We start from the raw sequence: 193121 nt of genomic DNA on the forward strand, positions 1-193121 counted from the left end.
CAACAGCTCCTTCATGAGATGATAGAGACCTATCAAGGCTTAAAGATGATGTCACGCATCATGAAATTGATTGCCTTCATTGTCTTTGTGTTTATTATCGATTTTGCCCGCTTTATGGATACTCTAGAAAGTATCTTCTCACACCTCAAAAAGTGGCTAACAAAAAGTTGAAAAACTTTTTCTTTAAGAAAAGAAATTAATATTAATGATAAGTAACACTATGTTTAACTAAGTTAAATGTTTTAACTAAGCTAAATAATGTTAATCATTAAAATTCTTAAAGAGGAAATATTATGAGTGAAAAAAGTGACTTATAGCAGCTAAAGTAGATATGAATCTAAAAAGCGCATTTATGGCTATAGCTGAAATAAAACACCGTCCAGCATCTCAAATTTTACGTGATCTTATTTGTGTGTACGTTGAAAATAATAAGATACTCAATAAAGAAACGCTTGAAATTTTTCATAAAAGCGATAGCAATGAAGATGTTTTTTTATGCTGAAAATATTGCTGATTTGATTAAGCAACTGGATATCTGATTATGCGTTCAGTGAGTTATTCAGGAAAGTTTAAAAAGGATGTAAAATGAGCAAAAAAGCGTGGAAAAGATATGCGAAAGTTCACAGGAGTGATGCAACTTCTAATTCATAAGAAGCAATTGCTATCTATTTTAAATGATCATACATTACAAGGAAACTAGAAGCCTCGTCGAGATCTTCATATAGAACCCGATTGGTTATTAATTTATATAGTTGATGAAAAGCGTATCCATTTTGATAGGACAGGTACGCATTCAGATTTATTTAATTAAGAAGTTGATTATGCCCTTTAAAAAAACTGATTCGCAATAATTGAGAAGCATGTCACAAAATCCTATTCCCTAACCTTTATTTACGAATCCATCATGTTTTAAAAATATAATAAAACAAGATACTAAATAAGGAAAAATAAAAAGTGGTGCCCAGACGCGGATTCGAACCACGGACACGCGGATTTTCAGTCCGCTGCTCTACCAACTGAGCTATCTGGGCATGCTTCATAAAAAATATAAAGCGCTTGCGGTTATAACATTAAAATTTTCTCTGTCCAGTCATCAAAAGAAAAATAATTGATTTTTTAATAAGTTTATCTCCCTATTCTAGAGACTTATCAATGAATCTTTATCATAAAATAAATTTGATAGGCATATTGGACGTGTTAGTGTATTGTTAGTAGAATAATGTCTTATCGTGGTGATGATACAAAAAATTAAAAGAATCAATCGAGAAGCATGATTAAGAAAGTTTTTTTAATAAAGTTTCAGTGAATTTTAAGCATACGAAATAATAGAAAATATTTTTGACTTTTTTCTAAAAAGATTATTGATTAGTCTTTATAATAATTTGTTTTTCTTTATAAAGAAAAAAACATCTAAAAGGGGAGAAATAATGATAATGTTACAAAAACCAAGCAGTCGTCCCAATAATACTAATTTTTCTTCAGGTCCTTGTAGCAAACGGCCTGGTTGGACTCTTGATGTTCTTAAAAATGCATTAGTTGGGCGTTCACATAGATCTAGAGAAGCAGAATTAAAACTTGCTGAAGTTATTAATTTAACCCGTGAGATTCTTGAGGTTCCTTCTGATCATCGTATAGGAATTATGCCAGGTTCAGATACCGGTGCTGTTGAGGCTGCTCTATGGTCTCTATTAGGTGAGCGTGGCATTGATATGGCGGCGTGGGAAAGTTTTGGATTTGGGTGGAATAAAGATGTTGTCGAGCAATTAAAGCTTTCTGATGTGCGTCGTTTTGAAGCTCCTTATGGTGAAATACCAGATTTAACACAACTTGACTTTGATCGTGATGTTGTTTTTACATGGAATGGGACCACTTCTGGTGTGCGTATTCCTAATGCAGATTTCATTCCCCATAAGCGGGCTGGATTGACCATTTGTGATGCAACATCTGCAGCTTTTGCGCAATATCTTGATTTTTCAAAATTAGATGTTGTTACTTTTTCATGGCAGAAAGTTTTGGGAGGTGAGGCTGCGCATGGTATGGTGATTTTAAGTCCTCGTGCTGTTGAGAGGCTTGAGAATTATGTTCCAGCTTGGCCTATGCCTCAACTTTTCTATATGACAAAGAATGGAAAATTGAACGAAGATATTTTTAAAGGAAAGATAATCAATACACCTTCTATGCTTTGTGTTGAGGATTTTCTTGATGGGTTGAAGTGGGCAAAATCTCTAGGAGGTGCAGCGGCATTAAGAGCACGGGTGGAGAAAAACTTTTCTGTACTTGATGCTTTTGTTCGCAAAACACCATGGCTAGAATATTTGGCAAAAGATCCTGAAGTGCGTTCTAACACCGCTATTTGTTTAGATATTGTGGATCCAGTGATTACTGCTTTGGATACGGAAAAGCGAGTATCTTTCATAAAAGCGGTTGTGAAACGTCTTGATGAGGAAGGAGTTGCTTATGATATTGGTTCGTATCGCGATGCTCCTCCGGGGCTTCGAATTTGGGCGGGTATAACAATTGAGGCTTCCGATCTTGAAATTTTAACACAATGGCTTGAGTGGGCGTTCCAATTTGAAAAAGCACAGCTTTAAATAATTACTGGTGATTTTCACAGGGTGTTTTTAAACAGAAAAAGGATACGAGAGATTATGATGATCTTTCGTATTCTTGTATCAGACAAACAGCCTCTAAATATTACATGAATTGTAAAAGATTAAGAGGAGGAATAAATGCTCTGTCAGGTGTTGGATACGCACAAATTAAAATCTCTATTTTTTTACTTTTTGTAGCAAAAATGACAGATTTAAAATATTTTGATATTTGCTTATCGTTAAAATTTGAAAATTTAATAACTTGAAGATTGAGAAAAATCTGAAATGAGGAGTCGCACTTGCTCTAAGGTTTCGTTATAAAGAAGTGTTTGTTTTTGAATGCTGGTTTTTTTGACTAAACACGACGGAGAAAGTTATGGCCAATGTAGTTGTTGTCGGTACACAATGGGGTGATGAAGGCAAAGGTAAAATTGTAGATTGGTTGTCTGAGCGAGCAGATATCGTGGTGAGATATCAGGGGGGGCATAATGCTGGCCACACATTGGTTATTGATGGAGTTAGTTATAAATTATCACTTTTACCATCGGGTCTAGTTCGTGGGAAGTTATCAATTATTGGGAATGGTGTTGTAGTTGATCCCCATCATTTTGTAGCAGAGTTAAAAAAGCTACGTGATCAGGGCGTGAAAATCACACCGGAAATTTTACGTATTGCTGAAAATGCTCCTTTGATTCTTTCTTTGCATCGTGATCTTGATGCAATTCGAGAAAGCGGTTTATCTGGTTTAAAGATTGGTACAACAAAGCGTGGTATTGGACCGGCTTATGAAGATAAGGTGGGACGTCGTGCTATCCGAGTGATGGATTTAGCAGAAAAAGATACACTTATGGCTAAGATTGAGCGGCTTTTGAGGCATCATAATGCTTTGCGTCGTGGGATGGGTGTTGTAGAGATTGATTCTCAAGCGCTTTATGATGAATTGATGCAAGTTGCGGATAAAGTTTTGCCCTTTATGGATTGTACGTGGCGTCTTTTAGATGAAGGTTATCGAGGAGGGAAACACATTCTTTTTGAAGGTGCGCAAGGTGCTTTACTCGATAATGATTTTGGGACTTATCCGTACGTAACATCATCGAATACGGTTGCTGGGCAGGCATGTACAGGTTCAGGGATGGGACCTAGTGCAATTCATTATGTTTTGGGTATTACAAAAGCGTATACCACACGTGTTGGAGAAGGACCTTTTCCTACAGAGCAGATAAATGATATTGGTGAATTTCTGGGAGTGCGTGGGCATGAATTTGGTGTTGTAACGGGTCGAAAGCGTCGATGTGGTTGGTTTGATGCTGTCTTAGTCCGTCAGATGGTAGTAGTTTGCGGTGTTCAAGGTATAGCATTGACAAAACTTGATGTTTTGGATGGTTTGGATGAAATAAAAGTTTGTATTGGTTACGAGCTTGATGGTAGAAGGATTGATTATTTACCTTCTTCCATGGGAGCCCAAGCCCGTGTGAAGCCTATTTATGAAACATTAGAAGGTTGGAAGGAAAAAACAGCCCATGCATTGAGGTGGGAAGATTTACCAATGCAGGCTGTTAAATATATACGCTATATTGAAGAACTGATTAACACAAAAGTGGCTTTATTATCTACGAGTCCAGAACGTGAAGATACTATTCTTATTACAGATCCTTTTGCAAATTGATTATTATTTTTAGGCTTCCATATAGATCTTTTGTTCACTTCTATATCTTTTAACAAAAAGAGTTTTTAAGAGTGCGTGAAAGAAAGGTGTAAAATGACATTGTTTATTTTTCATATTCATTTTACACTATGACAATAGTTGTACCAATATAAATGACAATAAACTTATGAGCCTAAAATAAAGCTGTTTTAGCCTGAGTGCTAGGGTTTCTTTGCTTAGTTTAAGAGAGATTATAGAGGAAATGGTAGATTTCGTTGGAATCTTAAAAAAGGCAATTAATGCACAAAATAATGTTATACCACAAGTGCGTAAGCGGATTTATAAACGGGCTATCGAAACACTAGAATATCAATTTGTAACAGCAAAAATACCACAAGCAATAGCAGATGAACAAAGAAAGATTCTTCAGAGTGCTATTGCAACTGTTGAAGAAGAATATTTAGCAGTTGAAAAGAAGTTGCTTTCTTCAGTTATTGGGTGGGATTCCACAAATGTAAATGAAGATAAGAAATATACAAAAAAAACTATATTACAAAAGAATAATGAATTTTCAGTGGTAGACATAAAAAGAAAGCAGGATTTTGTTACACATCCAAAGGATAGCAAGTTATTTGATGAGCCTTGGGTATCAGATATACCAGATGCAGAGCCTGTTAATATGGAGGCTGATGTACCTTCTCAGCATGTTAATAGCTGTGAGTTAAAGATTTCTTCGTCGCAAGAAGATAATCCTCATATTGTTTCGCATATTTTTTCTCAGGCTTTACGTCGTGCTAATAAATCATTGGTGCAAAGGCGTATTGTGATAAGTGCTGTTTCTATTGTTAGTTTTGCTGTTTTTACTATTGGTATTTTTTTTATTGGTGGGCGTGTATTTGTATCAAATGATCATCAAGTGTTAGGAGAAAATCTTCAAGTTTCTCACGAAGTACCAAAGGCACTTTCGGTTAAGAGAAAGTTAACACAACGTTTATTAGAGGATGGGAGTGAAATTGATGTCGGTTTAAAACAAGCGACAGATTCTTCGGATGAAGAAGGAATCTCAACCGTTGTTTCCAGCAATTTGCAATCGCTTGATAAATTAGGTGAAGCTGTTTTTTATCAAGCACGTACAAATTATGATGCAGAAAAGATAGCAACCGGAAGTGTTCGCTGGACGCTTATAAAGGAGTCTTATGTGAAGGGGGCTCCAGAAGAAACAGCCATACAAGGTGATATAACAATTCCTGATGAAGGGCTATCATTACGGTTAATTTTACGTCGCAATACCGATCGGTCATTTCCTGCTGCATATATTATGGATCTTATTTTTATTCTTTCTGATAAATTCTCAGGTAAAGCTATAAGCAGTGTTCAAGCATTAACCTTTAAAGCAAGTGAACAATCTATTGGGCAGCCTTTAGTAAGAACTATTTCTACAAAAATTAACGATGATTTTTTTCTTGTTGCATTGAGTGGTAATCATCCATTTCTTGATCGAAATTTGCAATTGATGCGAGAATTAGATTGGGTGCGTTTAGTGTTAACGGATAAAAACGGACGTATAAATGAATTAACTTTTGCAAAAGGGCCAACAGGTGAGTCTATTTTCAATAAAGTTATTGGACAATGGCTTGCACAACAAGATAAGTTAACAGTTCTTGATCAGAAAAATAAAACATAGATGCAAATAAAATAAAAGGTTATTTCTCGATATTGATTTTTATTAGTTATATCAAACACGCTCAATAAAATTGTATACTATAACTCAAAGGATTCTACAGACTAATTTACAAGTACAAAGCCAACATACGCTTTTCTCATTTCTACTTTAAAAATGCGCAAACAATTGGCTTCATACCTAATTCTAGAGTCTTATATTTGACTTTGAGATAAAGCGGAATCTCTGATAGAATTTTGCACTTTTTCAAATGCACGCATTTCAATTTGCCTTACTCGTTCTCGACTAATGTTAAATTCACCAGAGAGTTCTTCTAGAGTTAATGGTATATCGTTTAAACGACGTGCTTTGAATATACGTTTTTCACGTTCATTGAGATTGTCCATGGCATTTATAAGCATGGAACGACGATTCTCCAATTCACTTTTTTCAATTAAAACTTGTTCTTGATCGTTAGATTCATCCACCAACCAATCTTGCAACTCGCTGTTTTCCCCTTCTTTTGTACGAAGGGGTGCGTTGAGTGAAGTGTCACCACCAAGTCGGCGGTTCATTGATATAACTTCATCTTCTGAGACATTCAACTGAGTTGCAATTTCTTTTACTTGTTCTGCATTGAGATCACCGTTATCAAGTGCTTGAAGTTTACTTTTTAATTTACGAAGGTTAAAAAACAAGCGCTTTTGATTAGCTGTTGTCCCCATCTTCACCAAACTCCAAGACCGCAATACATATTCTTGGATTGATGCTTTAATCCACCATATTGCATAGGTTGCAAGACGAAAACCACGTTCTGGCTCAAAACGCTTAACAGCTTGCATGAGTCCAACATTGCCTTCTGAAATGACTTCCCCAATGGGGAGTCCATAGCCGCGATATCCCATCGCGATTTTAGCTACAAGACGCAAATGACTGGTTACTAGCCTATGCGCTGCTTTTAAATCATTATGCTCACGGTAACGTTGAGCTAACATATATTCTTCTTTTGGATCAAGCATTGGAAAACGACGTACTTCTTCCAAATAACGGTTTAATCCGCCATCGCTTGTGGTTACTGATAACAAATTCATATGGGCCATAATAGCACCCTCCTTTTGTCTGAATTCCCTGATAAGGCAAATTCTATGTTTCAGATAGTAATACCTGTGCACATTCACTTTAGCATATTTTTCAATTTTGTTCAAAAAAAGATATTTTATTGTGAAATCTTGAGAAGGAGAAAAGTTTCAATTCATTTTTTTAAAATGCTTAATAAGTTTAGCCATATCTTGAGGTAGTGGTGCGGAAAACGACATAACTTTACCGGTAGAAGGGTGTTCAAAAGTGAGACTTGCGGCATGAAGTGCCTGTCTGTTGAATTGATCGATTGCATTTCTAATAGTGGGGTTGAATGCGTTTGATTTTGTTTTAAAAGCGTTTCCATAAACTGTATCGCCTATGAGTGGATGCCCAATATGAGCCATATGAACACGGATTTGATGGGTGCGTCCAGTTTCCAAGCGACATTCCAGAAGGCTAGCAAAAGATGTTGAGTCTGCATGAGAGCCATATTTTTCTAGCAAAGAAAAATGTGTAACAGCATGACGAGCATAAGGGTTTTGCTTATGGATAACAGCTTGCTTTGTTCGGTTGTGGGGCGAACGGCCAAGTGATGCATCAATTGTCCAAACATTGCGGTGAGGTGTCCCCCAAATCAAGGCATGATAGCGTCGGTCTAATGCACAGGTACGTCCATGATCAGAAAATTGAGCACTGAGACTTTTATGAGCCAGATCATTTTTTGCAACAACCATAACACCACTTGTATTTTTATCGAGACGATGGACAATGCCGGGGCGTTTAACACCACCTATACCAGATAAACTATTACCGCAGTGATAGATAAGGGCATTAACCAACGTACCGGTCCAATTTCCATTGCCAGGATGAACAACAAGACCTGCTGGTTTGTTAATAACAATGATATGATCATCTTCAAAAAGGATGTCCAATGCAATAGCTTCAGCACTAGGTTCTGCATCACGAAGGTCAGGCATTGCCAATTCAATTATTTGCTTAGGTCTTAATTTTGTTTTTGGTTCTTTTATGAATTGACCATCAATTTTAAGATAGCCTTCACGGATGAGGGTTTGCAAACGTGAACGTGAGAACACATTATGATATTGTTTTGCTAGCCACTGATCAAGACGTTGCCCAAGAGCACCTTCATCCGTTATTTTTTGTATTACCATACGATTCCTATTAAGTTTTTAATAAGATTTTACCAGTACGAAATTGCTTTACTATCGAGGAATTCTTTAATTCCCCAATGTCCCCCTTCACGGGCGCGTCCAGAAAATTTTACACCTCCAAAATAGCTTCCACTGGGTAATCCATGTCCGTTAACTTCTACCATACCAGAGCGTACTTGTGCCGCAATACGACGACATTTGTTGCGATCTTGTGATTGAATATAGTTTGTAAGACCATACTCAGTGTCATTCGTTAAAGCGACAGCTTCTTCTTCTGTATTAAAAGCAAGAATCGAGAGAACTGGACCAAAGATTTCTTCTTTGAAAATACGCATATGAGGTTTTACATCAGCAAAGACTGTTGGACGGACATAATAACCGCGTTCAATTCCTCTTGGTAAACCAGTTCCGCCTGCAACAAGAGTTGCACCATCATCAATTCCCGATTGGATAAGATCTTGAATTTTATCATATTGTTTTTTTGAAACGACGGGACCAATATGATTTCCTTCTTGGCAATTTGGTCCTACTTTTGTTGTTTCTGCAATATCTTTAGCTATTTTTATGGCTTTGTCATAGATGCTTTGTTCCACAAGCATACGAGTCGGTGCATTACAGCTTTGTCCACTATTATAAAAGCAATGTCGCACACCACGTTGAATAGCATCTGAGTCGGCATCAGAAAAGATAATATTCGCTCCTTTTCCCCCAAGTTCTAGACAGACTCTTTTTAAAGTAGCGCTAGCATTTTTAGAAATATCTTTTCCTGCTCTAGTTGAACCAGTAAAGCTAATCATTTCTAGATCTGGATGTGCTGAGAGGTAAGAGCCGACAGTTTCACCATCACCATTGATTAAATTAAAAACACCGGCAGGGAGCGCGGCTTCATCTAAAAATTCAGCAAAAAGCATAGCAGAAAGAGGCGCAATTTCAGAGGGCTTTAATACCATGGTACAGCCAGCCAAGAGAGCAGGGATAACTTTAAGAGTTACTTGATTCATGGGCCAATTCCATGGCGTAATTAATCCTACGACGCCGATAGGGTCGTAGTGAAGAATTGCTTGCTCATTTCCCTTTATTAAAGTTTCTTGGAACGAGAACTCTTTATAAGCTTCGATAAAATTGCGAATGTGGGAACTGCCAGTTGCGGTTTGCGCATTAAGTGCCATATCAATCGGTGCTCCCATTTCCATTGAAATGGTTTTTGCCATGTCTTTAGAACGTTTTTCATAGATATTTAGAATTTTTTCAACGAACCCAAGACGCTCACTTGGTGACGTTGTTTTCCATTTTTGAAACGCTTCTTTAGCCGCGTTAATTGCTTTATCGGCATCTTCTGTACTTCCAAGGCTAATGACAGCACAAGCCTCTTCTGTTGATGGATTAATGACGTCAAAATCGTGAGGAGTGCTTGGGTCATCCCATAGACCATTGATATAAAATTTCCGTTTATTAAACATAATTCACTCCCTTTTTTCTATTTGTGTTTATTTAATTATGATTATCTTAGTCTAAGCCGTTTTAAACGAGGATAACAAGGGTAATCTTATAAAACGCGAGAAATTAGATTGTATCATGATAATTGAGCATGGAGAATTCAACAGAGCAATGCTTATATACCCATTTGTATTATTGGGACTAATTGCTTTTATGAAATGGGAGAGAAAGAGAGCTATAGACAATTTTCTTGAAGCTTTTTTATCATGAAGTTTTCTTTAAAACAAATGAAATACGAGCTCTATGACACCATAAACTAGGCAATTTATATCGTAAATATGCAGAAGGGAGATTATGAATATGCATTATGGCATTATTTTTTTCATTAAAAAGTAACCATCAGCAAAAGGTTATTAACCTTCGTATGATAGTTTCTACGAATTCTTTTTGAAAAGGTTATTTTTCTCATTGCTATAAATTTGTTGGGTGCCATGCATAATTCGAAAACAAAATCTATTTCTACGTCTTCTTTTTCTGATGATGGTACGAAAGGTGCATCAAGAGAAGATTTATCTGTTAAGATTACTGAGATATTTCCTTATCCGGAAGTATGGAAAAAGGCATTTACCCTCGGAAAAAATGTCCGTTTCACGCGAACCCCAGAAGTTGAGATTTTGCGTCGTCGTATAGAAACAGATCCAGTTTTTGCAAAGCAGTTTAAAATTTTTACGAAGCAAGATCAAAAAAAAATTACAGATACAAATATTGTACGTTGTAACAAGAAAACAACAAGCGTTTCATCGACAAAAAAAGTCATTAATCCTCAATCAATAGAAAATAAAACGTCGGTTTGTCATTCAACAGTTTTGAAGCAGTTGTCACGACAAGTTACTCGTATACCATCAGAAAATATCCCTCTTGAGGAGGGTAAACAAGAGCATAAATTACAAGTAGAAAATGTGCTACAAAAAATGAATCCTGCTTGGCATCTTTCCGATGATGCATTTTTTGAATGCGTATCTTTGATATTTGAACATATGGATACTCAAACTTCAAAAGAGGATCAAACATCGATTGACACGACAAATAAAATTACATCCGATATTCCTTCTGTCTTTGATGAGTCAATAACTGCTCTTTACCGTGTTCTCGAATACCGCTTTCCGCAACTGTATGATTCCATTACATCGGAATCTCCAGCGGAAAGGATGCGAGGCGTTGAGCAAATTTCTGATTTAATGCATACAAATAATGATATTACTAAAGAATGTCATTCTAAGCTTTCTGTTGAAGATTCCGCTCATACGTTAAGTAATGCAAGGGCGTTAAACGATATTGAGGCACTAAGCGACGCTGAATCTAGTATAGAGACGAAAAAAACCAATAATATTGTCGATTGCATAACAAAGAATGTCACACCAAATTTAAAAGATTTGTCTGTGATGCAAGCAAACGGTAAAACGAAAATATTGCAATCTGCCCGCGTGCCATTAAGCAATTATGATTCTGCTTTTATGCAAAATATTCAATCTATTTATAGTGATGCTTATGAGTTTCCTCCGATCAATTTATTACAGGAACCTGTTTTTCATGAAGGTACGATGATTCCTCAGGAAACATTGGAACGCGGTGCTGGGTTTTTGGAAAGTGTTTTGGAAGATTTTGGCATTAAGGGTGAAGTTATCCATGTACATCCAGGGCCAGTGGTTACAATGTATGAATTTGAGCCTGCTGCGGGTGTAAAGTCATCGCGCGTTATTAATCTTTCTGATGATATTGCGCGTTCTATGTCTGCTATTTCTACACGCGTTGCTGTTATTCCTGGACGGAATGTTATAGGGATTGAGTTACCCAATGCGGTTCGTGAAACCGTTTATCTACGGGAATTAATTCAAACACGTTCTTTTCGTGAAAGTGAATTTAAACTTGCTCTTGCTTTGGGGAAAGGGATTAGTGGTGAGCCGGTCATTGTAGAATTAGCAAAAATGCCTCATTTATTGGTTGCAGGAACAACAGGATCAGGCAAGTCTGTAGCAATTAATACAATGATTTTGTCGATTCTTTATCGTATGACACCAAAACAGTGTCGTTTGATCATGGTTGATCCTAAAATGCTAGAGCTCTCTGTTTATGATGGCATTCCACATCTTTTAACACCTGTTGTAACAGATCCTAAAAAAGCGGTAACAGCTTTAAAATGGGCGGTTCGTGAAATGGAAGAGCGTTATCGCAAAATGGCTAAGTTAGGTGTACGTAATATCGATGGTTTTAATGCACGCGTTGCACTTGCGGCTCAAAAAGGTGAAACGATCATGTGTACTGTACAGTCGGGTTTTGATAAGGAAACAGGGGAAATGCTTTATCATGAAGAAGCCATGGATCTTACGCAGCTTCCTTATATTGTTGTGATTGTTGATGAGATGGCTGATCTCATGATGGTGGCAGGGAAAGAAATAGAGAATGCCATTCAGCGCTTAGCACAAATGGCGCGTGCGGCTGGTATTCATCTTATTATGGCAACGCAGCGCCCTTCTGTTGATGTTATCACAGGGACAATTAAAGCGAACTTTCCTACCCGCATTTCTTTTCAAGTGACATCAAAAATTGACAGTCGTACGATCCTAGGTGAACAAGGTGCTGAAACGCTTTTAGGTCAAGGAGATATGCTTCATATGGCAGGTGGGGGGCGTATTGTACGCGTTCATGGACCTTTTGTCTCTGATGAAGAAGTTGAATCTATTGTTGCACATCTTAAACTGCAAGGAAAACCTGATTATTTAGCAACCGTCACAGATAACGAAGACGATAACAAAGAGGATGCTTCTGCCGATTCAACGGTTGAAGTTTCTGAGGAAGAAAATTTTGATGAAGAGGGAGAGGAGCTTTATAATCAAGCTGTAAAGATTGTTATGCGTGATAAAAAATGTTCAACATCTTATATTCAGCGCCGACTTTCAATCGGCTATAATAAAGCAGCTTCTCTTGTTGAGCGGATGGAAGAAAAAGGCATTGTTGGAGCCGCTAATCATGTGGGAAAACGTGAAATTTTACTCAATGCAGGGAAATAAAAAAGCACATTAAAATGTGCGATTTAAAATATGCGATTTTTAAAATGTTTGACAGTTATTATTTAAATAGCGAATGCTTGTTTTATTTTTTCAAAGCAGATGTGACCATGTATTTATTTTTATAATAATATTAAAAAATTGAGTGGAGAGTAATAAAGCAAAAGCGATCTTTTGACTGATGATACCAAAAGGGGAGATATTTTTAACATTTCTAGATGATCTGGAATGTAAAGAAATTAAACAAATCTTTATATGAGAACAGATAATTTTTGTTTTCTCTTCTATAGCGGTTCTGATGAAAGAAAGGTCTTTTGGGAATTATGGAGAGCATCATAAGAAGAGTATCCAATATGCAAGTTTTATTGCATTGGGTGCTTTAAAGCACTATACTAAATTTGTCATCATTTGATATTATTGGCACAAGAAAGGTGTTCTTACGAGAAACTTTATGTGAAAAAGAAATTTTTATTTCTATTTTTATAATGCAATTTATTGATTTATAATGATAATTTATCATTGTAAATATTGAATAAAAATTTCAAATATCGTAATTTTTTTTCATTTCAAATCTGTTTCTGTTGAAACAAATAAAACGATTTTCTTGCGTATCATAATAATGTAGGGGTAAAAAAGTAAAAAAAAAGAAATAAAAATGCTGCTTATGAACGCCTTCAAATGCCAAGAACTATTGGTAACAACATTAGGGGTTAAAATTAGTATAATGATGGTTTTAACCAGCTATTTTATAAGCATAAAAATGTAATGTACAATGCCTTGCTATCTGTTATGGGAGACTTTACATTATACCATTTACGGATGCCGTCGTAAAATAAGCTTGGGGAGCTTGGGAGATATCTTTTTAAAACAGGCACATGAATGCGTAAAACATGAATGCGTAAAATAAGTGTATTCTTTTTGAGTACTATTTATGCGAGGGAGATGTTACCATTATTGTAACAAGATTTGTTACAATAATGGGTGAATAAGCAACAGGAGTTGGAGGATTCTTTTTATTCTTGTTTTGTTGATGAAACAGTCAAAATTTTGCTACAGACAATTGATATGAGATATCAAGTTATTTTAACCAGAACAGGTAATTGTAAACAAATTAGCATTATTCATTTGAGAGTAAATCCAACACTTTTTAGTTTTAGTTATGCCATTAAAAGCAGATGAATTGAAGTTAAATACAAATGAATTAAAATGTCAGCAAGAAGCTTTTCGTTTTACACCAGAGCTTTTGCCTCGGCCTTTTACGTGGGAAATCGATCATAATGGTTTATTTTGTGAAGTCTCAAAAGAGCTAGCTGAAGTTGTTGGTCCTCTCTCTTCCTCTATTTTAGGATGTAGCTTTCGTGAGCTTGCTCATCAATTTAATGATGATCGATATCTGGTTCTCAGTCGTTTTATTGAAGCGGCTATGCCTTGGAGTAAAGAGATTGTTCAATGGCCTGTTGATGGTTGCTTACAATGGCTTGATGTTGAATTGTCGGCTTTACCAATTTTTGATGTTAAAAAGAATCTTAAGGGGTTTCGTGGCTTTGGTGTTTTAAAAATACGAAAAAAAGTCCAAGAAAAAAGAGATGAAAAGCCGGAAACAGAAATGCCATGTCTTACGGAGATAGAACGCTCAGCTTTTCATGAAATTGCAGAGCAATTGCGTGATGAATTGAATTCATCGGTAAAAGAAGAAAATTTAGTTGAAGAAACAGCTATTCAGTTACCGTATGCACAAACATTGCCGGTAAATTCTATAGAACAAGCTCTCGTAAAAGAGCCCGCTGCAGTTTTATCATTGTTGGATACAGCAACAGATGGTGTTTTATGGTTGGATGAAGAGGGCTTTATTCAATCAGCAAGTAGGGCAGCCTTAGCATTAATGGGTTATGACATAAATGAACTACGAGGACAGTCACTCTCTTCATTATTTACTTTGCAAAGCCGACGTTTCGTTGAAAAATATTTTAAATCAATCCGTATGGAGGGGAAAAAACAGGTTTTAAATCGCAGAGAAACAGCTGATTTAATGACGAAAAATCATAAAAATATAACCGTTTTGATAACGATTGTATTTTTGGCACAGCAAGGCAATTATGCTGTTATGTTGTGTGATAGGACACAAACAGTTCCATCAGGAGGAAAAAAAGCAGAAGAGGATAAAATCGTCGGGGTTGTTCATGAAATACGAACACCTTTGAATGCTCTTATTGGTTTTGCAGAAATTATGAGAGAAGGCCGTTTTGGTTCGATAGAAAATGAGCGCTATCATGGATATTTACGCGATATTATTTCCTCTGGAAAACATATATTATTGCTGATTAATCAATTACTAGAATGCTCGAAGATAAATTATTCTGGTTCCAATAACCAGATTGATTCTTCCCTTATTTCTGAAACATTTGATGTGATATCTTGTTTACGTGCGACGATAGCTTTTCTTGAAACTCAAGCCAATCAGAATGGCATTATCATGCGCATTGTTGCTCCACCTCATGTTCCATTTATTCCTGTATCACAACAAGTGTTTCGCCAGATTATATGGAATCTTCTTTCCAATGCTATTCGTTTTACACCTTTGGGTGGACAGATTATTGTTCACGTTTCTTATAGAAAAGAACGTGTAAAAATTTCAGTGAGTGATAATGGTATAGGGATGAACGAAGAAGAGATTATACAGGCGCTGCAACCTTATGGTCAAGTAGAGCGCAAAGATGGACGATCTGGAGATAGCGCTTTTATAGGAACAGGTTTAGGACTCCCAATGTGTAAAGCAATGGTGGAAGAAAGAGGGGGACAATTTTTATTGTTCTCAAAACCCAATCATGGAACAACTGTGGAAATGTTTTTTCCTCGTGTTCCATGATGTAAATCTTGCATAAAATTATTTTTTCTTAGCCAAAAGATCTCTAATTTCTGTTAAAAGTTGTTCTTCTGAAGACGTTTTTTTTGGGCTTTCTTCTTCTTTTCTACGGATTTTATTCATAGCTTTAACGAATAAAAAAAGAACCCAAGCAATAATGAGAAAATTGATAAGTAAAGTAATAAAGTGTCCATAGCTAATGGTTGCTCCAGCTGCTTTTGCGGCACTCAATGTTGCTTGTTTTTCGCCAGCAAGTTGAATAAACATATTAGAAAAATCAATTCCACCTGTAATCAGTCCAATGATTGGCATAAAAATATCATTGACAATTGAGTTGACCAAGCTACCAAAAGCGCCCCCTATAATCACACCGATAGCAAGATCAATCATATTACCTTTTAGGGCAAATTCTTTGAATTCTTTCAGCATTGCGTTTTCCCCTTTATGTAAGCGATATACGGTAATTTACTTACCGCTTTTGATGAAAAAGGAAAGGGCAGATTTTATTTTTAGGATTATATTACAATATTAATATTATTTTCAAAGAACTTTATAAGGCTTAATAAAGAGCATTAGGGCTCTATTTGAATGTACATAGAACATTTCTGAGAGAAAAGCTTTTTTGATAAAAACTATATCTGCTTTTTTCAACAGAAAGTAGAAAACCGTAGCTTAATTTATATAATTGCCTCAAGATTTTTATGATAACATTAAAAAGAAAGATTTTTACAGAATACCACAAAATGAGCAGCGTTGAAAGTTGAGCTATCAGGACGCTTCTCAGATGAAGTGCATATATTGGTATAACGTATTGTTATAAAAAGAGAATTTGGAAATAAAAAATATATTTCAGCACTGATGGAAGAAATAGATAGATGAGGCAGGAGAAAACTTATAATTTAATTCCTCTTAATTCAGTAAGCGATAATAGCAATTAGGAGGAGGGCATTATGGCTTATCTAAAAGCTATTTTTACTGGGGTGCACGAGCTAAAATGGCGATAATTCCAATGGAAGAAACACATTTCATCTACTGGAAGATTGTATTAGTTTATAAATAGCAGAGCTCTAGGGTTTGCAAGATCATTTTGGTTTGGAAATCGTTGGTATGATAGGTGGGAGTTCAATGATCAACTGTCATTACTTAAACTATATTTTAGACAGAGCACTTATAGATGCAAAATTGTATTTAGCGCATCAGAAATGGCAAAGCAAACAATGCAGTTTCTTCAAAAATTTATCAATAGAGTACAAATGATTGAATATCCTGTTGCTAATAAATAGCGCAACAATAGTATGAATTTAGATAATTTTATGAACCATGTATTCTATAAATGCTAGGAAAAAATAGCTTTATAGAGCAAGCTCTGTTTCTATTGGAAACAATATTACACAAAGGAACTTTGGGAATAGGGATAATTTGCGTGCATTTTTAAGAGAATTATGAGCTTGTCTGCATGAGATGTCACAAAACCATGGCTATAGTGAAGAGCCATTGATGTTTCAATTCATGCTGCATTTTATAAGATTAGGATTCACGTTTTAATCTTTGAAAAATGTCGAAAAAGAAAAACGTTTTTTAAGAATAAAATTTTTTTACACAGTATACATCAATATAAACATGTATGGCTATTATGTGATAAATTTTCTTCTAGAAGGGGAATATTATTTGGATAATATGCTCTCTTTGATTGGTGATCTTTTGTGTTAAAAGATATAGGTGAGGTGCGATGGATTATTTTTATGTTGTGGAGAAGGATTGATGAGTTTGTTTCGTTGTATTGGCCGTTCTGCCTTATTTATGTTGGATCCAGAGCAAGCACACTGTTTAGCGATTCTCGGGCTGAAAAGTGGATTAAATGGCTGTCAAAAGGTTATCGATAAACATTTGTGTGTAACTGTTGCTGGGCTTGAGTTTGAAAATTTTATTGGTCTCGCAGCGGGGTTTGATAAAAATGCAGAGGTTGTGGATGGTATTTTTCGTTTAGGATTTGGTTTTACTGAAATTGGGACAGTGACACCAAAGCCTCAGATTGGAAATCCTAAACCACGGCTTTTTCGTTTAAAAGAAGATGAAGCGATTATTAATAGAATGGGCTTTAATAATGACGGACATCAAGTTGTTTACAACAGATTGCGCGCGTGTAAAAAAACTGGTGTTGTAGGAGTTAACATTGGAGCTAATAAGGATACGGTCGATAAGATTGATGATTATACTGTTGGTATTGCTCATTTTTATGATGTTGCTGATTATTTTACGGTTAATATTTCTTCTCCTAATACACCAGGTTTACGTGATTTACAGTCCCGTGACAGTTTGCATCTTTTGTTGAGTGCAGTTTCGCAAGCGCGAAAGGAGCAAGAGAAAAAGCATGGATTTTCCATTCCCATTTTTTTAAAAATTGCTCCAGATTTATCAGAGAAAGAATTGGATGATATTGCAGAAGAAATAAAACTTTCTGATTTTGATGGACTGATTGTTTCCAATACAACTCTTTCACGCCAAGATCTTAGCAATAGTCACCTCAGTAATGAAGAGGGGGGGCTTTCTGGACGTCCACTTTTTGAGCGTTCTACTATTGTGCTTGCAAAAATGCGTCAAAAATTAGGGAAGGAGATTGCAATTATTGGTGTTGGCGGTGTAAAGGACGCACAAACCGCTTTGGAAAAAGTAAAAGCTGGTGCAGATTTAATTCAATTATATAGTGGGATGGTTTATGAAGGTCCAAATCTTGCTATAACTATTCTGCAAGAGATTTTGCAGATGATGCAACAAGACGGTGTTGATAACATAAAAGGCTATCGTGATCACAGTCTTGAGCGTTGGGCAAAATTTCCTTTGTAAAAACGCTTTTTTCTTCACAAAAAATTGCGAGATTTTTTTAAAGGGGCTTGCAAACTTTGTTGATTTTCCTTATGTCACATAAGCATAAGAATAAATGTTTACGAAATCGTGAACAGTTATGATACATTTTCTTTTATGCGGTTGTAGCTCAGTTGGTTAGAGCGCTGGTTTGTGGCACCAGAGGTCGTAGGTTCAAATCCCACCAACCGTACCATTTATCTTGTTACAACTTTTCTAATTCTTATTTTGGGCGTTTTGTGAGGCGGTTAAAAGCCGTGCTTGGCGGGATTTTTTGCGTGTGAGCCGTCACGGAGCAGAGACCTTGCGCGGATGATTTTCCTCAAATTTTGCCCAAAACGGAATGATACGATCAATAATCGCTTGAAATATAAACGGGTTAACTAAATCTATAATTCTGATTGCAATTGCAACAATAAATATCTCTATCAGTATATTTATATACTTTTAGTATATTTTGTAAACTAAGAGAATCTTATTCGACTTTCATTATTATTGCTCATAATATAAACCATTAAGTTTAAACACATAAAATAAGTAAGTAAGCATAAATTTACTAAAATATGACATATTTTTGACACAATTACCTTGATTTTGTCAACTATATATTATAAATGCGGACTTGCATGAAAGTGCATTCATATCTCCAGGGGTGTTTCGGTGGTTGATTATGGGTAGGCCATTCTGGCGCGGGGACATAAGTAACCTTGGGGGGGGGTATCTATACACTAAATTAGAAAATAAATGAGATTTTCAAGTAGTTCGTACGATTATTGCAGTGCCGATAATTTTAGTAGCAAATATAACTCTGGTAGTGCGTTTGGTAGCAAGTATGGTAGTAAGGTTGGCTTCCTGGGTGGTCTTTTCTTAGGAGCAGTGGCATCGCGTAATCCTGTTACTACCATGGCCTCAGCAAGCTTTGGGCAAATTGTAGGCAATGAATTCGGAGACACCATAGGCGGTTATGGTGGTTATGGTGTGGCTGCTGTCCAGTGTGGCACACAGTTTTTGGGTCAATCTATTGCTAATTCAGGTGGTGGGATGTTGATGCACTTTTGATGTAGTTCTTTGGGTTATCCTAAAGCCTAGAATGGTGGTACTGTAAAAGGTGCCACCTTTATGTTTGGAATATTACACAGGAGGAGCTATGGGCGCGTTTGGTTTAGTGCTCGCTTATTTTTGTCTGTGGTTTGGCATGTGTCTATTCTTCAAAACTATTGCTATTAATGGAAAAAGCATGTTATACAAGGGGAGCATGGTTGCATTCATAGTGGCGGCATTGGTTGTTCCTCCCATCATATATATCTTTGAGTATATAGACGATGTGTCGATAACATCTTCTCATGTTGCTATAATTATGTTCTTTCTTTCTTTTTGCATTGAATTTATACCCAATATAGTAAACAATATAAAATGCTTTAGTTTGGCCATTATCGCAAGTTGCCCCATTTTTTTCATCGCAGCTGGTTTTATTGTTGTGAGTGATGACCTTCTGTTAGATTTTTTTGATCTGCAGCTTTCGAGCTATATTTATCTGCTTTTCATTATTCCGTTGATGATAGGGGGGGCTCGCTATGTCCTAATTGCTAAAGCTTTGAAGGAAAAATCTATGTCAGTGCTAGATTTAAGCATTTGCATTGGCTGTGGGTTTGCCATAGGCGTCTTTTTTGTGTCATCACTGCTTTTATCAGACCTTCGAGAAATCTATCAACAGATAGGTTTTGCAAACAGGGAGGCAGTGAAAAAAATGTTTGATTATGCGGTGTTTGGTTTTGCTATTCTAACGGGCCAAGTTTTTTTGACATTTTTGATGGTTCTCTTTGTTACTACAAAGAAATATTATTGGTTGGTCCTTGATGTTCTTGCAGAGCTGTTTTTTAGCCTCTTTGTTTCTTATTATGTAGCGTTTGTTCATACAGATGATGACTATAGAATGGTTAGAAATTGGATTTGTTTGATGTTTGTTGTTTATGTGTACGCGCGTTACATTAAATCAAAGAATGTGAAGCTTAGCGTGATTAACCCGTTTAAAAAGAAAACTGAGTGAGAAGACAGGAGGCTATAGTTCTTTGGGTTATCCTAAAGCTTAGAGCAGCCAACCCAGGAGGGGCAGTTTCTGGAGCAATAGTAGGCGGGGTCCCGTGGCGCAGCCGCGGGTATTGCTAAAGCTGGTTGGGATTGTGCTCGCTCTAAGTGGTGAAATTGTTGTTTGACCTGGCTTTTTTAACAAGGTAAAGGCCTTGCTAAGGGGTACACTATCAGCCTCTTAGCAGGGAGTTTTTCTCCCGCAATAATATCTTGGTATGCTTGGGAGGGCAAGGCGCTTTAAGGAAATTATATGTCTGACTTAATTTTTGGAATGCTGCTTAGTTTTGGGATAAGTTCCAGCCCTCGTCTCCTTAAAAACAATGGCTTGTTGGGCGAGCGCGTCATTTTGGGGGGGCTAGCTGGCCTTTCCTGCGCTATCATCTTCGCTTATCCACATAGTGAAAGTGGGCTTACAGACTTATCTTTGCTTTTGGTATGTTATCTTGGCATGCTTTTAATTCTGTACGAGCACTACTTATATAAATATTTAGTTCTTGGATTCTGTGGTGCAGTTGCTGCCTTGTGTATTGGGGCAGGTTTTGTATATTTGAGCTCTTTGTTGCCATTGTCTGCTTTGTCTGCTGCTAATAATAGCCAGCAGCAGGTGGTGCATTACACGAGTTTGGTTGCTGCAAACTATCCCTTTTTTATCCTTTTGATATCAGTTTTAACTGCGGAGCTTTTGCGTTTGTGGTTGCTTCGCGTATATAAGTCAGAATTAGCTGCGCGTGAGGTCCTTTATTTTGGGCTGGGCTGGGGTGTTCTAGACTTATGCTATAAGACCCTCCCAGCTCTTTTTCTTTACTTGAATTACCGTGTTGATAGGGCGCCACAAATGGTGGGCTATGTCGCATTTGAATCTTGTCCACAAGCGATCAGCTATCTTATTGCCGCGGGCATGATTGTATTGATGCATGTTGTAAATACGCGTTTTATGTATCTTGGTTTCCAAGATAAGCGCAAGGTCTATTCCTATCTGCCTTTTGTAATTCATTTTGCGGTTGGTCTTTTGTTTATGTTTGACATTTCTTCAGGCTATGCAATATTAATAAATTCTATTTTTGAGGCTTGCAATAATGCTTGACAAATTGACATTATCTGTTATTGGCGCCGTTTTTTGTCTGGTGCTGATTATTTTCCCTTTGATGAAGAAAAAAACATTGGTTGAACATTTGGTTTTCTTGCTCGTTGTTTTGTGTCTTGTTTTTCTTTATGTTTATGGCGCTACGAGTTATTTTCCTTATTATGTTTTGGCGCTTTCGCTTATATTGGGGTACCGCTGGTTACTCTCTTTGGTTAAAACGTTTAAAGGCACGAAGGCGATTATTGGGGCAAGCGCTGGTTGTTATGTGCTTTTGATTTTTTTTCTATACGGCTTTATGCGTATGATAGGCAGTTTGATTTTTGATTTTTCTGCTTATAGTACGCCTAATATTGTTTTTGCTGTTGGTCTATTCCCTATAGGCATGGCGATTATGCAGTTTTTTTTGCTCTCTCATTGGGTGGCAGAAGATAATGGCAATGGTGTAGAGGCAGCACTGGGCGTGGGAATGGGGATTTGGGGGGCTGCTATAGGGCTTGCACTGCTTACATCTCTACCAGAAGCTGTGAAAATCCTAAAAGGGGCTTTTAGTCTTGATAGGGACGCCTTACTTTCTTTACTTGAGACGGTAATATGTTATACGTTTATTATAGGTCTGAATCTTTTATCAACTTTTTTAATGCTTGTGGTTTGCCTTGACAAGAAATGGCGTTTTTTTGTTCTTATCCTGCTTTTACAATGCTTGGCGGCTTGGGCGCGCTTTTCATGGCGGGCCGCTGAGCCAGAACTTCTTGCAATTGGGCATTATACAATCGCTACTATTCTTATGTTTGCTCTTATGCGGCAAATTTATGATTTTGTGCAAGACAGATTATCCATGAAGAAAAATAGCAGTTACGCTGTAGTAAATGAGGGGGCATAATAATGTTGGTTTTATTTATTACTTCGCTTCTCGCAGGACTTATTTATGGCGCTGTCATTTATAATTTTTTTCGCTCTACATTTAGTTGGATAAATGTGCTGTTGAGCGGCATAGTTTTTGGGGTGATTGTTCTGTTAGTATGGCGTTACTCGGAAACAGAACATAAACTTGATGCCTTACGTTTACTGCAAGTGCTTGGCGTTGTTTTTCTTCTATGTGTGTTTCATCATTTTCTGAAGTTCAAATTGGTTGTCGCTGGTGCTGTGGGATGGTTTGTTGCTAGCTGCATTGCTGGCGGGTTTATTGCTTTTTGGAAGCAATCTGTAATAAAAACGCTTTATATGATGAGTATTGTTGAAACCAAGAGTCGTGCAGAGCAAGGGCTGGCGCTTGTTTTTTTATTTTTAACATTTACGGTTTTTTTTGTTGTAGCAGAAGAAGCTATGCGTCGTTGGTTAGTTACTAAGTTTTATCGGTGCTCGCCTAGTTTTTTGTGGCGTTTGCCGCTGAATATTGGCATAGGCTGGGGTTTATGCGAATTAGTTTATAAGGCGCTAGGGCCTTTCCTTGTTTATAATGGTTGGCCTATTCGATCTAGCTTATTAGCCAATGAGTATGTAATTTTTTATTCTTGGACGCAAGCGAGTATTTTTTTGTGTGCTTTAATGAGCGTCATACTCATGCATATTTTCAATACATGCTTGGCGTATCGTGGTGTTGTTACGCGCTCTAAATTTTATGCGTGTGCGCCTTTTTTTGTCCACGCTATTGTTAACTGTTTCGGTGCAACAGTGCTGGTTACAGAGAAGGTTTGGTTTAATGTTGGGGGCAGCTTGTTTATTCTACTTTGTGTGATGTTGTTCGTATATTTTGAAAGCAAAAATCCTTTAATACAAAACATAAAATTGCGCGCTTAAAGTGTTGTAGAGTGATGAATAACTTTGCGTACTCTAAGTATGGCTAGAGAGCCTGATACGCGCTTTCTGTTCTGCAAAAAAATAGAGAAGGTTAGCACCGACGTAACGCGTCCAGTACCAAGAGCGACGTCATTTCTGCACTAATTGGGGGGAGGGTGTGCCACTGGCCACGCGCATATGGGAGTTTGCAAATATGCTATCATGTAACTTTCTAGTGTCCTCCTTTCTATTATCCTCCATGAGATTGAAGATGGGAATCTTGAGGCGGCGATATGAGACTTAAATTTAAACAACAAGAATTTCAAAATGATGCGGTTAAAAGCGTCATTGATTTGTTTAAAGGCCAACCACAACGGGATTCTTCTTTTTCTTTGCATTCAGAACAAGGACAATTAGCGTTAAATGAATTTGGTTATGGTAATCGATTATTGATCAGTGATGAAAGCATATTAGCAAATTTACGAGAGGTGCAACAGAACAATAAACTCTTGGCGAGTGAGACGCTAGAGCAAAAGCAGTTTTCTATTGAAATGGAAACGGGAACAGGCAAAACTTATGTCTATAGCAAGACGATTTTTGAGTTAAATCAACGCTATGGCTTTATCAAATTTATTATTGTCGTACCAAGTGTTGCTATTCGCGAAGGGGTATATAAATCACTTCAGGTAACAAGGGAGTATTTTCAAGCAGAGTTTGATAATCTGCCCTATCGTTATTTTATTTATAATTCAAAAGATCTTTCGCAAATTCGCCAATTTGCAAGCTCTACCAATATTGAAATTATGATTATCAATATTGATGCATTTAAAAAAGCAGAAAATATTATCAACCTTCCGCAAGATAGACTGAATGGCGAAAGTGCTATGCGCTATATCCAAGACACAAATCCGATTGTGATCATAGATGAACCGCAATCGGTGGATAATACAGCAAAAGCGAAGGAGGCTATTGCGATCCTTAATCCGCTTTGTGTTTTCCGCTATAGTGCCACGCATAAAGATGAGATTAATCTTTTATATCGTTTAACACCTGTTGATGCTTATCAAAAAGGACTGGTAAAGCAAATTTGTGTCTCTTCTAATCAGATAGAGCAAGATTTTAACCGTCCCTATATTGCCTTGAAATCCGTATCACACAAACATGGCTTTAAGGCGCGCTTAGAGTTGGATATTGCGGGAAAGAATGGCACTGTGAGCCGCAAAACAGTTACAGTGAGACAAGGCGATGATCTGTATCGTGTTACGGGCGGGCGTGAGCTTTATAGGGTTATATTGTTTCGGGTATCAATTGCATGGCGGGGGATGAAGCCGTTGAGTTTTCTGATACTGAAATTGTTAAATTTGGCCACGCGCTTGGTGATGTGAATACAATAGAGCTTAAACGCGCGCAAATTTATCGCACTATAGAAACACATTTAGATAAAGAATTGCGGCTTGTGCCTTTAGGGATTAAAGTTTTATCACTTTTTTTTATTGATGAGGTGGCTAAATATCGTAGCAATGATGAAGAGCCAGCACTTTATGAGCGTATGTTTGAAGAATGTTATGAAGAGCTGTTGGCGAAAAAGAAATATACCTCCTTGCGAACTGAGTTTGCGCAAAATGTTCGAAACGTACACGGCGGTTATTTCTCGCAAGACAAGAAAGGCGTGTATAAGGATACAAAGGGCGACAGCCAAGCTGATGATGACACTTATAACACGATTATGCGCGATAAGGAGTGGTTATTATCTTTTGCATGCCCCTTGCGTTTTATCTTTTCGCATTCGGCATTAAGAGAAGGCTGGGATAATCCGAATGTGTTTCAAGTGTGTATGTTGATTGAGCAAAAATCGAATTTTACCGCGCGGCAAAAGATTGGTCGCGGTTTGCGTTTGTGTGTAAACCAACAAGGTGAGCGGGTGGAAGATAAAGATATAAATGTGCTGCATGTCATGGTGAATGAAAGCTTTGCTGAGTTTGTGAGTACATTGCAAAAAGAATTAGAGGCGGATATTGGTTATAAATTTGGTACATTGCAGATGGAGGAGTTGGTTGGCCGTATTTATGAAGATGTAAAATATGCAGCCGCTAAAGTGGAAGTGCCACAAGCACAAAAAATTATTAAAACGCTTGTTGCAAAAGATTTGATTGACGAGGCGGGTGTCGTTAAAGTAGATCAGGATTTAGTGGCGAGCGAATTTGAAGCTATAGGGGCGGAGGAAATGCCACGCGAATTGCGTCAAGAAATTATGAAAAAAATTGATTCAGGCGCACTTATTAATGTTGAGACGCTGCAAGATCTGATTTATATGACAGCTGTGACGGAAACAAAAATTCTGTCTTCGCAAGAGGCTGCTGATATATTGGTTGAGTTGCGTGAAAAAGCCTTGCTTACATCAGCAGGAAAAATCACAGATACATTAAAAGCGCAATGGGCGACTGGGGCGTTGGATTTAAGTGAACGTTTTAGTAAAGGGCAAAAGCAGGCTGTGCTGCAGGCGCTAGAAGCGAGCCAAGCCATGCCGATTATTCGTAATGCTGCGCGCGAGGTGCGGGTTAAGCTTAAAAAGCAAACAGTGGCTTCGCCCGAGTTTTTGTCCTTGTGGGAGAAGATCAATAAAAAAACCACTTATCGTGCAAAGCTTGATCGTACAGAGTTTGTTGCCAAAGCAGTGGATGCAGTGAAAAAAATGGCGCCAGTTGCGCCCGCGCATTTGGTTTATCAGACAGCAGAGATAGAACTGGATAGTGCTGGTGTGACCTACGAAGAGCAGTTATTAAAGCAGAGTACGCTTGATTATAGTTTGTGTGCACTGCCGAACATTGTACATTATCTGACCTTAAAGTTGAAATTAACCGCAAAGACAATTATTGGTATTTTTACAAAGAGTGGTCGTGAGCATGAGTTTGTGAAAAATCCACAAGCTTTTTTAGAGCGCATAGAAGAAATACTCAATAAAACCCATGTTAATCTTACAATTGATGGCATTAAATATTTAAAGCTGGTCGGGAAAGAATATAGTGTGCAAGAGCTTTTTACCAGTGAAGAACTTGTGGCAAATTTAGAGCGTACAGCTGTTGTGAGTGAGAAGAGTGTGTATGATCATGTGGTTTATGAAAGCAGTGTGGAGAAAGAGTTTGCACAAAGTCTTGAAAATGATCCTGAAGTCAGATTGTTTTTAAACTGCCAAGAAGTTTTAAAATAGCCACTCCCATTGGTTCTTATACGCCTGATTGGGCGGTCTTTTTAGAGCGGGATGGCGAACAAAAGCTTTACTTTGTGCTGGAAACAAAAGGGGCAAACAGCGAGTTTGATTTGCGCCTTAAAGAAATGCTGAAAATTAAATGCGGCAAAGCGCATTTTGCTGCACTGCAAACGAGCATTGCATTTAACGACCAGCCGGTGACAAATTGGCGTGAATATAAGCGTACTTTGCCCGAAGCGGCGCATGAGTTTCCAAGTGCTGCGGTGGTTGTTGCAGAATGATTGGTGCATGAAATACTTAACGTGAGCGCGGGGAGGACAGCCAAACTTTTTATATCAAGATAATAAATTGACAAAAGGTGGCTACAAAGTAGCTATAATCCACACTTCTAATATAGGAGGTAAAGTTATGAAAACTAAAAATATGTATAAACAACTGAAAAAATCAAATTAAGCGGGGTGATGTTACTGTGCTCAAAGCCCGAGCAAGTGAGCAGAAAATGGCTGCTCGAAGCTCCCTTCTGAATTGAGGTTTTAGAATATATAAAGCTGGCAGCTTTATAGCCTTTGGATATATTAATGACGATAGATTATGAAGTTAAAAAGTTGCTCTATGGCTGTGCGGCAATGAGTGGGGTTCGGCTGATTACAGGTTCCTTCCATGCTTTTTTTTTCTTGTCTATGGGCGTTAGCATAACACAGTTAGCTTTATTGCAAATTGTGTTTAGCGTAGCTATTTGTATTTTTGAAGTGCCTTGTGGGATTTTAGGAGATAAAATCGGCGTTAAACAAAATGTTATCTTATCATGTTTCTTTTTTTCGCTCTTCTTCTTTTTATGTATCTACGCGCCTAATCTTTCTGTCTTAATTCCGGCAGAAATTATTTATGCTTTAGGCTTTGCTTTATGTTCTGGCGCTGATAGCACATGGATTAAAGGCTTAATCGACGGCGGTGGTTACAAGGATAGTTTGATCTACCACCAAGTAAACGCCTATAAGCGGGAACTAACGGCATTCATGAATACGGTTGCTGGTGCGCTAGGTGTTCTTATTGTTTTGTGTATGGATAATTATCAGTCGGCATATTATTTTTGTTCTTTCGGATTTCTCGTACTTGTATTCTTGTTTAGTCGGGTGACGGGGATAGGTATTGCATCCGTTTCGGATAGTCAGCCAATAGACTCAGGTTCTTTGTTGCATGCAACAGAAGCTTTTGCTTATTTAGTTACCTCAAAAATCGGGTTATATTATATATTGATATGTGGTTTTATTGTTGCCGCATTGCAGCCAATATTTCATTTTTGGCAACCTTTTATTTTGGGACAAACAGGAGTATTAGACAATGCAACAGGAAAGACTAAAATTCTTATTCTTGGCCTGTGCTTTGTGTCTTATACTCTCGTAAAATACTTATTTAATCGCTTTGTAATTAAATATCTTATGCAAAAATACGCTCCTATGGCGATAACTTTGTACTCACTAGTCCTGAGTGCTGTTGTTATGCTTGCTCTGCTTCTCGTTGCAAACAGTTGGGCCCCCATTATTTTATTCACCGTATTTCACAGTTTTTTTTCTGTCCCCGTAACGCAGTTTGAAGCAGAATTTTTTAAACATATTCAACAAAAGAATGCAAATACGGTTTTATCCATTGTTAGTTTTCTTGCACGTATTTTTGGTATTTTAGCGCTTGTGCTGATTGGTTGGTTGGCGAACAATGTTTGTATAGAAGCAGCTTTTTGTTTCACCTTGCTTTGTATATGTTTAATTATCCCGCTTAATTTGGCCTGGCTTTATACTGATAAAAAGTTAATAAAAGACGAGAAGGTTTGAAAGTGAAGATACTGTTAAATAGGAACTTGCCTATGACTTACATAAAGACACAGGAAAAAATAGTGTGTGGGTCATCTTATATGGATTGAGTCGAAATTAATAGCTGTCCATCGTTTTTAGTAGAGATGCTTACCGATTTGAATGCGCCAAATGATTGTGCGGCTATTAGCCAGAAATATCGCGAACGAGCATATCAAGAAGCTTGTGATATTGATGTTTTGCTAAATAGTGGGCGCGTATTAGATTTTGCAAAAAACGCAAGCTTTTTTAGAGTGCGCGGAGGAAATCCTCGATAAAGCGTATGTCAATTTTACTATTGCTGGTATTAAATATTTAAAACTAGCTGGCCAAGACTATAGTGTGCAAGAATGTTTTGCAAGTAGCTAACTTTTGGCGAATTTAGAGCGTACAGCTCTGGTGAGTGAGAAGAGTGTATATGATCATGTGGTTTATAATTGAGAAAGAATTTGCGCAAAATTAATGATAATGCCTCCGAAGTAAAATTATTTTTTTAATTGCCAAGGAGCTTTAAAATCATGACGCTCATAGGCTCTTACACGCCGGATTTTGGGGTGTTTAAGAGTGAGAAGGCGCGCAAAAGCTTTATTTTGTACTGGAAACAAAAGGAACGAATAGCGAGTTTGATTTGTGCCTTAAAGAAATGCTGAAGATTAAATGCGGCAAGGCGCATTTTATCGCCCTTGAGACTGGTGTGGTGTTTGACGAGGCTCTGGTAATGAGTTGGCGCGATTCTAAGCGGGGGATGGTGGTAGAGAAAGTGGGGGGCTGTGGTAGGAGCGGGCGGCACGAATGACGCTGTCTTTAGTTGCGTACCGCCAAGCTAATTTTGTGCTTTGCGAAATTCGCCAAGGCTTTTGGACGTACCCCGTTTACCGCGTAATAAAATCTTATGAATATCATGCAGAAGGCGCGCAGAAATGGGTGATTGCGTGTCTAGCTTCCCAATGCCGTAATTAAGTACAGCCACATAATGAGATAGCTCTTCAATATCATCAGTCACACTGATACTTTTTCTTTATTTTCAAACAATAATAGGTCAGATGGTAACGATTATGTCCTTTCTATCTGAGAAAAGAGTAGCACCGCTTGCGTATATGCACGAGTAAAAGTCAATCAACATTGGTCTGAGGTAAAACCGCCAATTATTTCTAATACACCTAAGGATTTCATAGCTTGCTCTAACGGTTTATATAAAGCCGCCCTTTTAAAAGGTGAATTGGGTGGTAAATTTATTGGGATATAGGCTTTATGAATCTCTTGAACTAAGCTTTCTACTATGCAGGTCCTAAGGCGTGATTGCATATATGGTCGCATCTGTTGCTGCGTTTTGTAGACAGAGATCTTAAATTAGGAAAGGAGGGCTGCTCTTTTAATTACAAAGGAAGAATACGGCGCGTAAGTGCAGCAAAATGTATTTTGAGGAGCAGTAAAGGGGTGAGGCATTTGATGTCCAGCGGGTGACAGATTAATTGGAGTATAAGTGGGTATTGCTAGGGCGGAGTTTTTAGTTAAGAATTGTGCTCCGTACGCTATAAGCTCTCTGCATCCTTCATATAGGCGTTGAGATCATCGCCCAATGCAACGTAAAAGGGGCTATTTTGCCTTTAACGCTTGTTTAGCTGCTTCCATTATTGCCTCTGGCTCTATTAGCCATTACGGTTATAATTTCCTCGTCCAAAGAACAGGTCAATCGATTGCGTAATAGGGTATGTGTGCCTTTTTTGACCGTGTCTTTTTTAAAAGGCAGCTGTTACCTCGTGGCAGGGTTGGGTGTGTCTATATGATCAGCCTGCCAAAGAAATGGAAGCGTTATCGCGATAGCCACCAATAGTAGTCCAGCGATAAAGGCGGCAGCAAACTGCAATGATATAAAAGAACCAAGGACGCCGACCAAAAAGCTTCCGACCGGCATTCCAGCATAGCCGATCACCCGAAAAGCAGAATTAGCTCGCCCGAGAAGTTGTTTTGGTGTGAGGCGCTGCCTGAAGGCGGTAACACCAATAAACCATAAGCTTGCTCCAACGCCAGCGATAAAGGTGACGCCCCATACGACGACAGCACTTTTTGAAAAGGCTGGAACCAGCAGCAAGATAACCGTCCCTAAACCGTCAGTGAGAACAGCTAGGCGCACCGGTGCATAGCGTATATGTGGTGCAAATAGGGCACCTGCCATTGTACCAAGCGCGTAGGCTGCAAACATCACGCCATATTGGCTGCTATGTAGGCCCAGATACCGACTGTCGGTAACGAAGAAGATGAATGAGGTTAGGAATGCTCCAAATACCACCGATAGAAAGAATGTGAGTAATGTAAGGGAGGTAAGATGCCGATTTGAAAAAATGAAACGAAAGCCGGCAATGATATAACGGAAAGTGATGTTTTCTTTATCAGGTGTTGGCGATGTCGGAACAGCACGGCGAGCGGTAAAAATCAATGTGATAAAAAGCACGATTAAAAGGCCAAGAAATAGCAGTGTGCTATGCGCTAAAATGCTGCTTGTTATGACAGGGGCAAGAAAATAGGAGACCCCGAAATCTAAAAACAAGACAATAGAGTAGAAGGTCATCAATCGCTCTCCCTCCATGATAAGTGGTGGAATCGTCATTATATAAGCTTCGGCAGAAACGACGATGAATCCAGCAATGGTTGCATAGAAGAAAATTTGTTCGGCTGGAGCAATCTGTATCATGAGCAGTACGAACAGGACAATATGCAGTAGCATGAAGATGAAGAGAGCCGAGGTGGCAAGTTTTATTTTGTCGCAGCGATCAAGTAAAATGCCTGCAAGGATGCCGAAAATTGGCCACGCTAATGAAAAGAGACCTTGCGCCCAACTTACTCCGACTACGCCATATCCAGATTGTCTTGCTAATAGCGGGATGGCAGTGCGCAAAGCACCGCTGAGTAAGGCGAGCAGACTAACGGTTAGGCAAAAATAGCGTATGTTCTTGTTGGCAAAAAGCGTGAACATTCTGTTCTCCTTAACGTGAACATTCTTTTCTCCTTAAGATGCCACACAGGTTTCCGCTGTTCCATCAAGTACGGCGGTTGTATTCAGCATGTTTGCGACATAGCCGTCCAAGATATCCCTATCTGCCTGAGGTAGAAGAAAATACATAAGGTTGGAATACCATTGCCAACCACGCTGAGTCAGCTGGAGATCGTTATCACTTTCTGCGATGAGACCTGCACCTATGAGCTGTTGTAGGTTATTGTAAACGAAAGAGGGGAGTGCGGTCCAGTCAATTCTTTCTTTTTTGGCATAACCGTTATAAGGTAGCCTCATACACAAAGCCTTGGAGGCTTGTTGCTCCGCTGATACCCAATTGTAGTATACTTTGGATTTGCCTTTAAGTTGTATGTCGGTAATGTATCCGCTTCGACTGGGATTGGCTCGTGTGACGAGTGAGCCGAGAACCGACAGTGCTGACGCTCCGAATTCAACCACATAATCGTCATGATAACCATGCAAATATTTGTGATAGCGGAAATAATTAGCTGAACTCGTTTTAGCGAGCGTTAGAGGAGTGTCATTGGCAATTTTGATATAGGAATGCCCATTACACGGCGCATAGCCGCAGCTGCGCATAACGATGTCGCTAAATAAGCGAAGCATCTGTCGATGCTGTAGGCTGGATGGCTTTAGCCCTTTTTGTGCGTAAGACTTATGCAGTTGCGACGTGATAGCCAGATTGTTGATTGCATAGAGGTTGATGGTTTCAGGATGAAGCTCGCTGGCTTGCTTCAAATCGTATAATAGTTCTTCGGCTTGCTGGCTGTGCATGCCAATAGTAGGTCGAAACCGACATGTCCAATTATCTCTTGTGACCAAGCCACGGTATTGTTGATTTGTTCACGTGTTGAGGTGAGGTTAAACAATGATCGGAAACGCTCAATGAAACTCTGTATACCGAAGCTGATCCGGTTAACGCCGATCTCACGGGCAGCATAAAGTTTATCACGTGTGACGCTCTTCGGTTCGCTTTCCGGTGTAAACTCGGTTAAGGAAGAGAGCTCAAATTCGGCATGCAATACTTTTCCGATGTGTCGGATATTATCTGCGGACAAAAGCGACGGTGTGCCGCCCCCTATATAGATGCTGCGGATGAACCCTCTAAGCAAGCGAATGAAATTTCCTTTGTTTCTGATCTATGTGGTAAATGCTGACATATAAGATTCGATTTGCTTAACGTGCTTGTAGGCCCCTTTCTGAAAGGGACAGAAGGAACAGATGGTTTCGCAAAAGGGAATATGCAAATAAAGAGAAATGGTACGCGCTTGTGGAATCTGCTTACTTTGCGCTAGTTTATTAAAGTCTATGTAATCGTAAAATTCATTTAAAATAGTGCGAAATAACGGATATGTGAAGTCGTAAATCGGCTTGAGTTGATCGAACTTCACAAAAGGATGATCCACGAGTTGCATAGCTTACCTCCCCCAATTTCTTAACTTGCACTATATTATTGACGGGCGACTGGTGATCCAATCACCCGAGTGTATTACCAAAGATTTTCACGGAACATAATGAATCCTCCTTTTGTAGAAGTTATATGTATTATACATATAACTTACTATATGAACAGGCTAGCTTGTTTAAGAGGCAATCTAAAGATAAAAATATAAAAGAACTTTCTCTTGCAGCCTTATGGTCTGATATTGTAATTGGTATCCTGTTTTACGTGGTCGGGCTATGAATGCCTAGGGCGAGAAAAAGCAGGGTATTTTAATGGACGTGCGGGGCATCATTGTTATGTTGCTGCGACTTGGAATTTGCGTCTGATTATGAAATATCATTAGCGCAAAAAGATGGTTTTAAAGGTGGAGATATATTTTTTAATATCCCTGTAAAACTTCGAGAAGAGATAGAATTATCTATTAGAAAACATATAAATGTCCAGTGTGATAATATTATCGAATTACATGACATCATCGCTCTTGCCCGCCATTTTGACATATTGCCTAAAATCTCATTGAGATTGTGCTATGTACTGGCAAACGGGGATAGATCGCGTTTTGGTATGACTGCGGCGGAGTTACTTGCCGCATTATCTTTGCTAGAATCCAATAGGATTAGGCTTAATGGGGTGCCTTTGCATGTGGGCTCTCATTTGAATTCGACTGAGTTAATAGTATCCACCTTAACTAAGGCTGGAAAGGATATTTACGCATTGAAGGATCAAAAAAGTTTTATCAGTCTAGGGGGGGATATCCGACTTCCACAGCGTTCTGCGATGCCGTGACGGTCAATGACGAATACCCTCGTAAAATTTATGAGGCATTATCACAATTGGGTTGTGATTTATATAAGCTTACGGTAATTATTGAACCTAGGCGTATTATATCTGAAGATTATGGTTATTTATTTTCAAATATTAGCTCTATAAAAGAGCAGAATGGTACGAACTTAATTACAATCTGGGCTCTGGGGATGTGTACTCAATCTACACAGTATCACTAGATCATAAGTCAAAGTATGTGAAAGCAACTGATACAAAAAAGATTTTACGATGGTGGAAGATCGACGATGAAAGACGTTAGTTCAAAGGAACTTGATATTATTGTGTTCTCATATCCTGATTTTTTGGCTTTTTAGATATAAATAACAAACCTCCTAGTGGGCTGGAGACTATCAAATGTTGGATCCCGCATGGCGCAATTAGCAAAAAATCCTATCTATTGGATTTGGTATGCTCTACTGTATTTTCAGCCCTAAATATTGTGTGCGAAGTGCAATGTCAAGCGGTGGGAATTGATATAAGTGCAGAGTTTATAAGTATTCGCTCAGAACAAGGTTGATAGCTCTATTATGCAGGGGATGGTTAAGTTTCATGTCGGAAATGCTAAGCGTATGTCTTGTCCTGAAAATACATTTACGCATATTACGGCGGGGTGAGTGTTTGTAAGCACTAGCTGTAAAGGCTACTCACTATCCTAGGGTGTTTACTTCTATGTGGATAACAATAGAGTTACAAAACTTGCTTCATATTAAAAGAAAAGTTTCTTTTCTTTTAATTAAGCATTACTACAACCAAAAGGAAATTAAATATCTCACCTTTATTATTCTCGCCAATGTTTGCTTATATATGATTATTTGAATCGGAATTAGGTTACGTACAATATGGTATTTCTCGCTGTTTTATATAAGAAGAAGGTTCGCACCGATGTATCGCGTGCAATATCAACTTTTTCACTATGGTGATAGGATAGCTTGTTGAGCGTAAAGTTCTTTTACCTTGATAGATCTTATAGTATTCTTCAAAAATATCAGTTGATAATTTTTTTTCGTGTCGTTTATGCAGGGGCTGATACTATAAGAATAGAACTTGATTGTTTGTAAAGTTGGTATGTTATGGCTGTAAAAAATGGTAAACAAACGAAAAGTAAAAATTTTAAACCTGTCTCTCGTTTTCTCAAAAGTTTACGTGGTGTGCGCAATTGGGAACAAGTTTCACAATGGCTTGCTTTCCGTAAGGTAGAGGATATTGAATGTATTACGCCTGATCAAGCAGGGGTACCACGGGGCAAGATGATGCTTTCTAAAAAATTTACATCGGAAACATCATTGGCATTGCCTTCAGCAGTTTTTATGGCAACAATTTCAGGGGATTATCCTGAAGATGGTCATGGTTTTGAATATCCTAAAGCAGATGGTGATTTACGCCTTGAGCCTGATCTTTCTACGTTAAGCATTGTTCCATGGGAAGATGCTCCCACAGCACAGGTGATTTGTGATCTTGTGTATCAAAATGGTCAGGTTGTGGATTACACACCACGCAATGTTTTACGAACGGTAGTTCATTTTTACACAAAAATGGGTTTAAGCCCTGTTGTTTCACCAGAAATTGAATTTTATTTGGTACAAAAAAATCCCGATCCTGATTATCCGTTAGTTCCACCGGTTGGTCGTTCTGGGCGTTCAATTGGTGGTGGACAGGGGTATTCCATTGCCGGTGTGAATGAATTTGATGATTTGATTGATGATATTTATCATTTTTCAGAGGCACAAGGATTGGAAATTGATACCCTCATTCATGAAGAAGGAGCAGGTCAGTTTGAAATCAATTTACGTCATGGTGATCCTATTGAATTAGCGGATCAAGTTTTTATGTTTAAACGAACAATTCGTGAAGCTGCACTAAAACATAATATGTATGCAACTTTTATGGCAAAACCCATTCAAGGGCAGCCGGGTTCTGCTATGCATATTCACCAATCGGTTGTTGATAAGAAAACCGGTATGAATATTTTTACACAGGAAAATGGTGAAGAAAGTATCTGTTTTCGCCATTTTATTGGTGGATTGCAAAAACATATGCCAGGGGTACTTGTGATGCTTGCGCCTTATGTGAATTCTTATCGACGTCTTGTCCCTGATAATTCGGCTCCTGTTAATTTGAGATGGGGATATGATAATCGTACTACAGCTTTTCGAGTTCCCCGTTCTGCTCCTCAAGCGCGGCGTGTTGAGAATAGACTTCCTTCATCAGATGCGAATCCCTATTTAGCCCTTGCAGCTTCTCTAGCGTGTGGTCTTATTGGTTTGCAACAAAAAATTGAGCCGGATGAGCCAGCAACAAATAATGTAAACGCTGATAATATTGAGTTACCGCGTGGACTCATTGAGGCAGTCAATTTGTTTGAACAAGATACAGCGATACGTGCTATTTTAGGGGATGTGTTTGTCAGTACTTATGCTGCAATCAAACGACAAGAGTTTGAAACTTTCATGGAAGTAATTAGTCCGTGGGAGCGTGAATATCTTCTGCTGAATGTTTAAATTTTATGAAGATGATTGATTATAATTCAATTTCTCCAGGAATTTCTTGGTATGAAGATACTTTAAAAGAACGTCCCTCTTATCCTTCTTTTTGTGAAAACAGACAGTGTGATGTGGTCATTATTGGAGGCGGATTTACGGGTCTGTCGGCTGCTTATCATTTAGTCAAGGCTGGAGTAGATGTTGTTTTATTTGAAGCATCACGTTTTGGTGATGGTGCTTCAGGGCGCAATGGTGGACAGCTGGGAACAGGGCAACGGCAATGGGTAGAAACATTAGAAAAAAAGTATGGTTTTGAGCGAAGTAAGGCTCTGTTTGATTTAGCAGAAGAAGCTAAAAGAGATATTTTATCTTTATGCGCGATGCCTAATTGTTCGTGTGATTTGATAGGAGGACAGCTTTCTGTGACACATAAAAGGCGTGAGCTTCTCTCTTATCAACGGCATATTGAGGTGATGCAGCGTTATGGCTATCATGCGCTTACTTTTATGGATAGGGCAGAAACATCTAGGCGACTTGGATCGTCTTTTTATTGTGGTGGTATTTATGATGCGGATACCGGCCATATAAATCCCTTAAAATTGATTATTGGATTGGCAAAAAAAGCTAAAGATGTTGGTGCTAAGCTTTATGAGAAGTCACAAGTAACGACCGTAAGGCGCACGGGAGCCCATTGGAAAGTGATAACAGAAAAAGGCAGTGTAACAGCAGAGCATGTGCTACTTGCAACAAATGGGTATAAACTTGGTCTGGAGCGTTTTATTGAAAAAAATATTGTTTCTATTCGTTCTTATATTGGAGCAACGGACCCATTACCAAAGCACAGTTCAATTCTCGCAGGCGGGGAATCGGTTGATGATTCCCGTTTTATGGTTCGCTATTTTCGCAAAAGCGTTGATAATCGTCTCTTATTTGGTGGCGTAGAAAGTTATGATAATAAACATCCTTTAAATTTAGATGAACGTATAAAACGGCAAATTGCTGAAGTTTATCCTCAATTACACTCTATCAATTTAAGCCATTGTTGGGGAGCAACGGTTGCCATTACAGTTGAGCGCATGCCCTATGTTCGACAACTTTTTTCAAGGATGACTTATTGTGGTGGTTATTCAGGGCATGGCGTTATGCTGGCTCCTTTCATAGGAAAATTATACGCAGAATGGTTGACTGGAAAATATGAACGTTTTTCCTATTTCCAAGACTTGAAGATTTCATCTTTTCCGGGGGGAAGAGTTTTGCGTTATCCGCTTATATTTTTAGCAATGCGTTGGTTTTCTTTAATGGATCGTTTTTGATGGAAACATTGCTTGAAATGAAGCAAATTAATGGCTTCTTTAGTATCTGTTTGCTTTAATGAGCGAAGCTTTTATAAGTGATATGGGATTTCATAATCGAATAGAAAAATAAATAAGTTCATGGTGCATAAAATTATTCCAGTTTCTTCTTTTGATTGTATTGTTTTTGGTGGCAATGGTGATTTGGCGTCGCGCAAGCTTTTGCCGGCTTTGTATCATTGTCAGTGTGTTGGTCAATTCAGTGAGCCAACACGTATTATTGGGGCTTCCCGCACTCCCTTAAGTCATGAAGAATATCAAAATTTTGTCCGCACTTCTTTAGAAAAACATATCCATCCAAAAGATCTCAATTCAACAGAACTCAATCGTTTTCTTGCACGTTTAAGCTATGTTTCTGTTGATGCTTCCTCAAATCGAGGGTGGGAGGATTTAGCTCTCCTTCTGTCACGAGATTCAGCGAATATTCGAGCTTTTTATTTGGCTGTTAGTTCGTCACTTTTTGCTGATATTGCGATGAAGTTGGGAAAAAATGATTTGGTGACACCACAAACACGGATTATCATTGAAAAACCAATTGGTTGCGATGTAAAAACAGCTGTTTCACTTAATGATGCATTTGCAAGCGTCTTTAATGAAGAGCAGATCTTTCGTATTGATCATTATCTTGGGAAGGAAACTGTTCAAAATTTAATGGCATTGCGGTTTGTTAATACACTTTATGAACCGCTATGGAACTCCAACTATATTGATCATGTTCAAATAACCGTTGCTGAATCTTTAGGGTTAGAGGGGCGTACAGAATATTATGAAAGCACTGGTGCTCTACGGGATATGGTCCAAAACCATATGCTGCAATTACTTTGTTTGGTTGCGATGGAAATACCATTTACCAACAGTGCTAATGCTGTGCGCGATGAAAAACTTAAAATTTTACATTCTTTAACACCGCTTGATGTACATAATGTAGGACAGCATACTGTACGTGGGCAGTATCTTTCTGGTCTATCAAATGGTATATCTGTAGAGTCTTATTTCGATGATCTGGGAAGAGTGAGTAAGAGTGAAACATTTGTAGCGCTTAAGGTTAAGATTGATAACTGGCGTTGGGCTAATACGCCTTTTTATTTACGAACAGGTAAGCGCATGTTTACGCGAATGTCTGAAATTGTTGTGGTTTTTAAACCTATTCCTCATAATATTTTTAATGTGGATTTAGATGAAATTTTTTCTAATCGGCTTGTGATTCGTCTCCAACCTGATGAGGGTGTGAAACAATGGTTGATGATTAAGGATCCAAGTTACGGCGGTATGCGGTTTCGTCATATTCCATTAGATATGAGTTTTGCTTCCGCATTTTCTGAACGTAATCCTGATGCTTATGAACGTTTATTAATGGATGTTATTCGTGGAGATCAAACGCTGTTTATGCGTCGTGATGAAGTTGAGGCTGCTTGGCGTTGGATTGATCCAATCATTAAGGGATGGGAAGCAATAAAACAGCCTTTTCACAGTTATAGCGCTGGTTCGTGGGGGCCATCTGCTTCGACGATTCTCATGGAACGTGATGGGCGTATATGGAACAATTTAGTTTAGAGCAATAAGTATGTATAGAATGAATATTGACCGTTTAGATTTTGAAACCCCTCAGACTTTAGCCTTGGCATTAGCAGATCGAGTAGCCGCAGAACTTAGTGTATCTGTTCTTGAGCGTAAGAGAGCAGTTTTAGCGGTGTCTGGTGGAAAAACACCAGAATTGTTTTTTCATTATTTGTCAAAAGCGGATATTGATTGGCAAAATATCATTATCACTTTGGTCGATGAACGTTTCGTTCCTACACACGATGAACGTTCAAATGAGCATATGGTACGGTGTCATTTGTTACAAAATTTTGCCGAAAAAGCGCGTTTTGTAGGGCTTTATCATAAAGCGATTACTGCTGAACTTGCTGCTTTTTCAGCGGCGAGTCGTATTAATACTTTGCCTAAACCCTTTGATGTTGTTGTTTTAGGAATGGGGGGTGATGGACATACGGCTTCTTTTTTTCCTGATGCTGATCGTTTAAAGCAAGCGCTTGATCTGCGAACACAAGCACTTGTTTTGCCCCTTCATGCTAAGAGTGCTGTTGAGCCAAGACTCTCACTAACTTTGCCAGTTATTATGCAGTCTCGTTGTATTATTCTCCATATCGAAGGTTTTCAGAAACGCGATTGTTTTGAAAAAGCTTGTCAAGATGGATCTGAAATAGAAATGCCTATTCGGGCAGTTTTGCGTAATTCCCCTCATCTTGTGCAGGTTTATTGGTCGCCTGCAGATAATGAAATAAGTGAATTAGAATATGAGAGACAAGGTGAATAAAAACGTAATCTCTCTCAATGAATGAGGGGAAGCAACAATGAAAGAGGGAGGGGAATATGGCACTTTCCAAGACAATTGCCACAGTTACACGAAGGATTTATGAACGTTCTCGATCAACACGAGAAATTTACTTAGATCGTATTACGAAAGCACAAGTTCATCGCCCCAAACGAAGTTTTTTAGGATGTGCCAATCAGGCTCATGGTTTTGCTGCTTGTGGTGCAATAGATAAAGAGCGTTTGAAGGGAAATATCGTTGGGAATATTGGCATTATCACGGCATATAACGATTTACTTTCAGCTCATCAACCTTTTGAAAAATTTCCTCACTTAATTAAAGAGTCGGCCCGTATGGTTGGTGGTGTTGCACAGGTTGCAGGTGGTGTTCCCGCGATGTGCGATGGTGTTACGCAGGGAAATGCGGGGATGGAGCTTTCCCTTTTTTCGCGTGAAGTAATTGCAATGGCGACAGCTATAAGCTTATCACACGATGTCTTTGATGCAGCATTGTATCTTGGGGTGTGTGATAAAATTGTACCAGGTTTATTGATTGGTGCACTAACATTTGGTCATTTACCAGGAATTTTTATACCAGCTGGTCCTATGACAAGTGGTCAAGGTAATGATGAAAAAGCGAAGATACGTCAACTTTACGCGGAAAATAAAATAGATCGCCAAACACTTCTAGCATCAGAAGCACGTTCTTATCATGGACCAGGAACATGTACATTTTATGGAACCGCTAACTCTAATCAGGTGATACTGGAGATGATGGGGCTTCATATGCCGGGAGCTTCTTTTGTTAATGCGAATACACCGTTGCGTGATGCTTTAACAAAAGAAGCCACGAAACGTGTACTTGAAATGACAGATCTTGGTGATCATTATAGGCCACTTGGTATGATCATTGATGAGCGTTCTTTTGTAAATGCCATTGTAGGATTAAATGCAACAGGAGGTTCTACCAATCATACGATTCATTTGATTGCTATAGCTGCTGTTTGCGGTATTAAATTGACATGGCATGATATTGCAGAAATTTCATCCGCTGTGCCTCTTTTAGCGCGCATTTATCCTAATGGTTTAGCGGATATCAATCATTTTTATGCTGCTGGGGGGATGGGATTTATTATTCGCGAGCTTATCGAGGCAGGTTTAGTACATGAAGATGTTTCTACGGTTTTTGGTAAAGATCTCACTGCTTATGCAATTGAAGCAAAGCTTTCTGCTGATGGTCATGTGGTGCGTGAAGCGGCTCTCAAGGAAAGTGGTGATCATAAGGTGTTAGCAGGGTGGAGAAAGCCATTTCAGCCTGACGGTGGTCTTCGTGTTTTATCGGGAGATTTGGGAACAGCTATTATAAAAGTTTCCTCTGTTAAACCAGAGTATTGGCAGATTAAAGCACCAGTCTTTGTTTTTAATGATCAAGAGGAACTACAAAAATCTTTTAAATCTGGAGTGTTGTATGATAAAGATTTTATCGCTGTCATTCGCTATCAAGGACCAAAAGCCAATGGTATGCCAGAGCTTCATAAATTAACGACCATTTTAGGCGTTTTACAAGATCGCGGTCAAAAGGTAGCATTGATAACCGATGGGCGTATGTCAGGGGCGTCAGGAAAAATTCCTGCTGCCATTCATGTGACACCGGAAGCAATGGATAATGGCCCCATTGCACGTTTGCAGGATGGTGATATTGTTTTTCTTGATGCTCATGAGGGTAAACTAACTCTTTTGGAGGATTTAGCAAAATTTAACGCGCGAAAAATCATACCTCCTGATCTTTCAAAAAACGAACATGGTGTTGGACGCGAACTTTTTCATGTTTTTCGTCAATCCGTTAATCGTGCAGATCAAGGGGCATCTGTTTTTATGACATGAAAAATGCAAAAATAAACAAGCTTAATCATGTACAATAAAACCATATACAAGGAATTGTTACAATTCTTAGAATTTTGGTATAGGCAGATTGTGTGATCGCGCGGCGGCTTTGAGTGTATTAACCATAAGCATGGCAATTGTCATTGGTCCAACGCCTCCTGGAACAGGGGTAATCGCAGCAGCTTTTTCTTTTACGTTTTCAAAATCGACATCACCAACAAGACGTGTTTTCCCTACACCTTTTTCTGGTGCAGCAACGCGGTTAATACCAACATCAATAACAATTGCACCATTTTTTATCCAGTCTTTTTTAATCATTTGTGGGCGGCCTACAGCTGCGACTAAAATATCAGCGCTTCGACACACATCATCAAGGTCACGGGTACGACTATGGGCAATTGTCACAGTGGCATTGGCTGCTGTTAAAAGGGCAGCCATAGGTTTTCCAACAATATTAGAGCGTCCAACAACGACAGCATCAAGTCCAGATAAATCTTGCCCACAGTGTCGTTCAATCATCATCATGGCACCAGCTGGTGTGCAGGGAATAATCGCATCTTCAAGTGCATTTGCCGCGAGTTTTCCTACATTAATATAATGAAAACCATCAACATCTTTTTGGAAAGCAACGGCTTGTGTTATGCGATTTGTATTCATATGAGCAGGGAGAGGCAACTGTACCAAAATACCATGAATTTTTGGATCAGAATTTAATGTTGCAATAAGTTGAAGGAGTTCTTTTTCTTGCGTTTCTTTGGAAACGACATGTTTGATTGAAAGAAATCCACATTCTTCGGCTTTTTTATTTTTTGAGGTGACATATACTTGACTTGCGGGATCATCTCCAACGATAATAACAGCGATACTAGGTTGTATATTATAGTGGTGGCGGAGCTTTGTTGTTTCGGCCTTAACTTTCACAATAATCTCTTCAGCAAGTTTTTTTCCGTCGATAATATTATTCATTCAGAGATCCTTTCGGTAAGGCTGTTTGTTTTTTTGTAAAGCATTTTCTAATAATACGATAGACTTTTATAGCAATATTCATATGAGAACAGTAAGAATGGTTTTATAATGTTGTGGATTTATAGTTTTGAAGACTTTTAAATAATTGCTTTATAAAGAAGCAGCAACATTGCTGTTTGAATAAATTTTGGATAAAGAACAAAAATAATGAAGATACAAAGTGGATATAGTGAATTATAGGGTTATAAAAACTTTTTATGATCATTTAAGTTTGTTTTTAATCTGTTATAGGGGGATAAATATAGAGGGATATTGTGCGCATCAGAATAATAAAATTTTTGAGCGGAATTTTTATTACAATTATCTTTTTATTTGGAGTGGGGATTCTCGTTTTACCTTATCTTATCTCTACAGATGCGATTCGTATTCGTTTAGCGCAGGATTTGAGTGCATGGACCGGTTACAATGTGCAATTGCGTGATCCACCGCGGTTACATCTTTTTCCTTATCCTAAAGCATTTCTTTCTGGCGTTACTTTAACATCAAAAATGGATGATGTTGCGCCATTAATGGAAGCTGAATCAATAGAAGTTGATCTTTCTGTCGTCGATCTTCTTTGGGGACATGTTTCTTTTTCAGAGACGCGGATTATGCGTCCTCAATTTGTTATGGAAAAGCCTGTTAAAACAATAGCAGATTTTTTTGATCGGTTTTCTCGCTCACAAGGTGCATTAGGGTTGGCAATACGCAATACGCGTGAAATATTAAAACATAATCCTGAACATCCAGAGATAGAGCACCTTTTAAAACAACCTTTTGGGCGGATTGTCATTAAAAATGGTGTTCTTGTGTATCACGATAGTTTTTCGGGGATGGCAGAAAAAATAACAGGATTAAATGCGACTTTAGATTGTCCGGAATCGACTCAGGAAGTACGGTTACGTGCAGATGCGCGTTGGCGCGGAGAATTTACAAAGTTATCAATTGATGCTTCTCAAGCATTGCTGCTTCTTGCAGGAGGAAAAAGTCATATTAGGGCAAGTCTCAATTCTGTACGTGGGGGAATAACTTTTACAGGAAAGGCTCGGTTATCTGAATATTATATTTTTGACGGAAAAGTATCGATGCGTTCTCCGGGATGGAATCAGACATTGTCTTGGGTTGGTGGAAATCAGTTTTGGGGACATAAATTTAAAATACCCATTGTATGGGAATCTCATTTTTTAGCGCAGCCAATGCATATTCAAATGAACAATGTTACATTTACGATGGGGAAAGCCAATGCGCGAGGAGCTTTAAAACTCGATTTTCAAGATTATGTACCAAATGTTATGGGCTCGTTAGCCTTTGATAACCTAGATCTTAGCCTCTTGGGTTCAATGTTTTTTTCAGGTAAAAAGAAAAATTCCTTCTTTGATATGACAATTTTTGATCGTATTGGCGTGGATATACGACTTTCTGCGCCACAAGCTAAAATAGGAAATATTTCCCTCACAAATTTAGCTGCTGCAATACAAATAAGAAATGGGCATGGTATTTTTGATCTTGGACATGCGAATATTTTTGGTGGATCCGTGCAAAGTAATATTGAAGTTACGCCAGCTGGACAGAAAGTGCGTATAGGAGGAAATATTTCAGGTGCTTCTATTGATATGCAGGAGACTTTAGAAACCTTGGGATTGATTCCATTTATACAAAGCAAAACGAATTTTACTGCAACGATACGAACACTTGCTGATTCTTGGCGAGAAATTTTTACGCAAATGCAGGGTGAATTAACACTGAAGATGTCTTCTGGTCGGCTCTTAGGATATGATTTGAATGAATTACAAACAAGACTTTTAAATAAACAACAATTTCTTTTAATGACTAATGATACTTTTTCAACAACATTTGATCACTGGGATATTCAGACAAGCTTTTCAGAAGGTATGATGAAGGTGACAGAGTCATTAATGCGTACAGCAGACTTGAGCTTATCCATTCAAGGAACCGTTGCAACTGATATCGCGCAAGGGAAGCAGAATGAATTGATATTACAGGCACAACTACGCAAAAACTATAGATCAGAAACTTTATGTAAAGATGTCCAATGTCTCGCTAATAGCCTTGCATGGCCTTTTACATTTTCTCTACGCTCTAAAGGGCAAAACCATGGTAATTTTTGGGTTACAAAAGACATTGACGCAGATTGAGAATTGTTTTTTATCTATATAGCACTCCATCTTATAATAGTAATTCGTCTTTTTGCAACTTAAAATTGTCTTTTAATTTAAATCAGAGGTCCCACTCTATCGGAAGATTTTCTCATTTTAAATCCGTTCGTGGTGAAGCAGTAAAAATCGTTCTCTCCGTCATAAGTGTGGTTGATATAGATAAATGATTGAAGAGAGGAATAAAAATCCTTCTTATGGAATCTTTCAAATACAAGAAATTCATAATATTGATGCAAATCTTATAAAAGTTTCTAAAAAACATTAAATTTTTAAGGGGGATGTCGGCCAGTGCTTACTGAATCCCAGAAGAAATACCATAACCATCTTTGGTAATTGTATGCTTCCCATCTGCTCCAACAGAACCAATTCCCACTGTAATCAAAATAAAGGCTAAGAGGGTTGTAATCGTAATAATTGTAGCTTTTTTAGCAGACATATTTTTCCTCCACGGATGCATCAATGACTGAATGCAAAGATGAATGGTGCATTATTTAAACTTTTATGAAAGTAGAATCACTTAAGGATCTATAAGTTCCTATTATTATCTCATAAAGCTAAAAAAACTCTATATTTCTTTAATATATTATAGTTCTATAGATATAATTTTTTCTTTTTGCTATATATTTTTCTTTGTTTTTTCGATGACGATAGTGAGCATTGGCAAAATTTTTATGCGCATAAATTATAAACTTAAAAGATTATTTATACGACAGACATTGGCTTTGAATGAAGAAATAAAGATAGAGGGGGCACAAGCTTCTTATCTTGTGCACGTTCTGCGTATGAAAGAAGGAGCAGAAATTTTACTTTTTAATGGACAGGATGGTGAGTGGCTTGCTAAACTTATCATTGTTAAGAAAAAATTTGTTGTGGTTCAACTTATCCATCAAGAAAGATTACAAACGACGCATTCCAATCTTATTTATTGCTTTGCTCCACTCAAAAACGCTCGGTTGGATTATATGGTGCAGAAAGCTGTTGAAATGGGGGTATCGACTTTGCAGCCTGTTATAACGCATCATACGCAGGTTACGCGTATCAATATGGCGCGTATGGAAGCCAATGTTATTGAAGCTTCTGAACAGTGTGGCATTTTATCTCTCCCTGAATGCGTATCTGCTCTATCATTAGCAGAACTTTTAGTACGGTGGGATGAGACACAGCCTTTATTTTTTTGTGATGAAGAGCATAAATCGCATAATCCATTACCTTCTTTTAAAAAGCGTGACGTTACAACACCTGGTATTCTTATTGGACCAGAAGGTGGCTTTAGTGAAGAAGAGCGGAGCTTTTTAAAAAAACATCCTTTTGTAGTTCCAATATCATTAGGTCCGCGTATTTTACGCGCTGACACTGCCGCTGTTGCTGCTTTGGCTCTTCTTAATGCTACCGTGGGGGATTGGGCAATGGATTGAGAAATCTGTAAAATCATTCTAAACAGTTCATTTAAGATGATGATACCAATGATAGGATACGATAAGTTATGGCGCTTGATATAACTGATGAAAGTGAAATTTATAACTTAGATTCCTTGGTTAGCTATTTCCAAGGGGGGTATAAAGCAGAAGATGATTGGCGTATCGGTACAGAACATGAAAAGTTTCCGTTTTATAAAGATGGTTTTCACCCTGTTCCTTATGAAGGAGAGAGGGGAATCCAAGCGCTTTTAGAGAGGATGCAAAGCGCCTTAGGATGGAAACCTATTTTAGATGAAGAGAATATTATTGGGCTTGTAGGATCAGTTGATCAGGGAGCCATTTCTTTGGAACCTGGAGGACAATTTGAATTATCTGGTGCACCATTAAAATCAGTAGGCCATACATATCACGAGTTGATGGAGCATTTAACTCTTCTCAAAAAAATTGCAGAACCATTGGGTATAGGTTTTCTAGGTCTTGGAGCTAGTCCAAAGTGGACTTTAGCTGAAACGCCGCGAATGCCTAAATCACGTTATCAGATTATGACTGATTATATGCCTAAAGTGGGGCATAATGGTCTTAATATGATGTATCGCACATCAACAGTTCAGGTTAATCTTGATTTTTCATCTGAAAGTGATATGCGGCGAAAAATGCAAGTATCTATGAAGTTACAGTCCATTGCAACAGCATTATTTGCAAGTTCACCTTTTACAGAAGGACGCCCAAATGGCTTTTTGTCGTGGCGTTCTGAAATTTGGCGTAATACGGATAATCAGAGGACAGGCGTTCTTCCCTTTATATTTTCTGAGCGTTTTGGTTTTGCTGATTATGTTGAATGGGCTCTTGATGTTCCAATGTATTTTGTTGTGCGTGATGGTCGTTATTATGATTGTACACATATAACATTTCGTCAGTTTATGAATGGAGCATTAAAAGGACAAGTTGCAAATTCAATTCCAAACATGGGAGATTGGATTAATCACTTATCAACGTTATTTCCTGAAGTCCGCTTAAAAAGATTTTTAGAAATGAGAGGAGCTGATTGCGGTTCTTGGAAGCGCATTTGTGCGTTGTCGGCTTTTTGGGTCGGGCTTCTTTATGATAGGGAAGCACTTAATGAGGCAGAAGCTTTGACAAAAGATTGGTGTTTTGAAGAAGTTTTAGATGTGCGCCAACGCGTTCCTAAAGAAGGGTTAAAAACTCCTTTTCGTCAAACTATTCTTTTAGAGTTAGCACGACAAGCTCTTGCTATTGCCCGCAAAGGCTTAAAAAATCGCAAACAGTATGATACGAATGGTTTTGATGAAACAAATTTTCTTAATCCTTTAGAAGAGGTTGTTGCAATGGGACAAACAGATGCTGAAAAATTTTTGTCTTATTACTATTCTATTTGGAATGAATCTGTAGAACCTTTATTTTTAGAATGTGCCTATTAAATTTGAAGAAAAGAGACTTCCTACTTTTTAAAAAATGCATATCACCGTGGTGGCTCATTCACTCATTTGCTCTAGAGAGCATATCCTGCCTTTCTTTTAACATTTCTCATAAAGGGTACAATACAAAAATCTCTTGGGCAGTGTGATTTTTATACCCAATAATATCACGATATTTCCGTAATCTTAATGTTGTACCTTTGTGCTAAAGATAGCTCATAAAAGATATACTTAAGCTTATTATCAAACATTTTTTATTCACATAGCTCATCCCACTTATGAATAGGTCTGAAAATAATATTTTTCACTTTTAAAAGGGATAAAAAATATAATTTGCGTTTAATAGTCCGTTATTATAATTCAATGTACGATGCTTATATGAAAGAGCATTTTATTATACAAAAATTACGATATCAATCGTTCAGTAAGCTAAAAAGACAGTAGAAAAAATGCCGATAGATCTGTGTATGTATAACTCAAATTTATTTTTATATAAAAAAGAAATATATTATGTAAAGAGATAGAAATAGAGATTATAATATATAGAATTAAGGTGTTAATTACATCATTAAATATTAATAAATTGAATTTTTATGCATGAGAAAAACAGCATTTGAGATATTTTTCTTTACAGTTATTATTCTCACTCCATGTATTTGATTATATTATATCAATATGTGTTATTCTGTTGTTACAAGAGTAAAGTATGGAATAAAAATAAAAAATTTCAGTTTTTGCAGAGACGGGCAACAAAAACTTTTTTGTTAGCTAAACATATCTAGTGCGCTTTTAAATTTTTCTTCTTCCATTTTTTAGTAGCTAGATCTCAAGGGGATTCTTATACCTTTTTGTACCATTATACGATATAGTTATACAGTCAGCATGAAGGCAATAGATGTATTTCTAAAACGGGTAGGAAAATTACAGGGTATCATTTTCTCTATACAGATAATTTATTCTTTTGCTATTTCCTTTTTGTAGCGATATTCTGAATTTCTATAGTTGTTATTTTAGGTATGACTGATAAAGTTCGTTGTACGGATTCAGATCATTCACTTTAGTATATCCAAGTGATATTAATACAGCAAACAAAATGATCAATAGAGAAGATAAAACAATAAATGTTACGGTACGTTTCATGAGTGATTTAACTCCTTATCTTCGATAAATAGGCCGGTATTGAATAGGGGCTATTACGACGGTTGATATCATTTAATTTGGTTATATCAATGGTATATGTGATATTTTTGTTGGTATTGTGTTTCAAATTATATTGAATGATATGTAGATTACGAGTGGCGTTGCATTTCCCATAAAAGGGTATTGTATGGCATAGCTACACCCGACAAAGTACTCATATACTAACAAAAGCATAAAAGACAATCAGTATTTTAAAGGTATGGAAAAGGCTTTTTCGTAACATATAAACTAATATATCTAGAATTTATGTAACACGATACGTATTTATTGTAAATAAATATTTTATAATTTTATATTTTTTAAATATATTATGTGTAAATATTGTTTATATGCTTATTACTTGATTATTTTTTATTATGTATTTTAAAGATATATTGTGGAATTTATTAAACAATTGCGTTATTTATTATCTATAACATTAATAATATTTATAAACGCTCTCATCATGCGTATTTTTAGCTTTATAACGTATCAGTTTTTTACTAAATGATTTTTGTAGATTTTGTTTATAAGGGGCTCTAATTTGAACAACTTTAATAGGCACCGCGCTCTTTATAACCAACGCGTTCATTTGCATTGTGATTATGAAAACTTGCTTTTTTCACGCATGCTCTATAGCTATTATATTTTTATAGTCATGGCACCATTTTTCATTTTCATAAGATAAATGATAAAGATGATAATGCGCTTTATTGCCTTTTATAAAAACATCTAAAGAGAGACTGATAATTATAGAGGTCAGCAAACTCCCTTTTAATAGACTTTTGTCATTTTTGTCAGTTTTCTGTCAGTAAATTGAACCGACAAAATAGATCATTTTAGTGAGTGATTAAATCTTATGAAAAGCATGTGATTCTTTAAAGCCATTTCAAAAGATAGGTTCTAGTCATAAAAAATGCTATTAAGACCATTATGGTTATTAGTTTTGAGATTTTTGAAGATTTTTAGGATTTTAGACACCTTCAAAATCTATAAGTAAAATGAATACATAAAGCTCTTTTTCAACAGAGTTTTTCAAAACAATAAAGCTATCATTTTAGATTACGATATAATCTTTTAAAAGCAATCCAAATAACAGTGTTTAGAAGTGCAAAGCTTCTTTTTTAGAATAACGCATGATAAGCTATCCTTTTAAGATTGTAGGTAATAAACTTAATAAGATGATTAAAGTTATAGACTGCCGTTTTAAAGCAATACACAAGAGACCTTTATGAGGTGTGTTAACCTCATAAGTCTATTCGGTTTCTCACACTTCTAATTTTGGTAGTTTCTTAATAATTTTCATTGTTTCTAAATTTATAGTATGATCCTTTGAAACAACTCTAATGGATAAGCAGGGTTACTAATGGTTCCAAGAGCATAGCGATTGGCATCATTAACAATGCCACTCTTTTTATCTGTCTTTACACATTGACGCTCCATAACCCATTCAAGAGTGGGGTTGCCATTAACGATATACTCATAAGCTTCAAGAAGGATGTCTGTCATGATGATATTGCTGTTGTAAATAAAGTAGATTTATCCTTTTCCTTACTATTTTTAATTTTTGCGAATTTCATTTCTGTCACGTAATAAAACTTTTCGGGATTAGAGATGTCAGTCAGTTTTGGATTACCCTTTTTTAAAGGTCACAAGATAAGGCTCCACACTTTCATAATTCATGTGCAAGTGATCAAATTCACACTCTGTTGTCACAATATCCAGAAATCTTCAGCGCTTTTTACACAAGGGATACGAGGCAATTCTTTGCATAAATTTTTCATAAATTATGAGCATAGCGAGTACGGTAATCTTTTGAATGCAATAATCCGTAAGCATAATAGAATAGATCATCTTTAGTTATGGTCTCACTAGGATAAGCAGCTTAAAATGCGCTAATCCTTTATCAGTGATGGCATCACGCCTCTGTAAACCAGATGTTTTTCTTTCCTTTATTGAATTTGTAAACAAATGGGATTGTTTCTCATCATGATCAGTTATAGAAGATTCAACATTTTTATAAAGATACCGTGGAAAGCATTGGCCTGTATCTATTGCATCTAGATTAGGTAAATTCTTAGCTATCAACACAGAAAAACCGCTTCGTGCTCCTATGCTTGTAATTTCTATGACTCTATTTTCTACTGCTTGCCCCATAGGGAATACATGTGGTATCTGATAAACTCCGTCATTGAAGATACGATTATAATAAAGCCATAGTCGTGTAAAAGAACGATACGAACTTTGCATGAGGCATGTCTTTTCAAATTCAAAAACCCTTCCTCTTATTAGTTCTTGCTTAACATTATAACTACAACTTTATATCTAAAGTGATAAAATTATCTACGGCACGTACACGTGTTGTTCGATCAGCATATAGATATGTATCGTTAAAACGTTTTACTGCGCTATTATAAAAAGCAATCATATTATTTATATTTTCTGCCCAAGCTCCGTCCTCCAATGTTGCGACAGCTCTTGCATTAAGACGTTTCATAAGAGGTATTTCTACACCTTTCTTATACATTTTTTATCCACACGCCAGCTCTGCTTGTGACGTGCAAGAAAATGATTTTGATTGATTCAAGATAAACAGGTTTGAAATGAGAGAATCTTACGTTATTCGGGACTCTCATTTAATATGCAAAATAGTAAATTATTTATTATAAATCAATGTATTGTCGTTCAATAGGCATTGTGGCTTTTAAAGTCTTTTTTATGACTATAAAAAAAATTCGAAAAATAAAAAAGCGTTCATTGAAAGCAAAGAAAGAATCTATGAAAGGTATTTTCTAGAAAAATCATGAATGTTCGATTGTTAATTCATCCTTTCTTGAAAAGCTCGCTTCAGTTCAAATAGCAAAAGAGAGAGGTAAGGATATTGATAGGATAAGATATGCTGGAATTGTTCGGTATTAAGATGCAATGAATGTTGTTTATATTTCTCTTTTTTAACTATTTTATGAGAGCATAAATTTAAAGAATAGGAACATAATTTTATTTATTTTCTTTAAACAGTTATTAGTAGATAAAAAATTCTCTTTTAATCTATAAATTAAAAAAATAATGATTTTGTAAAAGCCTGGTAAGCTTTATGTTAATTTTAAATATCATGCATTGATTTTGAATTATGCAGATTATTGACGTCAATCATAACAATAGTAAGTGAGCATAGACAATGACATTTAATTTTTTCGTCAATTTATTTCTATTTGTTATTTTTTTATTGTTTGTTTCTCAAAGTAAGAGAATGCAATGGAGTCTTTCACTACGTGTTATGCTAGGGCTTATCCTTGGCTTGATTTTTGGAAGTGTTTTGCAGTTTATTTATGGAGAGGGTGAAAGCACTTTATTGAAATCCGTTGAATGGTTTAACATTGTTGGTGAGGGCTATATCTTATTGTTGCAAATGATTGTTATGCCACTGGTTTTTATCTCTATTGTTTCAGCAGTTGCTCATTTACATTCTGTTTATGCTGTTGGAAAGATGAGTATAATAACAATTTCAATATTGCTTTTTACAACGGCTCTTTCAGCATTGGTTGGTGTTCTTGTGATTAATTTTTTTGGATTAACAGCCGATGGTTTAGTGCATGAAGGGCAAAATGTTTCTGCTATTCTTGAAGGTCATATTTCTAAACTTGGAGATATGAATATACCAAAGATGATTTTGTCTATGATTCCTAAAAATCCATTTGCTGAGTTGAGTGGAGCTAAACGTACGTCAATTATCAGTGTTGTTATTTTTGCGTCATTTTTAGGTGCAGCGGTTCTTCTTTTAAAGAAAGATGAGCCAGAAAAAGGAGAAAAAGCGCTTTTATTTATTCAAGTGGGACAAGCTTGGATTATGCGGTTAGTCCGTATTGTGATTGCTTTGACGCCTTATGGTATTTTTGCACTTATGACGAAAGTAGGAGCAATATCGCGTATTGCAGATATTTTAAATTTACTGGTTTTTGTCATTGCCTCTTATGTCGGTATTATTTTAATTTTTGGAATTCATGGTGTATTGCTTGGTATTTCTGGGGTTAATCCCTTTCGTTTTTTCAAAAAGGTTTTACCTGTTTTAACATTTGCTTTTAGCAGTCGTTCAAGTGCTGCAAGTATTCCTTTGAATATTGAAGCGCAAACACAGTGGATAGGTGTACCACAACCCATTGCGAGTTTTGCAGCTTCTTTTGGGGCAACAATTGGACAAAATGGTTGTGCTGGTCTTTATCCAGCGATGCTTGCGACCATGATTGCACCATCTATGGGTATTAACCCTCTTGATCCTACTTGGATTGCTACGCTTATTGGGGTTGTGACATTGAGTTCTATTGGTGTTGCTGGTGTGGGGGGAGGCGCTATTTTCGCTGCATTGATTGTGTTACCAATTATGGGGCTTCCTGTTACTTTGGTTGCTGTACTTATCTCTATCGAACCGCTAATTGATATGGGACGGACCGCTCTAAACGTGAGCGATTCAATGATAGCTGGAACGATCACCAGTCAAATGTTACAGACAACAGATAAAAGTATTTTTAAAAAATGATTTTAGGTTATGTTTTTTGGGGTTGTAAAACATCTGTAAGAGATATTTGCGCTGAACCAGGTTGTAAGGGTTTTTGTTGATTGGGATGAGGAGCCCAACCAGAGAGCCAAATGAAAGAAAAATGTGCACGAATACGTCCATCAGGATCACTAAATCGTTGTGCATAGATTTCAGCTGCGCGGAGAAAAAAACGTTTGGATACAGGGCGTCGTGAACGATTGATGAGTGCATTTTGCATTCCCATAGCTTTAAGATCGTGCATAAGGTCAAACATTGTATTATAACGTATTGTGATATCTTCAACGTCTGCTACAGACAGGGCAAAGCCAACACGCTGTAAAAGAGCGCCTGCATCACGAATGTCGGCAAAAGGATAGATCCTAGGGCTTGCTCCACCATAAATTTCACTTTCAGCTTGCAGAAGGCTTTCGCGCAATTCTCTTAATGTACCAGCTCCTGCCATAACAGCAAGAAATAAGCCATCTGGTTTAAGGGTGTTTTTTATCTGGCTTAGAACACCAGGGGTATCATTGGTCAATTGTAATGAAAGAAGTGAAACAATAAGGTCACAGTAACTTTGAGGTAAATCAAGAAATTCCCGATGACGTAAATGAAATTTTTTATCATGGCTTTGATAAAGCGTATTGGTCTCAATACGTTCTATGGAACAAACTTTTCCAGATTTCATTAAAGCTTGCGCAGCAAGGTCTGTATGGCTGTGTAAATCGAGAGCTAATGTAAAGAGGCGATCAACAGTGCTAAGACGTTTATAGAGATCTTCTGCCATGTGAGAGAGTAAAAAGTCGTATCCTTTTTTTGCTTTTTGAAAGGCACGTTTTCGGAATTGTTCAATGCGGTTATGATCAAAAATTAAAGGATGCGACATATTGTGGAACACTTTCGATCTATGAAAGAATATATTTTGAAAAGGTTCATTATTTGTGCAAGCTCTGTCAAGTTTATAATATAAAAGAAAAATAAATTTATAGAAGGTAAGAATTTTTAAAGGAATTAAAATTATAAATTGAGGAAATACAAAGGAACTTTTGTTCTGAGGGAAACTTGTAAAAGCCTAAATTTATAATGTTGTATTTTCGAGAAGCGGCGTTAAGTAGTGGGGATATACTAAGTAAGTTCATTGAACGCTTGAAAACGGTGCTTTATCCACCAATTTGTCCTGGATGTAAGCAAAATGTTTCTACTTATGGCACGATTTGCTCCGAATGTTGGAAAGACCTTCAATTTATCACTAAACCTTATTGTCCTGTTATGGGGACTCCCTTTGTTTGTGATATGGGGGATGGTTTTCTCAGTGGTGAAGCGCTTCGTAATTCTCATCCTTTTTCACGTGTCCGTTCTGCTATTGTTCATAAAGGGCTTGCACGAGCTTTAGTAACGCGCTTAAAATATGGTGATCATATAGAATTGGCATCATTTATGGCCAACTGGATGATGTTTGCTGGACGCGAGGTTATTGATGATTGTGATGTTATTATTCCCATTCCATTGCATTTTCGTCGTTTTTGGGAGAGACGTTATAATCAATCTGCTGAGCTTGCGCGTTATATTGCAGCATCACAAAAAAAGCTTTTAAAACCGAGTTGGCTTGTTCGTTGTCGGCATACCCGTCCGCAGGTTAGTCTTTCTTCGAGAGAGAGAAAACTTAACGTAAAAAATGCTTTTAAGGTTTCGCATAAGGTTAAAAAATATCTCAAAGGATGTTCTGTTTTGCTGATTGATGATGTATTTACAACAGGTGCAACAGTTACAGCAGCAGCTGCTGCATTAAAATATGCAGGTGCGCGACAGGTCGATGTGCTAACATTTTCGCGTGTTCTCAAAGAAGATTCTATTTTTCCCTCCTCGTAAGAGGAATTTAAAGTGAATATTATTAAAAAATATTGGAGGATAATACTATGAAAGAGATAATAATTTATACACGCCCTAACTGCCCTTATTGCACAAAAGCACGTGATTTGCTTAATAAAAAAGGCGTAAAGTATACAGATATTGATGCTTCCACATCCCTTCGCCAAGAAATGGTACAGCGTGCAAATGGACGTAATACATTTCCACAAATTTTTATAGGTGATTATCACGTTGGCGGTTGTGATGATCTTTATGCTTTAGAGGCTGAGGGAAAGCTCAATTCTTTATTACAAGGCGTATAATATTTGTAAATTACATATCCTTAAGACCGTTTTGCGAGAAGGAGATAGTTAACGCTCATGTCTTTTGAGCGATTCCAGCTGTCGTTTAATGGGTTATAAGTAATCCCTATCTCATCAATGATAGTTAGGGCGTTTTTTGATAAGAAATTTTTAAGTTCTAGAGGTTTTAGGAATTTTTTATAATCATGTGTTCCTTTAGGAAGCCAACGTAGAATATATTCAGCGCCTACAATAGCAAGCCCCCATGATTTCCACGTGCGGTTGAGTGTTGAGATAAACATTAACCCTTGTGGTTTCAACATTTTTGCTGTAGCTGCTATGAAGAGATTAACATCAGCGACATGTTCAACAACTTCCATATTAAGGATGATATCAAATTTTTCTCCTTCATTGGCAAGAGCTTCTGCTGTCATCGTGCGGTAATCAATGGAAAGATCATTTTGAGCTGCATGGGTTTTTGCGACTTCAATATTTGTTTGTGCAGCATCAACGCCTACGACCATAGCGCCAAGACGTGCCATTGGTTCACATAACAAGCCTCCTCCACAGCCAATATCAAGAATTTTCAAATTATCAAAGGGCGTAAATGAACAAGGGTCACGATTAAACTCTAAACAGATTTTTTCTCTGATGTAAGCAAGGCGTGTTGGATTAAATTGGTGAAGAGGTCGAAATTTTCCTTGTGGATTCCACCATTCTGTAGCAATACGTGAAAAATGATCAATTTCACTTTGATCAATAGTTGTTTGTGTTTCATCTATCATGTTGCCTGCCTTTTATTTTTAATGATCAAGTCCAGTAGATTTTATACAAAGTCAAGAGAAATTAATATAATCATAATGAAACTTGCACAAATGATAGATATTCGCTATGTCGAGAAAATGGTTAGTTGATACAGCATCTAATTCTCATTACCGTTTGAGATAAAAGATGTAAAGGTAAGAGTGTTATTAATGGCGCGCATTGTCATGAAATTCGGTGGAACATCTGTAGCAAATATTGAATGTATTCATAATGTTGCACGGCATGTCAAAAGAGAGATTGATGCAGGCAATGAGGTTGCCGTTGTCGTATCTGCGATGGCTGGTAAAACCAATGAGCTTGTTCAGTGGACGTGTGATGCTTCCTCCAAGCATAGAGATGCTCGTGAATATGATGTTGTGGTTGCTTCTGGTGAACAGGTTACTTCAGGTTTGTTGGCTTTGACACTTCAAGAAATGGGTGTGAATGCACGTTCATGGCTTGGTTGGCAAATTCCTATTCATACAGACAATGCGCATGGACGTGCACGTATTACTGATATTGATGGATCTTTTTTAATCGAGTGTTTTCAGGAAGGTCAGGTTGCCGTTATTGCTGGTTTTCAAGGGTTAGCTCCAGATAACCGGATTTCTACCTTAGGGCGTGGGGGATCAGATACAAGTGCTGTTGCTATAGCCGCGGCTGTACAAGCTGATCGCTGTGATATTTATACGGATGTAGATGGTGTTTATACAACGGATCCACGTATAGAACCGAAAGCGCGTCGTTTACCAAAAGTAGCTTTTGAAGAAATGCTGGAAATGGCTTCTCTTGGTGCAAAGGTTTTACAGGTTCGTTCTGTTGAATTGGCAATGGTTCATAAGGTTCGTACCTTTGTGCGTTCAAGTTTTGAGGATCCTGATGCGTTAGGCATGGAGGATCCAATGAGTTCTTCTGGAACACTTATTTGCGATGAGGATGAAATCGTGGAACAACAAAATGTTACTGGTATTGCTTTTGCTAAGGATGAAGCGCAAATTTCCCTTCGTCGGCTTGCCGATCGTCCAGGGATTTCGGCAGCAATTTTTGGTCCCTTGGCTGAAGAGCGCATTAATGTTGATATGATTGTGCAAAATATTTCTGAAGATGGCTCAAAAACTGATATGACTTTTACTGTACCATCATCAGATGTAGAAAAAGCCGTTGCACTACTTGAGAAGAATCGCAAAGAAATTGGATTTGATGTTCTCCAATTTGAAAGTGATCTTGCCAAGGTATCTGTGATTGGTATTGGAATGCGTAGCCATGCAGGTGTTGCCGCTACAGCATTTAAGGCTTTGGCTGAAAAGGGTATTAACATTCAAGCAATTACGACCTCAGAAATTAAAATTTCTATTTTGATTGATAGTGCTTACACTGAACTTGCGGTTAGAACATTACATGCTGTTTATGCACTTGATAAGGGATGAGCATTTTTTAGTTTTAACAAAGTTTCAATAACATAAAGCTTTAATATATATTAATAATTTTTGTTAAGGACAATTTATATTTTTAACTTAAATAGAATATTTAATACAGCAAAACTCTCTCATTTTAAACTTGTTCATGATGAATTTAAAAATGGTTGCTTATACATGGCAAGAGAAAGATGTTTAGGTAAAAAATGTTTAAGAAGGGATATAAAATATGCCGTCTATAAACGTTTTAAAGCCTATAGAGAGGGATAGTGAAGTCTTCACAATAAGCTTTAATAGAATAAGGAACAATGGCACTGCGTTTATTCAAAGGATGCATGTGACATGAGGGACAGCCTTGTGAATACAGATTTAATATTATAAATCTTAGAGAAATTTGAGCTCATTGGATTAGTGACGGAATTATCAAAAATAGAATCGAAGATGTATTTCCTAGAGATATTTAGCTTGTCTCAAATGGTTGTTTATAGCTTTATGTGTATCTTGTAAATTTATTTTTTTCCGTATTATGAGGCAATAAAAATATATCTCTATAGACAATATTTATGTTGCGCTATAAGTTGTAGAATTACTATATCTTATGCGTTTACGGCTTATAGCTCTTCAGAAGCACTTTTCATAAAATCATGTAACGATAGATCAAAATTAAATGATAATGTTATAGTGTGCTGCTTTCATGATTTCATTACTTAAATTTTTTCTCATGTCTATTTATCTTTTTTTGAATTATGACTAAGATTTTCAGAGTTTTCGATACCTCTATATGTTCTTTAGGTTAACTTTCTTCCCTTAACTACTCTATTACAAGTATTTTCTTTGTCATACTGCCACTCACGCATGAAATACATTCTTTCGTTTGTGCCGTATATCGTGCTAGTTTCTTATCATATTTACATATTTTTCAAATGGTTGTTTTTGTAAGTAAAACTCTTCTTGTAAGAAATATAGCCATTTTTATTATTCTAATTTTGTTAAATATTTTTTCTCACAATTTGTTTTTATTCAGTATATGAATGTGAAACGTATTCTCTTGTTTTGTAATTACTTTTTAATAGCATAATGCATTCGAATGGGGATATCCATTTGAAGTGAATATAAGATATGTTATCAAAGTGCAGTAATTAATACACTTATTCCCAATAAAGATATTTTTATAAATATTATTTTACTCTTATTGTATTTAATGTGGCGTTGTATAATTCGAAAGTCTCGGAAATATTGTTTTTTAAATTATCTGTAAAGATTATTTTATGGTATCAAGAAATATAGAGCTAACTCTGTAAACAAAAAGAAAATAAATATCAACTAAGAGCGGGAAAAGGGGAGTGCAACGATATATATGCTTTATTTTTCCACTGATCGTATGTTTTAGAATAGTCTAAATGACTAGGGTTTTCTTTTTTCCCGAGAGTTAATTACGTAAACTAGAGCGCTCCCTATGGAAGAATGCTTCAAGTTTAATTCTTTCATGGAGGGAGACAAGTGATGTGTCTATGATAAAAAACGAGGATATTTTTTCTCTCCATTGTCAATCGAGTAGTGATTTTATGACGTTGTTATTCCCGATAAATCTTTTGTTTTTTGTTACCTGTATCAATATCTAATGTCAGCGCAGATGCACGTTTGATGATATATATATTGAGACGGATAAGGGGACTACGAGCAACTCCTGTTTTTGTATGCCAGATAGGAACAAGGGTGTTGCGTATACTTGTTGGGGGAACCTCTGAAATGGAGATAAAACCTAATTGGGGGAGAATATGAAGCCATAAAAGTGAAAACCAGTTTCCATTTTACAACTTCCTTTTAATTCTGCTTTACAACTTTCAAAGATATTGACAGAAATATCTTTGAAATAATGGATATTATATATTGATTCACGTTTTGTTTATTGCGTTATTTAAATCGTATATGCCTTTCACGTAAAACAAAACGCTATTATATTGCCAATTTACGCGCTTGTTTTAAATAAATATTTCTCCCCAAGCCCATTACGGCGCTTGTGGATGGCGTAACGTAAAATTTATTGGGGACCATCTCCTTTACTTAGATCAAAGGTGTCAGTTGGTCGTCATCATTTTATTTTTAGTTTTCGTGTTGAACAGCTCTTGTGTTGATATGAAGCATTCTTATTTCTTTCTTCAAATAATGTGACTCCATATTCCTCCTTGGCTGGTGACGTGTAAGGGAATAGTCTTGATTGATTGATCATGTACAGATTTGAAATGAGCAAATCTTACGATATTTGGAGTCCATTCAAGATTTATAATGATAAAGTATCATTATAAATCGAATATTTTTACCAAAAAATAATGTGCCTTTTAAGAAGATAAAAATTAAAGTTTTTTAGAATACCGGCAATAAAATCAGTAACGAGGAGGGTGGTTTATTGGGAAAAAATAAGCCATGGAATTACTTAACTGGTTACGGAATTTTGCTTATTCTTATCTGTTTTGTATAATTAAAGATAAGATATTGATTTATAATAATTAAATTCTTCTTTATAGTGAATAACTTCCCGACGAAAGGCAGCTTCTCTGAAACCACGAAGCCTTTTATATTGAAACAATTAAAATCATTCTTGTGTATATCACGATTGGAGTTAGTGTATGAATAAAAGATTATTGAAGAAAGGAATAAAAATATTTCTTATGAATCTTCTTAAGTGTCAAAGGTGTTGCGACATTAGAGACTAGTAAATAGTATGATGATATTAGTTTTCTCCTTCATAAGTGTAAAGATGAGGTGAGACAACGGATTTCACATTAAATATTGTCCGAATCCAACAAATGAGCAAAATCACTTTTTAAGAGTTTTGCATAAAAATGTATTTTCAGTTAGTTTGTTAGGAACTATGAGAAATTCCTTTATTGCGCTTAATATAAATAAATCCATATCCCAGACCGATAAGAGCAGATAAACCAGAGCCACAAAGGACCCCAATTTTTGCAGCATCAAGCAGAATAATATCTTTAAAAGCGAGCATTGAAACAAAGATAGACATTGTAAAGCCAATTCCTGCTAAAAAACCAATGAGTAAAACACCTGTCCATGTCATATGAGGGGGTAGGCGGCATAGCCCTGATTTTACGGCTATATAACTGGCTGTGATAATACCAAGAGGCTTACCAACGAAAAGACCAATGACAACACCCAAAACAATCAAGAATGATTTGTCAGAAGAAAGATCAAAGTTTGCAAAACTTACTCCTGCATTTGCGAAGGCAAAGACCGGCATGATACCGTATGCAACCCATGGATGCAACGCTTTTTGAACGCGTGTTACTGGAGCAATCATGGCCCGTTGTCCTTTGCGCATTTTTTTCAATGCGGTTGAAATATGATGCAGATCTGTTTTTGTATTTTTTTCTTGAAGAATTTGCATAGCGTTACTGAGCATGGTGAGTGGCGCCACAAGAGTACGGGTAGGAAGAACGGGAGTCATCATTCCTAAGATTACACCAGCAAGTGATGGGTGAACACCTGTTACCATTAAACCCCACCAGATGATTGCACCAGGTAAAATGTAAAGCCATGCTGATGCAAGTCCGATCCACTGAAAAAATAGCACCAAAGCAATACCTGCTCCTGCAATCATTAAACCGCTAGGATCAATGTTTGTTGAGTAGAAAAAAGCAATAATAAGAACAGCGATAATATCATCAATAATCGCTAATGATAGAAGAATAATATGAAGATTAGAAGGAATTTTTTTTCCAAGAAGAGCAAGAATACCTAGAGCAAAGGCAATATCTGTTGCTGTTGGCACAGCCCAACCGCGTATATGCCCCTCGTTAAAGTTGAAGATAAAGTAAATAATTGCGGGAACACAAACGCCTCCTATTGCGGCAACAATTGGTAAGATTGCTTGTCTAAAATCGGCAAGAGCACCTTCATGAATTTCGCGTCGAATTTCCATTCCTGCGACGAGAAAGAAAATAGTCATAAGAGCATCATTAACCCAGAAATGTAAATCCCATGAAAGAGTGAAATGACCCAAATTAAAGCCAAGAGGTGTATGCCAAAAAGATTCATAGAAAGCAGCATATTTAGAATTGGCAAAAATAAGTGCAGCAGCAGCAGCTAATAAAAGAACAATACCACTAAGAGCTTCAATATGGAGAAAACGCTCGATCGCAGAAAGCGCTTGATTGGTGACACGAGAAGCGCGATTAGGTAGGCGATTTGAAGATAAATCAGACATGAACAACTCCAAGCATCGACAATTTTAGATTCTATATTCTCTGTGTAAATGACTTTGTATGATACCTTCTGTATCATATAAAAGCAAAAAGAGGAATAAAGTTCTTAATTTATAGACAAAATCATCATATTTAAAGCACAAAATGTTTAAGGTGATGCTTCATTTTTAATAGTGAGATGTACTTTGTTTAAAGCCTTGGATAGATCATTTTGTAGAGCAGATTCGAGATCAACCATTGTGAGCGCTTTATTATCTTTTGCTTTAATTTTAACAATCAATGTTTGTGGATTTTTAGCAAATTCCCCTAAGGATTTTGAAATTTTTTCTGCTTCGTCATGATTTTTTAGAAGCATTTTTGGGGTCTGCGTCATCATTAGATAGAAATCGTCATAGAGCTCCTTTTTAAGATCATGTTGGTTGTCATTAAGATTTTGCGCAAGATAAGAAAAAAGCTTCTCAATGAAACCTGCATCCCTATATTGCACATCAATTTCATTGATGCCAAAGTCTTGAGAAGCAGCAATCATTACATTTTGCTGACCAGAAAAAAGCTTTTCATCAACATCAATAACCTTAGCTGATATGTTCCCAGATCCAACGTCTCTCATATTGAAAGACATTGCATCAAGAAGGAGCATACGTTTTTTTTCATCGTAAGAAATATCAATTTTTCCTGAAATGTCAAAGCGCTCAAAGTTCAGATTTTTGAAGAACTCTAAGTCTTTTTCATTCATTTTTTTAGGTAAAACAGAAAGGTTATTGAGAGAAAGAAAAAGCTTTTTGGGGATAGGTTGTTTCCACAAGGTTGGTTTAAATTGGAGTGATTCGAGTGTTGCTTTCAACTGCGGTATATCAACGGTGATATTATCAATTTTGGCATCCGCTGAGGTAATGGCGAGCAGTATGTTTAGAAGAAGACCATTTTGTGCTATTTTTTCAGCGATTTTATTATTCTCTTTTCTTGCATTAAGATAAGCTTTGATCAATTTTTCAGGAGTTTGTTCAAGCGGCTTCATTTTTAAACCAGATGTTTTAAACTGTCCGAGGAAGAAAGAACTGCTTTTTTCCGCTTCTTCTAAAACATCGACACTTACATTATTCAGAGAAATGGGGCCAGTGACGGTTTTACCTTGGTTGAGAGCATTGTTTTTTCCAAAAATGATAGAATAGGCATAGTTGATGTCGATATCATGGGCTTTTATTGTATCACTTTTAGCCATAAGCTGCATCTGTTTGGCACCATTTACTGCAACTGTTTTAAGATCCATATTTTTAATACTAACTGAACGGATATGGCCATTTTTAAAATCAGAAAGCTGGAAATTCTTGACTTCAACCGTTTCTATTCGGTTGTTTTTATTTTCTATAGAAAGTTGTATATTGGGAGCAATAATTGAGGAAAGCTCAATACGCATCATTGATTGTAAAAGCCGTGATGTTATCGTTCTATCTTTTTCTTTTAAGGATACACTCCGAAGAGAAATTTGGGGAATTTGCACATGAATATTATTATGCTTTAAATCAACATTATAAAATGTAAAAGTTCCGGGAATAAAGGAAAGGGGAGGACGGGCAGAAATGGCACCAATTCTAAGTGATGTACCAGCTGGAACAGGTAATGTCACATTCTTCAAATTGACTCTACCTAGAATGCTTACTTCAGATGTTCGGGCTTTTATGCCACGACGGGCTATTTCTTGTTTTACAAAACTGTCAAGATAGGGTTTTGCGATATAAAATCCACCAACAATTATAATTGCCAAAATAGCAACAAATCCAATAATGCAAGTGAGCCAATATCTGAGGTTACTTTGATACCCACTATTAAGATTGAGCATTCTTTCTTCTTTCATTTTTATCACTCTTTGAATTGAGAGTGAAGATAAATTCTTTTAAGCAACGACAAAGGTTTAAATATAGCGTGTATCAGTTTCAACAATTATCTACTCTCTATATTAGAGTTATTCTCATCTTTTTTGCAATAGAGCTTTATCAACTTTTATCAATTTTCTTTGAGTTTAGCTCTTTATAGAAAAGAACGCATAATAACGCATAATAAGGAGAGGTAAGTTTATGCGCATCATAATTTTTTATCATTTTAAAATTATCCTAAAATATTCCGATGTCTGTTTTTATCTTGCTGCTGTTTATAGGAATATTTAAAACATAAAAAATATGTTTTTGTGCATTATAATTTAATGGGGAGAGGTGAGTGTTATGACAGAAAATCAAATAATGGCTTTTTCGATCATTGGTCTCATGATGGTTGTTTTTATTTGGGATCGATTTCGTTATGATCTTGTTGCTATTTGTACGTTATTAATAGCTTGTGCTCTTGGTCTTGTCAGTCCGAAGGAAGCTTTTAGCGGTTTTAGTAATGATATTGTTATTATCGTGGGGAGTGTGTTTGTTGTCAGTACGGCCGTATCGCGTTCTGGTATAATGGAATTTATTATTCAACGGATATGGACAGACGTGAAATCTGTGCGTCTTCAATTAGCCTTTTTAGTTCTTTCTGTTGTTGTATTATCAATGTTTGTTAAAAATATTGGTGCTTTGGCTATTATGCTTCCGATAGCTTTTCAGTTTGCACGTCGTTCTCAGGTTTCTCCTTCTGTCTTTTTGATGCCCATGGCCTTTGGTTCTTTGTTGGGGGGGCTTATGACACAGATAGGAACATCTCCCAATGTTGTTATTTCAGCGATGCAAGAACGTTTAGCAGGAACACCTTTTACTATGTTTGATTTTACACCAGTTGGTGCGGTTATTGCGGCGGCTGGTGTTGTATATTTAGTCTTTTTTTATTGGCTTTTGCCTGTACGTGTGCGTTCAGGTGTATCATTTGATGATGCCATTGATATTCGTAATTATGTTGCAGAAGTGCGTATTCCAATAAATTCACCGATTATAGGGAAAAATATTGTTGATTTGGTTAAGCCATCAAGTGGTGACGTTATGGTGATTCAAATCATCAGAAACAAAGTATCTATTTCACCGTTACCAGATTTTGTTTTGTCTGAAAATGATATTATTTTGCTGGAAGGGTCGCATACAGGGTTAGATAGCGTGATGAACTCTGCTCGTTTAGAGTTTTCTAAGGGGCGAACTATTGCTGCAGGTGATAAGGACAGTGACATCGATATTATTGAAGCAGTCATCACCCATAATTCACCTCTTATTGGTATTAGTGCGAAAGAGTTTTCCCTATTTGATCACTATAATGTAAATTTGCTTGCATTAAGTCGTCAACATGAAAGGGTGCGGGGAAGACTTGATGATATTATTTTCCATCTTGGCGATGTGATTGTTTTGCAAGGACAGGATGCAGTTATTCCAAATTTATTAAGAGAATTGAAATGCCTGCCCCTAGCAAAACGAAATATTGTGTTTGGAAATTTACGACATGGTTTCATCTCTTTAGCTGTTTTATTTATAGCAATTATTTTTACAGCTTTTCATATTGTTCCCGTTGCGTTTTCTTTTTTTTCTGCTGCTGCTGCAATGGTTATCTTTCGCGTTTTGCCCGCGCGTGATCTGTATCAGGCATTAGATGGCCAAATATTAGTACTATTAGCGGCTCTTATTCCAGTAAGTGAAGCGTTAGAGAAAACAGGATGTACGGATCTCATTGGTCAATGGCTGAGCCAATTGGCAATATTTTTCCCGCCATCTGGTGCCTTAGCACTTATGTTGGTGACAGCTATGTTGGTCACGCCATTTTTGAATAATGCAGCAACAGTGATGATGGTAGCACCAATTGCGTCAAGTTTTGCTCATTCCCTACATTATAAGCCTGAAGCTTTTTTGATGGCTGTTGCAATTGGTGCGGGCTGTGAGTTTCTTACACCTATTGGACATCAAAGTAATATGCTCGTGATGGCACCAGGAGGATATCGTTTTAGTGATTATCCACGTTTGGGTGCTCCATTGGCGGTGTTGATCGTTATTATTGCTGTTCCAATGCTTATGTGGGTTTGGCCCTTACAATAGGATATTTTTAGAAAATTTAAGGATCAATTACAAAAGGTTGTTAATCGTATGAAGATAAGTTGAAGGGATACATTTTGTATAAAGAGCTTTAACTGCAGATTTGAAATTATACCACACTTTATCATGGCGCTTCGGTATTTTTTATACAGGTAAAATTTATCTATTTGGTTTTAGTAGGTATTCGTGAAAATTTACTTTTTGTTCAAGTTTTTAAAGAATTGGTTTTTCTATTGTAATTCTACAATCCAATATTATCAACGATTGTGTTGAAGACTTTAAAAGATTATCTCTCTATATAATGGGGAGCAAGTCCGCTTGAGATGATAGGCAATCATGATAGATATTAAAGCAGTGAATTTTTTATAAGACTCAAGACAATATATAAAAGCTATATAAAAGCTGTAATGTGAACAACAGGGCGGTTGCATCATTTTCGATTAAGAGTGTTGCAAAAATCTGATTGATTTGGCTACATGTTGATTTAAAATAAATAAACGAGCAATTTAAAGATTTTTAGTTAATTAGGACTACCATCTTTGTCCATTTATGCGTAAAAGCACAGGGAAAGTAACTTTTTTCAAGGTATGATATATGTCGTATGATAGTTTTATTGCTGAAGTGAATGCAGAATTTCGTCAGGAAAAGGCGCTTGCTTTTTGGAGGCGGTATGGTTTTTCAATTATTGGAGCAGCTATTCTTTTTATACTCATGATAGTTGCTTATCAAATTTACCATCATCAGCAAATAAAGAAAGCCGGTTATATTGGTGATGCATTTGTAAAAAGTCTTGATTTTGCGGATACACGTCATTTTGATAAAGCGATAAAGCAATTAGAAACTGTTAAAACCTCTCATTTTGGGGGGTATCCTTTTCTTGCTCGTTTACGTGAGGCTTCTTTACTCATGGAGAAGGGTGACATTATTAAGTCAGTGGAGATTTTTGATTCTGTTGCAGCGGATGAGAAAGCACCAGAGATTTTGCAGAAAGTTGCAAAAATTCGGGCGGCTTATATCCTAGTTGATACAGGGACATTAGCTGATGTTGAAAAGCGTATCAAAGATATGACAAGTGATACCGATCCTATGCATATGTCTGCAAGAGAGGCTTTAGGTTTAGCTGCTTATAAGGCGGATAAAATGGATGAGGCGGTTTATTATTTTAAGAAAATTTCTGAAAAAGGTGCTTTGGGTTCAAAAATAACAGATCGGGCTCGAATAATGCTTGAGCTGATACAAGCTGAGGGCAAGGCAAATAAGGAATAAATCGATGAGCCTTACCATTGCTATCGTTGGTCGTCCCAATGTTGGGAAGTCAACACTATTTAATCGTTTGGTTGGGCAAAAATTGGCTTTGGTTGATGATAAGCCTGGTGTAACACGTGATCGACGTATTCATGCGGCAAAACTTCAAGATCTACGTTTTGATGTGATTGATACGGCTGGGCTGGAAGAAGCAGGTGATCATACACTTGAGGGGCGTATGCGTTCTCATACAAAAGCTGCGATTGATGAAGCGGATCTTATTTTATTTGTATTTGATGCAAAGAGCGGGATAACACCAAGTGATTTAAATTTTGCTTCATTGGTTCGCAAATCAGGAAAGCCAATTGTGCTTGTTGCTAATAAGTCTGAGTCAAGAGCGGCAACAGGAGGAGAGTATGAGGCGTGGTCATTAGGTTTGGGGGAGCCGTGCCTAATATCGGCTGAACATGGTTTGGGACTTAGTGATCTGCGTGATGCAATTATAGATGCTGTGGGGTCAGAGCATGCTTTTGGCAACAACAAAGAAGAAGATATTACGATACAGCTTGCATCTGTTGGTGATGATGTAAACGATTTGGAAGAAGAAGAGCTTATTTACGATGAAAGTAAGCCCATTAGGATTGCAATTGCAGGGCGTCCCAATACAGGAAAATCCACTCTTATCAATAGTATGTTGAAACAAGAGCGCTTGTTAACAGGACCAGAAGCAGGACTTACGCGTGATTCTATTTCTGTAGATTGGGAATGGCGTGGTCGTCATATTAAACTTTTTGATACTGCAGGTTTACGTCGAAAATCGAAAATTCAAGAAAAATTAGAAAAACTATCTGTTGCAGATACTTTACGTGCTATTCGTTTTGCAGAAGTGGTGGTCATTGTTTTTGATGCAACGATACCTTTTGAAAAGCAAGATTTACAAATTGCTGATCTTGTGATTCGTGAAGGGCGTGTTCCAGTTATTGCTTTCAATAAGTGGGACCTTATTGAAAATAGTCAGACCACATTGATTGATTTGCATGAAAAATGTGCGCGATTTCTTCCTCAAGTTCGTGGTTTGAGAGCTGTTCCTTTATCAGGACAATATGGTCAAGGGATTGATAAACTGATGGAAAATGTCATGATGATGCACCGTGTATGGAATCGTCGCATTTCGACGGCTAAATTGAACCAATGGCTTGGAACTGTTGTTGCACATCATCCACCTCCTGCGGTTTCTGGACGTCGACTTAAGGTTAAATACATCACACAGGTTAAGACACGTCCTCCTGGATTTATGATTTCTTGCTCGCGCCCCAAAAGTATGCCACAGTCGTATTTGCGCTATCTTGTCAATGGGTTACGTGAAACATTTGATATGTCTGGTATACCCGTTCGCATATCATTACGAGCCTCTGATAATCCTTTTGCGACACGTTCCAAAAAGAAATGATAACTCTTTAATTTTTTTAAGTGATGAAATCTATACTTAAGAATCTTAAAAATAAGTTTTTTCAATGATCGTTCTTTTCATAAAAGAAAAAATTTTTATTTGCTAAAGTTTTAATTTTATTGATAATCATTTACCATGAGCGCTATTGAATAGAGTTCTCTCATCTTGATAAAGATCATTTATTTGCATGTTATGAGAAGAGTTTAATAGGGAGTATTTAAGAAAGAGTACATCATCCTCTTAATGGGTTATTTAAATGCAAGAATAGATGCAAATATGAGGGTAGGGAAATACAATTATGATGCTCGTTTGAAAAGAAGCATTAAATTATCGTTTTATAAAAATAAAGATTATGAATAAGCGCTTTTGCTTACGATAGTTTGTCTAAATAAAAAGCAAAAATATTTGCTGAATCTACCGATATTCAATTGTAAAGGGCGAAATTCAAAAAAGTGGATTAAAATTGTATAAAGTAGTATGGTGATTTTATTTAAATTTTATTGTGTTCTATTGGCTTGACCTATTTGAAATTTTAGATTTATCGTATTTAAAGGAACCTCTCTTAATACCCTCAAGCTCATTGAGTGATGGGTTCTGTGATGGCATATGTAAAATACTTTGCGAATAGGATCATATAAAAACCATTGATCATTTTCATAAAATAAAAAGTGCAAGTTTATTTGAATAAAAGGAACAAAACAACGCTCTCATACTGTTTTTAGCTTTCTATGTTCTCTTTCAAAACTAGAATTGATATAACATTGGGAGCTGGAAAATAAGATGGTATCAGTTTACACCTTTTGTTAAGCGTAAAAGTGGCTGTTCTATGAGTTTTATATCATTCACGGGAACTTTTCGTTATACATTCACGGGTGCTGTCGTGAAATCGGTTTAGGTGCTCAGAATATCTTTTTAAGAAAGATGTAAATTAAAAAATACGTTATTTATACAATAAAATTTATACGATAATTTGTGATAGATTTCTTTTAGTATCTTGACGAATAAATTCGGGAACAATATGATGCACACGGTTTTATGAAATGCATTCTTACTTTGCTTTTTAATTAAGGAGCCAATGATGGCGATGGGCGAGAAACCCGTTATAAGCCGTAAGGAGGCTGAAGAGGAAAAGCAAGGAGAGTGTCTTCATTCAGAGGATTTGGAATGTCGTAGTAGGAACTTAAGCGTAGCTTTAGTGCGCAAGCGGGCATTAAAGAAGCGGGAGCATAAGAATAAGCGAGAAAAATCACAAGGAGGGATGGCAAATGCAATTAAGCTTTCCAGTGAGTTTCTGGCGAGTGTTATAGTTGGTGTTATTTTAGGGTTAGGGTTTGATAAGTTAGCAGGTTCGTATCCTTGGGGATTGGTATTTTTTCTCTTCTTTGGATTTGCTGCTGGTGTAGTGAGCATTCTTCGGTCTGTGGGGTATGTTTCCTCCAGTCAATTAGGAAAAAAAGGCGTATTGCGCCAAGATAAACAAGATAAAGGGGCCAATGAGAGGTCCGATAAATGAGGTTGAAGTGACAACGCACGCTCCAGATCCTATTCATCAGTTTGAGGTTTCAAGGCTGATTAAGATTTCCATAGGAAATATGGATTTATCGTTTACAAATGTATCATTGTTTACAGTTCTCACGGTTGTTATAACTTCTATTTTTCTCTTCATTTCATCATCAAGTCGTGGATTGGTTCCAACGCGGATGCAGTCTCTTTCGGAAATGGCATATGAGTTTGTAGCATCGACTCTGCGGGAATCATCTGGTGTACAGGGAATGCAGTTTTTTCCTTTAGTTTTTTCTCTGTTTACTTTTATTTTGGTTGCTAACTTTATTGGTCTTTTTCCTTATTTTTATACGGTTACATCGCAGATCATGATCACGTTTTCGTTAGCAATGGTGGTAATTTTGACGGTGATTGGTTATGGCTTTTATAAGCATGGGGTCAGTTTTTTGAAACTGTTCGTTCCCAGTGGAGTTCCTGTTGTGGTTTTGCCTCTGGTGACAATGATTGAGGTTATTTCTTTTCTCTCCCGTCCAATTAGTCTTTCTCTTCGTCTTTTTGCGAATATGCTTGCTGGTCATATTACGCTCAAAGTGTTTTCTGGGTTTGTTGTTTCAATGATTGGGGTAGGACTCGTAGGTGTGGGTGGTTCGGTTTTACCGCTTATTATGACTGTAGCGATTACTGCTCTTGAGTTTTTGGTCGCATTTCTTCAGGCTTACGTCTTTACGGTTTTAACTTGTATGTATCTTAATGATGCAATTCATCCAGGACATTAATAGAACTGGCGGTTTTCCGTCGAATAATGCAATTTCGCTTTAAAGGAGAATAACATGGAAATGGTGCTTGCAGCAAAATATATTGGCGCTGGTCTTGCTTGCTTTGGTATGGCTGGAACAGCTTTAGGACTTGGTAATATTTTTGGTAGCTATCTTTCTGGTGCATTACGAAATCCATCAGCAGCGGATAGTCAGTTTGGACGTCTTGTCTTTGGTTTTGCTGTAACAGAAGCTTTGGGAATTTTTTCACTGCTCATTGCTTTACTACTTCTTTTTGGGGTTTAATCATCATCAAAAGGGTATATCTGTTCTTGCATGAGGAAAGATTTACCCTTTTAGCTCTTAACCAGAGAGATGTCAGTCAGTTATCATCGGTTATAGAGGGCTTTAATAAGCTATTTAAAGGATGAAAGAAGATGTTTGTTTCAAGCGCTTATGCACAGAACACTGAAACGTCGATAGAACATATTAAAAAGGTGGCAGAACATGCAAATCGCGTGTTTCCGCCTTTTGATTTTGTACATTTTGGTTCGCATTTTTTCTGGTTGGCGATTTCTTTCGGACTTTTTTATCTTTTTATCTCTCGTGTAATTGTACCACGTATTGGTGGTGTTATTGAAACGCGGCGAGATCGAATCGCATCTGATTTAGATCAGGCAATGCGCATGAAGCAGGAAGCAGACATTGTTGTTGAAACTTATGAGCGGAAATTAGCAGAAGCGCGTTTGAAAGCGCATGCTATAGCGCAGGTAGCTAGTGAAGAATTAAAAGAAAAAGCAGAGCTTGAACGGAAAGAAATTGAAGAGAGTTTAGAAAAAAAACTCGCAGATGCTGAAAAACAGATAGCAAAAATTCGGGATAAGGCGATGCAAAATATTGGTTCTATCGCTGAAGAAGTGGCTCTTGAAATTGTGAAAAAATTGATTGACGTTGATATCAGCAAAGAGGCTGTTCGTTCAGTTGTTAAAACTGCGGATTATTGAGGAAGACAAAAATGACTGATACTTTTTGGGCATTTGTTGGGTTAGTTCTTTTTTTAGCTCTTTTAGTCTATTTCCAAATTCCACAGAGGGTTATACACCATCTTGATGCGCGCGCGAAGCGTATCAAAGATGAGCTGGATGAGGCTCTGCGTCTTCGTGAAGAGGCACAGGAAATATTGGCTGAATATCAACGCAAACATGCAGAAGCAGAAAAAGATGCGCAAGAAATTATTGCAGCAGCAAAACATGAAGTTGAATCTGTTATTGCTGAGGCTCGTACAAAAGCAGAAGAATATGTAAAAAACCGCAATAAATTGGCAGAGCAAAAAATTGCTCAAGCAGAAGCGGATGCGATACGCATGGTTTCTTCATCGGCTATTGATTTGGCAATTTCTACAGCACGTATCCTTATTGCAAAGGAATTAGATTCTGACAAGGCAGACGAACTTATTAAAGAGTCTCTTGAGAAAGAATCATTTATCAAAATGAAAACATATCTTAATTAATGATATTTGAGAGATAAAAAATGTCCTCTTTGGTTGCATAATTTTCTCAAGATTCATTAATAAAAGTCATAAAAAAATTTATCTTCATTATTTTTATCAATTAATAGGACATTTTGATTCTAAATGACAAGTTTTGAAAAGTCCGCAACCGATTGTGTAATAATGTGAATACGTTTGAGAAGAGCAAAACGGTTAGCACGAACATCAGGTTTTTTATCATTCACCAATACCTTTTCGAAAAATATATCAATCAATTTTCCAAGTGGCGCTAGCACACTGAGTACAAATGATAAATTTGTCGCATTGATGGGAGCAAGAACCTGTTTTTCTACTTCACAAATTGCATGATAGAGCTGCTTTTCTTCTTTCTCGACAAAGAGCTCAGGATTAATTTCATTCACTATTGTTGTGCTTTTTTGAAATTCATTTTCAAGAATATTGGCAGTACGTTTTACAGAGGCTACAAAGTTCATTCCATCATGGGTATTGATAAAAGCGATAAGCGATTCGACACGACGTGCAACCAATAAAAAATCATCAGAATCTTTATTTAAAACGGCTTCAAGGGCATCGTAACGAGCACCTTCCTCTTTTAGATAGATTTTCAAACGGTCATGAAAAAAGAATAACAGGTCTGATAAAATATATTCTGTTTTTTCTGGAAGCAGATTCAGCAATTGTGAATTTTCTCTTTGAGAGATTTCATATTTATTTTTTTGTTGTAAGAAAAGATTCATTGCTAACTGAAACAGTGGCATAAGATTGATTTTCCAATCTCGCGAAAGTACAAGCCTAATAACTCCCAGTGCTGCTCGTCTTAACGCATAGGGATCTTTTGAGCCCGTTGGTTTTTCATTAATGAGCCAAAAGCCAACGAGCATGTCAATTTTGTCGGCGAGCATAACGGTTATAGCAAGCGGTTCTTGTGGAAGACGATCTGTTGGTCCTTGAGGTTTATAATGGTCCTCAATTGCTACAGCTACGCGAGGATCTTCCCCTTGAAGAAGGGCATATTTTTGCCCCATAACCCCTTGTAGTTCAGGAAACTCTCCGACAATTTCTGTTTGCAAATCAGCTTTTGCAAGGATTGCTGCACGTTTTGCTAAAAGAGGATCTGTCTGTATCAAAGGTGAAATTTCTTGTGCGAGTGTAGCAATGCGTTCTACTCTTGCACCTTGCGTACCTAATTTAGCATGAAAAGTTACATTCAAATGATCAAGTCGCGCCATTCTTTGATCGAGAGGTTTTTTTATATCAAGATCAAATTTTTTTATAGAAGATTCTAATTGTTGAATATCAGGCAAATCACGCTGATCGGTTTGCCAAAAATAAAGTGCATCAGAAAGACGGGCACGGACAACCTTACTATTTCCTTTTGAAATTTCTTTGCCTTCATCATTTGAAAGAATATTAGAAACGAGAATAAAATGATGAGAAAGTTTTACTTTTTCTCCTTGTTTACGGGTAACAAAACATTTTTGATTAGCTCGAATGGTCAAGCGAATAATTTCTGGAGGAATATCAAGGAATGATTGGTCAAAATCACCCATCAGGATAACAGGCCATTCAACAAGACCAGCAACTTCTTCTAGGAGGGGATTGTCTTGAACTAGTTCTAAACCGTTGGCAAAGCAGAGATTTTGGGCATCAGCTAAAATAATATTCTTTCGTCTTTCGGCATCCAGAATGACTTTATGGGTTTCAAGTTGAGTAACATAATCATCAAAGCGGCGCACTTGAAATGGCTTTCCATCACTTAAGAAACGATGACCATAAGTTAAATTATTGCTTTTAAGAGAACCAATTGTAAACGGAATAACATGTGTTTCACCAATTTCTGGTCCGAAGACGCAAAGAATGTTTTGTAAGGGTCGAATCCACTTCAGAGCACCACTTTGTGCTGAATCTTTTCCCCAACGCATAGATTTCGGCCACGGAAAGTTGCGGATAATATTCGGTAAAATATCGGCAATAATTTCTTCTGCAGCTCGACCTTTTTTAACAATTTTAGCAATATAAAAATGACCTTTTTTATCATCATGTCCAATATGTGCTTCAGAAATATCGTTTAATCCTGTTGCACGTAGAAAACCATCAATTACATGCTGTGGTGATTTTATACTAGGACCTCTTCGTTCTTCATGGATATCTTTTGAGCGTATGGAAAGTCCGCGTATGTCCAATGTTAGCCGACGAGGTGTCCAATATTCACGAGCAGCTTCATAGATCAATCCAGCATTCACAAGTTGATCTGTAACAGATTTTTTGAGATCAGCAGCAGCTTTTCGTTGCATACGTGCGGGGATTTCTTCACTGAAAAGTTCAAGAAGAAGATCAGACATTAGGCTTCTCCAGTATATATTTGTCCAGCTTCTGTGAGTAAGAAGGCTTCCCCACAACGGCGCGCGAGATCACGAACGCGAAGAATGTAATTTTGTCGTTCGGTTACAGAAATAACGCCACGTGCTTGCAAAAGATTAAAGATATGGCTCGCTTTAATACATTGATCATAGGCAGGAAAAACACAGCGATGTAATATATTTTCTTTATTTGGTTTTCCAGCATCAAGAAGTGCCCTGCATTCGCGTTCTGCATCGATAAAATGCTGATGTAGCAATTTTGTATCAGCAAATTCGAAGTTGTAATATGAGTATTCCTGTTCTGCCTGTAAAAAAATATCTCTATAACTTATTTTGTTTTCTCCCTCCAAACCATTAAAATTAAGGTCATAGACGTTATCAACCCCTTGGATATACATCGCTAGACGCTCAAGACCGTATGTAAGCTCCCCTGAAACTGGAGCACATTCAATGCCGCAAACTTGTTGAAAATAAGTAAATTGAGAGACTTCCATCCCATCGCACCAGCATTCCCATCCAAGCCCCCAAGCACCAAGGGTGGGACTTTCCCAATCATCTTCAACAAAGCGAATATCATGCATTTTTGTATCAAGCCCGATAGCTTGTAGCGACTTTATATAAAGTTCTTGTAGATTGAGCGGAGAGGGTTTGAGAAGCACTTGGAATTGATAATAGTGTTGTAAACGATTTGGATTCTTACCATATCGGCCATCTGTTGGACGTCTGGAGGGTTGGACATAAGCAACTTTCCAAGGGCGTGGACCTAGGGAGCGTAATGTTGTTGCTGGATGAAAAGTCCCAGCTCCGACTTCCATATCGTAAGGTTGCAAAATTGCACATCCATAGTGTGCCCAATAATTTTGCAAAGTTAAGATTAGTCCCTGAAAAGAACGTTTAGGGTTAAGATGTTCAGGCAGTTTCACGCTTTATACTCTTTATATTGGACTAAACAAAAAACCAAAGTAATTTTAGTTTCTCTGTTTATTATTTCATGTGGTTTATGGTTAAGCATCGTTTATTGCAAACCAAATTTCAACTTTTCTTGAATTTGTTCAGAATTTTCTGGTTTTCCGTCAATTGCGTGGTTCCATTGAAAGATTGCTTCACGTTTACGTCCAACTTTCCAATAGGCATCACCTAAATGATCATTCAGTGTTGGGTCCTCAGGTTGTAATCTGACAGCATTTTCTAATATTTGCACTGCTTTATTATATTCTTTTAGTTTATAATAAGCCCACCCTAAAGAATCGAGAATATGACTGTTGTGAGCTTGCAAAGCAGAAGCTTTTTGCAGCATACGGAGCGATTCTTCAAGCTTCTCACCACGTTCTACAAGGGAATAGGCTAAATAATTAAGAACCTGCGGTTGGTTTGGAAAAAATTCAAGCGATTTTCTCAAGTCAATTTCTGCTTTTGGCCATTGCTTTAAACGTTCGAAAGCAATACCACGCTGATAAAAGAGTTTCCAATCGTCCTGCTGAAAGTTTTTTATCTGGGCAATAGCGGTGTCTAGAGTTTTAATGGCCTCAAGGAATTTATTGTCCTGCATATAAAAAGCAACGAGCGTTATCAAAATATTACGATCATTGGGAAACTTTTCATTTAACAATGTGAGTAATTTTATTGCTTCTTTGTAATTGTTGTTATTGGCAAGAAGGAATGCAAGATGAAGTTGTCCATCTTTATAATAAGGAGATTTAGGGGATAAAGCGCGATAAAGTTTAATTGCTTTATGAGGATCACTCAATTTAGCAGAAATGTGTGCGAGCTGAAACAGTGTTGCGTCATTTTGAGGGTATAAGGCGAAAGATAATTGCTTAAAAATACGTGCAATTCGCCCTGAGTTTTTGTGGTTGAGGGCTGTTCCAAAATTATATAATACCTCAGCTGCTCCTTGTTGAGGTGTTTTAATAACTCTCTCTAAGAAAGAATTTTTTTCAATTTTTTCTCGAAAGTTTTTAAGGACTTCTCGACCTGACAACATTTGTTCGCCATGTTGGATTGTTTGAAGAGCTTGGTTACGCATATTATGGCGCAATTGGAATGAGGCATAGGCTATGATAATACGTTCATAGGTATTAGGAGCGATAAGAGTCCCCTGTTTGTTACTAAGTGCTTTAATGAAATATTTTTTTGCATCCTTTGGCTGTTCTGCAAGGTCGCTCATAAGTGCTAGATGATAAGATATAAAAAGGTCATACCAGACAGGACCTTTGAGTTTCTTAAGATCAGCGATTGCTTGAGATTTTTGTCCAGATCCAAATTTAATCCAAGCACCGATGAGTTCAGGTATTGGATTATTGGATTTCGGAGGTTCTTTTGATTGTAGAAGAAAATTGGCATTCTTATAGTCTTTTTTGATGAGACTTTCTACTGACAAAGTTAAGGAAACAAAGGGAGTTATAACATCTTGCTCTTTGAGTTTTTGGGCTTGTTGGACAGCTTCTTTAAAGTTTCCGACCGAGAGCATAGCTTCAAGGAGCTCTTTTTGTGTTTCAATGTTATCAGGTTGATAAACGAGTGCTTGTTTAAAGTAATTGATAGCAAGTTCTGTTTTATTTTCATGATTTGCAACCCTTCCAGCTAAATAAGCACCTGTAAATGAGCTTGTATGAATTGCGGTGCTTATTTTACTGTAGGTGGGGAATGGCATCAGCATGATACCCACGATAAAGAGGGTAAAAATTCGGGATACCGTTGCAGAGCACATGGAGCTAATCCTTTTCAAGATAATCAATCGATGGTGTTGTTTATAGATCATATCTCATTACTTTATTGAGAAATACTGCGATTCTTGCAAAGAATTCAGTTTACGCGCGCAATACAAAATTCAACAGTCTCAACGAGAGCATTGTAAGCAAGATTTTCGTTCATGGGAATAAGAGCATCAATTGCATGTTTTCCGTAGATGCGTGCTTGTTCTATTGTATCTGTGATACTATCATACTTTTCTATTAAGTGTTGCGCGTATGCGAAGGCTTCATTATTGTTATTGCCATCTTCAAGTGCTTGTTTCCAGAAATTTTTTTCTACTATATTTCCACGTTCATATGCGATAATAACAGGCATTGTTATTTTTCCTTCTCTAAAATCATCCCCTATATTTTTTCCTAAGTTTTGAGCACTACCGCTATAGTCAAGTGCATCATCAATCAATTGGAAAGCTAAACCTAAAGATGTTCCATATTCACGTAATGAAGAACGCTCTTTATGTCCATAGCCAGCAACAATCGGTCCTACTTCAGCGGCTGCTGAAAAAAGTGCGGCTGTTTTGGCATTGATGATTTTGAGATAGTCTGAAGGGCTGGTTTTGATATTTTTTGCAGCAGAAAGTTGCATAACTTCTCCTTCAGCAATAATTGCAGCAGCGTTCGCTAAGACAGAGAGCGCTTCTATGGAACCGACATCGACCATCATTTTAAAAGCCTGACCCAACAGAAAATCACCAACAAGTACGCTTGCTTGATTCCCCCAAATCATCCGTGCCGTGGATTTTCCACGTCGCAAATTACTTTCATCAATCACATCATCGTGTAGTAATGTTGCTGTATGCATAAATTCAACAGCTGTTGCGAGTTTTATATGCCCGTCACTTTGATAACCGAACATATGAGCAGAAGCGAGCGTAATCATTGGGCGTAATCGCTTTCCACCTGATGAAATAAGATGGTTGGAAATTTCAGGGATCATCTCAACCTCTGATTCTGCCATAGAGAGAATAAATTGATTTACGCGCTCCATATCTTTTTGAGTAAGATTGACAAGAGATTGAAGAGAAATTTGATTATTTCTTATTTGTTCTGGTTTGATAGCTGCGCTCAATGTGTTTACTCCTAGAGTATTGCAATGGACATATATAAAATTTACTTTATTTACTAGCATAAAGGGGGTTTGTGTTTGACTCAAGCTTTTGATGGCGCTTTGAAGTGTAAGCTTGGAATGTTATTGGCAATAAATGTTCTTTAGCGAGTGTAATCTTGTTGTTATGAAATAATAAAAAAATTTAAAATAGCAGCTGAATGGCAAAAATGCAGTTTATAAAGGTGAACATTAGGCTTTTAAATGGATAAAACAACGAATCAGAGTGGTGAAACAATTGATAGTTTTCACCGCGGGAAATTTTATTTGGTTCAACCCCATAAATATGGTCATCGTTCTGGAATGGATGCGATGTTATTAGCTAGTTTGGTTCCAAGTAATTTAAAGGGCAAGGTTGTTGATTTAGGTGCAGGTGCTGGAGCTGCAGGGTTGGCTGTTGCTTCGCGTTGTTTGAAAGTTCATGTTACCTTAGTTGAACGTTCAGCTTTTATGGTATCTTACGCTCAAAAAACGCTTATGCTAAAACAAAATGAACAATTTGCTAGCCGAGTTTGTTTGCTAGAAGCAGATGTTACCTTCAAAGGGAATGCCCGTATAAAAGCAGGTTTGATAGATAATAGCTTTGATTTTGCGATTATGAATCCACCTTTTAATAATCCTACTGATCGCAAGACACCTGATAAACAAAAATCTGAAGCACATGTTATGTCTGAAGCGATGTTTGATAACTGGTTGCGGAGTGCAGCGGCCATTGTTAAGCCAGGTGGATACTTAGGGCTCATTGCACGTCCACAATCGCTGACAGATATCTTGCGTGCTTTAGAAGGGCGTTTTGGTGATATTTGTATAATTCCTGTGCATGCACGTGCGAAAACAGCTGCAATTCGTCTTTTATTTTACGCAAAACGAGGAAGCAGAGCAGCTTTATCTATTTTACCGGCATTGGTTATACATGAAGGTAATGACCATACTTTTTCACCCCAAGTTGATGCAATTAATAATGGATATATAAGCTTGTGGGAACTTTTCTAATAGTATCTTGTGTTTTTTAGTTTATTATTTAAAGTCGAAACTTTGTTGTTAGGGAGGTTTGACTTTGGGTGAAATTATATTTCTGCTTGTAATGTGGGGATTGATTGGCGCTTTTGGATATTATCGCGTTCTTCCTCTTTGTTGTCCTTTCCTATTTAATTGTTCTTAATTTATAAGGAGATTTTGTTTTGATGGATTTTATTAAAAGTTTTATTCCACGTCGTTTTTCTTCCGATAAACTTGAAATTCCTGTGGTGCGCCTTCAAGGAGCAATTATGGATTCATCAGCGTCTATATCTCGTACCCTTTCCCTCAGTAGGTGTGCAAATCTTTTAGAGAAGGCTTTCGCACACAAAAAGTCACCGGCTGTTGCACTTATTATTAATTCTCCTGGTGGTTCACCTGTACAATCGCGTTTTATCTTCAAGCGTATTCGTGACTTGGCAGAAGAAAAAAATAAAAAGGTTCTTGTGTTTATTGAAGATATTGCAGCATCCGGTGGTTATATGATTGCTTGTGCGGGGGATGAAATTTTTGCAGATCCTTCTTCAATTGTTGGTTCCATTGGAGTGGTTTCAGCTTCCTTTGGTTTTCCGGAACTTTTGAAGAAAATTGGTATCGAACGGCGTGTATACACAGCAGGAAAGAACAAAGTTACATTAGATCCATTTCAGCCAGAAAAAAAGGCGGATATCGAGCATTTGAAATCTCTCCAACTTGAAGTGCATCAAACTTTTATCGATTTGGTTAAAGAACGCCGTGCTGAAAAATTATCAAATGATTCGAATCTCTTTACAGGAATGTTTTGGAGTGGAAAACAAAGCGTTGAGCTTGGTCTGGTTGATGGATTGAATGATGTACGTTCTGTTATTAAGGAGCGCTTTGGTAATGATGCAAAACTTCGACTTATTATGCCTCCAAAAAGTTTCTTAGGACCTAAAACGCCTTCAGGAGTGACGGCACATACGGTTTATACAGTCGTTGACAGTGCATTGATGGCAGCAGAAGAGCGAGCACTTTGGCAGCGTTATGGTTTGTAATGGAAAGGATTATTCAAGCCAGAGGGATTGTTATCTAAAAACAGATTCTAGAAGAAAAAAGGCTTGAAATGATACGAATGAGAACATGTCGTTTATTTTGTATGAGTGCTCTTTATATTTATTGTTTGTTTAGAAAACGATTAAGAATATTCCAAGCTGTTTATAGGGTTTGTGCTAATAAAAGTATGGATAAAAGGGGGAATTTGTAAAAGAACCCTATGTAGGTGAATATTACGTCATATGATATCAAATGTACAAGCTTCGTTCCAAGGACATTCCTATTTATTTACACCTATTAAATTGAATTTAGCTCTACATGTTGTGGGGCAACGTTCTGATGGGTATCATTTAATAGAAAGTTTGGTTTATTTTAGTCTTAGCGGTGATTGTCTACACTATGCACCTTGCGAAAATAATCAATTTGTTTTGACGGGACCGTTTGCAAAAGGCCTTGTGTCTCATTTAGATAATTTGGTTATTCGCGCACGGGATTTTATGCATAAGACTTTTCCTGAATGTGCTCAACCTGCTTTTTTTCGGCTTGTAAAAACATTACCTGTTGCTTCAGGCATTGGTGGTGGCTCAGGTGATGCAGCTGGGGTTATAAGCATGTTGCGTCAACAGTGGAATCTTGATTGCTCTTACCAAGAATTAGCAAAAATGAGCTTAGTTCTTGGTGCTGATGTTCCCATGTGCCTTTATGCATTAGAATATCAGCAGCCACTTTTGGTCAAAGGAATTGGTCAAGAGATGATACAACTAAAAGGAGCCTGTTCTCTTGCAATAGTATTGGTTAATCATGGACAAGAGATTTCAACACAAACTGTTTTTAAAGCGTTAGAGAAGCGTCATAATCCTTCTTTAAAAATTAATACAGATTCTTTAAAGAGTGTTGATTCATTGGTTGAAGCTTTACAAGAAACGCGTAATGATCTTTTTTCTTCTGCATTAAAAATAGCACCTCAGTTAGCTGAAGTGTTATCTGTATTAGATGAATGTGGGGCTCTTTTTTCCCGTATATCTGGAACGGGAGCAACTTGCTTTGGCATTTTTAAAAATAAACAAACAGCGCAACAAGCAGCTCTTTTTATCAAATCAATGCACCCAAATTGGTTTGTAAAACCTATCATGACTTTAGGAAATATTTGATAAATAAATATAAAAGCTTTTATTTCGTCCTGATTTTATTATACACAGTGAAAGAGGGTAACCAAAGAAATGTATTTTTTTATCTTTTGTGCAAGAATTCGCATAATGTTTGGAGAGCCATTTAAAACTGTAATGCTTGCAAAAAATGATCAGGCTACAGAAATAGATGTATGTTTGTTGTATTGTGATTTATCAAAGATGTTTAATGTTCCGCTTCAACCAAATTTTTCGTGCGAATTGGATTTGCAAAAACAGGGTTTTTTTCATATAGCAGGTGTTGATGAAGTAGGACGGGGGCCTCTCGCTGGACCTGTGGTAACGGCAGCAGTTATCTTGGATAAAGACCATATTCCTAATGGGTTAAATGATTCAAAAAAACTTTCTTTTCTCCAACGAAATAGACTTTATCATGAAATTTTGCAAAGTGCATTAGCGGTTTCAGTCGCTAGTCTTTGTGCTCGTACAATTGATCAATCTAATATTAGAAAAGCAACTTTAGAAGCAATGCGTCGCTGTATTATAGGGTTAGCCATTCCAGCCCACTATGTCCTTGTTGATGGACGTGATATTCCTTCTGAGTTGTCCTGTCCTGCAATGGCGTTGATTAAGGGCGATCAGCGTTCGGTTTCAATTGCAGCCGCATCTATTATTGCGAAAGTAACGCGTGACAGGATGATGGAGTGTGCAGGACAAGTTTATAAAGGGTATGGTTTAGAGAAGCATGTAGGTTATGCAACACTAGCGCATCGTACAGCTCTTGATAAATATGGACCAATTATAGGATTACATCGTTATAGTTTTGCACCACTAAAAGAGTGTTATAGAAATGGTGTGTCATGACGATTCTACCACTCAATAGTGCTTCGATAAGAGAGGCAATAGCGCTTCTTAAACAAGGGAAGTTAGTAGCATTACCAACGGAAACTGTTTATGGATTAGCGGGCGATGCAACCAATGGGAGGGCAATTTCTTCTATTTTTTCTACAAAGAGTCGTCCGCAAATTAATCCTCTTATTGTGCATGTCAGCGGCATCGAAATGGCGGAACGTTATGTGAAAATTGACTTTCTTTCACGCCAATTAATGGAGGAATTTTGGCCAGGGCCTTTGACATTGGTTTTGCCTTTAAAGGAACAGCATAATATTCATCCTTTAACAACCTCTGGTTTGAATACCTTGGCTGTTCGTTTTCCAGACAGTCGTTTTGCGGAAGTAGTACAACATTTTGGCCGACCACTTGCTGCTCCTAGTGCGAATCAGTCGGGGCGTCTTAGCCCTACTTCAGCTGAGGCTGTTTTTGCATCTTTGGGGGAATCTGTTCCTTTGATATTGGACGGAGGACCTGCTAAAATAGGGCTTGAATCAACGATTATTAAGATTTGTGATGAAAATATTTATCTTTTGCGTCCAGGGGGGCTTGCGGCTGATAAAATTGAAGAAATTGTGGGGAAGTCTTTAAAACGGATAGATCAAAGGGCGGCGATTGAAGCTCCAGGGATGTTAAAGTCGCATTATGCTCCCAATGCTACGATTCGTTTGAATGTAGAAAAGGTGGAAAATGGTGAAGCGCTTTTAGCATTTGGTTCAAAGCGCGTTATGGGGGCTGAAAATGCCGTTTCTATTTTAAATCTTAGCGAAGATGGAAAGTTGGAAGAGGCAGCCTTTCATTTATTTCAATATATGAAGGAATTAGATTCATTTAAAGTGAGATGTATCGCAGTAGAAGCTATTCCATCATACGGATTAGGGGAGGCGATCAATGATCGTCTTATACGGGCTGCGGCTCCAAAGGAGAAACAAACATGGAGCAGAAATTAATTGAGGGGTTTAGAGAAATTGTTGGTGCTAAGCATGCTATAACAGATCAAGCGTTGATTGCACCGTATTTGCTTGAAGAGCGTGGGCTTTTTCATGGAAAAACACCTTTACTTTTACGTCCATCTTCTTGCGCAGAGGTCTCATCGATTATGCAGCTAGCGAGCAAAACACGCACACCGATTGTGCCACAGGGTGGAAATACAGGGCTTGTGGGGGGACAACAACCAGATGAAAGAGGAGGGAGCGTTCTTTTATCCATGGAACGATTAAATAAGATTAGAACTATAAATCTTGAGGGAAATTTTGTTGTTGTAGAGGCAGGTGTTATTTTACAGGATTTACAGAAAAAAGTGGATGAATCAGGTCGTTTTTTCCCTCTTTCTTTGGCTTCTGAAGGTTCTTGTCAAGTAGGGGGAAATCTTTCGTCGAATGCTGGAGGGACAGCTGTTTTAGCCTATGGCAATATGCGTGATCTTTGTCTTGGTTTGGAAGTTGTTTTACCGGATGGCCGTATTTTAGATGATTTGCGTTTTGTTAAAAAAGATAATAGCGGTTACGATTTGAAAAATCTTTTTATTGGTGCAGAAGGCACATTAGGTGTTATAACCGCAGCCGTTTTGAAGATGTTTCCAAAAATAAAAGGAAAAGCTGTTGCTTTGGTGGGATTATATAGTCCGGCGAAGGCTTTAGAGTTTTTATCTCTGGCTCAAAAATATGGAGGAGGGATGTTGACAGGTTTTGAGCTCATGGGAAATCTCAGTTTGCAAATGGCTTTAGATTATAAGATGTGTGAGAAGCCTCCTCTTCAGCGGAAGCATGAATGGTATGTATTAATGAACATTTCATCATTGCAAGGCGATGATGAGGCGTTATCAGTACTGAGTATTATTTTAGAAGAAGCTTTAAAGAATGCGGTGATAGAAGATGCAATTGTTGCACAATCTTTAAAACAGCAAGATTTTTTTTGGCAGTTGCGTGAAAGTATATCCTATGCACAAAAGTTAGCAGGAGGGTCCATTAAGCATGATATTGCGGTCCCACTTGCTTCTATTCCTGATTTTATTGCTGAGGCAGCGCTTATTGTTGAAGATATTGCTCCAGGAGCACGGGTGATTTGTTTTGGACACATGGGCGATGGAAATTTACATTATAACATTACACAACCTGTAGGAGCTGATACGATGGTGTTCTTGCAGTTATGGTCAAAAATGAATCATCGCATTCATAGTTTAGTGATGGACTATAGAGGTGCATTTTCTGCTGAGCATGGAATTGGTCAGCTTAAGCGCGAAGAACTTCGTTCTTTTAAATCGCCTGTCGCATTGGATATTATGCAAGGGATTAAAAAAACGCTCGATCCTTTAGGGATAATGAATCCCGGAAAAGTATTATAATTCAAGAATAGTGATCATGTATTTTTGTTTAGATTTTAATAACCAAAAAAGAAACCAGTTGTTTTTTATTCAAACTTTTAATAATCCAATGAGAAAAAGCTGCTAAAGGGTGTATGTTATTTAAGATAAATTGGGATAATGTATATGGCTAATCAATGCTTTAATCAGGCAAAAGCGGTGCTTGAATTTCGGTTAGATCCGTGCCATTTGCCACAAACGACGACATATTTTTCATCCAAAACGGGTAATCAGGTTATTTGTTCGTTAAATGAGCGTGGTGTTTCTTTTAAAACGGATATGCCTTCAAGCTTATCGCATTTAATACCCCCTTATCATTTCCAAGGAATTGCAGCACGTACCGTGAAAACGCGTTCAGGAGAAAGAGCTGTTGCATTAGAATTACTTCATGCCGATGAGGAAGCTTGTATACCGCTTTTGGTTTCCAGAGATTTGAATAATGTTCTTCTGGATTGGCGATTATGGGCGGATACTTATGGACTCCCCATGCTTATGATCAATGAAGATAATCGCATTCTGGTTGTAAAAGATCGTTCTGATTTACATCGTTTTTTTGGTACAACAGCACATTCTAAACAAAAGCGTTTCTTACTTCGTTATAGCAATCCGTTAGGCTTGCGTTTGGTGATTGCGAATCGAATTGCACTCCAGTAATATTAATATGCATTCATTTTTGTACTACCGTAAGCATTTATCTTGTTGTGCCGTAAAACATCGTTGTTTGGGGCGGTAATATAAGGCGTGTAAACTTCACACATGAAGTATTTTTAGAGGACATGGCGAATATTCTTAAGTTTGCTTGTCGGTCTTTGTGTAAGTGAAGCATATGAGTAGGAACCAAGAGGAACCCGCTCAATGAGAATCCGGACGTTTACAGATGGGATTTGGTGTGACTTTTGGTTCTTTAAGGCAAAGAGGAAGTCAATGATTGTAAATGAGAGTTTTTTGACACCATACATTGGCAGCAGGAATCGGTTATGTTAAACGCTTTTCTCGGAGAGGTAAAAACGGCTTTCATAACAATAGAAACCGTTTTTTTGGCGGTGTAATTTTTGGTTTTTGCCACATCATTAAAACACGAGCAGATTGCTGGAAGTGTTTTTTACTTTTTTATAAATCATTTCTCCATGTTGAATGAGAGCTTTGAATATTGCAAAATATTCTTACTTCATCTCTCTCCTATAATCAAAATCATTTTTTTGCACGTTATAAGAAGGGGTAGAGTGTGGATAAAAATCATTAAAAAAGAGTAAACACTCTCTGATAAAGCGTTTAGATAGAAAGGGTTATCGTAATATTGGGAGTTGGAAAATACAATGATAGTATCGGTTTTTATCTTTATTTCAGAAAGATGGCAGAATGGATTTATACTATTTGCAGGTAGTGTCGTAAAATGGGAGTGACGAGCATGAGAGATATTGTTTAAGAATTTGTACGTGAATAACATCAGTATCTTTTTTTTGGCATTTTATTTTTCGTAAAAGCGGAATTTCATTAAAAAACGCAATAAATAAGAGAAATGATAGTATATATGTTTTTCTTCAGGGTTTTATAAGAAAGAAAGTATTTATAAAGATGATGAGAAAATACGTTTAAATTAAATACAACAGTAAAATGATCAGTTTATATCACAGTGTTATATTCAGAGAAATTTCCTATTTTATCATGAGTAGATATCCTATTTACAATATTTGATTGTTCAAAGGAAAGCACACTCATTTTTTCAAAATTATGGTCAACGTAAAACAGTAAGAAAATTTGTGTATCATGCTCTTATATAAAATAATCAAATCGGAAAAAAGAATATTCAAAGGATTTAGTTTTCTCGCGCAATGGCTCTCCATCCGATATCACGACGAACAAAACCTTCTGGCCAATCAATACAATCAACAGCTTCATAAGCACGTTTTTGTGCGTGCGTAATCGTTTTTCCTGTTGCTGTTATGTTGAGGACACGTCCACCATTTGCAATGAGTTCTCCATCACGCAATACTGTACCAGCTTGAAAAACTTTCACATCGGGAAGATTGTTTACTTTATCAACGTTACGGATAACAGTACCTTTTTGGGGAGAGTCTGGATAACCATTGGCAGCCATAACAACGGTGAGAGCAGTTTTTTCAGACCACCGAAGAGGCTTATTTTCAAGTTTTCCTTGAGCTGCAGCAAGAAAAATTGGCAAAATGTCATCTTTGAGGCGCATCATTAAAACTTGACATTCAGGATCACCGAATCGTACGTTAAATTCAATTAATTCGGGTCCTTTTTGCGTTATCATTAATCCGACGAAGAGAATACCTTTAAAGGGGGCGCCCATTTCTTTCATGCTTTTTAAAGCTGGTTCAACAATTTCTTTGAGGGTACGATTCACTATTTCTTGGGTCATGATGGGCGCTGGTGAATAAGCACCCATACCACCGGTGTTTGCTCCAATATCGCCATCACCTACACGTTTATGGTCTTGAGCAGAACCAAAAGGAAGAGCAACTTTACCATCACAAAGGCAGAAGAAGCTTGCTTCTTCACCTTCAAGAAAAGATTCTACAACAATTTTGTTTCCTGCATCTCCAAATGCACTTTTGAAGCAGGCATCGACTGCGTTAAATGCTTCTTCCATAGTTGTTGCAACCACGACACCTTTGCCAGCTGCTAAGCCATCAGCTTTAATAACAATGGGAACACCTTGTTGATGAATGTAAGCTTTAGCTTTAGAGGCATCATTAAAGCATTGGTAACTTCCTGTAGGAATGTTATTCTTACGACATAAATCTTTTGTAAAAGCTTTAGAACCTTCTAGTTGAGCAGCTTTTTGAGTAGGACCAAATACACAGATGTTAGCGCTATTAAGAGAGTCTGTTATACCCGCAACCAATGGTGCTTCTGGTCCTACAATCACAAGATCAATAGAATGTTTTTTACAAAAATCAATAACAAGGGGATGGTCATCAATGTTTAAATTAATATTTTCACCAAATTCTGTTGTTGCAGGGTTTCCAGGAGCACAATATAACTTTGTTAGCAGTGGTGATGCAGCTATTTTCCATGCTAAAGCATGTTCTCGTCCACCTGAGCCAATAAGAAGAATATTCATTGCTTGCTCCTCTCATAAAAGATGATTAATCTCATCTCCTTCTCATAAGAATGAAATGTCTCTATCGCAAGACCAAAGGTAAATCATTTGATGAAAAAAAATAAAAATATCGCGCATGTTCAATCCTGTGAGAGTCAGGGACGGGTTATGGATGCATCTTCCAAACAATGGGTCTACAATTTCCTTCCCTGTTCTTTATGGTTTTATGCGCAATTGGCGCGTTGGGATCGGCCTATCGGATGGCAATTGTTGATGTGGCCTTGTTTTTGGTCAACAACAATGGCTTTTTTCTCTTATAACATGCATTACGATACTCTTTTATCAATGTTTCTTCACTGGGTTTGGTATCTTTTTCTTTTTTTTCTGGGATCTATTGCTATGCGAGGGGCAGGATGTACTTGGAATGATCTTATTGACCATAAAATTGATGCTCAGGTAGAAAGGACACGTTCTCGCCCATTGCCGACAGGTCATGTGAGTCGGTTTCAAGCAAGAGTTTTTATACTTATGCAATGTTTGGTTGGTTTAGTCGTTTTATCACAATTTAATAGGTTTAGTTTTTTTCTAGGTATTTCGTCATTGATAGCTGTTGCATTTTATCCTTTTATGAAACGCGTAACATATTGGCCGCAGTTTTTTTTAGGCGTTGCGTTTAATTGGGGGGCATTAATGGGGTGGGCTGTTGTCTTTGGAAGTTTAAGCTGGGCACCAATCTTGCTTTATGTGGGATCAATCTTGTGGACCATAGGATACGATACAATCTACGCACATCAAGATAAAGAAGATGATGCTACTGTTGGTGTCCGTTCTACGGCCCTTCTCTTTGGTAAAGGAACCAAGCGTGCTTTAGTATTTTTGTATGGTGGTTTTGTGGTGTTCGTTAGTTTAGCATTTTATTTAGCTGGAGTCCCTGTTCTTAGTTTTTTGGGGATTTTTGTGGCAAGCATCCATATGTTTATTCAAATTAAAGTCATTGATATAGATGACAGTTCACAATGCCTCAGGCTTTTCAAATCTAATTCGCTTATTGGTTTTGTGATTTTTGCTGGTTTGGTATGTGGGGGTATATGGACGATATTTTATCCTGCGGTCTAAAAATAAGTTAGCTAAAATCATAGTTTCTGCTGAATACAGTATTTTCTTTTAAATAAGCTTGTTGCTAATCTGTTTTAAGCAATACAGTAGAAAATATTACCAATCAACTTTTACAGTGAAAATGAATTTCTTCTATTTAAATAAAATAAATCATCTTCTTTTAGAATTTTTCAAATAAAAAATACTTGTTTAACTGTTGGGAAGAAAAAATCTTTATAACGATGAAGTTTGAAGGATTAGGGATAAAGTTTTTGTCTTTTCCAATCGCTGTGTTCAACACAATCGCGTGTAAAAAGCAGACGATCATGTAAACGAAATGGGCGATCGCACCAGAACTCTATAGAAAGGGGGTTAACACGAAACCCAGACCAATAAGGTGGTCGTGGAATATTGCCTAGAGCATAACGCGCAGTATATTGAGCAATTGCTTTTTCGAGCACAAAACGATTGTCTAAAGGTTGAGATTGTTTAGATGCCCATGCACCAATTCGACTACCACGTGGTCGCGATTGGAAATAGGCATCGGCTTCCTGTTGACTTACTTTTTCAACAATTCCTCTAATTCTGACCTGACGACGGAGCGATTTCCAATGAAAACCTAAAGATGCTTTCATTGATTTTAAAATTTCTTGTCCTTTACAGCTTTCATAATTGGTATAGAAGACGAAGCCTTGGGGACTGTAGTCTTTGAGGAGAACCATACGAACATTAGGGAGTCCTGTTTCGTCAACTGTTGCTAATGCCATAGCATTTGGATCATTTATTTCACTTATCGTTGCCTCTTCAAGCCACTTTGCGAAAAGTTCAAAAGGTTTTTGCATTTTCATAAAATGATCATCTGTTGGTATTTTGTTGCTCATAGTTTCTCCAAATATCAGTGAGTATGGGCGAGGCATTTTCTCATTTACTTTATCATCAAAAAGCCAATGCTATTGTGTATTTCTATGGTAGTTTAATTATTTTTACTTTAGCATAGGCTACAATGAGCTATATTAAATAAATGTCTCATTTTATCTGGTATTTTAGTTTATTGATAGACATATAAAAAGGAAAGAAGAAATTATTCTCTAGAATAGACTGATGAAGATATAAGGGATATTGAGCAACGGATCAGTTGATATTTTGAAAACGAAAAAATTGAAAAGAGGGCAATATGCGTGATCCCTACACGATTCTGGGTGTGGCACGTACCGCAAAATCGCAAGAGATTAAATCGGCATTTAGAAGATTAGCAAAGAAGTATCATCCAGACCATAATAAAGATGATACAAAGGCTAAAGAAAAATTTGCTGAAATTAATCAAGCTTATGAAATTATAGGTGATAAGGATAAAAAGGCACAATTTGATCGCGGTGAAATTGATATGGAAGGAAAACCGCTTTATCAAGCTTATGGTACTGGTGAAAATTTTAGCAATAAACAAAATCCCTTTTCAGGAAGAGCAAAGGGATTTGATTTTTCCTCTTCAGGTGGTGCAGGTTTTGATGCGAGTGATATTTTTCGGGATCTGTTTGGAGGAGGTAGTAGCTTTTCGAATTCCACACACTATAACCGTCCCCAACAAGGAGCACATGTTCGTGCTAATCTTGCCATAACATTAGAGCAGATGGTTGGCGCAGAAAAGGTGGAAGCTGTTTTTCCAAATGGAAAAAAGTTAAAAATTAAACTTCCAGATTATATTGAAGACGGACAGACTATTCGTTTAAAAGGTCAGGGAGAAGAGGTACCTCTCGGGCAAGCAGGAGATGCGTTGATAACCATTCAGATTCAAAAACATCCTCGTTTTCGGGTTGAAGGAAGAGCACTTCATCTTGATTTACCAGTTTCTCTTAAACATGCTGTTTTGGGAGCAAAAGAAGAAGTTGAGACGTTGGAGGGACGTGTGGTTTTAACGATTCCTGCTTGGTCAAGTTCTGATCGCGTTTTACGGTTGAAAGGAAAAGGGCTTCGTTTAAAAAATGGTACAAGAGATGATCTTTATGTGCATGTTCGCATTATGTTGCCGGAAGGTGAAAATGCCGCGCTAGAACAGTTTTTGCAAATGCAACAAGATTAATTTTAAAATTTTTTATATACAAAAGCGTAGTTTTTGTTTGATTTTAAACCAATTGCTTGAAGAAAAAGTTGACCTGTGTCATAGGCAGATGAATAATATTAATTTTAAGTAACAATGGGGCAGTGCTGATGGCTAAGGGTAATGGTTTGTTGTACGGTAAGCGTGGTTTAATTTTGGGGTTGGCCAATAATCGCTCCATCGCTTGGGGAATCGCTAAAGCGGCAAGTAGCGCAGGGGCAGAGCTTGCTTTTACCTATCAGGGTGAAGCAATGAAAAAGCGTGTTGAGCCTTTGGCTGAAGAATTAAAGGGGTTTGTTTGTGGACATTGTGATGTTTCTGACAGTGTCTCTATTGATACGGTCTTTAGAGAAATAGAGAAGAAATGGGGAAAACTCGATTTTTTAGTTCATGCTATTGGTTTTTCTGATAAAGACGAATTAAGTGGTCGTTATATTGATATCAGCGAATCAAATTTTATGATGACCATGAATATTTCCGTTTATTCCCTAACAGCTCTAACGAAGCGTGCAGAGAAATTGATGCCAGATGGTGGGTCAATCTTGACACTGACCTATTATGGTGCAGAAAAGGTTGTTCCCAATTATAATGTAATGGGGGTTGCCAAAGCAGCTCTTGAAGCGAGCGTGAAATATTTAGCGGTAGATTTAGGTCCTCAAAATATTCGTGTTAATGCTATATCTGCTGGACCAATTAAAACGTTAGCGGCTTCTGGTATTGGTGATTTTCGTTATATTTTAAAATGGAATGAATATAATGCTCCATTACGTCGTACGGTAACAATTGAAGAGGTTGGTGATTCTGCGCTTTATTTTCTTTCAGATTTGTCTCGTTCTGTTACCGGTGAAGTCCATCATGTCGATTCGGGTTATAATATCATAGGTATGAAAGCAGTTGATGCACCAGACATTTCTGTCGTTAAAGAATAAAGTTTGGTTTATGGGATTTTATTGGACAGCAGTAATTTGACCAAATTTAAAGTGGCTAAGGGTATTTGGGAGCAACGAGCTACCTTGTGTATAGCACACAACATACGTTGTCGTTGTATATATTTGACAGAGAAACGGATCTTTTTTCATGTCGCATAATACATTTGGTCATTTGTTTCGTGTAACAACATGGGGTGAAAGTCATGGTGCTGCTCTTGGTTGTGTCATTGATGGTTGTCCACCTGGAATTATTTTTACTCTTGCAGAAGTTCAAGCTTATCTTGATAAACGCAAACCAGGACAATCAAAATATACAACGCAGCGCCGAGAACCAGATGAAGTAGAGGTCCTTTCAGGAGTTGTTGTTCAAGACGATGGGACAACATTGGTGACGACAGGTACACCAATTTCTCTGTTGATTCGAAACACAGATCAGCGTTCGAAGGATTATAGCTCGATTGCTCATCAGTATCGTCCAGGACATGCGGATTATACTTATGATATTAAATATGGCATTCGTGATTTTCGAGGTGGGGGACGTGCTTCAGCACGGGAGACGGTAGCACGTGTTGCAGCTGGTGCATTTGCTCGTAAAATCGTTCCTGGTTTGATTGTACGAGGAGCAGTGATAGCAATTGGTCCTCATAATATTAATCGTGATCGGTGGGATTGGTCAGAGGTTGATAATAATCCTTTTTTTACAGCTGATGCAGAGATGGTTCCCATTTTTAGTGATTATATCAGTAAACTCCGTAAAGAGGGAACATCTGTTGGTGCGGTTGTTGAGATCGTTGCAGAAAATGTTCCGGCAGGTTTAGGAGCCCCTATTTATGCAAAGCTTGATCAAGATATTGCATCGTTACTTATGTCGATTAATGCGGTAAAAGGTGTGGAAATTGGTGATGGTTTTGCGGCAGCCCGCCTGAGGGGAGAAGAAAATGCCGATGAAATGCGAATGGGAAATGATGGAAAACCGCTTTTTTTATCCAATCATGCTGGTGGTATTTTAGGGGGAATATCGAGTGGACAGCCAATAGTTGCACGTTTTGCTGTAAAGCCTACTTCATCAATTTTAACGCCTCGTCGCTCCATTGATGTTGATGGTCATGATATAGATGTTATAACGAAGGGACGTCATGATCCATGTGTTGGGATTCGTGCCGTTCCTGTTGGTGAAGCGATGGTTGCTTGTGCTATTGCTGACCATTATCTAAGACATCGCGGTCAAATTGGGTGATTGAAAAGGTGAACAATGGCGTATGATGAAAAAAAAATTGTTTCTGCACTTAAAGCTTTTGAACGCGGTGAAATTGTTGTGGTGACAGATGATGATGACCGTGAAAATGAGGGTGATTTAACTGTTGCTGCAGCGTATTGTACAGAAGAAAAGATGGCGTTTATTCTTCGTCACACAACAGGTATTGTGTGTACACCTATGCCAAAAAAAGAAGCACAACGGTTTAATCTTGCTCCTATGGTACCAGATAATAACTCTGCACATGGGACGCAATTTACTGTTACTGTGGATTTTAAACATGGGATAACAACGGGTATTTCTGCACATGACCGCACATTGGCAGTTCGTAATCTTGCTAATCCAAATGCTGGTGCTCACGATTTTGTCCGTCCAGGACATATTTTTCCTTTGATTGCGCATGAAGGGGGGGTGCTCATGCGTTCAGGTCACACGGAGGCCGCTGTTGATTTATGTAAATTAGCTGGTTTGCCACCAGTTGGTGTTATTGGTGAGTTGGTCAATGATGATGGCAGCGTTAAACATGGCGATCAGATCATGAAATTTGCACAAGAACATCGGTTACATATGATAACGGTTGCAGATTTAATTGCTTACCGCCAACGTAAGGAAATATTGATCAAGCATGTTGGAGAAATGCCTATTGAAACATCTGTAGGTCCCGCGATTGTTCAAAGTTATCAATTCCCTTGGGAAGCCGTTCAGCATATTGCAATTGTTTTTGGTGATGTCCGTGAGGGTGAGGATATTCCTGTGTATTTACATCATGAAAACATTATAAATGACGTTTTTTGTCAATCTTCAGATATTATGGTGGTGATGCGGCGTATGATGGAAAAAGAAAAACGTGGCGTATTTATTTATTTGCGTAAAGGATCTGTTATGCAATCAACTATTGATATTCAAAATATGGCAAGAGACAGTTCAGAAAACCATGTGCAGGCGATTGAACGCGAAGAAGAATGGCGCAAAATTGGTTTAGGATCACAAATTTTAAAATATCTAGGAATAGGCTCTGTTATTGTTTATGCTGCTAAAGAGCATCATCATGTAGGTTTAGAAGGTTTTGGAATTCGTATATCTAGAACAGATATTTTTTGAGGTTCATATGAAAAAAGAGATGCAAGAGGGGGATATTACGACCTTAAGCTTTGAGCAAGCGCTTAAGCAACTTGAAGTTATTGTCGAAAATTTGGAACGTGGCGATGTGCCTTTGGAACAATCCATTGATATTTATGAACGCGGTGAAGCGCTTAAAAAGCATTGTGAAAAACTCTTAAGAGTTGCTGAAGCTAAAGTTGAAAAAATACAGCTTTCAGAAGACGGTTCTCCAGAAGGAGTAGAACCACTTGATGCTAAATAATATTAAATATTTTGGATATTTATTGTGAAACGAGGAGATATAATAACCTTTTTTATAGAAAATTAAATCGATTGATTTCTTTTTTATAAAATAAGTAAAAAATGAGGAAAGTATAGCTCATCTCAAATAGAAAAGAGCATTTTTCAGTAAAAAAGATGCAAAACTGTAAATAAGAGTAGAGAAGATATATTTTTATCGTTTCGTTTTCTTGAGTTAAGATAATAGAAAGGTTTTTTTTGTCTCAGGTCTTAACACCATTGCTTGACCGTATTTGTTTTCCGCAAGATTTGCGGGCATTGCCTGAGTCTGATTTGGTACAGTTGGCTGATGAGTTGCGGACTGCAACAATTGATGCGGTTTCTGTAACAGGTGGTCATCTTGGGGCGGGACTTGGTGTTGTTGAGCTCACTGTTGCATTACATTATATTTTTAATACACCAGAGGATAGGATTATTTGGGATGTTGGTCATCAAACCTATCCACACAAGATTTTAACGGGGCGTAGAGAAAAAATTCGCACATTACGTCAAGAGGGCGGATTATCAGGTTTTACAAAACGTTCAGAAAGTGTGTATGATCCATTTGGAGCGGGTCATTCGTCTACTTCTATTTCAGCGGGGCTTGGCATGGCGGTGGCAAGTGCTTTGAAAGCAGAGACAAGACGCAATATCATAGCTGTCATCGGTGATGGTGCAATGTCTGCGGGCATGGCTTATGAAGCAATGAACAATGCTGGTGCTTTGGATGCACGCTTGATTGTTGTTCTTAATGATAACGATATGTCTATCGCACCACCTACAGGTGCTATGAGTGCACATCTTGCACGATTAGTATCTCGTCCTTCTTATCGTCATTTGCGTGAACGCGTAAAGATGTTGAGCGAAAAATTGCCAAAGTTTTTTTTGGATAAGGCGCGTCGTTCAGAGGAATTTGCGCGTGGACTTTTGGTTGGGGGAACTTTATTTGATGAGCTTGGCTTTTATTACCTTGGCCCCATAGATGGGCACAATTTGGGGCATTTATTGCCTGTTTTAAAAAATGTTCGTGAATATCCTAGTGGTCCTGTTTTGGTGCATGTTGTCACACATAAGGGAAAGGGATATCCACCTGCAGAAGCCTCACCTGATAAATATCATGGTGTTAATCGTTTTGATGTCACGACAGGAAAACAGGTTAAAGCATCAAGTAATATTCTACCCTATACCAAGGTATTTTCTAAAGCTTTAATAGAAGAAGCTCGCCATGATGATAAGATTGTTGGCATAACAGCAGCGATGCCAACAGGGACAGGTCTTGATTCTTTTGCGAAAAAATTTCCTGAAAAAATGTTTGATGTTGGTATCGCTGAGCAACATGCCGTAACTTTTGCGGCAGGACTTGCTTGTGAAGGGTACAAGCCTTTTGTTGCAATTTATTCTACTTTTTTACAGCGTGCTTATGATCAAATTATTCATGATGTATCAATTCAAAAATTACCGGTACGTTTTGCTATTGACCGTGCAGGTTTTGTGGGGGCAGATGGTGCAACACATGCTGGAAGTTTTGATATTGTTTTTTTGTCCACTCTTCCTAGGTTTGTTGTTATGGCACCTTCTGATGAGCTTGAACTGATGCATATGGTGCGTACAGCTGCAGCTTATGATCAGGGACCAATTTCTTTTCGTTATCCACGTGGTGAGGGTATTGGTATAGATTTACCGCAACGTGGTGAGTTATTAGAAATTGGAAAGGGGCGTGTTCTGCGTGAAGGAAATAGGATCGCTTTGGTTTGTTTTGGAACGCGGATGTCAGAAGTGTTACAAGCTGCTGATGCATTGGAGGCTGAAAGATTATCTACGACGGTTGCAGATGCACGGTTTGCGAAACCTTTAGATAAGGATTTGATGTGTCGTTTGGCACGTGAGCATGAAGTATTGGTGACAATTGAAGAAGGGGCAATCGGTGGTTTTGGAGCGCACATATTACAATTTTTAGCGCAAGAAGGGCTCTTAGAGCATGGTTTAAAAGCTCGTACACTAAAACTTCCTGATGAGTATTTGAATCATGGTGCACCAGAAAAAGTTCTTTCACGTATCGGACTTGATGCTATGGGTATTGTCAACACGGTTTTTGCTGCTTTAGGCCGCGAGATTCGAACAGGATAAAAAATTCGAGTATGATATGGCTGCCAGAAAAAGGCTCGATATTCTCTTAGTTGAAAAAAACTTTTTTACGACACGTTCACGCGCACGTGATGCTGTTATGCGTCAAACTGTTAAAGTTAACGGCGAAATCGTTTTTAAAGCTGGGCAAATCGTTTTTGATGATGCAGAGATTGCTGTTTGTGATCCAGCGCAGAATTATGTTTCTCGGGCAGCGTTAAAATTGATTGCTGCACTTGATGCATTTCCGATTATAACAGATAAAGTGACGGCCATTGATGTTGGTGCATCAACAGGTGGTTTTACACAAGTTCTCTTAGAGCGTGGATCGGCTCATGTAATTGCCGTTGATGTTGGGCATCATCAATTTGATAAACGTTTATTGGGCAACAGTGCTATAACGTTATTAGAAGGCTTGAATGTTAGAGATTTTCAACATAAACATTTAGGTGGGCGAGAAATTGATCTTATCGTTTCAGATGTTAGCTTTATTTCTCTCAAACTTGCATTGCCTCCCGTTTTGTCTTTAGCCAAGAAGGGTGCCCAAGCTGTTTTACTGGTAAAGCCTCAGTTTGAGGTTGGTCGTAAACACTTTAGCAAGAGGGGAATATTAAATCCATCAATAGCTAAAGAAACTGCTGAGGCGCTTTTTGTTTGGTTAAATACACAAACAGGGTGGAGTGCAAAAGGTTTAATTTCTTCCCCTATTACAGGTGGTGATGGCAACGTGGAATATTTACTATTCGGAGAAAAACAAGAGTGAGTGACAATGTCATAATCGACCATATCGGAGCAAATGGGTATGGTACTTCTAGGACGTCTCACGGCTTCGTTTATGTTCCTTTTACTTTACCAGGAGAGTGTGCTGAAATTACTGTTCATGGAAAATATGCAACATGTATAGCATTAAAAGAAAAATCATTAGAACGCATTGATACTCTTTGTCAGCATTTTGGAGAATGTGGAGGGTGTACTCTTCAGCATTGGCATATGGATGCTTATCGCGTATGGAAACAACAATTGGTTGTTGATGCGCTTAAAAAGTATGGACTTAATAATGTTGTTGCGCCTTTAATAGAATGTAAACCTTATAGCCGACGGCGGATTACTCTAACAGCATCTATGACCCCACAGGGGCAAAAAGTTGGTTTTAACCGTTATCTCTCTCATGAGATTGTAGCTCTTGAGGAATGTCCAGTAAGCCGTCCAGAGCTTATTTCTCAGTTGCATAATATTAGAGAGCTCTGTGCTTTTCTAAGCAGCTCTGCCAAACGGTTTCATGTTACAATAACACGTGTTGAAAATGGTTTAGATGTTGCTTTAAGCGGTTGCATTGTACACCATGAATCACTTCGTCAGAAAATGATCAGTGCTGCTCTTTCATATGGGATTATACGTTTATCTGTTGACGGTGAAGTTTTGGTTGAACGAGAAAAACCAGAGATTTACTTTGGAGATGTCCGTGTTGAATTTCCTTCTGGTGGTTTTCTTCAAGCAACTTGCGAAGCTGAAAATATAATGGGCAATATTATTTTGACTCATTTACAAAAAGCAAAGAATGCTGTTGATTTGTTTTCAGGGATAGGAACATTTACCTTGCGTATGGCAAAAAAGATGAATGTTCATGCAGTAGAAGATAATGAAGATGCATTAAGAAATCTAAATACAGCAGCACGTTTTGCAACTGGTTTAAAAACGGTCACTTGTGAAAAACGTGATCTTTTCCGACATCCCCTTTCTGTAAAGGAACTTGAGTGTTTTGAGAGTGTTGTTTTTGATCCTCCCCGTGTTGGTGCAGAGCAACAAGTACGTGAATTAGCGAAGACAACAGTATCACGTGTTGTGGCAATTTCCTGTAATCCTACTACATTTGCTCGTGATTTATCTCTTCTTGTTGCAGGGGGGTATACAGTAGAAAAAATCATACCGATTGATCAATTTTTATGGTCACCACATGTCGAAATTGTTGCTGTTTTGAGCAAAAAGAAAAAAAAGAAAGCTTGGAAGCTTTAGCCTAAAATTTTTTAATGCCATGAAGACTTTTTTAAAAGTTTACTTGAGTATTATTATAAAAATCTCTCCAAAATTTCTCTATAATAATAACCTTTTGCTCGTTGAATTAAGAGCACTGAATGTAGAAAGTGTTTTTTATTTTAAACTTTTTTATTATGAAATATAAAAGGTAAATTATCCCACACAAAAGACTAATGTATTACGAAGAAGATGTATCTGAACAAGCCGGTGCTAGTGTTATATTTGCCATCTCTCAATGTTTCTACAACTCTTGGTACTTGAGAGGGGACATAAGAGGAATCTTTGGTCCTGTCTTTTACAGTTTTTATTCATATAACTCCCCCCACCTGTAACGTACAAACGAAAGATTTTGATTGATTCAACATGGAACAGATTTGAAATGAGAGAATCTTATGGAATTCAAGGTTCTAATTCAATATGAAAAACGATAGATTATCTTTATAAATCAACGCATTGTACCCCCCCCTCACAAAGTGGTCGTGATAGACGAGAAGGAGGCAATATTGGGAAGGAATGAGAACGCTTATTCCTTTATAAGCGCAGTTCCACCGATTGTCATATTATTGATTCGAAGATGAGGTTGACCAACACCAACAGGGACATTTTGGCCAGCTTTTCCACAGAGACCGATACCATTATCAAGTTTACTATCATTACCAATCATTGTAATACGTTTCATAGCATCCGGTCCATTTCCAATAAGAGTTGCGCCTTTGATTGGTGCTACAATTTTACCATTTTCTACTCGGTATGCTTCAGTACATTCAAAGACGAATTTTCCAGAAGTAATATCAACTTGTCCTCCACCAAATGAAACAGCATAGATACCATGTTTGAGTGAAGAAAGGATTTCTTCAGGTGTTTTATCTCCTCCTAGCATGATTGTATTGGTCATTCGTGGCATTGGTGCATGAGCATAAGATTCACGCCGTCCATTCCCAGTTGATTTACTTCCCATAAGCCGTGCATTAAGCCTGTCTTGCATAAAACCAACGAGCTTTCCATTTTCAATGAGAACGTTATATCCTGAAGGGGTCCCCTCATCGTCGACAGTGAGAGAACCACGGCATTGTGGAATTGTTCCATCATCAACAACTGTAACACCTTTTGCCGCAACTTGTTGTCCTAAAAGTCCAGCAAAAGCGGATGTTTTTTTACGGTTAAAGTCACCTTCTAAACCATGACCTACGGCTTCATGGAGCATAACGCCAGGCCATCCATTGGCTAAGACAACATCAAAAGATCCTGCAGGTGCTGCTTCTGCTTCTAAATTTGTTAAAGCCATACGTAAGGCTTCATCCGCAGCTTTTTTCCAATTGTCTTCATGAATAAATTGGTCAAATGCTTGTCGCCCTCCACATCCATAAAAACCATTTTCACGTCGATTGCCTTCAGCTGCGACTACAGATATAGAAAGCCGCACAAGGGGACGAATATCACGAACCAAATAACCATCTGCACGTAAAATTTCAACATGTTGTAGCGAGCCGGAAAGAGAAGCAGTCACTTGATGCAATTTATCATTTTTAGCACGTAAATAGGCATCAATTTTTTGCAAAAGAGCACTTTTTTCTTCAAATGATGGAGCATCAAGGGGATTATGCGGTTGATAAAGTCTCTTGTTTGTTTGTTGAGGTGCTATGCTATAAGTCCCTGCATGATTATTATAGGTAATAGCTTTAGCTGCTTCACTGGCACGTTTGAGTGCAGCAGCTGATAATTCACTAGAATATGCATATCCGGTAGCTTCTCCAGCAACGACACGCAGACCAAATCCCATATCTTGATGGAAAGAGCCGTTTTTAAGCTGTCCATTATCAAATAAAAGAGCTTCGCTTTCTGTATACTCAAGGTAAAGCTCACCGTCATCAGCATGATGAAGCGTTTCTTGTACAAGTGATTGCACTTTAGAGGAAGTAATATCAAAATGATCAATCAGCGATTTCATAAGAATTATCCTATTTTTATGGGGACTTAGAAGATTTTTATTAATCTAATTTAAGAAGCTTTCAAAATATACGATGAGATTTTAATCGTATAAAGTGTATCGATTTCATTCATGTAGGTAAGGTTGCATAGGCGTCGCCAAGACCATGAAGGTCAACGAAACCTCCAATCCCTTGTTCAGGAGTTGTAAAAATAAAATAAGTTGCCATTTTTCCTTTTAAAAAGAGCTGCAATATGTCTTCTTTAAGAAAGGCTTCAGCAACACAATTATCACCAAGACAACGACGATATTCCATTCTGCCCATATTTTTATCGTCAATTTTAATTCCAACACCAGGACGTAATTCAACGCGAATCGGAACAAAAACACGCATCAAAGCACCTTGCTTTTTAGGAAGTTTATAAAATGTAACGCGCAAGGTAATATCATGACGACCTTGTGTATGAACGTTTTGTACAACTTCACACTGCATGTTAGGTGTACCTGGCGGTAGAGTACAAACTTTTGTCCATGCACCATAGGTTTGTGGAGCAGGGACATTTTGCGCATAGGGTGTTTGTGCAAATGCATGATTGATAAAACTACTATAAAGTGTGTAAAGAACAGCACCAATAAAAAAACTTTTTTTGAGTAATTTATGAAGTATCACAGAAAATCCTATCCGACTCAACACACACACAACCATGCATAGATTTACATAAAAAAATGAATTCCCCACATAAAAACTATAACACAAAATCAGTATTTACCCAAATATATTAATCCATAGGATATATTTTTATGATACATTTGTAATGTAGGAGAGAATGTTGATTGAAAAAATGTATTTTTGTTGCCAATATTTCCATCTATTTTTAGGGGATACGTGCGAACGAGGTATTTCATATTTTCTCAAAAATACGATTGGTCTTAATTGATCATTTCCATACGCTAGATAATATTTGTCAGATAATATTGGTTTGTGAATGACAGAAATGGAAAAGGGCTTTGAGCGGAATGTCAGTTTCAGGAGAGTTATCGGTTGTGAATGGTAAATCAACGCCACCAAAATCCGGTATTGGTGATTATATCACGTTATTAAAGCCACGTGTTATGTCTCTTGTGGTCTTTACGGCTCTGGTTGGTTTGCTTGTATCGCCTGTTCCTATCAATCCGTTGTATGGTTTTTTAGCGATTTTATGTATTGCTATCGGTGGTGGCGGTGCGGGAGCACTGAATATGTGGTATGATGCTGACATTGATGCCGTGATGGAACGGACCAAAAAGCGTCCTATTCCTATGGGTAAAATCAGTTCCCGAAAAGCATTTATTTTTGGCATGGTTCTTTCTATGCTTTCGGTATTGGTTATGGGGAGCTTCATTAATTGGTTTGCGGCATTTTTTCTTGCGTTTACGATTTTCTTTTATGTTGTTATCTATACAATTTGGTTAAAGCGTATCACACCACAAAATATTGTTATTGGTGGTGCTTCTGGGGCTTTTCCACCAATGATTGGATGGGCCGTGACAACAGGGACAGTGAGTATTGATAGCTTTTTATTATTTTTAATCATTTTTATGTGGACCCCCCCTCATTTTTGGTCTCTTTCTTTATTTTCATCTCTTGATTATGAGGCAGCAGGTATCCCTATGATGCCTAATGTACGAGGTGAACATTCAACAAAAAAACAGATTTTATTTTATACTATTTTGATGGCATTATGCGCAGCTGCTCCTTGCTTTACTGGTCTTGGTGGAATTTTTTATGGTATTTTTTCAACAATTTTAAGCATTATCTTTGTTTATTTTGCCTATCGTTTGTGGAAAGCTGATACACATAATGAAACTATTTTGATGGCAAAAAAACTGTTTTTCTTTTCATTACTTTATTTGGCAGCTATCTTTGGAGTTCTTTTGATTGAATCTCTTGTTTGGTATTTTATCGCTCTTTAGTCGCGTAAAATGAAAGAACAAATTTTAAAAGAGCTTTGTTGCAAGAACATATTGTAAGAAAACACGATAGAGTGTGTTCTTATGCAAAAGATGGTATTGCCAGTTTTTTTACATTGCTTATTCGTGTATAACGATAGGTTGTTTGAATATATAGCTAAAACTGTAGAGATTAAGGATGATTTATGTCTGGACTTCCCCCTTTAACGATACGTCTTTGTGGTCCACGTGGATTTTGTGCAGGGGTTGATCGTGCTATCCAGATTGTTCTCCTTGCATTAAAAAAATATGGTGTTCCAGTATATGTTCGTCATGAAATTGTACACAACCGCTACGTGGTTGAGGGATTACAACAACGGGGAGCCGTTTTTGTTGAAGAACTTGATGAGATTCCAGAAGAACATCGCAATCAACCGGTTGTTTTTTCTGCTCATGGTGTACCAAAATCTGTTTCAGAAGAAGCACGATGCTATAATTTGTTTTATCTCGATGCAACATGTCCGTTGGTCTCGAAAGTTCATAAACAAGCGATACGACATCAACGTCATGGTCGTCATGTTATATTGATTGGTCATGCTGGTCATCCTGAGGTGATAGGGACAATGGGACAGCTTGAAGAAGGGGCTGTGACGCTTATTGAAACGATAGAAGATGCTTTGCATTACCAACCCAATGATCCAGATAAATTAGGATTTGTTACACAAACAACGCTTTCTGTTGAAGATACTGCAGGAATTCTCGATATATTACAACAACGTTTCCCTACATTAGCGGCCCCAGCGGCTGAGTCAATTTGCTATGCTACAACGAATCGACAAGATGCGGTTAAGGCAGCAGCAAAGGGGAGTGATTTGTTTTTGATTGTTGGAGCGCCAAATTCTTCTAATTCACGACGTTTAGTAGAGGTTGCTGAAAAGTCTGGTGCGCGGCAAGCTATTTTAGTTCAGCGCGCTGATGAAATTAATTTTGAAAACCTAAAAGCTCTTTCTATTGTCAGTCTTTCAGCAGGGGCTTCGGCTCCTGAAATTATTATTGATGAAATTATTTCAGCGTTTCGTGAGCGTTATGATGTCACAATAGAATTAGCTGAAACAGCGGTAGAAACGGAAAAATTTTTAGTGAGTCGCGAATTACGTGACGTCATTTTAACGTCTCAAGATATGGCTTTCGTCAATGGTCAAGCAAATAATGCAAAAAATGAAAATCAGAATACAGACATGTCTACAACGAAAGCAGAATAATGGCCGTTTATACAGATATTCATTCAAATGATTTAAAAGTGTTTTTAACACGTTATGCAATAGGGTCACTTTTGTCTTATCAAGGTATAGAGGAGGGGATTGAAAATTCTAATTTTATGTTAGAGACAACACAAGGGCGATTTATTTTAACACTTTATGAAAAACGTATTTCAAAAGATGATTTACCTTTTTTTTGTCGCTTGATGCAGCATTTAGGACAGCGTGGAATTCCTTGTCCTCAACCTGTTATTCAAAATGATGGAATGATGATCTGTGAATTAGCAGGACGCCCTGCTGCTATTATTACTTTTCTGGAAGGAGAGTGGGTCCGCCAGCCCACTATAGATCATTGTGGTGAAGTGGGGACGGGGCTCGCACAATTACATTTAGCAGGACAGGATTTTACACTCAGTCGTAAAAATACTCTTTCTGTTATGGATTGGCAGGTATTGTGGCAACGTTGTCAAACAAAAGAAGATGCATTATTAAAAGAATTTGGACAAAAAATTGAGTTTGAATTGGCTTTTTTACAGGAAAATTGGCCGCTCAATTTACCAATAGGCATTATCCATGCAGATTTATTTAATGATAACGTCTTTTTTGTGAATCATCGTCTTTCTGGGATGATAGATTTCTATTTTGCTTGTAATGACTTTTTTGCTTATGATTTAGCGATCTGTTTAAATGCTTGGTGCTTTGAGCCTGATCATTCCTATAATCTGGCCAAAGCACGTAAGTTATTGGAAAATTATCAAAAAATAAGACCATTGATCCCTTTAGAATTGGACAAGATTGTTTTGTTAGCTCGTGGTGCGTCTTTACGTTTCTTACTCACACGTCTTTATGATTGGTTTAATACACCGCCTAATAGCTTTGTTATTAAGAAAGATCCATGGGAGTATTGGCACAAGCTTTGTTTTTTCAGTAATGTAAATTCGCTAAGTGAATTAGGTTTTTAAATTTTATGGCAACTCAACAAAAAGTCGTTGAAATTTATACAGATGGTGCTTGCTCAGGGAACCCTGGAATTGGAGGATGGGGAGCAATTTTACGCTGGAATGGTCATGAACGTGAGCTTTATGGCGGTAAGGTCCATACGACAAACAATCAAATGGAAATCATGGCGGCAATTTGTGCATTAAAGGCGCTTAAAGAGCCCTGTTTGGTCGACCTTTATACAGACTCAGTTTATGTGCGTAACGGTATATCTAAGTGGATTGAAGATTGGAAAAAGAATAATTGGCGCACCGCATCAAAAAAGCCTGTTAAAAATATGGAGCTATGGCAAGCTCTTGAGGATGCTTGTTCTTGTCATACAGTCAGATGGCACTGGGTAAAAGGGCATGCGGGACATCCAGAAAATGAACGCGCAGATGCCCTTGCTCGCAAAGCAATTACTCAATATCGCGAAAATGGACATTTTACAGCATAATTGCTGTTTGATAGCTTTTTTCTTTTATTACGGAGTCACAAGAGGGGTTGGCTGCGTATGGAATATGAATGTTCCACTTAAGGCGTAATCTTTAAAAGAAACTGTATAAAAAATTTTTTGGTTTATTTCTTCTGGAGCGAAATAGAGTGGAGCACTGAAGAGTGTATATTCTGCGTTATCACTGACTTTTTTTGCTGCTCCAATTTGCATTTCTCCTCCATCTAAAAAGAGAGAGGAAGGAGTGGTTTTGTTGTTATTTTGTATTTTTATAAGAAGGGTACTGTTATTTTTTTCGGCACTTATTTTTAGTGCATTCTGCATCATGCGGGGCAAAGAATCTTGGGCATTTTTTAAGAAGGAAGCAGGAAGATGTTTATTTTTAAGAGCAGATGGCGAAAAATCAAAGTTAACAGTAAATGGAAGACAGATTTTATTACATAATCCAAGAGTGAAAGCACCACTTAAATTTTTGCTTGAACCAGAAAGATTGAAGGGCAATATTACTTTATCTTTATAGCCTAATGACCAATCATTTTCTGTTTCAAAAAGCTGTGGGGTAGGATAAAAGATTTCATAAGAAACCTGTTGGTTGAAATTAAAAAACGGTGCCATGCCAGAATTACCTGGATTACGCCAGTAAGTTTTCCATCCTGGTTTAAGCACAATCTCAATAATGCCTTCTCTTATTCCAGAAAGAGAAGGTTCGGTGATCGCTAATCGGATACGACCACCATCTGATTCATACCAAGATGTTGCGAAAAGCTGGAGTTTTTGTCCTTTTTGAGCATTTACAGGAATGTTAAGTAATTCTAAAACTATGAATGTTAAGCTTAAAGTAACTAAAAGATTTTTATAAAAGAAAGTTGCGATATTTTGTAAATTTGTAAATATATGACTTTTTTTCATTGGAGTTTTATTTTCCTAGTGTACTAAATGAACAAACTTTTATCATGTAAATTATGGAGAATAACAAATTAATGAAGCGGTGTAATGGCTTTTTAGGTGGACAATTACTCATAGCAATGCCTGGGATGAATGACAAACGCTTTATTCGTTCTGTTATTTACATTTGCGCGCATTCTGATGCCGGTGCGATGGGCATTATTCTCAATCAATTGCATCATATTGATTTTCCAGAGCTTTTGCTTCACTTGGGAGTCATAGACAGTGGCCAAAAAAAAAGTCTTTCTGAACCAATAAAACAGTTTCCAGTTCGCTATGGTGGTCCTGTTGATCCTTCGCGTGGTTTTGTCCTTCATTCAGATGATTATGCTTGTGAAGAAACTGTTTTTATTGCAGATAAGGTCTGTTTTACTGCGACAATTGATATATTAAAAGCGATCAGTTGCGAACAAGGTCCGCAACATGCACTGGTAGCATTAGGTTATGCTGGATGGAAAGCGGGGCAACTTGAGGCAGAAATTTCTACAAATGGTTGGCTAATCAGTTCTACATCACCTAGTTTTCTTTTTGAAAGCGATTTAAGCTGCAAGTATGATAAAAGTTTAACACGCATGGGTATCGATCCAACTTATCTTGCTTCTGAAATGGGACATGCATAGAGTTTTTTCTAAGCTTTTTAACTTTACACGTTATTTTATCCCTTATGTTTTTACTTTATAAGGGAAATGGCTCTGAACGAGCGTAATTAATTCTTCTATGGCAATCGGTTTCGTTACAAGTGTGCTTTGAACATATTTACAGCCTTCTTGACGGAGGAAGATCGCTTCTTTTTCATTTTCAACACCTTCTGCGATAATTTGCAAATTAAGATCTGTTGCCATATTAATGATAGACTTGAGAACAATTTTCTTCTTAAGGGAGTCGATTGAAATAAGTGAACGATCAAGTTTAACCATATCAAATGGATAACGTACGAGATAGGTCAGAGACGAATAACCTGTTCCAAAATTATCGAGTGCGAGATTCATTCCAAGTGTTTTAATTTGTTCGAGAAAGTGCGCTGATTGTTCAGGATTATTTCTTAAGACAAATTCAGATATTTCAATCATCAAACGTCCTTTGTGGAGCGGATGACGAAGCAAAGCGGCGCGCAATTGACTGATAAAACGAGGATGAATCATTTCTGCGCTTGGTAAATTAATTGAAATAAAGAAAGATTGTTGGGAAAACTTTTCTTGTACATTTATAAGATCGATAATGGCATTATCGATGATAAATTGTGACAAATTCATAACAATTTGTTCGTTTTCTACGATTTTTATGAAATCAGAGACATTTAAATTTCCATAAGTGGGATGATGCCATTCTACAATTGTTTCAAAACCAATAATATGTCCGTCTGATAAATTAAGAATAGGATGGTAGAGGATTTTTATCTCATTACGTTTTATGGCATAATGAACATCTTTCTCCAGAGTATTATGTTCGAGACCCAAAGTGCGAAAATTAGGACGAAAAGGTTCAATATGGTTTCCACCCATTTGTTTTGCACGAATCATCGCTAATTCACTATCATTAAAAATATCTTTAGCCGTCGATCGGCTTTCACTCCATGTAACCAATCCGATAGACGTTGAAAGGATTATTTTGTTTTCTGAAAGTGAAATAGGTGCTGAAATTGTTTTGTGCAAATGATCTGCAAATGCTGCAATTTTTTGTGGTTCAGTTTCACTGAGTAAAATAATTGCAAAGCGGTCTGCTGAAAGGCGCGATAAGGTGTCTTGAAAATTAATGAGACGGTTTAAACGACGTGCGATTATAAGCAGTACAGTATCCCCAACTGCTATGCCTAATTTGCGATTAATTTGGCGAAAATTGTCAAAATCAATCATAAAGACAGTCGGTCTAATTTTGATATTTGCTTTCGCCAAAGAGGTATAATTTTGTAGTCTATCGAAGAAAATTTGTTGGTTAGGAAGGCCGGTTAAGCTGTCGTGGATTGCATCATGCAATAAGCGTTCTTCGGATTTTTTGTGGTTAGTAATATTGACAATGGTTCCAATGACACGTGTGATTTTCCCATCTTTTTGCATAGCCGGACGTGCACGAAGAGAAAACCAATGATAATAACCACCACCGGAAGAAAGCCGAAAAATTTGATCAATGCGCCCTTTTTTATTTTTAAGAATGATATCTAATACGGCTTGAAAGCGTTCACGATCATCATGGTGCAAGGCTGAAATCCAGTTGCGCATAGGTCCATTGAGGTTATGAATTTCAGTACCAAAAAGGGTTGCCATGTTTGGATGTACAACAATACGGTCACGCTCAATATTCCAATCCCAAATAATATTTCCAGCTCCCTTTGCTGCGAGTACTTGTTGTTCAAGATCGGAAAATATTCCTTCATGGAAAGCGTCATTAGAAAAAGTTTGTTGCAGGACAGTAAAGCTGATGAGAAGAACAATGAGCACTAATCCTCCCGCTAATGCTGGCTGGATAATATCATTGTTTAAATATCCAGCTATGCAGGCATAGGCTCCAACACACCAAAAGCTAATGAGCAACCATGTTGGGATAAGCATAATGGCGCGGTCATAGCTTCTGATTGAGAAATAGATGATTAATATTATACCAAGCACAGCGGTAAGACCAAAAGACAAACGCGCAATTCCAGCTGCTCTGATTGGATCATAAATAGCAAAGGCTCCTAGACTGCAAAAGGCAATGGTCCAAGCGATAGCACCGTAACTAAAATGATAATGCCAGCGGTTAAGGCTGAGATAGGTAAAAAGAAAAATGAAGAGTGTAGCAGTAAGTGCTACTTCTGTACCAGCACGCCAGATTGGTTGTGTTGTGAGTGTAACTGCAAAGAATTTATTTAAAAAGTTGAAGTCAATACCAATATAAAAAAGCACAGCCCAAGCAACAGCTGCTGTTGCAGGAAACAGCCCTGTTCCACGGACGACGAAGAGAACAGTTAACAAAAGCGCTAAGAGACCAGATATACCAAGAAGAATACCATGATAAAGCGTATAAGAATTAATTGCATCTTTATAAGCTTCAGGTTGCCATAAATAGATTTGCGGTAGATTTGCAGAGTTAAGTTCGGCCACAAATGTAACAACAGCACCAGGGTTAAGGGTAATACGAAAGATGTCAGAGTTTGCACTAAGTTGACGATCGAGGGAAAACCCTTCGCTTGGCGTTATGGATTGAATCCTTTCTGATCCAAGATCTGGCCAAAAAAATCCAGAACGCGCCATGCGGTAATGGGGGGCAACGATGAGACGATCGACTTGTTCATCTGTTGGATTTGCAAGAGAAAAGACTGCCCAATTTCCGGAAAATTTTTCATTTTTTGCCTGCACTTCAATACGCCATACAATACCATCTGGTCCTGGCGCTGTACTTGTTTGAAAAATAGAGCTGTTTGTATGGTGAATTTCAATTGCTTTTGAGAGATCAAGAGCAGCATCCTGAGAAGAAATTTTAACTGGCTCAATTGCTTGTACTGATGTAAGATGGACAAGAAAACTAACGACTACAATGAAAATGATATCAATTATTTTACGCAAACTCTTCACAATGTCCCACTCTCAATATTTTAGGATGTTTAATTTTCATTTCGATTTTTGAGAAAAAACGTCCACCTTTTATAATTTATTTACATAATAAATTGTTATCACTTTTTCTTAAGTTATGTGGTTTTGTATACAAATAGACCACATGTCCATTTGCTTCAATGGAACTTGAAGCGAATGAAGTTTTATATGTTAAAAGGGCAAAGTTAAACCATGAATTTCCAGATTTCATGGATATACCTTCACTCATTAGAATCTTTATCACATGAAGTATGAATTGGGTAGTTTTGTACGCTTCTTTGCCCAATATTTCCAAAACTTATTTAATGAGAAGAGCTTTTGTGGTAAATTTTACGATAAAATATGTGTATGTTATTGTGATGCTGTTTTGAAAAGAAGTTTTTTACTTTAGCTTGTATGAAAGAGTTGACGTTAAATCATCAAAATTTATGAGGGGTCCTACAGGTCCGACAGCAGTTAGTGTTGGAGTGGAATTTGTAAAAAGACGATGTGCTAAATCAGTTAATCTTTTAGGAGTGATGAGATTGAGGCGTTCAATTGTTTCCGATATTGGAATTGGTCGACCATAAAGGAGTATTTGGCGAGCAATGAGATGTGCTTGACTAGAGGGATTTTCCTGTGACATTGTCAGATTCGCACGATATTGCGTTTGTGCTCGTTGCAGTTCATTGGCGTGAATGTTTTTACTGACCTTGGAAAGTTCATCAAGAATCACGGGAATAAGTTCTTTGAGCCCTTCTTGTCCGGTAGCTGCGTGAACACCAAAAAGACCAGTATCTGAAAATCCCCAATGAAAAGCATAAATAGAATAGCATAATCCACGTTTCTCTCTTACCTCTTGAAAAAGACGTGAAGACATACCACCACCAAGAATGATTGAAAGAATTTGGGCCGCATAAAAATCACGCGCGTGATAAGCACGCCCTTCAAACCCCAGAACAACTTGTGTATCCATTAAATCGCGATATTCACGAAAGTCGCCACCAACATAATTTGCAAGATTAGTAAGAGGTGCGGTTGAATGGGAGCGAAAAGTACCAAGACGACTTTCAACTTCTCGCAAGAAACTTTCGTGTTTTACAGCTCCTGCAGCAACGACAATCATACGATCTGCACTATATTGTTTATTGATGAAATCATGGAGATCAGTAGATGTAAATGATTGGATAGTTTTAGCTGTTCCTAAAATAGAGCGTCCAAGGGATTGATGACGAAAGGCTGTTTCTGTAAAGTGATCAAAAACAATATCATCAGGAGTGTCATGAGCGGCACCAATTTCCTGAAATATTACTTGTTTTTCTCGTTCTAGTTCATTGTCGTCAAATTTTGAATGCATTAAAATATCGGCTAAAATGTCTATAGCAAGTGGGATATCGCTTTTAAGTACACGTGCAAAGTAAGCTGTTGTTTCAATACTGGTGGTGGCATTGATTTCACCGCCAACATCTTCAATATCGGTTGCAATTTGAAAAGCAGTGCGGTTTTCGGTTCCTTTAAAAGCCATATGCTCAAGAAGATGAGCAATACCATGCTGTGTGGAGGTTTCATTGCGTGAGCCCACTTTAACCCATATTCCGAGGGCAACACTATCAATTTGTTGCATTGTATGTGTGGCGATAGTCAAGCCATTACTAAGGCGACATATATCTACATCCATGTATTTACAACTCCATTAAATAAGTTAAATACCTCATTGTAAGGGTATTAGAATATTCTTGATTTAAGTTAATGCAGCTAACTTTAATAAGATGCATGCGATTTTAAAGAGATATAATCTTTTACTATTTTTTCATCATTAGCAAGACTTATAAAGTGTTCTTTGCGTTTCATTACATCATTGAGATGAGATGGCCATGGGGCATGAAGTCCACAAGCACTTTTAATAGTATCAGGAAATTTAGCTGGATGAGCCGTGGCAAGGACGATCATTGGAATATGCGGTTTTTTGTTTTTACGCGCTACTTGAAGAGCGACGGCTGTATGTGGATCAACAAGATAGCCACTTTCCTTATAGACACTATTAATTGTTTGAGCTGTTGCAGCCATGTTGCTTTTCCCAGCAGAAAATAGGGAACGAATATTTTTGAGTTGCTTTTCATCAAGAGTAAAACGTCCTGATTGTTTCAAGTTGTCCATTGCATTGCGAATCCACATTGGATCACGATTACCACTTTCAAAGAGCAAACGTTCAAAATTAGAAGAGACCTGAATATCCATAGAAGGTGATGTTGTATGGACTATTGGTTGTGTTTCGTAAGTACCGCTGGTCAATGTACGTGCAAGGATGTCGTTATCATTCGTTGCGATGACCAGTTGAGCAATGGGTAATCCCATACGGGCTGCAACATAACCTGCAAAAATATCACCAAAATTTCCAGTAGGAACAGTAAATGAAACAGCTCTATCAGGAGCCCCTAAGGAAAGTGCAGATGAAAAATAGTAAACAATTTGCGCCATGATACGCGCCCAATTTATAGAGTTAACACCTGAAAGCGCTCTTTTTTTACGAAAATTGTGGTCATTAAACATTGCTTTGACAAGAGCTTGGCAATCATCAAAATTTCCTTCAATGGCAATGGCATGAACATTTGAACATTGATTGGTTGTCATTTGCCGTTGTTGAACAGGTGATACACGTCCTTTAGGAAATAAAATAAAAATATCTGAGTGTTCTTTTCCAGCAAAAGCTTGTATCGCAGCCCCTCCTGTATCACCTGATGTTGCAGCAATAATCGTTGCACATCTATTTTTTTCAGTCAAAACATAATCCATCAGTCGAGAAAGAAACTGCATTGCGACATCTTTAAAAGCTAAAGTAGGACCATGAAAGAGTTCAAGGATAAATTCATCTGCTCCAGTTTGTCGTAACGGACAGATTGCTGGATGGTGAAAGGTTGCATAAGATTCAGCGATCATATTTTCAAAAGCTGTATATTCGATTTCGTTATTCACAAAGGGCCACAGAATAGTTTTAGCAATTGTTGTATAGGACTGACCACGAAGTGCTCGTAACGCATCAAATGATAGCTGAGGAAATTTATCTGGCAGATAAAGTCCCCCATCAATTGCCAATCCTGTCATGATCGTTTCCGTAAAGCTTAAAGCAGGAGCTTCACCTCTCGTGCTGATATATTCCATACGTTTTATCCTTTTTTTATTTCTGGCAAATTGGTGAAGTTATTTATTTCACGTTTTTCATAATATTTAAATTATTAAATGGATAGAGTTTTTAACTCAATAATGAAAGGAAATATTCTTAAGCATTTTTATTTTTGAGATATAAACGTCAAATGTTCACAGAAAATCTGTTAAAGTCGAAAATTTTCCCTCTATTATTCATTTACTTAAATTTTACAACGTATCTTCACTTGTGCATCTTCTTAAATAATAAAATCAAATAGATAGAATGGTATTTATTGAAGAACTTTTTTTTGTAAAACTCAATCATTTATAGTTATTTTATGCTCTTATACTTTGTAACAATTAAATCTGCTAAAATGAATATTGAAATGATACAGATCAAAATTCACACTGGAAGATTTGTAAGGTAATTTTATGGCATTGCGTGCGCAAATCTATACTTTGAATAATTTTTGTTTAGCTTAATTATTATTATAGATATTATATTTGTTCTATACAGTATGGTAACCTAACTTTTATCCATAGAAAACATACGACAGCCTGCTAAATGATGTGAAGCAGGCTGTAAAATATTCTTATTTTAAATAGAAAAAATAACTGAGTATCTTTGAATTATTTGCCTTTAAGTTTTCCTATTGCCCATCCGATTATCCCGCTAAATATGGCCATAATAGATCCAGTCAAGAATCCAAAACCCAAAGCTCCTGCTGTAGAAAAAACTCCTAACGTAATTGGTTCAAACACTTTCTCAAATTTTCCTTCAATGGCAGTTTCACTTTTTGCTCCATGAGTGAAACTTGGTACATAAAGAGTAGCTATATTGATAGCTTTTTTCTTTCCTTGTTCTATTAGAGAGACAGTTTCCCATTGAAAATCATTTTTCAAATGATTGGCATGAACATTTATAACTTGTGAAAGCAAAAAAGAAACTGCTATAAAAATATTTAATACGTAAGTTTTCAATACTTTAATCATAATTTATCACCAATACTTTTACTTTTATTTTACTCTGAATTGAATAGATGCATCGGCAGAATTAGTGCACATTAAGAGAAACAGAAGCATTTAAAGCTTTTTCATTCTTAATGTGCACTAATTCATTAGTTTTTTGTCATCAACAATGGATAAACACAGAATATATCCATAGTTTATATTTCGTATGAGAAGGTTTTATTCTGATAAGATTTCAATTTTAACGAGATTTAAAATACGATATTATTTTACCTATTATCCATCCTAAAAACATGCCTATCGTACTTGATGCATATCCAATTGCCATCCCAACACCAAAGGTTCCGAGTGTAAGAGGTTCAACGACCTTTTCAAATTTTCCTTCAATAGTAGTTTCATTATCCACTCCACGACTTAGAATGGGGCTATAGAGAGAAACGGTATGGACTGCATCCTGTTTTTTCTGCTCTATTGCAGAAACAAAAATATTTTCACGATGAGTATTATTTTGCAAATAGTTTGCATGCACATTTACAACCTGTGAAAGAAAAAAGGCAGACATAATGAAAATACTTAACATATGATTTTTAAACAATTTAATCATAATTTACCTCAAATATTTTATACTATTCAATATATATATGCGTAAATTTATACTTTGGATATTTGGATATAATCTACAACATTTATATTTTGTAGCAAGATAAGCTCCATTATGTAATTACTTACAATGAACAATAGCTTCATTATGAAGCTATTGTTCTAGAGTTCTAGACGAGGTTGAATTATTTGAACATCAACACTATGTCCTTTATCCAACTTATTATCGATCCTATAAAGCTCATTGCATATCCAGCAAACAATAGTCCCACTCCTACAGTCATAGGCTCAACGACCTTTTCAACTTTCCCTTCACCTGTTGTTCCATTTTCTGTTTGATAATTTACAGATGGAACATAGAAAGCAGTCGTAGAAACTACATCAGATTTCGCATACTTTACTTGTTCCATTGGGGAAACAGAAAGTTCCTCTTTTGGAGTATCGTTTTTCAAATAGTTTGCATTAACAGTTACAGTTTGTGAAATAAAAAAAGTGCTCGCTATAAAAGTGCTTAAGATATAATTTTTAAATATTTTGACCATAACTTTACCTCAAATATTTTTAAGTTATATATGTAAGAAAATATACATAATGTTTATATATCTCACACTATATATAATTTAGATATTTCAATATGTATTTTTAGTCAATAATAAAAATACATATAAAAATATAAATATAATTTTTTATAAACATTATTGTAAAAATGTAACAGTAATAATTACAAAAATATTTTTTAAAATTTTATGAAATATTTCGTTATGTATTATATATAAATAACATGTGGTGATCGCATAATTTTTATAAAATGATATTAATATTATTTTTTTAAATACATTTATAGATACTAAAAATATACATTTCGCTCATAGTATAAAGTAGAGCTCGAATTGGATAGAGATAAATGATATTATCATTTTCTCGCCAATGTGAACAGCATATTACTGTGATGTAAAGCAGTGTATAGCAGAATATCAATTCAGAGACATTTATGAGTGCTGAAAGATCGGCATTAGATAATATTTTTCAACATTTTCTTCTTTCCAAACCGAAAAGCCACTTTTATTTTTAGAAAGGATGCCTTTCCTAAAGTTGGATTACTTTTGAAAAGATCTGATTTCATTGCTTATTTAAAAAATCTATACAAGTGCTTTCAGAAAATTTTGAGCAACTACAGGTATCTCTTTACGTTGTTCTATGTTTCATATTTATGTGCTTTTTTAAGAAATCCTTCTCAAGGTACTCAAGTCTATTTTGCAATTAATAGATATGATGATAAAGCCCCATAATATAAAATTCTTAGGGCATCAGAATCTTTGACGTTTATAAAGAAGAAAGATGTCCTGAATTACGCATTTACTAAAGTTATTATAAAAGAAGTAGCGAGAAGAGAAGGGCATTTGAGTAAAAATGCTTCTTACAAGAGTTTACAAACTGATATATTCAAGAGATTTTTTATAATAGATCTCGCCATACTACCATTGCTTCTAAGACTTCTCCTAAATGAGCATGTTTTGCGATAACTGTTTCTGCTCCAGCTTCTGCAAGTGCATTGGAGTGGCCAAGATAGCTATGTGATCCTCCCGTAAAGCCGATGACACGCATGCCTGCTGCTATGGCTGCGTGTACACCATGAAGTGAATCTTCTATAACGATAGTGTTTTGGGGCTCTGCCTGTAATTGTTGTGCGGCAAAAAGGAAAACATCAGGGGCTGGTTTCGTTCTTTTTGTTCCAACTTCAGGTGCTGAAAATATTTTACCTTCAAAAAGGTCATAGAGATCAACCGTGGTGAGCATCTCTTTTATATCTACGCTTTTTGCATTAGAGCAGATACAGTAGGGATAGCGTGTTTGAATAATTTCTACGGCTTCTCTTACATCATCAATAGCCCGTAATTTAGTTTTTATTTGTGTACGAAAAATATTAGTCATCTGATCTATGAGATGAGCAGAAATTGGTTTTTCTGTTTCCTGTTCAACGTGTTTAAGAATATCGGGAAAGATAAGTCCTGCAAAACGCTCACTCAATTCTTCGGATGATATTTCATATCCTGTTTGTTTGAGCAATTGAGATCCAATTTTTGCTGCAAGATATTCAGAGTCGACGAGAACTCCGTCACAATCAAAAATAATAAGATCTATCTGAGGCATAAGATATTCCTTTACATGTTACGAGATGGACAACTTTTATGAAAACGATATTGAGAAGATCTTATTTCATAAAAATACGCTTTGAAAATGATTCTTAATTCTTTTACGAAATAAATGATATGGGAACAGTACATTGAAAAAAAGAAAAATAAGGTTTCATTCATATGAAAGTTTTTTTACTTAAAAAAACAAAAACAATTATCAATTTTGTAGAAATTTAACGATACGTTTACGCTATTTTGTAAATATGGATTGGTAATGCGGGCCTATAAACTATTTTGGTTGATTATAGGGCAAATTCAGTTAATTTTGTTGGGTTTTTCATGACAGTTATTCAGCTTCAAAAAGATTTTCTTCGTACTCCCTCACAGATGCCATGGCGCAATAAAATTTTTAAAGGAGATTGTGTTTCCGTTCTAGAAAAACTTCCAAAACATTCCGTTGATATGATTTTTGCGGACCCACCCTATAATTTGCAATTGGACGGAGCTTTATACCGTCCAGATCATTCGCTTGTTGATGCGGTTGATGATGCATGGGATCAGTTTGAGAGTTTTGCTGCGTATGATGCTTTTACCCGTGCATGGTTGCTTGCTTGTCGTCGTGTATTAAAACCCAACGGAACACTTTGGGTTATCGGATCTTACCATAATATTTTTCGAGTTGGGACGGCATTACAAGATTTAGGTTTTTGGATGCTTAATGATATTATTTGGCGCAAAAATAATCCGATGCCTAATTTTCGAGGGCGCCGTTTTCAAAATGCTCATGAGACGCTTATTTGGGCCGTGCGAGATCAAAAAGATAAAAAGTACACATTTAATTATGATGCCTTAAAAGCGGCCAATGAAGATCTACAAATGCGTTCAGATTGGCTTTTCCCTCTCTGCACTGGAGCTGAACGTTTAAAGGATGATTCAGGGCGTAAATTACATCCAACACAAAAACCGCAAGCGTTATTAGCGCGTATTATTATGGCTTCTAGTAAACCTGGTGATGTTATTCTTGATCCGTTTTTTGGTTCGGGAACAACAGGTGCTGTTGCCAAGCTTTTAGGGCGTGATTTTGTTGGGATTGAACGCGAGCAAGATTACATTGATGCAGCATGTGAGAGAATTGCAGCGGTTAAACCTTTAGCGCAACCAGAACTAGCGATTTTGGATAGAAAAAAAGCAGAACCGCGCGTAGCATTCAACAGTTTGCTTGAAGCAGGTTTACTCTATCCTGGAGAAGTTCTTTATGATCGTAAGAAGCAAGTGTCTGCTATTGTAAGAGCTGATGGTACGATTATGCATGGTGGTGAAGCGGGCTCAATTCACGCAATGGGAAGAAAGGCTCAAGATTCGCAGAGTTGTAATGGTTGGACATTTTGGTATTATGAGGAAAATGGACGGTTGAAGTCCATAGATCATTTAAGAATGATCATACGTTCACAAATGTTAAAAACGGGTGTTTTATGAACTAAGCTGATCGCTTCATTCTAGAGTGATCATCAATGTACCTGATCTTGATTGAGATGGACGTGAGGGCATTTTATGCCTTTCTTAGATGTTTTTTATTAACACACTAATCTCGCTTGTAAGCGGCAAGCGAGTATTTTTTGCTTCTTGTAGAAGAAATTAAAATGAGAAACTTTCACTCTATGTTCTGATTTTAGTTCCAAAACAGTAAAATTTTAATATAATCTTATAAAAATGAAATATCAAAATTAAAAGGCTCATTCAGAAGCTCAAAATTAAGTGCTTTTTTGAGGTAATATGTGCATCTATAAAGTGCGCAAAATGTATTGGTTTATCAAGATAATTTAGCGTTATTCATATTGAGTTCCCCCCGAATATCGTCAAATTTTCTTATTTCAGACCTGTTTCATATTGAATCAATAAAATTTACTTGCTTGCATGTCATAAGCGGGGTTGGCGTGTGAATAAAATTGTTAAAGAAAGAACTAAAAAGTACCTTTTATGAACCGTTTCAAGTGCCAAGGGTTGTTGTAGGGGGCTGGTAAATATAATGATGGTGCTGACTTGCTCCTTCATAAGCAAAAAAGGATAGATTCTGAAATTTAAATCTAAGCTTTTTTACCCCTCCTTAATTCTTATCTGTAGAAAAAATTGGTTATTTCATTTTTTTAAGTTTTTCTTTTACAGATTAATAAATGACTTAATAAATGACCGTTAGAGATACAAAAGTCTCCGTTAGAAAACATTTTTACGAATAGGGAAGGTTATTTAAATCTGAAAGAATTGGGAAGTGCTACGGAAATGGCTTTTTTCATAACAGTAGGTAGTGCTTCTTCGGCAAGATGTTGAATGTTACACCACCAACCATTTTCACAATTCATTTCATGAATATCCTCAGTATAGTAAACATCGAGTTTTAGAGAAAAGTGAGTAAAAACATGCGTAATTTGTCCTTTGAATTGCCAATTGGCAGTAAAGGGTGCATTTTGGAGCCCATTTTCGTTGTTTATGCCAATATTGTTAGGAATTTGGGTCATTCCACCAAGGAGCTTTTGCGTCTGTCGTTTTTCCAAATAAATTTGTCTCTTTTTATTAAGAGCCACAAAAGCAATACCTGTTTTTGAAGGGCGTTCTTTTTTAGGGGCTTTGACTGGAAAAGATTCCGGTTGTTGCGTCTTTGCTGCTTTACATAAACATTGAAGAGGGCAGGTATAACAAGATGGTTTGCGTGGAGTACAAACTGTTGCTCCTAAATCCATCATTGCTTGAGCAAAGTCACCAGGACGATTTAAAGCAGTAATTTTTTGTGTTTTTTCTTTAATTTCAACTTTTGCTTTTTGTAATATTGAAGTGATAGCAAAAAGGCGCGCTACCACACGTTCGACATTACCATCAACCACTGCTACAGGGTGATTAAAAGCAATTGAAGCAATGGCTGCGGCAGTATAATCTCCAATGCCGGCTAGAGTTCGCAATTCTTTTACAGATTGTGGAAATTGTCCCGCGTAGTTTTCAACAAGCTGTTGCGCACATTTTTTAAGATTACGTGCGCGTGAATAATAACCAAGTCCAGCCCATGCTTTCATGATGTCATCTTGTGAGGCTTTTGCTAAAGAGGAAAGATCAGGCCATAGTTTCAGAAACTTTTTAAAATAAGGCTTAACTGTTTCAACGGTTGTTTGTTGAAGCATGATTTCAGAAAGCCAAACTTGATAAGGATCAGGACGGATACCTTGTTTTTGCTTTTCGGGGGTAATCCGCCATGGGAGATGTCTGTGATTTTGATCGTACCAAGCAAGGAGGTGCGAAGAAATTTCATACATGATTGTTTTCAAGCATAGGAAGATATAAAATGCAAAAGAAAAAATTATTTATTTTGTTGATCTTTCATAAATTGAGGAGGCAATAATTTTTAGATGAAACAAATGATTTTAATTTAGTAAGCGATTGAACAATGATCTAAAAATGAGAAAACAACTTAAAAAACATATCTTTTATTCTCTTTCTGAGACGGTATACAAAATACTTGATCCAGTTTTACGCAAACGGACAGGGCTTAATGTAGCGCTTATAGAACATTGGCCACAAATTGCGGGCTATGATATCAGTGAACATACAATGCCGCTTAAAATTATTTGGAAACGTCGTGCAGATCAAGATGATGTTTTTCAGCCAGCAACACTTGTTGTCGCATGTGAAGGATTTGCTGCGTTAAAATTGATGCATGAAACAGAGGAATTACTTCATAGAATTAACGGATTTTTTGGCTATATTGCTATTGATCGCATCAAGATTGAGCAAAGGAGTATGACGGTTTTTATGAATCACTTGCCTCTAAAATCGTCTTTGAGTGAACAAGACAAAAAATGCGTGGGAGAAATGCTTGAAGGAATTGAAGATAAAAGCTTGCGCCAATCACTTTATAAACTTGGCTGTTGCATTTTTTGGGAAAAAAATAATAAATAGCAAGATATTTTATATATTTTTCTTTAATATATGAGAAAGCGTTGGATTCTTATTCGTTAATAACAACAGAAAAGTATTATTTATGGTAAAATATCGTTCTTTTTTATCTTTCGGGATAATTTTTCTCTTCATAACGATTGTACAAAACAGTGTAACAGTTGCTTTAGCGCGTGATCCCAAACCAGTGGCAACTGTTGATATGGAAGAGATTCTCCAATCGGGTAAAGTAAAGGATCGCTTTGAGGGAGAGGCGGATGCACCAGTCGTCATTGTTGAGTATGCTTCGTTGACATGTACCCATTGTGCGCATTTTTATAATGATATACTTCCTCAAATTCGTAAAAAATATATCAAAACAGGAAAAGTAAAACTGATTTTCCGCGATTATGCTTTTGATCCTCGGGCAACAGCAGGTTTTATGTTGGCACAGTGTGCACCAGAAGATCGCTATTTTCCTTTGATAGAAGTTTTATTTCAAAAACAAAATGAATGGGCTTTCGGAAAAGATGCTCTAACACCATTGAAAAAAATTGGCTTAATGGCTGGTTTTACAGATGAAAGTTTTACTGCATGTTTGAAAAATCAAGCCATTTTAGATGAAGTGAATGCATCCTTTGAGCGTGGTAAAAAACTTGGTGTTACAGCAACGCCTACTTTCTTTATTAATGGTAGTAAATATGAAGGTGCCATGAAAGTAGAAGACTTTTTTTCGGTGATTGATAGTTTTCTTAAAAAATGAATCTTAATCTTCCAGAAGATGGATAGTGATACTTTTAGTCATTATCGCTTTTGGAAGGATTAATATTATGCATTTATGAAGCAATATTTTTTGTTGAGCCGATTTTGAATCAAATCATTGCTTTTAAGTGAGCCTAGGTTGAATGATGTTTTGATGCTGATATGGGAGGATTTGTACAATGAAAAAATGGGTTTATAGTTTTGGAGATGGAAAGGCAGAAGGAAGTGCAAGTGAGCGTAATCTTCTCGGAGGTAAAGGGGCTAATTTGGCAGAAATGAGTAATCTTGGTTTGCCCGTACCACCCGGATTTACGCTGACAACAGAAGTTTGTAATTTTTATTATGCCCATGACAAATCATATCCAGAAGAGCTACAGGAATCTGTTAAGCAAGCACTAAGACGCATTGGTGAACAAACAGGGCGTGAATTTGGGAGTGAGCAAAAGCCACTTTTGCTTTCTGTTCGTTCAGGTGCTAGAACTTCTATGCCAGGGATGATGGACACAGTGCTTAACCTTGGCATGAATGATGAGACTGTAAAAGCCATTGCTTTACAAGCTAATAATGAACGTTTTGCTTATGATAGTTATCGGCGTTTTATCCAAATGTATTCTAACGTTGTTTTGGGGTTAGATCATGCGTATTTTGAAGAAATTCTTGATGAAGCAAAAGTACGCAATGGTTACACTATTGATACAGAAATGACAGCAGGTGATTGGAAGAATATTATTACTTCTTATAAAGCATATGTTGAAGAAAAATTAGGAAAACCTTTTCCACAAAATCCTGAACAGCAGTTATGGGGAGCAATTGGAGCCGTTTTTTCAAGTTGGATGACAGCACGTGCAGTTACCTATCGCCGTTTACATAATATTCCTGAAAGTTGGGGAACGGCAGTTAATGTGCAAGCTATGGTTTTTGGCAACATGGGTGAAGATTCGGCAACAGGTGTTGCTTTTACACGCAATCCATCGACAGGGAAAAAAGAACTTTATGGTGAATTTTTAGTTAATGCGCAAGGGGAAGATGTTGTGGCGGGCATTCGAACACCTCAAAATATTACAGAAAATGCGCGTATTGTTGCTGGTTCAAATAGGCCGTCATTAGAAAAAATTATGCCTGAGGCTTTTTTGAAATTATGTCAGATAGCGCAGAAGCTTGAGCAGCATTATCGGGATATGCAAGATCTCGAATTTACCATTGAAAAAGGTAAATTATGGATGCTTCAGACTCGTTCAGGAAAACGCACGGCTCGTGCGGCTCTCAAGATAGCAATTGAAATGGTTGAAGAGGGGTTAATAAACCATGAAGAGGCTGTGATGCGTATTGATGCAAAGTCGCTGGACCAACTTTTGCATCCAACACTTGATCCCAAAGCAGAACGTTCTATTATAGGACGTGGTTTACCTGCTTCTCCTGGAGCCGCAACTGGTGAAATTGTTTTTACTTCAGAAGAGGCAGAAACGGTGTCGGCGGAAGGTCGCAAAGTTATTTTGGTCCGTGTAGAAACAAGCCCAGAAGATATCCATGGTATGCATGCTGCAGAAGGAATTTTAACAACGCGTGGCGGTATGACAAGTCACGCTGCTGTTGTTGCGCGGGGGATGGGGAAACCATGTATTTCTGGTGCTGGAAGTGTGCGGATTGATTATAACACAAATACGCTGTTTGCTTCAGGAGAAAGCTTTAAAAAAGGTGATATTATTACAATTGATGGTGGAAGTGGAGAAATTTTCAAAGGGAAAGTTGCAATGTTGCAACCTCAGCTTTGCGGAGACTTTGCAAAATTAATGGAATGGGCTGATGGAATGCGGCGTCTCAAAGTTCGCGCTAATGCTGATACACCATCTGATGCCCGTATGGGGCGTTCCTTTGGGGCTGAAGGTATAGGTCTTTGCCGTACGGAGCATATGTTTTTTTCTGATGAACGTATCGTTGCCATGCGTGAAATGATTTTAAGTCATGATGAAAATGGTCGTCGTAAAGCACTAGATAAGCTTTTGCCAATGCAGCGTTCAGATTTTAGTGAATTATTTGAAATTATGTGTGGTTTACCTGTTACTATCCGCTTGCTAGATCCACCATTACATGAATTTTTACCTAAAACGAAAACAGAAATTCTTGATGTTGCAACAGCTATGGGTGTTTCTGCTGAAGTGCTTGCTGAACGCGCTCAGCAGTTGCATGAATTTAATCCTATGCTTGGATTACGTGGATGCCGTTTAGCTATTACTTATCCTGAAATTGCAGAAATGCAAGCGCGGGCGATTTTTGAAGCAGCAGCAGAAGCTGCCCAAAAATCTGGGTCTCCTGTTATGCTTGAAATTATGGTGCCACTTGTTGCGCTTAAATCTGAACTCGATTTTGTAAAAGCACGTATTGATCAGGTTGCTGAGGAAGTGATGAAAGAAAAGGGAAGCACTATTCAATATATGGTTGGGACGATGATTGAGCTTCCAAGGGCGGCGCTTCGAGCAGATGAAATTGCTGAAACTGCTGAATTTTTTTCATTTGGAACAAACGATTTGACACAAACCACTTTTGGGATTTCCCGTGATGATGCTGCTCCTTTTTTGGCAACCTATTTTCAAAAAGGTCTTTTAGAGCAAGATCCTTTCGTGTCTATTGACTGTGATGGAGTAGGAGAACTTATTACCATTGCTGCACAGCGTGGACGATCAAAGCGTGCAAAAATAAAATTAGGAATTTGCGGTGAACATGGAGGCGATCCGGCCTCTATTGCTTTATGCGAAGAAAATAACCTAGATTATGTTTCGTGTTCTCCTTTTCGAGTACCAATTGCTCGTTTAGCAGCAGCCCAGGCCGCAATAGCAAAAAGGATATAATGGGTTAATATTTTTTTGTTGTATAGTTATTACTGAAATAATTTTTTATATATTCTTTTATTTTCTTTAATAAAGGAAATAAAATTGCTTCTAAAATGCACGATAAGTTATGTTACGCGAGAAAGTGTATTTTTGAGAGGTTTATGAGAGAAAATATAAAGCAGGATAGACAAAGATGTATTATTAATACACTTTCTATTGACGAACCTCTTGATAGAGAGAAACGTGTTATTGTGCAGTCAATTTACACGTTTGCTTTTTTATAGGGTAATGGACTCCTCACGCAAAATAGAATGCTCCAAACAAATGCATTTTTTTTGCACATCATGCTGTTTGAGATAGACATCTCTCAGTGGATGCCCCATTTCACATTGACATTCGTGGAATGGGGATTATGTAAAACTCCCCGTAAGTTTATAAAAATCTTCCCAAAGTATATAAACTCTACTATGCGCTATCATCTTTACATTCTTGAAGGAATATCAAAGTTATACAATATGTTGATTTATAATGATAATTTTTTATTTCTCATATTGAACGAAAGCTGTAAATATCACAAGATTGTCTCATTTCAACTTCTTTGATAATGAATCAATTAAAACCATGTTTTTTGCATATTACAGGCGGAATTAGCGTCTATGGATAAAAAAATAAAGCAAGGATATGCTTCTTCAAGTGTCAAGAGCTGTCACAAATTGAAGGTAGGTAGTGTGTAATGGTGCTGGTTTGCTTCTTCACAAGCGTAAAGATGACAGCGCACAGTGAGGCTGCTATTATTATTCACGGGCCGTTGTTGCGAAATGGGCTTGGGTGCTTTAGAAATGTTTTTTTAAGAAAGATCGTGAATGGCAATCCACGTATATTCCGTTTAGGACATTTTGTTTTACGTGAGGGGGGGCCCAAAAAGACGCGAGCTAAATAAAAGCATGAGGCAATAGGTAATCTCCATTATTTTAAAGACATTGCTTTAGATGTCTTTGAAAGTCGTAAAGCTAAATTAAAAGGAAATGGCAAAGATGAAAACTGGTTTCTACCCTTAAAATTTCATATTCTTCCCAAATTAGACTGTCTCTCTGTTTCAGAGATTATACAAACAGAGATGTGCAATGCTCTTGCCTCCATTTGGCATACAAAAGCTATAACAGTTGAGAAAGTACTAAACTGTCTTAACATTTGCTTCAAACATACTGCTGCGTTAGGTTTGGATGTTGATTTTTAGACGACACCAAAAGCACACGCTCTCTTAGAAAACAACGTCATAAAACACAAAACTTTCCAGCAATAGATTGGAGAGAAGTGCCGGTTTTTTATCAGACACTTTGCAAAACAACAAGCATAACACAACTAGCTTTACGTCTACTTATCCTTACAGGTGTTTGCACAAATTCTTTGCGTCATATTTATAAAGATCAAATTGACGATAAGATGTGGACAATTCGTGGCTCGAGAATATGAAAGGTTTACATGATACTACAATAAAATTTCGTGTCCTTTTATCATCAGAAGTAATAAAAATGCTAGAACAAGCGCGTTTGTTATTTTGCAATATTTCTTTTTCTGCAATTGGTTGTGGTTTTCTTACAGCAGATTGTATGGCGCAATATATAATGTGTAAGAAAACCATTCTGATTGATTGAATATAAGAGGGCTTGAGATGAAGGAATGTTTGGGGGGGCATTAAACAAGCGAAAGATGAATTATCATTATAAATTAAGAGATTATTTTTATAGTATAGATGATTAGCCTCAATTTAATAAACCAATTTCGCGCATTTTCATTAAAATTGTGTGATTAATTTTACCTGTTACAGGAAGATCAAACATTTTTTGAAACTGTTTTAAGGCTTCTATCGTCTTTTGATCTTCTATTCCTGTGACAATAACCTCTTCATTCCCAAAAATATGTAAAGCTTTTTGCACTTGTATAATATCTTCGACAGAAGGCTCTGAAATAGCTTCTTTTAAGTGCGTCATATTTTTTGTTTCTATTTCGCTCTGCTTAATTAATATCGCAATTTCATCTGTTGTGGGATTAGATAGAGCATTCTTTTGCATTCTCTGAGCAGTTTGTTGTTTCCATAAAGTGATAGCTCGGCGTGTTTTAGGTCCTTCCAGTCCATCTAAAGGTCCATCATAAAGTCCTAATTTTACTAGTTCTTTTTGCTTTTCCAGAATGCTTGCTGATTGAGGAGGTAAAGGTGAATTTGTATGGTGATGACTTGGAGAATGTAGAGAAGTTACACGAGAGAGTTCTTGTGATTTTGCTTCTTTTTCCAATAAAGTAGAGCTCTTCCCTATACTTTGAACGGAGGAAAATTTCATTTGAGTTAAAATATTTTGATGCGTTGTCATTTGCGAAAATAAAGCATTAAATGAAATAAATAAAAAACTAATGCTAAAAAGAAGAGATCCAACAAAAAATAAAGTATTTTTTCGTGTATAGAAATAAAGAGTTTTTGCTATCCAAAAAATAAAATGAAAAATTATAAGAAGAAGTGTTATAACAATACTACTATAGTATTTACGGTGTTTTACAGTTTTTTTTCGGGTCGTCTTTCGTTTTGTTGTCATCATTTTTATTTTCAGTTGCGTTTATGTTTCACAAAGAAACGAATGCAAATTAGTTCTTACTTTTCGCTAGAGAGAAATGCATTTACATTATTGTTTTTTCCTTTCAAACTCCTAGAATAAGCAGCTTCATTCTATCAATGTATAAGTTGATCAATCAACAAGAGCTCTTATCAATTTTTATTAATTTCAGATTTTACAAATCTTTCAATATGTATAAAGAGAACATCGAATGATTAACGTTCAAGAGCATTTTAGTGTTTGCAAACTGCATTATCACATATAATCATCTCAATAATAATATCACGTTATTCTTCATTTTTGGCGCAGATGTTTGCCTATCATTTAAAAACAAGTTAGAGACTATTTTTCTATAACGTTAAAAAGATAAGAGTCATTATATTCTTTACAATTTACATATATAGGGTTACTTTTCTGTAAACGGTTTGGTGAGAATACTGGTCTCTTAAGGTTATTATATTTTGGTGGAGCTACTTTTGTATCAATTAAATTGATGTTTACAATGTTATAGAAAAACTTGTCTTGAGATCTTGAGATGGAGTTATAAGAGATGAAGCTATTGTTTGATCTTTTGATCGACATATTGATCATGTTGGTGATGTTCTAGTAAAAATTTTATAGATAATATAAATATTTTATCACTACTAGAGTCAGAATAACAGAGTCTGACTCTTTTTAGTCTTTTCAACTAAGCTAAGATGATGAACTATTATTTAAAATAAGTATGTACACAATATGGAAAAGAAATTGGACTCTGTGTTTAATCCTTATCTCATTGCTACACTTTCTTGTGGAATAAAAGATTATAAATGTGGGGGGTACATTTCTTAACTCTTATGCACGATCATGGTTATATCTCTCATTTTTTATCATGGTATGTTCATTAATATGATCAGCCTGTAAGTGTATAATTGGGATGTTAAATTTTTACTGAATAGACAATGTATCCCATTTTATACAGCGGCATTGTGCCATATTTATAAAAAAGCCAATGATATAGATCCAATAAATGAATACTCAATTTTATAAAAAACAAATTTTATAAATTGTTTATAAAGAAACAGTGTATAAAATGTTTCTTTTATTGTATTTACCACTGCGGTACATTGATTGCCCATGATACGTTTTTTAATCAAATTATCATTTTTTTTATTTTTTATTTTTGTCATTATTTCATTTTTTGTAGCAAATCCAACCAGTGACTATTCTTTTAGCCCCAAAAATAATGAGACAACAACGAGCGATGTGATTAGGTCATTTAAAGAAGCTTTAAATGACCTAGGAGCATTTTGTGACCGTAATATAGAAACCTGCAAAGTAGGAAAATCATTTTTAAGTTCACTTGGTGAACGCGCATATTACGGTGCAAGAGCTGCTTATGAATATTTAGGCAACATATTAGGGAACAACAATAATATCAGAGATTTCCCTTAATGTTTCTTGCAAAATCGCAATACAAGAGTTCTTACAAAACCATACAATGTTATCTTGAAATAAGGATTTTTAACGTTCTTCGTGTTATTTATGTTAGGAAGAATAAATATTTATTTTTTATAAGTGTATTTAAGAATGATTATTCAAACAAAACAGGACTAAAATAATGGCGGAAACAATCGGTAATATCATAGAGAACTTTTCGCTTTTGGATAATTGGGAAGACCGTTATCGTTATGTCATTGAGCTTGGCCATGAATTGCCACCTTTTCCGGAAAGCGCTCGAAACGATGCTCACAAAGTTCCTGGTTGTGTTAGCCAAGTGTGGCTTTTATCTTCACGTAATAACTCAGAAGATCCAATATTGACGTTTCAAGGTGATTCCGATGCTCATATTGTGCGTGGACTCATTTACATACTTCTTGCTTTTTATTCAGGCAAAAAAGCTTCTGAAATTCGCAATTCCGATGCTCAAGAGCTCTTTGAAAAACTTGGTTTAAATGAAAATCTTACACCACAACGATCAAATGGTCTGAAATCAATGATTAAACGGATTCGTAACGAAAGCTATGTATAATCCCCTTGATAGAAATTGCTATATATACAAAAGCTTCACACAAAACATGTATACTGAAATCAAATTTATACACGAAACCATTTTTTCGCAAAATAAGATTATTTAGTTTTTTTCCGTTTACTTTTGCGTCCAAGACCCATTTCTTTGGCCAAAGCTGATCGTGTTTTTGCATAATTAGGCGCCACCATAGGATAAGAACTATCTAACTGCCATTTTTCACGATACTCCTCTGGCAACATTCCATAATGTGTCATGAGATGACGCTTTAGAGATTTAAATTTTTTCCCATCTTCAAGGCAAATGAGATAATCAGGAAATACTGAACGCTTTGGATTAACGGCAGGCCTTTGTTTTTCAACTTCGACTTCTGTTAACTCTAAATTCCCTGCTTTACGAAAAGCAGCATGGACATCAGCAATTAAACTTGGCACTTCAGTCGGTCGAATAGAATTATTACTCACGTAGGCAGCAACAATATCAGCAACCAATGTAATAACTAAATTGCTTTCAGTCTCTAAGACTGCACGATGTTCCATTCTTGTTTCCTTTAATTTAAAATTGAGTAATTCAAAATCGAGATATAGTGCATATACTCATGATATAAAGATCTCATGCACATGAGCTTCATATTGTACAAAAATCTTTTTTGTCAATTCAATTATTCTATAAAATTGCCAAAACACAAAAAAATCAAATAAATACCTCTTTTTTGTCATAATATAAAATAAGAAAAACGAAATTATTACATGCTAAAATATATTTTTATCCTATAACATATCATACATAACATACAATACATCACAAATATAAAAAAATATAGGATAAAATTTATTTATTTTTTTTGAGAACGTAAAAATAAAATTACTAATTATAAAAATATAATATATAAATTAGTATTTTTTATTTTGAATACTTATAATTTAGTAATTTTATTTTTCTAAATTTTAAATTTATTTTTATTATTTATATTTATTAAATTTAATAATAAATAACGTACTATATTATAAATAAGACACAATAGCATTACTTATAATATAAAACTATTCATTAAAACGACATAGAATATTTTTATGTTTTATACATTAATAAAAATACTTTAAATATAGTTATTAATTTCTATAAAATTATAATATTATACTGTTTCAAAAAAAATCAATTCTTTTTCTCATAGTTTAATTGTCTTACCAATCACTTTCATTATAAAAGTGGTATTATATCCCTAGAAAACAATAGCTGTGATATGTAATGGACAGAAAGGTATTAGTTTTAAAAATTATCATGGCGCTATTTTTACAAGTGAATAGAACTTATAGATTTTTACACTTGCATCAATAATTATGATTCTAACATATAAACGAAGCTGCTAACATATTTTAATATAGGATTGTGTATGACCCGCACTTTTGCAATTCCTCCCAAAGCATTTAGAATCACTCATAAGGAAATATATCATGGTATTTTTCGTGATGATCCCTATCATTGGCTACGTGCGTCTAACTGGCAAGATGTTTTTAAAAATCCTAACTGTCTTGATCCAAATATTCGACATTATCTTGAAAAAGAAAATGCTTATCAATCAGCTCAAATGGCTGATACAAAACCATTACGAGATTTGCTTTTTACCGAAATGAAAAACAGGATCCAAGAGAATGATAGTTCTGTTCCTATAAAACATGGTCCTTTTGCTTACGGATTCTCTTATGTTACCGGAGGTCAACAACCGCATTATTTTCGGACACCAAGGAATGGCGGAGAAAAAACCGTTTACCTTAACGGTGATGTCTTGGCAGAAGGCAAAGAATATTTCAAATTTGGTTCAGTTCAAGAATCTCCTGACCATACACATGTGGTATGGACCTATGATGACAAAGGATCAGAATTCTATACAGCTAAAATTCGTAATTTTGAGACATTGTCTGACTGTATGGATACAATTACTGATACATCTGGTCAAATTGTATGGGATGCTAGATCTGAAGGTTTTTTCTATACTAAAATGGATAAAAATCACCGACCTTCAGAGCTCTATTATCACCGATTAAACACTGATCAATCACAAGATAAGCTTATTTTTCGCGAAGACAATCCAGGTTTTTTCTTAGATGTAAGCGGCTCTAAGCTTAATGATATTATTTATATTAATATTCATGATCATGAAACATCAGAGATCTGGTTGATTCCTGCTGAGGCGCCTTTTACTACTCCCCAATGTGTACGGAAACGACAAAAAGGTATTGAATATTCACTTACAGAAGGTGGTGATGTCTTTTATATTCTGACCAATCTAGATAATGCAAAAGATTTCAAAATTATGGTAGCGCCATATACATCTCCACAATCAGAAAATTGGTCTGAGTTTGTCCCACATCAGCTTGGGTGCCTAATATTATCCCATGATGCTTATCAAGATTTTCTTGTCTGGATCGAACGTTTTGAGGGGCTTCCACGTATAAAAGTAATGGAACGTACCACTAAAAAAGTTAATTCCATTGCTTTTACTGAAGAGGCTTATTCTTTAGGTCTACAAGGGGTTGCAGAATATAACAGTCCAACTATTCGTTTTTCCTATTCGTCTATGACAACACCTGATCAAGTGTTTGATTATGAGATGAAAAGTCGTAAACGAATGCTTTTAAAAACGCAAATAATTCCCTCTGGGCATAATAAAGATGCATATGTAACACGACGTATTACAGCAATAGCAGACGATGGTGAGAAGATTCCTATTTCACTTTTTTATCACGAAAACACTCCTCTTGATGGTGGTGCGCCTTGTCTTCTTTACGGTTATGGTGCTTATGGGATCTCTATTCCTGCCAGTTTCAATAGTAATGTACTTTCTCTAGTAAACAGAGGTTTTATTTACGCGATTGCTCATATTCGCGGAGGAAAAGAAAAGGGAGTAGAATGGTATGAGAAAGGAAAACATCTCTTTAAGCACAATACATTTACAGATTTTATTGCTTGTGGACGTTACCTTGTAAACAATAAATTCACTTCTCACGACCGGCTTATTGCTTATGGTGGTTCAGCAGGGGGGATGTTGATGGGAGCCATTGCCAATATAGCTCCACAGGATTTTGCTGGAATCGTAGCGAATGTGCCTTTTGTTGATGTCTTAGCGACAATGTTAGATGCTTCATTGCCACTCACACCTCCAGAATGGGCCGAATGGGGGAATCCTCTTGAATCAGAAGAAGATTATAAGCTTATTGCTTCCTATTCACCCTACGATAATGTCAAAGCTCAAAACTATCCCCCTATACTTGTGATGGCAGGATTAACAGATCCTCGTGTAACTTACTGGGAGCCTGCAAAATGGGTGGCAAAATTACGAGACTTAAAAACAGACGATAATGCAATTTTATTACGTATTAATATGGATTCGGGGCACGCTGGTGCAGCTGGACGTTTTTCAAAGCTAGAAGAAGTTGCCTATATCTATGCATATATTCTCAAGATAGCAGGAAAAGGCTGTTGCTAATCCATAATATCTTTGTTTGAAAGTCCCCGATAATTTATTGGATTATAGGGACTTTCATACACTAAAAAAATTATCTAGATAGCTTAAAATTCACATTCTTCATAAAGTTTCAAAACATAGTCCCAATTAATTAAATGGTCTACAAAGGATTCGAGGTACTTCGGTCGAGCATTGCGATAATCAATGTAATAGGAATGTTCCCACACATCGACACCCAAAATAGGTCGAGCATTGTGAATTAAGGGATTTTCGCCATTAGGTGTTTTCATAATTTCAAGCTTGCCATCTTTAACAGCAACCCATGCCCATCCAGAACCAAATTGGGCACTAGCAGCAGCAATAAAATCAGCGCGGAATTTGTCGTAACCACCTAGATCAGTGTCAATAGCTTTTGCTAACTTTTCAGGAAGTTTTTGGCCACCCCCATCTTTTTTCATCCAAAGCCAAAAGTGGTTATGATTGTAATACTGTGCTGCATTATTAAACAAACCAATATTTTTTCCAAAACTTTTTTTAACAATATCTTCAAGGCTTTCATTTTCTAAGCCTAACTCTTTCACAAAATTATTGGTATTGTTAAGATAAGCGAGGTGATGCTTATCATGATGATATTCAAGCGTTTCGCGTGACATATAAGGTGAAAGGGCATCGTAATCATAAGGCAACGGGGGCAATTCAAAAGCCATTAAAAATCTCCTCGATTCTAATTGTTAAGCTTATTTCATAAGTCTAATTTGCCATTTACAGAATTGAAAAGCAAATGTTGAATACCTATTTGTGTGAAATTAATTTTAATATCTCTCTTTTTGTAAAAGGAGCTTTTAGGAAATGTATGCTAATCAATCAAAAAAGGCATTAGTCTATATAAAGATTGTTTCTGAAGATTTTTTTACATCTATGAACCGATAAAAATATCATTATCTTTTGAATAAAAAGTAAATAGAAATAGCTATTATCCCTTGTTCTTATATCTTTATTTTTTCAAATGCCAGATAAAATATTTTTAATTTTTGCAAAATTCTTCTAACCTATTAGGTGTGTCATAGTGTTTGCAATAGAATATTTAAGTGTTATTTTTAGGAGATATTTTTCAATGTGCTTGATTTCATTTTATGGCGCTACTCATGAATAATATAATGTAAAAACCAGTGGACATTATCATCTTTACGCTTAATGAAAGAGCACAGCAACTATCACACACTTTACCAGTTTCCAATATGGTGACAGCTTTTATCTTAATGAAGCAAGATGAGATTGGAATATATCAAGAAAAGTAAATCATATGCTAATTTATTAGATACATGAGTAAACTACAAGATTTTCATTTTCTGTTCCTAAAAAATCAATACAAAGAGCAAAATAATTATTGGTGGATAAATGTTTTCTATTTGTGTTAAAAGTACAACAGTATATCAATTTCTGCTACGAATTTGTATTGATGCAATGCCATACAAGACTCAGGCACTTTATGATAAATCAGGCACTTTATGATAAAAAAGTAAGGTCTTTGATTTTCAGATATTGCGTCCAATCACAGGAATCGCTATAAGGTGCAAGAGTCGCTATAAAGCGTGTTTTTTTGGGGTATAGCCAAGCGGTAAGGCACCGGTTTTTGGTACCGGCATTCCCTGGTTCGAATCCAGGTACCCCAGCCAATTCTGGTGAAATTAGTTATCAAATTTCAGCTTGAGAGAGTGGATTACCCCCTTAACCATCTGTTGCTATTCATAGCAAGTATGGTAAGCTGAAAAATACCCATTTGTAGCGGGTTAGCTCTAAATATGGTAAGGTTTTCTTTTACTATAGCTATCGCTCAAAGAGCTCTTTTAAAAGATTCTTTTCTATAAGACGAGGGATAAATGATTTATGCGCACTTGCTTTAGAAAAACTATTTGACTGGATTTTGTGCTCTATAGCAACACCAGCGGGTGATTTTCCGTATTCCACCATCTTCATTACGCCGAACAGCGTAGCAATAATGCTGATTAGGAAACACATGCCGCTGCATGTCACGTACCATACCAGCAGCATGTCCATAGGGTGCCACACAATCAATAAACCACATATATTCTCCGCCTTGCCAATCCGCATCGGACAAAAGCTCTCCCTTTTCAAGCATAGATTGATGATTTTTTTCATCTAAAAAAGCCCAAGTGATAAAGGCGCAAAATTCTCCACGTTCATTTTTATAGAGTTTATATTGCCCAGTTTGTAAAGCTGGTCCTAAATTTCGGTCTATATCCCAGATTCGCCAGCGGCGGTATAAGGGAGATGTAAGCATTAAAACAACCATAGCTCCTAACGCTGTAAGAGGATCTATGAGTGAAGGTGATGAATTTTCATTTACAGACATTATCTTTCCTTTAGGGACTGTTCTAAAATTTTGGTGATAGGTTCAAAGAAATAAGAAATGAGACGCCGTTTTGAGGTAATGACATCCGTTGTCACAGTCATGCCAGGGATAAATTTAAGATGTTTGTTATTCAAAGTGATGTGATCTTGGTCAATTTTGATTAAAACAGCATAGACACCATTAATTTCTTTATCATAGCGTGCTGTAGCGCCTACATTAACGACTGTACCGTGGATAACACCGAAACGTTCAGGCGGAAAGGCAGAAAACTTGATGTAAGCACGTTGGCCCTTTTCTAAAAAACCAATATCTCGATTATCAAAAAATGCTTCAATAATGAGACCACCCGCACCAGGGACAATACGCATAAGAGTTTTTCCAGCCTCTACAAAGCCGCCCAAAGTATGGATACTTAAATCATCGATACGTCCATCAACAGGTGCATAAAGTGATAAGTGGTCAAGATGGTATTGAGTGCTATCAAGCTTTGCTTTTAATCCTTGAAGATTCAGTTCTGTTTCACGCGAAAGTTGGCGATAGCGGGCGATTTCATCGGAAATGAGACTTTTCCGTTGTTGGCGGAGGGTGTTTATTTCGGCGGCATTTTCTTCCAAACGTCTTTGATTGGTTAAAATTTCATGCTCGACATTTTTAAAGTCATGTAAACGCTCTAAATAAACGGCTTGGCTAATGACTTTTGTTTCCATCAGGCTTTTTGCAGCTTTTAATTTTCCTTGGCTTAATTGACGATCATCTTCCAACCTATCTAATTGCGCATGTTGTGTTGCACCGCTGCGCTCGACGCGGTCCGCTTGTGCTTTTAGCGCTCTTAATTTATCTTGGAGAGATTGAAGGGTAGCGCTAATGAGTTTTTCCCCTTCTATTCTTGCAGTCTGATTGCCAGAAGGAGGAGCTGGCAGATAGGCAAGCCCTTTGGTCACAAAATCTTCATCCAAAGGATCACTTTCATGCAAAGCTGTTAAAATAGCTGTTGCAATTTGTGCTTGAAGGGTTTGTTGCGCGATATCTGCTTGAACACGTGCACACTCATTGAGGGCTTCACGGGGATCTAATTGAATAAGGAGATCGCCTTGATGAACAAATTGCCCTTCTTTTACAAGAATTTTCTCAATGCGTCCTGTATTTTGCGCTTGGACCAGCTGAACGTAAGCGGTGGGAATAACACTTCCTTGCCCCCGTGCAACAATCTCTGTTTTTGCGATAAAGCTGCCGATCACAATAAAGAGAAATAAAGCAATTAAAACAGCAACAACCATATGAAGCGTTGGTGACAAAGGGCGCAAATAGGGAGCTTTATCTGCCATTTTTTGCCTCCAAATCAGTAAAGTTTAAGACGGTTGCATGCTGAGGAAAGAGGTCACTTTTGTGGGTAATAACAAGAACAATACGTTCTTGCGAAAGTTTATATAAATGCTCAACAATTTGTGCACTGACAGTGTCATCCAATGCGGAAGTAGGTTCATCCAAAATAAGAAGGCTTGGGTTTATCAGAAAGAAACAAGCCAAAGCCAAGCGTTGGCGCTGACCACCTGATAAAAAACCACCTTGCTCTCCTACTTGAGTATTAAGTCCTAAAGGCAACTGAGCAATCAAATCATGGCAAGCACTAACATATAGTGCAGCGTCGATTTCATCTTTAGTGGCATCTGGTTTGGCAAGAAGCATATTCTCAAGAATGGTTCCGGAAAAAAGGCAAGGATTTTGAGGAAAATACGCAATTGTTTCACGCACGCTACGGACATCAAAATTCTGTAAAGGTTGTGCGTTAATCAATATCTTTCCGCTTGTTGGGGGGTAGAGCCCACAAAGGAGCTTCGCCAAGGTTGTTTTTCCGCACCCTGAAGGACCAAGTAACATAATCGGTTGCCTAGGTTGTAAACAGACATCAAGATGATTGATAATGGACTTATCTCCATAAGAAAAACAGAGATCCTTGGCTTCAAGATGAGGAGGAGCGCTGAGTTGAAGAGGCGGCTTTTCTTCTTCCCATTCTGAAGGGGAGTTAAGAATATCGCCCAAACGAAGACGAGAGATTTTCAAATGCTGCCATTCTTCCCATAGGGATGCAAGGCTTAAGATAGGACCAGAAACATTTCCAGCGAGGAGATGAAAGGCAATAAGTTGCCCTAGCGTAATCTGGTTTTGAAGAACTGCCTGAGCACCAAAAAAGATAATAAAAATAGTGAAAAGATCACCAAAAATATGGCTCATGGCTCCATTGAGAAGATGCAATTTACTGGTTGTAAGGCTTTGATCTAAACTACGGGCTAAAGTTTCTTGCATGCGTATTGTATGGGCTGGCTCCTTTACATGCGCTTTTATGGCTTCAAGATTGGTAAAACTTTCAATGAGGCGCGATTGATGGGCAGCTTGCAGAGTGAAAGCACGGCGTAATTGGCGGCGCAAGAAGGGACCGACTAGCGCTAAAGAGCCCATTTGCAAGGGTAAAATGATAAGGACAATAAAGGTCAGTTTCGGACTAATGGAAAAGAGTGCCGCAAGATAAATGATTGCGAACAGAACATTTAGAACAGTTGTGGCGATGGTTCCTGTTAGAAAACCGCGAATTGTATCAACCTCTCCGATTCGCGTGAACAGTTCCCCCACTTGCCAAGTGCGTAAAGTGGGCAAGGAAAGGCTTAACACATGGGTGTAAATGCGCCGTCCAAATTCTAGCGTAAGCCGATTGGCTAAATAAGCTCCTAAGTAGCCTGATAGAGTGCTAAGAGCTGTGCTAAACAGCATGATAGCAACCATCAAGACAACGATAGCATAGAGACTTTCAATACGCTGAAAAGGGAGAATACGGTCGATAATCGCTTGAAAAATAAAAGGATTCACCAAGCCCAGCAAACGCAAAACAACAGCAACGCAACTGAGTTCGATAACATAATAGATATATTTCTTTGTTGTTCTTGTAAACCAAGAGAATGATACTAGTTTTTCTTGTGAATGACTCATTTGAATTTATGATTTTGTTTAAGAGAAAGAGCGATGGATGTCGCATATTTAAACAGTATTGTAAATAGTATTATATTTATACAAAATATACATTTTGTGTGAATGTAAATAGTATTATATTTATACAAAATATACATTTTGTGTGAATATAATATAAACAAAATGTATTTATTGTTTATACAGTATTTTTATTGTTATTTATACAAATTATATTTGATATTTTTTAAACAGCACAATAATGAAATTGTCACTGCATCATTTTGATACAGTTATTTTTAATAATTAAAAGGAGACTAAAAATGGCTAGTTCAAGCTCGTCACATGACTCGAAGCTTTCATGTAGCCCTTCGGGTTATTGGAACGAAATAAAAACAACAGGAACAGTAGGAGGAGAGGTAGGCACAGTTGTTGGGGCAGCTGGAGGATCTGTGCTTGGAGCAGTCGCAGGAACAGCTGCGACAGTTGGAACAGCCGGTATAGGTGCAGCGACGATCCTTCCGTTGGCTGCAGCAGGTTCTGTAGTAGGTGCAGCAGGCGGTGCTCTCAGTGGCTCTTTATTAGGAGCAGGCGTGGGAGCTATACATCATACTTATCTTTGTTTCCGGTAAATTATGAAATATTTAGCAATATATATCTAAATTTATGATAATATTGTAGACATGTTATCAGTAAACATGTCTACATATCACTGATAAAATAATATATATTTTAATTAAGAAATTTTAAGTGTTATGGATAAGTTAAATATTATTAATAATTTATTTTTATCATTAAGCTCTATAGTTATATTTATATCTTTATTTAAATTATATTATGGATCTAAGTCGTATATTAAAAATAACATTATACAAAAATCATTAATAAGAGTAATTTCATTTTTTATATTATTCTTTATGTTGTTTTATTTCGTTAATTTTTATTTAATGGGGTTACTTAATAAAGATTATAAAATATTTTATATATATATATTATTTTTTAAAATATATTTTAATGGAAATATTATAACTGATATTACTTTTATTGTTAAAAACGCATTGTTTGCAACAAATATTTTTGTACTTTTAAGTATATATTTTTATAAATTAAATTTTCCTACTTGGTGGCAGTCTATAAAATTAGGATCAGTTATCATTATTACATACTGTATAATATATTTTGGACTTTATTATTTGTTTAATTAGTATCAATTATTTCATAATTATTAACAGTATTCCTACTTTTTCAACTGTAAAAATCGTATAATGAAAGCTTTATAAGAGTCAATACGGTGTTGTCAATAGATTTTATTGAAATATCTGTATATTTTAGTTTCTAATTGTTATGGTGGATATTATTGATGTGGATAGATTTTATTAACTTTATTTTAGAAATATTGCGTTCAATTCTTATCGTTTTTACTGTTATATTCTTAATTATTTTGTATTTTGAATCTAAAGGATACAGTAAAAAAGAAACTAAGAAAAAACTATTATCATTAGTTAAGTTATTTTTAATATTTATGGCCATAACTTCTTTTATTACATTAATTATTATTATAATATATCTATATTATAGATAAATATATTATATTTTTGGACTTTCTTATTATGGATACTTTAGAAATTATTAAAACTGTGTTAGTTTTAATAAGTATTATTTGTTTTTTTTAAAATTTTTTCTTATATACTTAGATTCAGAAGTTGGAAAAAATATATAAAATCATATTTAATTGAGTTAAGTTTATTATTTATAGCATTCTCAATTTCTGTCTATATTTCTATATATATAAAATCATTCGTAAAATAGATAAATTATTTTAAATTAAAATATTATGATATATGATATGTTTTTTATCAGTTTAAATAAGATTTATTTTTATTAATTGTTTTATATCTATGTAGAATTTTACATTTCAAAAAATGAGTTGCCTTAGTTAAAAAGAGATATAAAAAACAAAATTTTATATGAGAATTCTATTTTTTGTTATAGATTATTTGCGTATCTATAAATTTATGTAGCTATAAGTTTATAATGAAATTTGCTAAATATATTTTTTACAGAGTTTTTTCTTAAAAAACACAAATTGTATCAACTTCTCCAATACGTGACAACAGTTTCCCCACTTGCCAATGGCGTAAAGTGGGCAAAGAGAGACTTAAAAGATGGGTGTAAATGCGCCGTCCAAATTCTAGCGTAAGCCGATTGGCTAAATAAGCTCATAAGTAGCCAGATAGAGTGCTAAGAGCCGTGCTAAACAGCATGATAGAAACCATCAAGACAACGATAGCATAGAGACTTTCAATACGCTGAAAAGGAAGAATGCGGTCGATAATCGCTTGAAAAATAAAAGGATTTACCAAGCCCAGCAACTGCAAAACAACAGCAACGCAACTGAGTTCGATGACATAATAAATATATTTCTTTGTTGTTCTTGTAAACCAAGAGAACGATACTAGTTTTTCTAATGGTTGGTCTAATTTTACATCAATGAATTTTTCAAGCAGTGGATCACGACCTGGGTGTACCGTTGGAGATTATCTCTCTGCAGGATTTTCAATGGGACATAGGGGACATAATATAGGAGTGGTAATTGGTGGAGTTATGGGGGGTAACTGGAGGACCAATAGGCGCTGCGGAAGGTTTATGGTTAGGAGGAAGAGTTGGCTCTGCAGTAGGATTTGCTACAGGTATAGGAAATACAGCCTATGGATGTTATCGCTAATATAAAAATCAGCAGATATTTCTAAAATGAACAAGCTTGTAGGCATAATTATGTATCTACAAACTTGACAGGAAGGTTTAGGTACATAATTTTACAAAATTATATATTTAATTTGGATTTTTTTATGAGTGATATTATTCGTATTATTGCAGAATTATTATCTTCTACATGTGCTTTCTTTATATTTTTCTATGCAATGTTTTTACGGTATAAATTTAAAGGTTATAGTAACAAAGAAATTGTGAAAAAAATGTTTTTAAGCACATTTTTGTTCATTATATTTGTTATATTACTTTCTATAACAGTTTTTATTTGTATACGTTATTTATATGAAAAATGATTATTTATTATCTTTATATAATAATCTTTTTGATATTTTATTTTCAATATTTATTTTTATATTTTCATTTTCATTAATTTATAGATACAGTGGTGACAGTTGGAAAAATAGTATAAAGGAAGCGATTAAGACATTTAGTGGTTTATTTTTGTTATTTTTGGCGTTTTGTTTTATTTATGTTGCGTTTAAATATATTAGATATTAGTATTTATATTTAAATTATGTTTTATAAAAATGATTTTCATTTAAATAAGTTTATATTATTTGTAATTATATATAATTTTTATTTTATTATTATAAAATTTCTTTATGAAATTGCAATAATCATTTATTATAAAATACAGATGAATTTATGTGTATTTTATTGTTGATTTTTCTGTAACTATATTACATATGCGTTATATTTTATGATAAATGTATTTCATCTTTCTTGATGAAGATATATTTTTCTATTTTCATTGGAAAAATAAGCCTGTAAGAAATGCTTAATTTCCTTATTAGAGAAGTCTTCTTTCTTACTTTTATGATGAGATTTCTGAGCATAAAAAATATATGTAAAATCAATTATAGTATTTAAGTTTAGAATTTGAATTCAAATATTTTATCTATATGTCACGCGCTAAAAAGAGGCTATAAGTTGCTTTTGGGTGTTCAAAGAACTTGTCAGTAATGCTTATGGCCGTCGAGAGACGATAACTGATTTGTTCGTTTCCGCACGTCTCAAAATTTATTTTTGAAATAAGCTAATTTAGTAAATGTAACTTACTATACTTCTAGCCTCTACTCATTATCTTCAGAAAGAGGAAATGAGGCGATTTCTGTATCAAGTGCATCCATAAAATCGATAATAAAAGCAGCATTTGTCCCCAAATCTCTTGGCAAATAACGAGAAGCAGAACGCATATCAACGAAAGTAGTATCTCCTTCATCAGTTAAACGAATGATAATGTCTGAAATGAAACCAAGGTAAAAAGTTTTTGCCATTGTTTCAATATAAAGCGCATTTTCTTCACCTTTAAACTCTCGTTGTGCCACAACAGGCCAATCATAGGCTGCTAAAACATTGAGAACAGATTCGCGAATACGATCAGGTGAACCATCATAACGGCGCCCTGACATTTCTGGCCATTGTGAGATCTGTATTGCTGCTTGTTCAGTCAATACACTTTTGAGCGGTAAAGCATCGCTGGGACGTATTGTGCGAAAAAAAGCTGGCGGGCTTTGTGTGTCGGTAGAAATATCGTAAAGAGCCGGTAATGTAAACCAAAGTCCAAAAAATAACATCAATGGTGTAGCAGTTATTAATGAATAAATGATCCCTTTTAAAGCTTTCATTCCCCCTAGGGCTCCATAGACCCATAAGCTGTAAAGTGCTTTTACAGCAAGAAAAAGAGAAATAATCACACAGCCAGTAGAGATACCTATCAAAATTATGAAGTCGGTTACGTTAATGACGGAAAAACGTTGTAAAATGACTGAAAATAATAAAATAAAGAACGCCAATCCACCAAATCGAGGGGACCATACTGCTGCTCTTGAAACGAACCGAACATATCTCTTCTTCATGAAGTTTTTTCCCCTCAATTGTAAACTATAAGCCAAGTTTTTTCAGAGTGTATATCCTATAAAAAGCTTATGCTCATAAAACAAAAATAAAGCACTTATTTTTGAGGTCAAGGATGCGTAATGTCTTATAAGTTTCCAGCGATTATTTTGGCACTTCATTGAAGGTAATCAGTATTTCTTCTATAGTTTATCATGTCATTGATGCGAACTTTATGGGAATGTTTGTAAATAAAAAGAAATAAACTCAAATAACAAGTTTTACGGTTGTTAGCAGCATATTTATTTAGAATTTTGATTTTTCTCTTCTGATTGCGGGGAGTTTTTTCTGTCAGATAATGCGTATCAAATAGGATATGATTATGTGCAATAGAGATTTCATTCTACCTCAATAAAAATTTAGGGATATACAATCAGACAAACCTGAATTCGAATATTCGATTAATAGAGGAAAAAGATAACCATTTGGATAGGATTCGTTTATTTCGTATAGAAAGTAAGGTGTTGTACAAATGAGAGGTTAGTCCGTTTTTATTCATAAAATATGCGGCAGGTTGCAGATGAAAGGAAAAATTCACTTTCCTTTTTTGCAAGTGAAGAAGGGGCAAAAATACGTAAAATGACAAAACCTTCATTCAAATTTTTAGCAACCAAAACTGAATTGGCATTTTTTTTAGGTTTTGATTTTTTGAGTTCTATTATTTGTATTGGTTTTCCAATAATAAGATCGAGTGTATTATCAGGGGCTGTTCGGTCATTAAGGCTATAGAAAATAATTCCGTTGTGTGTGTAGGCTGCGAGTGACCAAAATTGTCGTGTTTTCAAAGCTTTTAAATGAACAGGCCCATTTTCAAGATTAAATCTGCAGACTTTAAGAAGAAAGAGTGGATCAGCAGATTGTTGAATAGGATTATCGGGAGTAAAAGCAACAAATTGATAAGGGGCTCCGGATTTTTTAAGTGCTGTCCATATATTATTTTGTGCCCAATAGGGGATCAGAAAGAGAACGCAAATATGAACGATAATAGCGCCAATGATTGCAAGAAGTGCGATATAAATGAATCTAGTCACAATTTATTTGTCCTGATGGAATTTGTTCTATTGAGGGCATTGTAAGCTTTTGTAATGCCGTTGCAGAGATGATTGAGGTATCGTATAAGGTAAGAATAAGCCCGAATTCTTTTTGACTAACTGTTGCAAGCCAATTGCCGGCTTGCGGTGTAGGTGAAATATTGATGTGCAATGAGCCATCATGCTCATAAGTAACAGCGTTCGTATGGAGTTCAAAAGGTATTTCTTTGGATGAAGTATAGGGCTTTAGGGATTTGTCAGCTGTATAAAGGGTAAAAAGACGGGTTTCAGGGATGGTTCCTTTGAGCAAATAATGACAGCGAGAGTGGAGTGGACGCCCTTGGTTATCTTGCCAAATCTGGAATTGAATACCTTCAGTACGTCCGAGTGAAACAATGCCTTGTTTAGCGGTGCGGGCGCGGGTATAGGGATCCATATTGGCGGTTCCCATTTTTGGATAAGCACTCCATTTTCCAATTCTAAAGCGTTCAAAATGAGAAAAGGAATTGAGCACATAATCGACACTTAGTTTTCCACATAAAATGGAAAAAGCGAAGATAAAAAAGAAAATGGTGATATTAAAAAACATTAGTGAATATCTTGAATTCAAAATGTTGAATCTCCAGTTGTTTTCATTTTCAAAGAAATTGCAGATGTTTTTTTCAGATCTTTGTTAATCAATCGCACGATATTTAATGTTTCAGGAGAAAGCGTAGAGGGTATCGGGGGAAAAAATTCAGAATCTGCATGGGAAGAAAGTACTGGGGGCTGATAAGGAAGGAGAGAATCTTTAACACCATAGAGCTGTTTGAGCATGATATTTTGATGTGCAGCAAGCATGATGCGATGCCATATCATGGCAGGAACGCCACCCCCAAAAGCACGATTCATCGGTGAAAAGTTATCATTTCCCATCCATACCGCTCCAGTATAATTGCCTGTAAAGCCAACAAACCAAGCATCACGATAGGATTGTGATGTTCCAGTTTTCCCAGCGACAAGAGTCATGGGCAGAGCAGCACGCTTACCAGACCCTCGTGTTGTGACACCCACCATCATTTGGTTCATATAGGCAGCTGATTGTCTGCTGAGAACTCGGTGTAACTTATTTCCGTTATGCTCGAAATCCCATATCACATGCCCATCGATTGTTCTGATTTGCATGAACCCATGCCGATTACCAGCTATCCCGCCATTCGCAAAGACATTAAAGCCAGTTGCTTGATCCATGGGGGTCATGTTGGAAGTGCCAAGAACCATCGTTTTGTGTGATAAAATATGCGCGTTAATCCCCATATTCTTGATGAGATCTATAATGGGTTTGGTATCGCGGTGAAGATATTGATAGGTGAGATACACAGGGACTGTATTAATGGAAAAAGCTAAAGCTGTTGCTAAATCAATTTTCCCCAAATAACGACCAGAATTATTTTTTGGTGTCCAACCTCCCCAATTAATAGGAGCATCTAAAACGATTGTTGAGGGAGAAAGTCCGTGTTCCAGTGCGGTTGCGTAAACATAAGGTTTGAATGAAGAACCAGTTTGCCGTCCGCCTTGTGTCGCTCTGTTAAATTGGCTCTTTTTATAATCTAGTCCTCCAACAATTGCGCATACGGCACCGTTATTATCGAGTATAACAGTGGCAGCTTGTGTTACGCGATATTGTTGACCATATTGATGTAAATGATATGCAATTGATTCTTCTGCTGCTTTTTGAATATTCGGATCAAGGGTCGTTTGAATAATTAAACTATGGCTTGGAAGTTGATTACGCATTTTTTTGACTTCCTCGAATGCCCAATCAAGAAAATAATCAGCCTGATTATTTTCTATTTGGGGAAGTGCCCTAGCAGGGTGGCGATGCGCATTGATAATCTGGCTCTTCGTCATAAAGCCACTATTAACAAGATTAGAAAGGACTACATTGGCACGTGTTTGAGCTGCAAAGAGATGACTATGAGGAGCATATTTTGTTGGAGCTTTAAAGAGTCCTGCTAACATAGCAGATTCACTTAAAGATACATGACGTATGTTTTTTCCAAAATAAAATTTTGCAGCTGCTGCAATACCAAAATTGTTTCCTCCCATATAGGCGCGGTCAAGATAAAGTTGCAAAATCTGTTTTTTGCTAAAATTTGCTTCTAGCCAAAGAGCAAGATAAGCTTCTTTGATTTTACGTGTTATGGTTCTCTCGTTTGTTAAGAATAAATTTTTAGCCAATTGTTGTGTGAGAGTTGAACCACCTTGCACTACACCTTTAGCTTGCATATTTTGTGAAATTGCCCGTGTAAGTCCTTGAAAATCAATACCCCAATGATCGAAAAAACGACGGTCTTCTGTAGCAAGAACCGCTTTAATGACAGTGTCAGGCATTTCTTCAACGGGGACAGAGATTGCCGGCAGTGCACCACGGTGCCCAATGGAATTTCCATAGCGATCTAGAAAAAGAATGGAAAAGTTTTTAGGAGAAGACCAATCTGTTTTGGTCAGTTCAAAAACAGAAATGCCCAAAATAGTGAAAAGAGTAAATCCCATCAACCCTAATGTCAGTATTTCATCGAGAACTTCAACGATAAAACGTTTCCATCCTTGAAGATGAAAATTTTGTGAGATGATTTTTGCCTTTTTCCAGAAAAAACTGTTAGCAGAACGAATGTGATAAAGCGCTGTATCTAATCGTGCGTCTAATTCAATGAGAGCAGGACTGTGAAATGGCTTACGGTGTTGCCTTTTCTTTTTTTTTAAAAAATCAAACATTTAAAGAGAGCCTATGGCAAAGAAATACAACCAAACAAATCTACAATAATTATATGGAGTAGAAGTATTTTTTTGCTATAGTGCTAACAGAGAAAGAGTTTATTTTAGAATTATTCATTTTTCGTAAGATAGTGTATTAAGATTTTATTATTTTATCTAATAAATTTTATTCTCATTATTAAAAATATTTTATTTTGAGTTTTTAAAAATTTAAAGTAATGTTAATGCATTCTTCTGTAAGATAGAGGATAAATTATTTCCATTTGTGATTTTTAAATCGACCCAAAAAAGCCATTATTTCTTTTATCCTTTATCAAGGAAGAGAAGAGGTGGGTTAGTGAAATATTTATGATGAAAAAAAAATTCTTGTTCGTAATAATAGCAGCTTTTTTAGGAGCAGATTCTGTTCTAGCTTCTGGGTGTGCTGAAGTAGGTAAGAAGGTTGCTGCGCAAGAGAGCGGGGTTCTCGTCCGTTCAAACCCAGTTGTTCAGGATGGAAAGGGCATGTGTGCAATTGTGATTGTTGTACCAGCCCGTAATGGGGAAAAGTTACGTCGTGTTGAGTTTTTTGTTCCTGCTGATTAGTCTTTGGCAGATGGTGTTGTGATGCGTATCTTAATCGTTGAAGATGATCGGAATCTTCATCATCAATTAGCAGAAGCTGTAAGACGTGCAGGATATGTTTCCGATAGTGCTTTCGATGGTGAAGAGGCTTATTTTTTAGGGAGCACAGAGTCTTACGACGCGGTGATACTTGATATAGGTTTACCGTATATTGATGGTATTCGTGTTGTTGAAAAATGGCGTCAAGAAGGGCACTCCATGCCTGTTTTAATGCTAACGGCGCGAGACCGTTGGTCTGATAAGGTGCACGGTATTGATGCTGGGGCTGACGATTATGTTGTGAAGCCATTTCATTTGGAGGAAGTGATGGCGCGTTTACGAGCATTAATTCGTCGCGCTACGGGACATGCGACAAGTGCATTATGTTGCGGAAATGTTTTGTTGGATACGAAGACGTCCCGTGTTTTTGTGGATGGTCAGTTGATTAAACTAACATCTTATGAATTCAGACTGCTTTCGTATCTCATGCATCATTGTGACAGGGTCATTTCAAGAACAGAACTTACTGAACATCTTTATGATCAGGATTTTGATAAGGACTCGAATACGGTGGAAGTCTTTGTAGGTCGGTTACGGAAAAAGCTTGGAGTGGATTTGATTGAAACTATTCGAGGAATGGGGTATCGCGTGAGAACGCTAGGTGATTAATGAATACTTTCGAAAAGAATAATTGGTGTAGGAGGTTCTTTTTTGTAATTACTCGATCTCTCAGTTTACGTGTTATGGTCTTATCAACATTATGGGTTGTTATTTCTCTTTTATCGATTTCTGCAGTAAGTATTTTATTTTATAAACGTTCAACTGAACAAAGCCTAGAGCGTATTCTTTCTGCTCAACTCTACAGTCTTATTGCAACAGTGACGGTGTCATCGGAAGGTACTTTGAGAGGAGGGGCTGGGATTGATGATATTCGTTATTCTGATCCAACAACAGGATGGTATTGGGAAGTTGTTGCGATATCTCATAATTTAAAAGGAAGATTGACATCCCCCTCATTGGGAACAGGCGAGATATTTACACCAAGTGATGTTGATATACCTTTTGACAATAAGTTCTTTCGCTCTTATCGGATAAAGGGGAACAATGGTCAAAAGCTACAAGTGATTGAGAGTGATGTTGTTCTTGATAATGAAAATCATATTGCACGTTTTCGGCTTGTTGGGAATATCGATGAAGCTCATGCCCAAGTAAAGGAATTTAAGCGAACTTTGCAAATTTTTCTTTGGAGTTTTGGTATCGGGAGTGTCCTTATTAATATTGCTATTATTTTCTTTAGTTTTCAACCGTTGAAGCTTATTCGGCGCGCATTGAATGATATTCGCGAAGGAAGAGTTCACTATGTGAATACGAATTTAGTAAGCGAAGTGATGCCGCTTGTACAAGAGATGAATGCTCTCATTAATAATAATCAGCGTATTATTGAGCGATTTCGCACACAGGTTGGTAATCTTGCGCATTCATTGAAAACGCCTCTATCCGTGATTATGAATGAGACAGATAAGATGCGCGGAGAAAAGGCTTGTTTGTTGAGAGAGCAAACGCAAATAATGCAAGCTCAAATCAATCATTATCTTCAGCGTGCGCGGATTGCAGCACAATGCGATAGTATTGTCTATCATACGTCTGTTCGCAGTGTGCTTGAACGTTTGGTGCGGGTTATGAAAAAGCTTAATCCTGAAAAACAAATTCAATTTATTATGGATGTTGATGATATTGTTTTTTCTGGAGAGAAGGAAGATTTAGAAGAAATTATAGGGAATTTGATTGAAAATGCTACTCAGTGGTCTCGAGCAAAGGTTTTGATCTCTTGTTGTTTAGAAGAAAATGTTGAAGAAACAGAATATTTTAGTATCTTTGTAGAAGATGATGGCCCTGGTTTAACAGAAGACAAAATGGAGGAAGCATTAAAAAGAGGGCGGCGGTTTAATGAAAGTAAACTAGGGGCAGGCTTAGGGCTAGCAATTGTTTCAGATATGGTCAGTGAATATGGTGGCAAGCTCTTTTTATCACGTTCTGATTTGGGTGGGTTGTATGCAAAAGTTTTATTACCTAAGATGGGAGAATAACATATTTTCTCCTTAAGCAAGAAATGTCTATAAAGTTTGTAAAGCAGTATTTTCAGATAATACATAAAGAGTAGGGAAACATTGTTTTTAGTTTCTTTGTTTAGTTGATATATATAAGAAAAATGGACAATAGATTTTATAATATTTTCCATGAAAAAATGAATTTTTATCAATTCACATCACTCTTCTCATGAAGAGGGTAAAATGTAAGCGAGACATTCTCTGTTCGTATTGGAAAAAAGTGATATGCTCTTATTAATTTTTGCAGCATTTTTTCTGACTTTTCTGGCAAGTATTCTTTTTCGTTCACTACGTTTTGACGATGAGATAAAGAAAGAATGGAAAGTTCAAACCGTGGATGGTTATAGAAGTCATAAGCATACGATTGAGTTTAACAAGCTTTATATGCATTATAAAAAAAGAAATATTCTTAAGGCTTTAAGTATTTTATTTGTTCTTCTTATGACATGGAATATTTATGGGCTGACAGGCAGTCCAGAAGTGAAAAGTTATTTTTTTAGCGAATTAATGGATAAGGATCCTAAAACTCTTAGTAAGCAAGAAAAGCTTATTCGTTTACAAGTTCTTTTTTTCCGTGCACCTCATGATGGCAAGCTAGCAGATGCGTTAGCGGTAGGGTATCTCGAAGAAAGCCTTTTTCAAGAGGCTGTGAATACTTATTTAGACGCACTTCGTTTGAATGGAGAAACAGCTCCAAGGCTTGTAGGATATGGTTTAGCATTGGTTGGTTATGAAGGGGGAGTGATAACACAAGAAGCACAAAATGCTTTTCAAAAAGCAGCAGATTTAGCGCCAACAGATTTTTATCCACGTTTATTGTTGGCCGATGCATTGCATCAAGCAGGAAAAACTGCGCAGGCAGTGCAATTTTTACAAAGCTTTCTTGATACAATGCCTGAAAATTTTTCAGGACAATCACGTGTTAAAAAAATGATGATTCAGTTACATGATTTATCGAGTGAGCATACAAAGAAAAGCAATCATCGCCAATTGAGATGATGAAATATAAAGAGAAATGCTGTTTAGAAAGACAAGAGAAGTAATCTCTTAGAAGTAGGTGTTTGTGAAGAAGATTGAAGAACAGAAATGAAGAATGTAAAGAGCGTGATATAAGTGGTTATAGGTTAAATAAAAATTGGTTGTAAAACTAAAAAAGGAAGAAAGATATTGATAAGCTTGTTAGCAAAGGTGAGGTATTGGATAAAAAGTTGCACCTATGTAGAAGATGTGCAAAGCTCTTAAAAAATGAAATATCGATACTCATTATAACATATTTAATTTTTTCGTAGAGTGTCTATGAAAAGTCAATCTTTAAAGAATTCTTCTTCGTTGAAGGTTATTTTAGAGCAGCGAAAAAAAAAGCGCTTGCTGATCATATTATTATGTTGTTTGGTTATGACAGTTGCAGCAAGCCTTATAGTGTATGCAATGCGTCATGCGGTCAGTTTTTTTAGAATGCCCTCTGAAATTACAAGAGAAGATATTTTAACGGGGCGCCCTTTGCGTTTGGGTGGCTTTGTTGAAAAGGAGACTGTTCAATATGTTGGAGAGAGAGGCGTTATTTTTTTTGTAACGGATAACAAAAAACATGAAAAAGTGGTTTTCAACGGTGCCTTACCGGATCTTTTTCGTGAAGGTCAGGGGGTGATTGTAGAAGGGCATTTCGATAAACAGGGTTTTTTTGTAGGGACGCGTATTTTAGCAAAACATGATGAAACTTATATGCCTAAAGAAACAGCTGATCGTTTAAAAAAACATTACATTATGGAGAAATAATTCGAGTGTGCTTGTCGAACTGGGTCATATTTTTTTAGCTGCAGCATTTTCAGTAAGCTTATTAGGGGCGTTCTTACCTGCTTTAGGTTTTTGGTGGAGAGAGCGTTTGTTAATGCAAACAGCTGTTCCTCTAACATATATCACTTTTACATTACTGCTTTTATCTTTTTTAGTGATAATTTATGCTTATGTTGTATCTGATTTTTCTGTTTTGAACGTTGTTGAGAATTCTCATTCAGAAAAACCGATGCTCTATAAAATTACCGGTGTTTGGAGCAACCACGAAGGCTCTATGTTGTTATGGGTTTTAAGTCTTGCTTTTTTTAGTGCATTGATGGCCTTTTTTAGCCAACATTTGCCAGAAGATTTTAAGACGCTTGTTTTAATTTGCCAAAGTTGGATTACAAGTGCTTTTCTTTTATTTATTCTTTTTGTATCCAATCCATTTTTACGTGTGAATCCACCAGCATTGCAGGGAAATGGTCTCAATCCTCTTTTACAAGATATCGCATTAGCAATTCATCCACCGCTACTTTATTTAGGTTATGTTGGTTTTTCACTCTGTTTTTCTTTTGCCGTTGCGGCATTGATTATGGGACATGTTGATAGAGTTTGGGCGCGTGGGATTCGTCCGTGGCTTTTACTTTCTTGGTGTTTTTTAACATTGGGTATTATGGTTGGCTCCTATTGGGCTTATTATGAGCTAGGATGGGGGGGCTATTGGTTTTGGGATCCTATTGAAAATGTTTCGTTTATGCCTTGGCTTTCAGGAACGGCTCTTTTACATTCTGCTCTTGTTCTCGAAAAACGAGAAATATTGAAAAGTTGGACTTTGTTTTTAGCGCTGCTTACTTTTTCTCTTTCTCTGATGGGAACTTTTCTTGTGCGTTCGGGGCTTTTAGTTTCTGTTCATAGTTTTGCTGTTGATCCAGCACGGGGGCAAGCAATTCTTGCGCTTTTATTTTTTTTTACGGGAGCGGCTTTTCTTCTTTTTGCTTTGCGCACCCCTATTTTAAAAACAGAAAGATTTTTTCAACCAATTTCACGTGAAGGGTTTATTGTTTTAAATAACTTGTTACTTACAACAATAACAGCAACAGTATTGATTGGTACGCTTTATCCTTATTTTATTGAGATATTAACAGGACAAAAAATTTCTGTAGGGGCTGCTTTTTTTAACCTTACCTGTGGACCGCTAATGATTTTGCTGTTGTTGTTTGTTCCGTTTGGAACAATGATGGCATGGAAACGCGGTGATTTTCTTGCAGTTTTTGAACGGTTATGGTTTGTTTTTGTATTGGCTGCTATCGTCTGTTTTATAATATTTTATGCGACATCTTTGCGTGATATCTTTGCAGTTTTAGGGATTGGGCTTTCAGCGTTTGTTTTTCTAGGCAGTTTAGCGGATCTATGGGGAAAGAGTGGATATGGCAAGAGAGCTTTTTCAATACGCGTTAAGAGATTTCTTGGATTGCCATGGTCTACTTTTGGTGCAGCAATAGCACATATGGGATTAGGTGTTACATTATTTGGTATTGTTTGTGTGGCAAGTTTTGGGCAAGAACGTATTTTAATCATGAACGTAGGGGATAGGGTGACGATAGCGGATAAAACGCTTCATTTTGATGCAGTGTATGAAGGTGTTGGTTCGAATTATTCGGCAATGGAGTTTTATTTTAAAATATATGAAAATAAAAACATTGTGGGTCATGTAACAGCCTCAAAGCGATTTTATTCAAGCCAAAATACATCAACAACAGAAGTTGGTCTTCAAAATCATGGCTTATCGCAGCTATATATTGTACCAGGACATACCGATAATCGGGGTCTTGTTGTACACATATGGTGGAAGCCTTATGTAATATGTATTTGGTTAGGGGCATTCATGATGGCTGTAGGCGGATGTCTTTCTCTTCTGGGGTATTGGTTTCGCATTGGCATGTACAATAGGGTACTGCTTGCTTTAAATTTTTGGAAAAGACATTGAGATGAAAAAAAATCTTTGGATTTTATTTTTTTTAATTGCAACGTTTCCTTTTCGATTAGCAATAGCAGTAGAGCCGGATGAGATTTTAAAGGATAAGGTTCTTGAAGCGCGAGCACGCCATATTTCATCACATTTACGTTGTCCGGTTTGTCAAAATCAATCAATTGATGATTCAGATGCTGCTCTAGCACGTGATTTACGGCTTTTAATTCGGGAAAGGCTAAAAATGGGCTATAGTAACCAGCAAGTCACTGACTTTCTTGTTGAACGATATGGTGAATTTATTCTCTTGAAACCACCATTGAATAAAATAACTTGGTTTTTATGGTTTTCGCCTTTGATCATCATCATCATTGGCACAAATATCATATTTTTCCACTTAAAACGGAATAATCATGAGAAAATAATGAGTTATCTGAATGAAAAAGACAGTCAAAAATGCCATTGCATTAAAAAAGATGTTACATAAAAGAAAAAATCGGCTCATCTGCAATGAGCATACAATCTTATTATAATTATATTAGGGGATACTGAAACCTTACAAAACTTTAATAATTTAGACAGAAAACGGTAAGGTCTAGTATTTTACAAACGGTAAGGTCTAGTATTTTATAAGTGATCGCAATTGGAATAAAGGTATAATTGAATAGGAGCATAGAGTAAATGATTAAAAAGGCTTTCTTTAAAACGTTTGTCGCAGTGAGTTTTTCTGCGATATTGGAAAGTGCACTGTTTTTTAGTGGATGTACATCAAGCTTGTTGATGACAAAGGCTCATGCAAGTTCTGTATTTACTTCGTTAATGCAACAACAGGGATTTGCCGATATTGTTGCTCAAGTGAAACCAGCAGTTGTAGCAGTACAAGTAAAGAGCAATAAAAAGAAAGAAGATAGGTTCTTTAGCAACTTTTTTAGTGGTCCAGGATTTGATCAATTACCAGACCAACATCCTTTGAAAAGATTTTTTAAAGAGTTTTATGATTTTGATAAACCTAAAAATAAATTTCCCCACCAATCACGGAGACTCCGTCCTATTGCTTTTGGATCGGGTTTTTTTATTTCGTCTGATGGTTACATTGTAACCAATGATCATGTGATTTCTGACGGAACAAGTTATACTGTTGTTCTTGATGATGGTACAGAATTGAACGCAAAGCTTATTGGGAAAGACCCCAAAACCGACCTTGCCGTATTAAAAGTAAGTGATAAAAGAAAATTTTCCTATGTTGATTTTGGTGATGATTCAAAGCTTCGTGTTGGGGATTGGGTTGTTGCCATTGGGAATCCATTTGGTCTTGGTGGAACTGTGACAGCAGGTATTGTTTCTGCACGTGGACGTGATATTGGCACTGGTGTGTATGATGATTTTATTCAGATTGATGCTGCTGTTAATAGAGGAAACTCTGGTGGCCCAACATTTGATCTTAATGGAAAGGTTGTTGGGGTTAATACAGCAATTTTTTCTCCTTCTGGAGGAAATGTTGGGATTGCTTTTGCTATTCCGGCAGCGACTGTAAAACAGGTTGTACAACAACTTATTGAAAAAGGTTCAGTTCAACGTGGTTGGTTAGGTGTTCAGATTCAGCCGGTAACAAAGGAGATTTCCGATTCAATAGGTTTGAAAGAAGCCAAAGGTGCTTTGGTCACTGATCCGTTAAAAGGGCCGGCAGAAAAGGCTGGTATTAAAGCGGGTGATGTAATTATTTCCGTGAATAATGAAAAGGTTGCTGATGCGCGTGATCTGGCGAAACGTATTGCAAATATTAAACCAGGAGAAACGGTAACCATAGGGATTTGGAGATCAGGTAAGGAGGAAAGTATCAAGGTTAAACTCGCTTCAATGTCTGAAGATGAAAGTAAGAAAGAGGCTTCAAAACATTCAAATGAACGGGGTGATTTAGATGAAACATTGGAAGATTATGGTCTGATTGTTATACCTTCTGATGATGGTGTAGGGGTTGTGGTAACGGATGTCGATACCGATTCAGATGCTGCAGATAAAGGGATACGCCCTGGAGATATCATTGTGACAGTAAATAATAAACCGGTTAAAAAAGTCTCTGATATTGTTAGCACAATCAAAAATGCTCAGCAGTTAGGACGAAAGGCTATACTCTTACAAGTGCGAACAAATGATCAAAATCGTTTTGTTGCTCTTCCAATTTTGAAAAAATAAGGCTTTAGTTGTAGGACAAATGTTTATTAAATGTTTGTCCTACAACATAATAAAATAATGGAGATACGTTTTATGAAGATACTCGTTATTGAAGATGATCATGAGACGGGGCATTATCTCGAAAAGGCTTTTTTGGAAGTAGGGCATTCTGTTGATGTTGCTTATGATGGGGATACGGGATACGCTTTAGCGACCACGGAAAATTATGACGTTATGGTTGTTGACCGAATGCTTTTGCATCGTGATGGCCTTTCTATTATTGCTGAATTGCGCGCTAAAGGCAATGAAACACCGGTTCTTATCCTTTCGGCTTTAGGGCAAGTTAATGATCGTGTAACGGGGTTGCGTGCAGGGGGAGATGATTATTTGACAAAGCCTTATGCTTTTTCTGAACTTCTTGCGCGTGTTGAAGTTTTACAACGGCGGAAAAATCCTAAAGAAGCAGAAACTGTTTATTGTGTAGGTAATCTTGAACTTGATCGGCTAGCACATACGGTAAAACGGGGTGATAGAAACATCCTATTGCAACCACGAGAGTTTCGTTTACTTGAATATTTGATGCGCTATGCGGGGCAGGTTGTTACACGCACTATGCTTTTGGAAAATGTTTGGGATTACCATTTTGATCCACAAACGAATGTCATTGATGTCCATATCTCCCGTTTGAGAGCCAAAATTGAAAAAGATTTTGATGTTCCCCTTCTCCATACCGTGCGTGGAGCTGGATATATGCTGAAAGCACCAGATAACAAAGCATGAATCGTTTGATTAATATAATGCGCACGACGGCGCTAAGGCTTTCAGCACTTTATATTTTATTGTTTGGCTTGGTGGCAACAGGGCTTTCTATTTATATGACGGCATTTTCTGCTTCATTGTTAACAGAGCAAACTGAACAGGCTTTACATGAAGAATTAAAGTATATTGAAAATGCTTATAATTATGGGGGATTATCCTTATTAATGCGCACTATTGATTATCGTTCAAGACAACCAGGAGCATTTCTTTATCTTGTCACGGATTCTATGGGGCGTATTTTAGCAGGAAATGTAGCACGTATTGAATTAGGTCTTTTGAATCAGAGTGGTTTTATTTCTACCTCTTTTTTGTATTCTCGTTTTGGAGAACATGGCAAAACAAGTGAACATCGCGCTTTGGCGGTTATTGTTGATTTACCTAATGCTATGAAGATTCTTATAGGACGCGATTTGGATGAGCCAGAACGTTTTGCAGTGGTTATTCGTAAAGCTGTGATCATTGCACTTGCTGCAATGGTTGGAGGCGCTTTACTCATATGGTTTTTTGTTGGCAGGAGAGCTTTACAAAGGATTGATCATGTAACGGCTGCATCACAGCGCCTGATGGATGGTGATTTCAGTGGGCGTTTACCTGTTTCTGGAGTAGGGGATGAGTTTGATCGATTGTCAACTAATCTTAATGTTATGTTAGACCGCATTGAAGAGTTAAATATTGGTTTACGTCAAGTATCAGATAATATTGCTCATGATCTGAAAACGCCGTTAACGCGTCTTAGAAATCGCGCTGAAGAAGCGCTTTCAGGAAATAAGACAAAGCTTGAATATCGTCAGGTCCTTGATAGGGTTATTGCAGAATCAGATCAACTTATTTGTACGTTCAATGCGATTTTAATGATTTCACGTATTGAGGCCAGCAGTGCAATTGAGCATCTTGAAATGATGAATATGAAACTGATCCTTGAAGATGCTGTTGAGATTTACGAACCTTTTGCTGAAGAGTCAGGTGTTTTACTTCGGTTGGGGAATATATTTGATAAAGAGCTTAAGTTGAATCGTGAGCTTGTTGCACAATCAATTTTTAACCTTATAGATAATGCCATTAAATATGCTTCTAAAGGTAAAAGGAAAGCGGAGGTTTGCTTATCAATGGAATATCGTGATGAACATTTGTTAGTTGTTGTGAGTGATAATGGACCAGGAATAGCAGAGGATAAACTTGAAAAAGTGACAGAACGATTTGTTCGTCTTGAAGAAAGCCGTACACAACCTGGGTTTGGGATTGGTTTAAGTATAGCAAAAGCAGTTATGAAGCTTCACGGGGGTGAATTGTTACTTGAAAATGCAAATCCAGGGCTTAGGGCTGTTTTGTTATTTCCTTAAAGACATTTTTCTTCACTTTTCTCTTTTCATACGTAACAACTATTTTAAAAGTATAAAGCAATAGAAAGGAAGGCAAAATGCTTTTCAAGGGAGCGCAGACGAAACAAGCTTTTTTAAAAACACAGCTTCTCCCTTTATGCCCTCTCGATAAAAGTGGTTCCCAATGGTTAAAAGACATGGAAGAACAAGCACGGAAAGAAGGTTTAGAATCGCTTGTTTCCCTTATTTCAGAGAGTGGAACGCAGATAGTTTTTATCAGTTCGGTTATGACCTTATCTCCTTTTTTGCGTGAGGTTTTAATTGCCAATCCATCATATCTTAGTGCTTTATTAAATGTTGATATAGAAACAAGGCTGAGCGAAATTATAGATGATATTACGGCTATTGATAAGGATGAATCTATAAATGAAACTTCATTGATGGCTGCTTTAAGGCGCAAAAAACGAGAAGCGCATGTTCTCATTGCTTTAGCTGATTTGAGTGGTGTTTTTACTTACGAAGTTTCATGTGTTTGGTTGACACGTTTGGGCGAAGCAGCATTAAGTGTAGCGCTGCGTTTTCTATTAAGAGAAGCGCATGATCATGGTAAGATCAATTTATTAAGCCGTGAAAATCCAGAAAAAGACTGTGGTTTAATTATTTTAGGGATGGGAAAATTAGGAGCAGGGGAACTTAATTATTCTTCTGATATTGATCTTATTGTTTTCATTGATGAAACATCACCTCATATTGGTAATCTTTCTGAAAGTGTTGACGTATTTTCTAAAATGGTACGCCGATTAATCCGTATCATTCAAGAACGCACTGCGGAAGGATATGTTTTTCGTCTTGATTTTCGGCTTCGTCCAGATCCAGGATCAACTCCTTTGGCTCTACCAGTAAGGACTGCCTTGCGGTATTACGAAGGGCGTGGGCAAAATTGGGAACGAGCAGCCATGATTAAAGCACGTCCAGTTGCTGGCGATAAGAGGGCAGGTTTTAACTTTCTTAAAGAGCTTTTTCCCTATGTGTGGCGGAAATATTTAGATTACGCTGCTATTGCTGATATTCATTCGATCAAACGTCAAATTCATGCGCATAAAAATTACGGTCAAATTGCAGCTTATGGGCATAATATAAAGTTAGGTCGTGGTGGTATTCGTGAGATTGAGTTTTTTGTTCAGACACAACAGCTCATTGCTGGTGGGCGTTTTCCTCAATTACGTGGACGCCAGACAGTTGCAATGTTAGCAGAACTTCACACGCTTGGTTGGATCAGTGAGAAAACCAGAAATAGCCTTATAAAAAGTTATGCTTTTCTTCGAAATGTGGAACATCGTATTCAGATGCTTTTCGATGAACAAACACACCTTCTTCCAAATGATATTGCTCAATTCACAAGTGTTGCCTATTTAATGGGTTATCAAGACAGCAGCAGTTTTATCCGTGATTTATTAAAAACACTTCAGGTTGTTGAAAAACATTATGCAGCACTGTTTGAGAATGAGCAAGAACTTGGTTTAGAAATTGGTAATTTAGTTTTTACAGGTGAAGAAGATGATCCGGAGACATTAATAACGTTAAGCCGTTTAGGCTTTGAAAGAGCAAGTGATATTTGTCGTATTATGCGTACTCTCCATTGTGGTCGTTATAAAGCAACGCAATCAGCCGAAGCACGCGAGAGATTAACGGAATTAACACCAGCTCTTTTGAAAGCTTTTGGTGGGACAAAACGAGCTGATGAGGCGATGTTGCGTTTTGATAGTTTTTTACAGGGCTTACCTTCAGGAATTCAGCTTTTTAGTCTTTTGCAGTCTAATCCCTCTCTTTTGGATATGCTTGTCCTTATTATGGGCGCTGCTCCACGTCTTGCAGAAATTATTACACGCAGATCCCATGTTTTTGATGGAATGTTAGATCCGAATATTCTTTCAGAATTACCAACAAAAACGTATTTAGAAAAACGGCTTGAATATTTTCTTGAAAATATCTTTCCTTATGAGGAAATTCTCGATCATTTAAGAATTTTTGCAGATGAACAACGTTTTTTGATTGGTATTCGAATTTTGAATGGTGCAATTACAGGAGAAAGAGCGGGTTTTGCTTTTACTGCGCTTGCTGATCTTATGATTACAAAAACATTTGCTGCCGTTCAAGAGGAATTTTCTCGTCTTCATGGTAGTGTTAAAGGGGGGCGTGTTGGCATATTGGGTATGGGGAAGCTTGGAAGTCGCGAATTGACGGCAGATTCCGATGTTGACCTCGTTTTGCTTTATGAACACGATGATGATGCAGAAATATCTGATGGAGAAAAGCCTCTTTATATCTCTCAATATTATACGCGTTTAGCACAGCGCCTCATTTCTGCTTTATCCACTCTTACAAGCCAAGGTGTTCTTTATGTCGTTGATTTAAGGTTACGGCCGTTAGGCAATAAAGGACCTGTTGCTGTTTCTTTTCCATTTTTTAAAAAGTATTATCGCCAAGAAGCATGGATATGGGAATATCTTGCTTTAACAAGGGCTCGAGGCATTGCAGGAGATCCTGATTTTTTACAAAAGCTAGAAAATGAAGTGTGTGCAATTATTGCTATTTCTCGTGATAAGAAGGAAGTTGCAAAAGAAGTATGTGAAATGCGTTCCTTGATTGCAAAAGAAAAGCCGCCAAAAAATCAATGGGATTTAAAAACGATGTCTGGTGGCATTATGGATTTGGAGTTTATTGCTCAATTTTCTCTTATTACGCATGTCATTGAGTTTCAAATTGGAGCAACAACAGCTGATATTTTAGATCACTTACCAAACAGTTTTCTTAATCAGTCATGTATTGCTGATTTACATTATGCCTATCGTCTTTATACAAATTTGAGTCAAATTATACGGCTTTGCTTAAATGATTCTCTTGATCCCAATAATATGCCACCTGGATTAAGTGACCTTTTGTTAAATAGTGTTGGGGAACCTGATTTGCTTCGTGTTGAAAAGTTAATTGCAGAAACTGGGCAATTGGTCTGTTCAGTTTTTACAAAAATCATGAAACATTAAAATAATTCTATAAGAATAATAAAAATTATTAATTCCATTTTTATATATTAATTTTTGTCTTTTATTTCATTACACGCTTGAGAGGGTTAGAGTGAAGTTCTCTACTGATTTCTCAAGTGTGATGAAAAAAATTCTCTGTTAAATGTGCCATTCTAGGTGTCATTCTTTATACAAAAAGCGATGAGTGACGAGATTAGTGAATGATATTCTTTATGAATCTTATCTCCTGTATATGAAAAAGCATATGGGTCATTTATTAAGCAGCAGTATATCAGATACATTTATGAATTAAGAGATATTCAACACAAGAATATATGCAAGAGTATTTTGATCGTACAGATTTATATAAAAACTTATAGAGATTATGTCTCATTACACTAATAATACCAACATATTGAAATCAATATGATAAAAATCTTTATTGATTACATACCTCATTTTTTCAAAAAAATGACATTATAATTATTTGTATAATTATGGATAATAATGATTAATATGAAGCTATAAAAGATAATATGTAATAATTAATGGAAATACAAAGCATATTTAAAGTTTTTTATAATATTATTTATTAAAACTACTTTTATTTTTTTGTAACTGTGTCATTTTTGCTATAGATTTTTTAAAAAAAATGTGAAACGATTTACTATTATTTATGTATCACATTAGCTTTTAGGGGAGCAATTATGATTACAAAGTATTTAGTCTCAACATCTATCTTTTCTTTAATTTCAATTTCTGTAGTACAAGCGGCGGATGTCATTACTCCTGAACAGCCTGTTCCTGTTATTGCAGTTCCTGCTTTTTCTTGGACAGGATTTTATCTTGGAGGACAGATTGGTAGCTTTTCAGGTAAAACAACTGCAAGTTATTTAAAAGATGAGACGGGGATATGGAATCCAATTGGAAAGGAGGATTTACCTAAACTTTCTGGTTTTATAGGGGGAGTTTATGCAGGTTCCAATATTGATATCGATAATGGTTTTATTATAGGTATTGATACGGATATTATGTGGTCTGATAAAAAGAGTACAAAAGATATTAATCGACCAAAAAAAAGTCAAACTGAAGAAGCTTCTTCAGAAGAAACAAATCTAACAAGAGATTCTCATGAGGAGGATTCGGCAATACCTATTGAAGCTGTACGCCATACTTTAAAACAAAAATGGGCTGGTGCTACGCGGGTGAAAGTTGGTTTTGCGATTGAGCGTGTGATGCCTTATGTTTCTGGAGGGGTTGCTTATACGCAGCTTCAGAATATTTTTGGGTTAGTTGCTGATAGCAACAACAGAGCAGTTAATTTTTCTGATTGGTTGCATGACGAAAAAAAGACCATGATTGGTTATACCCTCGGGGGTGGTGTTGATTTTGCAATGACTGATAATGTTATTGTGCGTGCAGAATACCGTTATTCAGATTTTGGTAAAAAGAAGTTCGTGCATGATAAATTTGAAATGGGCTACAAGACAAACGATTTCCGCGTAGGTGTAGCTTATAAATTTTAAATTTTTGCAGAATTAAAAATTCAAAAGTCTCATTTTCGAATGAGGCTTTTATTTTTTAGATATGTGCTGGAAAATATCCTTCACTCAAAAGAGCTACTATTTTATTCGAACAATACTTTGATTTGTAAATATAATTTACCTTTTTATGTTGAGTGAGAGCCCCAAGTATCATAAGATTTTCTCATTTTTAACCTATACCATGTTGAACCAATCAAAACCATGTTTTTTGTACGTCAAAGGAGGGAGAGCCGTGAGATAAAAAACATTAAAGAAAGAATAAAAATGCCTCTTATGAACCATCTCAAGTGCCAAAGGCTGTCGCTAGATTGGGGGTGGCAAAGTGTGAGATTTGATACTAGTTTGCTTTTTCATAAATGTAAAGATGGTGCTACTAAATGGACTTATCATCACATTATTCATAGGTGCCATGGGGAAATGGATTTGGGTGCTTTAAAAGATGCTTTTTTAACAAACACATGAATTGGCAACTTAATGGCGTTTTGTTTTATTTGAAATACCTTTCATACAATCGACTTTTCTGTTTTTCGTTATCGTAAAATATTTTATTTAATATTATAAATAATAATTTATAGTAATAAAATAATTATAAAGAGTATTATAAAGTGATTTATAGGAAAAATAGATAGAAAATTAGAAATTTATCGAGACATAAAAAACATTGTTACCTATGCCTGTTATCGAAATAGAATCTATAATTTTTTATAAATCTTTTAAATGTACGATAATAAATGTCGAGTGAAATAAGAGAGAATAATTTCAAATCTATTTACGATAAATCAATCAGCATCGTTTGTTTATCAATTACAAATAGGTTGGGTTATTGAAATTATATACTTTAGTTATTATTGGGATTTTTTAGTCATTGATTTTCAGGTATAGAAGCTGAATAAGCTTCTCTATTATTCTATAAAATATCATCACTGTAGTGATATAAGGATTTTATGCATTAGATGCTTTTGGAGGAGTGTATGATGAAATTCAAGGCGGGATTTGTGTGTAGAGCTTTGTGAAGCAAATCACATGCACAATTAGCAGGTGGAATCCGTGCGACAAGAATCTGGATTATTTATAGATCAGGTGTGGTAGAAATTTTCGTCCTTTAGGACGGGAAGGAAGTAAACCAATGAGTTTGTAAAGCCAGTCATATAAGAGGGGTAGCAGATGGAATTCTCTGAGAGAAATTGATTTATCGACAGAGAAAGTGGAACTTTGTCGTTTAAAGAGAAATAAGAATTATGATTTCCAAAGGGATATGAAATAAAAATACTTTCGTTTTTGGTTGTTTTGGCAACTATGAAGGTGTTTAAAGATTAATTGTTTCAGTACATGCAATCTCGTTTTGGGGGGTTATAATGCTATAACGTTGCAATTGGCAGTGCCATTGATTTTGTAAGCGTTCAATGGAAAATAAATTAAAGCCTGCGGGTGGTTTTTTATCACCAAAAGCTTGTGATGCGGAAGGAACACCAACAATAGGAATTTTTTTTATAGGTCCTTCAATGTAATTCAATGTAGGTAAATGAGTATGTCCGTGAAGAATAAGTTCGCAACCGTGATATTTGATAACGTCTAGAAAACGTTTTATATCTCGTAGTTTTTTATGCCAAGATGTTGCCTTGGGAAAGGGGGGATGGTGAATCATGACGACACGAAAAAGGTTACGCTGTGCTGCTTCCTTTAAAAAGAGTGGTAAAGTTTGCGCTTGTATTTTACCAAAATAACCAGAAGCTTGAAAAGGTGGTGTCGCGATGGCTGAAGAAGTTGCTATAATGGCGACATTTTTGCGAATGCGCATATAAGGAAAAAGAAAGGCGCTTTTTTGAGGGACGTCACCTGTGATCCAAGGTTTAAAAAGAGTACATGCTTTTTGGAAAGCACCGCGGACATAGGCGTCATGATTTCCAAATGTCAAGGAAATATCTTGAGGTTGTCCTAAGTTAAGTAGCCAACGATGTGCTTGTTCAAATTCCTTATCTAGAGCAAGATTCACAAGATCACCAGAGATCACAAGATGATCAGGTTTTTTTTTGTTTAAGGCATCTATTAAAGTTTCTAGGACATTTGTTACCATTTGACTCTTACGTTTTCTTTGCCAATTCAGATAACCGGTAAGACGCTTTCCAGAAAGTTCAAAAAGGGAAGGTTGCGGGAGAGGGGAAAGATGTACATCCGATATATGGGCAAGATAAAACATAAAAGCTCGTAGAGTATTAAAAATGATTTAGAGCATAAGCATAAGATAAGTTGATACTTAAAGGCAAGAAGGATTGTAAAATGAAAAATAGCTTGTTGAAAATATGAGAAAATTCTTTGAAGAATTAACGCTGTATTGTATTTTTTATGAAAAGAGCAACATAATACAACATATCATTCTTGGCAATTGATATGTCTTTTGTATGATGGGATAGACTTTAAAATGATGATCATAAAGTTTTAAGACTTTTAAATAGCTTTTATACGACTACACATTATCATAAAAAATCTAATTATTCAGTATAAAATGCAAAAGAATGTATTGTATTTATCAGGAATTTTTACGGTTTTGGGCTGCCATGTATTGCTTTTAATGGGAGATTTTTTCACGCAAAACAGAACGATTCAAGAGGAATATCCCAAATAAAATATCATTGTGCTGTACATTCATATATTTGTTTTGAAGAGATATTTCCCAGTGCGCTTGATTCCATTTCACGAAAGTTCTCAATACTATGAAAAGCCCCGTTTATAAGGCTTATTATGCGCCACCATTTTACATTTATACAAGGTGCAAAGTAAAACCATTATACTATTCCCCTCCCAATTTTGTGAAAATCCTTGCTTTAAGAGGATTCATAAGAGGTACTTTACTCTTTTCTTCAATGGTTTTTATTCATACAGACCTCTTTTAATGATGTGCAAGCGAGTGATTTTAATTAATTTAATATAGAAAGTATTACAAAAAAGAAAAATCCTACAGGGAATAATGACTCAATATGACTATAATGATAAATTATCATTATAGATCAATGTTTTTATCTAATTGTAAAAGACAAGAAAATACACAAAAAAATAAGCTAAATTTTAAGACTATTATACGAAATTTCAGATTTTTCAACGGCTTTCACGATACCACATGCTGCTCAACAGTAAAAGGCAAGCAAGCAGCGCCAAGAAACCAGAAAATATCGAAAAATAAAAGGTATTAATTAAACGGGTTTCTGTCGCTTCTTTCAGAATAATTGAATGTGCTGGGGAAGAAGACGGGTTTATTTTTGATTGAATCAGCTTGAATGGAGGAAGATGAATGTTTTCTTTTCCCTCAGGATGTAACCGTCCGATATAACCACCGGTGTGTTTAATAATGGGGGCTAGTTTTTCTTGTGTTGAAATTAAGTCAAACAATTCAAGATTATCGAGCATCCCTACAGAAGAAAGTATTGTTAAATCGCCATTTTTAATGGTAAAAATTCCTGTTTCATTAGTGGTCCCAGTTGCGCTGAAGAGACCTTCTTGCTCTTTGGTGAGAGTGATATGTTCTTTTTTTCCAGAAGGAAAGGTTATTTCAGCGGGTTCTGGATGGTCTTTTAGAGTTTGGCGGTGAATTGTTAAATGATGATGGCTGCTAGTTGCACTTAATTTTTCTTCCTCAAGCTCTGGTTCTTTCATGAGCCAATGGGCAATACGACGATAAAGAGCTGCATAAGGACCGCCGCCTTCGAAACCTCGTGCCCAAAGCCAACTTTCATCGGAGAGCAACATGCCTACACGTCCTTTATCAACATGCGCGAGAAGTAAAAGTGGTTGTTCATTGGCTCCTTTCATGAGGGCGATTCCGTTATTTATGTTTTGAATAGCGATTTGTCGCAACCATTGCCCCCATTGAGAAGCTGGAAGGTTAAGTGTTGCAAGGCCCCTTGTGACAGGATGGCGTTCACCTTCTTTGGTTAATGTGGGGCGAAAAGGCTTTTCAATAATAGTTCCATTGGGCAATGCCGGTAGAATGCTTATTAAAGGTGTTTTCGCAAGTGAGTTGTTTTTTGTAAATTCAGGTCCTGTTACCATCAGCAATGCACCCCCCTTTTGTACATATTGGGCGATATAATCATAATAGATTAAGGGTAGGGCAGCAGAGTGCTGGTAGCCATCAAGGATAATGAGATCAAAGTTATTAATCTCTTCAACAAAGAGTTTTCTTGTCGGAAAGACCACCAAGGATAATTGGCTTAAGGGCGTATTATCTGCTTTGGTGGGAGGACGTAAAATAGTAAAGTGAACAAGATCAATATTGGAGTCACCTTTCAAAAGGTCTCGCCATGTCCGTTCTCCATTATAAGGAGCACCTGAAATAAGAAGAACGCGTAAATTTTCTCTGATTCCTTCAATGATTGTTATGGCGCGGTTGTTTTCAAAGCTTAGTTCACCTTTGTGTGGATCGGTTATCACTTGGATAATATTTTTTTCAGCATGAGGAAGGGTAATTTCAGTTTGAAAAATCACGCCAGGAGTTACAGAATAATGGCCAATGTTTTGTCCATTGACGCTTAGTGTAATATTTGCTTTCTGTGGTATTGTTTTTTTGGCGGGGCCTTTATCTTCTACCAAAATGGAGAGCGTTTGTGGTTTGTTGACAAGGGCAAAGCGTGGAGGAGAAATAAACTTGATTTGGCGATCAAATTCATCTGAGTGTCCTGTAATCAGAGCATTGAGAGGTGCTTTATGATGAAGGTCTGAAATGGAAGGGATGTCATGTACTTGTCCATCGGTGATAAAAATGGTTCCTGCATAACGAGAGGACGGCACATCAGATACTGCTTGTGTTAAAGCATCAAACAAATTCGTTGAGGGCGCATACTGATTATCAGCAAGTTTTCCAGCTTCAATAAAGCGTGGTTCAAATTGTGGATAATGCGCCAATGCTTGCGTTAATTGCGCGCGCGCTTCATCACTATCGTTTGTACGTGTTCCAAATGTTTGGCTTTTGCTGCGGTCAATGACAATACCTACTGTGCTTTTCAGTGGTTCGCGCTGTTCTTTTATGATCATTGGATTGAGCAAAGCAAGGATGAGGGCGCTTAATGCCATCAGACGAAATAAAGAACCTTGACGTTGCGTAACAAGACCAACAACGACAAAAAGCATCGATATTCCACTTAAGAACAGAATCCAAATGAGTGGTAAAAAAGGCTGAAAAGTGAAAAATGATATCATTGCCTTCTTTCTCTTTTAAAGCGTTCCAAGAGTGCTGGAACATGAACTTGGTCCGCTTTATAGTTTCCTGTAAGAACATAAAGGACAATATTTAAACCTGCACGAAATGCCCATAGACGTTGCATTGGATCATTGGGAACAAGGGGATATTTCCATGTCCCTTTTTCATCCAGTGCCCAAGCACCGGCAAAGTTATTGGCGGTGATGAGAAGAGAACTTACATTATCACCGCTAGCAAGAGAATTTTTATTTTTTTTGTTTGTTGATGAGGATTCAATCCATAAAGGTGAACCACGGTAGAGACCAGGAAAATCTGGCATAATATAAAAAGAACGTGCAACAACATGATCCGTTGATGCTGGCTCAATGGATGGAATATTTAACTCTTTTAAGATATCTCGTAATCGTTGCGTTTCTGGAGTGGCATCTCCTTCAAGATTAAGATTGCTCTTTATCTGATCGCGTGTGTCAAATAAAATTGTTCCCCCATGTTTCATAAAGTTATTTATTTTTTCAAGACTTTTGGGAGTAGGTATAGGACTCTTAACATCAATTGGCCAGTAAATAAGAGGATAAAAAGAGAGTTCATCTTTATCGAGATTAAGTGCTGTAACAGAGCCTGGGGTAAGCATTGTACGTTCTGCGATAAATTGACTTAACGCTTCTAGACCACTTTTACTCGTTGTATCAATTTCATGATTATTGGTTATAACATAGGCAAGATGTGTTGCACCAGCAGCTTGTACACTATCATGATGATTTTCTTTCGTTTGTGCATAAAGAGTTGGATCATATGAAAACAAGGCAATAAGACTTATAAAAGGGAGGAGAAACATATTACGCCGTTTCATGAAAGAAAAAATATCTCCCATCCATAAAATGAGAAAATTGTCAAAGGCGAATAATAAGATGGCTAATCCTAAAAGTGGACCGATAAGATTTTTTTCTTTTGTATCGTAAGATAAAGGGCTTTTATTAAGAGAAGTTGGCAATGATGATTGTTTCATCAAGTGCGACGAACGAGTTAAGAGATTGAGTGCATAAAAATCGCTTTTGACACCATAAAGTCCTGGGGGAGTATTATAGGAAGGATGGGGTGGATTTTGAGAGTCAAAGACCAGTGGAACAACATGAGAGGGCGGTACTTGTAATTGTCCGTCAGCGGTTATGGTTCGCCACGGGTTTTGTACCATTGTTCTTTTTTCTCTGTGTGTTAGGTTTGTGTTTTCGTTAGACCCTAATGTGATTAGTTTTTGCAACATTTGTGCAAAAAAGCCAGAAAGAGGAAGATTAGACCATGTGGGGTCAGGAGCAACATGAATGAGAATGAGGGTTCCTTTACCACGTTTTGCTGCGGTAATAAGAGGGGTCCCATCCGAAAGGCTAAGCCACGTTTTTTCAAAAAGATCTGGGGTTGGTTCTGCGAGGATTTGGCGCGAGACAGTGACATCTTCTGGAAAAGGAAGATCAAAGAAAAAGCTATTTTTTGCAAAAGGGGCAAGCTTTTGTGGTTTCGTCCAAGACATAATACTTCCAAGGAAACGTTGCCCCTGACGTAGCGGTATCGGAAGGAGACTATCATAATGTTCTGCACTACTGAGTTTTTCTCCTGCAAAGCGGATGAGTGTTCCCCCTTTATTCACAAAATCAGAAAGTTTTTTTTCTGCTTTTTCAGGCATGTTAACCATGTCGCTCATAATGAAAACAGATGGATTTTGTTTAAGCAAATAATCAATATCCGTTGAAAGCTCTCTTCCACCGGCGGTTATAAGCTGTGTATATTTCTGTAATGCTTTGATAATGTAATAAAATGGAGAAAGTAAAGGCTGTGCCATTTCATTGGTATCGGGTGATAGAAGAGCAACACGGCTTATCTTGTTATGGCTGTCTACCAAGAAAGTTGCAGCAGCATGGTTTTGATTATTCATTTTTATCCAAGCGATATCATTACGTAGTTCAAGTGGCACATCAAAAGGAACAAGAGCTGTTGTTTCTCCTTCAGAGAAATTTTTCGTAAATTGACCGAGAAGTTGATTGTTTGAATCGTAGAGGTTGAGTGTAGCGGAAGTTTTGCCGTGTGTTGTTGAGCGGATAATACGCGCGACCATGCTTCCATCGTTATTTTCTACGGATGTTATGCCGATTAAATCGGAAATATCAGCCAAATACCATAAGAATTTTTCAGGTTTTAATTCTTCAAGCAAAGAAAAAGCTTGCTCATCTTCATTTGTTTGTAATCCATCACTTAAATAAGCAACATCAAGAGGTTTTCCTTTGGTTATTTTTCTGAGTTTTTTCAGTGCGTGCACACGGTTGACAGGCCAAGGACGCGGTTGCAAATGCATTAAATGCTGTTTTATAATCTTGGCGGGTTGCGGCTCTATATTGGAGATATCATTTTCAGCCGTTGCAATAAGATAAATATTTTTTTGCTGTTTTTCTACCTGAGCAAGGAGCATTTCAGCGATAGAGATGCGCTTTTTCCATTCTTTTACAGAAGCCCAACCATTATCAATAATGAGTGCAAGGGGTTGAGATCCGGAAAAGCTGATTGGTTTTTGATCCCACGTGGGGCGTGCTAACGCTATGATAACAAGTGCCGCTATGGTTAAACGCAACAAGAGCAACCACCAAGGTGTATGTTTTGCTGTTTCCTGCTGATGAGTTGGTTTGGGTAAGAAGCGTAACGGAGGAAAAAGCTCTTTACGCGGAGATGGAGGAGTTATCCGCAACAGCCACCAAATGATCGGTAGGAACAAAAGCCCTAGTAACAGAAAGGGAGCAGCAAAACTCAAAGGGCCCTCCTTTTTTGCAATGGAGAGTCGCCCATTGTATTTGCAAGATGAAAAATGGTCTCTGTTAAAGGTTGATCCGTTTTACTAACGTGATAAGACCATCCTTGACGTGCGCAAAAATTTGCCAACTCTTGTCGCCTTGCGTGATATAGTTTACAATAGCTCTTACGAAGATCTTCTGCTTTTGTGGAAACATGTTTCTCTTTCGTTTCAGGATCAAAAAATTCTGTGTGACCTGCGTAGGGAAAGCTTTCTTCTGCGGGATCAGAAATTTCAATTAAATGAGCTGTCACCTGTTTTGTAGTTAAAACGGTTAAATGTTGGATGATTTTTTCAGGATAGTCGAGAAAATCACTCATTATAACGACATGTGAAAAGCGTGTAATCGTTGAAAAATCCGGAAATGAATTTTCATCTGAATGATTTTCTAAAGCAAAGGCTATTAGCTCTACGACATTGGATGTCATTGTGGGGGACATTAAGTTTGGAATAGCAATATGTTCGCCACTGCGAGCAAGAAGTGATGCTAGGGTAAGGGTAAGAATAATGGCATGATTACCTTTAGAGATTTTAGAAAAGCGCGAACAGTAATGCATTGATGCGCTCTGATCAGGACAGAGCCAAACGGTTTGTGTCATTTGCCATTCGTGTTCGCGGAGATATGTATTTTCATCACGCGCTGAGCGCCGCCAATCAATGCGGGTAATGGATTCTCCTTCAACATAGGGACGAAATTGCCAAAAGTTTTCCCCATTACCGCGTTTGCGTTGTCCATGCCATCCGGTTATCAGTGTATTAGCGATATGACGTGCTTGTAAAAGGAAATATGGCATTTTGCCAGTATCCTTATCCAGTTCATTTGCCAGCGACAATGGAGGCTTTTGTAAAACTTTTTTGCCAATAGCCATTCAAAGAGCATCTTTCACAAGGTTATTGATAATATCTTTTACAGTTACATCTTCAGCACGGGCAGAAAAATTAAGAGCCATGCGGTGTTGTAATACGGGATAGGCCAATGCTTCAACATCATCAAGTGAGGGGGCTAAGCGTCCATAATAAAGAGCACGGGCGCGAACACAAAGTGAAAGGGCTTGTGATGCCCGTGGACCAGGTCCCCAAGAAACATAAGTATTAGCAAGGCTATTGTCTTTATGAGGGCGAGTTGAGCGGACAATTTTTAAAATAGCTTCGATCACATTTTCTGAAAGAGGCATTTTGCGAACGATATTTTGAATTTTTTGCAATTTTTTGGCGGACAAAATTGGTTTTGCATTTGATTTCTTTTCTTTTGTTGTTTCTAAAATGATCCGTCGCTCTGTTGTGAGGTCAGGATAGTCAATATCGATTTGCATCAAAAAGCGATCCAGTTGTGCTTCAGGAAGTGGATAAGTCCCTTCTTGTTCGAGAGGATTTTGCGTTGCAAGAACATGAAAAGGTTGTGGCAAATCATAACGGATACCTGCAACAGTAACATGATATTCTTGCATAGCTTGTAAAAGGGCTGACTGTGTCCGTGGGGAAGCACGATTGATTTCATCGGCCATGAGAAGTTGCGTGAAAATAGGACCTTGAATGTACCGAAAAGAACGTTTACCGTCTTTATCGGAATCCATAATTTCAGAACCAATAATATCCGATGGCATTAAGTCAGGAGTAAATTGGATGCGTTTTTCATCAAGCCCTAAGACTGTTCCCAATGTTTCAACAAGACGTGTTTTTGCAAGTCCTGGAGCACCGACAAGAAGGGCGTGACCACCAGCAAAAATAGAGATTAAAGCATATTCGATTACCTGACTTTGCCCAAAAATAACTTTGTCAATTTCTTGTTGTAAAATATCCAATTCTTTGTGTGCCATATCAATATCATCAATAATGACTTGAGCCTCATGATTGATATTGACCTTTTTTACAGAATTGGATGATAGATCATGTTGACTCATATTTCTTCCTTAAGGCGTTTGTCGCAAAAATGGTAATTTTCTCTGCATGATAATGGATATTTTATTGTTTGTAACAGAAAATGAGAAGAAATGAAGTATCATATGCCATTTTTTTCATATTCGTATACAAGAAGAGAAAAGTTTTTTTTGGAAGGAATAGACGTGTTTTATAAGGGATGTCTTAAAAATTTTGTTTTATGAAGAGAGTTCTTTAAAGCAATGAAGACAACTTTTTTGAAAGGTTAAAGGGTGAATATAAGACAGGACTTCAAACAGGTTGCGTGGTTACAACAAAAGGATATCCAAACACTTCTTCGTGTTTTGTCTTTGGAGGGAGAAGAGGCGCGTATTGTAGGGGGAGCAGTGCGCAATCAACTGCTAGGGCAGCCTATTAGTGATATTGATATTGCAACAACTTGTTTGCCGCAACAGGTTATTACACGTGTAGAAGAAGCAGGATTTAAAGCTATTCCTACAGGGATTGCTTTTGGTACAATAACAGTAGTTGCTCATTCATGTTCTTATGAGGTTACAACGCTTCGCTGCGATATTGAAACAGATGGTCGTCATGCAAAAGTGGCATTTGGTCGTGATTGGAAAAAAGATGCTGAACGGCGGGATTTTACGATAAATGCGCTTTATTGTGATGCTGCTGGCAATCTTTATGATGATGTGGGAGGTTTGAGTGATATTGCTAGCCGAACAGTTCGTTTTATTGGGATTGCAGAAGATCGTATTTGCGAAGATTATTTGCGTATTTTACGTTTTTTTCGCTTTTTTGCATGGTATGGAGCAGGGCGACCTGATGTACAAGGATTGAAGGCATGTGTTAGTTTAAAACACGGTTTAAAAAAACTTTCTTCTGAACGTATTTGGGCAGAAATGAAAAAGCTTCTTGCGGCGTTTGATCCAACGCGTGCTCTTTTATGGATGCGACAAAGCAGAATTTTGGCACTTATTTTTCCTGAAACAGAACGATGGGGTATTGATGCAATTCACGCATTGGTGAAGACAGAATACGCTTTTGGTTGGAAAGTTGATCCATTGTTACGGCTAGAAAGCCTTCTTCCTCCTGACCCCATACGTCTTCATGAAATGGCACAGCGCTTGCATTTTTCCCATAAAGAAACAACACGATTAAAAGAATGGGCAGAGTTAGAAATAATAAACCAAAACTGTTCTGATCATTTTGTGCAAAAACTGATTTATTTTCATGGACGACAGCCAGTTTTAGATCAATTATCGTTGTCTGTCGCTGCATCACATCTCGATAATCTGGAAAAAAGTGATGCTTTGCAAAGAGCAGAGGATTATGTCAAGCTTCATCAGCTTGCCAAAAAATGGCAGATTCCAACTTTTCCCATTAATGGTAACGATTTAATAAAGAAAGGTTTTGCTAAAGGTGTGCTTTTAGGAAAAAAGCTTAAAGAGTTAGAAATGATATGGGTCGAAAGCGGATTTTTAATGGATCGTCATGCATTATTAGAAAAAATTGATTTATAATAATAATTCATTATTCGTCATGTGAAACAAGAGCTCCGAATATTGTAAGGTTATTTCAAACCTGTTCATATTACATCAATCAAAATTATAGCCTTACACGTTACAAGTGGGAAGCCGTGTGAGGAAAAATGATTACAGAGAGAAAAAATGTCTTTTATGAACCATCTCAAAGATAAGGATTCTCGAAAGTGAAAACGGATAAAGAGAATAATGATAGCGGTTTGCATTTTGTATGAGCATAAAGAGGGGGATGTCCAATGGATTTTTACTATGAGGAGTATTTAATCATTCATAGGTGGTGATATGAAATGGATGTGATGGGCACTAAGAAATGTTATTTTATCAGCACCTGATTGTTGGAAAATGATAAGTGTTATACGCTCTAACTGTTCTTTATATGTTGTATATTGTTTTTCGTGATAATTTATGAGTTTTTATAGGCATTCTGTAAGTTATTCCAAAAGTATTATTGAACTTTATGCGCTTTTAATTACTCATTATATTCTATAAAAAATATTTTTTTAATTATTTAAAACCATATTTCATGTATTTTTATTGTTCTATTAAAGATTTTAATGGAATTGTTGTGTTTTTATAGATTACAGTTTCTTTCATGATAACCAATTTGGCGTAATGCTTCTCCCGTTGTTATGGCTACGCACATGGCGAGATTTAGAGAGCGTGCCTGTGGTTGCATGGGAATTTTCAATGTGGAATCGGCCGTTTCATGAACATAATCGGGAACGCCAGCTGTTTCACGACCAAAAAGTAAAACATCATTTTTTTGATAGCATATCTGCGTATAGCATGTTTTTGCTTTTGTACTTAAAAGCAACAGACGGCGGTTAAAGTGTTTCATGGAGCTTATAAAATGTTGCCAATCAATGTGTCGTTCTAAGGAAGCATATTCGAGATAATCCAATCCTGCGCGTTTGAGATTACGATCCGACAGATTAAAGCCTGCGGGTTCAATAATGTGCACATGTAAACCAAAACAAGCGCTAAGACGTAAAATCGTTCCAGTATTACCAGCGATATCAGGTTGGAAAAGAGCTATATGAAGTGTCATGTTCTCTGTAATATGATTTTTCTTTCAACTTTGTAAAGAAGCGTTACAATTTATTCGAAAAATATGCTTTGAGAAATACATGTTTTTTTATGTTTTATTTTTATTCACTTTAAATTTCAGGGAAAAAGTTATGTACACAGGTTTGTTTGGGATAAGAGAGAATCTCCCTATTAGGGACTTCCTTTTATTGAGCGATACATGAAATGGATTGGCTCATTATGTTGAAAAGTGGGATATTTAATGAGGTTAGATCATCCATTTTAATGAAAATCAACAAAATATGCTTTTTATGCAAAAGCAGAAGCGGAAAAAATACTCATTCAACCAGTTGGAATTGAGGGAGGGAGAGATGCTGTAAATGTGTTAAAGAAATAACCGATAAGCTCAACTTATTTACTGAGATCTGGTCATAATAAGACTATGTTTCTTTCTTTAGGAGTGTTTATTTACACGCTATCTCCGTTTTTCACAGGCGGGGGAGTAATTTTGATTGATTAATATGAATAGGTTTGAAATGAAAGAAACTTACGGTGTTTCAGGATTTCATTCACTCTGTAAAACGATGAATTATCATTATAAAACAGTTTTTTGTATAGACCATACAAATGGCAGAAGTTTTTTACGGGGATGTTTTTATGGTTGATGCAACTGAGTGATCAAGCATTGTACAATGGGAGAGGGTATGGTAGAAGAATGTTTTAGCAAATAGTCTCTTTAAGTTAAGTCCATGGGTGAGCAAACGAGGCGGGATTTTCTGTTTTTGGTAACAGCTGTTGCAGGAGCAGTTGGAATGGGAGCGGTTGCGTGGCCTTTTATCCGTCAGTTGCGTCCAGATGAAGCTGTTTTGGCATCTTCCTCTGTTGAGGTTGATCTTTCTGGTATTGAAGAGGGGATGTCGGTGACGGTAAAGTGGCGAGGACAGCCTGTTGTTATTCGAAACCGTACAACAAAAGAAATTGCTGATGCGCGCGCTACTGAATTGAGTCTTCTAAAAGATCGTCAAGCGCGCAATCCTAATCTTGAAGGTGAAAAAGAAGCAACAGATTTTGCGCGTTCAGCAGGTAAAGGACGTGAAAATTGGCTTATTGTTATTAATCTTTGTACGCATCTAGGCTGTGTAACACTTGGGCAATCGGGTAAATTTGGAGGATGGTTGTGTCCCTGTCATGGATCTGTTTACGATACCGCTGGAAGAGTGCGGTCAGGTCCAGCTAACTATAATTTGGCTATTCCACCTTACCAATTTCTTTCTGATACTTTGCTCAAAATAGGATAAGGTTATGACAAGGTTTCCTCCTTATTGTCCTAAAAATGCTCTTGCTCGTTGGTTTGATAAGCGTTTTCCTCTTCCTCGTTTTTTTTATAATACATTTGTGATTTTTCCTGTTCCGCGTAATCTTAATTACTTTTACACATTTGGCGGTATTTTGACCATTATGCTTTTATCACAGCTCTTGACTGGTATTGTCTTGGCTATGCATTATGTTCCAGATATTCATTTGGCTTTTGAAACCAGTGAACGATTTCGGCGTGAAGGGCAGTTTGGTTGGCTTTTTCGTCCATGGCATTCTGTAGGCTCTTCGTTTTTTTTTATTGCTGTTTATATCCATTTGGCACGTGGACTTTATTATGGTTCTTATAAAAATATGCGAGAAATGGTGTGGGTTACAGGTATTTTTATTTATATCATCATGATGGCAATAGCATTTTTTGGTTATGTGCTTGTTTGGGGGATGATGTCTATTTCAGCGGCTTCAGTGATTGCAGGGCTTTTAAAAACGATACCTTTTGTGGGGACATGGTTGCATGAGACACTTCTGGGTGGTTATGGCGTAGGACAACCAACGTTGAATCGTTTTTATGTTTTCCATTATGTTTTATCATTTGTTTTGCTTCTTTTTGTGGGGCTGCATATTTGGGCAATCCATTATGTTGGGCAAGGCAATCCAACGGGTCTTGCTATACAATCAGATAAGGAAACGGTTCCATTTTCACCTTATGCGCTTATCAAAGATATTTTTGCTATTACTGTTTTTTTGATCTTCTTTGCCTGGTTTTTGTTTTATATGCCTGATTATATGGGGCAGGCTGAAAATTATAGTGTGGCAGATCCTTTAAAGGCACCTCTTCGTGTGGTTCCAGAATGGTATTTTTTGCCTTTTTATGCGATACTTCGTGCTATAACTTTTGATATTGGTATTTTCCCTTCAACTTTTGTGGGCTTTGTTTTATTTGTCAGTTCGATTTGCATTTTAATTTTTGTGCCATGGTTAGACCGCTCTAAAATATGTTCAGCAAGATATCGACCTGTTTATAAAATTTTCTTTTGGGCGTTGGTTATTGATGTCGTTTTCCTTGGTTGGTTGGGGTCAAGAGAAATAAATGACAAAATCCTTTTATGGACGCAATTAGCTACGGTTTATTATTTTATATTTTTTTTGGTTATTTTGCCGACTTTGCCAGCGTTTGAAAAAAATTGTTCTCTTCCTTCTTCAATTATGCAAGATTTAAAACAGAAAAAAAAGAGACTATGGTAAATGTTTTTGTCGGACTGATTGTTATCGTTGCTATGAGCTTTTCTGCTCAGAGTTTAGCGGGGGATGCCTCTGATCAGGAGGAGGAATTTATTTCTTTTCCTTTAAGGATTCCTAAAAAACAAGAATGGAGTTTTTCAGGTCCATTTGGGCTTTATGATAAGGCGCAATTGAGGCGTGGATTAAAGGTTTATAAACAAGTTTGTTCCAGCTGCCATGGGCTAAAATATGTGGCTTTTCGCAATTTAAAAGCTCTTGGGTATGATCAAGAACAGATTAAAGCTTTGGCGCGGCAATATGAAGTGCGCGATGGTCCTAATCGAGAAGGAAAATTTTTTAAACGTGCTGGGGTTGCAACGGATTATTTTCCTTCTCCCTTTGCACATGAAGAAGAAGCAAGATTTATTTTAAATAGTGCTTATCCTCCAGATTTGTCATTGATGGCACGTGCACGTGGTGTATCTTTGCCGTTTCCTGCTTTAATTACTGATGCATTGGCTCATTATGATACAGCTGGTCCAGATTATATTACAGCTCTTTTAACAGGATATCAGAAGGCACCGAAGGAGATAAAAATTGCGGATGGTTATTGGTATAATCCTTATTTTATTGCCGGTAATTCTTTAACTATGGCTCCTCCTTTGAGTGATGGTATGGTTGCTTATGAAGATGGAACCCCAGAAATCATTGAACATTACGCGCGCGATGTTTCTGCTTTTTTGATGTGGGCTGCCGATCCTCATATGGAAATTCGTAAAAAAACCGGTTTTCGTGTTATTTTATTTTTAATCATTTTTGCAGGGCTTGTTTATATTTTAAAAAATCGTATTTGGTGTGGTTTAGAAGAAGAGTTAGAGAAAGAAACAAAAGACGAAATAAAGAGAAAATGATAAAGCGACAAGGCTTGAAAGAGTATAGAGTATAAAGAGCATAAGGAACAAATCTGTTTATGATGCATTGAGGTTTTATAAAGTAAAAGCAAAGTAAAAACGGAGATGTTAAAATGAAAAAAATTGCATGTACTACTCTTATGTCAATTTTGATGGTTTCTAGTACTTACGCTCAGTCTTTTGAAGTGCCTTCAAAACCTGAAATGATCTCTTCGACGGGTATTGTACAGGTGGGGGTAGATAAGTCTGTGCGTTATGTGACACCTTTAGCAACGGATTTTGTTGCTTCCAGCCTTATAGGCGCCAATGTATATAATATAGAAGATGAAAATATTGGTGAAGTAAAAGATATTATTTTACGTGAAAATAATATTGCAGGGTTTGTTGTTGCTGTTGGTGGTTTTCTTGGCATAGGCGAGAGTTATGTGGTCGTTTCTCCAGAAACAATCCAGATGACAAATGATTATGGTAAATGGAAACTCATTACAAATGCGACAAAGGATTCTTTAAAGGACGCTCCAACATTTAAATACGAAGGGCGTTGGACGCGCTAATTTTATATTCCCATTCTTTAATGGATAAAACTGTTGCTATCATAATAATATGCTAGCAACGTTTTTTTTGTTCAAAAAATTCTTGGGAGCTTTTGCGACAAGATTCCAAGGACCTATTACAAAGTTTTCAAGATAAACTATTAAGACAGAGTGAAGATTTAAGTATTATGTTTAAATAACATGACATCGCCATCTTGCACAATGTATTCTTTTCCTTCATCGCGGGCTTTTCCTGCTTCTTTTGCACCGCTTTCTCCACCCAGAGCAATATAGTCATTGTAGCTGATGGTTTGGGCACGAATGAAACCGCGCTCAAAATCTGAGTGAATAACGCCAGCTGCTTGGGGAGCTTTTGTACCACGCGTAATTGTCCATGCTCGTGTTTCCTTAGGCCCACAGGTGAAGTAAGTAATGAGATCAAGTAAATGGTAACCAGCACGAATAAGGCGATTTAAACTTGGTTCAAAGAGTCCTAGAGCATTGAGATATTCTGATGCTTCAGCATCACTCAGTTGTGTGATTTCCGCTTCGATAGAAGCAGAAATGATAATGCTTTGCGCATTTTGCTCTGTTGCCATTTTTTCAACTGTTTGGGTAAAGCTATTTCCATGAGCGGCGTCATTTTCGCTTACGTTACAAACATAAAGTACAGGCTTGGAGGTTAAAAGATTCAAACTCTTAAGAATGTGGTGTTCATCGGAAGAGATATCTTTGAGTAATAACCGGACAGGGTTTCCCTGTTGCAGTATGTTTAATGCTTTTTCCATAATGGGTAAAATTGTGAGAGCTTCTTTGTCTTTTCCGGTCGCACGTTTACGGATTTGTACGATTCGTCGCTCAAGGCTCTCAAGATCGGCAAGCATGAGTTCGGTTTCAACGGTTGTGGCATCAGAAACAGGATCAATACGTCCTTCTACATGGGTAATATCTTCATTTTGAAAACAGCGTAAAACGTGGACAATGGCATCGACTTCGCGAATATTGGCTAAAAATTTGTTTCCTAAACCTTCGCCTTTTGAAGCTCCTCGTACAAGCCCCGCAATATCGACGAAGTTAATGCGTGTAGGAATTATTTCTTTTGAACCAGCGATTGATGCAATTTTTTCCATTCGTAAATCTGGAACAGCAACTTCACCGGTATTGGGTTCAATGGTACAAAAAGGATAATTGGCAGCCTGTGCAGTGGCTGTTTTTGTTAATGCATTAAAAAGAGTTGATTTCCCAACATTAGGTAATCCGACAATACCGCATTTAAAGCCCATGAGAGTCTTTCTTTTCTTTTGATTTTTCTTTCTTTTCTTTTGATTTTATAGTCAAGATAAAGCTTCTTTTTTATAGCATATTTTTAGAAGAGTTATAGTCTTTGTGTTGCGATAAGTGAGAAAAAAGTCTAAAGTAACAGATAATTTGCTTTTTTTACCTTAGTTCTTCTTATCTTAATGCTCTCCTTAGTCTCAAGGATAAGAAAACTTCGAATTAATGTTAATAATGTGCTAAGTTTTTCATGGTATGCAAATCTGCATAAATAATTAATCGGAGAAAATAGAAGAGTGTTATCTCGTTGTGTCTTTTTAATTGCAGCACTTTTGGCTTTAGCTGGATGTGCTACACATCAGTCAGATATGTCATCAGTTCCTTTTCAACAAGTTCGATACATTCCACCAGAAATACAGGCTTTGTACGGTCCTGTAACGAATGAGACCTATTTGTTACCTGCTGTTGATCTTGCGACAATTGATCCAAAGTTTTGGCGACAAGAAGTGATTTATTATACATCTTATCCACCTGGAACATTGGTTGTAGATACGCAAGAGTGTTTTCTTTACCTTATTGGTGAAAATGGAAAGGCTTTACGTTATGGGATTGGGGTCGGTAAGGAAGGTTTAGCATTTGAAGGTGAAGGGGTTGTACAGCGCAAGCGTCGTTGGCCAAATTGGGCTCCTACTGCAGCTATGATGGCTCGAGAACCAGAACGTTATGGTCATCTTGGGAAAGGAATGCCACCAGGACCCGATAATCCATTAGGTGCGCGGGCACTTTATTTGTTCAAAAATGGGAAAGATACACTTTTCCGTATTCATGGCTCACACGAATCGTGGTCAATTGGGCGTGCTATTTCAAGTGGGTGTATTCGTTTGCTTAATCAAGATATTATTGATCTTTATAATCGTGTTCCCGTTGGTTCGCGTGTTGTGGTCTTACAAAACAATAGGAGTATTCCTACAGTTTATAGTCAACAATCAAATGGCTATGATCCGCTACAGTCGACCATTCAGCCAAATGAATTTTTTTAATTTGGGGGAGAAAATTGAAGAGAACTGTTTGAGTATTTTGGTTTGCTGTTCAATCTTCTCTTTCTCTCAAAAGAGAATATAAGCCTTTCTTTTTCAAAAGTGTGTATAAGAGACATTTTTTTCAAGAGTTCTTATCCATATGCTTCACGCGACTGTGACACGCAAGTCAATGGTTTTGATTGTTTTTTATCGTTTGTGAAATTTCATTCATAAAGAGGGATTTGTCATCTTTTATAAGGAGAGCGATATTTTTTGCAATTGTCTCTAAGAGAGGGGATAACCATTCTTGATCAGATTTGGTAAAATTTCCCAGAACATGCTGATGAACAAGTTCTTTGCTTCCAGGATGACCAATTCCTATGCGTATACGACAATAGTCAGTGCCACAATGGGCATCAATAGACTTAATACCATTATGCCCATTATTTCCTCCACCAATTTTTATACGAACTTTTCCCGGTGACAGGTCTAACTCATCATAAATGATGATCAAATTCTTCAGATCTAATTTATAAAATCGCAAAGCTTCACCGATAGCTTGACCAGAGAGATTCATGAAAGTTTGCGGTTTTATAAGAAAAATTTTCTCATTATTTATGAAACCATTAGAGATTTCTGCTTGAAACTTCTTCGACCATGGAGAAAAAGAGAAGGACTGATAGATGGCATCAACAGCCATAAAACCGATATTATGGCGGTTATTTTGATATTGTAAACCAGGATTGCCAAGACCAGCAATAAGCCACATGTGTATCTTCAGTCAAAGTATGAGTAAGGGTAATGTCTCATAAATTAAGGCGGAAAAAATTCCCGCCTTTTGAGTTTTATGAAGTTTGCGTGTCTTCTTCTTCATCTTCTTGTTCAGAAGTTTCATCACTGACATCCATGCCAGCAGGAGCTGCAATGGTTGCAATGGTAAAATCTCGATCTTGGATGATGGGAGTCACATCTTTTGGCAGTTGCACTGCTGAAATGTGAATAGAGTCACCAATAGAGTAGCTGGCGAGATCAATTTCAATAGCTTCAGGAATAGCACTTGCTGGAGCCGTACATTCAATTTCGTGCCGAACAATATTGAGGACACCACCCTTTTTAAGTCCAGGTGCTGTATCTTCATTGAGGAAGTGGACAGGAATATTCACTTCTACAACGGATTTTGCTGAAATGCGTAAGAAATCTACATGGAGGGGAAAGTCACGCACGGGATCTAATTGATAATCTTTTGGCAAAACCATAATTTTTTGCTTGTCAAGAATAATCGTTGCAATGGTGGTACGAAAGCCACCGGCATGAATTTTGTAGAAAATTTCTTTATAGGGAACTGTTATTGCCAAAGGAGGTTGTTTTTCACCATAAATGACAGCAGGAATAAGACCGTTGCGGCGAAGTTCACGGGAGGACCCCTTACCAACCCGCTCGCGTTTTTCGGCCTTAAGAGTGTAGCTTTTGCTCATAATTTAAGTCCTTTTTACATGATTGGAGATCCTTCAAAAACAGTAATAGTTTTTGCATGGATATGAAGATATGCGCTAACCAACAGCGATCGCTCCATTCTGCGTTGCCTCCAAGGGTGTCTACACAGAAGTTTGTTCTATAATTCAAACTATTCATAGATGCAAGAGTTGTGGGAAAAATCGATGATTTCTACCGTTAAAAAGGAGGAAATGTTACAAATTACGGTGTGGATGGAGAATCAGCCAATATGCGCTGGCACTGATATGTTCAAAATCAAACACTGGAGATGTTATGAAGGTTGAGATTGCCTTGGGTGAGATGTCAGAAAGTCGTGCTTTGCATAAATCGATGCCAGCACTTCTTGATCTGGAAGAGTTATTGGCGACACGTCTTCTTGTACAAGGTAATTCCGGTTCAGGGAAATCACATCTTTTACGCCGTCTTTTGGAGCAAAGTGCTAAGTGGGTTCAGCATTGTGTAATTGATCCAGAAGGCGATTTTGTAACTTTGGCAGATAAATTTGGTCATGTTATTGTAGAGGCTCAACGTAGTGAATTAGAATTGACTCGTATTGCCCATCGCATTCGACAACATCGGGTTTCAGTGGTATTTAATCTTGAAGGTTTGGATACTGAACAACAGATGCGTGCTGTAGGGGCTTTCCTTGGGGCACTGTTTGATGTGGAACGTGATTATTGGTATCCTATGCTTGTCGTTGTCGATGAAGCACAATTGTTTGCTCCAACTGCAGCAGGAGAAGTTTCTGATGAAGCACGTAAGATTTCTCTTAGTGCTATGACCAATCTTATGTGTCGAGGGCGTAAACGTGGTCTTGCTGGTGTTATTGCGACACAACGTTTGGCTAAGTTGGCCAAAAATGTTGCTGCTGAAGCTTCAAACTTTTTAATAGGGCGGACTTTTTTAGATATTGATATGGTGCGCGCTGCTGATCTTTTGGGAATGGAGCGCCGCCAAGCGGAAATGTTTAGAGATCTTGAGCGGGGGAATTTTATAGCTTTAGGCCCCGCTTTATCACGACGTCCCTTACCAATCATTATCGGTTCTGTTGAAACTTTGGCACGCTCTTCTAGCCCTAAATTAATGCCACTTCCAACAGAGCGGGATGATGTGCAAGAGCTCGTTTTTACTGCTTCACCAGAGGAAATTTTAAAGCCATTTAAACAAACACGAGAGCCGATGAGGGAAAAATCAATGCACGAGATGTTAGAGGAGGTAGTGCATAAAAAACAAGAGTTGTTGGAAGAAACCCCGAGTTTATTTCCTGAACTTTCTGATGTTGAGCATGACGGCCAAGCAGAACATATTATTCGGGAAATTCTTGAGGATTCTGAGGCTTTTTATCGTTCAACAGCGGTGCTTTATCAAGATTTTTCAGTTCGTTGTCGTATCCATGGTATGTCAAAGGTTCCTTTTAATCTTTCACAATTTCGGCGTAAATTGGCTATTGCTCAGGCTTTTGTTGATGAACAAACGGCTGTCAGTGAACATTGGAAACATATTTTGCAGATATCAGAAAGTTTAGAAGAAGATGTCCAAGGAGTCTTCTTGAATGTAGCACAGGCTGCATTAGGGGGAAAGCCATGTCCATCCGATGCATTTTTAGCACGTCTTTATGGGACTCATTCTTTAAGCCGTGCACGCCGACTTTTAACCTACTTTGAAGAGCGTGGTCTTATTGTTATTCATACGCATTTTAGTGGCCAACGTATTGTTGCATTTCCTGATCTTGGTGTTGAAACAGCACCAGGAGACCCCAAGGAACCCCTTTAACCAAATAAGCTGGAAACCGATTGTTCTGCTGCTGTCCTTGCAATTGCTTCCCCAATAAGGTCGGCAATGGGCAAAACACGAATATTATGGGCTTTCTCAATAGTTTGTGTTGGCATAATTGAATCTGTAATAACCAATTCTTTCATCTCTGAATTGGTAATTCGTTCGATTGCATTACCAGAAAGAACGCCGTGCGTGATATAAGCCGTGACACTATTGGCACCATGTTTAAGCAGAGCACTTGCTGCATTGCATAAAGTTCCACCTGAATCAACAATATCATCAAGCAAAAGGCAATCTTTTCCCGATACATCTCCAATGATATTCATAACCTCTGATTCACCGGGACGTTCACGACGTTTATCTACAATAGCAAGCAAACTATTCAAACGCTTGGCGAGCGAGCGTGCGCGTACAACACCACCCACATCAGGTGAAACAACAATAACATTTTCAAGAGAATAATGTACTTTGACATCGCGAGAAATAACAGGAACAGCATAGAGATTATCCGTAGGGATATCAAAAAAACCTTGAATTTGTCCTGCATGAAGGTCCAATGTTAAAACACGATGGGCCCCTGCTTCAGTAATCAGGTTGGCAACAAGTTTTGCGGAAATGGGAGTACGCGGACCAGGTTTACGGTCTTGGCGGGCATAGCCAAAATAAGGGATAACAGCTGTGATGCGACGTGCCGAAGAACGACGAAGCGCATCAATCATGATGAGTAATTCCATCAAGTGATCATTGGCTGGATAGGATGTAGATTGCAAAACAAACACGTCCTGTCCACGCACATTTTCATGCAATTCTACGAAAATCTCTTGATCAGCGAAACGTTTTACGGTGGCTTTTCCTAAGGGGATGTTCAAATAATTTGCAACATCTTCAGCTAGGCGTGGATTAGAATTTCCGCAGAAAAGTTTCATAGTAGAACCTCTGAATTATTATGGTGGGAATGCGACACGGTTTTTAATTTCTTTTTATTAAATTGCAAGAGAACAATTACAAAAGCCTTACAATTTTATCGATTATTGTTAAAGAGCTATGCGGTATGTTTTCTCTTTTTCCAAAAGTTTGTTTCTTTTAGAGCAAAGTTTTTTCTCCATGTGACAAAGAAATACGTATTGATTAAGCTTTTTGGTTATTACTTTATAAAAAAATGCTTTCAATATGGGGAATGTTTCATATTTAAGATGAATGAAGAGGAGTAAAAAAGAGGAGTATCATCTTGCCTTCAATCATTATAACCAAACATTGAAAATGATTCAGAGCAAAAGCTATCATATTTTATGGGCTGGTAAATAATTTTGTAAAAAAAGCAAAGCAAAATACAATGGGATTTATTTTTACATTTGAGTAAAAAGTTTAGTTTTGCAGTTTTGGTATTGTTTTAAAGCATAAAAGAGGATCATTTTTTATTTTTTAGCATAATAGCAGAAATTTGCCGTCCGTAATCAGGTTCGCTGCGGTGGATTGCACGGCGATAGGAGAAAAAACGCTTTTCATCTTTGTAGGTACAAAGCTCCACACAAGAAGCATTAACGCCTGCTTTGATGAGTTGATTCATAATGAATGCCCACAGATTAAAGTAAAAGTGATTTATTTTGTCTGTTTTTATAAAATATTTTTGGTATTTGCAGTGGCAATCAATAAATTGGTCGTAAAATTCACTTGTTACTTCGTAGTGACAAGGACCAATACAAGGTCCAAGGACTGCTGTTATTGATTGTCTTTTGGCACCTTGTTTTTCCATAACAGCAATTGTTTTCTCGATAATTCCATTTAAGCTTCCGCGCCAGCCAGCATGAGTTGCAGCGATGACACCTGCTTGTGGATCAGCAAACAGAATGGGTCCACAATCTGCTGTAAGAATGCCGATTACGAGTTCTTGTGTGGTGGTAACGAGAGCATCGGCTCTAGGAGGGGAGCCGATAAAAGCTTTATCAACGACAATGACTTCACAAGAGTGTATTTGATTGACAGTGACTAAATTTTGTATCTCAACATCAAAATAATGAGCGACCAAAGTGCGGTTTTGTGTAATATGTTCAGGGTGATCATTTGAGCTTTGTCCAACATTAAGGCTTTGGTAAAGGCTTTTTGAAACACCACCTTGACGAGTAAAAAAACCATGTTCTATCCCATGGGTGTGTAAAGTAGAAAGATTTTTTGCAAGAATGGGATGAGGGATAGATTTCATAAAAGTTCCTTATGGAGATTATTTGAAGTGAGGGTGGAGATGTTCATATTTATCAATGAATATTTCAGATAATGATGTGCTTATTGACAAAAGCGCCGATCATCAAAATTGGGGAGGTATGGAGATGTTTTTATCACTGAAATGTAAAACTTTAAATAATTTTCCCATTTGATCTTGACCAGCGAGCCGTTCGATGTCTTGGCGGATTTTGTCTTGCAAAGGAGCACTTTTGCCAACTCCAAGCTGTTTTGCGCGCTCCAGTAGCCCCATTTTTAAAAGAAAATCTCCTTGCTCGAAGATTTCAGCAAAACAACCTTGTTCAAGGGCTATGTTTTTTAAAAAAGAAAAACCAACATGGGATGTTAAATCATGTTCACCAGGGGCATCAAAAATATCACGAAATCTATGTTTTGACAGTGCTTGCAAGGTATCGCCAAATGCAAGATCAGCAGCACCATAATCAATGAGCAAAGCAGAACCTGTCACTTGCACTAAATGGTGGCTGATTTGTTGCATGAATTGATGCCGTAAGGGGGCATATTCAAAAATTGTTCCGTCAGGCACTTTAGAACAATAGGTTTGTAGATAAGAAGAGGGAAGTTTATGCGGGGCAGCAATAAAGATGAGATCTCCATCTTGATTGACTGTAATGCAGCGCTCTTTCCATTCTCCATTGACTTTAATATATTGGTTGATAGGGAGTGTATCGAGAAATTCATTAGCTATGAGGAAGAGAGGTTTTGAAGGAATTTGATTAAAATTTTCAATGCTATGGATTTGTTTTTGATAAGGGCAAAGGCGCTTTTTTTGTTCTTTTGCAAGCTTTTTACTTATTTCAAGGAGAAAAACTTCAGCAGATTCAAATGCTGTCGTGGATAATTTTTGAATGGTACGCAAAACATCATCCATGAGAGTTCCACGTCCTGGACCTATTTCAGCGAGGATAAAAGGGCGAGGAAAACCATGAGCGTTCCAGCTTGCGAGAACCCAAATCCCAATCATTTCTCCAAATAATTGGCTTATTTCAGGTGCTGTAATGAAATCACCGGTACGTCCAAAAGGTGTTTGTGTTTGATAATAACCAAATTGAGGATCGGTAAGTGCCAACGTCATATATTGGCTAACAGTGATTGGTCCATTAAGGGCAATAATTTCTTTAATTTTTTCTTTTAGATTGGCCATTTTCTGTCGATTTATATTTAAAGGCATGGAGAAGAAGATAAAACCCTAAAAGAAGCATGGGAAGAGATAAAGCCATGCCATAGGTAAAACCAGTAGAATGGAAAAGAGTTGAAAACCATTCTGGATCTTCTTGAGGCGCACGGTAAACTTCAGAAATGCTGCGCGCTACTGCGTAGCCTATAATAAATGTTCCTGCAACAGCTCCAGGGCGCTTTAATGCTTTAAAGGCAAAAATGATAAGGCATAAGATGATGAAGAGAAGAAATCCTTCCATGAAAGCTTCGTAAAGTTGGCTTGGATGGCGCGGTAGATAGTGAGGATCGAGAGGAAAACAAACAGCCCAAGGACGTGTAGTAATATTGCCCCATAACTCTTGGTTAATGAAGTTGCAAATTCGTACAATGCCGATACCGATAGGAGCACCTGCAGCAATGATATCAAACATGGCTCGTATGTTAATATGATTTTTACGGGCAAACCAGATCATAGCAATGATAATACCAATAAGTCCGCCATGAAAGGACATTCCCCCATCCCATACGGCAATGATAGCACTTGGATGGTTAAAATAGTAAATGGGATCCCATACAAGAACTTGTCCTAAACGCCCTCCGACAACAACACTTATGGCAGACCAGACAACAAAATCTCCGATCTTTTCTTTATCCATAGGAGGGTGGTCTCTATACCATAGAGATGTTTTTTTTAATAATTTTTGCGCATACCACCAAGCAAAAAGAATACCCACCACGTAACCAAGTCCATACCAATGAAGTGCTATGGGACCTAGCTGGATAATGACAGGATCAAGAAAAGACGGAAAAGCAATGGCTGGACAAGACAGATTATTCATGAATTAAGCATCTTACATTATACGAGATGAATATGAAGTGACTCTAATGGTCAGAAATGACAGATGAATGCGCAATGGTCAAGTCAGTAGGGAGGCTAGTCAGAAAGGGGGATAGATTTCCACTGGTTTATCGCGGTAAAAAAAATGGTGATAAAAGAAATATTAAAAAATCTTAAAAAGATCGTCACGAAAAATCTGCACAGTATGTAAAATATAGGGTAAAAGGAACAAATTACAGTATCTAAATGTTATGAGAATACGCTATAATGCGTGCGTCAATAATTAAAATTTAAGGAAAAATGTTATGCGTAATGGATCAAATCGTATTCTTGATGAATTAGCAAAATTAGCAACAGATGCTGCTGACGTCGCGCAAGGTATACGACGTGAAGCTGGAACAGCTTTTCGTGTGCAGGCTGAAAAGATAGCAAACAAACTTGATCTTGTTTCTCGCGAAGAGTTTGAGACTTTTAAGGAGATGGTGCTGAAAATCCATGCTGATAATGCTGATTTGAAAAGGCGCCTTGATGATTTAAAAAAAGATGATTTAAAAAACGCAGACACAAAAAAGTAAGATAGTTTCTTAAAAAAAAGAATCTTCAAAAAAAATATCCCCAATTTTTCAATATGATGCGTGAAACTAAAAAATGCTTAATCTTGAGTCTGTTAGAGCGGAGCATTTGTTTATTTTTGATTTTTTTTTGGGTAAAATACATTTTTTTGAATCAGGGGGGCTGGCGCTATGAAATTGTATCAATACACTGAAAAGACTTGATGATTCGTTTTATGACTATCAGGTTGCCCTAAACAGCGCGATTGTGTTCTGGGTGTTTGTGTACTGTCGATGTTTTTATGTGTATTTGTTTGGTGTAAAGGTTCTGATTGTAGCAAAATATTGTTACAGTTTAGGCGGTTTATATTCTGTTGACAATGTTTTTAAGATGATTGAGGATTGTGATGAGGCTTGCATTTTGCGCCACAGAGAGAAAAGAGCACCCTGTTGACTTTATCGAACAGATTGCCTGTGAATATGATTGGTCGTTTGAGCGGGATGCGCAAGATGAAATTAGCGTTTGTGTGGAAGGAAAGCGCGCAAATTATCGTCTTGCTTTTTCATGGATGGAAGAGCATGAAGCACTTCATTTGGCTTGTTCGTTTGATCTCTCTATTAAAAATGCTCGAACAGCTGAAATACAGCGCTTATTGCTAGCAATTAATGAAAAGTTGTTGTTGGGACATTTTGATTACTGGCAAAGGAATAATTCAGTTATTTATCGGCAAGGTCTTCTTTTGGCTGGTGGGATGCATCCATCTCATATACAGGTTGAAACATTGTTGATACATGCACTTAAAGTCTGTGAAAGCCATTATGTTGCATTTCAGATGGTTGCTTTGTCGGGAGAAAGTGCTTACAAGGCACTGCAGTACACTTTGTTTGAAACTGTAGGGAATGCCTAAAATACACAGTCTGTTATTTTTACAGATGGTTTGCTGAAATATTGCTCATAGGGGGATATCAAGAATAGCGCGTAATCCCCCAAGTGGGCTTTCATCTAATTGTATATTGCCACCATGGCTGCGTGCTATGTCTTGAGCAATAGAAAGACCAAGTCCTGTTCCACTTGCATCTTGATTTCGTGCTTTATCAAGTCGAAAGAATGGCTTAAAAACTTCTGTACGCATATTTTCATGAATTCCAGGTCCATTATCATCGATTATCAATATAAAAGATTCTTGTTGAGAGTTAGCTGTTAGTTTAACGGTTGTGCCGTAACAAAATGCATTTGATACAAGATTGCTGACCAAGCGTGTGAAAGCACGGGGACGTACTTGTATTTCTGTAGGACCTTCAATGGTGTAAGAAAATTGACGTTTGTGAAGATGAGCATCGGCGGAGAATTTTTGCATAAGAGCATTTAAATCAAAAGTCTTGACACTTTCACTTCCTTCACCACGAGCAAAAGCAAGATAATCTTCTAATATATTTTGCATGTCACTTACATCTTGCTCAAGCGGTTTAGTATCAAAGTCAGTATTTACTAATGCTAGCTGAAGTTTAAAGCGTGTAAGAATGGTTCTTAAATCATGGCTTACTCCTGAGAGCATCATGGTGCGTTGTTCGATTTGGCGTTCAATACGTTCTCGCATACGTAAAAAAGCAATGCCAGCACGACGGACTTCATCAGCTCCTTGTGGTTGAAATCCTTTTGGTAAAGGACGACCGCGTCCAAAGCTTTCTGCTGCTTCAGCCAATTGTTGAATAGGTTTAATTTGATTGCGCAAAAAGTAAATTGCTATCAGTAATAAAACAAGAGCTGTTCCTACCATCCAGCTTAAAAAAATAGCAGTATTGGAAGCGTAGGCTTGGCTGCGTGGAGCAAAGACGCGTAAGATATTGTGACCAAGGTGGATACGGATTTCAACAAGATCAGAATCTCCTACGGTATCGATCCAGAAGGGACGGTTAATTTGGCGGGTGATTTCTTCACTTAAAAAATAGTCAAGAATTGCAAAAAATGGCTTAGGTCCTGGAGGGGGTAAGGAGGTAGGAGATAGAATAGAAATGTTTAATCCCATGCGTTGTTGTGCAATACGCTTGATATCTCCATAGTTATCTTGTTGTGGATATGTTTCAAGAATATCAATAATGGCTGAAATGTCATGCACGACAGCCATTGAAAGACGCTCGGTTACCATTTGCCAATGGCGTTCCATAAAGACATAAGCAATGACTGTTTGCAGCAGTACCATTGGAGCGATAATAATGATCAAAGAGCGAGCATAAAGCTGTTTAGGCATTTTTTTCGTTAACCATCGAAGAAAAAATCTTAAAGGTTTGATCATTCTTGTGCCTATTCAATAGAGAGTTTGTACCCTATTCCTCGCACGGTTTGGAGCCATATAGGCAGTGCTGGGTTTTTTTCGATTTTACGACGAAGGCGGTTGATCTGTACATCAATGGCACGTTCACTTATATTGCTGTCATCGGCCGCGAATTTATGGCGCGGAATTGTATCGCCTGCATTTTCGGCAAAAATGACCATCATTTCTTGTTCTTTATCTGTTAATTTAATAATTTCTCCCCCTTTTTTGAGTTCGCGCCGTGAAATTGAAAATATATAAGGTCCAAAAACGATCTGCTCAATTTTGGGTTGGTGAGGGGGAAAGCCACGCCGTAAAATGGCATTGATACGAAGGAGAAGCTCACGAGGGTCAAAAGGCTTAGCAAGATAATCATCTGCACCCGCTTCTAAGCCATGGATACGATTGTCTATTTCTGATAAAGCTGTTAGCATGAAGATAGGAACATCCTTTGTTTGGCGGAGTGAATGAGTAAGATCAATACCGTTTTCACCAGGCATCATGACATCAACAATAAGAAGATCAAAATCTAAACTTGCCAACAGTCGTCTTGCTTCATTAGCATTGGCTGAAACTGAAACACGAAATCCATTTTTAATGAGAAACTGAAATAAAAGATTGCGGATACGAGTGTCGTCATCAATCACAAGAAGGTGAGGTGCGTCATCACACAAAACTTGAACATGATCGGACATTCTTAAAAACCTTGATAAAAATTTAGTTTACATAAAATGCAAGTTTACATAAGTTGTATAAAGCTGTCGAGCAGCACCTTTACTTTAAAGGAGAGAAAGTTTTATTTATAAATTTAAAAAAGTTATTTTTGAAAAGGATATTATGGGTAGTCTTAATATACATATTATTCCAGTTACGACATTCCAACAAAATTGCACTTTGCTTTTTGATAGTGAATGTAAAACGGGGATTCTCGTTGATCCCGGTGGTGATTGGCCGCGGATTCAAGACGTAATCGAAAAGAATGGCGTTATCGTTGAGGCTATTTGGATAACACATGGTCATTTTGATCATGTGGGAGCAGCAATGCAAGCGAAAGAGGCGCTTAATGTAAAAATTATCGGTTCACATCGCGATGATAAGCCTGTGATGGATGCCGTGAGCGAAAGCGCAAGAAATTACGGCATCACTGATGCGTGCATCTGTATTCCTGACCAATGGTTAGAAGATGGTGAGTGCGTTCATTTTGCTGGACATGTGTTTAAGGTTTTTCACACCCCAGGACATTCTCCTGGTCATGTTATTTATTTCAATGAAAAAGAACGCTTAGCTCTCTTGGGTGATGTGCTCTTTCGTGGTTCTATTGGACGCACTGATTTCCCCTTCTGTTCTCATGAAAAATTGATGCACTCTCTTCGAGAAAAAGTTTTACCCTTAGGCGATGATGTTTGTTTTATCTGTGGGCATGGTCCTAAAAGTAGCATAGGCTATGAGCGACAAAATAATTCTTTTCTTCAAGATTTTAATATATGAGCAAACAAAAAAACGCTTTGAAGCGTTTTTTTGTGCCATTTAAGACTTTTTTAGTAGAACAGAAGTTAATTTATTGGGGCATAACAAATGTGTTCCAAACCATTACGGTCTCGAAAAGTCCCTGTTTTAGGGTTGAAGGAACGGTATTTTTTCTTGCAATAGTTAAGCCAATTAGATTCTAATGATTGCTGGAGTGGCTCATATTCCGCCGTTTGCTGCACCTGATAAACTCTTTGATTTTGCGGAACTTTTTGATAAATTACCTGATTTTGTGGTACTATTTGATAAACCACTTGTGGCTGTTCTGTTTTTTTTAAAATTGTACCAAGAACACCCACTGCTAAAGCATCTCCTGAGTTGTCTATATGAATATTACTGTGTTTTGTCTTTTTACGCTCAATGTGATGATATGTTTTGTTTTCAACATGATGATGTTGATGATGATGTTGATGATGATGATGATGATGATGATGATGTTGATGATGATGTTGTTGTTGTTGATGTTGTTGTTGTTGTTGTTGTTGTTGTTTCTTGCTTTTGTCGTTGTCATTAGAACAGCCGTTGAAATCATCAATAAACTTTTGGAAATCATCAGAAAAAAAGCCACGTTTTCTATCAGAACAACGGGAGCGAGAAAAACTGGAACGCAAGATATCAATTTCCTTATTCATTTCCCTTATCGCATCATCTCTTTCTTTACGCATCTTCCTCTTCATATCATCTATTTCTCTCGTGAGAGGGTGAGTAAAGTCCCATGCCATATCCGCAAGCGTTGCATTTAGCGGCATGAAAACGGTTGCAGTTGACATTGCTGATAATACCGCTAACCTGATC

General features: G+C 37.0%; 149 protein-coding genes, 3 tRNA genes and 3 pseudogenes. 95 read left to right on the forward strand and 60 right to left on the reverse strand.

Features of this window, described 5'->3' with window-relative positions:
- Positions 1-352: 352 nt before the first annotated feature.
- Complete coding sequence (locus ACFIK8_RS02040; RefSeq protein WP_375635829.1) at positions 353-502, forward strand: hypothetical protein; 150 nt, start codon at positions 353-355, stop codon at positions 500-502.
- A gap of 216 nt (positions 503-718) precedes the next feature.
- A pseudogene (locus ACFIK8_RS02045) lies at positions 719-811 on the forward strand (type II toxin-antitoxin system mRNA interferase toxin, RelE/StbE family); the annotation flags it as partial.
- A gap of 144 nt (positions 812-955) precedes the next feature.
- Here the strand turns inward: ACFIK8_RS02045 and ACFIK8_RS02050 are convergent.
- Positions 956-1031, reverse strand: a tRNA-Phe gene (locus ACFIK8_RS02050).
- 396 nt (positions 1032-1427) lie between these two features.
- Here ACFIK8_RS02050 and ACFIK8_RS02055 point away from each other — a divergent pair.
- From ACFIK8_RS02055 to ACFIK8_RS02065, 3 genes are all read left to right on the forward strand, one after another.
- On the forward strand, positions 1428-2591 hold the full coding sequence (locus tag ACFIK8_RS02055; RefSeq protein WP_375635828.1) for a phosphoserine transaminase: 1164 nt from the start codon (positions 1428-1430) through the stop codon (positions 2589-2591).
- A gap of 376 nt (positions 2592-2967) precedes the next feature.
- On the forward strand, positions 2968-4257 hold the full coding sequence (locus tag ACFIK8_RS02060) for an adenylosuccinate synthase (protein WP_375635827.1): 1290 nt from the start codon (positions 2968-2970) through the stop codon (positions 4255-4257).
- Between the two features lie 241 nt (positions 4258-4498).
- The gene (locus tag ACFIK8_RS02065; RefSeq protein ID WP_375668916.1) at positions 4499-5920 is read left to right on the forward strand and encodes a hypothetical protein; all 1422 of its coding nucleotides are present in this window, start codon (positions 4499-4501) and stop codon (positions 5918-5920) included.
- Positions 5921-6111: 191 nt separating this feature from the next.
- On the opposite strand, the gene rpoH is transcribed toward ACFIK8_RS02065, so the two are convergent.
- From rpoH to ACFIK8_RS02080, 3 genes are all read right to left on the reverse strand, one after another.
- Complete coding sequence (gene rpoH / locus ACFIK8_RS02070; protein ID WP_375635825.1) at positions 6112-6996, reverse strand: RNA polymerase sigma factor RpoH; 885 nt, start codon at positions 6994-6996, stop codon at positions 6112-6114.
- A gap of 147 nt (positions 6997-7143) precedes the next feature.
- Entirely contained in the window at positions 7144-8148 is a 1005-nt protein-coding gene (locus ACFIK8_RS02075; RefSeq protein ID WP_375644545.1) for an RluA family pseudouridine synthase, read from the reverse strand.
- A gap of 29 nt (positions 8149-8177) precedes the next feature.
- A complete protein-coding gene (locus ACFIK8_RS02080; protein ID WP_375652814.1) occupies positions 8178-9608 on the reverse strand; it encodes an aldehyde dehydrogenase family protein in 1431 nt (476 codons plus the stop codon).
- A 468-nt stretch (positions 9609-10076) separates the two neighbouring features.
- On the opposite strand from ACFIK8_RS02080, the gene ACFIK8_RS02085 reads away from it, so the two are divergent.
- Both ACFIK8_RS02085 and ACFIK8_RS02090 read left to right on the forward strand, forming a co-directional pair.
- Positions 10077-12653: a DNA translocase FtsK gene (locus ACFIK8_RS02085; RefSeq protein WP_375668917.1), complete on the forward strand. Its 2577-nt coding sequence runs from the start codon at positions 10077-10079 to the stop codon at positions 12651-12653.
- 1156 nt (positions 12654-13809) lie between these two features.
- Entirely contained in the window at positions 13810-15516 is a 1707-nt protein-coding gene (locus ACFIK8_RS02090; protein WP_375668918.1) for an ATP-binding protein, read from the forward strand.
- A gap of 18 nt (positions 15517-15534) precedes the next feature.
- On the opposite strand, the gene mscL is transcribed toward ACFIK8_RS02090, so the two are convergent.
- Positions 15535-15942 carry a large conductance mechanosensitive channel protein MscL gene (gene mscL, locus ACFIK8_RS02095; RefSeq protein WP_026500234.1) on the reverse strand — a complete coding sequence of 136 codons (408 nt, stop codon included), beginning with the start codon at positions 15940-15942 and terminating at the stop codon, positions 15535-15537.
- A 1332-nt stretch (positions 15943-17274) separates the two neighbouring features.
- Here mscL and ACFIK8_RS02100 point away from each other — a divergent pair.
- The 12 genes and pseudogenes from ACFIK8_RS02100 to ACFIK8_RS02155 all read left to right on the forward strand — a co-directional run bounded on the left by ACFIK8_RS02100 (position 17275) and on the right by ACFIK8_RS02155 (position 29174).
- On the forward strand, positions 17275-18357 hold the full coding sequence (locus tag ACFIK8_RS02100) for a quinone-dependent dihydroorotate dehydrogenase (protein ID WP_375668919.1): 1083 nt from the start codon (positions 17275-17277) through the stop codon (positions 18355-18357).
- A 137-nt stretch (positions 18358-18494) separates the two neighbouring features.
- Positions 18495-18571 (forward strand) — tRNA-His (locus ACFIK8_RS02105).
- Positions 18572-19119: 548 nt separating this feature from the next.
- Positions 19120-19434, forward strand: a complete 315-nt coding sequence (locus ACFIK8_RS02110) for a hypothetical protein (protein ID WP_375668920.1) — start codon at positions 19120-19122, stop codon at positions 19432-19434.
- Positions 19435-19630: 196 nt separating this feature from the next.
- Positions 19631-20422, forward strand: coding sequence for a hypothetical protein (locus ACFIK8_RS02115; RefSeq protein ID WP_375647172.1), 792 nt, complete (start codon positions 19631-19633; stop codon positions 20420-20422).
- 291 nt (positions 20423-20713) lie between these two features.
- The gene (locus tag ACFIK8_RS02120) at positions 20714-21547 is read left to right on the forward strand and encodes a hypothetical protein (RefSeq protein WP_375668921.1); all 834 of its coding nucleotides are present in this window, start codon (positions 20714-20716) and stop codon (positions 21545-21547) included.
- Positions 21540-22427 (forward strand): hypothetical protein, encoded by an 888-nt coding sequence (locus ACFIK8_RS02125; RefSeq protein WP_375668922.1) that lies wholly within the window; start codon positions 21540-21542, stop codon positions 22425-22427. The genes ACFIK8_RS02120 and ACFIK8_RS02125 overlap by 8 nt, the downstream gene beginning before the upstream one ends.
- Positions 22428-22429: 2 nt before the next feature.
- Complete coding sequence (locus ACFIK8_RS02130; protein ID WP_375668923.1) at positions 22430-23344, forward strand: hypothetical protein; 915 nt, start codon at positions 22430-22432, stop codon at positions 23342-23344.
- Positions 23345-23616: 272 nt separating this feature from the next.
- The gene (locus ACFIK8_RS02135; protein WP_375668924.1) at positions 23617-24708 is read left to right on the forward strand and encodes a DEAD/DEAH box helicase family protein; all 1092 of its coding nucleotides are present in this window, start codon (positions 23617-23619) and stop codon (positions 24706-24708) included.
- Positions 24636-26531 carry a hypothetical protein gene (locus tag ACFIK8_RS02140; RefSeq protein WP_375668925.1) on the forward strand — a complete coding sequence of 632 codons (1896 nt, stop codon included), beginning with the start codon at positions 24636-24638 and terminating at the stop codon, positions 26529-26531. Before ACFIK8_RS02135 ends, ACFIK8_RS02140 begins: the two co-directional genes overlap by 73 nt.
- Positions 26532-26539: 8 nt before the next feature.
- Complete coding sequence (locus ACFIK8_RS02145) at positions 26540-26812, forward strand: hypothetical protein (protein ID WP_375668961.1); 273 nt, start codon at positions 26540-26542, stop codon at positions 26810-26812.
- A 297-nt stretch (positions 26813-27109) separates the two neighbouring features.
- A complete protein-coding gene (locus ACFIK8_RS02150) occupies positions 27110-28360 on the forward strand; it encodes an MFS transporter (RefSeq protein WP_375635806.1) in 1251 nt (416 codons plus the stop codon).
- Positions 28361-28875: 515 nt separating this feature from the next.
- Positions 28876-29174 (forward strand): annotated as a pseudogene (locus ACFIK8_RS02155) (hypothetical protein).
- Positions 29175-29201: 27 nt separating this feature from the next.
- Here ACFIK8_RS02155 and ACFIK8_RS02160 read toward each other — a convergent pair.
- Complete coding sequence (locus ACFIK8_RS02160; protein WP_375628256.1) at positions 29202-29381, reverse strand: hypothetical protein; 180 nt, start codon at positions 29379-29381, stop codon at positions 29202-29204.
- A gap of 576 nt (positions 29382-29957) precedes the next feature.
- On the opposite strand from ACFIK8_RS02160, the gene ACFIK8_RS02165 reads away from it, so the two are divergent.
- On the forward strand, positions 29958-30083 hold the full coding sequence (locus ACFIK8_RS02165) for a hypothetical protein (protein WP_274532013.1): 126 nt from the start codon (positions 29958-29960) through the stop codon (positions 30081-30083).
- A 48-nt stretch (positions 30084-30131) separates the two neighbouring features.
- Here the strand turns inward: ACFIK8_RS02165 and ACFIK8_RS02170 are convergent, their stop codons facing one another.
- Genes ACFIK8_RS02170 through ACFIK8_RS02180 form a run of 3 tightly spaced genes read right to left on the reverse strand, consistent with a single transcriptional unit; the run spans position 30132 to position 32503 of the window.
- Positions 30132-31352: an MFS transporter gene (locus tag ACFIK8_RS02170; RefSeq protein WP_375668926.1), complete on the reverse strand. Its 1221-nt coding sequence runs from the start codon at positions 31350-31352 to the stop codon at positions 30132-30134.
- Positions 31353-31385: 33 nt separating this feature from the next.
- Positions 31386-32129, reverse strand: a complete 744-nt coding sequence (locus ACFIK8_RS02175) for a hypothetical protein (protein WP_375668927.1) — start codon at positions 32127-32129, stop codon at positions 31386-31388.
- Positions 32126-32503 carry a hypothetical protein gene (locus ACFIK8_RS02180; protein ID WP_375668928.1) on the reverse strand — a complete coding sequence of 126 codons (378 nt, stop codon included), beginning with the start codon at positions 32501-32503 and terminating at the stop codon, positions 32126-32128. Before ACFIK8_RS02180 ends, ACFIK8_RS02175 begins: the two co-directional genes overlap by 4 nt.
- 641 nt (positions 32504-33144) lie before the next feature.
- Here ACFIK8_RS02180 and ACFIK8_RS02185 point away from each other — a divergent pair.
- The 6 genes from ACFIK8_RS02185 to edd all read left to right on the forward strand — a co-directional run bounded on the left by ACFIK8_RS02185 (position 33145) and on the right by edd (position 41689).
- Positions 33145-33621 (forward strand): hypothetical protein, encoded by a 477-nt coding sequence (locus ACFIK8_RS02185; protein ID WP_375668929.1) that lies wholly within the window; start codon positions 33145-33147, stop codon positions 33619-33621.
- Between the two features lie 1109 nt (positions 33622-34730).
- On the forward strand, positions 34731-36158 hold the full coding sequence (locus ACFIK8_RS02190; RefSeq protein WP_375635802.1) for a glutamine synthetase family protein: 1428 nt from the start codon (positions 34731-34733) through the stop codon (positions 36156-36158).
- A gap of 11 nt (positions 36159-36169) precedes the next feature.
- Positions 36170-37453 carry an NAD(P)/FAD-dependent oxidoreductase gene (locus ACFIK8_RS02195; protein ID WP_375644610.1) on the forward strand — a complete coding sequence of 428 codons (1284 nt, stop codon included), beginning with the start codon at positions 36170-36172 and terminating at the stop codon, positions 37451-37453.
- Positions 37454-37573: 120 nt separating this feature from the next.
- Positions 37574-39046, forward strand: coding sequence for a glucose-6-phosphate dehydrogenase (gene zwf, locus ACFIK8_RS02200; RefSeq protein ID WP_375652829.1), 1473 nt, complete (start codon positions 37574-37576; stop codon positions 39044-39046).
- Positions 39047-39056: 10 nt separating this feature from the next.
- Positions 39057-39809 (forward strand): 6-phosphogluconolactonase, encoded by a 753-nt coding sequence (pgl, locus tag ACFIK8_RS02205; protein WP_012754781.1) that lies wholly within the window; start codon positions 39057-39059, stop codon positions 39807-39809.
- Positions 39810-39865: 56 nt separating this feature from the next.
- Positions 39866-41689: a phosphogluconate dehydratase gene (gene edd / locus ACFIK8_RS02210; RefSeq protein WP_375635800.1), complete on the forward strand. Its 1824-nt coding sequence runs from the start codon at positions 39866-39868 to the stop codon at positions 41687-41689.
- Between the two features lie 66 nt (positions 41690-41755).
- Here edd and folD read toward each other — a convergent pair whose 3' ends face one another.
- Positions 41756-42655 carry a bifunctional methylenetetrahydrofolate dehydrogenase/methenyltetrahydrofolate cyclohydrolase FolD gene (gene folD, locus ACFIK8_RS02215; RefSeq protein ID WP_375652830.1) on the reverse strand — a complete coding sequence of 300 codons (900 nt, stop codon included), beginning with the start codon at positions 42653-42655 and terminating at the stop codon, positions 41756-41758.
- A gap of 314 nt (positions 42656-42969) precedes the next feature.
- On the opposite strand from folD, the gene ACFIK8_RS02220 reads away from it, so the two are divergent.
- Positions 42970-44850, forward strand: a complete 1881-nt coding sequence (locus tag ACFIK8_RS02220; protein ID WP_375668930.1) for an AsmA family protein — start codon at positions 42970-42972, stop codon at positions 44848-44850.
- A 313-nt stretch (positions 44851-45163) separates the two neighbouring features.
- Here the strand turns inward: ACFIK8_RS02220 and ACFIK8_RS02225 are convergent, their stop codons facing one another.
- Positions 45164-45307 (reverse strand): hypothetical protein, encoded by a 144-nt coding sequence (locus tag ACFIK8_RS02225; protein ID WP_012754785.1) that lies wholly within the window; start codon positions 45305-45307, stop codon positions 45164-45166.
- Between the two features lie 235 nt (positions 45308-45542).
- On the opposite strand from ACFIK8_RS02225, the gene ACFIK8_RS02230 reads away from it, so the two are divergent.
- Positions 45543-46286 carry a 16S rRNA (uracil(1498)-N(3))-methyltransferase gene (locus ACFIK8_RS02230; protein ID WP_375635797.1) on the forward strand — a complete coding sequence of 248 codons (744 nt, stop codon included), beginning with the start codon at positions 45543-45545 and terminating at the stop codon, positions 46284-46286.
- 68 nt (positions 46287-46354) lie between these two features.
- The gene (locus ACFIK8_RS02235) at positions 46355-47728 is read left to right on the forward strand and encodes a glutamate--cysteine ligase (protein WP_375635796.1); all 1374 of its coding nucleotides are present in this window, start codon (positions 46355-46357) and stop codon (positions 47726-47728) included.
- 2443 nt (positions 47729-50171) lie between these two features.
- On the opposite strand, the pseudogene ACFIK8_RS02240 reads toward ACFIK8_RS02235, so the two are convergent.
- Positions 50172-51350 (reverse strand): annotated as a pseudogene (locus ACFIK8_RS02240) (type ISP restriction/modification enzyme); the annotation flags it as partial.
- Between the two features lie 732 nt (positions 51351-52082).
- Here ACFIK8_RS02240 and ACFIK8_RS02245 point away from each other — a divergent pair.
- Complete coding sequence (locus ACFIK8_RS02245; protein ID WP_012754788.1) at positions 52083-53438, forward strand: L-cystine transporter; 1356 nt, start codon at positions 52083-52085, stop codon at positions 53436-53438.
- A gap of 7 nt (positions 53439-53445) precedes the next feature.
- On the opposite strand, the gene ACFIK8_RS02250 is transcribed toward ACFIK8_RS02245, so the two are convergent.
- A complete protein-coding gene (locus tag ACFIK8_RS02250; protein WP_375635795.1) occupies positions 53446-54324 on the reverse strand; it encodes a methyltransferase in 879 nt (292 codons plus the stop codon).
- 197 nt (positions 54325-54521) lie between these two features.
- On the opposite strand from ACFIK8_RS02250, the gene ACFIK8_RS02255 reads away from it, so the two are divergent.
- Positions 54522-55307: a ComF family protein gene (locus ACFIK8_RS02255; protein ID WP_012754790.1), complete on the forward strand. Its 786-nt coding sequence runs from the start codon at positions 54522-54524 to the stop codon at positions 55305-55307.
- A gap of 47 nt (positions 55308-55354) precedes the next feature.
- Positions 55355-55609, forward strand: a complete 255-nt coding sequence (grxC, locus tag ACFIK8_RS02260) for a glutaredoxin 3 (protein ID WP_273787883.1) — start codon at positions 55355-55357, stop codon at positions 55607-55609.
- Between the two features lie 20 nt (positions 55610-55629).
- Here grxC and ubiG read toward each other — a convergent pair whose 3' ends face one another.
- Entirely contained in the window at positions 55630-56373 is a 744-nt protein-coding gene (gene ubiG / locus ACFIK8_RS02265; RefSeq protein WP_375668931.1) for a bifunctional 2-polyprenyl-6-hydroxyphenol methylase/3-demethylubiquinol 3-O-methyltransferase UbiG, read from the reverse strand.
- 189 nt (positions 56374-56562) lie between these two features.
- Between ubiG and ACFIK8_RS02270 the strand changes: the two genes are divergently transcribed.
- Complete coding sequence (locus ACFIK8_RS02270) at positions 56563-57819, forward strand: aspartate kinase (protein ID WP_012754793.1); 1257 nt, start codon at positions 56563-56565, stop codon at positions 57817-57819.
- Between the two features lie 2851 nt (positions 57820-60670).
- Here the strand turns inward: ACFIK8_RS02270 and nhaA are convergent.
- Both nhaA and ACFIK8_RS02280 read right to left on the reverse strand, forming a co-directional pair.
- On the reverse strand, positions 60671-62029 hold the full coding sequence (gene nhaA / locus ACFIK8_RS02275) for a Na+/H+ antiporter NhaA (protein ID WP_375635794.1): 1359 nt from the start codon (positions 62027-62029) through the stop codon (positions 60671-60673).
- Between the two features lie 146 nt (positions 62030-62175).
- Positions 62176-63882, reverse strand: coding sequence for a hypothetical protein (locus ACFIK8_RS02280; RefSeq protein WP_375635793.1), 1707 nt, complete (start codon positions 63880-63882; stop codon positions 62176-62178).
- Between the two features lie 364 nt (positions 63883-64246).
- Between ACFIK8_RS02280 and ACFIK8_RS02285 the strand changes: the two genes are divergently transcribed.
- The 8 genes from ACFIK8_RS02285 to ACFIK8_RS02320 all read left to right on the forward strand — a co-directional run bounded on the left by ACFIK8_RS02285 (position 64247) and on the right by ACFIK8_RS02320 (position 72479).
- The gene (locus ACFIK8_RS02285; RefSeq protein WP_375635792.1) at positions 64247-66019 is read left to right on the forward strand and encodes an SLC13 family permease; all 1773 of its coding nucleotides are present in this window, start codon (positions 64247-64249) and stop codon (positions 66017-66019) included.
- Positions 66020-66610: 591 nt separating this feature from the next.
- Positions 66611-67282 carry a tetratricopeptide repeat protein gene (locus ACFIK8_RS02290; RefSeq protein WP_012754797.1) on the forward strand — a complete coding sequence of 224 codons (672 nt, stop codon included), beginning with the start codon at positions 66611-66613 and terminating at the stop codon, positions 67280-67282.
- Between the two features lie 4 nt (positions 67283-67286).
- On the forward strand, positions 67287-68711 hold the full coding sequence (gene der / locus ACFIK8_RS02295) for a ribosome biogenesis GTPase Der (protein WP_375635791.1): 1425 nt from the start codon (positions 67287-67289) through the stop codon (positions 68709-68711).
- 1078 nt (positions 68712-69789) lie between these two features.
- Entirely contained in the window at positions 69790-70224 is a 435-nt protein-coding gene (locus ACFIK8_RS02300; protein ID WP_375638711.1) for an AtpZ/AtpI family protein, read from the forward strand.
- 7 nt (positions 70225-70231) lie between these two features.
- On the forward strand, positions 70232-70990 hold the full coding sequence (locus tag ACFIK8_RS02305; protein ID WP_375668962.1) for a F0F1 ATP synthase subunit A: 759 nt from the start codon (positions 70232-70234) through the stop codon (positions 70988-70990).
- A gap of 54 nt (positions 70991-71044) precedes the next feature.
- Entirely contained in the window at positions 71045-71275 is a 231-nt protein-coding gene (locus ACFIK8_RS02310) for a F0F1 ATP synthase subunit C (protein WP_005773968.1), read from the forward strand.
- Between the two features lie 131 nt (positions 71276-71406).
- The gene (locus ACFIK8_RS02315) at positions 71407-71973 is read left to right on the forward strand and encodes a F0F1 ATP synthase subunit B (RefSeq protein WP_375668932.1); all 567 of its coding nucleotides are present in this window, start codon (positions 71407-71409) and stop codon (positions 71971-71973) included.
- A gap of 11 nt (positions 71974-71984) precedes the next feature.
- Positions 71985-72479 carry a F0F1 ATP synthase subunit B gene (locus ACFIK8_RS02320; RefSeq protein WP_375635789.1) on the forward strand — a complete coding sequence of 165 codons (495 nt, stop codon included), beginning with the start codon at positions 71985-71987 and terminating at the stop codon, positions 72477-72479.
- A 119-nt stretch (positions 72480-72598) separates the two neighbouring features.
- Here the strand turns inward: ACFIK8_RS02320 and glyS are convergent, their stop codons facing one another.
- The 4 genes from glyS to ACFIK8_RS02340 form a co-directional block, all read right to left on the reverse strand.
- The gene (glyS, locus tag ACFIK8_RS02325; RefSeq protein WP_375668933.1) at positions 72599-74821 is read right to left on the reverse strand and encodes a glycine--tRNA ligase subunit beta; all 2223 of its coding nucleotides are present in this window, start codon (positions 74819-74821) and stop codon (positions 72599-72601) included.
- The gene (locus ACFIK8_RS02330) at positions 74821-75762 is read right to left on the reverse strand and encodes a glycine--tRNA ligase subunit alpha (RefSeq protein WP_375652839.1); all 942 of its coding nucleotides are present in this window, start codon (positions 75760-75762) and stop codon (positions 74821-74823) included. The genes glyS and ACFIK8_RS02330 overlap by 1 nt, the downstream gene beginning before the upstream one ends.
- A gap of 92 nt (positions 75763-75854) precedes the next feature.
- Positions 75855-77549: a tetratricopeptide repeat protein gene (locus tag ACFIK8_RS02335; protein ID WP_012754805.1), complete on the reverse strand. Its 1695-nt coding sequence runs from the start codon at positions 77547-77549 to the stop codon at positions 75855-75857.
- A gap of 95 nt (positions 77550-77644) precedes the next feature.
- Complete coding sequence (locus tag ACFIK8_RS02340) at positions 77645-78721, reverse strand: polyprenyl synthetase family protein (RefSeq protein ID WP_375635785.1); 1077 nt, start codon at positions 78719-78721, stop codon at positions 77645-77647.
- Positions 78722-78901: 180 nt separating this feature from the next.
- On the opposite strand from ACFIK8_RS02340, the gene ACFIK8_RS02345 reads away from it, so the two are divergent.
- The 7 genes from ACFIK8_RS02345 (at position 78902) to ACFIK8_RS02375 (ending at position 85762) form a co-directional block, all read left to right on the forward strand.
- Positions 78902-79690 carry a tRNA1(Val) (adenine(37)-N6)-methyltransferase gene (locus tag ACFIK8_RS02345; RefSeq protein WP_375635784.1) on the forward strand — a complete coding sequence of 263 codons (789 nt, stop codon included), beginning with the start codon at positions 78902-78904 and terminating at the stop codon, positions 79688-79690.
- A 191-nt stretch (positions 79691-79881) separates the two neighbouring features.
- A complete protein-coding gene (locus ACFIK8_RS02350; protein ID WP_375635783.1) occupies positions 79882-80730 on the forward strand; it encodes a S49 family peptidase in 849 nt (282 codons plus the stop codon).
- A 240-nt stretch (positions 80731-80970) separates the two neighbouring features.
- Positions 80971-81879 carry a 4-(cytidine 5'-diphospho)-2-C-methyl-D-erythritol kinase gene (locus ACFIK8_RS02355; protein WP_375635782.1) on the forward strand — a complete coding sequence of 303 codons (909 nt, stop codon included), beginning with the start codon at positions 80971-80973 and terminating at the stop codon, positions 81877-81879.
- 198 nt (positions 81880-82077) lie between these two features.
- On the forward strand, positions 82078-82719 hold the full coding sequence (locus ACFIK8_RS02360) for a ribonuclease HII (RefSeq protein WP_375635838.1): 642 nt from the start codon (positions 82078-82080) through the stop codon (positions 82717-82719).
- Entirely contained in the window at positions 82716-83696 is a 981-nt protein-coding gene (locus ACFIK8_RS02365; RefSeq protein ID WP_375668934.1) for an L-threonylcarbamoyladenylate synthase, read from the forward strand. Before ACFIK8_RS02360 ends, ACFIK8_RS02365 begins: the two co-directional genes overlap by 4 nt.
- Positions 83681-85090, forward strand: a complete 1410-nt coding sequence (locus ACFIK8_RS02370; RefSeq protein WP_375644562.1) for an FAD-binding oxidoreductase — start codon at positions 83681-83683, stop codon at positions 85088-85090. Before ACFIK8_RS02365 ends, ACFIK8_RS02370 begins: the two co-directional genes overlap by 16 nt.
- 144 nt (positions 85091-85234) lie before the next feature.
- Complete coding sequence (locus ACFIK8_RS02375; protein ID WP_012754813.1) at positions 85235-85762, forward strand: DUF6101 family protein; 528 nt, start codon at positions 85235-85237, stop codon at positions 85760-85762.
- A gap of 1162 nt (positions 85763-86924) precedes the next feature.
- Here the strand turns inward: ACFIK8_RS02375 and purD are convergent.
- On the reverse strand, positions 86925-88199 hold the full coding sequence (gene purD / locus ACFIK8_RS02380) for a phosphoribosylamine--glycine ligase (RefSeq protein ID WP_375635779.1): 1275 nt from the start codon (positions 88197-88199) through the stop codon (positions 86925-86927).
- A 90-nt stretch (positions 88200-88289) separates the two neighbouring features.
- Between purD and ubiA the strand changes: the two genes are divergently transcribed.
- Positions 88290-89294 carry a 4-hydroxybenzoate octaprenyltransferase gene (gene ubiA / locus ACFIK8_RS02385; protein ID WP_375635778.1) on the forward strand — a complete coding sequence of 335 codons (1005 nt, stop codon included), beginning with the start codon at positions 88290-88292 and terminating at the stop codon, positions 89292-89294.
- Positions 89295-89530: 236 nt separating this feature from the next.
- Here the strand turns inward: ubiA and pdxH are convergent, their stop codons facing one another.
- Positions 89531-90154, reverse strand: a complete 624-nt coding sequence (pdxH, locus tag ACFIK8_RS02390; protein WP_375635777.1) for a pyridoxamine 5'-phosphate oxidase — start codon at positions 90152-90154, stop codon at positions 89531-89533.
- A gap of 293 nt (positions 90155-90447) precedes the next feature.
- Here pdxH and ACFIK8_RS02395 point away from each other — a divergent pair, with 293 nt between their 5' ends.
- From ACFIK8_RS02395 to ACFIK8_RS02430, 8 genes are all read left to right on the forward strand, one after another.
- Entirely contained in the window at positions 90448-91350 is a 903-nt protein-coding gene (locus ACFIK8_RS02395) for a DnaJ C-terminal domain-containing protein (protein ID WP_012754817.1), read from the forward strand.
- 128 nt (positions 91351-91478) lie between these two features.
- Positions 91479-92297, forward strand: a complete 819-nt coding sequence (gene fabI, locus ACFIK8_RS02400) for an enoyl-ACP reductase FabI (protein ID WP_273787904.1) — start codon at positions 91479-91481, stop codon at positions 92295-92297.
- Positions 92298-92445: 148 nt separating this feature from the next.
- A complete protein-coding gene (gene aroC / locus ACFIK8_RS02405; protein WP_375635776.1) occupies positions 92446-93534 on the forward strand; it encodes a chorismate synthase in 1089 nt (362 codons plus the stop codon).
- Positions 93535-93549: 15 nt separating this feature from the next.
- A complete protein-coding gene (ribB, locus tag ACFIK8_RS02410; RefSeq protein ID WP_375635775.1) occupies positions 93550-94653 on the forward strand; it encodes a 3,4-dihydroxy-2-butanone-4-phosphate synthase in 1104 nt (367 codons plus the stop codon).
- A gap of 7 nt (positions 94654-94660) precedes the next feature.
- A complete protein-coding gene (locus ACFIK8_RS02415) occupies positions 94661-94915 on the forward strand; it encodes an exodeoxyribonuclease VII small subunit (protein WP_375668935.1) in 255 nt (84 codons plus the stop codon).
- A 236-nt stretch (positions 94916-95151) separates the two neighbouring features.
- Positions 95152-97059 carry a 1-deoxy-D-xylulose-5-phosphate synthase gene (dxs, locus tag ACFIK8_RS02420; protein WP_375661273.1) on the forward strand — a complete coding sequence of 636 codons (1908 nt, stop codon included), beginning with the start codon at positions 95152-95154 and terminating at the stop codon, positions 97057-97059.
- A gap of 16 nt (positions 97060-97075) precedes the next feature.
- Positions 97076-97819 carry a TlyA family RNA methyltransferase gene (locus tag ACFIK8_RS02425; protein WP_375635772.1) on the forward strand — a complete coding sequence of 248 codons (744 nt, stop codon included), beginning with the start codon at positions 97076-97078 and terminating at the stop codon, positions 97817-97819.
- Entirely contained in the window at positions 97816-99069 is a 1254-nt protein-coding gene (locus ACFIK8_RS02430; RefSeq protein WP_375635771.1) for a class I SAM-dependent RNA methyltransferase, read from the forward strand. The genes ACFIK8_RS02425 and ACFIK8_RS02430 overlap by 4 nt, the downstream gene beginning before the upstream one ends.
- 544 nt (positions 99070-99613) lie before the next feature.
- On the opposite strand, the gene tldD is transcribed toward ACFIK8_RS02430, so the two are convergent.
- Both tldD and ACFIK8_RS02440 read right to left on the reverse strand, forming a co-directional pair.
- Positions 99614-101038 carry a metalloprotease TldD gene (gene tldD / locus ACFIK8_RS02435; RefSeq protein ID WP_375635770.1) on the reverse strand — a complete coding sequence of 475 codons (1425 nt, stop codon included), beginning with the start codon at positions 101036-101038 and terminating at the stop codon, positions 99614-99616.
- Between the two features lie 109 nt (positions 101039-101147).
- Positions 101148-101723 carry an invasion associated locus B family protein gene (locus ACFIK8_RS02440; RefSeq protein WP_375635769.1) on the reverse strand — a complete coding sequence of 192 codons (576 nt, stop codon included), beginning with the start codon at positions 101721-101723 and terminating at the stop codon, positions 101148-101150.
- 311 nt (positions 101724-102034) lie between these two features.
- Here ACFIK8_RS02440 and cyoE point away from each other — a divergent pair, with 311 nt between their 5' ends.
- The 4 genes from cyoE to rnhA all read left to right on the forward strand — a co-directional run bounded on the left by cyoE (position 102035) and on the right by rnhA (position 105640).
- Positions 102035-102970 (forward strand): heme o synthase, encoded by a 936-nt coding sequence (gene cyoE, locus ACFIK8_RS02445; protein ID WP_375635768.1) that lies wholly within the window; start codon positions 102035-102037, stop codon positions 102968-102970.
- A 182-nt stretch (positions 102971-103152) separates the two neighbouring features.
- Complete coding sequence (gene ispH / locus ACFIK8_RS02450; protein WP_375635767.1) at positions 103153-104208, forward strand: 4-hydroxy-3-methylbut-2-enyl diphosphate reductase; 1056 nt, start codon at positions 103153-103155, stop codon at positions 104206-104208.
- Entirely contained in the window at positions 104208-105167 is a 960-nt protein-coding gene (locus ACFIK8_RS02455; RefSeq protein WP_375635766.1) for a homoserine kinase, read from the forward strand. Before ispH ends, ACFIK8_RS02455 begins: the two co-directional genes overlap by 1 nt.
- Positions 105168-105172: 5 nt before the next feature.
- Complete coding sequence (rnhA, locus tag ACFIK8_RS02460) at positions 105173-105640, forward strand: ribonuclease HI (protein WP_375635765.1); 468 nt, start codon at positions 105173-105175, stop codon at positions 105638-105640.
- Positions 105641-105667: 27 nt separating this feature from the next.
- Here the strand turns inward: rnhA and ACFIK8_RS02465 are convergent, their stop codons facing one another.
- The gene (locus ACFIK8_RS02465; RefSeq protein ID WP_375635764.1) at positions 105668-106546 is read right to left on the reverse strand and encodes a protein-disulfide reductase DsbD domain-containing protein; all 879 of its coding nucleotides are present in this window, start codon (positions 106544-106546) and stop codon (positions 105668-105670) included.
- A gap of 71 nt (positions 106547-106617) precedes the next feature.
- Here ACFIK8_RS02465 and ACFIK8_RS02470 point away from each other — a divergent pair, with 71 nt between their 5' ends.
- Complete coding sequence (locus ACFIK8_RS02470; RefSeq protein ID WP_012754832.1) at positions 106618-107202, forward strand: YqgE/AlgH family protein; 585 nt, start codon at positions 106618-106620, stop codon at positions 107200-107202.
- Positions 107203-107244: 42 nt separating this feature from the next.
- Here the strand turns inward: ACFIK8_RS02470 and ACFIK8_RS02475 are convergent, their stop codons facing one another.
- The 7 genes from ACFIK8_RS02475 to ACFIK8_RS02505 form a co-directional block, all read right to left on the reverse strand.
- Positions 107245-110130: an EAL domain-containing protein gene (locus ACFIK8_RS02475; protein WP_375635763.1), complete on the reverse strand. Its 2886-nt coding sequence runs from the start codon at positions 110128-110130 to the stop codon at positions 107245-107247.
- A 400-nt stretch (positions 110131-110530) separates the two neighbouring features.
- The gene (locus tag ACFIK8_RS02480; protein WP_375635762.1) at positions 110531-111805 is read right to left on the reverse strand and encodes a M16 family metallopeptidase; all 1275 of its coding nucleotides are present in this window, start codon (positions 111803-111805) and stop codon (positions 110531-110533) included.
- An 83-nt stretch (positions 111806-111888) separates the two neighbouring features.
- Complete coding sequence (gene thrC / locus ACFIK8_RS02485) at positions 111889-113286, reverse strand: threonine synthase (protein WP_375635761.1); 1398 nt, start codon at positions 113284-113286, stop codon at positions 111889-111891.
- Positions 113287-113901: 615 nt separating this feature from the next.
- On the reverse strand, positions 113902-114264 hold the full coding sequence (locus tag ACFIK8_RS02490; protein ID WP_375635760.1) for a hypothetical protein: 363 nt from the start codon (positions 114262-114264) through the stop codon (positions 113902-113904).
- A gap of 217 nt (positions 114265-114481) precedes the next feature.
- Entirely contained in the window at positions 114482-114844 is a 363-nt protein-coding gene (locus ACFIK8_RS02495) for a hypothetical protein (protein WP_375656003.1), read from the reverse strand.
- Between the two features lie 181 nt (positions 114845-115025).
- Positions 115026-115382, reverse strand: a complete 357-nt coding sequence (locus tag ACFIK8_RS02500; RefSeq protein ID WP_375668936.1) for a hypothetical protein — start codon at positions 115380-115382, stop codon at positions 115026-115028.
- Positions 115383-116295: 913 nt separating this feature from the next.
- A complete protein-coding gene (locus ACFIK8_RS02505; RefSeq protein ID WP_375668937.1) occupies positions 116296-116991 on the reverse strand; it encodes an HAD family hydrolase in 696 nt (231 codons plus the stop codon).
- A gap of 371 nt (positions 116992-117362) precedes the next feature.
- Here ACFIK8_RS02505 and ACFIK8_RS02510 point away from each other — a divergent pair, with 371 nt between their 5' ends.
- A complete protein-coding gene (locus tag ACFIK8_RS02510; protein WP_372440009.1) occupies positions 117363-118451 on the forward strand; it encodes a site-specific DNA-methyltransferase in 1089 nt (362 codons plus the stop codon).
- A gap of 764 nt (positions 118452-119215) precedes the next feature.
- Here the strand turns inward: ACFIK8_RS02510 and mutY are convergent.
- On the reverse strand, positions 119216-120274 hold the full coding sequence (gene mutY, locus ACFIK8_RS02515; protein ID WP_375635756.1) for an A/G-specific adenine glycosylase: 1059 nt from the start codon (positions 120272-120274) through the stop codon (positions 119216-119218).
- Between the two features lie 142 nt (positions 120275-120416).
- On the opposite strand from mutY, the gene ACFIK8_RS02520 reads away from it, so the two are divergent.
- The 4 genes from ACFIK8_RS02520 to ACFIK8_RS02535 all read left to right on the forward strand — a co-directional run bounded on the left by ACFIK8_RS02520 (position 120417) and on the right by ACFIK8_RS02535 (position 126138).
- Positions 120417-120917, forward strand: coding sequence for a DUF721 domain-containing protein (locus tag ACFIK8_RS02520; RefSeq protein ID WP_375668938.1), 501 nt, complete (start codon positions 120417-120419; stop codon positions 120915-120917).
- Positions 120918-120999: 82 nt separating this feature from the next.
- Positions 121000-121656, forward strand: coding sequence for a DsbA family protein (locus ACFIK8_RS02525; RefSeq protein ID WP_375668939.1), 657 nt, complete (start codon positions 121000-121002; stop codon positions 121654-121656).
- 178 nt (positions 121657-121834) lie between these two features.
- Positions 121835-124501 (forward strand): pyruvate, phosphate dikinase, encoded by a 2667-nt coding sequence (gene ppdK, locus ACFIK8_RS02530; protein WP_375635753.1) that lies wholly within the window; start codon positions 121835-121837, stop codon positions 124499-124501.
- A 1451-nt stretch (positions 124502-125952) separates the two neighbouring features.
- A complete protein-coding gene (locus tag ACFIK8_RS02535; protein ID WP_375635752.1) occupies positions 125953-126138 on the forward strand; it encodes a hypothetical protein in 186 nt (61 codons plus the stop codon).
- A 108-nt stretch (positions 126139-126246) separates the two neighbouring features.
- Here ACFIK8_RS02535 and ACFIK8_RS02540 read toward each other — a convergent pair whose 3' ends face one another.
- Complete coding sequence (locus tag ACFIK8_RS02540) at positions 126247-127071, reverse strand: peptidoglycan-binding protein (protein ID WP_375635837.1); 825 nt, start codon at positions 127069-127071, stop codon at positions 126247-126249.
- 1134 nt (positions 127072-128205) lie between these two features.
- Between ACFIK8_RS02540 and ACFIK8_RS02545 the strand changes: the two genes are divergently transcribed.
- Together ACFIK8_RS02545 and ACFIK8_RS02550 are read left to right on the forward strand one after the other, a co-directional pair.
- Entirely contained in the window at positions 128206-128523 is a 318-nt protein-coding gene (locus ACFIK8_RS02545) for a DUF5330 domain-containing protein (protein WP_375635751.1), read from the forward strand.
- A gap of 166 nt (positions 128524-128689) precedes the next feature.
- Positions 128690-129100: a SufE family protein gene (locus ACFIK8_RS02550; protein ID WP_012754847.1), complete on the forward strand. Its 411-nt coding sequence runs from the start codon at positions 128690-128692 to the stop codon at positions 129098-129100.
- Between the two features lie 98 nt (positions 129101-129198).
- Here the strand turns inward: ACFIK8_RS02550 and ACFIK8_RS02555 are convergent, their stop codons facing one another.
- Positions 129199-129636, reverse strand: coding sequence for a MucR family transcriptional regulator (locus tag ACFIK8_RS02555; RefSeq protein WP_012754848.1), 438 nt, complete (start codon positions 129634-129636; stop codon positions 129199-129201).
- A gap of 854 nt (positions 129637-130490) precedes the next feature.
- Between ACFIK8_RS02555 and ACFIK8_RS02560 the strand changes: the two genes are divergently transcribed.
- Entirely contained in the window at positions 130491-132584 is a 2094-nt protein-coding gene (locus ACFIK8_RS02560; protein WP_375635750.1) for a S9 family peptidase, read from the forward strand.
- 83 nt (positions 132585-132667) lie between these two features.
- Here the strand turns inward: ACFIK8_RS02560 and ACFIK8_RS02565 are convergent, their stop codons facing one another.
- Positions 132668-133270: a superoxide dismutase gene (locus ACFIK8_RS02565; RefSeq protein ID WP_375635749.1), complete on the reverse strand. Its 603-nt coding sequence runs from the start codon at positions 133268-133270 to the stop codon at positions 132668-132670.
- A gap of 894 nt (positions 133271-134164) precedes the next feature.
- Here ACFIK8_RS02565 and ACFIK8_RS02570 point away from each other — a divergent pair.
- Positions 134165-134239 (forward strand) — tRNA-Gln (locus ACFIK8_RS02570).
- 233 nt (positions 134240-134472) lie between these two features.
- Here the strand turns inward: ACFIK8_RS02570 and ACFIK8_RS02575 are convergent.
- Genes ACFIK8_RS02575 through ACFIK8_RS02585 form a run of 3 tightly spaced genes read right to left on the reverse strand, consistent with a single transcriptional unit; the run spans position 134473 to position 137919 of the window.
- Entirely contained in the window at positions 134473-134937 is a 465-nt protein-coding gene (locus ACFIK8_RS02575; protein WP_375635748.1) for a toxin-activating lysine-acyltransferase, read from the reverse strand.
- Complete coding sequence (locus tag ACFIK8_RS02580; protein WP_375635747.1) at positions 134937-136262, reverse strand: HlyD family type I secretion periplasmic adaptor subunit; 1326 nt, start codon at positions 136260-136262, stop codon at positions 134937-134939. Before ACFIK8_RS02580 ends, ACFIK8_RS02575 begins: the two co-directional genes overlap by 1 nt.
- Entirely contained in the window at positions 136252-137919 is a 1668-nt protein-coding gene (locus ACFIK8_RS02585) for a peptidase domain-containing ABC transporter (protein WP_375635746.1), read from the reverse strand. The genes ACFIK8_RS02580 and ACFIK8_RS02585 overlap by 11 nt, the downstream gene beginning before the upstream one ends.
- A gap of 299 nt (positions 137920-138218) precedes the next feature.
- Between ACFIK8_RS02585 and ACFIK8_RS02590 the strand changes: the two genes are divergently transcribed.
- Positions 138219-138527, forward strand: coding sequence for a hypothetical protein (locus ACFIK8_RS02590; protein ID WP_375635745.1), 309 nt, complete (start codon positions 138219-138221; stop codon positions 138525-138527).
- Positions 138528-140114: 1587 nt separating this feature from the next.
- Here ACFIK8_RS02590 and ACFIK8_RS02595 read toward each other — a convergent pair.
- A complete protein-coding gene (locus ACFIK8_RS02595; RefSeq protein ID WP_375635744.1) occupies positions 140115-140258 on the reverse strand; it encodes a hypothetical protein in 144 nt (47 codons plus the stop codon).
- Positions 140259-140491: 233 nt separating this feature from the next.
- Between ACFIK8_RS02595 and ACFIK8_RS02600 the strand changes: the two genes are divergently transcribed.
- The gene (locus tag ACFIK8_RS02600; RefSeq protein WP_375668940.1) at positions 140492-140620 is read left to right on the forward strand and encodes a hypothetical protein; all 129 of its coding nucleotides are present in this window, start codon (positions 140492-140494) and stop codon (positions 140618-140620) included.
- A gap of 1120 nt (positions 140621-141740) precedes the next feature.
- On the opposite strand, the gene ACFIK8_RS02605 is transcribed toward ACFIK8_RS02600, so the two are convergent.
- The 4 genes from ACFIK8_RS02605 to ACFIK8_RS02620 form a co-directional block, all read right to left on the reverse strand.
- Positions 141741-142526, reverse strand: a complete 786-nt coding sequence (locus ACFIK8_RS02605; protein ID WP_375668941.1) for a DUF1499 domain-containing protein — start codon at positions 142524-142526, stop codon at positions 141741-141743.
- Positions 142527-143054: 528 nt separating this feature from the next.
- Complete coding sequence (locus ACFIK8_RS02610) at positions 143055-143594, reverse strand: hypothetical protein (RefSeq protein ID WP_375661281.1); 540 nt, start codon at positions 143592-143594, stop codon at positions 143055-143057.
- The gene (locus ACFIK8_RS02615) at positions 143587-144183 is read right to left on the reverse strand and encodes a DUF1214 domain-containing protein (protein WP_375652894.1); all 597 of its coding nucleotides are present in this window, start codon (positions 144181-144183) and stop codon (positions 143587-143589) included. Before ACFIK8_RS02615 ends, ACFIK8_RS02610 begins: the two co-directional genes overlap by 8 nt.
- A gap of 17 nt (positions 144184-144200) precedes the next feature.
- Entirely contained in the window at positions 144201-146351 is a 2151-nt protein-coding gene (locus ACFIK8_RS02620; RefSeq protein WP_375668942.1) for a transglycosylase domain-containing protein, read from the reverse strand.
- A gap of 348 nt (positions 146352-146699) precedes the next feature.
- Between ACFIK8_RS02620 and ACFIK8_RS02625 the strand changes: the two genes are divergently transcribed.
- The 12 genes from ACFIK8_RS02625 (at position 146700) to ACFIK8_RS02680 (ending at position 161666) form a co-directional block, all read left to right on the forward strand.
- Positions 146700-146936 carry a hypothetical protein gene (locus ACFIK8_RS02625; RefSeq protein ID WP_375628179.1) on the forward strand — a complete coding sequence of 79 codons (237 nt, stop codon included), beginning with the start codon at positions 146700-146702 and terminating at the stop codon, positions 146934-146936.
- A gap of 21 nt (positions 146937-146957) precedes the next feature.
- Positions 146958-147623 carry a response regulator transcription factor gene (locus ACFIK8_RS02630; RefSeq protein ID WP_012754861.1) on the forward strand — a complete coding sequence of 222 codons (666 nt, stop codon included), beginning with the start codon at positions 146958-146960 and terminating at the stop codon, positions 147621-147623.
- Positions 147623-149041, forward strand: coding sequence for an ATP-binding protein (locus ACFIK8_RS02635; protein WP_375635739.1), 1419 nt, complete (start codon positions 147623-147625; stop codon positions 149039-149041). Before ACFIK8_RS02630 ends, ACFIK8_RS02635 begins: the two co-directional genes overlap by 1 nt.
- 246 nt (positions 149042-149287) lie before the next feature.
- On the forward strand, positions 149288-150061 hold the full coding sequence (locus ACFIK8_RS02640; protein WP_375635738.1) for a tetratricopeptide repeat protein: 774 nt from the start codon (positions 149288-149290) through the stop codon (positions 150059-150061).
- 297 nt (positions 150062-150358) lie between these two features.
- Positions 150359-150838 (forward strand): cytochrome c maturation protein CcmE, encoded by a 480-nt coding sequence (ccmE, locus tag ACFIK8_RS02645; protein ID WP_375635737.1) that lies wholly within the window; start codon positions 150359-150361, stop codon positions 150836-150838.
- Between the two features lie 7 nt (positions 150839-150845).
- The gene (locus ACFIK8_RS02650) at positions 150846-152825 is read left to right on the forward strand and encodes a heme lyase CcmF/NrfE family subunit (protein WP_375668943.1); all 1980 of its coding nucleotides are present in this window, start codon (positions 150846-150848) and stop codon (positions 152823-152825) included.
- A gap of 1 nt (position 152826) precedes the next feature.
- Positions 152827-153294, forward strand: coding sequence for a cytochrome c-type biogenesis protein CcmH (locus ACFIK8_RS02655; RefSeq protein ID WP_375635735.1), 468 nt, complete (start codon positions 152827-152829; stop codon positions 153292-153294).
- A 194-nt stretch (positions 153295-153488) separates the two neighbouring features.
- Entirely contained in the window at positions 153489-155000 is a 1512-nt protein-coding gene (locus tag ACFIK8_RS02660) for a Do family serine endopeptidase (protein WP_375635734.1), read from the forward strand.
- Between the two features lie 72 nt (positions 155001-155072).
- Complete coding sequence (locus ACFIK8_RS02665; protein ID WP_012754868.1) at positions 155073-155759, forward strand: response regulator transcription factor; 687 nt, start codon at positions 155073-155075, stop codon at positions 155757-155759.
- On the forward strand, positions 155756-157138 hold the full coding sequence (locus ACFIK8_RS02670) for an ATP-binding protein (protein ID WP_375635733.1): 1383 nt from the start codon (positions 155756-155758) through the stop codon (positions 157136-157138). The genes ACFIK8_RS02665 and ACFIK8_RS02670 overlap by 4 nt, the downstream gene beginning before the upstream one ends.
- Positions 157139-157215: 77 nt before the next feature.
- On the forward strand, positions 157216-160161 hold the full coding sequence (locus tag ACFIK8_RS02675) for a bifunctional [glutamine synthetase] adenylyltransferase/[glutamine synthetase]-adenylyl-L-tyrosine phosphorylase (protein WP_375635732.1): 2946 nt from the start codon (positions 157216-157218) through the stop codon (positions 160159-160161).
- A gap of 686 nt (positions 160162-160847) precedes the next feature.
- Complete coding sequence (locus ACFIK8_RS02680; protein WP_375644858.1) at positions 160848-161666, forward strand: outer membrane protein; 819 nt, start codon at positions 160848-160850, stop codon at positions 161664-161666.
- Positions 161667-162990: 1324 nt separating this feature from the next.
- Here the strand turns inward: ACFIK8_RS02680 and ACFIK8_RS02685 are convergent.
- The 5 genes from ACFIK8_RS02685 to ACFIK8_RS02705 form a co-directional block, all read right to left on the reverse strand.
- Positions 162991-163881, reverse strand: coding sequence for a metallophosphoesterase family protein (locus ACFIK8_RS02685; RefSeq protein ID WP_375635730.1), 891 nt, complete (start codon positions 163879-163881; stop codon positions 162991-162993).
- 896 nt (positions 163882-164777) lie between these two features.
- A complete protein-coding gene (locus ACFIK8_RS02690; RefSeq protein ID WP_375668944.1) occupies positions 164778-166874 on the reverse strand; it encodes a glutamine amidotransferase in 2097 nt (698 codons plus the stop codon).
- On the reverse strand, positions 166871-169669 hold the full coding sequence (locus ACFIK8_RS02695; protein WP_375668945.1) for a DUF4159 domain-containing protein: 2799 nt from the start codon (positions 169667-169669) through the stop codon (positions 166871-166873). The genes ACFIK8_RS02690 and ACFIK8_RS02695 overlap by 4 nt, the downstream gene beginning before the upstream one ends.
- Entirely contained in the window at positions 169666-170577 is a 912-nt protein-coding gene (locus tag ACFIK8_RS02700; RefSeq protein WP_375635727.1) for a DUF58 domain-containing protein, read from the reverse strand. The genes ACFIK8_RS02695 and ACFIK8_RS02700 overlap by 4 nt, the downstream gene beginning before the upstream one ends.
- Positions 170578-171609: an AAA family ATPase gene (locus tag ACFIK8_RS02705; RefSeq protein ID WP_375635726.1), complete on the reverse strand. Its 1032-nt coding sequence runs from the start codon at positions 171607-171609 to the stop codon at positions 170578-170580. It abuts the gene before it with no gap.
- Positions 171610-171858: 249 nt separating this feature from the next.
- Between ACFIK8_RS02705 and ACFIK8_RS02710 the strand changes: the two genes are divergently transcribed.
- Complete coding sequence (locus ACFIK8_RS02710; RefSeq protein ID WP_375661286.1) at positions 171859-173112, forward strand: CCA tRNA nucleotidyltransferase; 1254 nt, start codon at positions 171859-171861, stop codon at positions 173110-173112.
- Between the two features lie 592 nt (positions 173113-173704).
- On the opposite strand, the gene ACFIK8_RS02715 is transcribed toward ACFIK8_RS02710, so the two are convergent.
- Positions 173705-174181, reverse strand: coding sequence for a tRNA (cytidine(34)-2'-O)-methyltransferase (locus ACFIK8_RS02715; RefSeq protein ID WP_375661287.1), 477 nt, complete (start codon positions 174179-174181; stop codon positions 173705-173707).
- Positions 174182-174908: 727 nt separating this feature from the next.
- On the opposite strand from ACFIK8_RS02715, the gene petA reads away from it, so the two are divergent.
- The 4 genes from petA to ACFIK8_RS02735 all read left to right on the forward strand — a co-directional run bounded on the left by petA (position 174909) and on the right by ACFIK8_RS02735 (position 178159).
- Positions 174909-175457 carry a ubiquinol-cytochrome c reductase iron-sulfur subunit gene (petA, locus tag ACFIK8_RS02720; RefSeq protein WP_330167301.1) on the forward strand — a complete coding sequence of 183 codons (549 nt, stop codon included), beginning with the start codon at positions 174909-174911 and terminating at the stop codon, positions 175455-175457.
- A 4-nt stretch (positions 175458-175461) separates the two neighbouring features.
- Entirely contained in the window at positions 175462-176718 is a 1257-nt protein-coding gene (locus ACFIK8_RS02725) for a cytochrome bc complex cytochrome b subunit (RefSeq protein ID WP_375668946.1), read from the forward strand.
- Positions 176712-177605 (forward strand): cytochrome c1, encoded by an 894-nt coding sequence (locus ACFIK8_RS02730; protein ID WP_375635722.1) that lies wholly within the window; start codon positions 176712-176714, stop codon positions 177603-177605. The genes ACFIK8_RS02725 and ACFIK8_RS02730 overlap by 7 nt, the downstream gene beginning before the upstream one ends.
- A gap of 113 nt (positions 177606-177718) precedes the next feature.
- Positions 177719-178159: a PRC-barrel domain-containing protein gene (locus ACFIK8_RS02735; RefSeq protein ID WP_012754882.1), complete on the forward strand. Its 441-nt coding sequence runs from the start codon at positions 177719-177721 to the stop codon at positions 178157-178159.
- Positions 178160-178317: 158 nt separating this feature from the next.
- Here the strand turns inward: ACFIK8_RS02735 and ychF are convergent, their stop codons facing one another.
- The gene (gene ychF / locus ACFIK8_RS02740; RefSeq protein ID WP_012754883.1) at positions 178318-179421 is read right to left on the reverse strand and encodes a redox-regulated ATPase YchF; all 1104 of its coding nucleotides are present in this window, start codon (positions 179419-179421) and stop codon (positions 178318-178320) included.
- A gap of 288 nt (positions 179422-179709) precedes the next feature.
- On the opposite strand from ychF, the gene ACFIK8_RS02745 reads away from it, so the two are divergent.
- Positions 179710-180453, forward strand: coding sequence for a L,D-transpeptidase (locus ACFIK8_RS02745; RefSeq protein WP_375635721.1), 744 nt, complete (start codon positions 179710-179712; stop codon positions 180451-180453).
- Between the two features lie 166 nt (positions 180454-180619).
- Here the strand turns inward: ACFIK8_RS02745 and pth are convergent, their stop codons facing one another.
- Both pth and ACFIK8_RS02755 read right to left on the reverse strand, forming a co-directional pair.
- Positions 180620-181201 (reverse strand): aminoacyl-tRNA hydrolase, encoded by a 582-nt coding sequence (gene pth, locus ACFIK8_RS02750; protein WP_375635720.1) that lies wholly within the window; start codon positions 181199-181201, stop codon positions 180620-180622.
- A gap of 76 nt (positions 181202-181277) precedes the next feature.
- The gene (locus ACFIK8_RS02755) at positions 181278-181907 is read right to left on the reverse strand and encodes a 50S ribosomal protein L25/general stress protein Ctc (protein ID WP_012754886.1); all 630 of its coding nucleotides are present in this window, start codon (positions 181905-181907) and stop codon (positions 181278-181280) included.
- A 292-nt stretch (positions 181908-182199) separates the two neighbouring features.
- On the opposite strand from ACFIK8_RS02755, the gene ACFIK8_RS02760 reads away from it, so the two are divergent.
- On the forward strand, positions 182200-183699 hold the full coding sequence (locus ACFIK8_RS02760; protein WP_375635719.1) for a helicase HerA domain-containing protein: 1500 nt from the start codon (positions 182200-182202) through the stop codon (positions 183697-183699).
- Here the strand turns inward: ACFIK8_RS02760 and ACFIK8_RS02765 are convergent.
- The 4 genes from ACFIK8_RS02765 to lgt form a co-directional block, all read right to left on the reverse strand.
- On the reverse strand, positions 183696-184628 hold the full coding sequence (locus ACFIK8_RS02765) for a ribose-phosphate pyrophosphokinase (protein ID WP_375635718.1): 933 nt from the start codon (positions 184626-184628) through the stop codon (positions 183696-183698). The two genes, ACFIK8_RS02760 and ACFIK8_RS02765, sit on opposite strands and share 4 nt — an antisense overlap.
- A gap of 482 nt (positions 184629-185110) precedes the next feature.
- Positions 185111-185902, reverse strand: coding sequence for a peptidoglycan editing factor PgeF (gene pgeF, locus ACFIK8_RS02770; protein ID WP_375635717.1), 792 nt, complete (start codon positions 185900-185902; stop codon positions 185111-185113).
- 102 nt (positions 185903-186004) lie between these two features.
- The gene (locus ACFIK8_RS02775) at positions 186005-187084 is read right to left on the reverse strand and encodes a class I SAM-dependent methyltransferase (protein WP_375668947.1); all 1080 of its coding nucleotides are present in this window, start codon (positions 187082-187084) and stop codon (positions 186005-186007) included.
- Positions 187059-187937, reverse strand: coding sequence for a prolipoprotein diacylglyceryl transferase (gene lgt, locus ACFIK8_RS02780; RefSeq protein ID WP_375628150.1), 879 nt, complete (start codon positions 187935-187937; stop codon positions 187059-187061). Before lgt ends, ACFIK8_RS02775 begins: the two co-directional genes overlap by 26 nt.
- 304 nt (positions 187938-188241) lie before the next feature.
- On the opposite strand from lgt, the gene ACFIK8_RS02785 reads away from it, so the two are divergent.
- Entirely contained in the window at positions 188242-188511 is a 270-nt protein-coding gene (locus ACFIK8_RS02785) for an accessory factor UbiK family protein (protein WP_012754892.1), read from the forward strand.
- Positions 188512-188894: 383 nt separating this feature from the next.
- On the forward strand, positions 188895-189395 hold the full coding sequence (locus ACFIK8_RS02790; RefSeq protein ID WP_012754893.1) for a YbjN domain-containing protein: 501 nt from the start codon (positions 188895-188897) through the stop codon (positions 189393-189395).
- 45 nt (positions 189396-189440) lie between these two features.
- Here ACFIK8_RS02790 and ACFIK8_RS02795 read toward each other — a convergent pair whose 3' ends face one another.
- A complete protein-coding gene (locus ACFIK8_RS02795) occupies positions 189441-190781 on the reverse strand; it encodes an ATP-binding protein (protein WP_375668948.1) in 1341 nt (446 codons plus the stop codon).
- A gap of 8 nt (positions 190782-190789) precedes the next feature.
- Positions 190790-191494, reverse strand: coding sequence for a response regulator (locus ACFIK8_RS02800; RefSeq protein WP_375668949.1), 705 nt, complete (start codon positions 191492-191494; stop codon positions 190790-190792).
- A gap of 142 nt (positions 191495-191636) precedes the next feature.
- On the opposite strand from ACFIK8_RS02800, the gene ACFIK8_RS02805 reads away from it, so the two are divergent.
- On the forward strand, positions 191637-192287 hold the full coding sequence (locus ACFIK8_RS02805) for an MBL fold metallo-hydrolase (RefSeq protein WP_375668950.1): 651 nt from the start codon (positions 191637-191639) through the stop codon (positions 192285-192287).
- Positions 192288-192352: 65 nt separating this feature from the next.
- Here ACFIK8_RS02805 and ACFIK8_RS02810 read toward each other — a convergent pair whose 3' ends face one another.
- Entirely contained in the window at positions 192353-193120 is a 768-nt protein-coding gene (locus ACFIK8_RS02810) for a BA14K family protein (RefSeq protein WP_375668951.1), read from the reverse strand.
- Position 193121: the final 1 nt, after the last annotated feature.

This window comes from Bartonella sp. MR168JLCBS (assembly GCF_042194175.1).

What these genes read in the sequence shown, in the direction of transcription:
- ACFIK8_RS02545 (WP_375635751.1), top strand. Translation starts at nt 128,206, where the DNA reads ATGATACGTTTTTTAATCAAATTATCATTTTTTTTATTTTTTATTTTT.
- ACFIK8_RS02110 (WP_375668920.1), top strand. Translation starts at nt 19,120, where the DNA reads ATGAGATTTTCAAGTAGTTCGTACGATTATTGCAGTGCCGATAATTTT.
- ACFIK8_RS02280 (WP_375635793.1), bottom strand. Translation starts at nt 63,882, where the DNA reads ATGAAAGAAGAAAGAATGCTCAATCTTAATAGTGGGTATCAAAGTAAC.
- ACFIK8_RS02735 (WP_012754882.1), top strand. Translation starts at nt 177,719, where the DNA reads ATGAAAAAAATTGCATGTACTACTCTTATGTCAATTTTGATGGTTTCT.
- ACFIK8_RS02490 (WP_375635760.1), bottom strand. Translation starts at nt 114,264, where the DNA reads ATGATTAAAGTATTGAAAACTTACGTATTAAATATTTTTATAGCAGTT.
- ACFIK8_RS02605 (WP_375668941.1), bottom strand. Translation starts at nt 142,526, where the DNA reads ATGAAGAAGAGATATGTTCGGTTCGTTTCAAGAGCAGCAGTATGGTCC.
- ACFIK8_RS02470 (WP_012754832.1), top strand. Translation starts at nt 106,618, where the DNA reads ATGAAGCGGTGTAATGGCTTTTTAGGTGGACAATTACTCATAGCAATG.
- ACFIK8_RS02510 (WP_372440009.1), top strand. Translation starts at nt 117,363, where the DNA reads ATGCCATGGCGCAATAAAATTTTTAAAGGAGATTGTGTTTCCGTTCTA.
- petA (WP_330167301.1), top strand. Translation starts at nt 174,909, where the DNA reads ATGGGTGAGCAAACGAGGCGGGATTTTCTGTTTTTGGTAACAGCTGTT.
- purD (WP_375635779.1), bottom strand. Translation starts at nt 88,199, where the DNA reads ATGAATATTCTTCTTATTGGCTCAGGTGGACGAGAACATGCTTTAGCA.
- ACFIK8_RS02640 (WP_375635738.1), top strand. Translation starts at nt 149,288, where the DNA reads ATGCTCTTATTAATTTTTGCAGCATTTTTTCTGACTTTTCTGGCAAGT.
- ACFIK8_RS02300 (WP_375638711.1), top strand. Translation starts at nt 69,790, where the DNA reads ATGGCGATGGGCGAGAAACCCGTTATAAGCCGTAAGGAGGCTGAAGAG.
- ACFIK8_RS02120 (WP_375668921.1), top strand. Translation starts at nt 20,714, where the DNA reads ATGTCTGACTTAATTTTTGGAATGCTGCTTAGTTTTGGGATAAGTTCC.
- ACFIK8_RS02730 (WP_375635722.1), top strand. Translation starts at nt 176,712, where the DNA reads ATGGTAAATGTTTTTGTCGGACTGATTGTTATCGTTGCTATGAGCTTT.
- ACFIK8_RS02085 (WP_375668917.1), top strand. Translation starts at nt 10,077, where the DNA reads ATGCATAATTCGAAAACAAAATCTATTTCTACGTCTTCTTTTTCTGAT.
- ACFIK8_RS02365 (WP_375668934.1), top strand. Translation starts at nt 82,716, where the DNA reads ATGACGATTCTACCACTCAATAGTGCTTCGATAAGAGAGGCAATAGCG.
- ACFIK8_RS02345 (WP_375635784.1), top strand. Translation starts at nt 78,902, where the DNA reads ATGGATAAAACAACGAATCAGAGTGGTGAAACAATTGATAGTTTTCAC.
- ACFIK8_RS02495 (WP_375656003.1), bottom strand. Translation starts at nt 114,844, where the DNA reads ATGATTAAATTGTTTAAAAATCATATGTTAAGTATTTTCATTATGTCT.
- ACFIK8_RS02615 (WP_375652894.1), bottom strand. Translation starts at nt 144,183, where the DNA reads ATGTTTTTTAATATCACCATTTTCTTTTTTATCTTCGCTTTTTCCATT.
- mutY (WP_375635756.1), bottom strand. Translation starts at nt 120,274, where the DNA reads ATGTATGAAATTTCTTCGCACCTCCTTGCTTGGTACGATCAAAATCAC.
- ACFIK8_RS02575 (WP_375635748.1), bottom strand. Translation starts at nt 134,937, where the DNA reads ATGTCTGTAAATGAAAATTCATCACCTTCACTCATAGATCCTCTTACA.
- ribB (WP_375635775.1), top strand. Translation starts at nt 93,550, where the DNA reads ATGGCGTATGATGAAAAAAAAATTGTTTCTGCACTTAAAGCTTTTGAA.
- ubiG (WP_375668931.1), bottom strand. Translation starts at nt 56,373, where the DNA reads ATGATAGATGAAACACAAACAACTATTGATCAAAGTGAAATTGATCAT.
- ACFIK8_RS02285 (WP_375635792.1), top strand. Translation starts at nt 64,247, where the DNA reads ATGACAGAAAATCAAATAATGGCTTTTTCGATCATTGGTCTCATGATG.
- ACFIK8_RS02130 (WP_375668923.1), top strand. Translation starts at nt 22,430, where the DNA reads ATGTTGGTTTTATTTATTACTTCGCTTCTCGCAGGACTTATTTATGGC.
- edd (WP_375635800.1), top strand. Translation starts at nt 39,866, where the DNA reads ATGGCACTTTCCAAGACAATTGCCACAGTTACACGAAGGATTTATGAA.
- ACFIK8_RS02465 (WP_375635764.1), bottom strand. Translation starts at nt 106,546, where the DNA reads ATGAAAAAAAGTCATATATTTACAAATTTACAAAATATCGCAACTTTC.
- ACFIK8_RS02190 (WP_375635802.1), top strand. Translation starts at nt 34,731, where the DNA reads ATGGCTGTAAAAAATGGTAAACAAACGAAAAGTAAAAATTTTAAACCT.
- ACFIK8_RS02225 (WP_012754785.1), bottom strand. Translation starts at nt 45,307, where the DNA reads ATGTCTGCTAAAAAAGCTACAATTATTACGATTACAACCCTCTTAGCC.
- ACFIK8_RS02335 (WP_012754805.1), bottom strand. Translation starts at nt 77,549, where the DNA reads ATGTGCTCTGCAACGGTATCCCGAATTTTTACCCTCTTTATCGTGGGT.
- ACFIK8_RS02140 (WP_375668925.1), top strand. Translation starts at nt 24,636, where the DNA reads ATGGCGGGGGATGAAGCCGTTGAGTTTTCTGATACTGAAATTGTTAAA.
- glyS (WP_375668933.1), bottom strand. Translation starts at nt 74,821, where the DNA reads ATGTCTGATCTTCTTCTTGAACTTTTCAGTGAAGAAATCCCCGCACGT.
- ACFIK8_RS02660 (WP_375635734.1), top strand. Translation starts at nt 153,489, where the DNA reads ATGATTAAAAAGGCTTTCTTTAAAACGTTTGTCGCAGTGAGTTTTTCT.
- ACFIK8_RS02670 (WP_375635733.1), top strand. Translation starts at nt 155,756, where the DNA reads ATGAATCGTTTGATTAATATAATGCGCACGACGGCGCTAAGGCTTTCA.
- ACFIK8_RS02755 (WP_012754886.1), bottom strand. Translation starts at nt 181,907, where the DNA reads ATGAGCAAAAGCTACACTCTTAAGGCCGAAAAACGCGAGCGGGTTGGT.
- ACFIK8_RS02355 (WP_375635782.1), top strand. Translation starts at nt 80,971, where the DNA reads ATGATATCAAATGTACAAGCTTCGTTCCAAGGACATTCCTATTTATTT.
- ACFIK8_RS02505 (WP_375668937.1), bottom strand. Translation starts at nt 116,991, where the DNA reads ATGCCTCAGATAGATCTTATTATTTTTGATTGTGACGGAGTTCTCGTC.
- ACFIK8_RS02805 (WP_375668950.1), top strand. Translation starts at nt 191,637, where the DNA reads ATGGGTAGTCTTAATATACATATTATTCCAGTTACGACATTCCAACAA.
- ACFIK8_RS02090 (WP_375668918.1), top strand. Translation starts at nt 13,810, where the DNA reads ATGCCATTAAAAGCAGATGAATTGAAGTTAAATACAAATGAATTAAAA.
- ACFIK8_RS02315 (WP_375668932.1), top strand. Translation starts at nt 71,407, where the DNA reads ATGTTTGTTTCAAGCGCTTATGCACAGAACACTGAAACGTCGATAGAA.
- ACFIK8_RS02320 (WP_375635789.1), top strand. Translation starts at nt 71,985, where the DNA reads ATGACTGATACTTTTTGGGCATTTGTTGGGTTAGTTCTTTTTTTAGCT.
- pth (WP_375635720.1), bottom strand. Translation starts at nt 181,201, where the DNA reads ATGTGGCTTATTGCTGGTCTTGGCAATCCTGGTTTACAATATCAAAAT.
- ACFIK8_RS02565 (WP_375635749.1), bottom strand. Translation starts at nt 133,270, where the DNA reads ATGGCTTTTGAATTGCCCCCGTTGCCTTATGATTACGATGCCCTTTCA.
- grxC (WP_273787883.1), top strand. Translation starts at nt 55,355, where the DNA reads ATGAAAGAGATAATAATTTATACACGCCCTAACTGCCCTTATTGCACA.
- ACFIK8_RS02230 (WP_375635797.1), top strand. Translation starts at nt 45,543, where the DNA reads ATGCGCATAAATTATAAACTTAAAAGATTATTTATACGACAGACATTG.
- ACFIK8_RS02685 (WP_375635730.1), bottom strand. Translation starts at nt 163,881, where the DNA reads ATGTTTTATCTTGCCCATATATCGGATGTACATCTTTCCCCTCTCCCG.
- ACFIK8_RS02675 (WP_375635732.1), top strand. Translation starts at nt 157,216, where the DNA reads ATGCTTTTCAAGGGAGCGCAGACGAAACAAGCTTTTTTAAAAACACAG.
- ACFIK8_RS02665 (WP_012754868.1), top strand. Translation starts at nt 155,073, where the DNA reads ATGAAGATACTCGTTATTGAAGATGATCATGAGACGGGGCATTATCTC.
- ACFIK8_RS02550 (WP_012754847.1), top strand. Translation starts at nt 128,690, where the DNA reads ATGGCGGAAACAATCGGTAATATCATAGAGAACTTTTCGCTTTTGGAT.
- ACFIK8_RS02525 (WP_375668939.1), top strand. Translation starts at nt 121,000, where the DNA reads ATGGTAAAATATCGTTCTTTTTTATCTTTCGGGATAATTTTTCTCTTC.
- ACFIK8_RS02340 (WP_375635785.1), bottom strand. Translation starts at nt 78,721, where the DNA reads ATGCTAGTAAATAAAGTAAATTTTATATATGTCCATTGCAATACTCTA.
- ACFIK8_RS02690 (WP_375668944.1), bottom strand. Translation starts at nt 166,874, where the DNA reads ATGATATCATTTTTCACTTTTCAGCCTTTTTTACCACTCATTTGGATT.
- ACFIK8_RS02360 (WP_375635838.1), top strand. Translation starts at nt 82,078, where the DNA reads ATGTTTAATGTTCCGCTTCAACCAAATTTTTCGTGCGAATTGGATTTG.
- pdxH (WP_375635777.1), bottom strand. Translation starts at nt 90,154, where the DNA reads ATGAGCAACAAAATACCAACAGATGATCATTTTATGAAAATGCAAAAA.
- ACFIK8_RS02785 (WP_012754892.1), top strand. Translation starts at nt 188,242, where the DNA reads ATGCGTAATGGATCAAATCGTATTCTTGATGAATTAGCAAAATTAGCA.
- nhaA (WP_375635794.1), bottom strand. Translation starts at nt 62,029, where the DNA reads ATGTCTGATTTATCTTCAAATCGCCTACCTAATCGCGCTTCTCGTGTC.
- ACFIK8_RS02075 (WP_375644545.1), bottom strand. Translation starts at nt 8,148, where the DNA reads ATGGTAATACAAAAAATAACGGATGAAGGTGCTCTTGGGCAACGTCTT.
- folD (WP_375652830.1), bottom strand. Translation starts at nt 42,655, where the DNA reads ATGAATAATATTATCGACGGAAAAAAACTTGCTGAAGAGATTATTGTG.
- thrC (WP_375635761.1), bottom strand. Translation starts at nt 113,286, where the DNA reads ATGGAATATATCAGCACGAGAGGTGAAGCTCCTGCTTTAAGCTTTACG.
- ACFIK8_RS02135 (WP_375668924.1), top strand. Translation starts at nt 23,617, where the DNA reads ATGAGACTTAAATTTAAACAACAAGAATTTCAAAATGATGCGGTTAAA.
- ACFIK8_RS02255 (WP_012754790.1), top strand. Translation starts at nt 54,522, where the DNA reads ATGTTGTATTTTCGAGAAGCGGCGTTAAGTAGTGGGGATATACTAAGT.
- ychF (WP_012754883.1), bottom strand. Translation starts at nt 179,421, where the DNA reads ATGGGCTTTAAATGCGGTATTGTCGGATTACCTAATGTTGGGAAATCA.
- cyoE (WP_375635768.1), top strand. Translation starts at nt 102,035, where the DNA reads ATGTCAGTTTCAGGAGAGTTATCGGTTGTGAATGGTAAATCAACGCCA.
- ACFIK8_RS02125 (WP_375668922.1), top strand. Translation starts at nt 21,540, where the DNA reads ATGCTTGACAAATTGACATTATCTGTTATTGGCGCCGTTTTTTGTCTG.
- ACFIK8_RS02775 (WP_375668947.1), bottom strand. Translation starts at nt 187,084, where the DNA reads ATGGCCAATCTAAAAGAAAAAATTAAAGAAATTATTGCCCTTAATGGA.
- ACFIK8_RS02250 (WP_375635795.1), bottom strand. Translation starts at nt 54,324, where the DNA reads ATGTCGCATCCTTTAATTTTTGATCATAACCGCATTGAACAATTCCGA.
- ACFIK8_RS02370 (WP_375644562.1), top strand. Translation starts at nt 83,681, where the DNA reads ATGGAGCAGAAATTAATTGAGGGGTTTAGAGAAATTGTTGGTGCTAAG.
- ispH (WP_375635767.1), top strand. Translation starts at nt 103,153, where the DNA reads ATGTCTGGACTTCCCCCTTTAACGATACGTCTTTGTGGTCCACGTGGA.
- ACFIK8_RS02165 (WP_274532013.1), top strand. Translation starts at nt 29,958, where the DNA reads ATGCAACGTAAAAGGGGCTATTTTGCCTTTAACGCTTGTTTAGCTGCT.
- ubiA (WP_375635778.1), top strand. Translation starts at nt 88,290, where the DNA reads ATGAAAAAAAATAAAAATATCGCGCATGTTCAATCCTGTGAGAGTCAG.
- ACFIK8_RS02560 (WP_375635750.1), top strand. Translation starts at nt 130,491, where the DNA reads ATGACCCGCACTTTTGCAATTCCTCCCAAAGCATTTAGAATCACTCAT.
- ACFIK8_RS02065 (WP_375668916.1), top strand. Translation starts at nt 4,499, where the DNA reads ATGGTAGATTTCGTTGGAATCTTAAAAAAGGCAATTAATGCACAAAAT.
- ACFIK8_RS02760 (WP_375635719.1), top strand. Translation starts at nt 182,200, where the DNA reads ATGAAGGTTGAGATTGCCTTGGGTGAGATGTCAGAAAGTCGTGCTTTG.
- ACFIK8_RS02100 (WP_375668919.1), top strand. Translation starts at nt 17,275, where the DNA reads ATGAGTTTGTTTCGTTGTATTGGCCGTTCTGCCTTATTTATGTTGGAT.
- lgt (WP_375628150.1), bottom strand. Translation starts at nt 187,937, where the DNA reads ATGAATAATCTGTCTTGTCCAGCCATTGCTTTTCCGTCTTTTCTTGAT.
- ACFIK8_RS02235 (WP_375635796.1), top strand. Translation starts at nt 46,355, where the DNA reads ATGGCGCTTGATATAACTGATGAAAGTGAAATTTATAACTTAGATTCC.
- ACFIK8_RS02395 (WP_012754817.1), top strand. Translation starts at nt 90,448, where the DNA reads ATGCGTGATCCCTACACGATTCTGGGTGTGGCACGTACCGCAAAATCG.
- ACFIK8_RS02700 (WP_375635727.1), bottom strand. Translation starts at nt 170,577, where the DNA reads ATGGCTATTGGCAAAAAAGTTTTACAAAAGCCTCCATTGTCGCTGGCA.
- pgl (WP_012754781.1), top strand. Translation starts at nt 39,057, where the DNA reads ATGTATAGAATGAATATTGACCGTTTAGATTTTGAAACCCCTCAGACT.
- ACFIK8_RS02270 (WP_012754793.1), top strand. Translation starts at nt 56,563, where the DNA reads ATGGCGCGCATTGTCATGAAATTCGGTGGAACATCTGTAGCAAATATT.
- ACFIK8_RS02795 (WP_375668948.1), bottom strand. Translation starts at nt 190,781, where the DNA reads ATGATCAAACCTTTAAGATTTTTTCTTCGATGGTTAACGAAAAAAATG.
- ACFIK8_RS02590 (WP_375635745.1), top strand. Translation starts at nt 138,219, where the DNA reads ATGGCTAGTTCAAGCTCGTCACATGACTCGAAGCTTTCATGTAGCCCT.
- ACFIK8_RS02440 (WP_375635769.1), bottom strand. Translation starts at nt 101,723, where the DNA reads ATGGTTGTGTGTGTGTTGAGTCGGATAGGATTTTCTGTGATACTTCAT.
- ACFIK8_RS02375 (WP_012754813.1), top strand. Translation starts at nt 85,235, where the DNA reads ATGGCTAATCAATGCTTTAATCAGGCAAAAGCGGTGCTTGAATTTCGG.
- ACFIK8_RS02790 (WP_012754893.1), top strand. Translation starts at nt 188,895, where the DNA reads ATGAGGCTTGCATTTTGCGCCACAGAGAGAAAAGAGCACCCTGTTGAC.
- ACFIK8_RS02170 (WP_375668926.1), bottom strand. Translation starts at nt 31,352, where the DNA reads ATGTTCACGCTTTTTGCCAACAAGAACATACGCTATTTTTGCCTAACC.
- ACFIK8_RS02585 (WP_375635746.1), bottom strand. Translation starts at nt 137,919, where the DNA reads ATGAGTCATTCACAAGAAAAACTAGTATCATTCTCTTGGTTTACAAGA.
- ccmE (WP_375635737.1), top strand. Translation starts at nt 150,359, where the DNA reads ATGAAAAGTCAATCTTTAAAGAATTCTTCTTCGTTGAAGGTTATTTTA.
- tldD (WP_375635770.1), bottom strand. Translation starts at nt 101,038, where the DNA reads ATGAAATCGCTGATTGATCATTTTGATATTACTTCCTCTAAAGTGCAA.
- ACFIK8_RS02765 (WP_375635718.1), bottom strand. Translation starts at nt 184,628, where the DNA reads ATGAAACTTTTCTGCGGAAATTCTAATCCACGCCTAGCTGAAGATGTT.
- ACFIK8_RS02680 (WP_375644858.1), top strand. Translation starts at nt 160,848, where the DNA reads ATGATTACAAAGTATTTAGTCTCAACATCTATCTTTTCTTTAATTTCA.
- ppdK (WP_375635753.1), top strand. Translation starts at nt 121,835, where the DNA reads ATGAAAAAATGGGTTTATAGTTTTGGAGATGGAAAGGCAGAAGGAAGT.
- ACFIK8_RS02725 (WP_375668946.1), top strand. Translation starts at nt 175,462, where the DNA reads ATGACAAGGTTTCCTCCTTATTGTCCTAAAAATGCTCTTGCTCGTTGG.
- ACFIK8_RS02535 (WP_375635752.1), top strand. Translation starts at nt 125,953, where the DNA reads ATGAAAGGTTTACATGATACTACAATAAAATTTCGTGTCCTTTTATCA.
- ACFIK8_RS02080 (WP_375652814.1), bottom strand. Translation starts at nt 9,608, where the DNA reads ATGTTTAATAAACGGAAATTTTATATCAATGGTCTATGGGATGACCCA.
- rpoH (WP_375635825.1), bottom strand. Translation starts at nt 6,996, where the DNA reads ATGGCCCATATGAATTTGTTATCAGTAACCACAAGCGATGGCGGATTA.
- ACFIK8_RS02245 (WP_012754788.1), top strand. Translation starts at nt 52,083, where the DNA reads ATGACATTTAATTTTTTCGTCAATTTATTTCTATTTGTTATTTTTTTA.
- ACFIK8_RS02500 (WP_375668936.1), bottom strand. Translation starts at nt 115,382, where the DNA reads ATGGTCAAAATATTTAAAAATTATATCTTAAGCACTTTTATAGCGAGC.
- ACFIK8_RS02705 (WP_375635726.1), bottom strand. Translation starts at nt 171,609, where the DNA reads ATGAGTCAACATGATCTATCATCCAATTCTGTAAAAAAGGTCAATATC.
- ACFIK8_RS02060 (WP_375635827.1), top strand. Translation starts at nt 2,968, where the DNA reads ATGGCCAATGTAGTTGTTGTCGGTACACAATGGGGTGATGAAGGCAAA.
- ACFIK8_RS02425 (WP_375635772.1), top strand. Translation starts at nt 97,076, where the DNA reads ATGGCTGCCAGAAAAAGGCTCGATATTCTCTTAGTTGAAAAAAACTTT.
- ACFIK8_RS02350 (WP_375635783.1), top strand. Translation starts at nt 79,882, where the DNA reads ATGGATTTTATTAAAAGTTTTATTCCACGTCGTTTTTCTTCCGATAAA.
- ACFIK8_RS02055 (WP_375635828.1), top strand. Translation starts at nt 1,428, where the DNA reads ATGATAATGTTACAAAAACCAAGCAGTCGTCCCAATAATACTAATTTT.
- der (WP_375635791.1), top strand. Translation starts at nt 67,287, where the DNA reads ATGAGCCTTACCATTGCTATCGTTGGTCGTCCCAATGTTGGGAAGTCA.
- ACFIK8_RS02310 (WP_005773968.1), top strand. Translation starts at nt 71,045, where the DNA reads ATGGAAATGGTGCTTGCAGCAAAATATATTGGCGCTGGTCTTGCTTGC.
- ACFIK8_RS02715 (WP_375661287.1), bottom strand. Translation starts at nt 174,181, where the DNA reads ATGACACTTCATATAGCTCTTTTCCAACCTGATATCGCTGGTAATACT.
- ACFIK8_RS02800 (WP_375668949.1), bottom strand. Translation starts at nt 191,494, where the DNA reads ATGTCCGATCATGTTCAAGTTTTGTGTGATGACGCACCTCACCTTCTT.
- aroC (WP_375635776.1), top strand. Translation starts at nt 92,446, where the DNA reads ATGTCGCATAATACATTTGGTCATTTGTTTCGTGTAACAACATGGGGT.
- ACFIK8_RS02150 (WP_375635806.1), top strand. Translation starts at nt 27,110, where the DNA reads ATGACGATAGATTATGAAGTTAAAAAGTTGCTCTATGGCTGTGCGGCA.
- rnhA (WP_375635765.1), top strand. Translation starts at nt 105,173, where the DNA reads ATGGCAACTCAACAAAAAGTCGTTGAAATTTATACAGATGGTGCTTGC.
- ACFIK8_RS02625 (WP_375628179.1), top strand. Translation starts at nt 146,700, where the DNA reads ATGATGAAAAAAAAATTCTTGTTCGTAATAATAGCAGCTTTTTTAGGA.
- zwf (WP_375652829.1), top strand. Translation starts at nt 37,574, where the DNA reads ATGGTGCATAAAATTATTCCAGTTTCTTCTTTTGATTGTATTGTTTTT.
- ACFIK8_RS02040 (WP_375635829.1), top strand. Translation starts at nt 353, where the DNA reads ATGGCTATAGCTGAAATAAAACACCGTCCAGCATCTCAAATTTTACGT.
- ACFIK8_RS02455 (WP_375635766.1), top strand. Translation starts at nt 104,208, where the DNA reads ATGGCCGTTTATACAGATATTCATTCAAATGATTTAAAAGTGTTTTTA.
- mscL (WP_026500234.1), bottom strand. Translation starts at nt 15,942, where the DNA reads ATGCTGAAAGAATTCAAAGAATTTGCCCTAAAAGGTAATATGATTGAT.
- pgeF (WP_375635717.1), bottom strand. Translation starts at nt 185,902, where the DNA reads ATGAAATCTATCCCTCATCCCATTCTTGCAAAAAATCTTTCTACTTTA.
- ACFIK8_RS02620 (WP_375668942.1), bottom strand. Translation starts at nt 146,351, where the DNA reads ATGTTTGATTTTTTAAAAAAAAAGAAAAGGCAACACCGTAAGCCATTT.
- ACFIK8_RS02655 (WP_375635735.1), top strand. Translation starts at nt 152,827, where the DNA reads ATGAAAAAAAATCTTTGGATTTTATTTTTTTTAATTGCAACGTTTCCT.
- ACFIK8_RS02635 (WP_375635739.1), top strand. Translation starts at nt 147,623, where the DNA reads ATGAATACTTTCGAAAAGAATAATTGGTGTAGGAGGTTCTTTTTTGTA.
- ACFIK8_RS02480 (WP_375635762.1), bottom strand. Translation starts at nt 111,805, where the DNA reads ATGGATGTAGATATATGTCGCCTTAGTAATGGCTTGACTATCGCCACA.
- ACFIK8_RS02115 (WP_375647172.1), top strand. Translation starts at nt 19,631, where the DNA reads ATGGTTGCATTCATAGTGGCGGCATTGGTTGTTCCTCCCATCATATAT.
- ACFIK8_RS02540 (WP_375635837.1), bottom strand. Translation starts at nt 127,071, where the DNA reads ATGACAACAAAACGAAAGACGACCCGAAAAAAAACTGTAAAACACCGT.
- fabI (WP_273787904.1), top strand. Translation starts at nt 91,479, where the DNA reads ATGGCTAAGGGTAATGGTTTGTTGTACGGTAAGCGTGGTTTAATTTTG.
- ACFIK8_RS02555 (WP_012754848.1), bottom strand. Translation starts at nt 129,636, where the DNA reads ATGGAACATCGTGCAGTCTTAGAGACTGAAAGCAATTTAGTTATTACA.
- ACFIK8_RS02630 (WP_012754861.1), top strand. Translation starts at nt 146,958, where the DNA reads ATGCGTATCTTAATCGTTGAAGATGATCGGAATCTTCATCATCAATTA.
- ACFIK8_RS02290 (WP_012754797.1), top strand. Translation starts at nt 66,611, where the DNA reads ATGTCGTATGATAGTTTTATTGCTGAAGTGAATGCAGAATTTCGTCAG.
- ACFIK8_RS02520 (WP_375668938.1), top strand. Translation starts at nt 120,417, where the DNA reads ATGAGAAAACAACTTAAAAAACATATCTTTTATTCTCTTTCTGAGACG.
- ACFIK8_RS02195 (WP_375644610.1), top strand. Translation starts at nt 36,170, where the DNA reads ATGATTGATTATAATTCAATTTCTCCAGGAATTTCTTGGTATGAAGAT.
- ACFIK8_RS02580 (WP_375635747.1), bottom strand. Translation starts at nt 136,262, where the DNA reads ATGGCAGATAAAGCTCCCTATTTGCGCCCTTTGTCACCAACGCTTCAT.
- ACFIK8_RS02415 (WP_375668935.1), top strand. Translation starts at nt 94,661, where the DNA reads ATGAAAAAAGAGATGCAAGAGGGGGATATTACGACCTTAAGCTTTGAG.